A 230,686-nucleotide genomic window follows, 5' to 3' on the forward strand; every position below is an offset into this window, starting at 1 on the left:
AAAGATCATTCAATGCTGAATATGTTTCTTCAGGAATTGCAAGGAATTTTACCTTTTCAACTTTTCCTCTGTCGGCTCTGTTGATCATTACTTTCAATCTTGCATTTTCATAGGGTCTCTGAATAATTCCTACATATTTTGCATCCTGAATGAATGACATATTATTGACATAATCTCCTTCATCTTCAGCCCCAACTTTAATTATTTTTATATCTGAAGTGATTCCCGGAGCAATCCAATAATCCTGTGGTCTGAAATCAAGCAAGTCTATCTGAGATTGCAGCAGAGCACTATTGGTTATAATATTTCTATCCTTATCAAAAAGAACAAACTGTGCATAACGATGCCATTGTACCCATAAGTTGGTATTATGATCATTAATTTTAAAAACCTGACAGAATTGATTATCATAATCTGCATTTGGAAATAATCCTGAAAATTCATTAAATGGTTCCAGATTCTTTACATAAAAATGGCTGTCAGAACCATTGGTTTTTAAATCTCCGCTTAAATCTTCATCCAATAAGACAATTGGTTTTTCTCCTACATATTTGATGCCATTCTGATCTGTAAAATAAGTAAGGTAATGGAGTTGGTTTGAATTAAAATTGAACTCAGATCCTCTATGGAAAATACCTATTCTTTCTCCTTTTTTAATTTCAATTCTTGGTTCTGAAATAGAGATTCCAAAGCATGGAGCAGCTGAAAAATCAAAGCACAGTGTTTCCCAAGGCTCAATATCAAGACCCCATTCAAATGCCTGATTAAGGAAAAGCCAGGAATTACAACCCTGAGAAATACTGTCTTTTTCAAATTTCACAAATGTTCTTCTACGGGTAACAGTGTTGGCATCAAGCAATCCCGTAAAAGATCCAAATTCACCGCCAATAACACGGTTTACATTGGCCCAGCCTTTATTTGTATTTCTGATGACAAATGCATCAAGATTAGACTGCATTGATTTTAATTGAATTTCGTTCCACGCAAAACCGGGAAATAGCCCAGGAGAATCATTAGCATCACAAACAATTCCTTTTGTAAAGAAAGAAGATCCCAGATACATTTTACTGTGCTGTGAGCCCTGAAGTAAAATTCCTATATAATCATCTGAAGAGACATTTGTTCCAGGTGTTCCCGAAATATTGGTGGTAATGGTATTTTTAAAACTATTCTGAAAAATAAGTGCTACCTTATTATTTGCTCCTCTGTAGAATATTTTATCTACAATAAAGTTTACCGGCTTTTTAAATAAAACAGTATCAGTAATTTTATATCCAATAGGACTGTTTCCAACCAAAGTAACGGATTGCAATTCGAGAGAATACTGTTCTTTTGGGTCATTAGGATTCAGAGACACAAAGTCATAAAGTCTGTTTACAAAATCTGCAGCTTTCAAAAATGCCTGCGTGTCATCTGTTGTAGAATCTCCTTTTGCTCCAAAAAGCTCAATATTAATAGGTTTTCCTGCCAGGAAACTCGTTAAAGCATAATACTCGCCTTTTCTTTTTCGGTAAATAACACCGTCACATAGAGCGTCAGTCATAGCTACCGGATTTGCTTCATGATACCAATGAGTCACTTTTTGGTAGTTTACATTTTCTAAAGATTCACTATCTACCAACTGCACCAAATTATCTGCTGGATCGGTTGAAGTAAGCGCGAAAAAATCGTTCGTAAATTTCATTTTCTTACTATTTTTTGATTATTGATTTATTTTCAGACAACAACTGATATGGCCATATTTCCTTTTGTCTGAAGCAAATATCGCCCTGTACAACGACAAAACTTGACGTATCATTTATTAAAAAAAATATTTTTTTGTCAGGGTTTCCAAAAGTCGCCGACTATAGTTACAGATATCATTTATAACTATAAAAAATACTTTATGAACAAGTCTATTTTCAGAACCACAGTTTTAGCAGCCGTTACTTCAGCTGCATTTATACTTTCTTCATGCAATGATTCGGATGACGGTATGATGAATATGTCTTTTCAACGGACAATCACTGTAGAAAACGTTGTAACTCTTAAGGATTTTGTACAAAGCGGAAGTTTCCAGGGAACCGGGACGCCTCCCATCATTATGCCCGGACAATCTGTTTCTTTTAAATTCAATGCAGGAAAAACGCAGGCCCTGATGTTTACAACAATGTATGGAGCTTCAAAAGACTGGTTTTTTGCTTCGCAACAGCCGGGAATTAAGTTGTTTGATTCCAATGGAAATGCGATAACAGGAGACGTTTCTTCCAGTGTATTATTATGGGACAACGGAACCAAAGATAATACGTCTGGGCAGGCAGAAAGCAAACCCATCATGCAGGTTCCCAATGTAAACGCATCTCAGCTTATGAAACTCAGTCTGGCTTACAATGATGTAACTTCAGAATTCACCCTTACTATTACCAATACGTCTGCAGGAACTGCCAACGAAACTCCTTTTTCTCCCGGAGTATGGGCCGTATCAAACTATAACGGTTCTCAATTGCTAAATAATGCCCCGTTTTTTACACCTAATGCACTCTCAAATCCAGAAATTACGGATATTGCTCAAATGGGGAATATCAGTAAAATGATGACCAAGCTGAATGCCAATACAGGCATTATGACAGGGCTTTCTCCTACATTGGTAGTCATTTACCGTGGTGATAAAAATCCTATTTATGAATTGGGAAAAACAGACAGCGGAATGGGATTAAAAGACATTGCACAGTTCGGAAATGTAACGAAACTTCAAAACAGCCTGAAATCTTTACCGAATGTAAAAGGGGTTTACATTGCAGGTAATGCTCCGGTAACACCGGGAAATAAAGTGACAACAAATTTCAATGCAGATCCTGGAGATAAAATAGCTTATGCAACAATGTTCGGATTTTCCAATGACTGGTTTTATGCTAATGAAAAGAATATTGATGCGAATACCAAAGGTGATTTCACTTCAAAAACAATGCTTTTTGATTCAGGTACAGGTGTTGATCAGTATCCGGGGGCAGGAAATCACCAGGCGTTATTTGGAGGAACTCCACAAAGTGAAAATATGGTTATTTCTAAAGTCGGAACTCAATATCCGGTTCCAGCCACTCAGAATGTGATTAAAGTAACCGTGAATTAATCTACGTTAAAAATAAGGTCAGCATTCATCAATATTGTCTGACCTTTTTAATTATAAAATTATCATGATTCCGGGAATAGATTATAGTCTTCTTATATTTTTAATTCTCCTTCCAGGTGTTGATTTCCCCCTCCATTGGTAACTGTTATGAACCCATCATAATGACTCACTTTCACTCCTAAATCATTGGTTATTTCTTTAAAATATCCAGCCTTCTCTATAGTATGGATTATATCTCCCTGCCAGAGAAATTTTGCAGACTGTCCGGTTTTATTTTGAAATATAAGAGCCCACAATGGATTTATAAACCCCCAGGATTTAATATCTACCACAGCACTTTCATTGGCTGCAAAATCTTTAGACAAAACAATTATGTTACTCATTTATTATTCTTTGCTTTTCGGTAATTAAAAAAACTGAGAAACAATCTCTCTTTTTTCCCTTGGCACAAATATCATTCGGCATTACGACAAAACTTGACGTATGTATTCAATAAAAATTAAAAAGCCCAAGCAGAATCTGTTCGGGCTCTTTCAATGATCAAATATTATTCAACCGGAATTCCAAGGTATGTCAAATAGGAATCCAGTACTTTTTTATCAAATACAGGTTCCTGAATATCCGAGCCTTCCAGGAACTGAATCACGTTGGAACAATCCCATATGTAGGTATTCTGATAAAGCTCAACGGTAGATAAACCTTCATGCATATTGTCTCTGAAAAGACTCGTCAGCGGATACAAACGATTTTTACTGTCATCTTCCCACTGTTTTCTCCATTCTTTATAAGGAAGATCTTTCAGGGTAAAAGGATAATACTTTTTCATAAGTTCGAAAAATCCTTCCAGCGTAAGATTGGTTTCCGGGCGGGCAATCAGGTTGAATTTTTTTCCTATCGCCTCTTTATTTTTGGTGATATGAGCCATAGATTTCGTCATATAATCTACTGTGATAAGACCTTCTCTAAGCTCAGTCAATGCTGGATAAGATTTGAATTCTATACAGTTTTTCACCAATCCGGACCACCATTGATAGGAGGCACTTGCTCCTGTTTCGCTGTGGCACATGGCATATCCAAGACGATAAGTAATCAATGGCAGCCCTTCTTTTGCGGCCAGATCTGCTACTGCTTCCATTACCCATTTGCTTCTTACATAGCCAATGTCTTTGCTTACTGACATTAAGTTCTGTTCAATATCGTCGGACTCCATCATCAGTGTTTTTCCAGTAAACACGTGTCCCCAGCTGTATACCGAAATGGTGGATAATAAAGCAAGGCATTTCGTCCTTTCTGCCCCTGCCAATTTGATTATTTCTCTTAATCCCTCTACATTTGGAGCTTTCATGTAAGAATAAGGTTCAATGAAATTTACTGAACTTCCGGAATGGTAAATCAGATCGGTTTGTTTTGCCAGTTTTGTGAATATTTCATCGGGCAATCCCAATGCAGGCAATGCCAGATCTCCAATGATCGGAAGAATTCTCGATTTCTGTTCTTCTTTTTGAGGAATGTGATATTGTTTAAAGCATCTGTCTATCTTTTCCATTGCATGAAATGGATCCTGAGCTCTTACAAGGCAGTAAATATCAGCATTTGTAGTATCCAGAAGCTCCTGCAAAAGGTGAATTCCTACAAATCCGGTAACTCCTGTTAAAAATATTGTGGTTGGATTTTCTACTTGTTTAGGATCAAATCCACCTGCAAAAACAGTTCCGGGAGCGAGATAAACATCTTTCTGTAAGGCAACATAAGGCTCTACATCTTCCATTGGAACAGCTTCTCTTGTTTCTCTGGATCTGGTTATAAGAGCTTCCGAAAGCTCCTGCAATACCGGAAACTGATACATATCCCGCAGATATACTTTCATATCCAGCTTTCTTTGTAATGCCACGGCAACGGTTGCTACCAACAGGGAGTTACCACCAATATCAAAGAAATTATCTGTAATATTAATAACTGGACGTTCCAATACTGAAGACCAGACATCAACAACAATCCGTTCTGTCTCATTAGTTGGCGGCTCCAATGAAATCAATTCTTTTGCCTCTTTATCTGCAAGATCTTTTAAAGCTTGAGTATCTGTTTTACCATTTGCCGTTAACGGAATTTTATCTATAAAAATAATCTGGGCAGGAATCATATAACCTGGAAGCTCTTCTTTCAATGCATTCCTAACTGATGAAATATCTTTCTCAGTTTCAGGTTTTGAAACGATAAAAGCAATCAGATATTTACTACTTCCTTCCGCATCTCTGCTAATGACTACGGCTTCTTTGATCTCTTGCTGCTGAATCATAGTACGTTCTATTTCTCCTAATTCAACACGGAATCCACGAATTTTCACCTGATTATCTATTCTTCCCAGAAATTCAATATCGCCGTCCGGTTTCCATTTGGCCAGATCTCCGGTGCGATACAATTTTTCTGTTTCCCTGAATGGATTAGCAATAAATTTAGAATCTGTAAGTCCTTTATTATTAAGATATCCATCTGCTAAAACATTTCCACCGATACATAGTTCTCCCACAGCTCCTACGGGCAGCAGTTGATTATTCTCACCTAAAATATAGGCTTTTGCATTGGCAATAGGCTTCCCTATTGAGGAGACATATTCTCCATTGATATCTTTTACTTTTTTAAATGTTGTAAATACAGTACATTCCGTAGGTCCGTAATAATCTATCAGTTCGTAGCTTAATTCCGTAGTAAGCACAGGTTTCAGTTTTTCACCTCCGGTAAAGAGATATTTCAATTTCAGATCATTATAATTCCGGGTACAATGAACGACCGGGGGAGCCAAAACAGCAGGTACAAAACCGTGTGTAATCTGATTTCTCCTATAATAATCTACCAATGCATGCGCATCTGTTCTATCTTCATTATCTGCTATAAAAAGGGTGGCACCGGAAGTAAGAGCCGACCAGATTTCCCATACAGATATATCAAATGCCAGTCCTGCTACAAGAGTCAGTTTTGAGCTGTGATCAACATGAAAATAATGGTTATGCCAGGTTACCAAATGCTGAATAGCATGATGACTTACCATTACTCCTTTCGGTTTTCCGGTAGATCCTGAAGTATAAATTGTATATGCCAGGCTCTTCTGGTGAATTTTAATTTCCAGATTATCTGAAGGTAAATGATTAAGATTTTCCATATTGCTCAGATCAAAAACTTTTGTTCTTTCATTTTCGGGTAGAAGGTTTAAAAGATTTTGATTGGTAATGATCATATCAGCAGCGGTATCTGAAAGAATAAATTCTACTCTTTTAGCAGGATAAGCGGGGTCTATAGGAGCATATGCTGCACCTGTTTTGATCACACCAAGAACAGCAACAATCCATTCTAAAGAACGATCCAGCCAGACAGGAACATATTTTCCTTCTTGGATTCCCCGGCTCAATAATAGATTGGCAACCTGATTACTTCTCTGATCTAAATCACTGTACGTAATTTCCTGATCCTGAAAAACAACGGCTGTTTTATTGGGGTGAAGGAGTGCGTGTTTTCGGAAAAGAGACTCTAATGTTTCTTCATGATCATAGTCCCAGTCGGTTTTATTGAATCCGTTTAAAAGTTTTTCTCTGTCTTCAGATGACAGTAATACAGCTGTACCTATTGATAAAGCTTCTAATGAGGGAATTATGTTCGACATAGTAATAATGTAATTTGGTTAAAAATTTTGTAATCGTGAGCTTCTATCATCAGTAAGTTTCGTTTTAAACTATCAAAGCAGAAATAAAAGGGCATACGAGATAGCCACAGTGTAGTTACTAAATGTGTTTTATTATAGTTTTGGAAAAACCGAATGATACAGAAGCTTGAAACGACCAGCTCCATGAGCCGAGCGCAAACAACGTTTAAAAGTTATATATTTCAATCGAAAAGATGGAAGAACAAGTTTGACCTATTCTTTTGAAGCTAAGATGACTACTATTCTGTATTTAAATATTTTATTTTCATAATGCAATATTTTTAATGATTTGGTAATCAAACTTAACATAATAAATCAACCTATGCGTTACATAATTACTATCATCTACCACATCCTGAAATTGATATTGTAAAAGAAATGAAATAACAAAAAGACTGAATTATAATCTGTTATGATTTAAAAAAGCGTTACTACCTTTGTTTCTTTCTTCATAAATACATGTACAGAATGATCATCCATTCCAGAATTCACGATCCAGACTTCTATACTGTATGGCTTCTGAAATATGATGGGACAGGATATTCTCAGATTCCTCAAGGTCAGCGATTGTTCGGGCAACTTTCAGAATTCTGTCATAAGCTCTTGCCGAAAGATTAAGTTTTTCCATCGCTAATTTGATGAGTCCGAAAGAGGTTTCATCCAATTCACAAAAGGCCTCAATTTCTTTAGGTCCTATTTGCGCATTACTACTGATATTGAGGTTTTGGTATCTTTTATTCTGAATATCTCTGGCTTTCAGTACACGATTTCTGATGTCCTTACTTTTTTCTCCTTTTCTTTTTTCAGAAAGCTGTTCAAACTCTACTTTCTGTACTTCAATATGAATATCAATCCTGTCCAAAAGCGGTCCTGAAAGCTTATTCATATACCGCTGCATTTCATAAACAGATGAGGTGTTGTTAGGATCATCGGGAAAGAATCCGCTTGGGCTGGGATTCATAGAGGCTACCAGCATAAAGCTTGCAGGATAATTCACAGTAAATCTGGCTCTTGAAATCGTCACTTCACGGTCTTCCAGAGGCTGTCTCATCACTTCCAGGACTGTTCTTTTAAATTCGGGCATTTCATCAAGAAACAATACACCGTTATGGGCAAGGGAAATCTCACCTGGCTGTGGATAGCTTCCACCACCGACTAAAGCTACATCAGTAATTTACTTGAATGAGGGGGCTGATTTTTAAAAGAATCCTTTTCTTAGATTTGAATCAAATTTTGAAAATTCCACATAATTAAACTTCTTCGAAAGACTTGGTGCAGGAGTTTTATTATCAAAAACAATAATTTGCCTATCATTGGCAATATTAGATAAATATGTAAAGAAACCATTTTGTAAGTCTCTACTAACCTCATCTCCATCCTCTCTTAATTGAGTGGAATGATAGGTAGTAAGTGGTGAATCTAGGATAACAAATCCCGGATGTCTTTTGTTGTTAGTAATACAGTAATCAAGGAGGCCCAAAATAAAGGCAGAATAAACAACAGCTCTAACACCTTTGCCATGACTACTTCTAGCACGGCCTGAAATCTCGATATCATAAACTTTATGAGCCTCATTAAATGTTACAAAGTTCACATTCTCATAATTCCACTCCTTAAGTATATCTTGGATATTCAAAACAAATTTGCTTAATGCCTCGTTCTCAATATCAACACCTGTTATATTAGTAATTGTTCTGCTTAAAAGCTCTTTTTCAAAATTATTTCTCTGACTAGTTAATGATAAAACTTCTTCATTTAAAGCAACAATTTTATTCTCTCTTTCCCTTAGGTGATATAGAAAATCAATATCCACTTGAAATCTATTCTGGGTTGGTAAAAGATTATTATGTAAATCACGATTAAGTTCATCAATTGCCATTTGTAATAACTTAATGTCATCTCGATTCCTCAATATTGACTGCTCCGTTACAGAGATAGTTTGCTTAAGGTCATTTAACTTAAGACTTACTTTTCTCTTTTCCATCTCCACTGAATACGCAAAAGAGACCTTTTTTTTATCACTTAAACAATTGATATGATTTTCATTAAAGCTATTTCCACAAACAGGGCATGAAGTACTGACAAGCTGAGAAAACACATATTCTCCTTCCGAGATGAATTCTAATCGTCTTAGGTCATTTTGGTAATGTTCAACTAATAAATTAAACCTTTTATTCAGCTCTGAATAACGAAGATTATCAGATTTCAAAGTATTCAAACGCTCAAATAACTCTTTCCTTGAGGATGTTAGCTCATTGAGTTTTGCTGATGACTCCTGTAATTTAATAAGCAAATCATTCAGTCTTTTCTGTAGTTCTCCTGATGAAATAGTATTAGAATCTGCAACTAGCTTAGTAATCGTTTCATTTTTAAGTTCTAATAATGTACTAATTACTTCCAGCTTTCCTTTTATTCGGCCTTGAAATACTTTAGGCTCTTCAATTTCAACTAATTCATTATCAGAATTTCCTGTTAGTATATATTTAAAAACAGATTTTTCAAATGTAAAATCATAATAATTATGCATTGAGAAATAGACTGGTGACCCTTCAGTGATAATCCTAGATTCATCCACCATAGTAAGTTGAGCAATCTGCCTAAAACTAAGCATTTTAGTCTTGTTGTTGCTATTAACTCTAAGCAAAACATTTCCTACATTAATAAGATTTAATAGAAACTCCGATATATTATTTCCATCCCTAGTATTATTTTTAGTACCCAAAACCAGCTTTTCCGCAGTTAAAAAATGCTCTATCACTGTCTCAGATACAGTAATATTGGAGATATTCTTTAAACTTCGATGTAAGGTAAACACCTTTCCTTCAAAAGTCTTTATTTGCATATAAATATCCGTATAACCTCGAGACTCTGGAATATCTTTAGGTAAGGTCTCTGCCCCAAACATATAATCAATACATTTAAAGATATATGATTTACCAGTGTCTGAGGAACCACTTATAATATTTACCCCCCTCTCAAATGTTAATTCTGCATTTCGTTTGCTACTTCCTTGAACAGAAATTTTCTCAATGTAAAATCTATATTTATACATTTTCTCTTATTAATGATTCATAAATAAACTCACTTCCCCAATCAGGAATATTGTTTTTAACAAAAAGTTGTAATTTGGTCATATCATAATTTCCAAATTCTTCTTTCATCCAATTGCATATAAGCTTTAGACTTTTAGAATACTCACTATCAATAAATTCAAGAAATTTATTAGTTAAAGCATTTGAGCTATATGTTATACCGTTTATACCAAAATTAATATTTATCAGCTCTTTACTAGTCATTAGGTTTAAGCCATCTTGCATTACCATTGGCTTAATGATTAATTGCGCTCCGCGATGTGGAGTACCTGGATGTATACTTTTAGGACCATTGGGAAAGTCACCTGAATTCAAAAGAAAATAGTCAAATATTACTAATGTATTTAAGTCATAATCCTTTGGGCTCATTGCATCCAATATAAAAAGTGCTCGAAGTCCAATTTCCAATGGTGTATTAAAAACATTTCCACCTTCCTTTTCAAAAATATTATTTACAATTTCCACGATAACTTATTTTCATTAACTAAGTGATGACAAATTCCATGTTTATCCATGACATTTAATGTAACAGATAAAGGATTGGATGCTAGCGTCAATAAACTACTATGCTCTAGTACAGACTGTAACCTCTCAAATGAATTATTATAATTATTTAAATATTTAGTAAAAACAGCTGTCAGTACTTCATTTTTAAAGGATTCAAAAGCTGTTGAATCTGGTGGCAAATTGTCTCTTTCAAACTCCTTTAATGTTTCAATCGAATAGAAGTTTGTTCTTTGCATATCAAAATGACTTTTATAAGGAATAAATTGAGCAAGCTCCTCAACAGAAGTAATATTTACATTAGCAACATCACTGTAGGCCATAAGAAGCTGTTGTATGTATCTCATTTCAGCTTCTGAATCAATAATCTCAGGAACTATAGTTTGATTTCTATATTTCTGAATTTGACCTCCGAACCGATACCAGTAAAAACTTGTTTCTTTAAATTGTTCGATAAACTCATGAGGTTCAATCGTATCAATAATACTAAAATCAAAACTTTCAACATACTTTTTTAGTTCTCCCTCTAATTTAATATTCTCTTTGGAGGTAATCTTTTTTTCAACATACTCTTTCCAGTTCTTTATCAATGCTATCTTTAAACTTTCAGGATTATCAATCATATCTCCCAATGTGGTCCCAACTCCATTCCTGCTAACAATATAGTATTTTTCAGGAATAGTATAGTCTCCCTTTTTAGAGTAGTAACATAACTTTCCCAGTTCTACATAAAAATTAGTAGGAGTTAATTTACTTCCATAATGTTTACATTGATAGTTATCCCACTTTCCACCTCTTTCGTCAATCCAGGCAATTATATCTCTGCCTTTATCTCCAGCTCCCCCACATCTCCTAATACTTGTATATTTTGATTTTAAGTATTCAAAAATCCACTCAGTTACAATATCCTCGAATTCATCATCACTCAAAATTCCTAATCTCTGGTTTGGAGCAATAGGTTTTCCAAACAAAATGTCATGGTTTGTAAGTTTGGGGGTTTCTTTTGGAGTTAAAATATCTAATGTTTCCAAATTTGTCTTGATTTCTATGATTAATAGTTTTGATGGTAGTTCTTTAAATATCTAAAGTAATAAAAAGTTAATTAATCGATTATGTATTTTTTATCAGAAATCTAAAAGCTGTTCCTCCTCTTTCTGTTCTCCATTCTGAAAATATAAGACTTCAAAAGCTCCAGTAGCCCTACCAGTACCAAGCTCCAGATATATTCCTAAATTATATCGATATTGATTTGTAAACTCTTTCAATTTAATTAAATCATATTCCCTTAGTTTTTGATAAGAATTAGTCTTTTTTATCTCAATCACTAAATGATTTCTTTCGTTTGTTTCTCTCTCATGAACAATTATGTCCGGGAAAATATTATATGTATCATTATCATTAATACTCCTTACAGCTAATTCTTCCATTATCTCTCGAGGAATATTGAGAATTTTTCTAAGCCCTTCGCTGTCAACATCTCCATTGTATTCACAATCAATATTAAATAATGGAAATGTTTCATTCAAATAAACGCCCAATCTATGAGCGATACTTCTTTCGGATAGATTTCTTTCTAACAAGGACCTATCATTCTCAAGCATAACCCTTAACGCCTGATTAAAAGCAAACTTTGTTTCATTTAAATTCATTGAGATTATTAGTTTTTAAGCATTTTTATTTGGGCATTAGTAAGCCATTTTTTATATTCACATCCATAAATTGGAAAGTTCGAGCAGCCCCAAAAGACAGACTGCTTACCAGTAATTAAAATCAAGTCACCTGACAAGCATCGTGGGCACTTTTTTGTTTTATCTGTTTTTTTCTCAAGGGTGCTTTCAAGTTCAAGTATAAATTTTGAAGCAAACTTTTTATTCGCAATTAAAGAAGCTTTTACTTTTGCCCTAGTTAATGCCACATAGAATAGCCTTCTTTCTTCACTGTTAGGATATGTTTCAGAATCACCTAATAAAAGCAGCAATACTGGGTCGTCGTACATTTCAGACGGAAATCCGAGTCTTCCTGAATTACAATTTAATACAAATACATATTCTGCTTCTAAACCTTTTGACCTATGTGCTGTAAAAAACTCCAATTCAATTTTTAGTGCCTCGCTATAGCTATACTCTAAGGTATTCTCTCTGATTACTTTAAACTTATTTTGTTCAACCTTAATCCTATTAAAATCATGGTTATATCTTCCTAATAAATAATATTTCCTTGATAAAATCTGTTCCAACTCTCTCTCAGTTGGTTCACTGCTCTTACTTGAAATCTGAGATTGAATCACTTTATTGATTGCCTCTTCTAAAGCTTCGGTATCATCATTATCATCAGAAAAGGTATAAAATATCTCCATATCTGACTGAGTTTCCATCTTATTCCTAAGGTTTTTTGCAATTTGAGCTGGATTTTTCATAACAAACTTCCCAGAAATATCAATCATTGGTAAACCAAATCTGTAAGTAGTTTCTATTTTTGAGGTGTGAGTAAATCCAAAATACTCATCAAATTTATTGAACAAGCTAATATCACTACCTGTAAAGCGATATATTGATTGCCAGTCATCTCCAACAGCAAAAAGTTTAACATTATCTTTTTGCTTTTTAAAAGCGTTTACCAATTTGTATCTTCCCGTAGAAATATCTTGAAACTCATCAATAATGAGATACTTATATTGGTGTATATATTTGTTTCGTTCAAGATAGTGTACAGCTGTATTAATCATATCACTAAAATCAATCTGTTGTTTCCTTTTCAACATGGCTTCGTAAGCTTGATAAAGAGGATAAAATAATGCAACAAAATATGCACACCTTTGTCTTTCAAAACCTATTTTAGTTTTAATTCTATTTTGCAGTTCGTCAAGTGTGAGATTAGTAGACTTGTACAGACCTAGAAAAGTGTTAAATAGGCTAATCAAAGACTCAACCTCATCTGATGCATTCTTATGAATTATATCCCATTTTTCTTTATCAGATAGAGGCTTAAGTTTAAATCCGTGAGATTGTAAGCTTTCTTTTAATTTATCCTCAAAACTACCATCTTGAAACTGATAGCTAAACGTTTCGATACAAGTTGTATTATTTGTTTCATGAGTACTTCTTTTCCAATCAATACCAGCGTGATAGTTTTTTCTAGCCTGAGCGTGGCTTACATTTTCATTAGCAAAAAAAAGTGGGACATTTCCATTTTTATCAAGTGCATAATGCTCTAAATATATTCTATTACCATTTTGGTATAAACTGAAATCAGGAGTATACTGCCTATAATCTAAACTCCTCGTACTTAATTCATAAGGTTCTTCATATTGATATTCAACACCATTAAATAGAAGAAAATTAGCTATTTTACATTCTTCCTGACTCTTTACAATTTCTCTTAATACAGTAATCTTATCATTAACTTTAACCTCAACTTGTTTATATGGTCTAAAATTTTGGTCTTTTAAATGCTGGATGTGCTCTGCTTGATTTTTAAATTCAAAATCACTTTTGCTTACCTTAATATAGCCTATAAAGTATTTTGTCAGTATGTTCAAGTATTTTTCATTGCTTAAAAGTGCTTTAAAGGTGTTCTTTATGAAAATTTTAGAGTCTTGGTCATACAATGATGCTTTAGATTGTTCCACATCTTTAATAATGTCTAAGCCGAGCTTATGAAATGTCTTAGCATCAATTCCTTTAATGTTTACCTTACTTGCTAAATCTTCTGCGCTTTTTTTTGTGAATGAGATAAGTAAAATCTCTTCAGGAGAAACCTTAAGCCTTTTATTAAGGTAATTAACCTTACCCATTATTGTTGTCGTCTTACCGCATCCAGCACCAGCAATAATTAAGCTATTATCCTCATCACGAATAATGGCTTCTCTTTGTTGTTCATCAAGTGATTTTCCACCATCAATATTACTAAGAAGCAATTGTGTTTCCTTTAATTCAAACTTTAAAAAATTATCATTAAATTTTGTACGAAGACTTTCTCCATTCTTTGATATATCCAAAAAAAACTCAATTTCATTTTCTTCTTGTGAAGACAGCCCAATGTTCTTGAATGGTTTTTGGAGTAAGGGATTCTTTAATATCTCTTCATGTCTAGCTTTCCAGCTGATAAATTTATAGTTTGAGAAGTAACCATTATTATTATCTAATAATTGTTTAAAAGTAGTAATAGCAATGTTTATTCTTGGGAGAATTATCTGAAAAGACTTACATTGTTTTTCTTTTTCCTCTTTTTCTTTTCTGACTTTTAGTCTTTTTTCCTTTTTATCTTTAACAGCGTTATTAATTAACCCAACCGCTGTGGCAACTATTACACTACCAATTAAATATGATATCATCTATCTATGTTTATAAAGAGCTCTTAACACTCTTGTGTGAAATAAGCTTTAATATTACATATTATTTTGCGATGCAACAAGTTAAGCTGTAAAAATGTTTTTAAAATACGGAAACCCGTAATTAAATCATTTTATGTCTGGGTAATCCAATCTCTTGCTCTTGTGGATATGGCTTTCTATATGTCATACTAATATCTTCCTTAATGTTAGTTTGAACTCTTTGAGCCATCTCTTTGTCAAGAGAGTATCTTGGGTCTGGAATAAAGGGCATTTTTGCCATTTTTTTAATGGTTACTGTAGGGAAATGAAAATCAACCTCAACGGTTCCTAGAAGCAAGTAACAACCTCCTCCTTGAAATGGATATTTTTCAAGGCAATCAGCAAAATGGGCAGTATCAAAGTATTCGCCTTCAGCATCAATCCAAGTACCGAAAAACATAGTTCCTCTATGAGATTGAATGGAAAGACATTCGAGAGATTTGGGAGTTTGCAGGAAGCATCAACACAAAAGAGCTAGAAACTCCCAGCAATGATATTGATGAAATAAAAAAATGCTTGAAACTTTAAGAGCTGATATTATTAATATTAAAACTAAATATAGTTAAATCAATCTTGTAAACATGTCTACTTTATTTATGTAACCAAATAATATTTCTATCTCCAAATCTTTAGAATCATATCTACTTTTCATTTCTGTAATAATCTCATTTATACCCTCCATCATTACTACTGGTCCAGTAACCACCACTATCAATAATTTTTTATAAGCAAGAAGTCTAGCATGTTGAACTGAACTACTCAACATCCTTGTCAATCTTTTTCTCAAGTATGAATCAAGCCTAGTGACGTATAAAATTTCAACGCCACTCTCTTTACCATCATCATCACTTAATATAATATCTGGAAATCCACTTTCATTGGACATTACATAGGAACCCGCATTGTTCTCTAATAACCACATTTTAACTTTCTGCTCAATATCACTATGAGTTTGATGATTATTAACTATATCATTTAAAACAATTTCATGAAGATTCTGTTCTTGTTCTTCAATTTCAAGTTCTTTTACTACATCATCATTTGCTCCAAAAAGACCTAGGAGTTCAGAAAGTTTAATTATGTTAAAAGACTTATTGGGAGCTTTAGTTCTAAATTCTGTAATTAGTTCAAATCTAGGATATAAAGCTTGACCTTCGCTTTGATAAAACCAATCTTTTTTCTCATCACCTGAAACGAATACAACATCTTTATTATATTCCTCTGCTAAATGTAAGATGGTATACCAAATTAACAAATCACCTATACCCTTATCTCCTTTGTTCTCGTCTTCAAATCCTGGAGGTATTTTATGGTCATATCTAAATTTTAACTGAGCCTCTATTTCGGCTTCATTAATCTCTATATCAACCACAACATTTTCTTTAAATAAGGATTTGTAAACTTGGCTAACTGGGTCATCCCAAGACCAGTTTCTTACATGTTCTATTATTGCTCCTATTTTTTGTTTATACTCTTTTATCTGTTTATCAATTTCCTTTTCTTGGTTTATTAGTTCATCATACTCCGGTAGCCCATTAAGCAAAGGGAATTTACCATCGTATAGATTTTGTGTCTTACTACGCTTTCTAGTTAATTTTGAGAATAGTTCTTTTAGTTTTTCAGGTCTCGTTTTTGCAAACTCTCGTGCAACTTGACCAGGAACAAACAATCTCTTTTCTTTAATTATTTGAGTATATACCTTCTTTATTTCATCAACACTTTCAGAGCTAGTAGTATATGGTAAGACTAAAGCATTTGTATCAAGGACGAATAAGCATTTGGATTTAACCAAAGAAACGGGTGAACCTGACAATGAAAAAATATCGCTTGCTTTTGGAAAAAGTTTATTGTTTATAAAGATGTCCTTGTTAGCCATGGTAATTAGTAATTATAGTTAATAATAGAGCTAAAGATACCTATAAAATAAGAAAACACAAAATGTAGATAACCTGCCCACCTATACAGATTACATCACCCCCTATCAATTTCGATTTAGGTTATCCCCCCCGACAAAAAAAGACAAAAAAAAGCTATATAAAACACTATCTCTCAAAGTTGTTTTAATTTTAGACTAAAGTCTAAATGCGACACATAAAAGGTTCATTAAAAACGATGATATAAAAGTTTCAAAATGTATCAAAAATACCTACCTTAAATTTGGTACAATGAAAAAGGTTTTGTATATTTACTTTAAATAAAAAAGCCTAGTAATATTGGCGTATCACTAGGCATATCAATAAATTTTAACTCTTACTTAAAATTATCGACTATGGCAAATTTACAAAATTGTCTCGACAATTGTGCCGTTTACTGTGGCACTTATGCAAAGTACAACAACGGAAGCATCTTTGGACAATGGCTCAATCTTTCAGATTATTCAGATTACAACGAGCTTTACGAGGCTATGATAGAACTTCACAAAGATGAAGAATACCCCGAATTTATGTTTCAGGATTATGAATTCCCAAAATTCTTTATCAATCAGGGTTTAATATGTGAAAGTCACATTTCAAATGACATCTATGAGATTGCAGAGAAAATCAATGATTCAGGCTTAGAATTTGAAATCATTGAAGCCTACGTAGATTGTATTGGCAACTATTGTAAAGATACAGAGGAGCTTTTAGATAAGGTCTCGGATTCTTATTCTGGTGAATTTAGTTCAGATGAAGACTTTACACAAGAAATGTTAGAACAAGATGGTAGTATTCCTGAAAATCTACCCTCGTACATCTTCATAGACTGGGAAAAAACAGCATATAATTTCATGCTTGACTATGCATGCTCAAACGGACATTATTTCAGAAATTAATAATAAACTTTCACCCTGTTATCAGGGTGCTTTATACTATAATCAAATGAAAGCAAGATATATGAGGGTTTCTACTGGAAACCAGAATACGGCAAGACAATTACATAAAAGCCACCCTAATGAAAAGCTTTATATTGACATCATTAGTGGAGCTACACCATTCAGCCAAAGACCAGAGGGCAAAAAGATGCTTGAAGATATTGAAGCTGGTTTAATAGATTATATTTCGGTGCATGCTATTGACAGACTAGGAAGAAACCTATTTGATATTTTAGCTACTTTAGAGTTTCTAAATGAAAAGAAAATAACTTTAGAAGTCGATAATTTAGGGTTGAAAAGCCTAGTTAATAATAAGCCTAATTCAGCTTTTAAATTAATTATCTCGGTGATGGCAAATATAGCTGAAATGGAACGGGAAACCTTACTGGAAAGGCAACAAGAGGGCATAAAACTTGCTATAGCAAAAGGTGTTTACAAAGGTAGAGTTAAAGGCTCAGTTGAAAGTGATGAACAGGTTTTAGATAAGTATAAAGAGGTTGTAAAGTATCTTAAGAAAGGACAATCTTTGAGAGATACAGCAAAGTTGTGTAATGTTAGCTTGGGAACGGTTCAAAAAGTTAAGAAAATTATTAATCAATAATTCACATTATGATTTTTATAGACACACCTGAAAAGGTAAATAATTTTATTATCTCTAAAATAAACTTTCAGGATAATGAAATCGAACTTAAAGAAAAATATTACCTAATAATAAATGATGTTGAATCTATTGAAGGAGATTCAGAGCATTGTGATTATCCAGGTATAAATTTTGAACAGTTTCTCTCTCAGCCTGATATTAATTTCATAATTCAAAAGTATGAAACCTTGTTAGTTTCAGAAATAGAATACTATCAGCAGGATTTCATTACAACTATTGCCTATAACTTTAGTGCCTATAATACAGAACTGAGCCAAAAGATGTACTATGAGAATACAATCTTCTCCCTAAAGAATTGTATTTCTCGATTTACAGAAAAGTTAGCTGGTAAAGATGATTTTAATACTCCTTTAAATAAGATTCAGAGAATTACTATTAATATCATCAATAATGCACACACAGGAATTATACATATGCTTAATGATGAATATGATAAGTACATCAATCCTACTATTAAAGTTGACAACCTTAGAACTATCTTTGGTTTAGACCTACAGTTTATTACAAAGCTATATACCGAGCTTAAAGCATATGAATTATTGAGCACCTCTATTACTAATGACTCCTTTTTTGAGATATTAAATATTAATTACAATGGCGAAGATAAAATAATCGTAAGGCTAAACAACTTGAACGAGTTTTACTATTTAGTAAGGTATTTAAAAGAAAAGTTTTCAAGTAAACATATGGATTTCTACCAGCAAATTTCAGATAGGTTTTTAATTGATACAAACGAGAAAACTAAAATACATCTAAAACCCAAAAAGATATCCGGAGGAATCAGTGATTTAAACAAACAAGTTACAAATCGTGAGGTTTCAAAGAGCTCTGAAATCAGAAATGTAGTTATAAACTTAGGATAAAAGAAACCAATCCCCCACCAACCCACTACAAGCCACTGAAAATCAGTATAATATATTTAAAAAAACAAAGATAATCCCTCAATAATCCCCCAAAAACCACTGTATTTTTGTATTTAAAATCAATAAAATACAAGATTATGTTCAGAACTTTTAAAAATGTAAAAACAACCTATTCAAAGACCCAATTTTCAGAGCTTCAGGAAGTGGTTAGCTATATCAAAGATGATTCAAGACCTGAAGTAGAAAAAATTAAAAAACTAAGAACTTTAGAGAAAGGAACTAAGGAATTTGATAAAATAAAAGAGTTCCAGCTGCCATGTGTTCTCTGGAATTTTACCACCAATGGGGGAAGGAAAGCAGAGGATATTATACAGTCAACGGGCTATATTTATTTCGATATTGATGATAATTTAGACTTTACATTCAATCCAGAATACTTCACAGCTCATTGGAGGAGTGTAAGTAATACGGGTTACGGGTGTATTGTTAAGGTTTCGGGAGTTAATTCAAGTAATTTTAAAGAGGCTTTTAAGCATATAGCAGAGCTTTTGTCTATTCCATTTGACCCGAAAGTAAATAGCATTAGTAGGGTTAATATTCTTTCATATGACCCAAATATATACTATAATGAGTTTGCACAGACTATAGAGTGTAGTTTTCTGTCTACTGATGACATTGCAGATATTAATACAGAAAATCACCAATCCAGTAGTAACTTTAGAGAAAATTATAGTTATAACCGGAATGGTGAAAATGTTTCAATCAGGTACGATAATCTGGAAGAAAGGAAATCCCAGATTTCAATAAACTATGATGAAAGAGGGGTTTGTGATTTAAAAGATAATAAGCTGCTTTATTCCCGAGCAATCATCCCCAAAAACATTAATGATGGTAGGAGAAATACTATATTATCTAATCTAGGAATAATGATTATTGCTTTAAATCCTGAATTATCTGATGGGGGATTTATTGAGTTTATAAGGAAAGTAAACCAAACTTGTTGCACACCTCCAATGTCGGAGAGTAATATAATGTCTCTTTGCAAGAGTATTTTAGACAAAAGAGAAATATGGAAGCTTATTCCCAACCAGAAAAAGAGATTCTTTTTTGACCATTTAATGGAGCTTACAGCAAAACAAAAACAAAGCTATGCAGCAATTTATAGAAATAAACATGTAGGAGAATTAACAAAACATACAATAAGTAATTCTTTTGCAGGTCTGCTTAGTGAGGGTAGAAAATTTAAAATTAAAGATATACAGATGGAGACTAAGGCTTCCCCCACAACCATAGCCAAATACCTTCCTGAAATATTAATGGAACAATACGGAGGTGACATTGACCATGTACAGCCATTTTTCAATGCTAAAAAACAAATTCAAAAATTATTGACTACTGCTGCTTAGTAGTGGTCAAATTGCTCATGAATTGCACTGTTGCTAGATTCCAGTATTAGAAATTCCCTCTGAAAAAGGTTTCTATCATTCTGAAATAACCAAAAAGTTATTTTACAAGAAATAGATTTTAAACATTCAGCTTGAATTAATATCTTTGCAACTTACTTCAACGAAAAAAAATAAAAGTGTAAACTTTTGCTTTTGTCTTGTGAATCGGCAAAATTCAACCTTATCACAAAATGCAAATAGTTTAGCACACTTGTCATGTCATATGGCAAGTGGCTATCCTGTTTTATGTGATATGGCTTTGCCGAGCCAACAAGACTAGAGCATGTGAGAAACCACTTGCTTTTTTTTATGCCTTTATGGTAACCCGTAATGGTATAGGATTATTAAAAATTAATTTTAAAATCAATTAAACTATTTGATATGAAACATTTATTTCTTGCAGTTATAATGGCTGTTTCTCTCGTAAGCTGTTCTAGCAACGATGATACCACAACACCACAGCAAAACAATCCTGTAACAACTCAATACTTTCACCCCCCTGCATGGATTCAAGGCAGTTGGAAAATCACTGGAAGTGCAAATCCTTATTTTAAATTCAATTCAGATGATTTTATTCTGGTAACTCCTTATACCAGTTATAAAGCTGTTTTAGAGCAAACAGCCAAAACAGGGCAACCTGCTAAAGTAGTTGAACAAACCTCAGACTATTACTATGAGTTTACAATAACAGCAGGTGCTTCTTCAGGGCAATACAAATTCAAGAAAATCAGTGATACAAAGATTCAATGGGTTGGTAGTACTCCTTTCTTTTTGGATAAAGAATAAAAAACTTTAAAATTTAATTAATATGAAAAAAATATTACTTCCCTTAGTTTTGTTTACAGTTCTTGCAAGTGCACAAACACAACGAGACTATTATAACGAATCCTCTTCAGCAATAGACCCCGTAACAGGTATGAATAACACAGAAAGTGAGAGTGTTAAAATGGCTAATGAAGCCTTGAAAGCTAATAAACAGAGTAAAATCGGACAAAAGCTAGAAAAGTCTTTAGAAAAAGTTGAGAATTTGGAAACTCCAAAATTTGAAGATGTTTATCAAAATACCTCTACACCTGAAAATAGAAGTTATAATCAGTCTGGAAATATCCAAACCAACCCTCAAAATAACGAGGTTGACCCATTCAGTTCACCGGAAGACAAATCCCCCTCTTTTCAAGGTGAAAGAGTTAATGTTGATGAACATTATATCCAGCAACCCGACGGAAGCTACATTAAAAAAAATACTGGCTACCAAAAAACGAGTAATACTGGCAGTGATAATACAATGTTGATTGTAGTTATCCTTATCGTTGGAGCTGGAATTATCGGGGCTATTGTAACTAACAGCCAGAAAAAGCCAAACAACGACCATGATAACTTTAAATAAGTTCTATGATAAAATCCATGACTGGCTACTTCCAATGCCAGAACAGGAATGTGACATGTTTCCACCTGTAGACCATCTTTACTCTCCATCATTTCAAAAAGTAGTAATGAATTATCTAAAATGGTATGGAGTTAATAAAAAAGGGAATACTACCAGTAGTAAAGTTTACCCCACATTTGTTGAAATTCTGGAAACTAAAAACATACTAAGAAAATGTGGTTTTACAACTGGTGAATACATTGAGAAACTTGTAATCTATGAGTTTCTGGAAATGAAGGAAAGAATGCCCGATTTGAATCCAGTAATGTTTGCTCACTTTTTTGAAGACAGCTACCATAATTCTAAACTTGTAAAATTTGTCTCTTTAGGAGCTCAAAAATCGAGTCAAAACACAAAAGAATACTACGACACAACAAGAAGGCTTTTAATTGAAATTCAAAGCCATTTAAAGACTAATGATTTAAGAATCAGAATTGAGTACATTCATACTGAAAATAAAAATTGGTTTAACCATTCCAGAGTTCAAGAATTTATAACCCCATTTTGCAAGTTAGCCTTAAACTGTGATGAATTAGGCAGGTTTAGTATTACTTACTTTATTAATCCTCACTTTAAAGAGTTAGTAGGGGAATTGCTGGGCAATACTCTAGAAAAACAATTTAATGAGCTGGCTAATAGTGAAATAAAAGATTTAGTAAAAATGACTCCATTGAATCGAAAATATGACAAATGGTTTAAACAGATTCAGAGCATTCCAAACTATAAAGTAACTGTTACAGAACAAAATCTTTTATAAATCGAAAGACAGCCATAGAACTCTTAAGGTAGATTAGAAACAATACTTCCCTCTAAATCTATAGAGGGAAGCTTTATTATCCATTTGTCTTGTAATCACATAAACCTTGCGTCACACATATTAGTAATTTGATTATCAATAAGTTAATTAAAACAAAAGGCAGATTGCAATTTAATGCTAAAAACCAGTTAAATAAATCACTCTTCAACGAAGCTCTGAGCTGACTTTACAACTGATATTTTACCACCAACAGAACACTGGCATGTAGAGTTGTCTAACAGCTCTTTTTTACCTTCAATTTCAAAATCAGAGGTATTGTCCCATTTAACAGGTGATGGTGAGCAGGAAGACCTTAAAACACTACATACACCAAAAGGCTTAATGTTAGTATTAGGTTGTTTGTCCTCTTCTGTAGCCTGTAGCTTTCCTTCAATCTTCATAAAAGACTGACTTGTTACTGTGAGTGGAGTTGGTGAAGCTCCTTTATCACATTTTAGCTGGGTGGTATCTGTGATGTGCCAGGACATTATTTCTCAATATTTAAAATTCCTTTTTCCAGAGAAGATGACATTTTAGCTTTATAAATCAACTTTTCTCTGTTATAGATTGTGATATTCTTAGTCATTGTTGAAATTGTAATATCCTGTATTTTATCACCATTAAGAAAGAATTCAATTTTTTTATTAAAATGTGACAACAAAGCTCTCTCAGGTAAATAGCTTTTTTTTGACTTTAAAAGTTCATTAAGTAAAACTATTTGTTTTCCTTTCAATTTTTTACTATTCAGTAGTTGAATAGAGTTACTTTCATTAGTATCATTGACTGTAGATGTTTCCTTATCATAATAGGAGTAATTCTTTATCACTATGCTATCTACTTTTCCAGTATAAATATGTTTTATTTGCCCATTTATTAAAATGTTCAATAATATAACAAAAACTAAGATTACTTTTTTCATTTTTTTAACTATTAGATTGCTTCTACTCTTTGAACCGTTGACTCATCATAGACACCGTAATTTCCATCTTCAATTTTAATATCTAAATGCTTTTTATAGAATGTTACATTTGCCATTGTGCTTGGTGCAATATGAAATGTTGGGTCTATATTGGCATAAGTTGCTGGTAGTGCGGATATAACCTTAATACCTATCTTTTTAGCAATTACTCCTGCATATACACTAAGATAGTTATATGCTAGTATTTTCTTTATTTCTAAAAATGTTAGCTTTATTGAATCATTTACTTTATAGGTTGTTCCTAATATACCATTGATTTGAGGAATCAAATCAACAGGTAACGAACCACTAGGATGATAATAAAATGTATTAGGTACAAAACTAAAAATAGTAGAATCAGATATTGTTTTAGTAGTGCTATACTGTTTGTTATTCCTAAACTTTGAAAAAAGAGCATTTGTTGCAACAGGAAAGCTACATCCCCAAATTTTCATAAATCCCGAACTTGTAAATGCATTTTTAAAATTTGTAGTATTAATCGTCCCTGAAGTAAAATCGGCTTTTCTCATATCACAATCTCCTCCTCCACTATCTGTATTTACTAAAATTGGACCATTCCAATATGCATGAGAAAAGACATGAACCTCCTGTAATGTATTAGGGTTATTTGTTCCTATATCTTCAATCAATTTATAAATATCCGTTTTTGAAACTATCTTTTTATTATTGTTCTCAAATCGAATACTATTATTAGCTCTCACATAGTCACTATTAATTACTTTATCAAATGTTAGTGTGCTTTTCTTAGGTGATGAGTTTGCAAAGTATTCAGTTTTAGTAATAGTTCCCTCTAAAATATTAACATCATAAATAATAAAATCATTTCCTTTTTGGCTTTGAATGATTTTCTTCACATAGCTTTGAACGTATTTATCAAAAGAGCCTGAAAGCTGATAATTGTTATGGTCATCAGGATAAAATAATCCAGAAACCAATATGTACTGCTTGAATGGAGCGATATTTACTTTCAAATGTTGGAAGTTAGTACTTCCACTTATACCCGTTATTGTTACTGTTCCAGACATAATTATATATTAGTTTCGTTCGTATCTTCTTTTTCTTTCTTTTTTATCTCTACCTTTTCTTTTAACTCTGCAAAACCTTCCTTATTTACAGTTCCTGAATAAATTATTTTCTTTTTCTCATTATTATAATCATGTTCAACATCAACGTCAATAGTTTCTCCCTCATCATAATTTCGAGTATATACCAAAATACTTATCTTTTCCCCAATAAAAGCCGTGTCAATAATCTCTTTCATATCGCCATCCATCCATTGTGCACTGACTATTTGCTTTTCTTTGGTATAATCAAACTCTCCGTTTTGAGGAAGTTTGTTCATTTGAGGTGCTTTGTACTCAATCTTGTCTTTGGCAGTCAATAATGAGTTTGAACCATAAACATGCATCCTGTCTTTTGCTCCGAACTCTGTCTGTCCATCAGTATAACCTATAAACTTTTCTTTACCGTAAAGGTCTAGGTGTGCTTTTGCTGATATTTCAGTATTGGTTCCAGCATTGATAATAGTTTTCTTACCACTGTCTTGGCTAATCTCTTGTTTGGCAATAATCTTAATATTCTGCCCAACATTGGTATCCATATTCTTTCCTGCTTTGGTCTCTATATTCTCTTCAATATCAAATTTCAGGTTCTTAGATTTTATAGTAATAGTTTCTGGAGCAGTGATATTGATATTACTTCCTTCTGTATCAAACCTGAGTTCATTACCACTTTTATCTGTTAGTAAAATGCTCTCATCCTCTGTAAATACTAACTTATGTCCACTTCTGGTCTGTAAAGATTTTACACGGTTGTCCATACCACCTCCCAAGCCTACGCCTCCATGAAACATCCCACCCATTGCAAAAGGAAAATCTGGATTATGGTATTCAAAGTTAACCATTACTTGGTCTCCAATCTCAGGAACTGCAACAAAGCCTCTATTCTGACTTATAACATCTGTTCCACCGGCATCTGGGCTCATCATTCGGATAAAATGAGTGGTATCATTCAATTGCCAATCAAACTGCACTTGTATTCTGCCTTGATTTAATGGGTCGATATTGGAAACTACTGTGGCTACCTGTGGCTCTGCTTTAGGTGTTATAAAAGCTGGTTTAGGCATAAAACCTGTTCCTTCAGATATAGCCTCAAAACTTCCAGTATAATAGCCTCTTGCATCCACTTCATGGCTTACCTCTGTCATCATTAATGTAGTGAAGTGGGAAGTCTGGTTACTGTCCTGATTTCTCATGTCTATGTCTGCTACACAGCCTACATATAAAAAAGGAACTGTAGTATTTCCTGAAACGGTAAAAACTTCTACAGCCTTACTCCCTCTTGCACTCTTTTGGGAATCATCCACATCCAGAAACATATTAGCATTAATGGGAGTAGGGGTTAGTGACCTTGTTTTGAAAATATTATCATTCAATTCATAGGCTTTGGCTGATAAATTCCCTAAGTGTTTAATGTTGTCATTAGAGCCTAGCATTTTAGCATGACTACTGCTGTTGTAACCAAAGTATTCTGGTTTTGTATGAACTGCTTTTAGTTCCACCTGTACATCTGTAACATTGCTTCCATAAGTAAGCTGTATAGGCTTTTCAGGTGGAGGGAGTTTTCCAAAATGTAGTATGTACCCATCATAGTAAAACTGTTCTCCATAAGCTTCTGCAAGTCTTGTCAGGTAATTGTAATGGGTTTCACAATATTGAGAACTGTAGTTAATGTAGCTTTTATTCTGGGTTTCTATTCTGAAATCAAACTTACTTGTTCCTAGTGCTTCCCTAATAATTCTATCTGCAATGATTGCAGTGTTTACAGATTGACTACCTCCGAAACTCTGAGTATGTGGGGCTGAATCCATCAGAATTGTTGGACTATATCCTTTTAGCACAATATTACCTAGGCTCATTTGCTCCTGACTAAAAGCAACTTTTGTAATCACTCCTACAAATGTTCTTTCGGGGCTTTCGTCTTCAGTATCTTTATACTTAAATGTTAATGTAATTCGTTTTCCTAAAAATTGTTGGGCTTCTTCAAGATTATGGTTCTGCACTTCACCTAATGAATCATGTGCTAAAGTAAGCTCAAAGTAATGGTGTTTTCTGGCACTTTGCTGTAAACGAAAGTGCTTAAAATGACTGATAGATTTCCCTTCAACCACAATGTCAAGTTTAACCACACGGTTAATGCCTGCAATATGGTTCTCTGAAATCTTTTCAGAATTGGAAATATTCTTTCTCATTAATACTGTGGTATTTGTGTTTATATCACCAAATATAGATAAATAGATAATACCACATATACAAATTTTGAAAAACTTCAAAAAGTGTAGTAAAACTACGATTGAGTTTTAATTGTTAAGATAGCTAAAGCCATATTAAGAGAACATTGGTTTTATCCAGAATCTGAAAACCTAATCTGCCATCTTAATCAAATCATTTTTTATTAAATCTACTATTTACAGCATTCAAATGTCCTTCAAATACTGAATTAAACCACTCTTTTACGCCTTTATTTTTATATCCCTTATATTTTTCTACAAACAAATTATAAAGTGAGTCTGGCTTATCTAGTGCATAGATATTAAGTCCAGAATCATGACACAGCCAATGAGGATTTAAATCGTAAAACTCAATAACTTCCTCAAGAGTCCAACTTCTTATTTCACCATAAGGAATAAATGTATTTTTAATAAATTCAAGACCATCTCCATGGTCAAAATGTGGTTTCATTAATATTTTTCCATCTTGAGTAAGAAGACTTTGTTTGTTCATATCTTCAAAACTTACCAAATACTCTATTTCTGAGCCAACAAGCTTTCTAATTGCTTTGTCTCTAAAAGAAAGTAGATAACCATCTTTGACCCTAAAAATATATTTCTCCTTTACTATCTCATTCTTAAACCAAATCTCTAAAGAATAGCAATTAAGAAATTCAGGTATATCATTGTAGGCAACAATTATCTTTTCAATATATTTATGTACAAGATTTCTTTTAACCTCAAAATCAGTTTCTAAAGTATATTGTTTGAAGTCCTCTTTTGTTTCAACCACCAATCTTTCAAAATCTTTGAAATTAGATATTCTCAATTCAATTTCTGAAATTTGAAGTTTAATTTTCCTATTTTCATTCCTAATCTTTTCTATTTCAGGTTTAACCTCATCATCAGTAAACACATCATTCATAACAGACCGTATTAAACTTTGTTTACCCTTTTCATTGTTTTCTAACTTCTTTTCCAGAAGTCCTCTTTCAAATAACAGATTTTTCAAAACCGAATCTCCGGATTTTGAAGCCTCATTTAAAAGCTTTAAAAGCTCATCCTTTATAAAGAAATGCTCCCAAATGATATCTTCAATTTTATCGATGTTTATAGCTCTATTCCCACAGTTTTCTCCTTTGATTCTTCGAGATGAGCAAATATAAGTATGGTCTCTCTTATTAACTCTACTTCTACCATACATATTTCTTCCACAGCTGCACTTAATAATACCTTTTAACAAGTATTTATGCTCAACTTTCTTTCCAGTATTATTTCTATTCTTTTGTAAGTTATCATTAACTTTTTGCCAGTAAACCTCACTAAAAATTGCAGGTGCGTTGTAATAACTGCCTTTCCAAAATCTTTCCCCCTTGTAAAGAGTATTTTTTATAATTCCTTGTATTGTTTTCCCTCTCCATTTAGCATCACTTTTGTTCTTTTCTGTTACAAAAGTGGGATTATATCTATCTCTGATTTTATAAATCCCTCCTTTATCATGTTTATTATATGATGTTGGAATCCCCTCATAATTAAGAGTTTCAGCAATCTTATCAGTCCCCTTTCCTTGTAAGGACATTTCATAAATTCTTTCTACAATTTTAGATTCCCCTTCATCAATAATTAAATAACCATTCTCATCTTTAGTATACCCAAATGCAGATTTAGCATGAACTTTCCCATCCTGAATATTTCGAGCTAAGACACTTTTTATTTTACTACTAGCTACCTTAGCATAAAAATTATTTATTAAAGAGGTAATATGGGAAAATAAGAAGTTCTCATCACTTTCAAAATCAAATTCTGGGTTATCTTTAAATGATAACTTAACTTTCTTATCTTGAAAAATACCATAAAGTTTTGACCACACATCTTTATTCCTTTCCAATCTTGACTGGTCGTAAGCAAAAACATGAGTGATTTTTTTACTTAATATATCTTCAACCAACCTCATTAATTCTGGTCTATCTTCAATATCTAATGTTCCTGAATACCCCTCATCAATATAAACCTCACAACTAAGATTTAGCTTTTTAGCCAGTTCTTTACCTGTTTGAACTTGGTCATTAATTGACCTATCTTTACCATCCTCTTTTTCTCTCGAAATTCTTGCATAAATAGCTAACATACAATAGTTTTATTACAAATATACAATTGTACCACATTCTACACAATAACATCTGAAATTGTATGATGTGGGGATCTGAAGGGACGAACGGTCATCAACGAAGACTCAGTTCCTATTTTTCCGGCTACGGAATGAATTTTTGTTGTTTCTAAAGCTTCCTTCAAAGTCAATGGAGGTAAAATACTGGGAACTCTTTTAGCAAGCATGGTTTTTCCGCTTCCCGGAGGGCCGATAAGAATGATATTATGTCCGCCTGCTGCAGCTACTTCCATGGCTCTTTTGGCTGTTTCCTGACCCTTCACTTCGGAGAAATCAAAAGGAAAATCACTGATCTTTTCATGAAATTCTTTCCTGGTATCCAGAATAAGCCTTTCAAGAGGTTTTCCTTCATTAAAAAAATCAATCACTTCTCTGATATTTTCTACTCCGTATACTTCTAGATCATTAACAATGGCGGCTTCTCTGGCATTCTGTTTAGGAAGAATAATTCCTTTAAAACCCTCTTCCCTACCCTGAATAGCAATAGGCAAAACTCCCTTGATAGGTTGCAGACTTCCATCAAGAGAAAGCTCACCCATGATAATATAATTCCCAACTTCCTCTGCCAAAATCTGATCTGAAGCCGCTAAAATACCAATCGCAATACTCAGATCATAGGCAGAACCTTCTTTTCTGAGATCTGCCGGAGCCATATTGATGGTAATTTTCTTCCCGGGAATTTTATATCCTACGTTTTTAAGTGCTGCAGAGATTCTATAGCTGCTTTCTTTAATCGCATTATCGGGAAGACCTACCAGGTGATATCCCACTCCGCCGGTATCTACATTCACTTCAATTGTTATTGTCTGTGCAGCCACTCCATAAATGGCACTTCCATAAATTTTAATCAGCATGGTGTGTTTTTGAAGTAAAAATAATCAATATAATGTTTTGAAAACATGACAGTTAAACGAATGATTTTCTATAGAAATAAATATATTTAAAAAGATATTAATAAAGAGCATTGAGATAGGTTCTTTAAAACTAAAGGTTTTCATGCTGTTCAGATAGCATACATCCTAATAAAAATCAGGTTTTAAAGGAGAAATAAAGCCATATTACTGTTTAGAATTGGTATAAATAAAGTTATATTTGTAGCTTGTTTATTTTTAATAAGACTAAATAGATATAAAATGCAGCAGACTGGTAATAAAAAATCCAAAGGATCCTTCAAAAAATATATTCTGAAAGCTCATTTATGGCTCGGACTGCTTTCAGGAATCATTGTACTAGTAGTTTCTTTGTCAGGTGCATTTTTTGTTTTCAATGAAGACATTACCGCTGCCTTGCGCAAGGAAGCAACCTTCCATGGAGAAAAAGATATTCAACATAAGAAGCCCATTCCTATACGCGAATTAAAAGATATTGTGAACGCCCAGCTGAAAAATGAAATCGTAAAAACAGATGAAGTCACCATTCCTATAGATCCTGCACGCTCTTATCAGTTCGGACTGATTAAAGTTAATGAAGAGGGCTGGAATCACTTCAATACCTTTATTGTTTATAAAAACGTTTATGTAAACCAATACACCGGGAAGGTACTCGCCATATATGATGTAAAAAATAATCCTTTCTTTATCTGTATGACTCTGCACCGCTCGTTGCTTCTAAGCAATAAAATTGGCGGTACTATCGTGGGAGTAGCTACCATCATCTTTGTCATAATGCTGATTACTGGAATTATCCTATGGTGGCCGAAGAATAAAAAAATGCGTCAACAGCGTCTATGGTTCCGTTGGGAGAAGGTAAAAGGATGGCGACGTAAAAATTACGATGTACACAATATTCTTGGGTTTTATGCCTCTTTTCTTGCGATTGTTGTAGCCATCACAGGTATTATGTATTCGTTTCGTATTACCCAAGTGTGGGTTTATGCATTACTCAATGGCTTTTCCTCTGCTACCCCAGATTATAGTCAATATAAAACAACCGCTCCGCAATCTGTGGAGACTGTAACAACTATAGACCGTATCATAGAACAGGTAAAAACTCATTATCCGAAAGCTTATTCTTTTGGAATTGATTTGGAAGACCATACTGAAGCAGATCACAAACACGATAATTTAAGCATCTGGATCAAGGATAAAGAGTTCACTTATGCCGAGTCTTCGATGATGATTTTCGATGAGCACTCTGGGAAACTTCTATTTAACCATCCCCACGAAGATAAACCTATGGCTGAAAGAGCTACAGATGCTACGTATGATCTTCATGTGGGAGCTTTTTTTGGAATGCCCGGAAAAATTCTTGCCTTTATCATGAGTTTATTCTGTGCCTCATTGCCCATAACCGGATTTATGATCTGGTGGGGCAGAAAAAATAAAAAAAAACCAACAACCTAAATCTATTATCATGAAGAAACACTATATATGGCTCCCTTTAATGGCGAGCCTGAATGCCTACGGACAGACTGAAAATCAAAACGATTCTTTACAGACAGATAAAATCTCAGAGATCAGTGGCATTGTAGTAAAAGGGAGCAAAGCCGTTTTTCAGCAAAAAGCTGATAAAATGATTTTTAATGTAGAAAATAGTGTGTTATCTGATGGTACCACAGTTTTGGAATTGCTTGGCAAAACGCCAGGTGTGGTAGTTTCGCAAGAAGGAGAACTCTCATTGCGTGGCAAAAAAGGAGTAAGTGTGATGATTAATGGTAAACTGAGCTCGCTCTCCGCAAAGGAACTTGCCAACCTGTTGCGCTCCACCAATTCCACACTGGTAAAAAATATTGAAATAATTGCTAATCCTTCCTCTAAATACGATGCTGCGGGAAATGCCGGCATCATTAATATTGTTCTGAAAAAAAGTTCATCAGAAGGGCTGAGTGGAAACTATTATCTGAACGGAGGAAGAGGCCGCAAAAACAGGGTAAATACAGGATTGAGCCTGAACTATACGCATAACAAACTCTCTCTACACGGAGATTACAGCTATACTTTTCGTGGTGAGGAAGAAAAACGGGACTTTAGTCAGATTTTCTTCGATGAAAAGCAACCTCAGCAAATGACCCGGAGAACAGATCAGAACTCCATGACCAATGAGCCTTTAACTTCTAATAACTTTAAGTTTGGTGCTGATTATGCTTTTAGTGACAAAACAACTATTGGTGCTTTATTTGATGCTAAAATAGGGAGATATGAAGATTTTTCTAAAGGGGAAAACAGAATATTTCAGCCGATAGATAACCTGTTTGCTCATGTACTCTCAGATAATAAAAGCAAGGAAAGCTGGTATGATTATACCTATAATTTAAAGGGGACACACATCTTCAACGATAAGGATTATAAGGTAGATGTGGATCTGGAATACGAAACTTCCCGTTTCTCATCCCGTCAGAATCAGATTTCAGATGCACTGGTGAATCTGGGAACAGAGAAATTCAACAATAGAAGAGGCAGTATTGCTTCCCGTTTGAAAGTTTTCAATGCTAAGGTAGACTTTACCCTGCCTTTTAGTGAAATTCATAATCTGGAAACAGGTTTGAAATCTACTATAAAGTCTAATAACAACCCTTCGGAGTATTTTATACAACAAGGAGACGACTGGATCAATGATGATAAAGCAAGTAATGAATATGCATACAAAGAGCAGATACATGCATTGTATGCCAACTACAAGCTTAATCTGACGAAATGGACATTCCAGCTGGGGCTAAGAACAGAAATAACCCATACGGATATCAACCAGAAAACTTCTCAGGAACAACGAAAAAGAGATTATACAAACCTTTTCCCAAGTGCATCCATCAAATACCAGATGAATGATCAGCATGGATTTTATGCCTCATACAGTAAAAGAATCAACAGACCGAGTCACTTTGATTTGAATCCGTTTCGTTTTTATGATGATCCTTTTAACTACTGGCAAGGAAACCCGAATCTGAATCCGGAATTTACCCACGCAACAGAATTGGGGTATACCTGGGGCAAATACATTATTGCATCAGCCTATTTTAGTGTCACAAACGATGTAATGACGGAAGTATACAACTATCAGCCAGACACAGGAATCCTTGTAAAAACTCAGGACAATCTAAACAAATCTTATGTATATGGTGCCAATATTACGGCTACTACAAAGCTTTTTAAATGGTGGTCGCTTACTTCTATGCTGAATGTATTCAACAATGAATATAAAGGCAATTATCAGAATTACTCGGTCAACAGTTCACAACTGGCATTTACGTTGAACGCACAAAATAGTTTTAGTATTGCAAAAGGATTGAAAGCAGAGGCTAATGGGCAGTATTTTTCGAAATCTAATATTGGTTTGTTTATCCGCGATGCTTATTTTGACCTGACACTTGGGATTTCTAAAACATTATTAAAGGATAAAGCAACCTTAAAACTTGCTGTGACAGACTTATTAAAGACCAATAATTACCGTGTAACAGGAAATAACTTCAGCTCTATCAACCGACAAAAATACAACCTGGACAGCAGAGTGGTAACGCTTTCATTCAATTATAAGCTTTAATAAAAACCAAGTTATAGAAATAAAAGTTCTCAGACAGCTTGCAATAATCTGTAATCATTTAACAAAAACCGGGTCTCAAAAATTTTTGAGACCCGGTTTTTAATCAAACAAATATTCTATGAAATTTATATGCTTTAATTAGTCATATAATTTATCAAAACGTGCAAATCCTGAAATACTATTGGGAAGTTTCATTCCTTTAGTTACTTTATCCGTTTGCTGATCATAAATCCAAACATAGTTTCCTCCTTTATTGGTATTTACAGCGATGTATAATTTGTTATTTTGGACAAACATACCTTGTTCGTAAGGCTCATCCCCCGGTAGTTCGTCCAAGACCCTTACCAACTGCTTGGTTTCGATATTTATAATAGCATATCGACCATTGTAGCTACCTCCTAATGCCGGATCGCGGTACAGGACAACCATTTTATTGTTACCAATATAATCGATAACTGTTTCCAGAGGCTTGTTCCCAACAAGATTGGTAAGATTTATCTGATATCCTGCATCAGGCGAAGTTGCCCCTTTTAGAGCTCTGAAAAGGTAAATATCGCTTGTTCCTGCTCCTGCACGTGGAAAACATGTGTAATAAAAAGCTTCTTTATCTTTTGTAAAAGTCGTTTTGAAATAGGGAGAGCCATTGGCTACACCAGAACTTCGGTTATCTGTTATAGAATTTTTTACTTTGAAGGTTTTATAATCTATTACAGCAAAATTGTAATATTCAGGAGTGAGCCATTTACCATCACGGAAGCTATACTGCAAATAGATCTGTCCATCCATATAGGTCATGGCACCCAGCGAATAAAAGTTATAAGCACTTGGGAAAGGCTGAAATCCTTCGATCTCACCCTGACGGACAATACTAAGGTCAGCAGCATTGAAAACAGTATAGCGGATATGCTGGCCATCCCCTGTATCTCCTACAATAACCAAAGTATGATCATCTATCCAAACATAGCTGGCAATATCACTGATGTAGGTATAAGGCACTTCTTTTACAGTCGTCAGTCTATCCTGTGTATATTTAAATTTTTTGAAAATACCCTGATCGGTTTTATAATTGTAGATAAAACCATTTTTTACAATATAGGAGTAAGTTCCTTTGGAATTAATTTCATCCCCTTCTTTGGTAATATCCATTTCACCTTTTGTAAGGTCGTTGGTGGCTGTCATATAATGTACCGTATTGGGCCAGCTTCCGAGAGCGGAAAGTAAAAAATATTTATAGTCTTTCTCACCACTTTCAGAGTCACTGAAACCAGGTTCCCGTTCGCAGCTAAAAATGGTTAAACATGCAAGTATTAAAAATATACTGTTTTTGAAATATTGTGTCATGATCTTTTACTTAAGTAGGTATCTGAATTTTAAATAGAAAGCGCGTCCCTGCTTCTGAAGTTTGAAGTTGTCATAAGCCAGTGCATCCCCAACGTTGCTTACATCGAATGCCAAATTATATCTCCCGTTCTTCATGGAATAGCTAATACCTATGTTGTGAAGGGTTTGTCTTGGGATAATCGGAATGTTTCTTGGATTTCCATAGGATTTCCAGTTTTTGTAGAACCATTCTGTCATCTGCAGACCGTAGTAAAGCTCAATCCTGCTGTCTTTCTGAAACCAGTCGTCTTTACCAAGACTTACATTTACATTTCCAAATAACCAAGGCTGGTTGGGAACATCTTTTTTATAAGTAGCCGAAACAACATCTTCACTGTTGTTGGCAAATTTTGTATTGTCATAAGCTTTGTTGTAGCTCACATTCATTAACACGTTCAGGAGTCTTTTGTATTGGTAACTTATCTCTCCCTCTAGTCCGCGTGTAAAGATATTAGACAGGTTTTCATATTTGAAAGTACTGTTATATAAATTAGGAACGGTATAAATGAAATCCTTTGTATCCCGAATATATCCTGCCCCTTCTATACGGAAAGCATGCTGCCCCCAATGGTGACCATAGTACAAACCTACGTTTACATTATTACTGGTTTCAGGTTTCAGATTCATATTACTGGTTACAGCAACCCCATCTCCGAAAATTTCCTGTGGTTCTACCAAACGATAAGAACGTTCAAAGGATCCTTTTATTCCCAATCCTTTTGTAATTTTCACTGTGGTAGCGAAGCCGTAGCCCCAACTGCTAAAATGATCTTTTGCCGGATTATCAGTTCTGGTCACTGGGTCGAATACCATTTTTTGAAGGCCTACCTGGTAATATTTAGCAAAGAAAATATTAGTCCAATGTTTATTGAAAAACTCCTGTTGATAAGCCATAGATAAGATCTGTTTGGTCATCTTCGCCGGAGGTACATTCTTTTTTTCCTCTTCAAGTTGATTGAATGTGGTATTCTTAAGATAGTCGAGAACATAATTGAAGATAAGCTTGTGATGCTCAACTATTTTATAAGTGGCTCCTACCTGTGAGTAAAGACGGTCTTCATGCTGCATGATGATAGTTCTTCCTCCTTTTTCACTTGTAGCAGATGGCTCAAAGGTATTATCCCAGCTGTATTTACGCATAAGGGTATCTGTTGCTTTCTGAACGCTTTTTGAGAAACCTGCATATACATTCACATCCAGATGATCATTGAACAGACCTGTTTTTTTATACTTCATAAAGTAATTATGAGCCTCTCCGTTTTGCTTTACCCCACCATATACTACTTCCTGATTGGAACCGGTCTGGATCTGTTTATCAAAAACGGATTGTGACATTCCCACAAAGAAAGAATCTGCCCAGCTTTTGTTTTCTAATCCTACTTCAGCCATTCCAAAAACAGATTGATATCTGTCATTAAAACGTTTCAAGTCTTTTAGCTCGTATTCGTTTTTAGCAGCATTCCAGATTTTCATATCTTTCATCAGATAATTATTATCCGAATGGTTATAAAAACTGTTGATACGCATGATAATTCCTGTTTTATCATCTTTAAACTGTCCGTTCAAATTGATACGCTGAGTATTAAAAGAACCTAGGCTTATACTTGCATCCAGGTAATTTTTGCTGCTTGACGGAGTAATAATATTGACCGCTCCACCCATTGCATCTGTACTTAAATGGATAGGAACTACTCCTTTATAAATCTCAACACGGTCTGCCATATTTACAGGCAATGTACTCAGATCCACTCCTTTTCCAAGCATTTCCAGAGGAACGCCATCTATAAAGAATTTCACGGCTTTACCAGACATTCCGTTGATAGAGAAGTTATAATCGGAACCTATACCTCCCTGTTGACGGACTTTAATCCCTGTGGTTCTGTTCAGAACCTGATTAAGATCTGCCGTGGTATTGGCTAATTTAGCAACATCGATAGCATTAACAGTAAAAGCACCGTCTTGCAGTGCTTTTACTTTACCTTTACCGTGTACTACAACTTCTTGTACAGCCGCATGATCCTCTGCTAACTGGATATTTAACGGAGATTCTTCGCTACCGAAATTTATTTTCTTTTTGAGTTTTTTATAGCCATCCAGGCTGAATACTAATGTAGCTTCTCCTTTCTTGTAACTAATCTTGAAATTTCCGTTTTGATCGGTTTTTGTTTTTATTTTTGTGTTTTCAACAAAAACATTTACTCCGTTTAATCCCTTCATTGTATGATCCTGTACAATTCCCTGAACCATAAAACCAGCATCCTGTGCTTTAATGAGGGAAATTGTAAGGGTAAAAATGAGAAAGATAAAAATACGCTGATACAATTTCATTATTTATAATTATTACAAATAGCAAAATTAAAGGTTCACTTGTTAATTCCCAAAGGAAAAAGGATTTTATTTTTAATTATTCTAATTATAATTAAATTTGATTGATTTATAACCTCGCTACAAAATCATAACAAGCTCACATTCAGATATAAATATAAAAACATTACGCTACTAAATTCTCTATGTATGAAAAAAGTCATATGAAAAGTAAAACATACCGCTAGAAAATAGTCACCCTATAGATCTAAAAGACAGAAGTTGGCCAGCAAAGGGTATACACAAAACCTAAGCTGACAGCTCTTTAGATATCTTTTTCATTCTTTTGGCCAATCATGTCCCTGATATAAGTTTTTATTATCCTATCAAAAAAAGGAAGGAAATATTTTATTCAAATTGTGGTAGACTTTGACAGCACAATTATCAAAGAACAGCTGACTTCTTCCGATCTGGATTCTTTAAGAAGAAATCATATTAAAATTTCCCATGGAAACTTTAGTACAGAAAAGGTTCCACTGGTGATGAAATAAAAAAATCGGCACAAAAAGATTTGTACCGATCCAACCATTATTAAAAACTAACGAAAGAAATTATTTCATCTGAATTTTGGATAAAATGATCAAGTGTGAGTCAGGAAGCCGGATGCCGGAAAGAGAGGGTTCCTTTTGGGGTAATTATGACCGTCATAGATTAACAAGGATGAAACTTTATCTATTGAGCGTAAAGTATTAAAATAAATTACTCTAGTTCTTCTTCAAGACAAGGGACATCCCTCTTCTGACATCCAATCTTCCTTCCCACAATCAATATTTTAACATATTCAGACTATATAATCTTATTTCTTTATAAATCTATTTTTATATTCTTTTCCATCTGCGCTTTTAGAAATAATGATATAGTTCCCTGGTACCAGCTGACTTACATCAATCGCCTGATTATACCGATGGTCATTTTTCTTCAGGACAAGCTTACCAGACATATCTATAATAATTACTTCTTTATAAATTTTGTCTGATTCTTTTCCTATATAAAGATGTTGGGCTGTAGGATTGGGATAGATCTTCAGATTATTATCTTTACTTTTCGTCTCTCCTGTTCCCAAATTGGTACAAAAATCCCAATCCCCGAAATTTAGCTCAACAAATGCGAATGTAGCCAGCATCTGACATTCGTCCGGGCAATATTCTGTACAGGCATAAAACCCATATTTTCCGGAACTTGTTGCCACATAAGTATCTCCTATCACTCCAGGGATGATGCAAGGCTCTCCCGCCACCGGAGGATTGCTGCTGGGTACACATCTGAACCAGATATGTTTGCCATATACTACAGGAAATATATTATCAAACTGTACAGAAGCACCGTTGCATACACTCACTACTCCTCCATTTTCCTGATACGTTCCAGGAGTATAGGTTGTCATCATGGCTGGAAGGCCATATACAAATCCGTCTGCTAATACAGCCGGGCTTTCTGCTGTACAGTCTCCTTCTGTAACTTTAACTTTAAAATAATTCAGCTGCTCACTTCCATTAACAGTCAAATGTTGCGATGTAGCTCCCTGAATGGCTACCCAAGGGTTGTTGTTGGGTGTCTGCCAGGTCCATTCCTGCTTATACCATTGATAGCTTGTATAAGTCTGTATAGTGGAAAGTATTTCGTCTTCCGTATTACAGAATAAGATGGTTCCAGAATATTGCTGGTTAAGCCTTGGGCTGGTAATTGTAGGGGTACACTGTGCTTTTATATTCATAACGCTGAATAATAAAACCACTAAAAAAATTAGTTTTGTTTTCATATATAGATTATTAAGTGTGATTTTAGTCTAAAAATCCTCTACATCAATCCAACAGCACTCTGATCCCGAATTTCATATTAAAATGAAGCGGTTTCTCTTTATAAAGGGTATTAGGAGCATTTTCTTCCTTGAAATGATATCCTATCCCCGGCTCTGCATAAATTCCAACTTTGTCTATGACCTTCAGCTGAAATCCTACTGCAGTGTTAACAGAAAACTGTATTGGCTTATGATCAAGACGTTCTTTTGAACTATCTTTTATTTCATCATTCACCACATAGGTTGTTGTAACACTTCCCGACACAGGTTTTTCCACGAGTGCTCCGCCTGTAATATATCCTGTAAACCTTCCTTTCTGAATGACATTATAATTGACCTGAACAGGAATTCCTATATAATGAACCGTCTGATCTCCTTTAATATAATTGTTCTCGGTACCTGAATGCAGTTCAGAAGCCAGTTTCGTATAGTTCAGCCCCGTTCCTATTCCCCATCTTTTTCCTAAATTATAATAAAGGGATAATCCGAACGTAACAGGTACTTTATGTCTGATCCTTGCTTCTACCGGCTGGCTTTGATTCGCCAGTAATACGGCAGTCAGAGGATCATCATGGTACTCGGAAGTACTCCATACCTGCTCAACATTCATTGCTTTTCCAGTGATGGAAGCATACCCCGGAAACTGTTGTTCTGCAGAGTTGGAGGCAACATTTCCTGTAAGCATACTCAACATCCATGATTTTTTGTCACGGGATTTTGCAGCAGTATGTTTTGTATTCTCAGCATATACTTCTTTCAATTCTTCCTGTTTGAAAAGAACCTCATCAGAAGTCTTCTCTACGACCGTTTCTTTTACTGTATCATCAGCAGGAGATACTTTCTGAGCAATCCTGCTTTCCTGATGAAATAATTCCGCAACAGCCGGCGGTTTGATGATTTCCTGAATATTCTGATTATTCCCTACTTCATTTTTTCCTTCAGTATTAAAATATTTCTGTGTCTGCGTTTTCTTCGGAGCGCCTGTATTCGATCTATTTTCAGCTAAAAAAGGCACTGTCTCTGATGTCACTTCACTGCCTGATACAGACTCCGTTTCCAGAGGTTTTAAAGAATTCTTTTCTTTTTCTTTTTCCACATCTGCAGGTTTCTGAGACAGAGTTTTGTCTGTATGATCCTGTGGCAGTATTTTCGTCAGCAAAAAAAGCAATGCAATGGCAGCAGCAACACCTCCGAGACGATAGAATAAGGATTTTCGTCTTGTACCCACTCCTTTTTCTTTCTTGTCTGCTCCACCTTCATGAATTTCAGGAATAAACCCGGGAATGCTGTTGCTCTCTTCCCCGGAGAATAGTTCACCTTTGATGTCATCCCACAATCCTTCCGGAACGTCCTCTTCATGGTCATCCATTCTGCTTCGCAGGTTATTTAGCCATTCATTATTCATATTGTGCTTTTTTTGACATTTTAAATTCTTTTATTTTCTGAACAAGCAGTCCTTTTGCACGGTGAAACTGAGATGCAGAAGAATTTTCTGCAATTCCCAGCAGTCCGGCAATCTCCTTATGGCTTTTTTTCTCAAATACAAACAGGTTGAAAACAGTTCTGTACCCTTCAGGAAGAGATTTTATCATCATCATAATATCATTACGCGGAATCTCTTCAAAATCCGGTTCTTCTTCATCAGGAACATCAGGAAGATCATCTACTTCCACCGCAGATTTAAAATCCCCTTTCTGTTTGATATGCTTCAAAGATTCATTGACAGTAATACGGGTCATCCAGGCTTTCAAAGAACCATTTCCTCTGTACTCAAAAGATTCTATTGAACGGAACATTTTGATAAAACTGTTTTGAAGCACATCATGTACATCTTCTTTCTCAGCCACATAACGGGAGCAGACATAGGTCAGATTTCCGGAATAAGCTCCAAAAAGCTCTTTCCAGGCAGCTTCCTCCTTCTTCAGAAGGTGCTTTACCAAAATCTGTTCTTTACTTTCTTCCATATAATGCTGCGGCCGTACCCAGTGGGATGTTTTAAAACTGTCAAGCAAAAATAGATTGCATCTTAATAATAAAGCGCAATCCATTGATGATAATATCTATTAATTAATTCTTTATACAGAACGGAAAGTTATAGTCAATCACCTGGTAAGGAGTAACCAATGTACCGTCTACTGTAATTTTTTCTGCTGTGATAGCATATCTAAGTGTCTGATCCAACCCTACATAATATCCTTTTTGCTTAGATACAAATTCTACAACAGTCTTTTTATTCATTCCGTCTACAGGAATCTGAAGTTCCATAGTTTTTGGAGTTAAAGTAAGTTCTATCACATTATTTGCTGTATTAATTACGGCAGCATACTTAAGGTCATACTTCACTTTTGCCATTGATTTTAATGCGGCTTCTGCTTTTGCAGGATTTTTCACCACAGTCTTTACAATTTCTTCTATTGGAAACTCAGCAAATGAGATGGTGTCTTTTTTTACTTTAAACTCTTTTACTCCTTCTCTTTTGCTATTTCCCTGTACAATAACCAGCTTACCTTTATAGTTTCCTTTTAAGTCTTCCATTTTCACAGGTGGAATATCCGGTCCGTCATTATCATTACAAGAGGATAGCGTAAATCCTACCAAAACCATTAAAACTGTTATAAAAAATCGGGGTACTGTCAATCTTTTCATTGCATTACTTTTTTCGTTAAACATTAATTATTTTCGAGTACTCATCTATATAAATCTCATTTTTCAAAAATCTTGCATCTATTTTGAAAAAAAAGATGAAATTTTTCATAAACCACTGATTTAATGAATATAAAATTTCACCACTCTTCTGCAAATTTCGGACCTGATGTAAAAACGAAATTGTATCTACCCTCAGAAATAACAAAAAAGGAAGCTATATGATCTAGCTTCCTTTTATTATTTATCCTTTTCCATTTTATTGTACTCCACCACCAAGTGATCGGTACAGATCTACTTCAGCATTTAATCTTTCAAGGGTTACATTAATGGCTTCCAGGTCATTCTGAAGTTTGTTGTTCTGAGCAGTAATCACTTCAAGATACGTTGCCATACCACTTTTATACAGTTTCAGGGCATCATTAATTCCTTTATCAAGAATAGCTGTTCTCTGATCTAAAAGCAGCAGTCTTTCTGAAGAGCCTTTAGACCTGGCCATGGCATCGGATACTTCTCCAACGGCAGTCATTACAGATTGTTTAAAGTTGATGGCTGCTTTTTCCTGTTCAATCAAAGCGGTCTCATAAGCTGTTTTCAGTTGCTTTTTCTGGAAAATTGGGGCGGCAAGATTTGCAGCAATGGCTTTGGTAATGGATCCTGGAATATCAAACCATGAGCTGAATTTATTAGAGTTTACTCCTATCTGCGGGCTTAAGCTGATACTCGGATACATAGCTGCTTTTGCCAACCCGGTTTTTGAATTCAGACTGATAACGTTAAATTCAGCAACCTTCAGATCCGGTCTGCGGCTCAGCAATTGTGCTGGCAATCCTTCTGACAGCTTATTTTCAGGAATCATTGTTTTAAGGTTTCCTTCTCTTTCTATCTTCGCAGGATATTCCCCACAAAGAATACTCAATGCATTTTCCTGGATAGAAATATTCTGTTTCGCTAAAGGAATCAGTAACTCGGCTGTTTTCTTCTGCGCTTCGGATTGCTGAACGGCTAATGAATTAATCTGTCCTGCTGTAAACTGCAGATTCATCATTGTAAGGGTATTGTTACTCAGCTCAATATTCTGTTCGGCTATTTTCAGCTGTTCGTCCAGACTGATAAGGTTGTAATAAGCCTGAGCCACCTGAACAACTATTCTGCTTCTGATGGCATTTAAGTTTTCTTTTTGCCCAAAATATTCTGCAGCGGCAGATTCTTTCTGCATTTTAGCTTTTCCCCAGATATCTATTTCCCAGGAAAGTCTTAGGGCAGCACTAAAGTCATCCATGTATTTTGTCCCTACAAACTGTTCATTAAGAGAACCGTTAAGGGTATTTTTGGAGGCCCAGCTTCTGTTGGCTCCTGCACTGAGGTCCAACGTCGGCATCAAAGACAATTTGGCCTGCTTATAAACGAGATCCAGCTGTTCTATATTTTTCAGGGCAACATTCACTTCATTATTTCTGGAAAGGGCTTTGTCTATTAACCCAATCAGTTTAGGATCTTTGAAAAAGGTTTTCCACGGAAGCACCATCGTATCTCCTGTTACCTGTACAGATTCTTTGTACGTTTCGGGAACCTGAAGATCTGTTCTTGTATATTTTTTCCCTACGGCACAAGACATCAGAAGTGATGCCATTGCGCCTGAAATAAGGAAATTTTTTATATTAAATATTCTCATTTGTCAATTGATTTTCTATCGTGTTATACTTCTTTTTGGTAGAGAACTTCTCGTCCAGATACTGAAAGAACATGTAGAGTACAGGAATTACAAAAACCCCTAAAACCACTCCACTCAGCATTCCCATTGCAGCACTTGTACTGATAGATTTGTTTCCTGAAGCCATACCTCCTGAAGAAATCATCAGTGGAATCATTCCTACAATAAAAGCCAATGAGGTCATAATAATTGGTCGTAGCCTGGCTTTTGCTCCTTCCAGCGCAGAATCCAGAATTGAAAGTCCTGCTTTTCTCCTTTGGATGGCAAATTCAACAATCAGAATTGCATTTTTGGCTAGAAGGCCAATAAGCATAATCAATCCTACCTGTACATAAATATTATTATCCAAACCAATGGCTTTTATTCCCAAAAACGCTCCTACAATTCCTGTTGGGATGGAAAGCATTACTGCCAGAGGAAGAATATAACTTTCATATTGAGCTGCCAACAAAAGATATACGAAAAGCAAACATAAACCGAAGATCGCGATCGTCTGATTTCCTGCAGATTTCTCTTCCAAACTCAATCCTGTCCATTCGTAACTGTAGTCAGAAGGTAATTTGCTTAAAGTCTGTTCCAGTTTACCCATCAATTCTCCGTTACTCACTCCAGGTTTTGGAGATACGTTGATATTTAATGAGTTGTAAAGATTGTAACGCTGAACAGATTCCGGACCATAAACTTTTTTCAAAGTAATAAGTGTGTTTACCGGTACCATATCTCCTTTTTCATTCTTTACGAATATATCATTGAAGGCCTGCTCATCCATTCTGAAAACCCCTTCAGCTTTAATATTTACTCTGTAAAACTTCCCGAATCTGGAGAAATTCTGAGACTGGTCTCCTGAGAAATAGGTCTGAACCGTTCCCAGCAGGTTTGAAATGCTTACTCCCAATTGTTTTGCCTTATCTTCATTCACTTCAAGCTCCATCTGAGGATAATCTGCTCTGAACATCGTATAGGCAAATCCTACTTCTGGAACCTGCATCAGCTGACCAATCAATTCATCTGCTTTAGCTTTAAGAACCTGAGGATCTCTTCCCATACGGTCCTGAAGTACGATTTCTGCATCATTCGTCATTCCGTATCCTTCCACCGGAGGCATTCTGAAGGTCATTACACTTCCTTCCTTGATGACTCCCAACTTTTCATTAGCCATATCTACAACCGCCTGAATATCCTGAACTTCACCTCTTTCTTTTTTAGGTTTCAGCTTAACAAACCCCATAGCGTAAGCAGGCCCTGCACTGTTGCTAAGAAGATTGTATCCTGTAATGGAAGTGTTTTCCTTCACTGCGTCTACTCCTTTTAAGATTTCATTGATCTTATTGGAAACTTCCGTAGTTTTTGTCAATGCTGTTCCGGGAGGCATACTTAAGGTATACATGAAGAATCCATCATCTTCCATCGGTACAAAACTTTTAGGAGTGCTTGACATCAGCCATCCTGCAACCCCGATAACCGCTACGATTAATCCTCCTGCAATCCATTTACGTCCTATTAAAAATCTAACTCCTTTGGCATAGCGGTTGGTCATATTACCGAACCCTGCATTGAATGCTACCGCAAATCTCTGTCCGAATCCTTTCGGTTTTTTACCTTCTCCTGCATGGTTATTTTTCAAAAATACAGCACATAAAGCTGGAGTTAAAGTCAATGCATTGACAGCCGAAATAATAATGGCGATGGCCAATGTATAGGCAAACTGCTTATAGAATAATCCTGCTGATCCGGACATAAACCCGATTGGTATAAATACTGCCGACATTACCAAGGTAATAGAAATAACAGCTCCTGTGATCTCACTCATCGCTTTGTGGGTAGCCTCTCTTCCGGAAAGATTGGTTCCTTCCATATTACTGTGGACGGCTTCCACCACTACAATGGCATCATCTACGACAATACCGATGGCTAGTACGAGAGCAAAAAGGGTCAATACATTGATGGTAAATCCTAAGACCAGAAGGAAGAAGAAAGTACCAATAATTGCTACCGGAACGGCTATTGCCGGAATAATGGTAGATCTGAAATCCTGTAAGAAAATAAATACTACGATAAATACCAGTATAAATGCTTCTATCAAAGTAGATTTCACCTGTCCTGTAGCTTCATCCAATCTTTCTTTAGTACTCATTACACTCGTGTATTTGATACCCGGAGGGAATGATTTTGATAATTGATCAAGAGCTTTATTGACTCCTATTTCAATCTGATTGGCATTGGAACCCGTGGTTTGCATAATCGCTACCGTAACCGCATTTTTCCCATTGGAAAGGTTATCTCCTGTATTTGAAATGGCTCCAAATTCCACACGGGCTACATCTTTAAGCCTGATTACCTGGCTTCCGGTATTTTTAACAATAATATTTTCATATTGTTCCGGTTTGTTTTTCTTTCCTTTATATCTGATGACGTACTCCAACGCAGCATCTGATTCTTCTCCAAGTTTACCAGGAGCAGATTCTAAACTGTGGTCTGCAATTGCTCTGGAAACATCTGCAGGTTCAAGGCCATAAGATGACATTTTCTGAGGGTTAAGCCATATTCTCATGGAATAATCTTTCAACCCGAATACCATGGCCTGTCCTACTCCTTTTACCCTTTTGACCTGCGGAATAAGGTTAATATTCGCATAGTTCTGAAGGAAAGTTTCGTCATATTGTTTGTTGTCTTCGGTATAAATATTGAAAATCAATACCATACTGTTCTGCTGCTTGGATGTGGTCAGTCCCATTCTCACTACCTCTTGAGGAAGTATCGGGGTGGCCTGCTGTACTCTGTTTTGCACATTTACTGCGGCCTGATCTGCATTTACTCCCTGTTTGAATATAATGGAGATAGAAAATGTACCATCATTACTTGCAGAAGATTTCATGTACTCCATATCTTCCACTCCATTGATCTGTTCTTCCAGCGGAGTTACCACGGAACGGATCACCGTTTCACTGTTTCCTCCCGGATAAGATCCTGAAACGGTGATGGTAGGAGGAGAAATATCCGGGAATCTGGTCACCGCCAGCTGGTTTAATCCTATTATCCCTAAAATGACAATAATAAGGGATATTACCGTCGCCAGTACCGGACGGTCTATTATCTTTTTTAACATTTTTGAATTTTCTAAGAATGGTTATACAACTATTTTAAAGGAACTGTTGTCGCAACAACCTGTGCTCCATCTGTAAGGGCATCAATTCTGTTGATAGCAATCTTATCTCCGGCATTTACTCCTTCTTTGATAAAGTAATCCTGAGATGTGCTTCCTGAAACGGTAATCTGGGTCATTTTCACTTTGTCTTTGCCATTCAGTTTATAGACAAAGAATCTGTCCTGAATATCTTTCACAGATGTTTTCGGAAGTTTGACAACACCATTCAATGCGTTGTGAATCATCACTCTTGCTGTCCCTCCTGCTCTCAATAATTGATCAGGATTCTGGAAAACAGCTTTCATTTGAATACTCCCTGTATTTCTGTCGAAGTTTCCACTGGCATTTTCAAGTTTTCCTTTAAGAGAATAAGTAGAACCGTCTGCAAGGATAAGCTCTACATTTTCTGCGTTATTTCCTGATCCTGAAGCTTTGCTGTGGGCAATAAAATCAGCTTCATTCATGGAGAAATACACATTCACACTGTTTATACTTGAAAGCGTTGTTAATGGAGCTGCATCTGATGGACTGATAAGGTTTCCAACTCTATTTGGAATTCTTCCTATATATCCGCTCACAGGAGCTTTGATGTAAGCAAAATTGGCGTTAATTTTTGATGATCCTAAAGAAGACTGTGCCTGCGCAACCTGTGCCGAAGCTGCTCTATAACTTGCCTGAGCGGTTTTCAACTGCATATCAGAAACTACTTTTCCTTCTACAAGAGGCTTCAGTTTTTCTACTTCAAGTTTGGCTGTTTCCTGCGCCGCCATAGCTGATTTCAAAGCGGCTTCATTGGTATTTACCTGCTCATTATATACTGATGGGTTTATTCTGAAAAGGGGCTGTCCTTTGCTTACATACTGTCCTTCTTTGATATATACGGCTTCCAGATAACCTGTCACCTGTGCTTTAATATCTACATTGTCCTGCCCTTCTATACTGCCCGGGTATCCTGTAGAGACATCTGCATCTCCGGATTTCACCTGGATAAAATCTGTAGGCAGTGCCTGCTGCATCTGCTGGGCATTTTCCTGGCCATTCCCGGAACCGCATGAGGACAATATCGCTGCAGCTGTAAGTGAAAGTACCAGATATCCTTTTCTGTAATTCATAACATGAGTTTTTAAATTTTACAGGAGCAAAATAACTTCATATAATAAGGATATTCATGCAGAAATCTGGTGAAGCGTAATTAATCGCAGGTGAAGCGTATGATACCAAAAATGAAAAGAAAACAGCTGTTTTCCCCTATAATTATGACGAAAAATAGATTTTTAGGATAAAATAAGTGTTGAATTGCTAAAGATAAATTAACCTATTTCACAAGTAAAGCAAAAAAAGACCGCTTTGTCTAAAAAGCAGTCTCGTTTGTATTTTTTATGGAATTAATAATCCATCCAAGATTTAAAAACGGAAGCTTTTTCCCGGCTTACGATTACTTCCATATCAGGCTGTTTTCTCAATTCCAGCTTCAATTTTCCGTTAAAGTGATTAAAAATCTGTTTCACTGAATTGATGTGAATAATAAATTGTCTGTTGGCTCTGAAGAAAAATTTAGGATCTAGCTGTTTTTCAAGCTCTTCCAGGGTTTGCGGAACATTTTCTACCACTCCGGTATTCAACATGGCTTTGCTGATTCCCAATTCGGTATAAAAGTATAAAATATCTTCTGCAAGAACCGTTTTATATCCATCTCTGTGGGCTATAAGAAACCGTTTTCTGTAATCCTTCGGCTGGATATAATTCAGCAGCCCCTCGATGGCTGTTCCCAAAACAGGAACGGATTCCATAAAGGTTTCGTAGCGTTTTAAAGCAGCATCCAGCTCTTCTTCTTCAATAGGTTTCAGAAGGTAATCTACACTGTTGTATTTAAAGGCCTGTACAGCATATTCATCATATGCTGTAGTGAATATGACGGCACTTTTGATCTCATGCTTGTTAAATATTTCAAAGCTGAGCCCATCTGCCAACCGCACATCCATCATAATAATATCCGGAACCACATTATTTTCCAGCCAATGTACCGTTGAGATAATTGAGTCTTCTACAGACAGAATTTCGATATGGGGTCTTAACTTCAGCAACAGTCTTTTCAACCTATCAGCATTGGGTCTTTCATCCTCAACTATTAAAATTTTATTAATCTTCATATCAATGGAAGTTTTACAATAAATTTATCTTCAGTTTTTTCAATCACAGGCTTAGGATATCCTAAAATTTCGTACCGTGCAACAATATTGGTAAGCCCTACTCCGGAGGAATCCGGCTTATTGATCAGGGGCAGAAATGTATTGGAAACCACCAGCTCTCCTTCGGGATTTGTATATACCTCTATTTCAAGAGGGTTTATCTTTGAGGTCTGGTTATGTTTAATGGCGTTTTCCACCAACAGCTGTAAAGACAGTGGAAGTGTAAATCTGGATCTAAATTCTTCCTGAATATCAATCTTAAAGACTACTCCTTCACCAATTCTTTTTTCAATCAGAAAGATATAGGATTCTAAAAATTTCAGCTCCTCTTCTACTGCAATGATGTCTTTTTTGGAGTTCACCAGCAAGTATCGGTATACTCTTGCAAATTTCTCCGAATAGTCATAGCCCAGCTGCTGATCTTCCAGGATAAGTTCTGACAATACACTTAGGTTATTGAATATAAAATGGGGATCTATCTGAAGTTTGAGTGCCTGCAGCTCTGCCGCCATAGCAGCCTGTTTATGTTTGGAAGCCCTCAGTTTATGCTGTGCGGCTTCTACTGCTGTTTTTTTCCAGTTTTCAAGTAAATAATCCACGGTGTTAAATGCACTGATAATCAATGATATTACAATATTGGTTGCAATCCACTGTCCCAGAAGTGTATACTCTCTACGGGAATCCATCTCGGGTAATGTTACGGAGGTACAGTCTACAATTGCATTGATAATAATAACGATCATCACACTTCCCACAATCTGCAGCAAGCACTGAATAAACAATCGTTTTACGGTTCTGTCTCTCCAGGGAAGCAGTTTATTGAGCGTTCTGTCAATAAATATACTGACCTCTGAAATGATGATAGAAAAAAAGATAATCCATGAAGCATCTTCCAGAATCATCTGCAGCGGAGCAACCAGATATCCCTTCCAAACGGGATCAAACGGATCAATAAGATAGGAAAAAACACAGAAGGTAACTACTGCTACTGCCCAAATCACGAGCCTTCTTTTCATGGTGGAAAGAATCTTCTTATTCCGTACTATATTTTTCCTGATGGTAGAAATCCTATTCATATCCGGGACTTTGTGAATGTAAATATAGAAATAGATTTTATATGAGTATTCTCTATTTTAGACGAGACCGCCAAAACCGTCCCTGAAACGTAAAATAGAAGTGTTCAAATGGATGTTACGGTTCATCACCTGAAAAAGACATTTCATCATCATTTTATGCAATGTCACCCTATTTTTATGATAAGACAACCCTTGTCTATGATAGTTTTGCAATATTAAATCCGGTACAATGAAAACAATAATTGTCTGCACAGATTTTTCTCACGAAGCTGAAAATGCCACTCATTATGCAGCATCTATGGCTAAAGAAAATAAATATACAATCGTACTTTTTAACCTGCAAACCGTTTCTATTCATGCTTTGAATGCACAGGTTTCAGCAGACTTTTTCTATACCCAGACGCTTAAAAATCAGAAAAAACTGGAAGACAAGGCAGCTGAGCTTGCGACACTTTATACTATAGAAACCAACTATCATCTGGCTTCCGGTAATTTCATTGAAGAGCTTGAAAACTGTATGCAGATCCACGGATGTGATTTTATTGTCATGGGAATGGCAGAAAAAACGCTTGAACAAAGGCTTTTGGGCAACAGTGTAACAAGGGCTATTCACAGAATAAAAAAACCGATATTAATAGTTCCGGCTCATATAGAATATACAGGAATCAGGAAAATTCTTTTTGCCTATGATACCCATAAAAGTATGACCTGGACTGCAATGAATGATATTTATTATTTCATTAATGAATTTAATGCTGAAGTTGAGGTTTTCAATGTAAGTGAAAGGCTGGAAGATTTTGCTGAGGTTATTCATGATATTGACCTGAATTCCGGATATGATCTGGATGATATTAAATACAGTTTTAAAATGATTCAATCCATCGAGGTCATCAAGGCTATTGAGGAGGAAATCAGACTAACAAATCCGGATCTGCTGACAATGGTTCCCTACAAATACAATCTTGTGGAATCTCTTTTCCACCGAAGTAAAACAGCTATTATGGCTTACAAAAATAAAGTACCATTACTATCAATTCCACTCAATATAGATTAAGATCAATAAAAATCTGAACACAATTTGAATTATCCTTTTTTGCCTTTAAAGGCTAAATTTTACACTTAATCTTGTTTGACAGGACCGGGAAGAGATTTCCGGCCCTGTTTTTTATACCCAGTTCCGGACTCAAATACACATTATCATTTTAACAATCATAATTAATATCTCTTTTTGAAAATAAAAATAAATCAACAATTCATACTGGTCTGAATATCAAAAAGCCGTAAATTTAGTAAAGGATAAAAACAGTGTTTTCACCCTTTTTTATAGTTGTGCCGTTAGCTAATTTTGTTCCATAAAATTAAAACCATAAAAATGAAAACTTCCTTTTTTACTAAGACTTTAAGTTTGCTCTGTGCAGCCTTCATTCTAACTCTCTGTCTGTTAAGCTGCACCCGTTGCTCTGAACCCCCTAAAGAACCCGTTAGTAACAGTTATAAAAAGAAACTGATCAGCTACCGTGAAGGCAGGGTCCTTTTTGATGAATACACCAGAACGAATCATGAAATTCTCATGAAATACAGAAACGGTGAACCTGATTCCCGATGGTACTGGTTTTCACTGGAAGACATGGAAGGATATATTAAGTATGTAAAAGAAAATGCCAAAAAACAGAAATTAAAAAATCCAGGAATCAGAATTTATATGGGAAAATACCCAATGAATCATCCTAAAAACAGAATGGCAAAACCTGAATACGCAGGCTATCAAACCATATTTCTAGTGCCTACCGCTCAAAAAAGAGAAAGAGACAAGGCAATGTCCAGATCAGCCAGCACGGAGGAAAATACAGATGTACCATCCATAGAATCTATGAACATGACCAATCTTGCACCTCCTCCAAAAACCTTGTCAGGAACAATGCCTTAAAAACACAAAATTATGAACTGGAATATTGAAACAGGGAAACAGATATCGATGATCCTATCCATCATAGTGATGCTTTTAATGGTCATAAAATATAGAAAAACCGGAAAGGAAAATTTATTTTTTATTATTGGATATCTGTTGTTTTCCCTGATTGATATTTTCTGTTATTTCTACTTCGACCTGACCAGACTGCCTACGGACCTATTTTATGTAATTGGTTTTTTGATGATTGTATTCTTTTTGTACTTATTTTATTATTACCAATTATTATATGTTCCGGTGCTCAAAAAGATCCAGGCCTTCATCCTGATTCTTTTTGTCCTTAATATTGCCCTCATGTTTTACATAGAAGATGATCTGCTTCATCATTTTTCTTTTAATATGCTGTATGTAGATATTCTTCTGTTGTTATTTTCAATTATTTTGTTCCTGTACCAAACTTTTAATTCAGATAAGATATTGGGAATTAATAATTATCTGCCCTTCTGGATTTCAGTGGCTTTGTTGATCTTTTTTATCGGAAGTATCCCGATTCTTTTTTTCAGAACCACTGTTTCGGAGAGTATTTATTTCTTCATTTTATTTATGCTGAATCTGATCAGTAACAGTATACTCATATGGGGGTTGATTGGGAACAAACAGGAGAAAATCAGATAAATACTTCTTAGATATGGAAGAAAATAATTTGGTCATCATCTTTACCATTACCTTATTCATCATTGTTTTGACAATGATCTTCATCTATACGGTCTTCATCAAGAAAAAAACAACACTGGTGATAGAGCAAAAGGAAAAAGATCTGCGTTTTGAAAAGGAACTCGCCACTTCACAGGTAGAAATGAAGGAGCAGACCCTGAACTACATCGGACAGGAATTACATGATGATCTGGGGCAAAAACTTTCCGTGGTACGGCTGCGGCAAAATCAACTGATTGCCAAATTAAAAAACAATGAAAAAGAAGACCTGATAGAGCTAAATGAGCTATTAGGTGAATGCATACAGGATATAAGAAACCTTTCTAAAACATTGATTACTGAACAGATCATTCACTTCGGATTGGCAGAATCTATAGAAAGAGAAGTTCAGCGGATCAAAAAACTGAAATTATTAAAAATAGAATTTATTACCCAGAAGCAGGATATTGATATTTCACCAAAACATGGTCTGATCCTTTTCAGAATTATCCAGGAAAGTATCAACAATATCCTGAAACATTCCAAAGCTAAAAATGTTTCCATACAAATGGAAGATGACTGTGAAAAATTGCACATCAGTATTTCCGATAACGGAAGAGGCTTTGATACCAGCAGTATTCAGGATGGCTCAGGATTAAAAAACATGGAGCTGAGAGCAAAACTGATTCATGCCGAACTGTCTATACACTCAGAACTAAATAAAGGAACACAAACATTGATAACCTATCACAAAAATTTATTATGAAAACTATTCCCATAGCGATCGTTGATGATCATACTTTAATCTCCAAAGCATTGGAGAATATGATCACAGAAAACACTCAATATCGGGTAATTATGAATCATCCCAACGGAGAAGAATTTATTGCAGGTGTGGAAAAAGCTTCTGAATTACCCGCCGTAGTACTGATGGATGTTAATATGCCTTATAAAAACGGTATAGAAACTACAGAATGGCTTACCGAACATTATCCCGACATCAAAGTCATTGCCCTGACAATGGATGATGATGAAAAAGTTCTCATCAGAATGCTGAAGGCAGGTGCTAAAGGATATTTACTGAAAGACATGCAGCCTTCTATCCTCTTCCAGGCCATAGATACCGTATTTGAAAAAGGTAGTTTTTATACTGATTTTGTGGCTCAGAAATTATTGAAAGTAAAAACAGAAGAAATAAAAAATGCCTCCCTTCTTTCGGAGTTGAAAGACAGAGAGAAAGAGTTTATAAAGTGGGCATGCAGCGAACTTACCTATAAAGAAATTGCAGATAAGATGTGCCTGAGTCCCAAAACAATAGACGGCTACAGAGATTCAGTTTTTGTAAAACTGGATATAAAAAACAGAGCAGGTCTGGTACTTTTTGCACTGAAACACGATCTGTGTTGATTTTTTATCTCAATTATTCCTCTTACTTCTGATCTAAAAACAGATATCTTTACATCACACTTACGTATCCGGCAGCTTGCAAAGCTGCCGGATTTTTAATTCATAACACACTCATAAACAAACTAAAAGGTGTTTTCCCTTTTTCAAAATACGGTTTTCTCCTCTGTTTTCGTCCTGCAGAATGATAGAATTTTGTCATAGAAAAAAATACAGAAAGGCAGAACCCGAAAAGCCGGAACAGAGTAGGGAATATTTTTAAAACTAATACAATGAAAAAAGCACTTATCGTAGGTATTAATGATTATGCACCCATCGGGTATGGAGGACCAGATCTTAATGGTTGTGTAAATGACGCAAGAGATATGGCAAACACATTGGTTATTTGTGGTTTTAGTCCGGCAAAGATTAAAATTCTAACCAATCAAAATGCAACAAGAGCGAATATATTGAACTATCTGAAGTCTCTGATCAGTACAAGTGTAAAAGGAGATTCCCTCGTTTTTTATTATTCGGGGCACGGAACCAGAGTGGCTAATATTGGATCTGATTTGGAACTGGATGGTCTGGATGAAGCTATTTGTCCGCACGATTACGCAAACGCTGGGGTCATTCGTGATGATGATTTTAAAACAGTTCTCAGCAAGCTTAAAGCGGGAGTCAATATGGAAGTTATCTTCGACTGCTGTTATTCCGGAACTGGAACCCGAAAAATGGATCTGGGACTGGAAGCAGATCTTCTCAACGAAACCGCCCGTTATATTCCACCCATGCTCGAAGATGAATTTTATCTGACCTATGCCAATGAAATGGAATCTTCTAAAAATGCTAAAAAATCAACGGTACTCACTAAAGCTCTTATCCCTGTTGCCGGAATGAATCATACTTTATGGGCAGCCGCAAAAGACAATCAGGTATCCATGGAAGGTAATATCAGTGGGCAGATACGAGGCTATTTCACTTATCATTTCTGCAAAATATTACGCGCTACCAACGGCAACATTGTTAGGAAAACGCTTGATAAACAGGTTGCTATTGCATTGGCAGCTATGGGAGCAGCTCAGATCAACCAGACTGAAAGCATCACCGCAGAATTTTCACAGAAAATATTCACTTAATCATATAATTATTACTGGCGGAATCCGAAAAGCCATTAAAAGAGTAGGAATATACCAGATTAAAAATAATAATCATGTCTAAAATTGAAAACAACAACCCAATGACAGCAGAAGAAGTTTTAAGACTTAGAACTGTTAAAGCAAAATCAACTGAAAAACCAGCAGCTATTGAAAAATTATTCAGCCAGGCTCCCGCCATGGAAACCATCAACGGAAGATCTTTTCCGAAAGGGATGAAAACAATAGGAATGCCTATGGATGAAAAAACAGCTGAAATCCGATCGCTGGAAACCGATCATTTCTATCCTAACCATGCTGATTTTGAATACAATCCAAAACTGGAACCAAAAAGAGACCGTAAACCAAAATTCATTGACAAAGATTCTTTCCTGACTCCGGAAAATGCAAGAACTATTTTTGGAGCAGATCAAAGAAAAGTATATAATTCTACCGCCTATCCATGGAGATGTGTTGGCAGAGTGGAAAGTTCTTTAGGTTCAGGAAGTGGTGTAATGATCGGACCAAGACACCTTCTTACCTGCTCCCATATTGTTGACTGGCAGCCTAATAATACAACAGGATGGCTGAAATTCACTCCAATGTATTATAATGGAAGCGCTCCTTACGGAACTGCCTGGGGTACATTAACGTATTACAAGTATAAAGTAGCAGGTCCTTCTATTGATTCAACAGAGATACAATACGATTATGTAGTGATTGTATTAGACAGGCCTATCGGAAACAGCACGGGCTGGTTAGGTTCAAAATCATATTCCGATTCATGGGATGGAGGTGCTTACTGGACGCACGCAGGATATCCGGGAGACCTTACAGGAACTCAAAGGCCAACTTACCAAACTGGTATCGCACTGGATGGAGATTTCTGGAGTGCTGATGACAACGAAAGCATGAGCCATAAAGCAGATATATGGCCTGGACAAAGCGGAGGTCCTTTTTGGGGATATTGGGACGGCTCTCCGTATGCTGTGGCTACTCAAAGCGCGCATAATCCAAGCGATAATTTTGCAAGTGGCGGCTCAGATTTAGTCAATCTGGTCATCAGAGCTAGAAATGAACATCCTTAATTTATTTTTTAGTTTAAATCTATAGCCTGCCTTTCGGGGCAGGCTTTTTAGTCTTTATCTTAAGACCATTCCAATTTTAAAGCATTTTTAACTAATCCGTCATAGTATTCTCAATATTTTAATACATTTGTTTAAAACATATTTCAGATGAATTTCGAGCAGATCAATTTACACCTTGAAGCCTATAAAGAACACGATCAGATTCTGGATGCAGCAAAATACCTGATTCATTCTTTTGATCTTGAGCATGAAAACTTTGCAGGATTTGGATTCAGGGAAGAACTTTCTTCTACCTCGATGCTTCTTACTGCAGAAGGTGAGCTGGGAGGGCCGCAAACAGTAATGATTCCGAGAAATTTATTTGATTTTGACCTTAACCTTGTCCTTAATATGGTGGCTCACGAAATGCTTCATGTAAGACAGAAAGCTCCAGGGCATGTCATTGAAGACAAAAATGAAAGAGAATTTCAGGCCTATTATGAGATGCTTTTTCACAAAGTATTTCCACAGATTCCGGAGGTTTCAGATTTTCATAAAAAATTCTTCGGCGGAAAAGCGTTGGAATATTACAAAAGAATGGGGGAAGGTTCAGAACTACAACAAAAATATGCAGAACAGAAAACAGAAGTAGAACATTTAATCAACGAATTACCATGACAGTAAAACCAGACATCACCTGGGCAGATTTTGAAAAAATAGATATCAGATGTGGAACAATCCTTTCAGTAAATGATTTTGAAAAGGCCAGAAATCCATCTTATCAATTGGAAATAGACTTTGGAGATTTAGGAATCAGAAAATCATCCGCACAGATTACTTCTCTTTATGAAAAAGAAGAACTTATCGGAAAACAGATTTTGGCAGTAGTGAATTTCCCTAAAAAGCAGATTGCCAACTTCTTCAGTGAGTGCCTGGTACTGGGATTATATGGCGAAGATCAAAAAGATGTTACTCTTTTAGCCCCTTCATTGCCTACAAAAAATGGAATGCAGGTAGGATAGACAGCAAATAAAAACACATATGATACAGAACATACCCTTAGAAAGAGTTTTATTCCTTGATATTGAGACCGTCCCGCAGTCGGGATCCTGGGATGACTTATCTGAAACAGAGCAATATCTGTGGGACAAGAAAACCCGGTTTCAGAGAAAAGAAGAGGTCTCGGCAGAAGAGTTTTATGAACGTGCCGGTATTATGGCCGAGTTTGGAAAAATCATCTGCATTACCATCGGGATGATTGAAAAGAATGAAACGCTGAAAATAAAAAGTTTTTCCGGGCATGATGAGAAAAAAATGCTTCAGGAATTTGGCGAAATCTTCAACAGCCCAAGACTTTACAATGTCATTCTCTGTGCTCATAACGGAAAGGAATTTGATTTCCCATGGATTGCCAGACGATACCTTATCAACGGTATACAGCCCCCGGCTCCGTTTCAGATGTTTGGAAAAAAACCTTGGGAAATTCCTCATATAGATACTATGGAACTGTGGAAGTTTGGAGATTATAAAAGTTTTGTATCATTAGAATTATTGGCTCATGTCTTTGGTATTCCTACTCCGAAAGATGATATTGACGGCTCAATGGTTTCATCAATTTACTACATAGAGAAAGACTTGCAGAGAATTGTAGACTATTGTGAAAAAGATGTCTTAACTTTGGCAAATATTTTCCGGCGCATGCGTCAGGAAGATTTGTTGAAAAGGAATATCAATCTAGATTAAAAAATGAAATTTACAGACGATCAAATTGCTGACATTGGTGAGGAAATCATTGGTGTACTGAAAACCGTATATGACCCCGAAATTCCGGTAGATATTTACGAATTAGGGCTTATTTACGATGTTCAGATCTCCGATGATGCTGATGTAAAAATTATAATGACCCTTACTACTCCCAACTGTCCTGTTGCAGAAACGCTTCCTCAGGAAGTAAAAGATAAAGTGGCTGAAGTAGAGCTTGTGAATAGTGTAGATTTAGAGCTTACTTTCGAACCGAGCTGGAATAAGGATATGATGAGTGAAGAGGCGAAGTTTGAGCTGGGAATGCTATAAAACATTCAGGATATAATGACAAAGAAAATTGCCGTAATAGCTCTTGCTTTCCTTGGAATATATATGCTTTATTTAGGAGCGCAGATGAAAGCACAGCCTCCTTTTATTACAGGGATAGGATTTATCATTATTTCACTGCTTCACTTAAATAAAAAGTAAGTACAACTGAACACAATACTGTACCATACAAGAAAAGGATGCCTGATAGACATCCTTTTTTTTATTTAATTTTCTTTTGCTATTTCTTTTCCTTCTCTCCTGCTCCACTCACTCCATGAACCTACATAGAGGGCCGGCATCGGGAATCCCGCATAATCCAGTGCTAAAATAGTATGACAAGCGGTAACACCTGATCCACAGTGAATAATCAGGCTTTCAGGTTTGTTTTCCAGTAATCGGGTATATTTTTCTTTTAGGATTTCAGGACTCAGAAAATTTCCATTTTCATCAAGATTTTCAGAAAAAGGAATATTAATTGCTCCCGGAATATGGCCTGCAACCAGATCAATAGGTTCAGATTCACCTTTATAGCGATAGGCATCTCTTACATCAATGACCGTAGAAGAATTGCTTATTAACTCATTTTCAACAATTTCCAAACCGGAAACAGGAAGAAGCCAATGATCCTTTTTTATTAAAGAAGCTTTGTCAAATATTTCTTCTCCTGAAGAAAATTCCAGCCCATTTTTTTCTGCAGCCTGCATTCCCCCATCCAGAACCTGTACCTTTTCAAACCCGAAAGATCTTAGCATCCACCAGGCTCTTGCCGCAGCATTAGAAGCATTTTTATCATCATACACTATGATGTGGGAATTATCATCGATTCCAAGACTGGAAAGTGTTTCAGCAAATTTTTCTACGGAAGGAAGCGGATGTCTTCCCCCAAAAGCAGCATCCTCTCCTATCTCAGCCAGATCTTTATCCAGATCAATGAACCTTGCTCCTTTAATATGTCTTTCAAGATAGTTCTGCTTTACTTCTTTTCCTGTTCTTGCATCAAGAATGACAAGATTTTCTGCTGGAATATTTTTGAGTTCGGAAATCGAAATTATTGAAGATATTTTCATTTTTATATTTATTGTGGTTTAAATGATCCTACAGCATCATATTTTTTATCTAAAATATTAATAATCTCTTTCCTCAGACTTTCCAAAGTAAAGCTGTCATCTTTGAATGCCACAGGATAAGTAATATGACCTCCTCCTTTGGTTTCTTCACAAATGACAAACTCAGCATCTTCTTTCTCAACCTGAACTGTCTTTTCAATTTTAAAACGCCTATCAACTTTTTCTCCTTTTTCGTCAATCAAATAAAGAATATAAAGACCGTCTAATGTATTTTTGGGCCTCTCAAAATATTTATGAACATTGATCCACTGATTCTTCCAGGCAAACTCATCAACATTAAGATTTTTAAACTTCATCTCATCTTCAGGAAGTTCTTTTTTTTCATAAAAAGACTTCATTATCGTAAAGTACTGATTAGCCTCAGTAAACTTATTTTGAGCATTAAGAGACTTGATAAGCTTTGTATAGAATTCGTATTCTTTAGGAAAATCCGAAAGCCCATCCTTATATATCTTTTCAGATTTTGCAAAGTTCTTTTCAGTATAGTAAAAATTTCCAGCAGCTATTACTATTTTAATATACCAATCATTTTTCTCTCTTGATGTATGCAAAGCCTCAGAGAATGTTTTCTCTTCGTTCACAAAGTCTTTCTGAGCGTAGTATATTAGTATTTTTTCATAATAGAACTCTGCTAGAGGAGCTCCTGCAATTGCTTTATCTATATTTTGAAGAGCTTCCTTATATTTTTTCAAATACTTTTCAGATAAGCCTTTCTGAAAGAAAACAATGGGATTATTAAACCCTTTTTCTAAAGCTTTATCATAATATTCAATTGCCTTACTATCATTTTCTTCTCTAAAAAATGCAAAACCTAGTTGATATAATTCTTCTCCATTAAAGCCAGAACTTCTATTCTCCAAAGCGATAATTTCTGAAAATTTCTCTTCTTTGAATAAACTCCCAACATTTTGTGAGAACATTAAAGCAGAACAACACATCAGAAAAGAGATGTAAAATACTTTCATATCTTAAAAATGAAAAATATCTTTCGCTTTATTGTAAGAGCTTTCAAAATTCAGAAGATTCAGTTTATGGCCTGCTTTTTCAACGCTCATAAAGTTGATAACCTGCTCTGTAGGCATATTTCCTACCAGGTCATCTTTAGCCATGGGACATCCTCCGATACCTTTGATCGCGCTGTCGAATCTTCTGCAGCCTTTATCATAAGCTGCTTTTAATTTTGAATAAGAATCTTCATAACGGTTATGAAAGTGCCCTCCAAAGTTGATTTCAGGATATTTTGAAGGTATTTTTTCAAACAAAAGAGCAATCGTTTCCGGAGTTGCTACCCCTGTGGTATCTGACAATAAAATGTCTTTCACTCCGATATCTGAAAATCGCTGTGCCCAATGATCTACATCTTCCCACTTCCACATTTCGCCATATGGATTTCCAAAAGCCATGGAGAAATAAATGTTAAGCTGTTTTCCCTCACTTTTTGTCAGTTCCAGCATTTTAATAATTTCATCAAAAGCTTCTTCCTGACTTTTATTGGTATTTCTGTGCTGAAAAGTTTCGGAAATAGAAAACGGAAAGCCCAGAATATCAACCGATTGGTGTTTCAGTGCTTTTTCAGCACCTCTGTAATTGCCGATAATCGCAGAAACTTTCGTTTTGGAACGAGATTTATCGATATTTTCGGCTACCTCATCAGAATCAGCCATCTGTGGAATTGCTTTCGGAGAAACAAAACTCAGACAATCCAATACATCAAAGCCAACATCCATCAAGGAGTTGATATAATCTATTTTTTTATCGGTAGGGATAAATTCTCCCCATCCCTGCATGGCATCTCTAGGACATTCGGTAAGAAACATTGTTACTTTTTGATTTTCTCAAATATAATAAAACTAAACTACTTGGTATACTGTACATACAAAGCTAACACTATTTTGATTTTCAAAGATTTATATCTGATTTATAATTTCAATAATTGATATTAAGTCGCAAATAACATATTCTGAGCATCAAATTTGCTAACTTTGTTAAAATTTATGATATCTGATGAGTACAATAGAATTCAACCCATTGTGGAAAGAAAAATTACTGAACCGTTTTCTTAGCTATGTAAAAATATATTCAACCAGCGATGCAGAGAGTGAAACAACACCTTCTACTCCCCGCCAGTGGGATATTGCCAATTACATCACTGAAGAGCTGAAAACGATCGGTCTGGAAAATGTTTCAATTGATGAGCATGGTTATATTATGGGATATGTTCCTTCTAACCTTGAAAATGATGACAGACCTACCATCGGATTTATTTCACACTATGATACTTCACCGGACTTTAGTGGAGAAAATGTAAAACCTCAGGTTTGGGAAAATTATGATGGAAATGATCTTCTTCTGAACCAGGCGACAGGATTCACACTGTCTCCTTCAAGATTTGAAAGTTTAAAAAAATATATCGGTAAAACGTTAATTACTACTGACGGAAATACGCTTCTTGGTGCTGATGATAAAGCGGGTTGTGCAGAGATTGTGACGGCTGCGGAATACCTTATCGCTCATCCAGAAATTAAGCATGGAAGAATTGCTATAGGATTTACTCCGGATGAAGAGATCGGAAGAGGAGCGCATAAATTTGATGTTGCAAAATTTGGTGCAGAGTGGGCTTATACAATGGACGGTGGAGAAGTTGGAGAATTGGAATATGAAAACTTCAACGCAGCAGGAGCTGTGGTAAAAATCCACGGATTGAGTGTTCACCCTGGTTATGCTTACGGAAAAATGATCAATGCAGCTCTTTTAGCTGCTGAATTTGCTCAAATGCTTCCAGCTAATGAAACGCCTTCAACAACAAAAGGTTTTGACGGATTCTATCATTTAATGGATATTACAGCAGATATTTCTGAGGCTAAACTTCAATACATTATCCGTGATCATGATGCAGATAAATTTGAAACCAGAAAGAAATTCATGGAAGGAAAAGTAGCTGAATTCAACCAAAAGCACGGCGAAGGAACTGCTGAAGTGGAGATCAAAGAGCAATACAGAAACATGAAGCAGCAGTTTGAAGGTAAAATGCACATTGTAGATCTTGCCGCAAAAGCAATGACTGAAGCAGGTATCGAGCCTAAGATCAAAGCGATCAGAGGAGGAACAGACGGTGCTCAGCTTTCTTATATGGGACTTCCATGTCCTAATATTTTCGCAGGAGGAATCAACTTCCACGGACCCTACGAATATGTAGCTTTGGAAAGTATGGAAAAAGCAACTGAAGTAATTATTAATATTGTAAAAGCTTAATAAATCATGAAAAAGGTCTTAGCATCAGCATTCATTTTCACTTTTATTTTCGGCAGTGCCCAGATTTCTGAATTTCAAAGGGCAGATTCCCGCTATGAAAGAAAGAAAACGGCTCTGTATAACAAATATCCTAAGCCTAATGATTTAAAGACGAAGAAAGAATGGCTTTTGACAGAAGAGAAAATAGCAGCTTACAAAGACGCTTTAGATAAAGCTTCTCTTGAGGATCAGAAAATGATCGCTGCAGATCCTCCTGTAAAAACAAAAGTCACTAAAGAAGCCGAGTATGATAAAGGCAAAACAGCCTTCCAAAAGGCCTTATATGAAGCTGTTGATCTTGGTTTTTTAAACTTTTCTCCGGATGCCTACAAAGCAACAATAACTTTTGTAGTTGACTCTAAAGGAAATGCTCTGGATCCTAATGTAAAAGGAAATAATGAAGATGTAAATGCATTTATTGAAGCGGCTTTTTACCGTATAAAAGATAAAGGCAAGTGGAAACCGGCTGAAGACAAAGGAAAATCAGTGTCATCAAACGTTTCTATTCCTTTAGTATTAACTTTTAAAAAATAATATAATGAACCCGTTCCAATGAGAGCGGGTTTTTCTTTTCCATATTTCGGGAATATCATCGTGAAGAAAATATAAATCTCATTGAAAATCATTATGTTATTGACACTAATTTAACATGATTCTTTTGTAAGCTTTAAATAATTCACCTAAATTAGAGAAAAACTTAAAATCACTGCTTATGAAAATGAAATCTAATTTCTTCAAAATCAACAGAAAGTTTTATTTTTCTCTTCTTTTTTCTATTTTCTGTTTGTTTCTTTTAACGTCTTGTTCTCAGGATGATCCGGCGGATGCTCCTGTTGAAAAACCTGCAGAGTTTGTTCAAATGAAAACTTTGGGAAATCTTACTTTACAGAAGAATGTTATTATTCTTAATGATGAATCTGTCAATGCAATTTCCGTTCATAATGACAGGGAAATTACATTTAGCCGTATGACCCCACAAACCGACAGTATTTCGGTAGGAACCGTAATTGTAGGCACTAAAATAGAAGGTGATCAGGTGAACACAATTCTTTCAAAAGTAAGCTTTGTCTCTAAAGCAAATAACCAGTTTACCGTACAAACCTCCAGTGCAAAGCTTGAAGAATTTATCTATAGCGGAACGTTAAGCGGAGTATATGATCCTTCAGATAAAGCACCGATTAGTATCAATGGAAAAATGGTGAATTATGTTCCCGTAGAAGGCTTGGTTTCTCAGGAAATCAATCGTAAAATACTTTCTATTGAAGCAAAGAATCTCCAAAATCAAAAGGTAATTGCGTTCAACCGTTTTAATTTTGATAAAACCTTTTCCTTTCCCTTATCTTCAGCAGGAACATCCAGCGTGAACGTAAAAGGCGGGTTTACCCCAAAAATTGATTACAACATCACCTTCTCATGGGGACATTTAGCTAATTATTATGTCAACCTCATTATGGATGACATCCAACTTCAAAGCACTGCGAGTATTGTAGGAAATCTAGGATATACAGCCAGTACTACAGACTACCTGAATATTCCTATTGTTCCTATTGTTTTGGGGCCTACAGGACTGATCTTAAGTCCTACTCTTTCTGCTGGTCCTTTCCTTGGAGTACAGGCTACAGGAAAAGTACAGGGACAACTGTTGGATCTTGAAGGAAATGCCAACTTTCTGATCAGCAAAAATCCGGCAATTAATATTAATCTTCAAAAGAAATCAGACCCTGCCATCACTGGTGCAGAAGGAAACTTATCTGCTGAAGCAGGCTTAGAAGCAAAAGGCGCTGTGGGACTGATGTTTATTTCTATTCCTATTGCCAATTCCGGATTAAGAGGAAGAGCTTCTGCCCTTTCGTCTTTAGGATTGACATTTGTTCCTGAAAGAAAAGGCGTGTTTTCTGTAAAGGGTAAAATCCAGGCTGATATGTTTTATGGTTTTGGAATAGCTCCTCTAAGATATGAAGGAACGATCCCTCTTTTCAAAAAAGAATATATGCTGTATCAAAAGGATTTTAGTTTCTAAAACATAATATTTACACATTAATACAAAACCACTTAAATAGTGGTTTTTTTACATGAAAAAACACCCAAACACATAATTAACATACAACTATTTAATACTTTTCATTATATTTACAAAGATGTACAATTTATAAACGATAACATTTAACACCAACTTAACTATGAAAAAAATCAAAAAACTTTTGAGAAAAGACTTATCTACAATTCTGGGCAGCGGAATAGACGGCTGTCATATGGGAGGCAACTCTTATAATTGTCAGGACGACTGCCAATGTGCCTGGGGATATGCATGCGAAATGTATGAAAACGAAAATCCCGGACAATGCATCGCCGTAGGAGGTGGTGGAAATCCAGGCGGAGGCGGCGGATGTAATCCTCCTTCTAGATGTGAAGAACAACCATTTTAATGATAGAAAATCGGAAGTAGAGATACTTCCGATTTTTATTTTCACCCGAAAACAGATCCTTGTCAAAGCATTTCTGCCATTCATCAAATAAAATTTCATTTCTGCCTTCATCATTGTTGTTTTGCATCAGATTTTTAACAACAATTAATTTATGAAGCAGCAATTTTTAGCGCTAAGTGCATTGTTATTATGCATTTTTTGCAGTATAGAAACCAAAGCACAGCAGACTCCCGCTTTTCACATTGGGGTCAAGGGAGGGGCAAACTTTACAAAAACCTCAACAGAGTCTTCTTTGGAAGGGAAATATGGATTCGGTTATCAGGCAGGAGTAATGACAAGAATGGACATCGGAAGGTTGTACGTACAGGGAGAAGCTCTGTTCAACAAAAGAAAGACATCATACCAGTCCCAAGACGGAAGCTCTTCAAAACTTTCATGGAACGCTATTGATATTCCTGTAATGATAGGATATAAATTCATTAAAACTGATGATTTTAATGTCAGAGCATTCGCAGGAGGTGTTTACAGCTATGCCTTTAATAATAATTTATCTTCCTCTACGGCTTTGCAGGAAGGTTTTAAAAAGTTTGATAAATCCAATATTGGAATTACAGGAGGTATTGGGGTAGATTATAAAAACTTCACAGTAGATCTTAGGTACGAAACAGGTCTTTCAGGCATCAGTAAAGAGTTTAAGTCCAAACCCCACAGTTTTTCCCTGGGAATAGGTTATTTCCTGTTCTAAAAAACTTAAATTATCTTTACCTATTAGAAACTGTTTTCCCTGCAGTTTCTAATTTTTTTATCAACTTATTTCAAGTTCCATGACAAAATCTTTTGCCTTTAAAGAATATCTATTTACTTTTAGTTTCTGGCTTGTTCTGGCTATTGTACTGTGGTGTAATTTTCAGACTACCACTGAGCAATATATTGCTATGATCCAAGCCGTTATTATTGCGGTTTCTTCATTTACATTCACTCATTTTTTAACCAATAAGCTTCTTCCGAAAGCCTTACGGGAAAAAAAGATGAAACAGTTTCTGATACAGGCTGTAATCGTTATTTTCATGTTGAGCCTTATCTTCGCTTTTATTTTCACTTATCTTGAAGTGGCTCCAAAAAATGAGCTTCCACCGAATTTCCCAGACCAGCTTCCTTTTTTATGGAAAGGCTTTTATATGTCCTTGCCCGCTTCATTTTTGATCAACGGAGCAGCATGTGGTATAAAATTTTATAAAGAACATGGAAGGATAGAGCGTGATCATATTCTTCTTCAGCAAGCCCATCTGGAAAACCAGCTTAAACTTTTGCAGGATCAGATCAATCCTCATGTGGTATTCAATATCCTGAACCATATTCATATTCTGATGAAAACAGACACACAGCTTGCTGATTTTTTACTGATGAAATTTTCGGATATTCTACGGTACCAGCTGTATCATTGTAATCAACCATTAGTTCCTTTGGATAAAGAGATTGAGTATCTTCAAAATCTTGTTGAGGTAGAAAAACTGAGATGGGGAAATGAACTGGATGTAAAAGCTTCCTGGGAAATTAATAACAGGAAAGCTTATATTGCTCCTCTGCTATTGGTTCCTTTTATCGAAAATGCCTTTAAATATGTCTGCAGGCTTCCCGGTCATAAAGGATATGTGAAAATCTCCTGCAAAGAAAAAGATAACAATCTTTATTTCTATGTTGAAAATTCCTATTCCGATATGGCTACCTACAAAAAGAAAGACGGAGCGGGCGGAATTGGCCTTCAGAATGTAAAAAAACGTTTAAAGTTGCAATATCCCGACTCTCATGATCTAAAAATTGAATCAGATCATCATATTTTCAAAATAACTTTAATTTTAACTTTATCTGACCATCATGAGCTCTAATATTCCTAAAATGAAATGCCTGATTATAGATGATGAACCTCTTGCAAGATTCCATCTTAAAGAACTGGCTGATCAAATTGATTTTTTATCGGTTGAAGGAACCTGTGCCACCGCACTGGAAGCAGACGCAAAAGTAAAGGAAAGCGAAATAGATCTTCTTTTCCTGGATATCAACATGCCTTATCTTACCGGTCTGGAATTTCTGGAACAGCTGGAAAATCCACCGTTATGTATTCTTACCACAGCCTATTCTGAATATGCTTTGGAGGGATTTCGTCTGCAGGTAGCGGATTATCTTTTAAAACCTATTGCTTTTAACCGTTTTTATCAGGCGGTAAATAAGGCACAGCAACAGTTTATCATCAGTGAAAAATTGAAAAAGAATACCTCTTTGGATGATCCGTTTCTGTATGTGAGGCAGTCTGACTCCTTTATTAAGGTTTCCTGGGTAGATATCCTGTATATTGAAAGTATGCAGAATTACACCAAGCTTCATTTTAAAGATAAGTCGCTGATTATTCATCAGACGATGAAAGCGATAGAGGAATCCCTTCCTTCAGATCATTTTTTCAGGATCCATAAATCTTTCCTCATCAATATTACCCATATTGATATGATTTCGGGAGGAAGGCTTTTCATTAATAAAATTGAGCTTCCCATTTCCCGTACCCGAAAAGAGGAATTGCTTAATCAGGTGGTATATAAGAAACTGATCAGTAAGTAAAGAAGAAATAACATATCAAAAAAAGGGAAGGTGTAAAATATTTTTACAAGCCTTCCCTTTCTTATTTTTATGGCAGATTCCAGCGCAATGATACTGCAGCATAGAATGTACTTGCAAATCTTGGATCTGCTACTTTTTTGTCTCTGAATATACTACTGATTTTCCTATCATTTTCGCTGAAACTTCTCAGTATTGCCGTTCCACCTGTTACACGTAACGTAAGTTTATCATTGATTTTCAATTCTGGTCTGAGCCCAGCAGTGATCTGCTGATAACCCAGCAGCATAGATTTTCCGCCTACATTTCTCTCTACCGTCATTCCATTGAGATCTACAACAGCTTTTAAAGTAAATTTTTCTGAAAACATATAACCGGCTTCCATACCTTGAGGGAAATTGATGTTGAATTTAATTTTTCCGTTGGTCTTCCAGTCAAAATAGATCCATGGTAAAATCATAGGAACTCCAAAAGCCGTAGTAAGCACCGGCCCTCCTCCTAATGAAAGATTAGGGTTAAAATGTCTGATAAACAAAATTCCTCCCTGCCCCAGTACATCATCAAAATTGACTCTTTCAAGGTCTGTATACACTCCCACAGATGCATTCATCATCATACTCCACTTTTTGCCCAAAGGTCTCATATGCTGTATTCCGACCTGCGCATTCAGCATCTCATTTGGAAATAATTGGGTTTCATAATTTTTGTGACTCATCTTTGCATAAGATCCGCTGAGCAGCATAGACCACGATCTTACCTTCCCATCGGAATCTTTTTTTACGGATAATGGAATACTCAGGTTAAGATCTATCCTTTTAAAATCACTTTTAGAATTCGTTTTTGTGCTGTCTTCTGGGCGGATATAGTTTGAGCCCGGAATATATTCTGTTTTCAGCTCTGCAGAAATCCCGGATTGTGCATTTACCCAGTATCCTAATGGCAATAAACAACATAAAACCGTCGAAAGGGTTCTTTTCATATTTTAAATTTTATGCAAAGAGAGCCCTTTGGTTATTTTTTACAAAAATTACTTGATTAAGTGTCCGGATTGTATGACAACAGGATCAAATAAGAGGATTAGTTTTCCAATATTCTGGAGAACAGGTTTCCTAAGCTGCTGCTTTTTGAGCCTTAAAAATTCGGTATCCGAACCAAACCGCGATTAATGCCATTGCAGAACGTGTTATTACCATCGGGAGGATAGAGTCTGCTTCCAAAAGTCCAATCAGTCCCGATATTAAGAAGGTAACCATCAACTGCATGAATCCAAGTAAAGCCGCTGCTGTTCCTCTTCCTTCTTTAAATGGAGACAGCGCATGAGCGGATGTAATAGGAAACAAAATACCAATAGCCAGTAATGACAGATAAAGCATTGCAATTTCCAGAGCTACAGAAACGTTTTCAGCAGCAATCAGAACATGAATTGAACATACCATCAGCAACACAATGGTTGCTGTAAATAAAAGGGTTGAATTGCTTATTCTTTTGATCAGTTTAGGAGTAATATAAGCAGCCATTATCAATCCCAGAGAGTTAAAAGCAAATATGAAACTGAACACAGTGCTAGAGAAACCATGGATTTCCATAAATAAGAATGGTGCATTTGAAATGTAAATAATAAGTGATGCAAAAGTAAGGCTCCCTACCATTGTACTGTTGATAAAATCTTTGTTGGAAAGGATCATTTTCAGCTGATCTTTTAATCCTTTTTCATCCATCAGTTCCTCGTCAGAAAGATTGATTCTGGCATTAGTTTCCGGCACATATTTATATACCATGAAAAATGTAATCAGTCCCATGATGCATAAAAAAGCAAAAGAACTGTTCCAGCCCCAGAATTTAAGAAACACACTTCCCAGTAACGGGGCTACAATCGGAGCAATACCACTGATCTGAGACTGCTGGGAAAAGATCGTTACCGATTTCTGTTTATCATAAAGATCAATAATGATCGCTCTACCAATAACAATCCCAGCACTTCCTCCGAACGCCTGCAGAAAACGCATCGCCCATAAAACATAAATATCTGAGGTAAAATAGATGCCCGTAGCTCCTATAATAAAAAGTAAAAGCCCGCAATACAGCATAGGTTTTCTTCCTTTTTTGTCTGATAAAGGTCCCCATAATAATTGCCCGAAAGCAAACCCGGCAAAGAACACCGAAATGGAGATCTGGATATGACCGATATCGGTATTAAAGATTTTAGCCATACTTGGGAAAGCGGGAAGATAAAGATCTATACTTAGCGACTCCAAGGTGTTGAGCAGTGCTAAAATAAACACTACAATATTCAAATTCTTCTTCATAAATAATATAAGCCTTCACAGGCGGTTTTTCAGCTGCAAAGTTGATGTAAAAAGCTTTATTTTTCAATAAAAGAACTGAAGGAAGGATAGCACAAAATGAAGATTTTATTTGTTAACTATAGCCATTGTGAATATTTTAAAGGAACATTCTGAGGATTAGCTTTTTCCAGGTCTAAACCCATCAGGATTCTGGTTTGTATGTTTTTTGAAAAAGCGAGAAAAGTAGGAAGCATCACTAAAACCCAATTTAAAAGCAATCTCTTTCACTGTTAAAGCCCCAAAACTAAGTTCTCTTTTCGCTTCCAGGATAAGACGCTGGGAAATCATTTTTTTTACTGTTGTACCTCTCAAAAGACGGACAATATCATTAAGATGATGGGTACTTATCTTTAATTGATCAGCGTAAAAACCTGTTTCTTTATGTACTATATAATGCCTCTCAATAAGTCCCACCAGTTCCTGAATGCGTTGACGGTCATTCAATAAAGGTTGCTGGCTGTGAATTTGCTCCCCAATGATGATACAAAAAGCTTTCAGGTATGCCTTTAAAAGTTCTGTTCTTGATGCAGCTTTATATTCCTGCTCAATGAGTGATATAATCGTACTGCAGGTTTTTTCATTTTTGGGATTTAAAAAAAAGGGAAGCTCTCCTCCTGTGAGTACCGATTCTATATCACAGGCTTCATTGAAAATTTCTCTGCTTATTGCCATTGCATATCCTTCCTCTCCTTCCAGTTTCATATTGAATGCCTGCCCTGGTGCAATGATACAGATTTGATTGCTCTCAAGTTTATAGCTTTCAAAATCCAGTTCTAAGCGGCTGTTTTCAAAAACTTCCTTGAACCAGATAATTTCAAAAAAATTATGCCGGTGAACATCATGAAAGTTCTCTGGGCCTGCTTCACTCAGCGTACTCATCTGAAATTCTTCAGAAGTGAGATGGTGAACCGGGATTTCTTTTTCTGGTGTAATCATTACTCTGTTGTAAACAATTAGCTATAAACAAAAACCACAGCAAAAAAAGTGCTGCGGTTTTCTTACAATATTTAAAATTAAATATAATTTTTCGGTTTTATTGGTTTAAAAAGGCATCCCAACCTTGAGCAGTCAGCGCTACCAGCTGGTTAGACCCCCTTGCTACCATAAAGTTTCCTTCTTCTTTTTCTACAGCATGTCCTATAATGGTAAAATCCGGGTGATTTTTAATTTTATCAAAATCATCTGGTGAAATCGTGAACAGAAGTTCATAATCTTCGCCTCCGCTTAAAGCAGTCATTACCGGATTTAAGTTCATTTCATCCGCGGTAGAGATGGTAAGATTATCCAATGGTACTTTTTCTTCATACAATCTGAATCCTACTTTTGACTGGTCTGAAAGGTGAAGAATTTCAGAAGCCAGCCCATCCGAAATATCGATCATAGAAGTTGGTTTTATATCCAGTTCTTCCAGAATCGTTTTAACGTCTGTTCTTGCTTCAGGTTTCAGTTGTCTTTCCAGGATATAGTCGTAGCCTTCCATTTCCGGCTGCATGTTTGGATCTGCAAGATATACAGCATGCTCTCTTTCAAGAATCTGTAATCCCATGTATGCTCCACCCAAATCTCCTGTTACCACAAGAAGATCATTAGGTTTTGCTCCGCTTCTTTTGACGATATTTTCATCATTTTCAATTCCTACAGCGGTAATGCTCATTACCAGCCCTGAATTGGAGCTTGTAGTATCTCCTCCTATCAGATCCACTTTGTATCTTCCGCAGGCAGCCTGAATTCCGGAATAGATTTCTTCTAAAGCTTCCACCGGAAAACGGTTGGAAACCGCAAGGGAAACCAATATCTGCGTAGGTGTTGCATTCATTGCTGCAATATCGCTAAGGTTTACCACCACCGCTTTATATCCTAAATGCTTCAAGGGTACATATCCCAGATTAAAGTGCACTCCTTCTGCCAGTACGTCTGTAGTAAGAACTACTTTTTTGTTATCAGGATTGATTACTGCTGCATCATCTCCTACTCCAAGTTCTGAAGATTCATTGGATAGCGGAAAATGTTCTGTCAAATGTTTAATAAGACCGAATTCTCCTAATTTTGAAATGGGCGTCAGCTCCTGTGATTTATCTTCAAACATAATTTCTGTTTATAAGTGATCATTAATAAATGATAATTGATGCATCAAGAATACAATATTTCATCGCTGTCATTGACCAATCATCATTCATCATTTATATATTAATTTCTGCCGGGTCGATATTGTGTGGGTGAAAAGGAAATTTTTTGAAATCTTCTTTCGATAATACAACCGTTTCCGGGCTTTTATACTTATTCATTGCTTCCACTACATCATCCGGCGGAGTGGTCATTTTTCTAAGCATCATATCAATCCATACTCCTGTAGCTTCTGCAGTGGCACAGTGCATTCCGTCCGGTGTATAGAATTTGTGTACGAAACGGTAGATAGAAGAATCTTCTGCACATCCGTCTATTTCCACACTTACAATGACTATCTGATCTGCGTAGATTTCTTTGAAGAAAGAATATCTTTCATGCAGGATTACAGGACCAATTCCCCATCTGCTTAGCTGGGTTACTCCCATTTTCTCTTTAGTCATAAAAGCCATTCTGGCTTGCGCACAATATTGTACATAGGATGAATTGGCTAAGTGCTTGTTGGCATCAAGATCGCTCCATCGCACTTCAAATTTATGGTAGAAAATCATTTTTGGTCTCGTTAAAATTATAATCTTCAAAAATACTCAAATAAGATGGTTTATAAAAATTGTACTTTTGAAAAAATAATCTTCCGCATAGGATTACATATACATGAAACAGATCATTATTATCGGAGGCGGTGCTGCAGGCTTTTTCTGTGCATCCAATCTTGACGAAAAGAAATATACAATTACGATTTTAGAACAGAACTCAGATGTCCTTCAGAAAGTTAAAATTTCCGGAGGCGGACGTTGTAATGTGACTCACGCATGCTTTGATCCCAGAGAGCTTGTTCAGTTTTATCCTCGTGGAAACAAGGAACTGCTAAGTGTTTTCAGCAAATTTCAACCTGGTGACACGATGGAATGGTTTGATCAGCGCAATGTTCCGCTGAAAATTGAAAATGACAACAGAACTTTTCCTGAAAGCAACTCTTCTCAGACTATCATCAATACTTTTCTGAATGAGACCCAAAAGAAAAATGTCTCCGTAAGAACAAAATGTACGGTAAAAGAGATTGAAAAGCAGGATGAAAAATATATCGTAAAAACCAATTCCGGGGATTTTGAGGCAGATTATATCGTGTATACAACGGGAAGCTCTCCAAAGTCTTTAAAAATGGTTGAAAATCTGGGACATAAGATTATAGACCTTGTCCCTTCCCTTTTTACTTTTAATATTAAGGATGAATTGCTGAAAGATCTTCCGGGAACAAGCTTTGAAAACGCAGGAATCTCTATTCCAAAGCTGAAAACCGAGGAGAGCGGACCGCTGCTTATTACCCACTGGGGACTTTCCGGACCTGCTGTTTTGAAAATTTCCGCATGGGAGGCTATAAGTCTGGCAAAACTGAAATATAACTTTGAAATTGAAGTTAATTTTATCTCCATAGAAATGGACGAAGCGGAGGAAACCTTCCATAATTTTAAACAAAGCAATCCTAAAAAGACTATCGGGCAGTCTAAGATTTTTGATATTACCAACAGGTTCTGGCAGAAGATTTTAGATATTTCAAAAGTTGACCTCAACAAACAGGTAGCTAATATTTCCGGAAAGGAAATGGAGAAAATTCTTGAAAATCTTTGCAAAAAGAAGTTTCAAGTGACCGGAAAATCAACTTTTAAAGATGAATTCGTGACAGCTGGAGGCGTTGATTTAAAGGAAATTAACTTCAAAAACATGTCTTCCAAACTGCTCCCTAATTTTTATATTGCCGGAGAGGTCTTAAATATAGATGCCGTAACCGGAGGTTTCAATTTCCAGGCTTGCTGGAGTGAAGGATGGCTGATTGCACAGGATCTCAATAACTTGTAAAAAGTATTAATTTTACTAAAAAAAACACATGAAAAAAATATTAGCATTCATTTTATGTCTCGGATTTGGGTTGGCTTTTGCTCAGACACAGGAAACCAAAATACAACCAGCCGAAGATCATCCCACAGAGCAGTATAGTCCTGAAGATACTAAACATGGTGGATATCCAGGAGGAATGGCAGCTCTTCAAAAAGATATTGCTGACAGAATACAAATAGACAAAATAACTCCGATAAAAGGCAGATTTTTTTCGAAAGTAAAATTTACAGTTAATGCCAAGGGCAAAATAGAAAATATATTGGTTACCGGAGATCTTCCTGATCTAAACAGGGAAATAGAAGAGATTATAAAGTCTTTGGAAACCAAATGGAAACCCGCCGAATCCAATGAAGTAATGGTACGCAGCTATTATACTTTTCCTGTTACCCTAGAATTTGAATAACGAAAAATGTTATCCGTTAAAAGAAACACACCTGCCTTCTTTAGAATCCTTCTCGTCATAGGATTTGGATACTTCTTTTGGCTGATGTTAAAAATTACCTTAGAGTATATTCCTTTTAATCCTGAAGCCAGTTTTCTGATGATTAAGCAGACGGAAGTGGTAGAAAGACCTGAATATCTCACATTTTTCTATACTCACGTTTATACGAGTATTTTTGTTCTTCTCTCAGGGTTTTTAGCTATACTGAGAAAAGATTTTGGATTAAAAAATTTCCACCAGAACATGGGGAAAGTGTACATTTTTCTCATACTGATTTTCGCCGCACCATCTGGAATTTATATGGGAATCTTTGCAAACGGAGGTCTTTTATCCAAAATATCGTTTGTCGTTTTAGGTTTTTTATGGTGGTTTTCAACGTTTAAGGCATATCAGCTGGCAAGACAAAAGAAGTTTAAAGAACACAAGCAATGGATGTGGCGCAGTTTTGCTTTTACATTATCTGCGATTACCCTGAGAATGTGGAAAGTTATTATTGTATATTTATTTCATCCCAATCCTATGGACGTGTATCAAATCATTGCATGGCTGGGCTGGATTCCCAACATCCTTATTATTGAATATTTAATCACAAAAAAACATATATGAAAATTGTAAATTACACATTAATCTCTTTACTGGCAGTTTCTTTGGCAAGCTGTAAAAAAGAGGGAAAGACCAATGAATCGGGGAAAGATTCTCTGACTGCAAAAAAGGATTCTGTAGTTGTTCCTGAGGTTCACAAAGAATATTACGGAATTTATACCGGTGAGTTTGCCGGAATGGAAAAAGTAGTTGACGAGACAGATGGCTCAGAATATGATGTTGATAATTATAAAAGAATTTCTTTAAAGATCAACAGAATCACCAAGGACAGTGTTTACGGACAAAGTATTGTGAATGGCAATCAACGTCCATTCAGAGGGCTTTTCAATGAGGCTTCAGCGTCTTTTGTGCTGGATGAACCGGGAAATGATAAAACAGACGGAAGGTTTGAAGTAAAACTGAAAGGAGACAGCTTAACCGGAAAATGGAATGCCTTTAACAAAACAGCAGTCAAAGCTCCTTCCAAAACACTCAAGCTTACTAAAAAAGAGTTTGTGTATAATCCCAACTTTATGCTGGATAAAGATTCTGACCTGGTAGACTGGTCCAATCCTAAAGAGTTCACAGAAAAGTACAAGGATGAAGAAACAGGCAAGACAGAAAGCTATAAAACGTCTAAAAACCGTATCGCTTCAGAAGCAATTTTCAAACTGAATGCCTCCAAGCAGAAACTGACGGAAAAGGATCTTAAAAATTTAAGAAAACTTGATCTTGAGATCATTAAAAATTCCGTATTTGCAAGACATGGCTACTCTTTCAAAAAAGAAACCTACAGAAATTTCTTTGAACAAACAGACTGGTACATCCCGGTTTCCAGCAATGTAGACAATGATCTTTCTCCTATGGAAAAGGAAAATGTAGCTTTACTGAACCGTTTTACCAAGTATGCAGAGGATAAGTACGATAGTTTTGGGAGATAGATAATAGGTGCTGGGTTGCAGGCGTTAGGGATTAGGATTTGAGGTTAAGTTTTCACTTTTTGTCATCCTTACGAAAAGGTAGAGCAGCAGACAGCCTACAGCATAGCACAGGTTATCAATCCATGAAAAAGAATTTCCGATAACAATATACATCAGGCTTCCAGGACGGAAGCCTAATTTTTCCGCAATATGGAAATACTGTGCAAATTCTATCAGGAAAGAAAAAATAAGAATCCCCAGAATCAGTTTCTCATTATTTACTTTTACAAAAGTCTTTACGAAAGTGTAAAGAAGCATCACCACAATAACATCCCCAAGATAAGCTCTTACGAAGAAAACATGACTCAGTTTGGTGGCTATCAATACTTCTACAAGAAAAATAAATAGGGTCAGGAGAAGATATTTCAGGCTGAATTGTAATTTCATTTCAAAAGGGATTAGGCATAAAAAATCGGTATTCAAGGAACACCGATCTATTTTATATAAGCAAATATATTATTTCTTTACTTTAATTGTACATCCTATGGCTACCGTTTTTGTCATTTTCACCGATTCACCTTTTATCAGAGCATTTACAGCATCCTGAGCATAATATTCGGAGACATCATTCGGGTTATCATAATTATTGTCAATAGCACCGATATATTTCACGATATTCTTCCCGTTTTCTTTCTTAAGAACAAAAACATGAGGTGTCTTTGTTGCTCCATACTGTGGATAAATTTTCTGCCCTTCATCTACAAGATACGGAAAAGTAAACCCCTTTTGCTTTGCTCTTTCGATCATCTGCTGGTAACCGTCTTCCGGCTGTACATTAGGATCATTAGGATTGATTGCGATAACCGGATATCCCTGAGCTTTGTATTTTTTATCCAGCTCAATAATCCTGTCTTCATATTTCTTGGCATATGGACAGTGATTGCATGTAAATACCACAATGAATCCTTTTGCACTCTTAAAATCGCTTAAAGAAACCATTTTGCCGTCAATATTTTTAAGCTTAAAATCAGCAGCTTCATCCCCTACTTCATAGCCTTTAGAAGCAATATTTTCTTTCTGACTTTTGTTTTTATCATGATCTTTCGTTGTAAAACTCAGTAATCCCAGTCCAACGATGAATGCGGTCATTAAAATTTTCAGGTTTTTCATAATCGATTATTTATTGTAGATTTTCTTTAATTGTTTTTTCAAGGTCTGCTTTACTCATTTCACCATCATTGAAGTGAAATTTCACCCCGTTTTTATAGAATAGCGTTACCGGAATATTCCCATCCCAGTCTTTTTCAAACTTTGGGATCCAGGTATTCATTCTCTTGATATCATCCAGTAAGAGAACCTCAGCGGTAAGGTTTTTATTTTTAATGAATTTCAATACTCTTTCTTTATCTGCCAGCCTGTCCAGTGAAACTAAAATCATTTTAAATTTCTGATTATCCGTAAACTCAGCATTTACTTCCATAAAATGAGGAAGCTCTTTTACGCATGGCCCACAGGTTGTTGACCAAAAGTTTACGACTAGCAATTTATCTTGCTCCTGCTGAATCCGCTTTTCCAGATCTTCATATTTTATCACAGAAACTTCGGTCTGCTGGGCTTTACAAACCGTACAAAATATAAATACTGTTAATATCTTTATTAAATTCTTCATATTTAAAACCATAAAACCCTACAATTCAAAAATATATAAAAAATGACTTTTCCTTATTTCATAAATTATCTACAAATGAACAACTTATTTTTATCACCAATACATTTTTTTAATACTTTTACAGCCTTAAACTTAAAACCATGAAAAAAACTTATTTGCTTCTGCCAATTTTCTTTTTGGCATCATGCTCTAGCAGCAACAATGATGATGATTCATCTAACAACAACGGGAACAACAATGATAACAATCCGGTTTTAGTAACGAAAATGACGATGGACGGAGATGTCTTAACGTTTACCTATAACGGATCAAAAATTTCTCAAATCAAAAATCTTACCGAAGGAAGTGTAACTACATTTATTTATTCTGGTGATCTTATCACACAATCTGTAGTTAATGGCTCAAATACCTCTCTTACGACTAAATTTGCCTACGACGGAAATGGCAGATTATCAAAAAAGACAATTAACGGAATTGATTTCGGCGGACAGTGGAGCTCAGAATCCAACTATACTTATCAAGCCAATAATAATGTAAAAATACTTTATACTGCATCTACTTCAGCATCAACAAGAAATGAAACAAGAAATGCTGTACTGAATGCTGATGGCTCTATGAGCAGCTGGACCGGTACTCTTTCAAGAACTCAAAATAATACTACTGAAACAGCAACTTCTACCTTAAAAACAGTAGTATATGATACAAAAAATGCTCCTTTAAAAAATATAACCGGATACCTAAAGATTGTTGATAATGAAGATGAAAGCGGATCTGCTCACAATACATTAAGCTACAATCACATCGTCAGTTATAATAATGGAACCGGAACTGAATGGACAATATTCAAATCTAATTTTGAATACAATGCCAGCGGCTATCCTACAAAAGAAATCCGAAGCTATTATGATAAAACAGGAAATACACCTACAGGTTCCACTGATGTTAATTTATACGAATACAATCATTTATAAAACACTGAGCGCTTAAAGCGCTCTTTTTTATTTTTCATGCACAGATATGTTAATTTTCTCACAACCAGTAGAATTATATGAATGATTTTGTATATTTGAGTAGAATCAAAAACTAAATTTACCATGAAAAAACAAAACATTCAAAAGAGAAAGCTTTACAAAAGCGAACTAAAAGAAATTAATGGTGGAGCACTTCCTCCAAGATGTCTTCGAGGGTTCTGTACACATCCTGATTCAGGAGAAATGGTTCCGGGTCTTGTAGGAAAAGACGGATTCTGTTGCTAATCAAAAAATTTCAAGAAAAATCAAATCAAAACTAAAATTATCATGAGAAAATCAAACATTCAAAAAAGAAAATTGACAAAAAGTGAATTGAAAGATATTAAAGGAAGCGGAAGATTATGCTTTGATGGATTCTGCCGCATGGGAGAATTTGAAGATTGGCAGCTTGGTGCTGGTGACAAAAATGGATTTTGCTGCTAATATCAGCAAACTTATCAGATAAATTAAAAAGGATTGAGGCAACCCCTCAATCTTTTTTATGGAATACAGCCTCTTCAGGAATGATAAGGCAATTATCAAAAAAAATAACTTAACAATTTGAATAACAATATTTTGAATCAATAAAAATATTATGTAAATTCGCTTTTACCAAATTCAAATTACTATGAAAAATTCAAAAAATCAAAAAAGAAAGCTTAACAAAAGTGAGCTAAAAGAGATCAGCGGCGGAGCCAACAGACCTATCTGCCCAAGAGTAATAAGCTGTACAGATCCGCACACAGGAGAAGAACGCTCCGGAGTTCCTGGCATGCAGGATGGATTTTGCTGTTAATCTTACAGAATATTGTTAAATAAAAAATGATTGGATTAACCTCCAATCATTTTTTTTATCGAATTCAGCTTCATTAAAGCTTCAATAGGTGTCAGCGTGTTGATATCTATTTTTGTCAGTTCTTCGCGGATATTTTCCAGAACAGGATCATCCAGCTGGAAGAAAGAGAGCTGCATATTTTCCTCTGTCACTCTTTTGATATTCTCAGAAGCGCTTCCACTGCCCTGAGTTCTGCTCGCTTCAAGTGTTTTAAGAATCTCATTGGCTCTGTTGACCACTTTAGAAGGCATTCCCGCCAGTTTTGCAACATGGATACCGAAACTATGTTCACTTCCCCCGGGAACCAGTTTTCTAAGAAAGATAATATTTCCTTTATTTTCCTGAATAGAAACATGGAAATTTTTTACCCTTTCGAAATTGACAGTCATTTCATTCAGCTCATGGTAATGTGTTGCAAATAAGGTTTTAGCCTGCGTAGGATGTTGATGAAGATATTCTGCAATTGCCCATGCAATAGAAACTCCATCGTAAGTGGAAGTTCCACGGCCGATTTCATCCAGCAAAATCAGGCTTCGTTCTGAAATATTGTTCAAAATATTAGCAGCCTCGTTCATTTCTACCATGAAAGTAGATTCTCCTGCAGAAATATTGTCTGTAGCTCCTACCCTCGTAAAGATCTTATCCAGTAATCCGATTTCAGCATGTTTTGCAGGTACAAAACTTCCGATTTGAGCCAAAAGACACACAATAGCCGTCTGACGCAGAATGGCAGATTTACCGGCCATGTTTGGCCCTGTCACCATGATAATCTGCTGAGAATCTTTATCCAGGAATATATCATTCGGAATATATTTTTCCCCAAGAGGAAGTGCATTCTCAATGATCGGGTGTCTGGCTTCTTTTAAATCAATGGCATAACCGTCATTCAAAACAGGTCTTGTATAGCTTTCAGAAACAGCCAGTTCAGATAATCCGGAAGCCACATCAAGCTGAGCAATGATATTGGAGTTCCCTTGAATCTGATCAATATAAATCATTGTTTCTGCACATAAGTTTCTGTACAGCGAGGTTTCCAGAACCCCTATTTTTTCTTCGGCACCCAGAATCTGGCTTTCGTATTCCTTTAATTCTTCAGTAATATATCTCTCCGCATTCACTAAGGTCTGCTTTCTTACCCAGTCATCCGGAACTTTATCTTTATGAGTATTTCGAACTTCAATATAGTATCCGAAAACGTTATTAAAATCAATTTTAAGGCTTGTAATACCTGTTCTTTCAATCTCTCTCTGGCACATTTCGTCCAGGAATCCACGCCCTTTGCTCTGTAGATTTCTCAATCTGTCCAGCTCTTCAGAAACTCCTTCTTTAATGACATTTCCTTTGGCAATACTTACCGGAAGTTCTTCATTAAGATGATTTTGCAGAAACTTAATCAATTCTTCAAGGTCAAACAAAGGTTCCAGCCACGCCAGCACATCTGCATGAGGATGCAATAAAGCTTTGATTGTATGGATATTAATTAAACTTTGGCGAAGATATCCCAGTTCTTTAGGTGAAATTTTCTCTGCGGCCAGTTTGCCCATCAATCGGTCCAGGTCAGAAATCGATTTCAGAAGCTGGCAAATTTCGTATTTAAGAGTATCTTTTTCGTTTAAGAAATCAATCAGAGAAAGTCTTCTCATGATCTCGTTCACAGATTTTAAAGGAAGAATGATTCTTCTTCTCAAAAGCCTTCCTCCCATCGGAGTAGAGGTTTTATCAATGATATCCAGCAGAGATTTCCCCTGTGGATTGCTTGGATAAACAATTTCCAGGTTTCTCAGAGTAAAATTATCCATCATCAGATAATCTTCCTGTGGAATGATCTGAAGTTTGGTAATATGGGCCAGCAGATTATGATGGGTATCTTCTACCAGATAGGCAAAAATGGCTCCTGCTGCTGTAATCGCCAAGGGAAGATTTTCTACCCCAAATCCTTTTAAAGAATTGGTTTTAAAGTGATTCGTTAATTTTTCATAGGCAAAATTATATTGAAAAGCCCAGTCTTCCAGTTTGAAGGCATTTTTATTCTTAATCTGCTCCGGAATCTGAACACTTCTCTGGTAAATAATCTCGCTGGGATCAAAAGTATTGACAATGTGCAATAGCTTCTCCAGGTTTCCTTCACTTACCAGAAATTCTCCTGTAGAGATATCTACAAGGGCAATTCCATATTTCTCTTTTTCTTTGTGTAAAGAAAGAAGAAAGTTATTCTTTTTTGAATTTAATACCTGATCATTGAAGGTAACTCCTGGCGTAACCAATTCAGTAACACCTCTTTTCACAATTCCTTTTACTGTTTTCGGGTCTTCAAGCTGATCACAGATCGCTACTCTCATGCCTGCCCTTACCAATTTTGGAAGATAAGAATCTACAGAGTGATGTGGAAATCCGGCCAGCTCTATATGCCCATCACCATTGGCTCTTTTGGTAAGCACAATACCCAGAATCTGAGAAGTTCTGACAGCATCCTGCCCAAAAGTTTCATAAAAATCCCCAACCCGGAATAATAATAGCGCATCAGGGTATTTCGCCTTGATGGTATTGTACTGCGTCATTAATGGGGTTTCTTTCTTCGCTGCTTTTGCCATAGTAAAAAATGAGCCCCAAATTTAGAAAAATAAATTCAGGGTAAGAGAATTGTTTAGGGGTTAATCTTCTATACTTTTCTTTATCAGTAATTAATCGTATTTTCACCATCAAATCACATCATTCATGGAATTTCCTGTTTTAGAGACTGAAAGGCTTATTTTACGTCAGCTTACTTTCAATGATACCCAAGACCTGTTCGAGTATTTTTCTCTGGATGAAGTCATGGAATATTATGATCTGGAGACTTTCAAAACAGAAGATGACTCCCGGCGCATTATTCAGCACTTTAACAGTGAATTTGAAAAAGGAAGAGGATTCCGATGGGCGCTTGAACTGAAATCTGAAAAGAAAGTGATCGGCACCTGCGGCTACCACAATTGGTACCGGGAACATTTCAGAGCTGAAATCGGTTACGAGCTCAACCCAAAATTCTGGCAGCAATCTTATATGAAAGAAGCCATCCTTCCGATTCTGACTTATGGGTTTGAAACTATGAGACTTCACCGGGTAGACGCATTCATTGATCCTTCCAATATTTCTTCTGAAAAGCTTTTATCTTCATTAAATTTCAGCAAAGAAGGAACGTTGAAAGATTATTTTTTTGAAAAGGGAAAATTTGTGGATGCCACAATCTTTGGGCTTATTAATAAATAAATTGATGTAAAATCTAAACGCTAAGAAGCAAAGAAAATGAATTAACTCATCTTATTTTTTGTTCGCAAGGGCATTTCATTTAGCAATTGAAAGCTTCTTCGCTGAATTAAATGTCTTTACGGGCTCTTAGCAGCAATAAAACTAAAAATTGCGTCCTTGCGTTAAAATTATCAAAGATGTAATTTTTATCTTCCTGTTCTAAGGTGTTTCTCCAAAGCCTCAGAACTTTTCTTATAGGCCCATTTTTGCTTGTAGTTTACCCATTTGGCTTTGAATAATTTTCTCATGAGCTTATCCGTGTATCTCATAATGAAGACATGATACAGCATATTGGCAAAGACATTCGGTTTATTGGGAAGCGCTCGTAATGAAAGTGAAAAACCAGGCTCAAGGTATCTGTTGAAGTGCCAGAAAGCGCCTGGAATAAAGAGAGCATCGCCATGTTCCATAAAAATTTCGTACCCTTTGGCATATTGTAAAGCCGGAAATTTTTCATAATTAGGATTTTCATAATCTAATTCATAAACTGTATGAACAGATAAAGGGACTTTATATAAAAACGGTGACTGCTTCTGATCAAACAAAAGGATTCTTTTCTTTCCTTCAAAGTGGATATGCATAAAATCACCCAAATCCACATCATAATGCATTAAAACATGAGCTTCACTCCCTCCGAAAAATAATGTTGGAAGTCTTTTAAAAAATTTCATTCCCAAATCCGGATAGGTGAAATTTTTCAGCAGCTCAGGAAGTCTGTCTGTAATGATATAGAAAAAAATGCGCAAATCTGAAGGTCTTTTTTTTATGGTATCAATGTATTCCTTCATTTTCATTTGGGCTACCGGAGCATCAGAACTTTTGGCCGCATCCGCAGGCTTGTTGTCATACAACGGAACCTCCTGATCTCCCGCTTTTTCACGAATATAGGCCAGATTCCATTTATCGAAAGCATCCCATCGACTAGCAAAATTCTTGATTAAAAGAGGTTTCTGCTTTTTAAAATAATTCTTCTGAAAATCTTCTTTACTGATATCATTTACAGTATCTACGTTTTCGAGGATCATGTATTTTGTATTTAATGCGAAATAAAAATAGTCTTTTTTTGAAACCTGCAAAAATTAAAAAAAGAGCCCTCCAAAATTAGATTTCACAAGTTTTCATCAGCCGGAACTGAGTGAAAAAAATTATATTTGTGGTAATAAGTGAATTTATGAGAGTCTACAATACCAAACATTTCCTTAGAATTCTTTTCAGTTTACACAAAAGTGATACACTGAAAATCCTTTTCCCAAGTATGGTTCTTATAGGACTTTATTCCTGGGGAATTCAGTACCTGGAAGTGGAATATCTGCACCTTACCTCAAAATCAGGAATCAGTAACGTGGGAATGATTCATTCTCTGTTGGGTTTTGTACTTTCACTTTTATTGGTTTTCAGGACCAATACTGCCTATGACAGATGGTGGGAAGGCCGAAAGCTTTGGGGAAAACTGGTCAATGACACCCGAAATTTTGCTATAAAAATCAATACCATTCTTGGGGACAACCGTCAGGATGCTGAGCAGATTGCAAGATATTTAAAGTATTTCCCTCATTTTTTAGCCAAACATCTTTCTAAGGAATCCACAAGACTCGCTTTGGATGAAGATTATTCTGAAATAGAAAATTCTTTGAAAAACCATGGCCCTAGCGAAATTGTTATTCTGCTGACTCATAAATTGAACTTATTAAAAAAAGAAGGTAAAATTTCAGAAATTGAAATGCTGTATTTAGATACTCAGCTGTCAGGATTTCTGGATGTATGCGGAGGCTGTGAGAGGATTAAAAACACTCCGATCCCATATTCTTACTCTTCATTCATCAAGAAATTTATTATTCTGTACGTTTTTGCTTTACCTATTGCCTATGTTATCACCATTGGCCTTTTCATGATTCCGCTTACTGTTTTTGTATATTATGTACTGATGAGTCTTGAGCTTATTGCAGAAGAGATTGAAGACCCCTTCAATAATGATGAGAATGATATCCCTATGGAAACATTAGCACAGAATATCGAAAAAAATGTACATCAGATTATGAACAGAAAATAAAAAATCAAGCTTTTTAAAGCTTGATTTCTTTGAGCTCACCGTCCTGTTTTATTTCGACAAATTTACTTTCTCTGTTTGCAGCAGAATATCCGTAGAAAAATGTGCTGTAGATTGGGTTAGAATACAGATAGTTTCCATATCCATTATAGGTATTTGAAGTTCCTGTCTGTTGTTGATAGCTTGCCGTTGCCGTAAAATTCACAATTGTTTCAAGATAATATTTACCCGGCTTCAGTTTTTCGAATTTGAACCTTCCGCGATTATCCGTTAAAGCCTCTACTCTATATTTAAAAGCCTCTTCAGACATATATACAGTAGTCTTTTTGTTTTCATATTTCCTTCTCATATCATAAAACTCTTCAAAATAAGGAGTCACCGGGAAAAGCATCACTACAGTTCCTTCTTTTGCATAATGCTTCTCCCCAAGCAGAGGTTTAATTCCTAATGCTGTTTTTTGTTTGGTAGAAGCAACTCCTTCAATCGTAGAATTCCCGAATCCAAGCATATCTCTGGCCATCTTTTTATCAAAAAAAACCTGCGGATAATAGGTGTTTTGTGCGCTCAGATACACAAACCCATACATCAGAATGAATAATGTGAATAATTTTTTCATAGTATATTTTTGAGTCAAATATAAGTATTTTACTATTTTTGAAATAAAAATAGCTATGAAGTACGTTTTTCTATTCCTTTTCTCCACTTCTGTCATTGTGATGGCACAGAAACCTTGTGGATATAAAGACGGATTACAGGAAGGATCCTGCAAAGAGTTTTATGACAACGGACAGATAAAAAATACAGTAGAATGGGAAAAAGGAAAGTGGGACGGAGATGCTGTTTTTTATTATGATAACGGAAAAATACAGTCTAAAGGAGAATACAAAAAAGGATTCAAAGTAAAAGAATGGTCTTATTTTGATAAAAATGGAGTCCTTACATCCAAAGAAGCTTTCAGAAACGGAGACAAGAATATTTATGATAACAGCCTTACCGCTACATTTTTTTCTCCCGCAGGTAAGATCACTGAAATTTCCAATTATAAATTCAATAAATTACAAGGGGAAAGCAAAACCTTCCATGAAGATGGAAAATCTGTGAAAGACATCGGGCAGTATGACAACGGCCTGGCTACCGGAAAGTGGAAAGTATTTTATCCATCAGGAAAACTACAGCGTGAAACTGAGCTTGCCAACGATAAGAGAAACGGCAACAGAGTTCATTACCGTGAAGACGGAAGCATAGAAAAAACAGAGGTCTATAAAGACGGAAAATTAATCTCAACAAAATAATACAATTGGTACAGAAACTAAAACTGGAAGAACTTAACAGAATAGATGTAGAAACATTTAAGAAGGTTGAAAAAATTCCGTTGGTCATCATTTTAGATAATATCAGAAGTATGCACAATGTAGGTGCAGCTTTCAGAACGGCAGATGCCTTTTTAATTGAAAAAATCATTCTTTGCGGAATTACACCGCAGCCGCCTCACCGTGAGATCCATAAAGCAGCGCTGGGCGCTACAGAAAGTGTAGACTGGTCTCATGAAGCAGACACGAACGCCGCTATTGCTGATTTGAAAAGCAAAGGGTATGAAATCATCGGAATTGAGCAGACGACCGGCAGCAAGCTTATTACCGATTTTACGATTGACAAATCAAAAAAATATGCATTGATTTTAGGAAACGAAGTAGAAGGAATCAGTGATGAAGTTCTCCCTAATGTTGATGTATTTTTAGAAATTCCACAGCTTGGAACAAAGCATTCTCTGAATGTAAGTGTATGTGCCGGAATTGTGATGTGGGAGTTTGCAAAAGCGTTAAAATAAAAAAACTGCATATGTCCTTAGTAGACAGTGCAGTTTGAAATAAATCTAATAAAAAGTAAAAATGAAAGGCGACAAAGGTACTTTTTTTTTCTTTACAATCAAATTTTAGTGGCATTTTTTTTGTTTCAGCTTAAAAAAAGTCGGGTTTTCAGAAAAAGTTTCATTTAATTTTTTATAAATTAGCACAATGTTTATCAAGGACTATATCTCAAAAGACTTTCCATGTTTTAGCCTGTCTGACTCCATAGAGTCAGCCAGAAATATGTTGGAGGATTTTGGATATTCCCATGTTTTTATCAAAAAATCCCATCATTTTTACGGAGCTCTTGCAGTGGACTTCCTGTATGAAGAAGATGGGGGAACTTTGAAAGATCTTGAGCACCAGATTGAACGGTTTGCTATTCTGGAGGACAGCAATATTATGGACAGTATCCGTCTGTTTTATACCTTTAGCAGCAATGTGATCCCGGTGATTAATAAAAATGAAAAGTATCTGGGGTATATTACCTGTGAAGATGTTTTTCAGGACCTTTCCCGATATCCTTTATTTTCGGAAACAGGAGCTATTCTTACTGTAGAAACTCCTGCCAGAAAATATTCTATGACGGAAATTACCAACATCGTAGAAAGCAACAACTCGAAGTTTTATGGAGGGTTTATAAGCTTTATGTCTGAAGAAGTGGTCCAAATCACAATAAAGATCAGCAATGAAAACCTGGCCTCGATAGACTCAACTTTTGACCGGTATGACTACAGAATTGTTGAAAAATACTATTCTGATGAGAAATCCGATCTGTTTAAAGACCGATTTGGTTTTTTACAAAAATTCATAGAAATATAACATGAAGGCAGCCATATATTCTCAGAAAAAAGATCTTGATACTTTTTTATATTTAAGCAAGTTTATCTCTGAACTTGAAGCCCGAGATGTAAAATCTGTTCTGTATGATGAAATGGCTGAAGCACTTCAGTTCTCAAAAATTTTCGAAACCTTCAACTGTAAGCAGGATCTTATTGATAAGGAAGTTGATCTGTTTTTCACTTTCGGTGGAGATGGAACGATTGTAAATTCTTTAACCTTCATTGAAGATCTTGAAATTCCTGTTGTAGGAGTGAATACTGGAAGACTTGGGTTTTTAGCTTTTTTCACCAAAGAAGAAGCTTTTAAAGAGCTTGATTCCATCTTAAAAGGAGATGTAAAGACGAGCCGCCGTTCGGTTATTGAAGTTGTTTCTCCCAATCTGGAGGGATTTTTTCCTTATGCCCTGAACGATGTCACGGTTTCCAGAAAAGAAACCACATCAATGATTACAGTAGACTCTTATATCAATGATGAGTTTCTGAATGTATTCTGGGGTGATGGTGTTATCATCTCCACTCCTACCGGTTCTACCGCTTATTCATTGAGCTGTGGAGGCCCAATCATTTCTCCAAACAACGAAAATTTCGTCATCACTCCTATTGCCCCTCACAATCTGAATGTGAGACCTTTAGTGGTGAATGATAAAGTAGAAATAAAATTCAGGGTTGAAAGCCGTGTACCTCAATACTCTCTTTCTTTAGACTCCCGACTGATCCATATAGAAACTGATAAGGAAATTATCATTAAAAAGGCAGGTTTCCAGCTTCTTCTGGTACAGCCCAACAGTTTAAGTTTCTACGAGACGATCCGTCAGAAGCTACTTTGGGGAAGAGATAAAAGAAATTAGTAATTTCTTAAAAATGATTACCTTTACACGAAATTAAAACACCTAATAAATTTATAATAAAAAGTAAAACATGAGCAGAATTTTTCCGGCAGGAGTTGCCACAGGTCAGTTAGTTACTGATATCTTTCAGTATGCTAAAGAAAACAAGTTTGCATTACCTGCAGTAAACGTAATTGGATCAAGCAACGTAAACGCTGTGATGGAAACTGCAGCGAAATTGAACTCTCCTGTAATTATTCAGTTTTCAAATGGTGGAGCTGCTTTCAACGCAGGGAAAGGATTAAACAATGACGGACAAAAGGCTGCAATCTTAGGATCTATCGCTGGTGCAAAACATATCCACACCCTTGCAGAAGCTTACGGAGCAACTGTAATTCTACACACAGACCACTGTGCAAAGAAATTACTTCCTTGGATCGACGGATTGATGGATGCTAATGAAGATTTCTTCAAGCAGACAGGAAAATCTCTTTACTCTTCTCACATGCTAGATCTTTCTGAAGAATCTTTGGAAGAAAATCTTGAGATTTCAGCTCAGTATTTCGAAAGAATGGCTAAGCTTCAGATGACTCTTGAAGTAGAAATCGGAGTTACTGGTGGAGAAGAAGATGGTGTTGACAACTCAGACGTTGATAACTCTAAATTATATACTCAGCCTGAAGACATAGCTTACACATATGAAAAATTAAAAGCTATTTCTGATAACTTTACCATTGCTGCTGCTTTTGGTAACGTACATGGAGTTTACAAGCCAGGAAACGTAGTTCTTACTCCGAAAATCCTTGACAATTCTCAGAAATATGTTCAGGAGAAATTCGGAACGGCTGCTAAACCTATCAACTTTGTATTCCATGGAGGTTCAGGATCTACTTTAGAGGAGATCAGAGAAGCTATCGACTACGGAGTGATCAAAATGAATATCGATACTGACCTTCAGTTTGCATATACAGAAGGCGTTAGAGATTATATGGTAAATAATATTGATTATTTAAGAGCTCAAATCGGAAACCCTGAAGGAGAAGAAAAACCTAACAAGAAATTCTATGACCCAAGAGTTTGGGTAAGAAAAGGTGAGGAAACATTCTCTACAAGATTGGTAAAAGCATTTGAAGATTTAAATAACGTAAATACTTTAAAATAAGAACTGTACATTTGTACCAATGTAAAACGTATTCATAAGAAATACATTTACATTGGTACATTTTACATTTATACATTAATACAAGCAAAAATGGCATTCGACTGGTTTAAAAGAAAAGCAAAAAACATTACCACTTCTACTGATGAAAAAAAGGACGTTCCCAAAGGCCTTTGGCATCAGACTCCATCCGGAAAAGTTGTGGAACATGATGAACTAAAGAGAAATAACTATGTTTCTCCTGAAGACGGATTTCATGTAAGAATAGGAAGTGCGGAATTTTTTGACATCCTTTTTGACGGTGGTAAATTTACCGAAATGGATGCTAACGTTGAAAGTATTGATATCTTAAACTTCAAAGATACAAAGCCTTACAAAGACCGTTTGAAAGAAGTAAAAGCGAAAACCAAGCTTACTGACTCTATCAGAAATGCTGTGGGAACTGTAAAAGGAACTGAAATGGTAGTTTCTTGTATGGATTTTGCTTTCATTGGTGGATCTTTAGGTTCTGTAATGGGAGAAAAGATCAGAAGAGCAGTAGATTACTGTATCAAGCACAAACTTCCGTATATGATTATCTGTCAGTCCGGAGGAGCAAGAATGCAGGAAGCCACTTACTCTTTGATGCAGTTGGCAAAAGTTCAGGCTAAGTTGGCTCAGCTTTCTGAAGCAGGACTTTTATATATCGCTTATCTTTGTGACCCTACATTTGGAGGAATCACAGCTTCTTTCGCAATGACTGCTGATATCATCATGGCAGAGCCGGGAGCATTGATCGGTTTTGCGGGACCAAGAGTAATCCGTGAAACGATTGGTAGAGACTTACCGGAAGGATTCCAGACATCAGAATTCTTACAGGAAAAAGGATTTGTAGATTTCATCGTAAAAAGAACTGAAATTCAGGATACTGTAGCAAAAACAGTTAATTTATTAGCTGTAAACGCATAATATCTGTAACAAAAACAATACAATCTCTCTCTAATTAGGGAGAGATTTTTATTTATGAGGACTTTTAAGATATTTTTCAATACCATCCGGAGCATGAGTTTCAAAAAGATTATACGTCTTTTATCACTTATCCTTCCCCATCCTCTTTTTGCCCTGTTGAGCTTTCACGCCACCGTAAAAGCATTTACCATTGCCCAGACAAAATTTCCTGAGACAGCCTCCAACAACGGAATTGGAAATGCTTTCAGACATGCTCTGTGGTGCTGCTTCATTATGATGTACTGCTGCAAAGTATCTTCTCCTAAAAAAGCGCTGGATTTTTGCAAAAGAATAACAGATATGCATGAAGAACTATTCCCGAATGAGCCCCTGGAAACAAAAATGGATCTTCATAACAATAAAATCGGAATGGATTATTTCATGGAGCTTCTTCCGGGTATTCACCGTCAGTTTTTTGAAAAAAACTTTTTTGTAGAAGCATTAATTAAGAAAATGGATGAAGCTAAGGTTCTGAAAAATCTTGATGATGATTTTGAAGGGCATCTTGTTTATCTGAAAGAATAAATCATTTTAACTTTAAACGCTAGGGATTGCAAAGAAAATCTAAAAACTTAATGTATATTTTCGGTCGCAAGGACATTTCATTTAACAATATTCTCTTATTTAGGTTCTCTTTGCTTAGTGCTAACGTCTTTGCGAACAAAAAAACATCATTTTAGAAACCTTTGCGGACATTGCGTTAAAATGGTCTAAGGTCTGAAACCATCATTAGTTCTATTTCACATCAGAATAACAAAAGACTTTAGTTATTTTTGTGGTTTAAAGTATTTTTGATAAGTTTAAACAATTAAATCAATCAAATGGTTCTCAGCAGAATTTGGTCGGCTTTCATTATCATTGCCATTGCCATTGCCAGTATAAAATACGTTTCTTCAGGTCACTACAAAACCATTTTCAATGACATGGTGGTAGGAAAAGGAGGTGATACAGTGAAGATTGTATCTCAACCGATGAACAGCCTCTCTCCTGTTATCAGAGACAGCCTGATGAAAAAGAATGATTTTGCGGACAGCAGAATTCATTATAAAACAGATTCTTTAAAACAAAATGTAAACGTTTACCGTGTTCAGGAAGCTGATGGAGTGATTGGAACGTCAGAAACTGCCGTGAAGATCTGTATTGGTCTCATCGGAATCATGACTTTATTCATGGGATTCATGAGTATTGCAGAAAAAGCAGGAGGTATCAACCTTTTAAGCCGTCTGATTCAACCTTTCTTCTCGAAATTATTTCCTGATATCCCCAAAAACCATCCCGCATTCGGACATATGCTGATGAATTTCAGTGCCAACCTTCTGGGGCTGGATAATGCAGCAACTCCTTTTGGATTAAAAGCCATGGAAAGCCTCCAGTCTTTAAATCCTAATAAAGATACAGCCAGTAATTCACAGATTATGTTTCTGTGTCTCCATGCCGGAGGTATGACTTTGATTCCCGTATCCATTATTGCCATCAGAGCATCTATGGGTTCTAAAACGCCTACAGATATTTTCCTGCCTTGTATGATTGCTACTTTTGCAGCTACATTGGCAGCAATGATTATCGTTTCTCTTTATCAGAAGATTAATCTGCTTCGCCCTATAGTTATCGCTTATGTAGGGGGAATTTCAGCAGTGATTGCCTTATTGGTAGTTTATCTTGTACAGCTGAGCAAAGATCAGCTGGATGACTTCAGCAAAGTATTAAGCAATGGTTTAATTCTTTTCATTTTCCTTGCTATTGTACTTGGAGCCCTTTACAAGAAAATCAACGTTTTTGATGCCTTTATTGAAGGAGCAAAAGAAGGCTTCACTACCTGTGTCAAGATTATTCCTTACCTGGTTGGGATGCTGATTGCTATTTCACTATTAAGAACTTCCGGTGTTTTTGATATGATCATTGATGGAATGAAATGGGTTGCTAATGTTGCCAATATGGATCCAAGATTTGTAGACGGACTTCCGACAGCTTTAATCAAGCCTTTATCCGGTTCAGGAGCAAGAGGAATGATGGTAGACACGATGACAACGTTCGGAGCTGATAGTTTTCAGGGGAAATTAGCCGCTGTACTTCAGGGAAGCTCAGATACGACATTTTACGTGATTGCAGTCTATTTTGGCGCCGTAGCCGTTAAGAATACAAGATATACGGTAATCGCTATGCTTCTGGCCGATTTAGTCGGTGTTATCACTGCAATTGCATTAGCTTATTTGTTCTTTGCTTAATAAAAGAGTTGCTGGTTAAAACCGACGCTATTATCTTTAAACACTAAACATAAAACCTTACATCAATTATGATTACAGATAAAGAATTTACCTTACGACTTATTCGTCAATTAACTCAGGCATTAGAAAAACTTATCCTGGATAAACCGGAAGAAAGTCTAATGCAGAAAGAACTGGATTTTGATACTCTGATGAGAGATATTTTCAAGATGGATTTCACAGAAGTTTCTTCTAAAACAAAGGAAAAAATGATTGCAATAGTCAACGAAAGACAGGAAAGAGATCATAAGGATTATTATGAAATGCTTGGAAATCTTTTCTACTTCAACAGCAGGATAAATCATAACAAAGATTTTCAGGATAAGGCAAAGACTTTCTACGAGCTGTATCTTCAGACCAGCGGTATTTTTGCCCTTCCGATCATCAATAGAATCAACGAATTAAAAAAAGCACTTGAATAAAGTGCTTTTGTATTTTTAGAATGTAATTTTATAAGTTCCGGTAGAAGAAGTACTGGCTTTCTCTGCCTTTACATATTTCTTCACCCAGGCTACTGATGTGGAAGATACACAAGGATCTGAGACTCCTCCTAATCTTCTTGCAGATACTACATTTCCTGCTTTATCTACAGTGTAGGCAATGGTAATTGATCCGCTTGCTGTACAGCTGTGAGATGGCTGCGCTCCTCCTCTTCCCATTGTCCCCGGAATATAACCAGTCAGTTTTCTGTCGATTCCTACTTTACTGTCTCCGTTTCCGTCTCCACCTAAGGGATCTCCTGCATTTCCTATGCCCTCTCCTGTTCCCTGGCTCCCCGCTTTTGTGCCTCTTCCTTTGATCAGGTTTCCAATGGCGGCATTTCCTTTTCCATCCCCGTTTCCGGTTTTTGAGTTAGCAGTAGCAGCTCCAGATTTCTTGGTATTTTTTGAAGCACTCGCACTTGTTGCTTCTTTTTTCTCAGCTTTTTTTGAATCTTCTTTTTTAGGAACTGTTGCTTTTGAATTTCCTGTGATGACCTTCTCCTTTGTCTCTACCTTTTTGGGTTCAGGGGTAGGAGCCGGTTCTGGTTTTACAATGGTTTTTGTTTCCGGAACAGGGGTTTCTGCAGGTTCAGGGGTCACTTCTTCAGTAGCTGCAGCAAGACTTCCCGGCTGCTCAGCAGGTTCTTCAATACCTTTCCCATTTCTATTGTCCCCGAAGTTCACCAACATGGTAGTAACCACTTCAGGATCTTTGTCAATCTCAGGTTTTAGTTTATACAAAAAAACAAAAAGCAAAATAGCAGCCCAGATAAGAACAGAAAGCAGAGCGCTCTTTATCCTATCTTTGTTTTCTTCGTTTTTGTTTGCTGTATAGCTTCTCATCTTAACAGGTAATTCTTTCCGGAAATCCGGATTTGTTATTTATCTTTAACGGTTGCAATTGCAATGTTAAACTTATATTTTTCAGCAATTTCCATTACAAAAACAACATCTTTATGCAGTGTATTTTCGTCGGCTCTGATTGTGAAAGATTTATTGGCCTGCCCGGCTAATTTATCTACAATAATCTTTTCCAGTTCCCCTTTACCGGCAGGATTGTCATCCACAAAGAATGAGCCGTCCGGCTTGATGCTTACTGTCACTGGATTGGGTATAGTATCGTCAACAGCTCCGGCTTTCGGCAGATTCACATCAATGGCACTCTGATTGGCCGCAGAAGATGTGATCATAAAGAATATCAGCATCAACAGGATAACGTCTGTCATCGCTGCTAAGCTGAATTCCGGGTTTGCTTTATTTCTTCTCTGAATTTTCATCTTAAGAAAGATTTATAAAGGTTTGTTGATAAGGTCTAAAAATTCTCCTGACATATTCTGAGCCTTCAGTACAAATTTATCTATTCTTGTCAATAGAATATTGTAACAGAAGTTCGCAGGAATTGCTACTGCCAAACCGACAGCTGTCTGTCCCAACGCGGTATAAATACCTTCTGAAAGTGTTTTCGGAGAGAAAGATCCTGTAGCGTGGGATAAATTAAAGAAAGCAATAATCATCCCGATTACCGTACCCAAAAGTCCTAACATTGGTGCAATACTCGGTACTACCGCCAGAAGGTTTAGGTTTTTCTCCATATTGGCAACCTCTACCTGGGCCTGCGATTCCATAGCACTTACAATATCAGAAACAGGACGTCCCAATCTTGAAATTCCTTTTTCTAAAATTCTTCCTTCCGGAGAATTCTGTGTTTTGCAATAATCAGCTGCAGCCTCTATTTTTCCTGCTTTGATAAAGTCTTCAATATTGTTCATGAAGTTGGAATCCGTTTTTGAAGTCAGCCTTTTGATAAAGAAGAATCTTTCAAAAAACAGATAAAGAGAAAATATCCCCAACAGCAACACAATGGCCATCACTATTTTAGCGAATGCACCCCCATGGAACATGATTTTCCAGAATGAGAACTCTAAGTTGTCTGCAGCAACTGCAGGTGTGGCGATTTGTGCAAATAAAATCTGAGAAAGTTCCGTTAACAGCATTAAATGTGAATTTTATTAAAGTTTCAACGACAAATGTAATAGAATATTATGAATTGAACTCTTAAAAATTGCTTAAAAACAACTTAAAATTTGTTATTATTTACGGATAGCAAATTTCTTTCCAAAAAATAATTTTGAAAAGAAATTCGATAGTAAAAAAGCAACAAGGCTTCTGTTAATCCTCGTCTACCTCAATATCATCCTGCTTGAATTCGCATTTTAATCTAAAAGGAATCGGTGTATCAGATCCGGTATAGAAATCATCAATGGTGCCCTTCCAGATGACCTGAAGCTCTCCCTCTTCATTTCTTTCGAAAAGAAGCTCGTTGTCGTAGATATAAGCATCTTCGTCATCGAAAAGATCTACTTCTGTGTAGGTTTCTTCATCAGAGTCATTGATTTTGATTGTTTTTCCTTCTATTTCCGTCGATTCAATAGGCAAATCGAAAACTTCAAGTGAAAGCTGCGGAAACTTGTACTGTAGTGAATCATCGTCTACGTGATCCAAACTGTCATCCGTAATAACTTCAACCTCTAAAAAATGTTGTTGATTGCTGTAGATGGCTTTACAATAAGTATTTCTGATATTGTATTTTAGCGTCTCCTCCGGATGGTAAATTTTTAAAATCCCTTTCATTTTTTCTTAAAAAAGAACTGTAATAATATGATTGTTAAACGTTTTAGACAAAGATAAAAAATTGATTCAAAGTTGAAAGTATTTTGAAAATAATTTTTTAAAATCGGCTTATACAATAATACTGAATATCCCAATAATACTTACTTTTGTTTTCATAAAGATTCTGAAAATGAAAAATATTTTATCAAAAGGTATTCTGGGATTAGGGTTGATGATTGGTCTTGCTTCATGCAAAAAAACGGACTCTCCTCTTACCAAAGTAACGCCTAGCAATCTGGATTCTATTGCTTCCAACTATTATGAGCAGTACCTTAAGCTATACCCTTTAGATGCTACCTCTCAGGGAGATACAAGGTATAACGACCAGCTTCCTATCAACATTGATAAAGATTTTATCTCAGGAGAAATCGCTTTCTATAATTCTGTACAAAAACAACTGGAGCATGTAGATTACAAAGCTCTTACTGACGAAGATAAAGTGGTGTATGATGTGCTCGATTATACTTTAAAAGATAAAATTGAAGCCTATGCCTATCACCCGGAATATATTCCTTTCACACAATTTGGAGGTCTTCCGCTTACTTTTCCATTATATGGGAGCGGACAGGGCAGCCAACCTTTCAAAACAGAAAAAGATTACAGTGACTGGCTGAAGAGAATGGAAAAATTTCCGGAATGGATGGATGCAGCAGCAGACAACTTCCGTGACGGAATTAGTAATAAAGTAGTGCTTCCTAAAAAACTGGTTATCAAAATGATTCCTCAGATGAAAGCAGAGGAAATCACAACTGCTGATATGGAAAAGAATATTTTCTACGGGCCAGTAAGGAACTTCCCAAAAAGCTTCACGCAGGATCAGAAAGACAAGTTTTCAGCGCTTTATAAAGAAGCTATCATGAAAAAAATTATTCCTGCCTATACTAAAATGGGTGTCTTTTTAGAAAAAGATTATCTTCCAAAAGCCAGAGATACTGACGGATACAACAGTCTTCCCAACGGCAATGAAATTTACAGCTATTATGTAAAAAGCTGGACAACGACTAAGAAATCTCCTGAAGAGATCAATAAGATTGGATTACAGCAGGTAGCTATGCTTCGTGCAGAAATGGAAAAAGTAAAGCAGCAGGTAGGTTTTAACGGAACCCTGGAAGAGTTTATCACTTTTGTGAAAACGGATCCAAAAGCGATGCCTTATAAAACCTCTAAGGAAGTTTTAAATGCCTTCAATGGTATTCTGACGAAGATTACTCCGAAGCTTAAAACGATGTTTAACGTTACTCCGAAAACAAAATTTGAAATCAGACAGACAGAAAAATTCAGAGAGGCTAGTGCCAGCGCAGAGTACATTCCGGGAACCCCTGACGGTAAAAGAGCGGGTATATTTTATGTTCCACTCCCAGATCCTACAAAATTCAATGTTACTTCAGGAATGGAGTCTCTTTTCCTTCATGAAGCCATACCAGGACATCATTATCAGGTTTCTCTGCAGCAGGAAAACACAAAACTTCCTAAATTTATGAGATTCGGATGGTTCGGAGCCTATGGTGAAGGATGGGCACATTATTGTGAAACATTAGGCCCTGAATTCGGTTTATATACTGATCCTTATCAGAAAATGGGATATCTAAGCGATCAGATGCTGAGAGCAGTACGACTTGTAGTAGACACTGGACTTCACACAGGAAAAATGTCAAGAGAAGAAGCCATCAAATATTTCCTAAGCAACATTTCTTATGATGAGGGATCTGCCACAGCGGAAGTAGAAAGATATATGGCAATGCCGGGACAGGCTTTAGGCTACAAAATAGGGTCATTAAGAATCCGTGAGCTGAGAGAAAAATATCAGAAAGAACTAGGAAAGAAATTCAATCTGGCTAGCTTCCATGATGAAGTATTAAGCCAGGGATGCCTTCCTTTGGATGTTCTTAACAGAAAAATGGAGCTTTGGGCTCAAAAACAAAAATAAAATTAAGTTAATAAAAAGGGTACTCTATTCGATCGGTACCCTTTTTTATTTCATTCCTCTAAATAAACAAAATTGATATGATCACAGAAAGCCTGATCTCTCTTTACAACAGAGATTTAAATAAATTAAAAACAGAGATAGAAGCCTATCAAAACGAAGAAAATCTTTGGATAATCGATAAAAGTATCGCGAATTCTGCGGGAAATCTGGTCCTTCATCTGGTTGGAAATCTCAACCATTTTATAGGAACACATCTTGGAAATACAGGATATGTGAGACAACGTGACCTGGAATTTTCCTTAAAAAACATTCCAAGAACCGAACTTATTGAAAAAATAGAAGCAACTGCAACAATGATAAATTCTACTCTTTCTCAATTATCGGAAGACGACCTGAAAAAAGAATATCCTCTTGTTGTTTTTGAAAATAAAATGACCACAGATTACTTCCTGATCCACCTGATTGCTCACCTGGATTATCATTTGGGACAGATCAATTATCACAGAAGATTACTGGATATTTAAATCCATTACCTATAAAAAAACCTAAAATAAGCGCAACGATAACAAAGTAGTTCTTGCGTTTTATTTTAGTTCGCAAGGGCGTTTCACTTAGCAAGGAAACCCTTGTATTGGCTGAACGAAGTGCCCTTGCGAACTATTTTGATATCATTTTTCACAAAACCCTGGCGAACTTAGCGTTAAGTTAGAATAGGTTATTTCTCAAACATCATTTTCGTAATAAAATCCTTCTCTCCTTTTCCTCTTGCCGGAGAATATTCTCTTCCGTAGAAAATAATCTGAAGATGAAGCTTATTCCATACTTCTTCATGAAATAAACTCTTCGCATCACGTTCAGTTTCTACTACATTTTTTCCGGAGGTAAGTTTCCACTGCGTCATCAGACGGTGAATGTGTGTATCCACAGGAAAAGCGGGAAATCCGAAGCCCTGGCTCATTACAACCGAAGCCGTTTTGTGTCCTACACCCGGAAGGGCTTCCAATTCTTCATAAGTTTGGGGAACAATACCGTCATGTCTTTCCAATAGAAGTTCGGCCATTCTTTTTAAGTTTTTGGCTTTCGTATTGGATAATCCTATTTCTTTGATTAGTTCTTTGATTTCAAATTCTTCCAGCTTAGCCATTCTTTGCGGCGTTCCTGCTACTGCAAAAAGATCAGGCGTAACCTGGTTTACCTTTTTATCTGTGGTTTGTGCAGAAAGTGCCACTGCAACCATCAATGTATATGGATCGGTGTGATCTAACGGAATAGGCGTTGTAGGATATAATTTTTCCAGTTCTATCTGAACGAGCTGAGCTCTTTGTTTTTTTGTCATGTAACGCTTAAATTTGAACAAAATTAAATCATTATGCTGAAAGTTGGAGATAAATTACCTGAATTTGAAGAACTCAATCAGGACGGAGAAACAGTAACCTCATCAAAATTAATTGGAAAAAAACTAGTGGTTTTCTTTTATCCACAAGCAAGTACGCCAACCTGTACCGTGGAAGCCTGCAACCTGAGTGATAACTATACGAAGCTTAAAAAAGCCGGATTTCAGTTACTGGGAATAAGTGGTGATTCTGTAAAAAAACAGAAAAATTTCCATAGTAAATTTGCTTTCCCTTATGATCTTATTGCAGACGAAAACCGCAATATCATTGAAAAATTCGGGGTATGGCAGGAGAAAAAAACGTTTGGAAAAACATATATGGGAATTGTAAGAACAACCTTTATTTTTGATGAAAATGGTATTTGTACAAGAGTGATTGAGAAAGTGACTTCAAAGACTGCTGCTGAGCAGATTCTGGAAGGATAATTTCTTTTTTGGAAACACAGATATCACAAATATTTTCACAAATAACACAGATACATAATTGTGCTGTTTGTGAAAATATTTTTTTTGGACTTATTATTCTGTTTCGTAATAGTTTAATTCTTCGCTCTCTCCGGGAAGAATCACATGCTTTTTAAACTTTAATCCCAATTTTTCGATCAGATTTTGGGAAGAAACATTATCTTTTGAAATAATAGCTGATATTTTTGATAGCCCAAACTCATCCATCCCAATGGATTTGACCTTCTGAGCAGCTTCAAAAGCATATCCTTTTCCTTCAAACTCTTCCAATAGAGAATATCCTATATCCACGATATCAAGCCCTTCTCTTTCAAAGATTCCTACCGCTCCTACTTTTTCATTCCCTTCTTTAGTTACTAAAAGATAGTTTCCAAATCCCAGTCTTTCAATCTGTGGAGTAAATCTGTTCAGGATATAGTTTTCAGCATCTTCAATAGTATTAACATTACGGTTGCCGATATGTTGAATAAATTTAGGTCTGTTATAAAGCTCAAAGATAAAATCTCTGTCTTCACGAGACATTGGACGAAGTATTAATCGCTCTGTCTCATAGGTATTATTTGCGCTTGGGTGTTTTTTTAGGCTCATCTTTCTTTGGTTCTTCTTTTTTTTCGATTTTTAAAAGTCTCGGGTTATTAGTACACTTTTTATTATAAAGCTCAATATAGGTTCCATTGTCCTTCACATTGCTTACAGTACCTGTTGATTTATTTACAGTTACCGTATAATGTGTTTTCTGGTAAGGACACTCCTTTGAGGTCAGTTTTCCAAGGTCCAGATAATAATTCGATTTGTCTTCATGATAATTACCCGCAAGATCCTTGAATTCCTCATCCACCATATATCCTTCAGCAGCCAGCATGACAGCGGCTTCCTGAGCATTATCAATCCGGTCTATAAACTTCTTAAGTCCTTCAACATCGGTAACATAATTTACTTTACCTCCTTCCGAATAAGCAATATAATAAAAGCTGTCTTCACTGGGAAAAAGGTTGAATCCAGAGAACTGAGGGGTATAATTTACCTTACCCGAAATCTTTATTTCCTCACCTTTTCCATAGCTGTTGTATACCAATACCCATGAGTCTACCCTATTACCTGGATTTACCTGCTGTAAAATATTCGGAATGCTTGAAAATTTTTTCTTCTCCTGAGAATATCCTAAGATTCCCAAAAGTAAAAATGTAAGAATTGTAAATCGGGTTGCAGCTTTAATCATAATATAAAAATCAGCAGAAAATATACCAAATATTACATAAACTTATCTCCTTTCTTAAAGTTCTTTAAGTCAAGGACATAATCTTTTATAAGCTGGTCGTTATCCCGCGGGCAGATAAGAAGCGCTTTATCTGTATCTACTACAATGTAGTTTTCAAGGCCGTCAATGATTACCGCCTTGTTATTGTTTCTTAAACGGATAATATTTCCTTTTGAATTATAGGAAAGTAAGTGCTTTAATTTCACCGCATTTCCTTCTTTATCTTTTTCTGTATTTTCGTACACAGATGTCCAGGTTCCCAAATCACTCCATCCTAAGTCTGATGGAATCACATACACATTCTTTGCTTTTTCTAAAATTCCGTTATCAATAGAGATTTTCTGAACCTTTGGATAAATGGTTTCAATACAGCTGTTTTCTTTTTCTGAATTGTATTCACAAGCCATAAAATGCTGCATCATCTCCGGAAGATAAAGGTCAAAAGCATGGTGAATACTTTTTACATTCCATATAAAAATACCTGCATTCCAAAGGAAATCTCCACTTTCTAAGAAACTTTGAGCAATTTCAAGAATCGGCTTTTCTGTGAATGTTTTAACCTTAAAATATTCGGAACCTTTCTTTTCTACAAACTGAATGTAACCATAGCCCGTATCAGGTCTTGTTGGAGTAATTCCCAATGTTACCAGATAATCATGTTTTGAAGCTACCTCAAATGCCAGCCCCACTTTTTCCAAAAATACATCCTCTTTAAGGATCAGGTGATCTGCCGGAAGCACAATCATTGTTGCATCCGGATTGATCTCAGCAATCTTGTTAGCCATATACAGGTTACAAGCAGCCGTATTCTTCATAAGTGGTTCACCCACAATGTTTTCTTCAGGAATCTCCGGAAGCTGCTGATGGGAAAGAGCCACATATTCCTTATTCGTAATCACGAATATTTGTTCTTTAGGAATTACCTTGCTGATTCTGTCATAGGTCTGCTGAATCATAGTACGCCCGGTACCTAAAATATCCTGAAACTGTTTTGGAAATTTCTGCGTGCTCATCGGCCAGAACCGGCTCCCGATTCCTCCCGCCATTATAACACAGTATCTATCTGATTTTAACATTCTTAGCTACATTTTTCTACCCTAGCTAATGGCTTGAAAGAATACTTCCTTCCAGTAGCCAGGTTCTTACAAAGATAGTTTTTTTTAACTAGACCTTCTAATAAATACTTTTCGTTGCGGTATATAAAAAACTCACCCTTCTGAAGTTCTTCGATAAAATGAAGAGTATCATCTTGTTTCTCAGTATGAAAATATCTTACCAGATCAGGGCTTGCCATGAAATTTGCTTTGGGTGATTTTGAAAACTTTATGATAATAGGTTTTAGCTCTTCATCATAAATTTCAAGGCTTTCAAGGAGCATATTTCTGAAAGTTTCTTTCCATTCGTTGCCATGAGGAGAGATTCTTCGTCCATATTTTTCAAATGCAATCAAATGCGCGAGCTCATGGGTCAGTACAAAGAAAAAAAGCTGCGGGGTAAGCGTAGAGTTTACCGTAATTTCATGAGAATTGTCCGGAAGCCTTCTGTAATCTCCCAGTTTTGAATTCCTGTTTCTTGTAACTTTTATATGAATATAGTAATCTGAAAACCAGATTCTTAAATATTTAAGAGTATTGTTTTTAGGTAAATATTTTTCTAATGATTGAATAGGCATTTTACAAACTTAATGGAATTCCTGCATAGAAGTTCAGTAGTTTAACACTAAAAAGATAATTATATTTTGCCTGCGCTACTGATCCCTGTGCATTTGCATAATTATTTCTTGCGACATTCACATCGTAAATGGTTGTTCTACCAGCAGCATAACTTTTGTCAGCAAATTCAAGAGCCAGCTTAGAACTTTTTTCGGCTTCCACAGCTGCCAGATAATTTTCATAATTGGCATCTGCATCAAACTGAGCTTTCTGTATATTTTGTCTTACTGTTTGTTTCTGTTGTTCCAGGGAATTCTTGGCTAAACTTTCATTTAATTTAGACTGTTCTACCTGAAGTTTTGTTTTCCCTTTATTAAAGATAGGAATATTAAGTGACAGCCCCACATTTTGTCCAAACTGATCTTTAAATTGCTCAAAAAGATTTCCCTGCACAGTACCTGGCATAGGATCAAATTGTCTGTTATAGAAAGTGTTAAGACCAGCGCTCGCTGTTAATGTAGGCCAAAATGCTGTTTTGCTTACCTCTGTTTGTGCTTCGGCAGATCTTATCCTGCTTTCGGCTGCTTTGATCTGAGGTTGTATTTCATAAGCCGTTGCAAGCACTTCATCTACAGCAGTAAGCTGTAAATCAAGTTTTTCCGAAACATTCACATCTTCAACATCAAAACCCTTATAATCTGAAAGCTGTAAAAGCTGAACGATGGCAAACAAAGCACGGCCAACGTTTACTTCTGCTGTTTTAAGGTTTTGCTTTTCTCTTGCCAGTGCAGCTTCAGCCTCTGCCAGAACCGTCTGAGCAGTTGTTCCTACATTAGTTGTTATTTTAGCTCTGTCAAATTGTTTTTGAGCATTCTCCACAGCACTCTGAGAGATTTTAACAATCTCTTTATTTAACAATGTAGTCAGATATTGTTGAGCGATCTGAAGGGAAATATCATTTTTAATGGTTTCAATGTCATATTGACTTGCTTCTACATCAAACTGAGCTTTTCTTATATTTTTCTCTAACCTCCCATTATTATACACCAAAACATCGGCTCCCAGACCAACACTATTATTGAACCTATCGTTTCTAAAGCTTCCAGCTCCTAATGATCCTTGTCCGAAACTCACCCCACTTGTAACACTTCCAGATAGGGAAGGTAAATAATCTTTTTTGGCCGCCTTAAGGTTGTATTCCTGGTTTTGTTTGTTATACTGATTTTGGATAACCTGAAGATTATGCTCCACTGCATAGCTTACGCATTCTTTTAAGGACCATTTCTTCTGAGCGCTTAAACCCAGATATCCTAATCCAAAAACGATGATCCAAACTTTTTTCATATTATGTAGATGTTTATTTGTTTTTAATGGTCATATGGAATCGTGTTATCTTCATCAGTATTGTACCTTGCAAATCACAGCGACTTCATATTAAGATTTTTCAATATTAGACGAATTAAATATAAAAAAGTTACAGATTGAAAAATTATATTTTTTTTTAAGAAAACTTTTGGGAATTTTGTACCATGACAAATGAACAATACCAGGAAGCTATTGACTGGCTTTTCGTACAGATGCCCAACTATCAGATAGATGGACAGAAGGCTTATAAACCCGGGCTTGACAATATTACAAAGCTTTGTGCTTTCTTTGGAAATCCGCAGGATAAAATAAAATGTATCCATATCGGCGGGACTAACGGAAAGGGCTCTTCCAGCAATATGCTGGCATCCGTTCTTCAGGAAGCTGGCTATAAAACGGGATTATACAATTCTCCCCATCTGATCGATTTTACAGAACGCATTAAGGTTGATGGAAAAAACTGTAATAAAGAATTTGTCTTTGAGTTTATTCAAAAATTAAGAACGCTTCCGGAAGATATCCGACCTTCTTTTTTTGAGTTTACTACGATTATGGCTTTTGAATATTTTTATCAGCAGCAGGTAGATTTTGCCATTATTGAAGTTGGGTTGGGAGGAAGACTGGATTCTACCAATATTATTCAACCTTTGATTTCTGCTATTACGAATGTTCAGCTGGATCATCAGAATATTCTGGGAGATACCATTGAGGAAATTGCTGCAGAAAAAGCAGGAATTATTAAAAACAGCATTCCTGTAATCTCTGGTGATGAAAATGAAATAGTCAAAAATATTATCAGAGAGAAAGCAGCAAAAGAAAATGCCCCGTTTATAGACGCAACTTTTATTGAGACTGATCTCGACTCTGATCTGAAGGGAAATTATCAGAAAAAGAATCTCAGAGTGGTATTGGCTGCGGTAGAAGAATTAAGAAAACTGGAAGTATCTATTTCCGACAGAGATCTTGCAAACGGACTGCTCCATGTTCATCAGAATACAGGGTTCATTGGCCGTTGGTTTGAATTTTCAAAAGAACCGCTTATAATTTGTGATACGGGACACAATCAGGCAGGTTTGGAGTATGTTTTTTCACAACTACGTTCAATTGACAGGCACAAACATATCATTTTGGGGTTTGTGAATGACAAAAAAATAGATGATGTGATGAAATTGCTTCCTGAAAATTCTGAATTTTATTTTGCAAAACCATCCGTCAACAGGGGAAGACACCCGGAAGATTACGAAAATCTGCTTCAGGAGGCGAAAATTTTTTATAAAATTTTTGATTCTGTGCAGGAAGCATATCTATCTGCAAAAGAACGATGTACAAACGAAGAAATGATTTTTATTGGCGGAAGTAACTTTGTTGTTGGAGATTTTTTAGAAAAAAATTTGGAGATATCTGAATAAGTTGTATATTTGCACCACTCTAAACGAGGAAACAAGTTATAGGGGCTCTTAGCTCAGTTGGTTCAGAGCATCTGGTTTACACCCAGAGGGTCGGGGGTTCGAATCCCTCAGGGCCCACAAAAAGGATACTGAAGCCTTTCAAAAAATTTCAGGGCTCTTAGCTCAGTTGGTTCAGAGCATCTGGTTTACACCCAGAGGGTCGGGGGTTCGAATCCCTCAGGGCCCACGAAAATCTCTCAGGAAACTGGGAGATTTTTTATTTTATATCATAATCAATTTATCAGGCTCCCCTTCCACTTTCCTTATATTTATTTACCTTTGCCTGCATTTGAATCCCTTGACGTGAAGGAACTCCATATCATATCATTCAACTATCCCTACCCTCCTTCTTATGGCGGGATCATTGATGTGTATTATAAGATCTGGGCTTTATCTGACCTAGGAATAAAAATCCACCTTCATTGTTTTGTTGATCAGGTTCCTGAAACAATTGATCAGGAAATAGAAGAAATCACAGAAAATGTCTTTTTTTATGAAAAGAAAAAGAATCCACTCCTCTATTTCTCAGGAATTCCTTTTGCAGCTGCAATAAGAGATTCTGATGTACTTCTTAAAAACCTGGAAAAGATCAATGCTCCGATATTATTCGAAGGACTGCAGACAACACATATCATCAGGTTTCTGAAGGATAGCGGACACCAACTATACCTCCGTCATCATAACAACGAAACAGAGTATTATAAAGGTCTTTCATCATCAGAAAAAAACATCTTCAAAAAGATTGTGTACAGAATTGAATCCTTAAAACATAAAGGATATCAGAAAAAGCTTTTAAAGAAGTTTGATGTGGTATTCTGTCTGTCTGAAAAGGAATATGATGAAGTGAAGATGTATTCGGGAAATGCACAATTGATTCATATTTTCCATGGCAATCAATCGGTAAAGCAGCTGGATAAAAAAGGAAATTATTTTCTTTTTCATGGAGACCTTACCACTGCTGATAACAAAAAAGCACTGATTGAGACTATTGATTTATTCAAAACTCTTCCACAGTATAAACTTGTTGTTGCCTCTGACCGTGCCAGTGAAGATATTAAAAGAAAAATTTCAGCGGTTGAAAACATCAGCCTCACTCCTATCCTGACCACAGAAAACCTTCACCATCTTCTGGAAAATGCCCATGCCAATATTCTGATCTCTTATCAGAATTCAGGAACCAAAGTGAAGCTTTTCAACACTCTTTACAACAGTCGTTTTGTGATTATTAATGGAAATATTACAGATGATCCCATTTTGACAAATTTATGCTTGTATGGGGCCAATATGGACGAAATTCGCCAACAAATTATTACCTCAGCTGAAAAAAACTATGATGACAATGAAAAGAGAAAGGAAATCTTAGAAAAAACACATTCGGATCATGCTAAAGCCGAACAGATTGTAAAGATTATTTTTAAAAATTAACCCGGTCTATCACTTTCTGAATATTGAATTCCTCAAGACAAGCCCAGTCTCCTCTGTAGCACTCTTTATCCCCAAAAACAGAACACGGCCTGCAGGTAAGGTCTTTTACCTGAACCACATCTTCTTCACTCTGCCCGAATCCTAAAAATCCGGCATAGGGATGAGTAGCTCCCCAAATCGAAACACATCTTGTTCCTACAAGACTTGCAAGGTGCATATTCGCAGAATCCATGGAAATCATCAGTTCCAGCCCGGCAATATGATTGAGCTCTTCAGTAAGGTTTAGTTTTCCGGAAAGATTTTTCGTATTAGGAATCTCTCTTTCCCATCTTTCAAGGGTTTCTGTTTCTGTTTTACCGCCTCCAAAGAAATATACCGTATGTTTCTGAGCCAGAATTCTCACCAGTTCATATGATTTTTCCAGAGGAAGCATCTTTCCCTTATGTTGGGCAAAAGGAGCAAACCCAATTCCTGATTGATGCTTCGAAGTGGGTCTGAGCTGATGGGAAAGCTCAACTTTGAATCCCATTTTCCGGAATACATCAGCATAACGCTCCACCGTTTTCTCTAACTGTACTTTCTCAAGGTTCCATACATCCGTAAGATGTTCTTTCTCCTCTTTACCTTTATCTATTTTGAAAACTTTAAGTCCTTTTCTTCTATATATTCTGTCTAAAACCTTGGTCCGGATTACGTCATGAAGATTGGCAATACAATCCGGATTAAATTCCCTGATCAGTTCATTGCTCAGTTTTCTCAATCCAAAGAGGCCTTTATAATCATCAAGATCAATTCCTTTAAAAGTCACATTAGGAACTCCCGCAAACAACGCTTCAAAATTCTTCCTGGAGACCATAATAATTTCCACACCGGGGTTCTGCTCCAGAAATTCTCTGAAAACAGGCACAGTCATCGCAACATCTCCGAATGCGGAAAAACGATATGCTAAAATTTTTGTCACGGCTATGATTTCAGTTGATAGGCAACTGCATAAAACTTGATTTGTTTGGTCATTGCCATCAATCCATTTGCTCTGGATGGCGAAAGAAACTCCTGTAATCCTATTTCAGCAATAAAATCAAAATCAGAATCCAGAATTTCCTGAGTAGAATGTCCACTATAAATACTTACTAAAAGAGAAACAATTCCTTTGGGTAAAATACCGTCAGAATCTGCATTAAAGAAAAGTTTCCCATCTTTAAATTCAGCATCAATCCAAACTTTACTCTGGCAGCCTTTAATCAGATTTTCTTCAGTTTTACTCTCTTCCGGCAAGCCTTTCAGTTCTTTTCCAAGATCAATGATGTACTCATACTTTTGCTCCCAATCTTCAAGAAAAGCGAACTCGTCGATTATTTCCTGCTGTTTTTCTTTAATGGTCATTTTTAATCAAATTACTTTTGCAAAGATAACCAATTTTGTAAAATTTATTACCGGGATGCTTTTTCAAAAAGCTGAAGAATTTTTGTTTCTTCATTCTCCCAGCAAAATACATCTGCAGCTTTATTAAGTTCGCTCTGATAGTACAGTCTTCCTCTTTCAAGAACCAGATTAATTGCTTTTTCAATCGTTTCAGGCTGATGATCTGTAATGATCTCTCCTACATTAAACTGATTTTTTATACGCTGCATCTCCGGAAAATTGATCATAACAAGCGGCACTCTGGACTGAATATAATCACAAACCTTGTTGGGAAGTGAATAATAATAACTGACTCCGTTATTCTCTTCAAGACTAAATCCTACATCTGCTATTTTTGTTATTTCCCTAAGATTTTCCGGTTTCAGTTTACCAAGGAAAAAAACTTTGTCCTGCAGTTTTTCCTGAATGACAAGCTCTTCATATATTTTTTTCTTCGGTCCGTCACCAGCAATTTTAAGAACAGCGCCTTTAATATGATGCATGGCAACAATCATTTTTTCAATTCCTCTGGACTGGTTAATCGCTCCCTGATACAGAATAATTTTAGGATGATTTTCCGGAATTTCAGGAGCAGAAAGAATTTTTCTCGGAATATTTCTGACAACTACTGGGTTGACATTGTATTTTTCGTGAAACCATTCGGCGTAGCTTTCACTTTCCGTCATCATCAATTTCACATGAGGAACCAGCTTTCTTTCCAGCACCCTCCAGAATTTTTGTGAAAACCTGTTTTGTACCGATGGCATTTCTGTGAAAATTTCATGACTGTCAAAGACCAACGGGATATTAAGTTTTTTGGCAATGAGATAATTTGGCAGAAGTGCATCTATGTCATTGGCATGAAGGATAGTATCTTTGTCAGCTTTTTTCTTTAGCTCCTTATACAGCTTCCAGTTGAATTCAAAATAGGCAGTCTTTAGACTTTTTGACGTCAATTCTATTCTGGAAAAAGGATAAGGACGCTCCATTTTCTCATTTCCTTCCCAGTCATTTCCTATAAGTTCTATTGGATATCCATTATCAAAAAGCGTTTTACACACCTTTTCTATTCGCTGATCCGTATACAGGCTGCTAAAAGCTGAAGTGATTACTTTTTTTCTCATTCCTTTTTCTTGCCTAGTATTAAATGATAGATCTGGATAAGGCAGATCAATCCGTTGGGAATGATAACCGGCCATAACGGCCCGCTAAAAAAGCCATAAATGACAAAACAAAAACAGCCAATCATATTGACAATTCTAATTTTTCTTACATCTTTCAGTATGAAACTCAGCACGATAAAAACTGAGGCAGAATATCCGATATAAGTAGTAGATTCGGGGCTCATGAGAAATTTTTAAGGATAACAAACTTAATCATTTTCAATAAGATAATAAAATTTTTTACTGCCATAAAGTCATTAATTGATTTTTGGTAAAATATTTGTAATTTAGATAATGAATAAAAGGTAATGTTGCCTTTGTTCTAATGAGATATATTATGGATTATAAGTTTTCACAAGGTTTGAGCCAGGTGTTCAAACAAAGCAAAAGCGAAGCTAAACGGCTGAAAAGTGAATTTCTTAATACAGAACATCTACTTTTAGGTATTATAAAAACGGAAAACTCTGCAAAAGAAATCCTTCAAAACCTTAATGCGGATTTAACACAAATCAGAAGAAAAATTGAAACTTTAAATACAGCAAGTCTAAATCCTATTTCTGAAGAGGTTACCAATATTTCTTTCACCAAGATGGCAGATCATGCCATTAAGCGTGCGGAGCTAGAATGCCGACAATATAAAAGCAATGAGATTAATACCGTTCACCTGCTTTTAGGTATTCTTTATAAATATGAGGACCCTACTTCAAATATTCTGGGAGCTTACGACATCGATTATGAAGGAGTTTCAAGAGAATACCAGACTATGCTTAAAAATTCTGGCCAGTCTCCACAGATGAGTGCTTATGATGATGATGATGAAAGAGAAGAATTTGAGCAGATGAGAAAGCCTACAGGAAATCTAGGTTCTGCAAAAAGTAAAACGCCTACTTTGGATAACTTTGGTAGAGACCTTACTTCTTTAGCTAGAGATGGAAAACTAGACCCAGTAATCGGCCGTGAAAAAGAAATTGAGAGAGTTTCTCAGATCTTATCCCGTAGAAAGAAAAACAACCCTCTTCTTATCGGAGAACCGGGAGTTGGTAAATCTGCCATTGCTGAAGGTTTAGCATTAAGAATTCAACAGAAAAAAGTGTCGAGAGTTCTTTACGGAAAACGTGTAATCACTTTAGACCTGGCAAGTTTAGTTGCCGGAACTAAATACCGTGGTCAGTTTGAAGAAAGAATGAAGGCCATCATGACGGAACTGGAAAAAAACAGAGATGTCATCTTATTTATTGATGAGCTTCATACGATTGTAGGAGCAGGAAGTTCTACAGGAAGTTTAGATGCTTCCAATATGTTCAAACCTGCTTTGGCAAGAGGTGAAATTCAATGCATCGGGGCAACGACTCTGGATGAATACCGTCAGTATATAGAAAAAGACGGTGCTTTAGAAAGAAGATTCCAGAAAGTAATGGTAGAGCCTACTTCTATTGATGAAACCATTCAGATTCTGAACCAGATCAAAGATAAGTATGAAGAGCACCATAATGTAGTGTATACTCCGGAAGCGATTCTGGCGTGTGTTAATCTGACATCAAGATATATTACAGACCGTTTCTTACCGGACAAAGCGATTGATGCAATGGATGAAGCCGGATCACGTGTTTACATCAAAAACATGAAAGTTCCTACCGAAATCATTGATTTTGAAAAGAAGATCGAAGAGATTAAGGAAATGAAGCAGAAAGCTGTAAAAGCTCAGGATTATCTTGAGGCAAGAAAGCTTAAAGATGAAGAGGAACGTCTTCAGATGGAATTGAATGTTGCTCAGGAAAAATGGGATAAAGATGTAAAAGAGAAAAAAGAAACCGTAACGGAAGAAAATGTAGCGGAAGTGGTTTCTATGATGAGTGGAGTTCCTGTAACGAAAGTTGGTAAGAATGAGCTTGACAAACTTGCCCAGATGGATGAAAAACTGAACGGAAAAGTAATTGGTCAGGAAGATGCTGTGAAAAAGGTTGTGAAAGCAATTCAAAGAAACAGAGCAGGTCTTAAAGATCCAAACCGTCCTATCGGTACCTTTATTTTCCTTGGAACAACCGGGGTTGGTAAAACCGAGCTGGCTAAAGTAATGGCAAGAGAACTCTTTGAATCCGATGAATCTCTGATCAGAATTGACATGAGTGAATACATGGAGAAATTCGCAGTTTCAAGATTGGTAGGTGCGCCTCCGGGATATGTAGGATACGAAGAAGGTGGTCAGCTGACTGAAGCAGTAAGAAGAAAACCTTATGCTGTGGTTCTTTTGGATGAGATTGAAAAAGCTCACCCTGATGTATTCAATATTCTGTTACAGATTCTTGATGAAGGACATGTTACAGACAGTTTAGGCAGAAAAATCGACTTTAGAAATACGATTATCATTCTTACGTCCAATATCGGAACCAGAGATCTTAAAGACTTTGGAGACGGTGTAGGATTCGGAACTTCAGCTAAAAAGACAAGTTCAGATACAAGAGCAAGAAGTACTATTGAAAGTGCTCTTAAGAAAGCATTTGCTCCTGAATTCTTAAACAGAATTGATGACATTGTGATCTTCAACTCTCTTGTTCAGAATGATATCAAGAAAATCATTGATATTGAACTAAACAAATTGTATGGCAGACTTGAGAAATTAGGATATAAAGTTGACTTAACTGAAGATGCTAAAAACTTCATTTCTGAAAAAGGATGGGATAAAGATTTCGGTGCAAGACCATTGAAACGTGCCATCCAGAAATATATTGAAGACTTATTGGCAGAAATGCTGGTAAACAAGCAATTGAATGAAGGAGAAACCGTAGTTCTTGACCTTAATGAGGCTAAAGACGGATTGATTGGAAAAACGCAGAAAACAAAAAAATCTGCTGCTGAGAAGTCTTCTCAATCATAATTGAATAAATAATTTAATTTCAATAGAAAAGCCCTGGGAAATTTCCCGGGGCTTTTTGTTTTTATAAGTTTTGGCTAAAGACTGTTCCTGGTTGACACAATCACAAGATTAAAGTCCCACCACAAATCCGATATTCGGGATCAGGCCGCTTGAAAATACACTTGAATTTTGCTTCCAAAGCACATTATACATTAATCCGAGCTGCATAAAAGAATTATTCCCGATTCTCTGCATATATCCTCCTCCAAGATACAACGCGTTTTCTTCTGTATTGAATTTATAATCAAAGTTTTTATCCTTGTAATCAACAAAATAGTGCTGATAGTTTGCCCCCACATAAAATGATCTGGCAAAATAATAATTGACAAACGGACCTACTCCAAACATGGTAGATTTATAATAATCGGAAGTCTGCCAGGATACACTTCCTACAACCCCTGCTTCAAGATCATCCGTAAGTCTGTATCCCACTCTTGGTGAAGCAGACAGATTAAAAGCACTGTTACTCCCGAATCCTAATCCGATTCCTCCTCCAAACGTCCATTTGCTGCTTTCCTGTGGCTGGGTGCCCACTGAAACCTGGGAAAATGCTAAACCTGAGATGATCAGCATCATTGAAATAATACTCTTTTTCATATGTAGATATTTTTTGTTTTGATGATATTTGCACACTCCTATCACTTGTTATGGTGCCTTATGATAGGATTTAGTACTACTATCGTTTTTATCAATGTTTAAAATTATGGTTTTTTTACGAATATATTTAGTTGTATTTTTGCCGCATCAAACTAAGAACTCCCGTTAAGAGTTTCGTAAAATTGAAATACAATGAAAATAGTAGTAGGCCTCTCCGGAGGTGTAGATTCTAGTGTTGCAGCGTATTTACTGCAGCAGCAAGGCCATGAAGTAGTGGCCTTGTTTATGAGAAACTGGAACGATGCTTCCGTAACTCTGGAAGATGAATGTCCATGGATTGAGGACAGTAATGATGCCCTTATGGTGGCACAGAAGCTTGGGATTCCTTTCCAGGTGATAGACATGAGTGACCTTTACAAGGAACGTATTGTGGACTATATGTTTGCAGAATATCAAAAAGGAAGAACTCCCAACCCGGATGTATTGTGTAACAGAGAAGTAAAATTCGATGTTTTTATGAAGACCGCAATGTCATTAGGAGCAGATAAGGTGGCAACAGGCCATTATGCAAGGGTAGATTCTACTTTTGATGAAAACGGGAAAGAAATTTTCCACCTTCTTGCCGGAAAAGACAACAATAAAGACCAGTCTTATTTCCTTTGTCAGCTAAGTCAGGATCAACTTTCAAAAGCGCTATTTCCTATCGGAGAACTTACAAAACCTCAGGTAAGAGAAATCGCGAAAGAGATCGGATTGGTAACTGCAGATAAAAAAGATTCTCAGGGATTATGTTTTATCGGGAAAGTAAGCCTGCCACAGTTTTTACAGCAGCAATTAAAATCTAACGAAGGAGAAATCGTAGAAATTTTCAAAGATTCACCCTTATTTTCTGAAGAAAAACCGGAACTCGCTTCTAAAGAAGAAGAGCTTGAGTTTTTATCAAGAAAAATCGATTATAAAAAATCTGACGGAAAAGTAATCGGGAAACATCAGGGAGCCCAGTTTTTTACGATCGGACAAAGCAAAGGCCTTGGAATAGGCGGGCACAAAGAAAGCTGTTTTATTGTCTCCAGAGAGATGGAAAACAATATCATTTTCGTAGGAGAAGGAAGCCACTTCCCTGGACTTCACAAAAAAGCATTGAAAATTGATAATTCTGAATTGCATTGGGTACGCGAAGACATGAAACTTCAGAATGGTGAATCTATGGAAGTAATGTCCAGATTCAGATACAGACAGTCTTTACAGAAAGCAACCTTGTATCAGTTTGAAAATGCATTATATATTGAGTTTGATGAACTTCAGTCTGCTATTGCAGAAGGACAGTTTGCTTCATGGTATATTGATGAGGAACTTATCGGAAGTGGTGTAATTGCGTAAAGGATTCGAAGTTCGTGTTTCGGAAATATCGGAGTATGGATTTGAAGATGCCGGAGTTTTTTTAAAAGAAAATATTTTTTTTAAAATTTTTCTGTAACGTTTTTTAAGTTGTCTTACTTACTGACTAAATAACAATAAAAAACTACTATGAAAACAACGACAAGAAACCAATATGCTTATGTAAACAATATCCTGATCTCAGTTGTATCTGCTGTTTTTGGATATAACCTTTATCAGGCAATTGTACATCCGGAAAGCTCGAATATCGGCATCAGTCTCATTTTAGTGGTGATCACCTCCATTATGGTTCGAAAATATGGTTACAAGCCCATAAAAGAAAAAAAGTAAGAGATTTGATCTCAATACCTTATTATAAAGCCCGGAACAGTTTTGTTTCGGGTTTGTTTTTATGAAACAATTACTTCGTTTTCTTGTTGACATGGCTCATGATAAGAAACACTGCCACAATACATTCCAGAATTAAAATCAGACTCAAAAATCCTACTGGTTTTCCCAATATGATTCCTCTTATCAGTTTTATAATTCCCAATAAAAAAATAAAGCCTGTGAAATAAAATGTAGTTTTCGAAAGGGGTTCCCTCAACGAATTTAAAATAAAGATTGAAGCATAGAATCCGAGAACCAGGATAAGATAAAATTTCAAAAAGTCTGGTCCTTTAAGAATAAGAGGATTGAATGTCTGACATACTGCGAAAAGCCATATAAAGCTTACTACAGCGGGAATTGAATGAATGATTAGTTTTTTCATGTTGATTGTTTTTTTATCCACCACAACCGCCACAACCACCACCGCAGCCGCCACCACAACTACTTCCTCCGCTGCAGCTGGATCCTCCACAGCTTCCTCCTCCTCCATCACTGCTTTGCTTATCTTTTCTATTAGGATCAGAAACGTCACTTCCTCCTATGATTGATGTTATTGTTCCCAAAATAAAAATAATGGCAAAAACCACTGCTGTGACCAGCAATCCAGTGAAGCCACCTCCTTCTGAACAAGAGAACAACAGCAGTAAAATAAAGATCGGAGCAAAAAAAGCCATTTTTCTCATCCAGAGCCTTAGTTTAGATTTTTTCCTCTCTCTTTTCCAGATTTCTTCAGGTGCTTCCTGCTGAAATACATTCCTGTAGCCTGACATTGTATCCTCAAACCAATTTTCATGTTTCACTCTCTCTGTACTTCCACCTTGAGAAGGATGATGATGAAGCGCTCTTTTTAAAATATTCGGACAGAATTCTTCCCAATAATTCTGGGTATAGATCAGGTGCATATGCCATACTTTATCTACTATTTCGCTGGGAGAAGCTCCGTTGGGAAGAATACAGCAGAGATAGACAAACTTTTTATATTCCTCAATTGCTTTTTTTGCAAAATCAAGACTCCAGCTTTCTTCTTTTGCCAGTTTTTTTGAAAAAGGAAAAGCTGCGCCGGGAGCATCCAGAGAAAATCCCTGTATTCGGGTCCAGAGAGATTCGTCTTTTAATAACATTCTTGTTTCCATTGTTTTAAATTTTGTTTTTCTATTCAAATATCAATGGATTTTAAAATATAAAAATCTCTCAAAAGTCTTTTTTGGCTTGATTAAAATCTTAAATTAGTCTTATAAAACTAACATTAATCTGACCATAAAAAATAAACAGATGAAAAAGGAAGATATACTGCATCTTGAGAAGCTCATGAACTTCTTAAGCCGTCATTTTTTAAAGAAAAATCATTGGGAAGATGTCACCAAAACCGAATGGTCTTACATCAGCGCAGAACTCAACGACCTCATTATCAGTGATCATTCAGAGAAAGAAATAAAAAAAGATCCGGATCTTCTGGGAACTAATTACCTGTATGAGCATCTGATCATCAATAAACTGAAAAAATTCAGACAGAATGAAAATGCAGTTCTGAGCAGACCCAACCTCGCCAAACTGAGTCTTATTGTAAAAGTTCTGGGCTACTCCAATTATATAGATTTCATCAATTCCACTACGGAATCGTTCAACTTTAATGACCTGAGGATTGATATGAATAATGTAAATCTGAATACGGCACTTTTAGACCGTTTAGTGGGCTGTTGGTATTCTTATAACAGAAATCTACCTGACAATCCTTTAATGGCAAAAGAAGACCGCATATGGCGCTCAGCAATGGAAATTTATAAGTCGGAGACAACCGGAGAATATTTTATTGAACGAAGCGGCGGCGACAAGCATAAGTATTTTGGTAAAGTAACGGCTTATTCCGACTATATTTTTATCATCATGAACAGCAATACTTTTATCCGTCAGCGTCATTTTATTTCAAGAATAAAAGATATTAAAGAAAAGCTTAAGAATCCGGAATATAAACTCCACGAAATCCACTTCATAAGCACCTGTATAAGTTTCAATCAGGAACCGATAGCCTTATTTGAAATCTTCCGGAAAGCAGACAGAAAAAACTTTATTTCAGACTCTATCAGCTTACCTATTGACAGCGATGAAATTCCTGAATCTATCCTTAAACAACTTGAAGATACTGAATCTAACAGAATTGATTACAGATAGATACCAAATCTGAAATAAAAAAATAAAATTGTTGTAACGTATTTTGAATTGTCATACTTACTGGATAAATAACAATAAAAAATATCATTATGAAAACAACGATTAAAAACCAATATGCGTCCGCCAATAACGCTCTTATCTTTTTCGTCTCAATGCTTGTAGGATATAATATCTACCAGGAAATCTTTCATCCCGAAAAAGCTGATCTCATCTTATGTCTTATCATGATCGTCCTTACAGCAGTTACCCTACAGAAATATGGTAAAAAAGCTGACACAGAAGAATAAACATCCTTATCAATTTATATATCTATTACCCCGGAATAAGATTATTCCGGGGTATATTTTGTCTTATGCCAAGAATACATTTAACCCTTAAAAATCAATAGATTACTGTAATAATTCTCTAAATTGATAGTTCTAAATAATAACCCTTCAATTGTCTTGCTATGGAATATTATGAATTGTATAAAGTTTTGAAAAGTCATTTTGATTCCGGAAAAGAAAGGGTTGAAATAAAAGAATTGAACGTAACCATTGAATCTGTTCCTTTTGAATCGAAAGTTTCTGATCTGCTTTATGGTTCGAAACATCAACATTGCAGCAAACATGAGCAATCACTTGAAATCAACGAAAAAAGCTATCTACTTTACGGTCAGCCTGCTGTAGATATCAAGGATTTCGATATTGAATGCAATAACAGATTTACCTATTATATCCTGAAGAACACAGATATAGAAACTGCCAAAGGATGTATCTTTTTCTTTCATGGCCTGAATGAAAAGAAATGGGACAAATATCTACCATGGGCATATGAACTGGCCCAAAGAACACAGAAAGCCATTATTCTGTTTCCTATTGCTTTTCATATGGATCGTGCAGAGCCTATCTGGAGTGACCGCCATCACATGATGGAAGTGGTTCGTTTCAGGAAGAAAAAATATCCGGAAAACATGAATTTCTCCTATGTAAATGCTGCAATAAGTTCAAGGCTGGAAGCACATCCGCAAAGGATTTTCTGGTCCGGGCTGCAGACTTATTCCGACATTACTGAAGTGGTAAAAGACATTAAAAACGATAAAATAAAAGGGATTTCCCCGGAAGCTGACCTGGATTTATTTGGATATTCTATTGGATCTTTTCTTTCAATGATCATTAAAATGGCAGATCCTAACCGTTATTTTACCCAGTCTAAAGTTTTCTGTTTTTGTGGTGGAATGACTATCGACCGCATGTTTCCGATCTCCAAATACATCATGGATACACAGGCAACCATTAAAATGCAGTCTGTCTTCACTGAACTCCTGAGTTCTGATTTTAAATCAGATACCCGTCTGAAACATTATCAGAATGAAGATCTTCACCCGCAGGAAAGCTGGTTCAAAAAAATGCTTCGCTACAATTATTTTCAAAAGGAAAGGGAAGAAAGAATTCATGAAATTCAGTCCCAGATAAAGGCGTATGTATTGGAAAAAGACAGTGTTGCCCCTCCAATGGAAGCATTGAATACTTTACGCGGAGGCTACAGGAATATAAATGTAGATGTAGAAATCCGAGATTTCCCATATGAATATTCCCATATGGTTCCGTTTCCTCTTGCTCACAAGCATAAAAAAGCAGTTACAGAAGCTTTTCACCAGTTTGTACAATCTGCAAGTAACTTTTACAACTCCTGATTATTCCTGTTTCAGGTATAAAAAAGGGAAAGGAACAGTTTAAAAATCAATAATATAAGATCCATGGTGTTTGTTTTTGTATGATGAGGAAGTTAAAATTCTTCCTTGTTTATCAACTGACCAGCCAATCTTTGAAATCTTTGACGCGGTCTCTGCTTACCGTAATTTCTTCTTCAGGCTGAAACTCCATATCCACTTTATAGTAAGGCGATGTATGGATATTTTTAATATAATCTGAACTTACAATAAACTGTCTGTTTACGCGGAAAAACTTTTTCTCATCCAGAACATCTTCCAGCTCATCAAGCGTAAAATCTGATGGATAGGTGCGGTCTTCCGTCTGAAGGTAAACGATTTTATTTTCACTGAAAAAACAGCTTATTTCCTGAGTCTGGATAATTTTAAGGTTGTACCCTATTTTTACCAGAACTCTGGACAGTGTAGATTTCTCTTTTCTGATCAGCTGCTTGATATCCTGAGAGCCATTGGTATTATTGGCAGGAATGAAGGATTTAAACTTTTCCACCGCTCCTTCCAGATCTTCATCAAGAATGGGTTTTAAAAGATAATCAATGCTGTTCAGCTTAAATGCTTTCAAAGTATACTGATCAAAAGCTGTGGTATAGATGATAAATCCTTTTGTCGGAATTTTTTCAAAGATATCGAAAGACAGCCCGTCACCTAAAACAATATCAGAAAATATCAGTTGCGGATGTTCATTTTCAGAAAACCAGGCCACTCCTTCTTCTACAGATTCTATTTTCGCAACAATCTCAATTTCAGGAAAATTACTCAGCATACGTTCTAATTTTCTTGAAGCAGGTTTTTCGTCTTCTATAATGACAGTTTTGATCATTGAGCTTTAATTTTGGTTTTTAGATTTTAGGAAATAAAGTTAGATAAAAGCGGACATATTTTAATATTTTATTGGCTTTTTCTCTTTCTCAAGCTCCTTTTCAATCATATTTCTTTCCCATTCGGAATCAAAAAGAAATAGTTTTGCGGCTTTTATAAGAATAATGAACCCCCAGATTGCAAGGATGGTATATCTGTCAAACAATCGAAAATTAATCTTTTCGCCAAAAATATCATCAGGAATGATAAGAGCAGCAAAAATTGCAAATATAAAAAGGCTTTTATAGAATTTTCTAATGCTGTTTGTTCTTGTAGAAGCAGTTTCGTAGTCCATAATCGTATAAGTTTTTAGTTATGATTATTTTTTAGAATGTTTTTATTTTCCCTTTCTCATCTTTCTCCATCAGTTCTTTTATTTTTTTTTCTTCCCAGTTTTTTCCAATTCCAAATACGCTTATCGCATGAAACGCAAGTCCTATTCCCCAACCCAGCGCCGGCCAAAAAAACCAGAAGTGCCCGGGAGCTGTCATAAGGTTCAATAGTGCTAAAAATGGAATAATGATACAATAAGAAGTAAGGTTTCCATAAAACTCTTTTAATTCTTTTACTCTTCTTGAAGCTTTTCTGTAAGCAATGGTCTCTTTATTTGGTAAAATTTCCATAATATTTTGTTTTAAAAGGTTAATTTGTTTTTTTCTTGAATCAAAGGTAGGTCAGGAAAAGGCTTCAAATCAATTTTATATTACCGAATGGTAGATTATGCTATCCGAATCGTAAAAAGGGGTAATTAATAGATAAATGGGATCAGTTTCTTTGTGTTTTTTCTGTATTCAAGATATTCATCCCCGAACTGTTCTACCAAGGCCTGCTCTTCGATCTTAATCCTGTAGACAAAAGCTAAAAACGGAGGTACAAAAGCAAAGACTAATGACAGCCAGTTATTCAGATACAAACCAAGTCCAAGAGAGGTGAGCAGAGAGAAGGCGTAAGAAGGATGTCTCAGGTATTTATAAAACCCTTCCTTTTTGATTTTATGATCCTGTCTGATGGTAACATCTACCGTAAAATATTTTCCCAGAGATCTGATGATCATATATCTGAAAATAATCCCGATAAGAATAAAAAGCTCTCCCAGATAAAGAATCCAGCTTCCATCAACAATCATAAAATGAGTATTATAAGATATGAATATCGAACTCATTATAGAAAAAGGAATGGCAAGCCATAGAATATTCAAGGTTGATTTATCTTTGTTCTTTTGATCCTCTTTACCGGATTTCAGCATGTTTTTGTAAAGAAATTCAGTGACAAACCAAGCTCCCATTGAAATGTAGAACAAAGTTGATAAAGTGTTCATTTATAATTAGTTTTTAAGGTTAAAAGTGTTGTGATTAAAAATTGGTAATTCCTTTACTGATCTTTCTGTTTATTCATCAGTTCTTTAACTTTCTTATCTTCCCATTTCCTGATAAAATTAACACGGGGTAAAAAAACGGTGAGAGCATGTGCTGCAAGTCCTATTCCCCAGAAAGTGGCTGTAAAAAAGTTTTTAAACTGAAAATAACTTTCACCAGGTTTCAGGTTCATACAATTATACACAACAATCATTGCGTTCACTGCGATATAAGCGAATAAATGCCCGTAAAATCCTCTTAATCTTTCTACCTGTCTTCTGGCACGTTGGTATTCAATATCATTTTCGTCAAATCTTTCCATTGCTTTATTTTTTTTGTTTGTTCATAATTTCACGAATCTTCTTTTCCTGCCATGATTCTCCTACTCCAAACACCTGAAAGGCATGGGAAGCAACCCCAATTCCCCATCCCAGTACCGGAAACCAAAACCAATGATTTCTGCTGCTTGTAAAAAGATTGATAAAGATCAAAAAGGAGCAGACGGTGCAGTAAGAAATAAGATTCATATAGAATCCTTTTATTTCTTTTACCCTTTTTTGTGCACGCTTGTAAGCTACGGAATCATCTTCAGGTTTTGCACTGGAAATATGTGGCTTAGCCAAAAGCATCGGCAGTTTTACTTTAAAATGATCTTCAGATTTTTCTATGAAGACATTTCGATCGGTAAGCAGAGAGTAACGCTGTACAATATTTGAAAGACCAATTCCTGAACTTTCTTTAATCTGCTCTCTTACCTGTAAGTTGTTTTCAATCCAAAGTGTGTTTCCGTCTGAAAAAATTCTAATGGTCAAAGGTTTTGATGATGTCGCGAAATTATGCTTGATACAGTTCTCCAACAGCAGCTGCAAAGACAGTGGAACAACATATTTCTGGTAGTCTTCTTTGGCAACATCAAAAGTAAAATCTACACTGTCTTCAAACCTTGTTTTCAAAAGGTCACAATAGGTTTTTGCAAATTCTATTTCATCTTCCACCGTTACCAGTTCTTTATCTTTCTGTTCAAGTACATAGCGATAAATCTTTGACATTGAAGCGGTAAACTTCTGAGCCTGTCGTGGATTCTCATCGATCAATGAACTTAAAACATTCAGAGAGTTGAAAAGAAAATGAGGATCCAGCTGATTCTTTAAGCTTTCAAACTGTGCATTTGCTGATTTGGCGATAAGCTTCTGCTCTACCACTTCTTTTCTGGAAGTCTTTTTCAGTTCTTCCATGAAGCTTTTTGCATGAAGGAAAGCAGAAATCAGTAGAGCAATATTGATCATAAACCAATTGGTTACTCCATATTTTGCAGAGAAGAACTCTTGTATGGTAGCCGTTTTCTGAATCACAACATAGTTCATATAATTACAGAAATAGACCAGAATAAAGTTCCCGATGATGATGGAAACAATACTTAAGACCGCTCTTGTACGCGTTGTTTCTGACCAGGGAAATTTCTTATTCAGGAATTCATTGATGAATCCGTTTCCAAATCCCAGTACAAAAGAATACATGGTAGAAAGAAGCAGTGTGATCAGAAAATTCTGCAAAGTCTTTTCATTATTAAAAAACAAAAAGAAAAACAATGTGGTTCCTAATGACGTCCAAAGTAATATTCTAAAGTATTTACGTTTCATGATCTGCTTTATTGACTCAAAATTAGTTTTTATTAAAGGTATCAAAAATTAATTCTTACCGAAGGGCTTATTTTCTTCCCTGAACGGTATTAAAAAAACCTTCACGAATGAAGGTTGATTGTTATGCGGAAATTAGATCAGGAGATCTATTTTGCTTTTTCTGCAGGAAGGCTAAGGAAATAATCGGCTTCTCCTTTTCCCCAGTTAGGATCTAAAGCTGTTTTAGGTTTGTAGGCCTTAAATTTTGCCTGTGTATCTTTGAACATTTCCAATCCTTTGGTTTTGCTGCCTCCATACTGTTCAGGAGTAAAATAAACATCCTCTGCTTTGATAAGGGCTATTCTTGGATTTGCCGGCTCTAATTTTTCTGCAGCAGTAAGTTCTTCAGCAGCTCTGGCACCATCAGTCATATAACGTTGTGCCGGATTTACCATCATTCTCAGGGAATAAGACATTTTTCTCAACAGGTGAATTTCTGCATTATCTGCTCCGGCAAGGTTCTGTGCCATTGAAAGCTGTTTTTCAGCCTGATCTGCGATAGCATCCAGTTCCTGCATTTTTCCGTCTCTCATCAAGGTTCTTCCTTTCTGGATATAAGAAAATGCCGCATAGTATGCCGGAAGCCATTTTGTGCTTTCTTTACTTCCAATTCTCTGGAAATCATTGGCCAGAGTCTGGAAATCCTCTGCTGTTTTGCAGGCTTCAATTCTTCCTATTTTTTCGGCCATTATTTTGTCGTAATCTGCCTGTGCAAAAGCTGTTAAGCTCACAAAAGCTAAAGCAAAGCTTAAAAGGTATTTTTTCATAATATTAAATTTTAAAAGTTAGTCTATTTGTTTGTCCTAAGATATGTTTTTTATAAATTATTGTTGATGGCATCATCCGTTTTATCTACTCCAAAGCTTATAAATGCTCCTATGAACACAAAAGTATTGACAGGTGGCACCACAGCAGAACTTCTGGATCCGTCCGAAGAGAAATTATAGCCATAGACATTCTTTGATCCTAAAATATTGCTGACGCTCAATACAAATACCGGAAAAGCTTTCGCATCTTTTTTACCAATATTAGGAAGATAATTGATACTGAAATTCAAAGCATTATAATCTTTTAATCTCCCTTCATTTCTTGTATAATTAACTGCTTTTCCATTTTCAAAGGTAGAGGCAATGTCGTAATAAGGACGTCCCTTTGCATAGGTATATGATAAGTTTACCCCAAGCTTCCATTCCGGAATAAATCTTTTTGCCACTGCAGAAAGAGTGTGTTCAGCGGCAAAACTTGGCTGCAGGCTAACCGGATAGTTAAGAAAATCTCTTTTGGAATCCAGGTAGGAGTAACTGATCCAGTAATCAATATTTTCAAACATTTTTTTATTGTCTCTCCAGAAAAATTCTACCCCTTTTGCATAGCCGTATCCACTATTATTTAATGCGGACTGAGTCTGTTGATTTTGCTCTTTATTCTGGTTAACATTAAATGTTTTAATCAGCTGGTCATATTTTTTATAAAATGCTTCAAAACGCAGCGTTCTCCCTTCCGAAGCTCTCTGAACCTGAAAAATATAATGCTGAGACTGCTGGAAACCAAGATCTGCAGGGCCATTGATGTATTTACTTTCAGGATTCTGATAGAAAAGACCATAGGCTAAGGAAGTCGTCCAGTCTTTTGCCAAACGGTATGCAATGGCAAAACGGGGGGCAATATTACTCTTTCCTAAAAAGGAAGAATGCTCAGCCCTTACTCCTATTTTCGCTGATAAAGCATTGCTAAATCCCAGATCTGTTTCAAGAAAAGCGGAAGAGATCAAATCTTTATAATGCTTCTGCACTACTTCAAAGTTCAGGTTTTCATCCGTATTATTCAACTCAAATCCTCCTCTCAGAGCACTGATTTTGTTGATTTTTCTTTCAAGAACAGCTTTGAAATTTAAATAGTTCCCATCTGTAAGAAGCTGATTCCTGTTGGATTCAACGTCATTGGTTTCTGTAGAAAAATGAAGATCGGATCTGTTGTAAGAGTATGAACCTCCTACATTCAAAAGGTATTTTCCAAATTTCTGTTTAAAAGAGAGGTTATGAAATGTATTTTTACCGTTAAGCTTTACCAGACTGAAATCATATCCGGGCTCAAGACTTTCTGATCTTACTCCCATTTTATTGGTGTTGAACATTCCGTAATATTTGAAAAAGCCTCCTGACTTTGTTTTAAATCTGAAATTCAGATCTCCGTTAAGTCCCTGCGGTGCTTCAACAAAGTCTGTATTAAAATTGAAGGTTTTCTGCATCAAAGTTAGAAGAGAATACCCAGCTGTAGCTCCATAAGAATAGTTTTTATTGTCTCCAAGCTTCTGAAATCCAGCGCTCAGGAAAATAGGTGAAATTCCTAAACTGTAAGAACTCTCATCCGGAAGATCAACACTTTCCAGCATCAAAACTCCTGAAAGAGCCTGTCCGTACAGCGCAGAATAACCGCCGCTTGAAAATATATTTCCTTTGAAAAGAGAAGTATTGAACTGATCTCTTCCTGCAATTCCCGGAACAGAGTTGGAAAAATAATTATTGATAAGACTTCCATCCATGAAAATTTTAGATTCCGTACCCGTCCCTCCACGGATGAACAGCCCTTCAGTTCCCCCTACTTTTTGTACTCCCGGAAGGTAAGTCAAGGCTGAAGAAATCTGCCCGTCTGCTCCTGCAGTGGTATAAATATCAATTGGGGAAAGCAGTGCTGTTGCTCTTTTCTTATCGCTTGCTTCAATGGATCCTGCAGAAACCACTACTGCATCAATTTCGCTGATCTGTTCTTTAAGATCAACATTCAAAGAAATTTCCTGATTTTCAATGGAAACTGTTCTTTCCACATTCTCATATTTCGGATGGGCAAATGTGATTGTATGATTTCCTTTTTCCGAAGTTTCAAAAGAAAAATTACCTTGGGCATCTGTGGTTGTACCATCATAGGTATCTTTCAGAGTGACGTTTACTTCACTTACTCCTTTGTTTTTAAAGGAAACTTTTCCTGAGATCTTCACCTGTGAATATCCCATTATGGAAGCAATCAGGAAAATAAGAAACAGTATGTTTTGTCCTTGAGTTTTCATTTTTATTGTTTTCTGGCTCAAAAATAGCATGAAAAATGCCTTTCTGTAAAAAATTTGTTACCGAAAGGCATTCTTTTGCTACCGAATGGGAAATTAGTGAATCGGGATACAAAAATCAACGATCATTTTTCCTTCCGGATGTTCTTTAAAGTTAGAGTGATAGATTTCGTAAGGAAAGGTTCTTCTGGTTGTATAATTGTTTTCATTCATCCATAGAAACAAAGAAACCCAGCATTGCTCGAAGTCATCCAACGTAACTTCACCACTTCCCACAATGTATTTTCCGGCATCTAAGGTTTCAGCAAACACTTCACCCTCCTGCTGCTTCAGTTTTTCATCCAAAAGCATGCAGGCATGGATTCTGACTTTATCAAGAGGGGTAATCTTACAGCTGTCATGATAAACAGCGATCATTTTCACATTCTCCCTTGGAAAAAGATTCTTCTTAATCGCCCAGTCTATTAATACGTTGAAAGAAGATTCTACGTTAGCAATTCCAAGGCTCATTACAGAAGCCAGATTCATTTCCGGCATTTCTTTTACTTCGATTTTTAAATTCATGTTGGTCCAATTTAATAGGTTTTCTATGTTGCAAATGTATTGGCTGAAAACCGTATCAATTTGTCCGTTCTTGCGATGTGTTTGTAAAATCTTGTGAAATTTTTCGGGAGCTGATCTACGAAATTCTGTAGGAGGCAGGCCGTAATATTTTTTGAATGTTTTGCAGAAAGATGAATGGTTCGAAAATCCAAGATTCCAGTAGATATCTTTGATTTCCATATTTTTATGCATGGCCAGATGAAGGGCGCTTTTTTCTATTTTTTTCCTGATGATATAGCTTTGAAGAGTCTCTCCGGTAACGAGCTTAAATATTCTGTGGAAATGAAAGGGCGAATAGGCACTTACCTCTGAAACTTTCTCCAGAGACAAATCCGAATCAATATGATTATCAATATATTGAATTGTTTTTACAATTCGTTTTTTATACTCTTCCAATTCAAAGTTGTTAGTTTACAAAGATATTTTTCCAGAATGAAAATCTGTTGTCTATTATTGCTATTATCAAGATAATCAACTCTTTTTTACTATAGGATATCCGCTTCAAAATGTTTAAAAAGAGGGATTATATTTTTAATCTCAGGATCTGAAGAAGCTACATAACTATGATAATCTTCGTGAATAAAAATCTCTTTTATAAAGAACTTTTCATCTTCAATCGTACATTCGTCATTGATTACTTCAAAAGATTCAAGTGGAAGCATCATTCCTGCTCCGTGCGCTTTTATAACAGCTTCTTTTCTCGTCCAATAAGTGAAGAATCCTTTCATTTTATCCTCAGCATCCTGAATTTCCTGAACCTCATTAGAAGTCATCTGAAATGTAAAATCAAGGTAAGTAACTTTCGGATCATTGTATTCGACATCAATTCCCAAAGGATATTCTGCAATGGCACAGGCAACCAGATCTTTAGAATGCGAGATATTAAAATGAATGTTTTGGTCTTTTAAGTAGGGTTTTTTGTTGGGAAGTACGCCCGTTTCTGCTTCAGGGATGTTATAATAAGTCCTTAATCCATATTGTAAAAGAACCTTTCCCAATAAAGAAAGTTGTGCATCCTGCCATCTTCTGTATTTCAGAATATTTCTTTTATTATCGTCAGAAAAAACAGGCAGATAACGGTCTAGAAGCGACTGATGTCTTTCTTCGCTGATGAATGTATACAGAATAATCATTTTCTATTTCTTCTTTTGATATGGGATAATTACTTTCACGTTAAAAATAAGCTTTTTTTGTCTCTTTTTAAAGCAATACATCTTCTGATCAAAGTTGCAGAATCTGAGGCTGAAACGTATTGAATTTCGGCTGTACTGCGCAATATCTTTTGAAAAAAAGACTGGAATCATAAAGCGCTTTGAAAAATCTTTTATAATTTTAGGGGTAAAATCACTATAAATCATTTAAAAAAATGAAAGTACAAACACTAGCATTATTGGCAGGATTTGCATTTTTAGCAGCTTCATGCGGAACAACAAAAATGTATTCTGTAAATGCCAAAAGCGGAACACAGACAGGCGGAACAGCGAAGTTTACCCAAAACGGAGATGCGGTGACCATGAAGCTGAATGTCACCAACCTTACCCCTGGAATTCATGCAGTACACATTCATGAAAAAGGAGACTGCTCTGCAGCAGACGGAACTTCTACCGGAGGCCACTGGAATCCTTCAAAGAATGATCATGGTAAATGGGGTGCTGAACATTTCCATATGGGAGATATAGGAAACCTGGTGGCTGATCAGAGCGGAACTGCAACATTGACTTTCAAGACAGACAAATGGTGTCTGGGCTGCACAGACGAGTCTAAAAACATCATCGGAAAAGGTCTTATTGTACACGCTGCAGCAGATGATTTCCATACTCAGCCTACCGGAAATGCCGGAGGAAGAGTGGGATGTGTAGAAATTAAGTAACCCCGTTACTCAATAAAAAAAACGCTAATTTTCATTAGCGTTTTTTTTATGTTTAGGATTTGGCTCCCATATCTGATACAATATTCATTGCTTCCTGCAGGTAAAGATCTTTCTTAAGATTCTTGATCCACATTTCAGATTTTTTCTTGAAAGCTTCATCTTTTTTCTCTCTTTCAATCTCACTTGGATACATCATAAACTGAAGCCCGTTCTCAAATTTTGTCAAAGCTTTGAACTTTTCAATCTGAGACTTTCTGTTCTTCATCAGCTCATTAAACTTAGTGATATTCAAAGTGATATTTTCTTCTTTATCCAGTTTTTCTCTCCACTGAGCAGACTCTAATAACAACTGATAATTGCTGTTTTTAGCCATTCTGTCTGCGCTCGCTTTTTCAAGCGCCTGAATGTTGAAATAGTTCAGTTTCTGGAATTTCGTAGGCGGAATTTTATCCCATGCCAAGGCATAATCATCATATCGCTCTCCTACTTCAGCATAAGTAAAGAAGTCTTTCATCTGAATATCAGAAACAATCCCTTTTCTCTGTGTAGATTCTCCGGTAATTCTGTAGAACTTCTGGATAGTCAGTTTTAAAGATCCGAAATCATCTTCTGTGTTTAGGAATCTGTTCAGATCAACAAAAGTCTGAACGGTTCCTTTTCCAAAAGACTGCGGAGATCCGATAATCATTGCTCTTCCGTTATCCTGCATTACTCCTGCAAGGATTTCTGAAGCTGAAGCAGAAAGTTCGTTTTGCATGATCACCAATGGGCCTGTCCAGATTGGAGTCTCATTTTTATTCTTAAGAGTCTGTATTTTTCCGTTTCCGTCTTTCACCTGAACGTAAGGTCCGGCTTCCATGAAAAGACCCATAATATCTCCTACTTCAGTTAAAGAACCTCCTCCATTATTTCTAAGGTCAAGAATGATTCCCTGGATATTTTGTTCTTTAAGCTTAATGATTTCATTTTTGATGTCATCAGAAGCATTTCTTCCTTTTGCATTTTCAAAATCAGCATTAAAGCTTGGAAGGTTGATGAAACCATATTTCTTACCATTTGGAGTGTTCACTACAATACTTCTTGCGAAAGTATCTTCAATAGCTACTTCTTCACGAATCATTGTTACATCCTTGATGGTACCGTCTTTTTTCTGAACCGTCAATGTTACCGGAGTTCCTTTTTCACCTCTGATCAATCGTACGGCTTCATCAGAAAGCATTCCTACGACATTTACAGCATCGTCTTTCGGTTTAGACTTTACTTTCAGGATTTTATCACCCTCAGAAAGCTGTTTCGACTTCCATGCCGGTGCACCAATAGTAAGAGCTCCTAAATAAAGGTTTCCTTTTTTCTCCTGAATTAATGCTCCGATACCAATTACTTTTCCTGTAAACTGAGTATCAAAATCTTCTTTATCTTTTGGAGAATAATAGTTGGTATGCGGATCGAATACTTCTGTATAGGCATTCATATACACGGTAAACCAATCCATTTTCTTTCTCTTTTTGAATCGGGTAAAGGTATCTTTTACAAGATCTTTCACTTCATCAGTCGCTTTTTTGATCTTTTCGTCCTGAGTAAGGGCTTTAAACTTAATTGTGTCTTTCAGCTTGTACTTCTGAACAGAGTCTTTCTTTTCTTTCTGAGCTTCTTCTTTGCTGTTCATCGACTCTACTTCCTGAAGAATATTGTACTTGATGAATTTCTTCCACTCATTATATTGTTCCTGCTTATTGGCAGGTACCTTTTTAAGTTTCGGCTCAAGGGTAAGTGCTTCATCTTCCTGAAGGTTGATTGGCTTACTGAAAATATCCTGTGTTATTTTATCGATCTCATCCACTCTCTGATATAGTCTGTCAATCGTAAGCTTATAGAATGTAAGATCTCCCTGGCTGATATAGTCATCAAGCTTTGTCTCATGCTTGTTGAATTCATCCATATCAGATTGCAGGAAATATCTTTTCGCTGGATCTACCAATTCGAAATAATGCTTATAAACGTCCTTCGAATAGGCATCATTGATAGTCTTGGGGCTATAATGCAGATAAGAAAGTGTATTTTTTACGCTCACCATAATCGTCTGCATCTTTTCATCGTCATTCTTTGGCGAGTTGAAACAAAACATTAGACTGGTTAATGGAATAAGGAGTAAAAATTTATTCAGTTTGAAATTTTTCCACATAAACTGTCTTTATTTATTAATTTTTTTAAAATAAGTATAATAATTAGTAGCAGTAAGTTTGGTACTGTTACAAATGATCAAATTTAATACCTTATTTGCAATTATCAGATAGTTTTAACCATTTTTATTAAATAGAGCTAAAAAAATATTAACAGTGTTAGCCATTTCCTATTATCAGGCTGTTTAACCCGAAAACGAAATAATAATATCTCTGTTTTCAGTGAAGTGCCCTAACATGAATTTTTTTCATTGAAAATAAAAAACAGATACCACAAAAGTGAATTTTAAGGCATAAAGGCACAAAATATGCTGATATTTAATCAGATAACTTTAAAATGTAAAGTCATGAGAAGTTTATTATGGTTAATTGCAGTCATCTGCATCGTTGTTTGGCTTTTAGGAATGTTAGGAATAGTTCCGGGCATCAGCACGGGTTATTTGATTCACATTCTACTGGTCATTGCTATTGTTGTTATTCTTTATAACATCATTACAGGCAGAAAACCTCTTGATTAGTTTATTATTTTGTACAACCACTTAAATTAAACAACCATCAGGCTTAGCAGGTGCTTTTCGGCTGAACGGTATCAGATTCTGTTTGAAAAAGCATCTGTGAAGTACTGAGGTTATTAGTGAATCTGGAATTAAATCAATGTATTAATTTTACTTCATTTCTATTCTTTTTTCTAAACCTCAAATATTTCTTTTTCCCTGCTCACAGCCTCATTTTATCATTAAAAAAGAGCAATCTTTATTCTGAATTCGCAACAATTAATAATAAAACTGCTGTTTTATCACGTCTTATTTTTGCCTACATTTGATGTGTTGAAAATCTATTTGTTCAATTCTGAAATGAACAAATTCACCCTATTTGAATAAAAATATTAAAGATAATTTATGGAAAGACCACTTATTCTGGTTACTAATGATGATGGAATTACAGCTCCAGGTATCAGAAATCTTATCAGTTTTATGAATGAAATCGGAGAAGTAGTTGTTGTGGCCCCCAACTCTCCTCAAAGTGGAAAAGGCCACGCTATTACCATTAATTCTACCCTAAGCTACGAAGAAGTTACTCTGGATGGCCCGCAGACTGATTTTTCATGCAGCGGAACTCCTGTAGACTGTGTAAAAATGGCTCTTGATAAAATTCTGAAAAGAAGACCTGATATTGTAGTTTCAGGGATCAATCACGGAGCAAACTCTTCTATTAATGTGATCTATTCGGGAACGATGTCTGCTGCAGTAGAAGCAGGGGTAGAAGGAATTCCTGCCATTGGATTCTCGTTGCTGGATTTCAGCTGGGAAGCTGATTTTACCCAGGCTAAAGAATTCATTCAGAATATTGTAAGAAGAACACTGGAGAATCCAATGCCTAAAGGAGTTGTCCTGAATGTCAACATTCCTAAACTTCCTGCTGAGGAAATAAAAGGAGTAAAGGTTTGTAAGCAGGCTAATGCCAAATGGGAAGAAAGCTTTGATGAAAGAATAAATCCACACGGTAAAAAATATTACTGGCTGACCGGTTATTTCAACAATATGGATGATTCTGAAGATGCTGATGAAACAGCTTTGGCGAACGGATATATTTCTATTGTTCCGGTAAAGTTTGACCTTACCGCTTACGAATACATGAAAACATTGGAAGAGGTGATGACCTTTGAAAATGTAAAAGAGGTGAAATAACCCTGTTGATCATTCACTCCTTGAATATTACAAAAAGCTTCACTTCAACAATTATCAGAAGCTGAAGCTGTATAGATAATTAAAACCCGGCATGAAAACGTTATTCCATGCCGGGTTTTTTGTGCCGACAGTGGTAAAAACCATTACTTTGAAGACCTTCCGTTTCAGATTATTTACTACCTTTATTCTGACAAATAATTACAAAATGCGTATAGAATATGACATAAAACTGGGGTTCAAGGATGTAATGTTCCGCCCTAAGCGTTCTACTTTAAAATCCCGGTCAGAAGTTGATTTACAAAGAGAATTTACCTTTAAACATACTAAGAAAAAATGGACAGGCGTTCCTGTAATTGCTGCCAATATGGATACTGTAGGAACTTTTGAAATGGCTGTAGAGCTGGCAAAAGAAAAAATTATTACGGCTATTCACAAACATTATACTGTAGAACAATGGGATCAGTTTCTACAGAGCCAGCCTGAAAGTATTCATCAATATATTGCTTTAAGCACAGGAACAGGAAAAGCTGATGAAGAAAAAATAAAACATATCCTTGAAAAGCATCCAAAAATTGAGTTTCTCTGCATTGATGTAGCCAATGGTTATTCTGAGCATTTCGTTGGATTTGTGAAGAAAGCAAGGGCTAATTTTCCGGATAAAATCATTATCGCCGGAAATGTTGTTACCGGAGAAATGGTAGAAGAGCTTCTTCTGGTAGGTGCCGATATTATAAAGGTAGGTATTGGTCCCGGATCTGTTTGTACGACCAGAGTAAAGACAGGAGTAGGCTATCCTCAGCTTTCTGCTATTATTGAATGTGCTGACGCTGCCCACGGTTTAGGCGGACACATCATCGCTGATGGCGGCTGCAAAGTTCCCGGTGATGTGGCGAAAGCTTTCGGAGGAGGTGCAGATTTCGTGATGCTGGGCGGAATGTTTGCCGGTCATGATGAAAGTGGCGGTGAAATGATTGAAGAAAATGGTAAAAAATACCGGCTTTTCTACGGAATGAGTTCCAAAACAGCAATGGATAAGCATTCCGGAGGGGTGGCAGAATATCGTGCTTCTGAAGGAAAAACAGTGAAAGCATTGTACAAAGGACCTGTGGCAGACACTGTAAAAGATATTTTGGGAGGTGTAAGGTCTACTTGCACTTATGTAGGAGCTTCAAAGCTTAAAGAGCTTTCCAAGAGAACCACTTTTATCAGGGTTCAGGAACAGGAAAATCAGGTTTTCAAAGACTAGAAACAAAATAAAAGGCTTTAGAGTTATTATCTAAAGCCTTTATTTATTCTTTTGTTCTGATATATTTTTTATTAAAATATTTTTGAAGCTGATCATTTACATAAGTTTCCTGTTCTTTTACAGAAGCCATTTCATCAATATATAAAATGCTCGGAACCTCTTTTATCTTATCCACTACAACAGAATCTTTAGATGAATTCTTGAGGATATCTACCCTTTCATCCATTTCTCTTTCATATTCTTTCAAATCTGTAGTCAGAAGTTCCATCATAATATTTTCACCATTAAAATCAATATTAAAATAAGAATATTTTTCCGGGAAAATTTTAAGTTCAGGAAGAAAAACAATGATGAGAGAGACCCACCAGAATTTTTTAATTTTTTCAAATTTAAAATATAATAACAGTGAAAAAGTAAGCAGGAAATAAAAGAGTATACTTTCAAACTGCCTTGCAATAGAGGTGAGAATATAGCTCGTAAATAACAAAGGAATCAGTGAAACAGACCAGAATAAAATGGCTTTTTTCAATGTGATCTGAGCCGTGATCTTTTTGAGCTCTTCCTCAAAAACCTTAATAAATAATGGAAGTACTACAATAACTTTTAATCCAACATAAGCCGTATCAGCACCAAAAAGAGCAATTCTTTTCAGCCATTTTACCATTCCTCTTTCTGCCTCTCCCATTCTGTTGAAATTTCCAGGTGCGAGAAAGCATGCAAGCAAAAAAACGGTTCCTAACAGGACCAAAAACAAGTTTTCCTGGTTACGCTTCTGATAATAAGATACTAACAGGAGTCCTTCAAGAATCAATGCCAGAATTTCATTAGACCCCATCAGAATTACAATAAGCAACGCTGAAAGAAAAAGCCATATTTTCTGTCCCGTTTCCTCCTTTTTTTTGAAAAAATAGAGTAAAATACCTGATAAAATAACAGGAACGAAATAGATATTGGAGCCCGTAATCCAAAAGTAGTGTTCTGGTAAACTCACAAGAAGCACTGTGTAAAAGAAAAACAGAAGAAATCCTTTTTTGATAGACTCTTTCAGGGAATAGTTGAAATATTCTTTAAAATTTAATGCTGAAACTCCAATAAAGGAGAGCATTAAAAAGACGGGGTATATTTTCGGAAGAATATTATGGTTGTCGTAAAAGACAGGATTAAACATATTAATAGAATATCCGAAATATCTTCCGCCCCATGTTGTATAGGTGTTTATAAAACTTTGTATCAGCCCTACTTTTCTGGTTGTGTAGGACCAGAAATAATCATCGGTCTGATATACATTAAAAAAACTAATGTATGCCAGACCGACGCCTATTAAAATCGACAAGAATAATACTATATTCTGTACTTTTTTCATTTTCTAAGTTAACATTCCACCGTCAACGTTTAACGTTTGTCCGGTAATGTATGCTGACATATCGCTGCCAAAGAATACACATGCATTCGCGATATCTGAAGGCTGTCCTCCTCTTTTCATTGGAATTTCTTCTCTCCATCCCTGAACTGTTTTTTCATCCAGAACAGCAGTCATTTCCGTTTCAATGAATCCCGGAGCGATAGCATTACATCTGATATTTCTTGATCCTAATTCCAGTGCCACAGATTTTGTAAATCCTATGACACCTGCTTTAGAAGCTGCATAGTTGGCTTGTCCGGCATTTCCTTTCACTCCTACTACAGAAGTCATATTGATGATAGATCCGGATCTTGCCTTCATCATGGGCTTGATTACCGCTTTCGTAAGGTTAAAAACTGAATCTAAGTTTACTTTGATTACTTTATCCCAATCTTCTTTGGACATTCTCAATAGCAGGTTATCTTTCGTAATTCCTGCATTGTTTATTAAAATATCAATCTGCCCGAACTCTGCCATTACATCTTCCACCAATTTCTGAGCAGCATCATAATCTGATGCGTCAGACTGATATCCCTTAATTTGGGTTACAGAACTTAAAGCTGCTTCTAATTCTTTTGCTTTGTCTACAGAGCCAGCGTAGGTAAATGCTACTTTTGCCCCTTGCTGAGCAAACATTTCAGCGATACCTTTACCGATTCCTCTTGTAGCTCCGGTAATTAGTGCTACTTTTCCTTCTAATATTTTCATATCTATTGACAATTATTTTCTTTTATAACTCATTCAGCTTCTGACAGCTGACTCTTATAGTTTCTACAATTCCTATCCGGAATTAAACGGTTTGCAAAGATATTATAAAATGTTATTCAACCCATTTAAATTGTTAAAATACTGGATTTTTATTAAAGCTGAACGGGATTATTTTTAAATCTTGTGAAATAAATAAAGTCAGTTTTTTTACTTCTATCCAGCTTCAGTACTTCTTTCTGCCAGAAATACTTATCATAAACGATCTCCTTTAAAGGTTCATTCTGAAAGTTTGAAACCCCGAATTTTCCTTCTTTTTTTACCACAATTTCGTTCTCAGCATTCCCGAATGTTATGATATCTTCGTAAATAAAGGGAACAATTTCTGTTCCTTTTCCATCCAGAATGCCATATAAGTTGCCTGTATTTTTACATACTAAAGGTTTTGAATACTGATTAAGCAGATTAAAATATTCAACGTCTTCATTTTTTATCTGACTGATATTTTTCAATTCTGCTATTGAGCTATCCTTGACAGAAAACCTATAATAATGATCCTGTTTTTCAATAATAAGATTGTCCGGATAAAAACCTAAAATCTGTACACCTTCCCCTACAATATTCTTAAGATCTTTATCCAGAAATTGTTCTTCATTTCCTTTTTTAAGGTAGATAAAATCTTTCCCAGAAATGGTGAAAGCTTTGATAAAATCATATTCCTGAGGAAGAATGATATTTCCCTCAAGATCAACAATCCCGGATTTTTTTACTTTATCATTATAAACACTGAAGAAATTATTCAATAAAGGATTGAGGTATTTAAAAGTCTGGGAATACAGCTTATTATCTTTTTTACTGAAGACCGTTGCCTTACCCTTTTTTATAAGGTAGATATATTCCTTTCTGCCAAAGTATTCCGGTGTAATATCATTAAAGATTTCCTCAGCAATCGTATTTTCTTCCGCATCTATTAAGCCATACTTTCCTGTACTTTTATTTTTAGTAATCAGATAAGGATAAGCATTGATGTCTACCACCTGTTTCGTAAATTTATGCAGGGTCTGACCATTATTTCCAATGATTTCACTTTCATTGTCTTCATTAATGATCAGTGCTTTACCGTCTTCAAAGTTATAATCTTCTTTAAATTCCCGGCTGCTGAGCTGCTTTCCGTCAAAGTCATGCAGAAACCATTTTTTATCTTTTAAAACAAAGAACCTGTTCTTGCCCGAAAAATGGATCTTTTCAGCATAAGGAATAATTTCCTTTCCATTATAGTCATAGACGGCTTCTTTATCCTGTTTTGAAGAAATAATGCGGTCTTTGCTCCACCAGGGTGTATTGAATTCCTGATCATCCAATGCAATAACCTCCTTTCCTTTTTCGTCAATAATAGCTGATTTTCTATGGTTACCTTCTTCAGAATAAAGAATAAATCTGTTTTTAAAAATATGCAAAATACTTCCTCTGTAAGGAGATTCAAAGGTAATGGCTCCTAAAGAATCTACAATTCCCTGTTTCTTAGAACCGGAATCATACACTGTTCCATATCCTTCCGAATAGGAACTCACCTCCTTTCCTGTCTTTTTAGACAGGATCACTTTCATATATTGGTTGGTCTGTGCTGTACAGACTACAGAACACAATACAAAGACTAATTTTTTCAAGAAAAATTAAATAGAATTATTGACAATAAGAACGATCTCTCCTTTTAACGTTTTACTTTTGGAAAATTCAATTAATTCATTGATTGTTCCACGTTTAGTTTCTTCGAATTTTTTAGAAATCTCACGGCTTAAGCTTACTTTGGTCTCTTCTCCGAAGAATTCTTTGATCTGCTCCAGGGTTGTATTGATTTTATGGGGACTTTCGTAAAGAACGATAGTCTTTTTTTCTTCAGCAAGCTGCTTGAGCTTCGTCTGTCTTCCTTTTTTCTGTGGTAAAAACCCAGCGAATAAAAATTCATTATTAGGAAGTCCTGAAACGACAAGTGCAGGAATCAGGGCAGTGGCTCCGGGAAGGCAGATCATATCAATATTATTGTCTGCTCCTGCTTTTGCCAGCAAATATCCGGGATCCGAAATTCCGGGAGTTCCTGCATCGGTAATAATAGCAATGTTCTGACCGCTTTTAAGGTCAGCAATTACCTTTTCCGTTGCCTGGTGCTCATTGTGTAAATGATAAGATTTTAAAGGTTTTGAAATTTCAAAATGCTTTAAAAGTATTCCGGAAGTTCTGGTGTCTTCACATAAAATATAATCAACTTCTTTCAGGACGTTTACTGCCCTGAAAGTCATATCTTCCAGATTCCCAACTGGTGTGGGAACAAAATATAAGATTCCGCTCAAAATTATAAGAATTTATTTTCTACCAATATCCAAAGTCTCTGAGCATATTCATCCACTTTACTCCACTTTCTGTCGTAATACAGATCACTAAGATATTCTTTGGCTTCTTCCAGCGTTTTGAACTGGTTCAGCTGAAATACCGTATCATTCAGATCTGTCTGACTTCCTTCAAAGAGCATTTTTGAAAAAGCAATTCTGTCATTCAGATCCAGCTTAAATTCCGGCTTCTGTTTGTCTGCTTCCATAAAATGGGTAGGAATATTAGACTTCAGAATACTTCCCGCATCTACTTTCTCTTCTGCAGATTCCTTTTCGTTAGGAAATTCTCTTTCCAAAGGATCGTCATCAAAAAGTGACTGAACAGCTTTCAATCCTTTGATATTGGATAATTTTATTTTTTTCTCCTGATGATATTCTTCTAAATTTTCAAAACTTTCATCAGAAGGATGTTTTTCTGTTTCTTCGGCAACAGGTTTATCGATTTCAACGATTTTTCTTCTGTCATAGACTTCAGCAAGGATACTTTCCTCCTTTATCTCTTCTACTGAATGATCATTTTTTATCTCACTCAGAATATTTTCTACATTGGAAGTTTCTGTTGCCATTTCTCCCTGTTCAATAGAAACATTTGAAGCCACAAACTGTTCTTCGTTTTCTTCGATCAGTATTTCATCTTCCAGGGTTTCTGTATCAAAAATACTTGGAATAATTTCTGTCATAGGAATCTTAGCATCATTTATCTCGGCAAAATCAGTTTCTTTTTTTGATTCCTGCTCAGCATATTCCTCCTCTTCCTGATCATCTATTTCACTCAGCTGGTTATTGAAAATGGCTTCTTCCTCCGTCACTTCATTCTGAAACAGGTCTTCATTAAGATCTTCATCAGACTCCGGTGTAGAATCAGCAAGAATTTTTTCTTCATCTACAAAGCTCAAAACGGCTCTTTGCTCATCTGAAATTTCATTTTCATTAATTTCGTTCAGCTGATTATTGAAAACCGCTTCTTCTTCCAGGGTTTCATGATCAGAATCCTGTTCCTGAATATTTTCCGGTGTCTTTTCTTCGTAACCTTCTTCTACAAAGCTTACAATATTTTCATGGAATTCATTTTCAACAATTTCATTCAGCTGGTTATTGAAAACAGCTTCCTCTTCTTCAGATCCAGTTGAGAAAATTTCATTCTCATCAATTTCGTTCAGTTCATTATTGAAAATAGCTTCCTCTTCTGTCACCTCATTCCCTTTATCATAATATTCCGTGTCTCCGGATGCAAAAGAGATAGGCTGATGAGCCGGATTCTGCGCCTGATGATCTGCAATTAAATATTCAATATTCTTTTCCAGCAGTTTCAAAAAAGAAATCCTGTTAGCAAGCTCATCTACAAGATCTTGCTTGGAAAGTAATTCGTCTACGTTGTTTATTTTGTCCAGATTATCAATGATATTCATGGATTCAAAAAAAATCTTTTCCTTTAAATCTTGGATATTCTGCATAATAAGATTCTTATTAAAATTGCTTACTTTTGATGTTAAAAATATACGGCTAATTTAACAAATGTTTTTAGAAAATACAATTAATCATTCCAAACAAAGTGGTTGGATGGAAGTGATTTGTGGCTCTATGTTTTCGGGTAAAACCGAGGAACTGATCCGCAGATTGCGAAGGGCAGAAATGGCAGGACAGAATGTGGAAATTTTTAAACCTAAACTGGATGTACGGTATTCTGAAGAGGATGTAGTATCTCATAATCAGAATAAAATCCGCAGTACAGCAGTAGAAAATCCTAATGAAATTCTTCTGTTGGCTTCCAATTGTGATGTAGTAGCCATTGATGAAGCTCAGTTTTTTGATGAAAGTATCGTTGATGTTGCCAACCAGCTTGCCAATAGTGGTATCAGAGTGGTCATTGCAGGATTGGATATGGACTTTTTGGGACGTCCGTTCGGGCCAATGCCCAATTTGATGGCTACTGCTGAGTATGTCACAAAAGTGCATGCTATTTGTAAGAGAACAGGCAATCTTGCCAATTATTCTATGAGAACTTCACAGGGAGATAGTCTTGTAGAATTGGGGGAAACTGAAAACTATGAGGCAGTAAGCCGCCGTGTATTTATTGACGAAGTACTTTTAAAAAGAAAATAAGGGATTAACTATACCCAACCATAAAAATAGATTCACTCAGTAAAAAATAAAAAGCGAAAAGCAATAGGGTAAAATCTGGAAAAAAGAATCAGTTTAAATAACCGGTCTCACATTTTTTTCAGTTTTACTTCTGTAGTTTCGCTCAAAAATAAAGCAGAAAGGGCACCAATGAACTATACAGTACAACACATTGCAGAGATCACCAATGCACAGATCATTGGAGACGGGAGTTTAATGATCAAAAATATAGCGTATGACAGCAGAATTATTTATTCTACCAAAAATACAGCCTTTATCGCGATCAATACCCAAAAGAATTCCGGTGAAAAATTCATTGAATCTGCAATAGACAGAGGTATTAATGTCATTATTTCTGAACATCATTTTCCGGAGTTTGAAAATATAACCTGGATTATCGTTGAAAATTCTGTAGAGTTTCTTCAAAAATTAGCAAAGTATCATTTTGAAAATTCTCACTTACAATCTATAGGAATCACGGGAAGTAATGGTAAAACTATTTTAAAAGAATGGCTGTATCAATGTCTGTGGAATGAATTCCCTACTGTAAAAAGTCCTAAAAGTTTTAATTCTCAGATTGGTCTTCCGCTATCTCTTCTTCAGATCAACAGCTCTCATCAGCTGGGAATCTTTGAAGTGGGAATTTCAAAACCCCATGAGATGGAAAAACTTGAAAATATGTTTCATCCACAGATCGGATTACTTACCCACATCGGAACAGCTCATGCTGCCAACTTTTCTTCCGAAGAACAACTCATTGATGAAAAGATCAGTCTTTTCAAAAATTCTGAGGTGATCATTTATAATGGCGACAATTCTTTGGTTGAACAAAAAATCAAAAAATTATATTCTGATAAAAAATTAATTTCTTACGGTTTAAAAAAAGAGAACCAGGTTTCCATCAAAAGCAATATTTCTAAAGATGACAACATTATTGTTGATTACTTTGGGGAAGAAATCAGTTTTCCAGCCCATCAGAGAGACGAAGCGACATTAACCAACGCTATGGCGCTTATCACAGTACTCAAGGAACTTGATATCGAAAATAAAAAGATCGTTGAAAAAATCAACCTTTTAAAGGCCGTTGAAATGAGGCTTGAAGCAATTGAAGGAATTAAAGGCAATATTGTCATCAATGATTCTTTTAATCTTGACCTCGATTCTTTGAAGACTGCTCTCCAGTTTTTGAATGAATATAATAAATCTAAAAAATCGCTGGTCTTAACTGACATCGTAGGGGTGAGCAGCAACACTAAAGAATTGTATGAAGAAGTTTCTGAGCTGGTCAATGAACAGCATTTTGATTCTGTATTCTTAATTGGTGATGAAATATCAAACTTTAGTGAATTATTTAAAGCTAAAACATATACTTTCATTGATACTAAAGAGTTAATTGAAAGCAAGCATCTTACTGAAATAGAAAATCAGATCATCCTGTTAAAAGGAGCCAGAAAATTTGAGATCGAAAGGCTTAAAGATATCCTTGAGCTCAGAAAGCATGATACGGTACTGGAAGTAAATCTTAATGCGATTCTCCATAATATCAATTATCATAAATCGCTTCTGAAGCCAGGAACCAAAATGATGGCTATGGTAAAGGCCAATGCTTACGGGTTAGGAAGCTATGAAGTGTCAGAATTTCTGCAGCATCATCATATAGATTACCTTGGTGTAGCTTACGTTGATGAGGGTGTAGAACTTCGAAAAAAAGGAATTACGACACCCATTATTGTCATGAATCCCGAGCAGCACAGCTATCAGACTATTATAGAATATAACCTGGAACCTGAAATTTATAGTTTCAGAGTGTTGGAATTATTTTATGAAGCCGTTCAGAAATCAGGTTATGATAAAAAGTATCCAATCCATATTAAACTGGAGACAGGAATGCACCGTCTTGGTTTTAAAGATTTTGAACTGGATCAGTTAAGCGAAACTTTAAGCCAGAAAAATCTGAAAGTTCAGAGTATGTTCAGTCATTTATCATCATCTGACATGCCTGAAGAAAAAGAATTTACTTTGAAGCAGCTGGAAGTTTTCGAAAAGAATTCCAGCTACCTGATAGAAAAATTAGAATACACTTCTCTTCGTCATATCCTGAATTCTTCCGGAATAACTAGCTATACCAATCACCAGTTTGATATGGTAAGAATTGGTATTGGAATGTTGGGAGAGTCTCCTGACAATGAAATTCAGAAGCAGCTGCAGTCTGTTGTAAGTTTTAAAACCGTAATTTCACAGATATCAATGGTTGAAAACGGTGAGTCTGTAGGCTACAGCAGAAAATATAAGGTTGACCATCTTACCAGAATTGCGACTATACCTGTTGGATATGCTGATGGTATTCCAAGGCTGATAGGAAATCAGGTAGGAAATGTAGGCGTCAGCAAAACACTGGCACCAATTGTCGGAAATATCTGTATGGATATGATGATGATTAATGTAGATAATATTCCGAATGTAAAAGAAGGCGATACTGTAACTGTTTTCAATGCCAAACCAAGTTTAAAAGAATTCGCAGGCTACTGCAAAACGATAACCTATGAAGTATTAACCTCCATTTCGCCTCGGGTGAAACGGATTTATATAAAAGATTAACTATGAGAAAACTCCTGATTCTGCTTTCCATATTCCAACTGTTATTGATCCATTCTCAGGTAAAAAAAGATTTGAAAATTCCTAAAAACCCAAAGATTGGACTGTCACTAGCTGGTGGCGGAGCCAAGGGTTTTTCACATGTAGGAGTTCTTAAAGTACTAGATTCATTGGGAGTGAAGGTGGACTATGTCTCTGGAACAAGTATGGGAGCCATAGTAGGTGGTTTGTATGCCGCAGGATACTCCGGAAAAGAAATAGAAAAAATTGTCATGGATACGGATTTCTATTCTTTAATTATGGATCCGAAGTCGAGACAAGAAACCACTTTTTTCAACAAATCCGTAGACAAATATCTTTTATCCATTCCCCTGAAAAACGGAAAAATCACACTTCCCTCCTCCATCAGTACCGGCCAGAGAAATGTTTATCTTCTGAAAGAACTTTTTAAAAATGTTTCCAATATTGAAGACTTTTCCAAAATGCCAATTCCATTCATGTGTGTTGCAACCAATCTGGAAAGCGGCAATATGCAGATATTTGAAAAAGGAGATCTCGTACAATCCATTATGGCAAGTTCTGCATTCCCATCTTTAATGGATCCTATTAAAATTGGTGACAGTATTTATATTGACGGAGCCATGACGGTGAACTACCCTTCAAAGCCTTTAAAGGACAAAGGAATCGATATTGTCATTGGTGTAGACCTTAATCAGGACCTTTCAAAAAGAGAGGATTTAAACAATATTATCTCCATACTGAACCAGGTGATTGATTTCGGAATAAAGAAAGATACAAGAAAACAGTATAAATATACGGACATCAATATTAAACCTAACCTGAAAGGGATGTCCGCTACAAGCTACGATGATAAAAAGAAAATTCTGGACAGCGGGTATGTAGAAGGGCTTAAATATTCCCAAGTACTGGATCAATTACCCAAACGTCCTTTTGACCGCCTCAGACAACGTATAAACCCTATATATTCTAACGTATATAAGATAGACAGCATTTCTATCGAAGGAAGTAAAATATACGGTAAAAACTACACACTGGGGAAAATGGGACTTCGCCTACCCTCTTTACAGACTTATGGAAGCATCAATAAAATGGTAGATAAATTGGTCGCGACGAATAACTATCGCTTTATCAATTATGATATCGTTCAGGAAAATGATGCCAATTATTTGAAGCTTTATGTGACTGAGGATGACACCCGCCATTTTTTAAAATTCGGATTGCATTATGATGAAGTTTTCAAAACCGGACTTCTTTTGAATTATTCTGCAAAGAGACTTTTATTTAAAAATTCAAATCTTTCCCTGGATGTTGTCGTGGGAGACCGCGTGAGATATTATCTGAACTATTTTATTGATAACGGATATATTCCTGGCTTTGGTCTTTATTCATCAGGAATGAGCTTCGATATAAAGAATGTAGATAATTATGTTGTAGACCGATGGGAATGGTTGAGAAATGAAGCCTATATACAGTCTATATGGAAAGATAAATTCGCCATTGGAGGTGGTATCAGCCATGATTACTTCAAAGCGGAAAACAGCAATGGAGACAACAGACGCTCCAACCGTTTTCTGAACCCTTATATCTTTATAAAAACCGATACGCAGGATGATAAGGAGTTTCCTACCAAAGGAATTTATTTTGCAGCAGAAGGAAAGGTTATAGATCTTTTAAAGTCTGAAGTTGATAAAAGAATAATTCAGATCAAAGCAGATCTTAAAATCAATATTCCTCTTGGCAAGCAATTCACTTACCGTCTTAACGTGTTTGGAGGTGTTACTATTGGTGAAAATCTTCCTGGTTATTACCAATATAGATTAGGTGGAATTTTTGAACAGAATCTTATTAATTTTAAAAGCTTTGGAGGATTTTATTTCGCCCAGCTTTATACAAATAATGTGATATTAGCATCTAACGATATCCAATTTAAATTTAACAAAAACTATTTTATCAGTGGAAACTTCAGCTTTGCTAACTTATCAAACGATATCAAGTTTGAAGATGCAGTTAAAGTAAATTATAGTTCACTGGGAATTACGGCGGGTTACAAATCTCCTTTCGGGCAGATAAAAGTCAACTTCAGCCACTCACTTAAAAATAACCAAAAAGGTATATTCAGTGTTATTTTAGGACACTGGTTTTAAAAAAATGATACAGTTCTTTTACGAAAACTTACCAGAGTCGGTAAGTACAGATTACAAAAAATGGCTGGAAGATCTTATTCTTTCAGAAGGAAAAAAACTAGGAGAAATCAATTACATTTTCTGTGATGATGAATATCTTCTTAAGATCAATCAGGATTATTTACAGCATGATTATTATACGGATATCATCACTTTTGATTATGTAAAAGGCAAGACAATAAGCGCTGAGATTTTCGTATCTTTGCAACGCATTTCTGATAACGCCTCTACCCTTTCCCGAGATTATGAAGAAGAATTAAGAAGGGTTTTAGCCCATGGTATTTTGCACCTTGCAGGCTATAAAGACAAGACGGAAGAGGAAGAAAAAGAGATGCGGAGAATGGAAGATTTGTACTTAGCCAAATACAGGAATTTAAAGATTTGAAATTGAACAATCACTTAAAGTCCCCTACCTAAAGTACTCAATTCTAGTAATAATATAACTTTATCTAGAGTGCATTCTTCAAAAATGTTTCACGTGAAACATTGGTTATAAAGATAAGGTTTAAAGCTTAAAACAAGCGAGATAAAAATGATTTCAGAAATATATGATGTAATAGTAGTAGGTGCCGGACACGCAGGTTGTGAAGCCGCTGCAGCCGCAGCCAACCTAGGTTCAAAAACCCTACTTGTTACAATGAATATGCAGACCATCGGACAGATGAGTTGCAACCCGGCAATGGGCGGAATCGCAAAAGGACAGATCGTAAGAGAGATTGATGCAATGGGAGGATATTCCGGAATTGTGGCAGACAAATCTGCAATCCAATTCAAGATGCTGAATCTTTCAAAAGGTCCTGCGATGTGGTCTCCGAGAACCCAAAATGATAGAATGCTTTTTGCCGAAGAATGGCGCTTAGCATTAGAGAATACTCCCAATCTTGATTTCTTTCAGGATATGGTGAAACAACTGATTATTGAAAATAATAAAGTAACCGGAGTAGTTACTTCTTTAGGAATTGAGATCAAAGCAAAATCTGTAGTTCTTACTAACGGAACTTTTCTTAATGGTTTAATTCATGTTGGAGATAAACAATTAGGCGGAGGAAGAATGGGTGAACCAAGAGCGTTTGGAATTACAGAACAATTGGTCACTTTAGGATTCGAAGCAGGAAGAATGAAAACCGGTACTCCACCAAGAGTAGATGGAAGAAGTTTGGATTATTCAAAAATGGAAGAACAGAAAGGAGATGAAAATCCCCAAAAGTTCAGCTATCTTGATACTCCGAAATTAACAAAACAATTAAGCTGTCATATCGTATATACTAACGAAACAGTACACGATATTTTAAGAGAAGGTTTTGACAGAAGCCCAATGTTCAATGGTACGATTCAAAGTTTAGGTCCAAGATATTGCCCAAGTATTGAAGATAAGATCAACCGTTTTGCAGAAAGAAACAGACACCAGCTTTTCGTAGAACCGGAAGGATGGAAAACTGTAGAGATCTATGTAAACGGATTCAGTTCTTCACTTCCGGAAGATGTACAGATCAAAGCAATGAAACAGATTCCCGGATTTGAAAACGTAAAAGTATTCCGTCCAGGTTATGCTATTGAATATGATTACTTCCCTCCTACCCAATTGAAACATACCCTTGAAACAAAATTAATTGATAATTTATATTTCGCAGGACAGATCAATGGAACAACAGGATATGAAGAAGCAGCAGGTCAAGGTTTAATCGCAGGTATCAACGCTCATAATAAAGTTCATGAAAAAGGAGATTTCATCTTAAACAGAGATGAAGCTTATATTGGGGTATTAATTGACGATCTTATCACTAAAGGAACTGAAGAACCTTACAGAATGTTTACTTCACGAGCTGAATACAGACTTCTCTTGAGACAAGATAACGCAGATATCAGATTAACTGAGAAAGCTTACCAATTAGGATTAGCAAAAGAAGAAAGATTAAGAAAAGTAGAAGTTAAAGTATCTGAAAGCCAAGCACTTGAAGAGTTTCTTCGCGAAACTTCTTTAAAACCTGGTATTATCAATCCGATTCTTGAATCTATAGAGAGCAATCCGGTAGATCAGGCGTACAGAGCCGCACAAATTCTTACCAGGCCTCATATGACACTGGGAAAACTTGATGAGATTGATTTCATTAAAGAAGTTTCCAGCCAATATAATGATGAAGTAAGAGAACAGGCAGAAATCAATATTAAGTATAAAGGATATATTGAGAAAGAAAAAGAGAATGTAGCAAAGTTGAACCGCCTGGAAAACATTAAAATTCCTGAGGACTTTGATTATACAAACCTTTCAAGCCTTTCTGCAGAAGCAAAACAGAAGATGTCTAAGGTACGTCCGAAGACAATTGCTCAGGCAGGAAGAATAAGCGGGGTTTCTCCAGCCGATATAAACGTTTTACTAGTGTATTTAGGACGTTAAAAAAGAAATGTTTCACGTGAAACATTAAAAATATAAAACAAAAATTAAGGTATTTATGAGCGTATAGCAAGCTCTGAATATCTTAATTTTTTTACAATACAAAAGATAACGATTTCAATGAAAATAAAAGATCATTTTCTTTCACAGGAAATATTTGAAATTAAAGAGACAGAAACAAAAGGTGTCTTCAAGACCACCCCTATCCCATCCAATATTTCCAGATATTATGAAAGTGAAGATTATATTTCTCATCACCAGGATTCCGGAAGTCTGAAAGAAAAACTTTATAAATTCCTTCAGTCTTTCAATCTGCAGTACAAAAAAAATATACTGATAGACAGAATTAAAAAAGGATCAAAAGTTCTTGATTACGGATGCGGTGCCGGAGAATTTGTAAAATATATAGAAAATGATTTTGATACTGTCGGTTTTGAACCTGATGCCGATGCCAGAAAAGCAGCACAGGGAAAAATAACGAAAGCTTCTGTATTGGATACTATCAATACAATTGAAGAAAACAGTTTAGATGCTATTACACTATGGCATGTGTTTGAACATATCGAAAATCAAGATGAAATGCTCGATGCTTTTCACGGGAAATTAAAAGAAAAAGGAATTCTTATAATCGCAGTCCCCAACCCTACTTCTTATGATGCAAAACATTATAAAGAATATTGGGCGGCTTATGATGTACCAAGACATATCTATCATTTTTCAAAAAATGGAATGGAAAATCTGATTTCAAAAAAATCAGACTGGAAGATGAGAAAAATCAAACCATTGGTATTAGACTCCTATTACATTTCGATGTTAAGCGAAAAATACAAAAAATCACCCTTATTTTGGGTAAAAGCAGTCATTCACGGAACGATTTCTAATGTAAAGGCGCTTTTTTCAAACGAATTTTCAAGTTTGATATACATTATCGAAAAAAGATAGAAAATCGATTTTTGAGCCATTTATGAAGGTCAATTTTCAGGGTTTTCTCCATTTAAAACTAAAAACTCAGGATATTCTCCTGAGTTTTTTTATTAAGATTAAAAGTTAATTTTTAGTTTTACAAAAAATTACTCAACCGGGGTATAAAATTTATAAATTGCCACTGATCCACTTTCAGAGAAAAAAAAATTTCACAAATTCTCTTTTTTCATTCATAAGCTCATTTTTGCTTCTAAACAATTAATGAGTTAAATTTTACATTTAATTTCTTCATCTTGAAGCAAAATTTTAGTTTTTAAAAGCAAATTCTTTCAAAAACACAACTAATTTACTGTTAAATCAATATAAGATGTAAATACTCGGAAAAATATAGTTTCGCAATTTTAAAGCTATTTCCAAAGGTCAATTTTTGCAGTTTTTCAAACTAAAATAAAAATTTAGATTAATAATTTTTCAAATTCAAAAGTGGTAGTTGAAATCAAAATCTATAAAAAGAAAAATTTTCAAATTCAAACTCCCCTACTCTGCTTAAAACTATTTCTGTAAAAAATAATTACTCCATATTAGACCTAAATAAATATTTCTGAAAAATCTTCAGATCATCTCATATTTAAAAAAATCAAGGGAGCATAAAATAATTTGCCAGAAAATTCTATTATAAAAAACAATGACCATAAATCACATAAAATTTTAAAAAATGTTTTTTATAATTTATTTTATCAAAATTGTAAATCTGCTGGGACTACATTGAAATAATCCCATTACTGCCCTAAAACGAATAATTTTTAAATTCTTGTCAGCTTTAAAAGCATAAAATTAAGTAAATAAAATATTTAAAATAGGTTTATTAACTGATAAACAGACAAATAAAACACTATCACAATTATGTGAATTAATAATTAATTAAAAACGTTGAAATAGACATTAAATTTTACAACAAAATTCTCGAGATTGGTAAAAAATGAAGAATTTAGAAATTGAATACAAAGATTCAATCGACAATTATGAAAATTTTAGAATCATAAGTTTATAGATCATTACCTTTACAACACTTCCCTATTCAAATATTTCAAAATTAAAAAAATATGAAAATTCGGCTTTATAAACCTGAATAGACATCAATCAAATTATATGAAATTTCAAGTCTTATAGTGACAAAATATATGTACTAATTCATTAAAAAAACATTGACTTGCCTCCTATCTTATGGCTTAAAAGAGCTAGCTTTTATTATAAAATGCAGGCATAAAACATAGGAATTCGGATATTCAAATTTATTAATGTAATGCTAATTTTAGGAAAATAATTGTCCTACAAAATCTAAGTAACTGGAATAGAATTCAACCCGAAGCAATATAACTATAAGTTATAACTTAAATCATCTGAAAACATCGATCAATAAAGGGTTTTCCAATAATCTCAATAATAAAAAAGTCTGCTAATTAAATTAGCAGACTTCAAAATATCTATTTATTTTTTTAATTATTGATTGCAGCTACACCAGGCAACTCAAGACCTTCAAGACTTTCAAGCATTGCTCCACCACCGGTAGAAACATAACTTACCTGATCAGCATATCCGAATTGCTTAACGAAAGCAACACTGTCTCCACCTCCCACTAAAGAGAAAGCTCCTAATCTTGTTGCTTCAGCAATACTTTCACCCAAGGCAACTGTTCCACCAGCAAAATGAGACATTTCAAAAACTCCAATCGGCCCATTCCAAAGAATCGTTCTAGAATTTAACAATACATCATTGAACTGATCTCTGGATTTGTGACCAGCGTCAAGTCCCATCCAACCTTCAGGGATTGCATAGATGTCAGCTTCTTTTCTTTCTACATCATTACTAAAACTTTCAGCGATGATAGCATCAGACGGAAGATATACTTTTACTTTATGTTCTTTAGCCTTTCCTAAAATCTCTAAAGCTAGAGGAAGCTTGTCTTCTTCTACCAAAGAATTACCAATTTTCCCTCCAAGAGCTTTTATAAAAGTAAATGCCATTCCTCCACCAATGATTAGATTATCTACTGCAGGAAGAATATTTTCTATAATGGTGATTTTAGTTGAAACCTTAGATCCTCCTAGGATAGCCGTAACAGGTCTCTCACCACTTTTCAATACTTTATCGATTGCCTTAAGTTCATTAGCCATCAGTAAACCGAAATATTTAGTTGATTGAAAGTATTGAGCAATTACTGCTGTAGAAGCATGAGCTCTATGTGCAGTTCCGAATGCGTCATTTACATAAGCATCTCCCAACTTAGAAAGTTTTTCAGCAAAACCTGCATCTCCCTTTTCTTCTTCATTATGAAAACGTACATTCTCCAATAATAAGATCTCACCCGGCTTCAGTTCAGCAGCAGCCTGCTCCGCTTTTTCGCCAATACATTCATCAACAAACTTTACTTCCTGTCCCAAAACAGAAGAAACTTCGCCAAGAATATGTTTAAGAGAAAACTCATCTTTAATCTCCCCCTTAGGTCTTCCAAGGTGTGTTATTAAGATGACAGAACCACCATCATTAAGGATCTTCTCCACTGTTGGTTTTACAGCAACAATTCTCGTATTGTCTGTCACCTTCAGCTGATCGTCCTGAGGAACATTGAAGTCCACTCTTACCAGAGCCTTCTTATCTTTAAAATTGAAATCATTGATTGTTTTCATAAGTAGATTTATTTTTTTCTGAGCCAAATGAAATCCTTGCGGCAAGATCCCAGATTGATTTCCGTAAATCCTGCAAAGCCAATTTCATAAATCTCATTGAATTTTCGTTTCACAAATGTAAGGTTTTAAACTTTTTCAACAGATTGATTAAAATAAAAGTTTTCAAAAACTTTCCCCGAACCCAATCACCCATTAATCAACAATTTTATCTCTTTAAAAAAAAAGAATAATGTAGTTGTTGTTGAGTGTTGTTAGTTTCGGGGATAAGTTTTAGGCTGAAAGTTGATAACATTCAACTTTTACTCAATTCATATTTAACTCACAATATAAATCCTTGTAAACCCGCTATTTCACATACTTATTAACAAATGTTGGTAACTCTGAAAAGAATCAATTATTAGTTATTTTATTATGGAGAAACCTGGGGATAGCTTGAGAAAAGATCTGGAAAGTTGTGGTAAAAATTTGCGGAAAGAATTTCCATTACGAAATAAATTGGTCTTTAAAAATAGAAAGTTGAGAAAAGTTTTCCACAGTTATTAACATACCTCTTAACAATTAACTCAGGGTTTACTAACACGAATTGTTATTATTCTTACCTTTGTAAGGAAATAGAATTTAATAAAGCTTAATAAGAGTATTATGAAAAGAAAAATTGCTATCGCAGCGGACCATGCAGGCTATGAATATAAGGAGATTGTTAAGAACTATCTTTCAGAACAATTTGAAGTTCAAGATTTTGGAACGTTTTCCACAAACAGTGTGGATTATCCGGACTTTGTACACCCTGCTACAACCTCTGTGGAAAACGGTGAAAATGAGCTGGGAATTTTAATCTGCGGAAGCGGAAACGGAGTTCAGATCACTGCGAACAAACATCAGAAAATAAGATGCGCTCTTTGCTGGATGCCGGAGATTGCAACACTGGCAAGACAACATAATGATGCCAATATGATTTCAATACCTGCAAGATTTATATCAAAGGAACTGGCGATTGAAATTGTAGATAAATTTCTTTCAACAGACTTCGAAGGTGGAAGACACCAGAACAGAGTTGATAAAATTGCAGTTTGCTAAATATACTAAGGCTTGTAAATCGTATTACAAGCCTTATTTATTTTTTATTCGTACATTTGCAGTGTCCAATAGAAATTACACTCTATTATTCTCCAAAGCCTTTCTTATATTTGAAATATATTTAATAGAAGGTTTTCTCTTTTCTTCTCAAGAATTGTATTAAATTTATACAAAACTAAAGCTCCCGTTCTAAGTAAACTGAAAGATAATTTCTGATGATGTACGGAAAGAATCTAATGATGAAATTGAATACCCTTATATAAGGAATGAATGAGGAAGATTTAGAAAAAGGTTTTATTTAAGCTAAGACCAAAACATTTAAAAGAAAATTAAAATGCCAAAAAAAAGAAAATATATAAGTCATAAAAATGATTTAAAAATGATGGAGATCGGAAGATTGATCCTCCGTTTTATGAATGCAAATTCATCCAAAATTTATAATTATAAGCAGATCGCTGAAGGAATAGATTACAAAAATCCAAGACAAAGAGAACTTGTTATCCAGGCACTGCATAAACTTCAGGGATCTGAAAAGATAAAAGAAGTAGAAAAAGGAAAATATATAGTGAACCTGAAAATTGCAGGAACGCTTACCGGAATTATTGATTTCAACCAAAGTGGAAATGCCTATGTAAAGGTAGAAGGATTGGAAGATGATGTCTTCGTTCACTCCAAAAATGTCAAGGATGCCCTGCAGGGAGATAAGGTTCTTATTATAACTTATCATTATAAAGGAAAGAAACTGGAAGGCTCTGTTCTGGAGGTTTTGGAGAGAAACAGAACTGAGTTTGTAGGAACATTTCAGAAGGTTGCTCATAAAGATTTTGGGTTTGTTGTTTGTGATAAAAAATCAATCAATACCGATATCTTTATTCCGAAGGGAAAATTCAGCAATGCTGAAGATGGAGATAAAGTAATTGTAAAAATGACAGAATGGAGACCTGGAGATAAAAATCCTGAAGGAGAAATTATAAAAGTATTAGGAGCTCCCGGAGAACACGAAACAGAGATCCACTCTATTCTTGCAGAATATGGTTTACCTTACGAGTTTCCACCGGAAGTGGAAGCAGATGCGGATAAAATTGACAGAAGTATTACTGATGAAGAAGCTGCAAAACGTTGGGATATGCGTGGTATCTGCACATTTACCATTGACCCTAAGGATGCGAAAGACTTTGATGATGCTCTATCTATAAGAAAATTGGAAACTGGAAACTGGGAAATCGGGGTTCACATTGCAGATGTATCTCATTATGTAGTTCCGGGAACTATTCTTGATGATGAAGCGTATAAAAGAGCAACTTCAGTATATCTTGTTGACAGAGTTGTCCCGATGCTGCCTGAAGTTTTGAGTAATGATGTTTGTTCTCTTCGTCCTAACGAAGATAAATATACTTTTTCAGCAGTTTTTGAGCTGAATGATCAGGCTGAAATTCAGAAACAGTGGTTTGGAAGAACAGTTATCCATTCAGACAGAAGATTTAGCTATGAAGAAGCTCAGGAACGTATCGAAACGGGACAGGGAGATCTGGCAGAAGAGATCAATACTCTTGACAAGCTGGCTAAGATTATGCGTGATGAACGTATCAGAAGAGGTGCGATTACTTTTGACAGAAGTGAAGTAAGATTCAATCTTGACGAAAATAATGAACCTATTGGAGTTTACTTTAAAATAAGCAAAGATTCCAATCACCTGATCGAAGAATTTATGCTTTTGGCCAATAAAAAAGTGTCTGAATTTGTATCTCTGGGTAAAAAGAAAGAGATCACCAATAATACATTTATTTATAGGGTTCACGATGATCCGGATCCGGCAAAACTGGAATCTTTAAGAGACTTTGTTTCTACTTTCGGATATAAAATGGATCTTGCCAATACCAAAAAGGTTGCAGAATCTTTGAATAAGCTTCTTCATGATGTGAAAGGAAAAGGAGAAGAAAATATGATTGAAACGCTGGCGATGAGAAGTATGAGCAAAGCCGTATATTCTACAGAACCTATTGGCCACTATGGTCTAGGATTCGAGTATTACAGCCACTTTACCTCTCCTATCCGTCGTTATCCGGATTTGCTTGCACACCGTCTTCTTCAGCATTATCTGGATGGAGGGAAATCTCCAAACAGGCCGGAGCTTGAAGAAAAAGCAAAACATTGCAGTTCAATGGAAAGATTGGCAGCAGATGCAGAAAGAGATTCTATCAAGTTTATGCAGGTGAAATTCATGGAAAAACACTTGGGAGAAACTTTCAGAGGTGTAATTTCCGGAGTGGCAGAATTTGGTTTCTGGGTTGAAATTCCGGAAAACGGTGCTGAAGGGTTGATCAAACTGAGAGACCTTGTAGACGACTCATACACGTACGAAGCAAAAACACACGCAGTGTATGGAATAAGACATGGAAACAGATACCAGCTGGGAGATGAAGTTCAGATCAAAGTGGTAAAAGCAAATCTGATTCAGAAGCAGCTTGATTTCAAGATTGTAGACAATGACTAAGATAGATAAATCTATTGTCTTTAGTATCTTAAATGCAATATTATTGATAACAGTTATTTTTAATACTGTTATCAATTTTTATCTTTTTGTATTGGTTCTGGCCGTTCTTGTTGTATTATGTAATATTTTAATTAAAAGAAATATTATCAATATTAAAAAACAAGAGAGAAAATATTTTTTTGGAGTTACTTTTCCACTGGTAATTAATGGATTCTTTTTGATCAATTATATTACAGGAATGAATCCCACGAAAGAAACATACTGTTTCAAATGTATGGTTTCAGAAGTTGGAAGCGTACGAAGCCATCAGAAAGGAAAGACAACTTACGTTTATTTGAGTGGAAACGCTTATGAATATTCTTATATGACCAGAAGTTTTTGGATTGATTATAAAAGAATGCTATTTAAAAATCAGGTTATTTATACCTTTGAAAGAGGTATTTTTGGTCTTAAAATTAGAAAAGATTTCGAATTTGTTTCTAATGAAAACTGTTTGGAAAAATAAAAAATCAGATTGCTGAACATATTCTGCAAAACTATAATATAAAAGAGGTCATTTCATTTAGAAATGACCTCTTTGTTTTTTTTTAAACTTTTGAATAGACACTCCTCTCCTATTTCCTTAAAAATTTCACATTAAACTCTCCTTAAAATCCACTTGATATATCGCAACTTTATTGAATAATTAAATCATAAAGTCTAACTTTGTATAAAACGAAATGAATTTTATTCATTTTTAAATACCACTTAATGCTAGAACTTGTACTATCTGCCGTCATATTAGGATTTATGCTGAGCCTGGTTTTTATAGGACCCATCTTCTTCCTTTTAATTGAAACCAGCTTTTCCAGAGGGCCAAAACATGCCTTATCACTGGATCTTGGAGTGATTACTGCAGATTTATTATGTATTGTAGCGGCCTATTATGCCAGTACAGATATTGTAAGTTTAATAGACAAACATCCCGGGTTTTACAGGATCACCTCTATTCTTATTTTTGTCTATGGAATTGTGATGCTGGTTACCAAAACCAAAATGCATATGCCTGGTGAAGAAAGAATCATTGGTCAAAATTATTTCAAAACTTTTTTCAATGGTTTTTTCTTTAATCTTCTGAATGTTGGAGTCATCCTTTTCTGGCTGGTAACGGTAATTTCTGTAAGGAATCAATATCCAGACACCAGCAGTTTTATTTTATACATAGGCATAGTACTGGGCACTTACCTTTCAATAGATCTTGCCAAGATATTTCTTGCTAAGCAATTTCACGATAAATTAACACAAAAACTGGCCAATCAAATCAGAAGAGTTGTTGGCTGTATTCTTATTGTCTTCAGTTTCTTTATCTTCCTGCAGAGTTTCAAAAAGTTCAATCAGTTTGAAAAACAGCTGGAAGAAGCAGAAAAGAAAGAAGTAAAATATCAAAAAACAAAATGAAAAAAATGATCTTTCCAAAGTCTCTTAAAAAAGGAGACAAAATAGCTGTTATTTCCCCTGCAGGAGCGGTAGACGCCTCTCAAATGGAAAAGGGAATAGAAATGATTAAAAGTAGAGGTTTTGAACCCGTTCTCGGGGAGCATCTTTACACGAAATTTTCAAACGGATATAATTATGCCGGAACAGAACAGGAAAGAATAAAAGATATCAATTGGGCTTTCAATGATACAGAGATCAGAGCGGTATGGGCTTCCAGAGGAGGCTATGGATGTCAGCATCTGATTCAGCACCTGAAAATGAAAGGTTTTACTGAAAATCCTAAATGGTATATCGGGTATTCTGATAACACCGTGATACAAAGTTATCTGTTGAAAAAAGGGTTCGTTTCCATTCATGGACAGACCATCAAGACATCCAGTTTTGGCGTTACTGATGAAAGCTATGACTTAATCTTTGATATCTTAAAAGGGAAAACTCTAAAATACAGCCTTGAATCAAATCAATTCAATAAAGAAGGGAATATTGAAGGAGAATTGATCGGAGGGAATTTAGCCCTTGTTTATGCCCTTTTAGGAACTAAATATTCTTTTGATTTTAAAGATAAAATCCTGTTTATTGAAGACATCGGAGAAAACTTCTATGCATTAGACCGCATGATCATGAGTCTGGAGCTGGCAGGCGTTTTCAATAAGATCAAAGGACTTATTATAGGAGGTATGACTAATATGGGAGACGAAAAGGAAAATAAGAGCTACGAAGAAAGCTTTGATGAATTTGCCTATAAACTGATCTCAGAGAGAATCTCGAAATATAAATTCCCTGTAGTATTTGGTTTCCCGAATGGACATATTAAAGATAACCGACCACTTTTAATTGGGGGAAATGTTAAAATGAAGATTGGTGCTAAAGTAAAGATCGATTTTTAAAAAGACTACCACTCTCCTATCTCCAAACTCTTAAATATAATATATGGCTGATCATAATGATTTTGGAAAAATAGCAGAAGATATTGCAGCCGATTATCTTCAGAAAAATGGCTGCAGAATCCTTGCGAGAAACTTCCGGTTTCAGAAAGCGGAAATTGATATTATTGCTGAAAAAGATAATCTGATTATCGTTGTGGAAGTGAAAGCCAGATCTACGGATTTTTTCATTCTTCCACAGGAAGCAGTCACTAAAACAAAAATAAAATCCATTGTTTCTGCTGCCAACCATTATCTTGAAGAATTTAATAAAGAGAACGAAGTCAGATTTGATATTATCTCCGTTCTTCCTGATGAAAACAAAAATTTAACGATTGACCACATAACCGATGCTTTTCAGGCATTGGACGCAAATTAGTAATCAATATAACAATGTATGAAGATAGCAATATCATACTCTTGGTAAAGTATTCCATTCATACAGTTAATAAACAATTTTATGAAGACAGTATTAATCACCGGAGCTACTTCCGGTATAGGTAAAGCCACTGCAGAGCTTCTTGCGAAACAAGGAAACAGAATCATTATCTGCGGAAGAAGAAGTGACGTGTTGGAAGATGTAAAAACAGAGCTTTCTCAATATACCGAAATATTTAGTTTATTGTTTGATGTAAGGAATCTTGAAGAGGTGGAAGCTGCGATAAATTCACTTCCTGAAAACTGGAAAGAGATTGATGTTCTGATCAATAATGCAGGAAATGCCCACGGGATGGATCCTCTTTCGGCTGGTAAAACAGATGACTGGGATTCTATGATTGACGGAAATGTAAAGGGATTACTCTATGTTTCTAAAATGATCATTCCGATTATGAAAACTAAAAATTTAGGCCATATAGTAAATATTAGTTCTGTGGCAGCAAGGCAGACCTATGCAAATGGAGTAGTGTACTGTGCAACGAAAAAAGCAGTAGACGTTATTTCTGAAGGAATGAGACTGGAACTTACCGAATTTGGAATCAAAGTAACCAACATTCAGCCGGGCGCTGTAGAAACCGATTTTTCTTTAGTAAGATTCAAAGGGGACAGCGAGAAAGCTTCAACGGTATATGCTGGCTACGAAGCTCTGAAGGCAGAAGATATTGCGGATGCCATTGCTTACTGTGTGAATGCCCCGAAACACGTTAGCATTTCTGATATGACAATCTACCCGACTGCTCAGGCAGAACCAAGAACTATTTATAGAAAATAGTCAAAATAATGGAGTAAATTTGCAGAACATTAAAAGCGATGTTGCTTTCGCAATTTTGCTGCTTAGCTTAAAACAAGAAAATGAAAATTCTATATCTGGAAACATCATCCAAAAACTGTTCGGTAGCGGTATCAGACAATGAAAAACTACTGTGTGTGTGTGAAGAGGTTTCCGAAAACTATAAACAGTCTGAAAGCCTTCATACCTATGTGGAATGGGCACTGGAAGGAGCGGGGATTGCTCTTAAAGATATCGAAGCCGTTTCTTTGGGGAAAGGTCCCGGATCTTATACCGGTCTAAGGATTGGCGCAGCCTCTGCAAAAGGATTCTGCTATGGACTTAAAGTTCCTCTGATTGCTATAAATTCCCTCGAAAGTATGATAGAGCCTTTTTTAGGCGATAACTATGACTTTATAGTACCTTTGATTGATGCGAGGAGAATGGAGGTGTATACAGCCGTTTATGACGGAAGTACGGGAAAAGAATTATCTGAGACCGAAGCTAAAATTTTGGACGAAACTTCTTTTGAAGAATTCAGAGATAAAAAAGTATTGTTTGTAGGAGACGGAGCCAAGAAGGCAAAAGAAATCCTGAATCTTCCTGATGCCGTTTTTAACGAGACTGTTTATCCTTCTGCACAATATCTTATCACAAGAACATTGGAAAAAATAGAGAATAAAGAGTTTGAAGATATAGCGTATTTTGAACCTTTCTATCTCAAAGATTTCCATGGAGTAAAGAAAAAGAACTCTTGAGATCTTAATCAAAAATAAAGAACAGCATAAAAAAAGCGAAGAGTACATCTTCGCTTTTTTATTTTATTGAGGTCTTGGCGGTGCCTTTGACGCAGGTTTGGTTTCTGCTGATTTCTTATTTTTTTGCTGTTGCTGAGCAGGATTTCCCTGTTGTGGAGTAGGGTCCATATTCAGGGTTTGTGAACTGATATTTTCCAGCTTTTGTACTTTTCCGTTGTTCATTTGCGGAGCGCCAGTGTTTTGGGCATTAGGCTGTACGGGTGCTCCTCCTGGTTGTTGTGGAACAGCATTTCCTTTATTATCCGTTGCCTGGAAGCTGAGATCACTTTTCAGATAAACCAGCATTTCTTTAGCCCTTATACCTTCCGGAGTTTTAGAATAATTCAGAGCAATCTGTTCAAGCTGCAGAATCATTACTTCCTTTCCGTTGGCTTTTCCTGCATTAAATGCATTGAGCAGGTACAATTTAGGAACCAGTGCATCCTTAGGGAATTTTTGAAGAGTCTGATCTATCACTTCCTTACTTTCCGCAAACTTTTCAGATTCAAATAAAGCATATGCTTTTTTATATTCATTTTCAACTTCTTCCGTTGATTTTACGAACGATTTGTTTTTAGGATTTCTGGCAAATTCAGCATAAGACGTATAAGGATAGTCCGTCAATAGAATTTGTTTTGCCTTTTCGGATATCTGAGGATTCTTCTCATAATTCATGGCAAAAATCTCATACAGAGCCTGCAGCATTACTTTTTCTTCCGGTTTTACATCTACAAGATCATACAGCGTTTTTGTCGCTAGGGGAGTGTTGGTAAAATAGTTCTGATACATGATTCCCAGACCTAATGAAGCAGTATCTCTGTCCTTTTTCAATTGGGATAATTTACCTTGATCTGTCGGGATCTGCTCAATATAGTAAGAAGGTTCAAAACGTCTTGGATTAGGGGCTGAAGTAACTCCCAACGCTTCATTCTTCATATCTTCAATAGAAGCCATTTTCTTGGAAAAACGCCAGTTATCGGCAAGAGCACGATCTCCCCAGACTTGTTTAAACGTGGATGTTCCTTTGCTTACAGTTCCGGTATTGCCGAAGTAAAATCCTTTGGTCGTCACTCCGAAATCCTCAAAAGCATTGGAACTATTGGCAAAAATAGAATTAGCGCTGTAATCTCCGGTATCAAATCCTTTGCTCCTTTCTGCACGTCTTCTTTCCTGCTCTTCTTTCTCTTCCTTAATCTTTAGTTTTGCTATATATTTCGTGAAATAATCTGTTTTCTGGCCTTCATCCATCTTTGCCAGAGAAAGAATACTGTCATTCTTTTTGATCAGATAATAATTCTTTGAAATCTTTTTGATGTAGGCAGACTGATCTTTTAACAAGATTTTTGATGGCTCATACGTCATTACTGCAAGGGCAGAATCATAATAGCTTCCCGCACCGATGTAATCATTTTTGTCAAGATAATTTTTTCCTATTTCATAATAAGCCAATCCACGGATCTGTGGGTCAGAAACCTTTTCAAACAGGGACTTTCTGAAGAATTGCTGGGCTTCATCTTTTTTACCTGCTTTATTGGCCATTAAACCTAAAGCATAATAAAATTCATTTTTTCTGGAACCATAAGTCCCTTTCTTACTGATTCCTTCCAGATAGTTTTTGGCTCCTGCATAATCACCCTTACCATTAAAAGTTTTAGCAATGGCAATCTGGGATTTTACTTCAAATTCAAAATCATTGGCATATTTATACGCTGCGGTATAACTTTCTCTTGCTTTGTCATTCTGATTAAGATTTTCTAAAACCTGGCCTCTCAGATAAGCAATTCTACTCTTTAGTTTTCTGTTGCCGTTCAGTTCAAAAGCATCATCAAGTTCTTTGGCTGCCTCTTCCTTTTTACCCGCATCCAGCAGAGATTCAGAGTAATAGATGCTCAGCAGTTTTTTATAGCTCTTATTGATATCTTCTCCTTTCAGTTTAGCAAAAGTTTCATGAGCTCTGTGATAATCTTTGATTTGATTGTATGCAAGGCCTTGATAAATTCTTGCCAGGGCGATCCTTTTATCGTCTTTCATGTGGGTGAACACATAATTAAGAGCATCCAGCGCTTCCAGAGATTTGCCTCTATAAATTCTCGATTGAACAAGGATCATATAGGCATCAAAAATCTGCTTGTTTTTTTCTTCACCGTTTCTGGTCACAGAATATTTATTAATCGCTTTTAAAGCTTTTGCTTCTGCAATTTCGAGGGTAGTAGCTCCTTTACTCTGTTCGCCGTCAGGTCTTGCAGGAGCATTTCCCTGAGGTCCTCCAGGTATATTGGGTACTCCAGAATTTCCTCTTCCTGAAGGTCTGTTGGCTACTTCAGCCATTTTCATGGAGTTTTCGGCAAAAGCTTCTGACTGTCCAAGATCACTTCCCAAAGGCTGTTCTTCATAGGTAAGAATGGGAATATAAGGTGCATAAAAATTGTCTTTATGTCCTTTATCTCTGGTTGTAAACTCACTGTTCAATGCATCTTTCGCATTAAAAAGAGTGTTGTAATATGTGGAAAATCCTTTCAATAGTTTTGATCGTTGCTCCGGCTTTTTTGTTTTGGTAGCACAGGAAGCAACAAGACATATCACTAAAAGGAACAATATATTCTTTTTCATTATTCAATATAACTCGCTAGTCTGCTTTTTATTATCAGCGGTTTGCTGATTTTGTAAAAATAATAAAATTTTATAATGAATAATATTTATATTTCTTGCGGAAACATTTTATTTCTTCTTTAATCAATATTTAGGGCCTTACTCATTTTTTAAATCAGGGAGGTTTCTTTCAATATTTTGTAGACAAGATGGGTAGGAAGTCCCATAATAGTATAAAAACTTCCTGTAAGACTTGTGATCTTCGCCATTCCCAGCCATTCCTGAATACCATAGCTGCCCGCTTTATCGAAAGGCTTATAGTTTTGAATATAATAGTTTATTTCTTCATCGGAGAGCTCATCAAGCGTAACATCAGCTACATCGGTTTCTGTAATCGATTTATCTGCAGTTTTGATGGTAATTCCTGTATAAACCTGATGGGTTCTTCCCGAAAGGCTTTGAAGCATCTTGTAGGCATCAGCTTCATCTTTAGGCTTTCCAAGGATTTGATTATCAATAGCTACTACCGTATCCGCGGTCAGCAGAACTTCATCCGTCTCCAGACTTCTGAAAGCATCTGCTTTTAAATCAGACAGGTAGGCCGCAGCTTCTTCTATTTTTATATGTTCCGGAAGAATTTCTTCACAGTCTATTTTTACCACTTCAAATTCAAAACCAAGGCTTGAAAGAAGTTCTTTTCTTCTTGGTGATTGGGATGCTAAAAGTAATTTCATACCGGTAATTATACAGATTGGGTGTTATCATCATGCCAGTTTCCCTGAACCTTCATTACCTGTTCAATCACATCGCGTACAGCTCCGGTTCCTCCTTTTTTTGGAGAAATATAATCGGAGATTCCCTTTACCTCAGGAACTGCATTTTCAGGACAGGCTGCAATAGCAGAACTTTCCATGATATGAATATCCGGAAGGTCATCACCCATCGTCAGGATTTCTTCGTTTTTAAGATTGTGTTTCTTCTTGAAATCTTCAAAATCTTCAATTTTGTTATGAGATTTGGGATAGTAATCCTGGATACCAAGATAATTGATTCTATGTTTTACCATGTCATCATTTCCACCGGTAATCACTCCAATCAAATAATTATTTTTTAATGCTTTCACTACTGCATAGCCATCCAGGACATTCATTACCCTGCACATATTTCCTCCGGGAAGCAGATAAACACTTCCGTCTGTAAAAACTCCGTCAACATCAAATACAAATGCTTTAATATCTTTTAATTTCTCTTTATAACTCATACATTTTCTGAATAGAATGATTCATTGTTTTATAAATTTCAAGACTTTCGCCTTTTAATAACTGTTCATGCAGCTGCAAAATTCTTACATCATTTCTCACGGCAGGACCAGTCTGTGCTTCTTTAGGTTCAACTTCATAAATTTTCTGAACCGTTTCATCAATCAGTGGTAAGAAATAATCAAACGGAATTTCCTGAGAATCCGAAATTTCTTTAGCCCTTGAAAAAAGATGATTCACAAAATTACAGGCGAAAACCGCTGTCAAATGAATGTATTTTCTTTTTTCGTGGCTGCTTTCCATTACTTTCTCAGAAACTTGTGAAGCAAGGTCAAGCAGTATTTTCTGATCTTCTTCATTTTCTGCTTCTACAAAAAACGGAATTTTTTCATATTCCAGTTCTTTCGATTTTGAAAAAGTCTGTAAAGGGTAGAAGCTGGCCTTCCTGTACTCACCAGACAGAGCTTCTTTTGGAAGTGATCCGGATGTATGGGCAACCAAACAATCTTTTTCAGTAATGATCTTTGAAACTTCTTCTACGGAATGATCACTCACACAGATGATATAAAGATCTGCCTCCTTCAGTTGATCTGTGGAATAGGGGATGTTTAATTCTTCTGAAATTTTACTTAATTCTTTTTTGTTCCTGCCAAAAATCTGGGCCAGGGGAATGCTTTTCAAAGTGAAAGCTTTTGCCATATGATAGGCAACATTTCCGGAACCGATGATTACAATTTGCATATAACAAATATAAGATTTTAAGCTGAGCCGGAAAAGGAAGAAGACTTCGGAAATCCTGTACTTCAATATAGGCACGTTTATTGCGTAAGTGTCTCATATTATTTTAAATATTTAATTGAAAATTGAAGATTTAATTTAACTTTCAGTTATTTTTGTAATCCAAAACAGTGTAAGGCATCTTATGAAGATTAAGGACGCGGAAATTATTTCGTTGATGCAGAATCCACGGACCCAGGATAAAGGTGTCCGTGCCTTGATGGATGCCTATCAAAGCAGATTGTACTGGCACATAAGAAGAATTATTGTGGACGGAGATCTTGCACAGGATACTTTGCAGGAAACTTTTATTAAAGCTTATCAAAATTTTCATCAGTTCAAAAATGATAGCCAGTTGTATACCTGGTTGTACAGAATTGCTACCAATGAAGCATTACAGCAGGTGAACAAAATGAAGAAAATGCAGAAGACTGATGAAGATCCTGAGTATCATATGCAGAATCTGGTTGCTGACAATACGGAAGGAGATGCCGAAGAAATACAGATTTTTCTGCAGAATGCTATACAAAGCCTGCCCGAGAAGCAGAAACTGGTATTTATGATGCGGTATTATGATGATTTGCCCTACGAAGAAATATCAAAAATTGTAGATATGTCAGTAGGGACTTTGAAAACGAATTATCATTATGCCAAACAGAAAATAGAAGATTATATTAAAGAAAATTACGAAAGATAATTTTTGATCCCAACAAAGATGAAAGAGTTCGACATAGAAAAATTAGAGCGTAAGAACATTTACACAGTTCCTGATAATATGTTTGAAAATATTCAGGAGAAGGTTATGAATGATATAAAGACAAGTAAAAAAGCACCTGTCTTTAAGCTGAACTGGATGTATGCAGCAGCGGCATCACTGGCTTTGATCTTTGGAGCAACTTATGTCTTCAATTCAGATAATGAGGCTACTCAGAAAGGATTGAATTCTGAAACAACCTATGCTGCCAATACCGGAGAACAAAAAACAGAAGGTGAGCTTGCTTATGAAACTTTAAAATCTGATTTAACTACTGTTGAAAATAATGATCAAACAGTTGAAAATCAAAAAAATAAAGATGCTTACGCTTATAAAAGCGTAGACGAATCTGAAAAAACAATAGAGACACCAAAACCGGTGAAAACCGTGAAGAAAAAAGAAGAAACACGAATGAATGAATATCTGGACTCGTTTTCTAATTCTGAAATTGCAGAGTTAGCAAGTAATTCGACTCAGGACGTTTATTTGGATATTTATAATTAAAAGAAAATGAAAAAGATATTATTGACGTTTTTGATTATTTATGGCTTTGGATTAAATGCCCAGAGGACAGATTATGATTGGAAAAAGATGGATCCTAAACAAAGGAAAGAAGTCATCAATAATCTTTCTCCGGAAGAGAGAAAAGATTTCCTGAAGAAATTCAGGAACAATATGATTATGGATAATCTGAATGTCGATCCGGGTGATAAAGCCGAATTTACACAATTGTATAATGAATATCTGGATAGCCAGAAGCAAATAAAAAGTCAGTTTGATCCAGGCTTTGACCCTGAAACCCTAACCGATGAAGAAGCAAAAGCTAAATTGCAGCAAAGCTTTGAAGTAGGGCAGAAGCTGCTGGATAACAGAAAAAAATATGCTGATAAAATGCAGCAGATAATTCCCTGCCAAAAAGTTCTGAAGTTATTTCAATCCGAGAAAATGATGAAAGATAAAATGGATGAAAGAAAACCTCACGGAAACAATAATGCTTCGGGACCTAAGCAGAACCCATAATAGTTTATTTTTTTAATGTTGGACGGCTCTTACAGATTTTCTGTGAGAGCCGTTTGATTTTGCTCTAAATTCCTATTTTTGCCGAAAACTAACAATGAAAAAATTATTTTTCTTCTTTTTGCTTTCATCTTTATGGCCAGCTCAAAAGACAGAATTTATTGAGCTTAATAATAATCTTAAAGATAGAAAAGGGCTTACAAAATCACTTACCTTTATTGATAGTAGGTCAGATAGAAATATAGGAAGCATTCAGGACAAAAAAGATATTGTTCAACTGAAATTTGCAAATGACGACCTTAAAGGATTTATTGAAAACAGATTCAGAGAAGATAATAAAGTGTTTGGAAATAATGATATTGTCCTGATGCTGGAAGACCTGAAGGTTTATGAAGAACAGGATAGTAACCGTACATTTCCTTATGCAAAAGCCAGAATTAAACTTTCAAGTTTTATTAAAAGAAATGATAAATATTATTTCATTGGAAGATATAATAATGTAATTGTTTCTAATCCGAAAATAATTGCACATTCGTCGAAAGACTTGGCAGATACTATTTCTGAAATATTCAATCAATTTATCAAAGCTTCTTATTATCCCAATATTGCCCAAGGGTATTTTATTCCTGAAAATGAAATCATCAGATATGAAGAATTTTTAAACAAAGGATACAAAGCTTTTAATAATGATGCTCTTAATGAGGGAGTCTATACCAGCTTTCAAGCGTTTCATAATCAGGAGCCGGATCCTGAATACTCCGTCAAAAGAAATAAAAAAGGAAATGTGGTTCAGTTAAATTATAATGGTCAGGAAACTTCTCTTTTTAAAATGTATTGCTATGTAGAAAACGGAAAAGCTTATAAAACAACACCAGTAGGAATGGATGAAATAAAAAAAGATTCCAGAGGTTTTTTCATTTATTCTTCAAGAACCAATCTTTTTGCAGCCAATCAAACTGGAGGATTATTTGTAGGAGCCTTAGCAGGAGGTTTGGTAGGGGCATTAATTGGTGCTGCCATAGATTCCTCATCCAGTACCAATGCAGGAGCTGTTCAAGGTGTTGGTTTCAGATCTACGATGGAATCTAATGTTTATCTGGATTCTTTAACCGGAGGATATATTTTTGAAAAATAAAAATGTTTCCGGATGGATTGATTAGAAAACAAGGGTTTCTATTGGAAATTTAAATAAATTCATACAATAAGATAATGAAAGACAATAATCTCTCGCTTTTTTTTATCTTTGCAAATTACAAGATTCTTAAATGAAAAACATACGAAATTTTTGCATAATCGCTCATATCGACCACGGTAAAAGTACCTTGGCAGACCGTCTATTGGAGTACACGAATACGGTTACCCAAAGAGAATTACAGTCTCAGACGCTTGATGATATGGATTTGGAGAAAGAACGTGGGATTACGATCAAGTCGCACGCTATCCAGATGGATTATGAGTATAAAGGAGAAAAATATATTTTAAACCTTATTGATACACCGGGACACGTTGACTTTTCTTATGAAGTATCCCGTTCTATTGCTGCCTGTGAAGGAGCACTTCTTATCGTTGATGCTGCACAAAGTATTCAGGCACAAACCATCAGTAACCTGTATCTGGCATTGGAAAATGATTTGACGATCATTCCGATTCTAAATAAAATTGACCTTCCGTCTGCCAATCCTGAAGAAGTAACAGATGAGATTATGAATCTTATCGGATGTGAATATGAAGATGTTTTAAGAGTTTCAGGAAAAACAGGAGAAGGTGTTCACCATCTTCTGGAGCAGATCGTAGATAGAATTCCTGCACCGGTAGGAAATCCTGATGGTCCGCTTCAGGCTTTGATTTTCGACTCTGTATACAACCCGTTCAGAGGGATTGAAGCTTATTTTAAAATTGTAAACGGAAGTATTTCTAAAAATGAAAAGATCAAATTCTTTGCTACAGGGAAAGAATATGGTGCTGATGAAGTAGGTACTCTAAAACTAAAGCAGGTTCCAAAGAAAACCATTCAGTGTGGTGATGTAGGATATCTGGTTTCTGGGATTAAAGATGCCCGTGAAGTAAAAGTAGGTGATACTATTACTTCTTTTGAAAAACCAGCTGATGGACCGATTGATGGATTTGAGGAAGTAAAACCAATGGTATTTGCCGGTATTTACCCTATTGATTCTGAGGATTTTGAAGAATTAAGATTCTCTCTTGAAAAATTAAGACTGAATGATGCTTCCCTGGTTTTCGAGCCGGAAAGTTCTGCAGCACTTGGTTTTGGTTTCCGTTGCGGATTCTTAGGAATGCTTCACATGGAAATTGTTCAGGAACGTCTTGACAGAGAGTTCAATATGAACGTGATCACAACAGTACCCAACGTTTCTTATTTTGGATATACTAAAAAAGAACCTGAAGTTCCGATCTTGATCAACAACCCGTCTGAAATGATGGATCCTTCCACGATGGATAGAGTAGAAGAACCTTTCATTAAGGCTTCTATCATTACGAAATCCGATTTCGTAGGAGCCGTAATGACTTTATGTATCGAAAAAAGAGGAGAAATGGTTAACCAAAGTTATCTGACGTCAGAAAGAGTTGAATTAATTTTCAATATGCCTCTTGCTGAGGTTGTATTCGACTTCTATGACAGATTAAAATCAATCTCTAAAGGATATGCTTCATTCGATTACCACCCAATCGGATTCAGAGCTTCCAAGCTTGTAAAAATGGATATCCTGATCAATGGTGATATGGTAGATGCCTTATCTTCATTGATTCACGATTCTAATGCTTATTACATCGGTAAAAGAATGTGTGAGAAGCTTCGTGAGCTGATTCCTAGACAACAGTTTGATATTGCTGTTCAGGCTGCGTTAGGGACGAAAGTAATCGCAAGAGAAACTATTAAAGCCCTAAGAAAAGACGTTACCGCAAAATGTTATGGTGGGGATATTTCCAGAAAGCGTAAGCTATTGGAAAAGCAGAAAGAAGGTAAAAAGAAAATGAAGCAGATTGGTAGAGTAGAAGTACCGCAATCAGCATTCATGGCTGTATTAAAGCTAAATGATTAATTATTAATTCATTATAAAAAAAACCGCTTCATACGAAGCGGTTTTTTTATGGATTTATTTCTTACGTGAATATTTTATTTCCATGGTTTTGTACTCTTTCCCTGTTTTAGAATCTGGGCCGTACATTTCCAGTTTTTGAGTATTGTCATCCACAAACGTGAAAACTTCTCTGAAATCACACTCTTTTCCGGGTCTTGAAGCATCTGTCATTTTTCCTTTAAACTCGACCGATTTTGTGGAAGGATTCCAGTCTCCTTCACTATGCATGATTCCTGTTCCCATATTGTCTATCCATGTACTGACAAATTTCTTTTTGGAATTGTCATATCCTACGATGCTCATTCCCTCAAAAGGCATTCCCATAAAGTCGCCTTTGTGGTTTGTGATCTGATAGCGTCCGCCGTACATCATTTTATTGGTAGCTTCGGATTTACTCACCATAGGTTTTGCCCCGTTTTCCATCCACATAGTCGTTTCTCCGGTCCAGTTCCCATCAGATTTTGCAAGCATTTTTTGCATTTCCCCGGGAGTGGCATATTCCGTCCAGTTTTTCATAGCTGTTGCAGAATCTACAGGTTTCCATTCAGAATTGGATGTAGTAGAATCTGTTTTATCAGAACCATTGGCAGCAGTTGTTTTTCCTTTCTCACATGCTGTTAATAAAAAAGCAACAGAAAGAATTGTTAATGCATTTTTCATAATAATTTAATTTTAAGATGGTTAGAATGATAACTTAAAGATAGGAACTTTTATTATAACCGAAATTATTTTTTAATTTGAGCATAAATCGTAACTTTGTGTATTCGTAACGCAAATTAATTTATGGAGTCTCCAAAAAAATTACAAGATATAAAAGTGGCTGTAGATGCAGTTATTTTCGGATATTTTGACAAAAAAGACCTTCAGATTCTTCTGATTAAAAGAAATATTGAACCTTTTAAAGGAGGCTGGGCGCTTCCGGGAGGGCTTGTTCTTGATGATGAAAGTGTAGATGATGCCGTAAAGAGAGAACTTTATGAAGAAGCAGGCATAAAACCCGATTTTTTAGAACAACTCTATACATTTGGTAATCTGGACAGAGATCCGAGAAACAGAGTGGTTTCTGTAGCTTATCTGGGCCTTGTCAACCCATCTTATCATGAACTGTTTGCAGATTCTGATGCTGAAGATGCACAATGGTTTAGTGTCAATAAACTTCCTTTAGTGGCATTTGATCATAAAACAATTATTGAAACTGCATTAAAAAGGCTTCGTACAAAAATACAATATCAGCCGATCGGTTTCAATCTTCTCAATGAAGAATTCCCTTTTTCAGATCTTGAAAACCTTTATAAAACAATTGTAGGGCAGGAAATTGACAGAAGAAACTTCCGCAAGAAAATCATGAGCTACGGATTGCTTAATGAGACCAACAACGTTAAAAAAGAAGGCAGCGGCAGACCAGGAAAACTTTTTACTTTCAATAAGGAAAAGTATAATGAGCTGGAAGAGCAGGGCTTTTATTTTGAAATTAAATAGTTATATCTAAACACAAAGCTCACAAATGCTTTGCACAAATATCCACTAATATTTATAAAACGTTTTCGGAGCAAAAGTATAAATTATCAATTGACAATATTCAATAGGAACGGGCTTTAGCCCGTTTTTTTATCATCATATTCCAATGGCTTTAGCCAAAGTTTATTAAAAATTTGTGTTATTTGTGATATGAATTTGGGTTATTCGTGTTTTATAAAATTGAATTTTTATTGCTGTAAATCAATTAATTAACTTTATTAGTGTAAAATTAACGCAAATAAATTTGGTGCAAAGACTGATAATATTTTAAATTTGTGTAGAAATAACGCAATCGTGAAATACACCATACAAAATATTATAGATCGTTTTCAGAAGAAACAGAGGATAAAGTTTCTCTTTTTCTGGGGGCACACGGCAAAGGATATTGTAACCAAATCATGCTTCAGCCAATGGTTTCCTGGAAAATTTGAAGAAAACGGGATCATATATAAAACGGCAGAACATTATATGATGGCCGGAAAAGCAAGATTATTTAATGATCCCGAAACAGAAGAGGAAATCTTAAAAGCAGCAACTCCCAATCAGGCAAAAGCCTTGGGAAGAAAAGTAAAAAACTTTGATCCGAAACTTTGGGATGAACATAAATATGAAATTGTAACCCAAGGAAACCTTTTAAAATTCTCTCAAAATCAGAAATTTAAAGACTTTCTTTTGTCAACTAGTGATAAAATTCTAGTAGAAACAAGTCCATATGACAGAATCTGGGGTATCGGAATGCTGGAAACTGATAGCAGAGCGGAAAATCCTTTACTCTGGAACGGAGAAAATCTTTTAGGATTTGCTTTGATGGAAGTAAGAGATCAATTAAGAAAGTAAAAACACAACACCAATACAAAATAGAAATCATGGAAAAAACAGAATTACACCCACAGATATTTCTGATTGAAGATTTTCTGAATGAAACAGAATGTGATCATTATATCAGCCTATCACAGGAAAAAGTTTTTGAAGAAGCAAAGATCAATGTCTTTGGAAGACAGCAGATGAATAAAGGAGTCCGAAATAATGACCGGCTGATGATCTTTGATGAAGCGATAGCTGAAGATCTGTTTAAAAAAGCATCTGAATTCCTGCCTCAGGAATACGATGGATATCAGCTTCTTAACTTCAATGAAATGCTTAGGATTTATAAATATTCTCCTGGACAGCAATTTAAAATGCATAGAGACGGAAGTTACATCAGAAATGAGAAAGAGAAAAGTCTTTTCACGTTTATGATCTACCTGAATGATGATTTTGAAGGAGGTGAAACAGAATTTGAAAACCTGTTTACAGTGGAACCAAAGAAAGGAACAGCCCTTATTTTTCATCACCCTCTGAGACATGAAGGAAAGACTTTGATGAGTGGACTGAAGTATGTTTTAAGAACTGATATTATGTATTCTAAGGAATAAGTTATTCTTAAAGAAGAAAGGCATTGTCATGTCTTGTTTAATTAGCGTAATATTAACACAAATAAAAATATTTGATCATGGAAGATGAATTAAAACCAAGGTTTATCGAATCATTACAGAGAAATAATGATCAGATCAGAGAAGACCGTGCAAAGATCATCGGGGGAGATTCCGAATTGATTTACAGACGCAGAGTTGAAGATATCGAATTAAAAATTAAAAGACTCGAGCGGGAACAGGAAGGGCTTATTGATATCAGTCCTTTAGACAGGAACAGTCTGACATTTGCGGATTTCAATCCCGAATCATTCGTTCAGAAAGACATGGAATTATCATTAACAATCAGAAATCTGAATATTCAGCTTGAAGTAACACAAAAGAGATTTGAATATTTATTTGGAAAAACACTTTAATCATGGGAAGTACAAGATACGATTTAGACGCTCGTTATGATAGAGCAAGTAAAGCAGGATACAAAACAAAATCTGCAGGGGAAATTTTCACCCAGAATGCCAAAAGAATGGCTCATGAATCAATGAATCCTCACGGAATTTCTTTCAGAGAATCCAGAGACTCAGAAGTTCACCCCAACTCAGTTCCTATTATTTTAGGACTGGATGTTACAGGAAGTATGGGACATATTCCTCATGAACTGATCAGGGACGGATTGCCTAAACTGATGGGAGGAATTATCCAGGGAGGTGTTCCGGATCCCGCTTTGTTATTCTTGGGAATAGGAGATCATGAATGTGACGGTTACCCGCTTCAGGTGGGACAGTTTGAGTCCGGAGATGCAGAGTTGGATATGTGGCTTACCAGAACTTATATTGAATCAGGTGGCGGTGGAAATGCTGGAGAAAGCTATCTGTTAGCATGGTATTTCGCAGCATTCCATACCAGAACAGACGCCTTTGAAAAAAGAAAACAAAAAGGATTACTGTTTACCGTGGGAGATGAACCCTGTTTGAAAATACTTCCTGCTTCTGCCATCAAAGAAATTATGGGAAAAGGACAGCAAACCTACACTCATCTTGAATTACTTGAAGAAGTAAAAAAGAAGTATGAAGTATACCACATCAGTGTTTTACATTCAGATCAGGCACTGAGAGCAGACGGTGGATGGAGAGAATTATTAGGACAAAATTGTATCTCCATAGAAGATCACAGAGAAATCCCGAATGTTATTAAAGGAATCATCTGCGATAAGTTTAAAAACCAAACCTTTGGAACGGCAGGAACAGAAGGGTTAGATCAGTTTAAAATGCTTTAAAACAGAGCAATTGCCATTAGGAAAATTAAAACACAAATGATGTTGGCAAAAGCTTAAAAAAAATAAAAGGACATGAAAAAGGCGCAAATAGTAATAGGACTTGGCTTTGGGGATGAAGGAAAAGGGATCACTACAGATTTTCTGGCTTCTCAAAATCCGGAGGCGGTGGTAATCCGGTTTTCAGGAGGTCAGCAGGCCGCTCATACAGTGATGATTGATGATAGAAAGCATATACATTCAAGCTTTGCCAGCGGATCTCTTCGCGGATTACCTTCTTACTTTACAGAGCATTGCACTGTTCATCCGGTCTTTCTGCTTAATGAGAGAGAAGAATTGAAAACAAAAAATGGAAATATCGAGCTGTATATTCATCCACTGGCAAAGGTTACCACTCCTTTCGATGTATGGCAGAACAGAACCAATGCAAGAAATCTGGAACACGGAACCTGTGGAAAAGGAATAGGAGCCACCATGAAAAGACACGAAAGTCCTTATAAACTATTTGCCATAGATCTAATTTCACCTCGAGAAATGCTGGTGGAAAAGTTAAAAGGAATCGCCTATTATTATGGTTTTGCAGAGGAAAAGGATGTTGATGAACTTTTACAACCTTTTTTAGAAGCTATTGACAGCATTGATTGGAAAATAAATGATTATACCTGGCTGAATTCATTCAATCATCTTATTTTTGAAGGAAGCCAGGGTATTTTACTCGATATGGATCATGGCGTTTTTCCCAATGTGACCTATGCTCATACCACTTCAAAAAATGCCTGCGAAATCTGTAAGCTTTTAAAAATTGAAGATATTGAGATGTATTATATCACGAGGAGCTATTCAACCCGTCATGGAAACGGCTGGATGAGCAATGAAAAAGAATTGAACCTGAGAAATAATGAAGAAGAAACCTGTACATTTAATGAATATCAGAAGGAATTAAGATTTGGAGAAATAGATTACAACTTGCTGAATTACGCCTTAAAACTGGATGCAGCATATGTATTGCCAGTTAAAAAGAACCTTGTGATTACCTGCCTGGATCAGATTGATGAGAAATTTAAGGTAGAAAACCTTGATGTAGAATTTAATGCGGTCTACGGATCGTACTCTCCGTATTCAAAAGATTTTAAGCGGATTTTTTAAATCCTGAAGATACAAGTATTAATTTTATACAGATCAGAAGCAGAATATTGATAATGAATGAAAGTAAATAACCATGAAAACAATACAATATATAAAGGGAGATGCTACTTGTCCTCATGCTGAAGGAAATAAAATAATTGCTCATATCTGCAATGATATAGGAGGTTGGGGAAAAGGATTTGTAACGGCTATTTCAAAAAGATGGAAGAAACCGGAACAACAGTACCGTGAATGGTTTAAAAGCAATGAAAATTTTAATCTGGGTGAAATTCAGATTGTTCAGGCAGAAGAAGAGATCTGGGTTTGTAATATGATTGCTCAGCATAAAATCATTACTAAGTCAAATATTCTGCCTATCCGATATGAATCCGTGGAAGAATGCTTATTGAAGCTTGCTGAGGAAGCTTTGCCTCTCAATGCAAACATTAACATGCCGAGAATCGGATGTGGACTGGCAGGAGGAAAATGGGAAGAAATAGAACCTATTATTGAAAGAACACTGCTTGCAAAGAATGTAGAGGTGTATGTGTATGATTTTGAATAAATTAACAAGCAATGAAAGAATTTGAAATACGAGCAGATTATAAAAATGACACGCTGATCGTCTACCAGGCTTATAATAAAGCCATTGCACAATCAGCCGTAGAGAATCAGAAATTTACAGCTCCGTTTTCATTCAGCAGGATGACCTGGATAAAGCCTTCTTTTCTTTGGATGATGGAACGCAGCAACTATGGACAGAAATCCAATCAGGAATGTATTCTGGCAATACATATTAAAAGGGATGCCTGGGAGAAAGCTTTAAGCAAAGCAATCCTTACTTCACCAGAAAAAAGAGTTTATCCCGATCCCAGCAATTGGGAAAAAGACTTTGAAAAGGCAGAAATTTATGTGCAGTGGGATCCTGAAAGAAATATTAAAGGAACAAAACTTAATTACCGTTCCATTCAGGTTGGGATCAGCCGGTCGCTGATTGAGGAGTTCAATGAAGAATGGATTGTGAAAATAGAGGATTATACCCCTTTGGTTAAGAAAATTCTGAATCTTACCAAATCGGGAGAATTTGACAAGGCAAAGAAACTGCTGCCTGTAGAAAAAAACTATCCTCTGTCAAAAGAACTCGCTCACAGAATTGGAGCTTCAGTGTAATAAAAAAAATGAAACGTCATGAAAACAACAATATTATACAGACCGGTAGGAGAAAAAGAAATGATCCTGATTATGGAAAGTGGATTTAAAAAATTTCCTCCAAGACTGGAATGGCAGCCTATTTTTTATCCTGTTCTCAATGAAGAATATGCCTCAGAAATTGCTGAAAAATGGAATACCAGAGACGAAGCTGGAAATTATCTTGGTTTTGTAACTCAATTTGAGGTGTTGGAAGAAGTGGCAGACCAATATCCTGCACAGAATGTTGGAGCCAGAAACCACAATGAATTATGGGTTCCTTCCGAAGAACTGAACAGCTTTAATAATGCGATTGTAGGCGATATCAAAGTAACCAAGGTATTTATAGGAGGTGATTTTAAGAAAGCCGGAAATACTGAGTTGGAAGACTTGATGTTAAACATAAAAAAAACGAACAATGACCAATAAAGGAATGGCAAAAGATACGTTGGATATCCTCGCCAAAAAATATTATATCAACGAACATAACGAAAAAATAAATATAGAAAACGAGTTGGAAATCAGTAGAAAAGGAACAGCTCTTTTCACTCCGGAACAGCTTTCAGAAATGACGAAATCCTCAATGCCGGAAACGACTTTTGAAACACAGTTTGAAACAAGAAACTGTAGTTCTTTAAAAGCAATCTTAGAATTAGCTGAAGAGGAAAACCAGGAGAAACTCATGTGTCTGAACTTCGCTTCAGCAAAAAATCCCGGAGGTGGATTTATCAATGGAGCAGAAGCACAGGAAGAAAGTCTGGCAAGAACATCAGGGCTATATGAAAGCCTGCTTCAGGCTTGGGACTATTATACGATTCATCGTGCGATGGAATCCTGTTTTTATACAGATACCATGATTTACAGCCCGAAAGTTCCGGTTTTCAGAAAAGATAAAGGAGAATTGCTACCCAAACCTATTCTCTGTAATTTCATCACCTCTCCGGCAGTTAATGCAGGAGTGGTAAAACGTCAGGAACCGGAAAGAGAACATGAAATTCTGCCTGCAATGGATGTCAGAATGGATAAAATGCTTTCGCTGGCGTTGCATGAAGGGAATGAGTTGTTAATCCTGGGTGCATGGGGCTGTGGGGTGTTTAGAAATGATCCAAAAGAAATTGCAGGATTATTCAAAAAGCATCTTCAGGGGAAGTATAAAAATAAATTTAAAAAAGTGGTTTTTGCAGTTATGACGAAAAAAGAAGAAGTGCTGAAACCATTTGAAGAAATCAAATGAATATCAGATTAAAAAAATATAAAGAACAATTTCAGGAATGGCCTGAACAAGGACATCATATCATGGCTCAATATGATGATGAAAAAGTTATAGTATATCAATCCTATAGAAAAGAGATAGGAGAGTTTGCTGTTAAAAACCAATTCTTTGGCGGAGATTTCAGTCTCGAAAGAATGACCTGGATAAAACCTAATTTCCTTTGGATGATGTACCGTAATGGCTGGGGTAGAAAAGAAGGTCAGGAATGCGTTTTGGCAATTCATTTGAAAAAAGAAGCAATTAGAAAATATCTGGAAAATGCAGTATATTCTTCTTACAATAAAAAGCTTGGAATCTCAAGAGAAGAATGGCAGGATCAGGTGAAAAAATCGTCAGTGAGACTGCAGTGGGATCCGGATCATGATCCATTTGGGAATAAACTGGAACGGAGAGCAATCCAAATAGGTTTGCGAAATGAATTTACCCGCTCTTTTGCCAAAGACGATATTATTTTAATTGAAAATATTTCAGATTTTGTGAAAGAACAGTACCAGTTCGTTTTAAATGATGATTTGGATAATCTGATCATTCCTGAAGAAAAACCGTTATTATTTGATGATGAAATTTTAAACAAAAAGTTGAATCTGCAATGAAAATTGAATTAATAAAAGGCGATATCACAAAGATACAAGCCGATGCAATTGTCAACGCCGCCAATTCTTCCTTATTGGGTGGAGGCGGAGTGGATGGAGCAATTCACAGAGCAGGAGGTCCAGTGATATTAGAAGAATGCAGAGCAATCAGAAACAGACAAGGCAAATGCAATACTGGTGAAGCTGTAGTAACAAGTGCAGGAAACCTTCCTGCAAAGTATGTTATTCATACAGTTGGTCCGGTTTGGAATGGAAATGAGGAAAAAGAATCAAGACTTTTGGCCAACTGTTATAGTAATTCCTTGAAATTAGCAGAAAATTTTGGTGCGAAAACCATTGCTTTTCCTAGTATAAGTACAGGAGTATATAGATTTCCAAAAGATATGGCAGGAAAAATTGCTGTAGATACGGTCAGAAATTTTAAGTCAGATATCATTGAGAAAGTTATTTTTGTGTGCTTTGATGAGGAGAATGAAATGATTTATAAAAAACTATTAGATTAAACCAATGAAAAAACTAACCATATTAAGCGGTGCCGGAATCAGTGCCGAAAGCGGAATAAAAACCTTCAGAGACGGAGATGGTCTCTGGGAAAATCATAATGTAACGGATGTGGCAAGTCCGGAAGGATGGAGAAAAGACAGAGCGTTGGTTCTGGAATTTTACAACCAGAGAAGACGACAACTGCATGAAGTACAACCCAACGAAGCCCATCACTTATTGGCAGAACTGGAAAAACATTTCGATGTTCAAATTATTACCCAGAATATTGATGACCTTCACGAAAGAGCAGGATCTACCAATATCCTTCATATTCACGGTGAACTGTTCAAATCATGTTCATGTAATAATAAAAGCCTGATTTATGATCAGAAAGAGGACATCAATATCGGTGACAAAGCAGAAGATGGAGCGCAATTAAGACCTTTTATCGTTTGGTTTGGAGAAGACGTGCCTTTGTATCAGACGGCACAGGAAATTGTCAAAGAATCGGATATTCTACTGGTGATCGGAACTTCTTTGCAGGTATATCCGGCTGCTGGGCTGATTCATGATATCAAAGACGACTGTCTTTTGATTGTTATCAATCCTAATGAAACAGGATTTGGATATGGCCAGAGAGCCGTTGTCATGAAAGAGACCGCAACTCAGGGAATGAAACTGTTGTTTGATAAACTGGTAAATCTTGCCTGATGGAAAATAAAGTAAAAGCCGGAATAATGGGCGTTTGCATAGGTGATGCTCTTGGTGTTCCGGTGGAATTAAAAAAAAGAGAAGACCTTAAAAAAAATCCAGTAACAAAAATGCTGGAATACATGTCATGGAATCAACCCAAAGGAACCTGGAGTGATGACAGTTCTCTAACCCTTTGTCTTGCCGAAGAACTTGCAAAAGGTTACGATCTTGAAAAGATTGGACAAAGCTTTGTAAAATGGAATAAATATGGACACTGGACTGCCCACGGAAGACTTTTCGATATAGGAGGTACGACAAGACATGCCTTGGCGAGATTAATTAAAGGTGAAAGTGCGAAGTTTTCAGGAAATATTTTTGAAGAAGATAACGGAAATGGTTCTCTGATGAGGATTCTTCCTCTTGCTTTTTATCTTGAAAATGAAAATGATATTCAAAAGCTTTATCTTACGGTAAAAGAAGTCTCAACAATCACACATGGTCATTTCCGTTCTGTTTTTGCATGTTTCATCTATGTACTTTTTGCGATCGAATTATTAAAAGGTAAGGACAAAACAGAAGCATATACCTATACACAAATTTTGGCGTTGAAATATGCTGATGAACAAGGTTTTAACCCAAAAGAAATTGAACTTTTTCATAGAATTTTAAAAAATGATATTTCCGGATATCCTGAAGATGAAATCAAAAGCGGAGGCTATGTCCTTCACAGTCTGGAAGCTTCTCTATGGTGTTTTCTCAACTCAGAAAGCTATTCTGAAGCCGTTTTAAAAGCGGTTAACCTCGGAGAAGATACAGATACAACAGGAGCCATTACCGGAGGAATTGCCGGAATTTATTATGGATATGAAAATATTCCTGAAGAATGGATTTCTGAGCTGGTGAGAAAGGATGATATTGAAGCATTGTGTGAGAAATTACACCAAAAATTAATGAATTAAAACGCAAACCATGAACGAAATAGAAAAGAAGAAAATAAGTAAATTTTTAAGCCTGATTTTACGACATCAGCCAGAAAGCATCGGACTTTCGCTGGATGAAAACGGATGGGCAGATATAGAAGAGCTGAGAGGAAAATCAGCCAAAAAGAGAATATATTTTACTCCCGAAGAATTGGATGAGGTAGTAGAAACCAATAATAAAAAACGTTTTGCCTTTAACGAAGATAAAACCATGATCAGGGCAAGCCAGGGACATTCTATTGATATCGATCTGGCTTTGGAAACAAAGCAGCCACCTGAATTTCTTTATCACGGTACAGCAGAAGCTAATATTTCTTCAATTTTAGAAAAAGGAATAGAAAAAAGAACCCGCCAGCATGTGCACTTAAGCGCTGATAAAGAGACTGCTACAAAGGTCGGGATGAGACACGGTAAGCCTGTGATTCTTACCATCAGAACCGGAACAATGCATCAGGATGGACTCTCTTTCTATCAGTCTGCAAATGGAGTATGGCTGACAGATTTTGTAGATGCAAAATACATTTCTAAGTAAAATGAAAAGAACATTAGTAATAGGAGACATTCATGGAGGATTTAAAGCTTTGCAGCAAGTTCTTGAACGAGCTGAAGTCACGCAAAATGATCAGCTGATTTTCCTCGGGGATTATGTAGACGGCTGGAGCGAATCTTCCAAAATCATTAAGTTTTTAATGGAAATTTCTGAACGCCAGGAATGTATTTTCATCAAAGGAAATCATGATGCATGGTGTGAAGATTGGCTGGCATTCGGGCAAAATCCTGATGTATGGCTTTTCAATGGCGGAAAAAGTACTGTAGAAAGTTATGCAGACTATCTCCCGGAAGACCTTGATATTCATCTGGAATTCTTTCAAAGGATGAAAAATTATCACATTGATGATCAGAACCGCCTGTTTATTCATGCGGGCTATGCTTCCATGCACGGTCCGGAAAGAGAAGTCTATTCCAGCAATTACCGTTGGGACAGAACCCTTTGGGAAACCGCTGTAGCAATGGATAAAAAGCTGGAAAAGAATTCAGCGTTGTATCCCAAAAGACTGCTTTTATATAAAGAAATATTTATCGGGCATACTCCCACACTTGATATTGGAATTACTACGCCGGCCAACAAAGCTAATATCTGGAATATGGATACCGGAGCTGCCTATACCGGATCTTTGTCCATCATGGATATTGATTCCAAAGAATTCTGGCAAAGCGACCCGCTTCCATCTTTATACCCAAATGAAAAAGGAAGAAACTGATGAAGTATATTCAAATAAATTTTGGATCAGTAAATAAACCTCACAGATGTTCAAAACCTGTGAGGTTTCTATTTTAAAATAATTTCGCCATTTCCTTTATGCTCCCTTTCATAAAAGATGATTAATTTTAAAGTCTGAAAATATGACTTCCATGAAACTGAAATATCTTTTATTCACCCTGAGTTCTACCTTATTTTTTGCTCAAAAATCGTTTCAGACCCCTTTTGAAAAAGGAAATGGTAACCAAACCGTTACCTATGATGAAATGAACAGCTATTATCAGGATCTGGCTAAAAATTTCAATACGATTCAATACCTTAAAAAAGGAGAAGATGACAACGGAAAACCTATTTATGTCGTCGTTTATAACCCTTTTCCTGAAAAAGACCTTGAAATAGTAAGAAAAGATAAAGCCATTCTCTTCGTCAACAATGGCATTCACCCGGGAGAACCGGACGGAATAGACGCAACCATGATGCTGATGAGAGATCTTGCCACCAAAAAGATTAAAACTCCACAGAATTTTATCATTGCTGCTATTTCCGCATATAATGTGAGTGGAATGCTAAATAGAGGTTCTTACTCCAGAGCCAATCAAAACGGACCTGAACAATATGGTTTCAGAGGAAATGCTAGGAATTACGATCTGAACAGAGACTTTATTAAGGCAGATTCCAAAAATGCCAGAAGTTTCCAGGAGATCTACCAATGGTTAAAGCCGGACGTTTTCATTGATAATCATGTCAGTAACGGTGCTGATTATCAATATACATTCACCTATATTTCTACCTTTAAAGAACGCCTTGGAAATACTTTGGGAACCTATTTCTATAATGAGTATCAGGCTAAAAATCTTGAGGATATGAAGAAGTTGGGTTATGAAAGTACGCCTTACGTAAACATCCACGGAGATGTTCCCGAAGTAGGTTTTGCTTCATTTGAAGACTCTCCAAGATATTCCACAGGATATACTTCCCTTTTCAATTCTTTAGGAACCGTTCCAGAAACCCATATGCTGAAGCCTTATGACAAAAGAGTAGATGCTACTTACAAATATATGCTGGTCAATCTGCAGAATTTAGACAAAGATTATCGTACTATAAAACAGCTTCGCATTGAAAACTTAAAACAATATCAGGCAGGAAAACAATACGGTATTCGTTGGAAAATAGACTCCACCAAGTTCTCCACAATGGATTTTAAAGGTTATGAGGGAAAATATAAACCCAGTGAAGTATCTGGAAAACCAAGATTGTATTATGACAGAAACAAACCTTTCACAAAAAATATAAAACTCTTTACTACAGCAGTACCCACAGGATATATTACTATTCCTGAATATTATGTAATTCCCCAGTCTCAATACCGCGTGATTGAAGAATTCAAAAGGAATAATATCCAGATGAAACCCATTCAGAAAGACAGTACTTTTGCTGTTGAATCCTATAAAATTAAAGATTTTAAAACGGTTAAAAACCCTTATGAAGGTCATTATCTGCATTTTGAAACGACAGTTGATGCTTCAAAAAAGAATATAATGTTTTCAGCCGGAGACTATCTGGTTTCTACCCATCAGCCTGGTGTTAAATATATCATAGAAACTCTTGAACCTGAGGCGTTAGACTCTTTTTTTAACTGGAATTTCTTCGATGGAATTTTAGCCCAGAAAGAATACTATTCGGCCTATATTTTTGAAGATACGGCTGCTGAACTGCTGAAAAAAGATAAAAAACTGAAAGAAGACTTTGAAAAAGCGAAAGCATCCGATAAAAAACTGTCTGAAGACGGAGACGCACAATTGGATTGGGTGTACAAGCATTCCCCTTACTTTGAAGAAAAGACTTTCAGACAATATCCTGTTTATAGGGTGTTGTAGGGTATTTCATAAAAATTCAGATTATTTTTGTTTTTTTTTATAGTGATTTGTTAATCAATGTGTTTATTTTTTATTAAATTAGTATACAAAACAAACACTATGAAACAAATTTATCAATTCGTAACATTACTGTGCTTTGTACCAATAGGTCTGCTGGCACAATATTCTCAAAGCTTTGATTCGGCAACCATGCCTGCCGATTGGACGATCATTAATGGAGGAGATCCCGGAACCTGGGAAACCTGGGATTCCTATGATTCTTCATTCAATGCTCCTCATTCAGGAACTCATTTTCTGGGATTGGAATATGGCAGTACCGCCCATGATGATTATGTCATTAGTCCTGCAATAGTGGTGACTGCAGGGGTGTCAGATAAACTTACTTTCTGGGCAAGAAACAGAGGGGCCGGGCTTGCTGAAACGGTGGATATAAAAGTATCAACAACAACTCCCACTGTCGCAGGGCTTACGAATACGCTCGCTGCTGCGTTAAAACCTCCTACTTCATGGAATCAGTATACATATGATCTGACTCCTTATGTAGGTCAAACGATCTATATTGCCTTCTATTCCACTACAGAAGATATCTGGTTTATTGGGATAGATGATTTCCAGATTTCAGCAAACAGCTTATCGGTTTCTGATGCAAAAGCGGATAACAGCCGTGCATCCATCTATCCAAATCCGGTAAAAGATATCTTATACATCAAAAATAAAACGAAGATATCTGAAATCAATATCTATGATTTTAATGGAAAACTGGTGAAAAAAGAAATGATGAGTTCAGAAAATGGAACTGTAAATGTAAGTGAACTGTCAACAGGAAACTACATACTGAAGATCAAAGATAAAGAGACAGAAAAAGGCTACAAAATTATTAAGAAGTAGCATTTTTATTCTATTATAAAAAAAGACGTTTCATTTGAAACGTCTTTTTATTTTTTTGTAAACCTCTTTTTAAAGTGATTTCTGCTATTTTCCAACCCATGATTTGTCTCAAGCTCCTAAAGAAATAGAGAAACTTCCATTCAGGTATTTCATTGGTTAACTTTTTAACAAATCATAAAATAGTAAACTTTAAATAGAAATTATGACATAAATGAAAAAAGAATTTTGTAAAATTTATCTATAAAGTTTCCTTTAAAGCCTCAAAAAACAAGATTTTTTTGTTAATTATAGTTAATAATTTAAAAGAAATTACAATTAGTTTTTTAAGACTTGTAAAAAAGAAAATTATAACTATGTTTGTAGTGATATGAATTTAACTTTTAGGAATAAAAGACATCTTTATAAAAAGTGTAACAAAAAACTACAATGATTAACTAATTGAGCAAATAATAGGTATGAAAAAAAATATTTCCTTATTTCTGATGCTGTTCTTTACTGTGCTTACTTTTGCACAAAAGACTGTTTCAGGAAAGATTACTGATGATGACGGAGTAGCAATACCGAGTGCCAGTGTTACCGTGGAAGAACCTGGTAAAGATGCTATTTTAGCTTACGGAATTACCAATTCTAAAGGAGAATATAAAGTAACATTCACTTCCGCTGAATCCAATGTGGACCTTAAAGTGAAAGCATTCAATCAGAAGCCTCTCACCAAGCAGATCAGCAACAGTGACCAGAATTTGAATTTCAAAATGCAGTCTGAAGCTACAGAAATTAAAGAAGTTCAGCTGAAAACAAAAATGATTACCGCCAGAGGAGATACCATCTCTTACGATCTTAAAGCTTTCAATAACAAAAACGACAGAACCCTTGCTGATGTTATGAAAAAAATTCCCGGAATTGAAGTGAACAAGGACGGAACGATTCTATATCAGGGAAATGCTATTAATAAATTCTATGTCAACGGGAAAGATTTGATGGAAGGAGGTTATGGAACCATCAACAATTCCCTTCCGAAAGATGCCGTACAGAAAGTAGAAGTACTGGAAAACCACCAGCCGGTAAAAATCCTGCAGGATAAAGTCCCTTCAGATCAGGCCGCAATCAATATTAAGCTTAAAAACTCCGTAACCATGACAGGTAGAGGAGAAGTAGGAACAGGATTCGGAGATCCGTGGCTTTGGAATGTAAAACTGACGCCAATGTTCTTTGGACAGAAAAGCCAGTGGGTAGTCAATTATAAAACCAATAACATGGGCGAGCAGGTGGAAAATGAAGGAAATATTCTGGCATTTGGAAATAGATTTGAAGGAAAAAGAATCAACGCCTCTCAAAATGATTGGCTAAATGTAGAGAATGCAGATACCCCTAATCTTCCGGTGAAAAGATATCTGATGAATAATGTTCATTATTTATCTGCCAACTATCTTACCAACATTGATAAGAAAAAGGAATGGGAGCTTAAAGCGAATGCAAACTATACCAACAATGCTGTAGAAAGAGAGTCGTATAGCCAGACAGATTATTTTGGAGGAGCTTCTAATATTATAAAAACCCTGAATAATTTTTATACAGATAAAGCAAAAGGAGAATTAATATTTACAAAGAATGCCAAAAAAGGATTCTTTAAAAACACCACAAGCTTCTCTCAATATTGGAATGCAGACAGGGGAATTGTTGACAGAACAGATGCAAAAAACGGTATACAGAGAAACGCCAATGAAGGGGTTGAATCTCCTACAACATCATTCCAGAATTCATTGAGTACTATTATTCCTTGGAAGGAAAAAATGGTAAATCTTTTATCCTATGTAAGTTACCAAACAGATAGACAGACTTTGGAAGTTTCTCCATCATCTTATTTGGATATCCCTGGATTTAAGCCAGTGCCTAATACAGAATTTGCTACACAAAGTTTAAGACTTAAGACTTTTGAGGCTAATCATTCTGTTAATATTGGTTTTTCTACCAAAGGATGGACGTTTACTCCTGAAGTTGGATTTAATTTCAAAAGTACAGGGATGATGTCAGATTTGTCAAATGTAAAAGCAATTCCATCTACCGATCCTAATATTAAAGATCCCCAACCTTCGGCATATAGTAATGATTTAAATTACACCACAGCTACACCATACGGAAGCTTAGGGATAAATTATAAAAGTGAATCATGGATGATATATGCGAATCTTCCAGTGAATTCAAACAATATTAGAGCGGAAGATCCATTAAGACTCGTTTCAAAATCGGTAAACAGAGTAACTTTTGAACCAAATATTTTTGCTCAATATTCATTTGCATCATTCTGGAAAGCATCCGTAAATGCTAATATTAATAATAATTTTGGAGAAATAAATACAGCATATTCAGGGTTCTTAATGACTTCACCTGAAGGAATTAATGCAATGGATGTAAATAACCCAATTCCACAGAATAACAATAAATCTGCAGGAACAAGAATAGAATATAGAAATCCATTAAATAATTTATTCTTCAATGTTAATTACAGATATTCTGATGCAAAGAGAAACTTAATTTCAAATCCGGAGATCAATGGAGGTGGATATACCATAATGAAATATAAAGAGCAGGACAATCATGTATTAAATAATGGATATAGTGTAGAAGTTGGAAAATATTTTCCAAAGTTTAAAACGAACGCATCTCTTAGCTATAGTAATAATACGACAGAATCTGATGCCTTTTTGAATAATAAATCCTATACCAATAAAAACAATGGCCAGTCATTTGGAATTAAATTCAATAATACTTATTTCAGTTGGATGAGTGTTGATTATAATGCAAGTCTTACTAGAACAAAACAAACAAGTGTTGGAGAATTAAACTCTAATGCTTCAAGAACAGGATTTACTCATAATCTAGGAGTTTTCTTCTATCCTATGGAAAGTCACACTGTTGGATTCAATTGGGATCAGGTAAATACAAATGCAGCAGGTCAAAAATATCATAATGGATTCTATGACGTGTCATATCAGTTTACTTGGACCAAAAAGAAAATTGATTTTGAATTGAAATGGATGAATATCGCGAACAAAAAAGTTTTTGAAACCTATGATATTAATACTATAAATATTAAGTATACGAGATATCAGCTTCGTCCTAGTCAGGTAATGTTTACCGTAAAATTCAACTTTAAATAAAATAAAAACCAATCCATCCGGATTGGTTTTTTGTTGAGATATAATGATGTATTAAAAGCTTTGCTGGTCTGCTGAAGGCCCATAGCTTCCCGGCAAAGGAATATTGTTCAGTCTGTAATATACTCCCAATTGTGCTCTGTGATGAGTGATTTGATTTAAAGCATGTCGAATTGCTCCATATTTACTCCAGCTTGCCAACTCATGGCCGTCATTTTTAATAGTCCAGCTGGGATTTAGATCGTCTTCAGTACTGTTTTCCAATGCAATTTTTGCTGACTGATAATCATCCTCCAGTTTTTTCATAAGATCTTCTTTTGTTGAAAGAACCGTAGGTTTGTAGTCGCCTTTACCGAAATCCAGTTCAGAAGTTTTCAAAATAGTATTCGGCCATTCAAAAACTTCTACAAGATGGGTGGCAAGAGGCATCATTTTCATACTTTTTTCATGGGGAGCGAAGTCATTTTTTCCTTCGGGAAATAATTGAATAAACTTTTTTGTAGTTTGGAATTCACCCTCCAGTTCAGATTTTAATTGAGATAAAGTGTCCATAATATTTTGTTTTTTAGAAACTTAAAGGTAGGTGTTTTGAAAATGAAAATGTTTTAAGAGAATCATAATTTTTTTCTCCTCCTCCACAAACCGGACTCCACAGACATGTCTTTTTAAAAAAACTAAAAAAAACTGTAACAAAAGAAGACATGTGATTACTAATTATATAAAACTTGTTATAATGAAAAAGTTATTCTCCGTATTTCTTATTGCTCTTTTTGCATTTGCAGGAGCTCAAGAATCAAAAGAGACAGCTAACCGCTTCTTTTATGAACTGACTTTTAAACCGAAGAAAGATTCGGCAAGATTGGATAAAGTGATTACAATTTTGGATATTACGCCTAAAAAATCAATATATCAGGATTACACAATGCCCGCGCAGGACTCTATCATTAAAGTTCAGGTAGAAGAGATGGAGAAAACCAAGACCTTCAAGGACATGAGTAAGATGATAAGATGGCCTAAATTTTCCTATAAAATTATCAAAAACTATCCTGAAATGAAGATGCAGTATGTTGACAAGATCAGCAGAAACTTTTTCTCTTATGATGATGATATAAAATTACAGTGGAATATTTTACCTGAAAAACAAAAAATAGGAACTTATAATACCCAAAAAGCGACTACAGAGTTTGGAGGAAGAACATGGACTGCATGGTTTAGTTCTGACATTCCCTTTCAGGACGGACCATATAAATTCTATGGCCTGCCAGGTTTAATTGTAAAAGTAGAAGATGCTGATAAAAATTATTCTTGGCAGCTAAGCGGAAACAAAAAAATAGAGAACTATGATGAGGTTTCTTATGCAGATAAGATTAATGCCAAAATGGGAATGTCCAGTAATTCTATAACTCCGACAACTAAAGAAAAATTTCAAAAATCATATGATGCCTTTAAGGCAGATCCTTTTGCAGAATCACGCCCGTATATGACTGCTGAAACAATGAGTAAGCCAATGCCGGGTACAGATGGAACGATTGGAGATTTTATGAAGAGAATGGAAAAACAGGTGAAAGACTTCTTCGGATCCAATAATAATCCAATAGAGAAAGATCAAGCCTCTGACAAGAAGAAAAAATAAGCATTCATATCAACTAAATTATATTTTGAATCAACCCGGATACAGCAATGTGTTTGGGTTGATTTCTTTTATGTTAAACGTTATTTAGATTAAATTTAAATAGCGTATATTTGCAGGACTAAAAATTAGGCTTTGAAAGAGAAAGGATTACATAAATTAAGTGGATTCCCTAAAAACAAAATGGGGAAGATATTGGGGTATGATAATGACCATCTTAGAATGCCCAATAAAATCATTGAAATGGGGCTTCTTCCGGAAACCGCATTCAGGATTTTGTATCAGGCTCCGTTCAATGGGCCCATGTATGTAGAATTTGGAGCAGAAAAAAGCCGGATTGCTCTTCGTGAGGAAGAAGGAGATTACATCATTGTTGAAGAATTGAATTAATGCAGGAAAACAAGAAAAAACAGATACTTTTAGTCGGAAATCCTAATGTAGGAAAGTCAACGGTTTTCAATACGCTTTGCAACAAAAAGCAGAAGACCGGAAACTATGCCGGCGTTACCGTTGCAAGCCATTCCGGGAACTATACGTATAAAGACCAGGATGTTGAGGTGATTGACCTTCCAGGTTCTTACAGCGTATATCCGAGCTCAGAAGATGAAGCTATTTTTTCTAAATACCTTATCGATGAGCAGAAAAACTATGCAGGGGTTGTTTATATTCTTGAAGCATTAAGTTTAAAAAGAGGACTGCTTTTGTTTCAACAGATTCAGGACCTTGGGATTCCAATGATTTTGATTGTCAATCAGATTGATCAGGCAGAAAGAAGAGGGATCACCATCGATATTCAAAAATTTTCCGAAGCATTAGGGATTAAAATTATCCAGACCAATGCTAAGGAGCAAATCGGGATTGAAGAAGTAAGAGAAGCTGTTTACAACAATGAATTTGTAAAAACAGATCAGGTTTCTTTTGAAACCCCGAACGAACATAGAGATTTTATTCAGAAACTGGCAGCACACAAAGGTTTCGATAATGAATACAAAGCCTGGATGAGCCTTTCACTGGGAACAGACCTTGGCAGAATAAGTTCTGTAATGGAACAGTTGAATGAGGCTGATACAAAAAGTCTGGTTCCCAAAAGATTGCAGGTGCAGGAAACTGTAAGAAGGTATCAGAATGTAGACAGAATACTGGAAGATGTCATTTCTAAAAAAGCGCAATTCAAAGAATTATTAACCGAAAAACTGGATAAAGTTTTAGTACATAAATTCTGGGGTTATGTAGTCTTTTTAGCCATTCTGTTGGTTATTTTCCAAAGTGTTTTCTTCCTTGCAGAATATCCAATGAACTGGATTGAAAGTACTTTCTCATGGCTGGCAGCATTTACAGGTGAGCACCTTCCCGAAGGGCCTATTAATTCTCTTATTTCAAACGGAATTGTTCCGGGAATCGGAGGAATTGTGGTTTTTGCACCACAGATCGGAATCCTGTTGTATTTCCTTTATCTGCTGGAAGACTCAGGATATATGGCGAGAGTTGTATTTTTGATGGATAGATTGCTTCGTCCGTTCGGGCTAAATGGGAAAAGTATTGTTCCTCTTGTTTCAGGAACGGCCTGTGCTATTCCTGCGGTAATCTCCACCAGGAATATTGAAAATTTAAAAGAAAGATTGCTGACGATATTGGTAACACCATTTATGACTTGTTCTGCGAGACTTCCGGTATACAGTATTATTATCGGACTGATTATCTCAGAAGGAACATTTTTAGGAATAAAATATAAAGCACTGGTTCTGATGGGGATGTATCTTCTTGGCTTCCTGGTTGCTTTATTCTCAGCAGCGATCCTTAAAAGATTTATTAAAAGTAAAGGAAAAACATACCTGGTAATGGACCTTCCGGCCTATAAAAAACCACTTTTTGGTTATGACTTTAAAATGGTGTTAGGGAAAGTATGGGACTTCATTACAGGAGCTGGAAAAATCATTTTTATTGTAAGTGTTATTATCTGGTTTCTGAGCTATTTCGGACCAAGCCAGAAAACAAATGAATTGGTTGCTACAGACGTTCATCTTGACCATTCTTACCTTGCCAAAATGGGTAAAGGAATAGAACCTGTTATTGCCCCACTGGGCTACGACTGGAAAATGGGAGTTGGAATTCTTACAAGTTTTGTGGCAAGAGAAGTGTTCGTGGGAACAATGTCTACACTTTACAGTTTGGAGGATGATGCTCCGGAAGTAAAAGTAATTGATAAAATGAGAAGAGATGTAAAGCCAAACGGAGAAAAAGTCTTCAGTTTTGCAACCGGAATCTCGGTTCTTCTTTTCTATGCATTTGCAATGCAGTGTGTTTCTACACTTGCAGTAGTCTACAGAGAAACTAAAAGCTGGAAATGGACTGGCTTTCAGGTAGTCATGATGACAGGTTTGGCATATTTTGTGTCGATGATAGCATATCAGATTTTAAAGTAATGGACTTATCATTAATTTTTCAATACGTACTTATCCTATTAATTGTAGCATTCGCCTGTTACTCTTTATTTAAAGTACTTAAAAAGAACTTCGCACCCAAGAAATTCAGCTCCAAAAGAACAAACTGCGATAAAGATTGCGGGTGTTCTTAACATTACGTTCAATAGATAATTGAAAAAAATGTAGTAATTTCATTTTTCTAATGTAAATTATTAATTTGAATTTCTTAAAAACAGGATCACTCGTACTATTTTCGTTATTTACCGTTCACGGGAAAGCACAATCAGATACTACAAATACCAAGTCTTATGCAGACCAGGTAATGATTCGTGTGAATCTTGATACCAATATCGAGAACTATGTTTTTTCATCAGGAGAAGGTAAGAATGCCTTCAAGATGGACCTGTCAATCAACAATAAAACCAAAACATCATTTTCAGTCGATTATAGAATTATAAGCGCGACAGTATCATTTGCTCCCAGATTTTTAGATGGAAATAATGATGATGACATGAAGGGGGAAAGTTCATATACCGATTTTAGTTTCAGGTTATTTCCCGGAAGATTTATCCAGAATGTTTATTATAAAAATGTAAGTGGTTTTTATGTTGAAAATATGAAAGACCTATCCCCCGAATGGCAGGAAGGAAGAGATCCTTATATTCAGTTTCCTGATTTAAGGGTACAAACCTTTGGCGGATCTACCTCCTATATTCTCAATAAAAACTTTTCAGCAAGAAGTATCTACACGCAGGGAGAATGGCAGTATAAAAGCAGTGGAAGCTGGGTTCCTTTTGTGGATTATGATCTTACTATTTTCAGAAATAAAATTGATGGTATAAAAAGCAAGGAGACACAATATAATATTGGGGGGAATATCGGATATTTCTATAATTGGGTAATTGGTAAGAATGTCAATATCTCACCTTATCTGGCAGCCGGAATCGGAGGTAAATTCTCCAGCTACAGAGATTTTCAGAATGGAGGAGCCAAAGAAAATGCCCAGTATGCAACCATAAGAATGCAGGGTGGGCTTCATGTTGGATATAATACAGATCGGTTTTTATTTGGAGGCAAAATGAATTTTAATACGCATGCTTACGACCAGAAAAATAATCAGACAGTAGAAAATAATAACCTATATGGTTTGTTATACATAGGTTATCGTTTTGCGCCACCGAAGGTTGTAAAAAATACCTACGATAAAATCCAAAAAAAGATCCCCGTTCTATAAGTTGAAAGGTCTTTTAAGTATCTTTGCGTTGGAAAATTTAGAAAGAAAACAATAAAAGTAAAAACATCATGTCACTAATAAAATCTATTTCCGGAATTCGCGGAACCATTGGCGGTAAAGTAAATGATAACTTAACACCGTTGGATGTAGTAAAGTTCGCTTCCGCATTCGGGACCTGGCTTCAGAACAATAAAAATAAAAAAGACCTTACCCTTATTATCGGAAGAGATGCCAGAATTTCTGGTCAGATGGTTTCTTCTTTGGTAACTGCTACATTGCAGGGATTGGGAATTAATGTAGTAGACCTTGGCCTTTCTACAACACCTACAGTGGAAATAATGGTTCCGGAACTTAATGCAGACGGAGGAATCATCCTTACCGCTTCCCACAACCCAAAACAGTGGAATGCCCTTAAGTTATTGAACGAAAAAGGAGAATTCATTACTGGGGAAAATGGAGCTGAAGTACTGGCTTTGGCAGAAAGTGAAGACTTCAACTATGCAGAAGTGGATGATCTTGGAAAATATGAAACAAGAGATGACGCTTTTGATATCCATATTCAGCAGATCCTGGATTTGCCAATGGTAGATGTAGAAGCAATCAAAGCTAAAAACTTTAAAGTAGCCCTGGATGCGGTAAACTCTACAGGAGGTATTGCAATTCCTATGCTTTTGGATAAATTAGGCTGTGAAACCATCAAATTATACTGTGAACCTACAGGACACTTTCCACACAATCCTGAACCGTTGAAAGAACATTTGGGAGACATCTGCGAATTGATGAAAAAAGAAAAAGCAGACGTAGGAGTTGTGGTAGATCCGGATGTGGATAGATTAGCTTTGATTGATGAGAAAGGAGAAATGTTTGGTGAAGAGTACACGTTAGTTGCTGTTGCAGATTACCTGTTGAAACATAAAAAAGGAGCTGCAATTTCCAATCTTTCTTCCAGCCGAGCTTTGAGAGATGTGGCACGTTCGCATGACTCAGAATACTTTGCCAGTGCTGTAGGAGAAGTAAATGTTGTTACCTTGATGAAAGAGAAAAACGCTGTGATCGGAGGAGAAGGAAACGGAGGAATTATCTATCCTGATTTACATTACGGAAGAGACTCTTTAGTAGGAGTAGCCTTGTTTTTAACTCATTTGGCCAAAGAAAACAAAACTGTTTCTGAGCTGAGAGCAGGATATCCAAGTTATTTTATGGGTAAAAAGAAAATAGAACTGACTCCGGAGATTGATGTAGATGCTATCTTAAGCAAAATGGAACAGGAATATCAGAACGAAGACGTTTCTACAGTAGACGGTGTTAAAATAGACTTTGAAAACAACTGGGTTCACCTTAGAAAATCCAATACAGAGCCGATTATCAGAATTTATACAGAAGCTCATTCTCAGGAAGAAGCTGACCAGTTAGGAGATGATATCATTGCTAAAATTAAAAGTTTAATCTAAAATATATAAGAACGGACATTTGTTCCGTTCTTTTTTTATACCAGACATGTTTGAGCATATTAAAAACAGGTTTCCTTTTCCTAAAGAAAAATGGAGAAAATTTATTGGAAGCTTTGAACGTATGGAAGTTCCCGCCAAAACCTTACTTTTAAAAGAAGATGAGGTTTCCTGCAATGCTTATTACATTGAAAAAGGGATGGTAAGAGCCTGGTATAATAATGATGGAAAAGATGTCACTTTTCAGTTTTTTCTTGAAAATACAATGTTTTCTTCTCTTGAAAGCTTTAGAAAAGGCCTGCCAAGTATGGTGTCATTTGAAACCATAGAACCCTGCATCTTATACAAAATTAATAAACCGGATGTAGAGGCTTTCCTGGAAGAAGTCTATGAAAACCCTGAGCTTAGAAATCTATTTATGGATGCTCTTTTTGAAAGAGTATTCGATTATATGAAACATTTCTTTTCCTTTATTAAAGATACACCCCAACAACGGTATATCAATCTGGCCAAAACCAAACCGGAAATTATCAAAAGAGTTCCCCAGCATTATATTGCTTCCTATTTGGGCATTACAACGGTACATCTCAGCAGGATCAAAAGCAAGATATTGAAAGAGAAGTCAGAATAGGCTGGAAGATGGAAGTACGAAGCTGGAAGTTTACAGAAAAAGTATATAATTCTATCTTATTTTATTTCAATTAACATAATGCCTTTGCGACCAAATAAAAACACAAAATTATATCACCTGGCGTCCTCTGCGTTTTTAACTCTATTACCAGATTCCTTTTCCAAAACTCATAACAAATGTTATCGCCCCACAGTACTTATAACCGATAATTTTGTATAAAAATTAAAGAATGAAAGCAGCAGTAGTATTTGATAAAGGAGGCATTCCTCAATATGCAGATTTCCCAGAGCCGGAAACAATACAGGAAAATGAAGTTTTGGTGTCTGTAAAAGCAGCATCTATTAAAAATCTGGACAGAGCAAGAGCGGGAGGAAGTCATTATTCTACGGAAAATGAAACTCATCAGCCTAAAATTATCGGTTCAGACGGAGTTGGATACCTTGAAAATGGAAATAAGGTCTATTTTTTCAGCAAGAAAGGAACTGTAGCTGAAAAAGCTGTGGCTGATAAAAAAATGATTGTCCCGATTCCTGAAGAACTTAATTTTTCTATAGCAGCAGCATTACCCAACGCGGTTATGGGATCCGCAATGGCTTTAAAATTCAAAGCGGGATTACAGCCAGGAAATACAGTATTGATCAATGGAGCAACAGGAATTACAGGAAGAATAGCCGTTCAGATTGCTAAATTATATGGTGCCCGAAAGATTATTGTTACCGGAAGAAATGAAGAATCCTTACAATCTCTGCGTGAGCTGGGAGCTGATGAGGTGATCTCCCTTCAATCTACAGATCATGATTTTAAACAAAAAATAAAAGAAATTCATAATCAAATGCCTATAGACATTATTCTGGATTATATCTGGGGACGTTCTGTAGAAATGATATTGTCCGCTTTCAAAGGAGATGGAACTTTTTCCCACAAAACAAAACTGGTAACAGTAGGAGGAATGAGTGGAGATATCATTCAATTGTCTTCACAGATTCTAAGAGGAACTGATATTCAGATTTCCGGATCGGGATTGGGCAGCTGGACGAAAGACGAATCTGCGCTTCTGTTTTCAGAAATCATTCCGGAAATGTATCAGGCAGCCGTAGAAGGAAAAATTAAAATGGAAACAGAAGAGGTTGATATTAAAAATATCGAAGCAGTATGGAATGCCGAGATACAAAGCGGAAAACGCCTGGTCATAAGAATTTAACCCCAATTTCCATTTTTTTATCCACAATCCTTTTATCGGTTTTCTTTTTTTACTATTTTTATAATAGAAATTTATGAACTGGAAAATTCAAAAAAAAGTTGCAACTTTGCATAAATATTTGAATATCAGTTTCAGATGTATTATTAACTAAACGTTTGCCGAGGTTTGTAAGCAAATTCAGACATCAGGCCGACAAAGAGGACACTATTGGAAGAGTATTTTGGAAATGAACTTGTAAAAAAGTTCGAGGAAATGATGGAAAACAATGACGAATTCTACTTTGATACAGAAGAGTTAGAAGACATTATTGTTTATTATTTGGAGCTTGGTGATTTTAATTACGCCGATATGGCGGTTAATTATGGACTGAAGCTTCATCCCAATTCATTGGATATCAAGATCAAAAGACTTGAGATCCTTTTGGAGTGGGAAGAGTATAATATGGCGAAAGAACTTATCAACGAGCTGAAAGGTGCTTCTATGGAGAACACAGACTTTTTGGTTTGTTACGCTAAATATTATTCGAGCTTAGGAAATCCTAGAAGATCCATTGAAATCTGCAAAAAAGCTTTGACATTAGAGGAAGAAGAAAACTTTCTCCACAACTTTATTGCGGATGAATATGTAAATCTCGGAGATCCTTTTAACGCTCTTAAGCATTACAGAAAAGCACTGAAAGAAGATCCAACGGATGAATATTCGCTGGAGAATTGTATGGTGTGTTTCAGTGATCTGAATAAGAGTGAGGAGGCTATTGCCTTTCTTAATGAATATTTAGATGAATTCTCTTATTCTGAAACCGCCTGGTTTGAATACGGACAATTCTATTTCAACAGAAAAAATTATGATGAAGCCATAAGAGGCTACGATTATTTGTTGGCAATCAACTCTAGTTCTGTAGGGGTATATGCTAATAAATCAGCCTGTTATGAGGCTATGGGACAATACCAAAAAGCCATCGAGACTTATGAAGAAATGCTGGAGCTGGAATATACAAAAGCATTTACTTTTTATAAGATCGGATTGTGCAATAAGGCATTAAAACAGCCTATTTTAGCTTTAAATGCATTCCAGAAATCATTGAGAGAAGACCCTCAGTTTTATCTTGCAATGATGGAGCAGTCTTATCTTTACGAAGAAATGGGCGGGATGTCTGAAGCATTGCATTATGCCAAAGAAGCAACCCAGCTGAATGAAAATAATCTTGACTACCAAAAAAGATTAGCATTTCTATTCATTGATTCTGGGAAGTTTGAAGAAAGTCTTGCCTGTCTTAAAAAGCTGGTGGATGCAGAACCTACAAGATTCTACAACTGGTATGCCTATTCAGAAGTTTTGATGTTGGTAGGAGAGTACGAAGATGCGGTTACCGTTTTGAATAGTGCCATAAAAAAGCATCACAGAGCTGAGCTGTTTTATCAGTTGAGTAACTGTTTTTTCAATCTGAAAGACCAGGATAAAGGAGCAGAATCACTTCAGAAAGCATTAGACCTTGATCCGTCTTTAGCTAAGGATATGCAGAAAAAATATCCTTTCATTAAAGACGAGGTGAAAAAGGTGAAGGCTACTAAAGTGAAGAAAAAGAACTAGATTAATCTAAAAATAATAGAAAAACCTGCAGAAATGCAGGTTTTTTTTATTGATAGTTGTACTCGTAGATGAATTTATCAGGCGAACTTGTATTGGGGTTCCCATTGATATCAAGAGATTGTCTGTCTTCTACAGACGGATAACCTGCAGTATTAAAAGTAGTGGTATATTTATGAGAAGTTGTTCCGGTACCGGTTCCTCCGCCCACTGTAGTATTGGTAAACTGTCCTTTATAAGTGCTTAAGCTGTTCTTTATATTCGAAAATAACATGCTTACGCCATCGGTGCTCTCATTTCCGTTGAAGATAATTTTATCAAAGCCCTTTACATTTTTAAAAGGATAGTTTTTATCTGTGTAAGTATAAGTCTCTGTTTCTGTGTAATTAACAGTGTTTCCATTTACTGTACCCGTTCCTGAGCCTACATTGCTTACCATATTTCCATTGTTGTATGTAAAAACACTGTTGATGGTAGAAGATCCTGCAGAACCGGAATTCGTTTGTCTTTTTACGTTAATTTCTGTGGTACTTGTGTAGATATAGGTAAATGTTACTGTGTTTTGAACCGTACCGGTAAGAGAATATTCTTTTGCAATTGCAGATGCCATACGGCCGTTGGAATATCCATATTCAACCGTACTTTCAAGAATGTTGTTTTCGTAATGTTTAATCCCGGTAACATATTCGTCTGTGTAAGTGAATTCAATTCTTTGCCCATGATTAATGTTGTTAATCATGCTGATGATTTTGGTTCCGTTGTAATTGATTTTCATTACAATACCATCCATAACCATTTTTGTAGGGAGAATTACATTTTGACTGGAAGGATCACTGTTGTCAAAAGGAGCATCATCATCACGCGTAGAAGAACACGAAAGTGTTAATAAGGCTATTGAGCCACAAAGTAGAATTTTTTTCATAGTTATAAGTTAAATCAGCCAAATATAATTTAATTTATAATATGATTTTATTTTTTTGGATTTGTTCTTAAAAATAGCAGTCCGGCAATAATAATTCCTGCTCCTATAAATTGTAAATAAGTCAGTTTTTCCCCATCTAAAATTCCCCAGATAATAGCAACAATAGGCATTACTAAAGTAACCGTTGATGCAAAAAGAGGCGTGGAAACCTTCAGTAAACGATAATTCATCATCATCGCAAGCCCGGTTCCGAAAACGGATAAAAGACACACAAACATAAGACCCAGCAGATTGTCTTTTGAAAAGCTGAATTCCGAAAAGAATCCTGTGCTGGTCAATGCAATAATGGACGGAAATAATAAGACAAATGAGAAAACAAAAGCAGATAAAACAGTGGAAGATACCTCCATAAGCTTTGATTTGACAGTCGTTGTACTCAGTGCGTAGCATAAAGTAGCGAATAATAACAACAGAATCGGAATCATTTTCAATTCTCCGCCGTCTCCCCCGCCAAACGCAAGAATACAAACTCCGGTGAAGCTTATTAATGTTCCTATAATCTGTTTTTTGGTTGTTTCAAACTTCCAAACCAATGCTCCCACAATAATCACAAAAATAGGCATCATAGAGTTGATGATTCCTGCAATGCTGCTGCTGACTTCAGTTTCCGCGATCGGAAAAAGGAACATCGGAATAAAGTTCCCTGTAAAAGCCGCCAAAATCAACCATTTCAGATTTTTTTTGGGGAAAAGTTTATAGTTGGAAATGGCAATTGGAAGTAAAATAATCCCGGCAATAAGAACCCTTAAAGATCCTACCTGAAAAGGATTAAAATGCTCCAATGATTTTTTGATCAAAATAAAGGATGATCCCCAGATCAAACTCAGGATAATCAGAAGAACCCATTTTTCTTTATCCGCGTTCATTATTTTCGTGTAAGATTTTTAGAAATTCTTTTTTAGGAATCATTTTAGCACCCAGACTTTCAAGATGCTCTGTATGGGATTGACAGTCAATAAGTTCAATTTTGTTTTTATTACTCTCTGCAAAGTGGATAAATCCTGCTTTGGAAGCATTGCTTACTTTTGCAAACATACTTTCTCCACAAAAAACGTTTCCAATCTGCAGTCCGTAAAAACCACCTACAAGCTCTTCATCCTGCCATACTTCAATACTTTTGGCCAGACCATATTCATGAAGCTGAATAAAAGAGTTCATCAGTTCATCAGAAAGCCACGTCCCGGACTGGCCTTTTCGGTTCGCCTTTTGACAGTTCCTGATCACTTCTCTGAAATTCTTATTCTCTGAAAAAGTAAAAACATTTTTGTTTAATATCTTTCTCATAGATTTTGAAACCTTTATTTCTTCAGGAAGCAGTACAAATCTGGGATCCGGACACCACCACAGAATTTCTTCTCCGGGATTGTACCAGGGAAAGATACCAAGTTGATAGGCAAACCAGATACGCTCTACAGACAGGTCACCTCCAAAAGCAACCACTCCTTCATGCCCTTCATACAGCTCAGGGTCAGGAAATGAAATCTCATTTTCGTCTAATCGAACCATGTTTAGAAAAAAAATCCCACTTCAAAAAGCAGGATTTATATTTGATCTTTTATTCTTTAATTAAAAAGGTAAATCATCATCATCGTCTCCGGCAAACGGATTTTCGTTTGAAACTGGAGAAGCAGATTGTTGAGACATTGCCTGAGTAGGTTCTGAAGCATTTTCAGAAACTTTCTCTACTCTCCACCCTGTAATAGAGTTGAAGTATTTAGTTTCACCTTGAGGAGAAACCCATTCTCTACCTCTGATGTTGATTCCTACTTTTACGTTTTCTCCTTCTTTAAGGTTATCTAATAAACTGATTTTATCAGATAAAAATTCTATGTTTATCGGCTGTGGATACTGTTCTTGAGTTAAAATAACCATTTCTCTTTTTTGAAACCCGCTCGCAAATGTTTGAGCATCAAAAAGTTTCTTTACCGTTCCTTGTAATTCCATATCGTAAATATTAACGATGTAAAAGTAAGAAAATGAAATGTAATAAAAGGTGCCGTGAAAAAAAAATGTAGAAATTTTAATTTTTTTTCTTGAAAAGTTTGGTAGTAAAGGAAATTGCCCTATATTTGCACTCACAAAAACGAAGCAAGCTCTTTAAAACTTACAATATAAAAAAACCAGCGGATGTGGTGTAATTGGTAGCCATGCCAGACTTAGGATCTGGTGCCGTGAGGCGTGGGGGTTCGAGTCCCTTCATCCGCACTATGCGAAAATAGCTCAGCTGGTAGAGCACAACCTTGCCAAGGTTGGGGTCGCGGGTTCGAATCCCGTTTTTCGCTCCACACCATGCCCTGGTGGTGGAACTGGTAGACACGCAGGACTTAAAATCCTGTATCTTCGGATGTACGGGTTCAAGTCCCGTCTGGGGTACAAGACCCTCTGTAAAATCTTACGGAGGGTTTTTTGTTTTAATAGAGAGTGTTCTTTAAATAAAAAGTCTTATATTTGTAAGAAATAAAGCCTGAATCTGTAAATTCAGATCAGAAAATCAGCGGATGTGGTGTAATTGGTAGCCATGCCAGACTTAGGATCTGGTGCCGTGAGGCGTGGGGGTTCGAGTCCCTTCATCCGCACAATGCGAAAAAACTCTTTACAGAGTTACTGAAAAGGTTGGAACCCTTGGTTCGAATCTTTTTTTTTGCCCTCACCATGCCCTGGTGGTGGAACTGGTAGACACGCAGGACTTAAAATCCTGTATCTTCGGATGTACGGGTTCAAGTCCCGTCTGGGGTACAAGTCCCTCTGTAATCATATTACAGAGGGATTTTTGTTTTAAAATGGTTCTGAAAATGCTGTCACTCGTTTTTTCAATGTAAATATCTCCTTTCCTTTTTTATATTTTGAAAATAAAATTTCAAAAAAGAAAGACTTAAAGCGTCTTTTGCTACATTTGCTTCAGAAAAAACAAAACCATGAAATTATTCAATACCATTGTAGTCGTTAGCATGATAGCTGCTTCTAACCCATTATTCTCACAAACATCCAGCGAAAGCAAAGCCAAAGAAATTATTGAAAAAGCCATTCAGGCAGAAGGTGGAAAAAAGCTTCTGAGCAGCATAAAAACGCTTTATTCCAAATCTGAAACGGTAATGGACGGCCGAAATGTGAATTGGATCACAAAAGAAATGGTTCCCAATAAAGGAAGTTTTGAAATTGAATATCAGGGAAGAATTGTTTACAAATCATGGTTTGACGGTAAAACAGGTTACGAATTGGTCAACGGTGAGAGAAAGCTGGCTGATCCTGCTGAGTTTAAGGATAAGGCTGACAGAAAGTACATCATGAATGAACTTGCTTATATAGACCCCAAACTATACAAGATTGAACTTATTGAAGAAAATCCTGATAAGATCTATTATAAAATAAAAGCAACCTATGTCACAGGAAAAGTGACTTATCTGTATTATGATGTAAAGTCATTCTTTCTTAGCAAAGAAGAAACGGTTGAAAACGGAAATAAAGATTCATTTTCTACCGTTTTACAAAGTGATTATAAAAAATTTGGAGATCTTTGGTATGCTACTAAATCAACATTTGTTTCTGAAAATGGGAATCAGGAAGCAACGCTTGTAGATTTGTACTATAATAAAAACATTGAGGATAAAGATTTTAAATAATTGAAATAAAACCTATCTGGATTAAAATAAAGCCTTTTGTAAATGAACTACAAATGGTTTTATTTTATTAAACTGGATAAAAAAACCGTTTCACAGGCTGTGAAACGGTCAAAAATATATTGAGAGGTGATTAGTTGCCTAATTCAAGTTGATTTTTAACAAGACTGTAGTAATCTGCTTTTTTGTTGACAAGTTCCTGGTGGTTTCCCTTTTCAACAACAGCTCCATTTTTCAGAACGATAATCTGGTCTGCATTTTTTACGGTGCTTAAGCGGTGTGCTACAATAATTACAGTTTTTCCTTTGAAAAATTCCTGAAGGTTGTCATGAATGATCTTTTCATTTTCTGCATCCAGTGCCGAAGTTGCTTCGTCAAATAGTATAAAATGAGGGTTTTTATACACTGCTCTTGCAATAAGAACTCTTTGCTTTTGTCCTCCGGAAATTCCGTTGCCGGCTGCTCCTATTTTGGTGCTGTATCCTAACGGAAGATTATCAATGAAAGAGGAAATGTTGGCTACCCTTACCGCATTTTCCATTTTTCGGGTGTTGACCTCAACTTCGCTGGTGGCAATATTTCTTTCGATAGTGTCTGAGAAAATAAATCCGTCCTGCATTACCACTCCATAGTTTTCTCTTATGCTTTTAGGAGAAAGGGTTAGAATATCATCTTCGTTATAATGAATGGTACCATGAGTAGGATTGTAGAATTTCAGTAAAAGCTTCATTAAAGTAGTTTTTCCACTTCCGCTGGCGCCTACAATAGCGGTGACTTTGCCTTCAGGGATGAACAGGTTGACATCCTTTAAAACAAACTGAGATTTTGGGCCCTCATATTGGAAAGAAACATTGTTTAAGGTAATTCCTTTCTCTTCTTCTGAATAAGTATTGTTGATTTCAAGCGCTTTCATTCCTTCTTTTTCCTCTTCTTCATGATTCTGAACTTCATTTAATCTTGAAAGGCTCAGCTTTGCATCCTGTAATGAACGGAAGAAAGAAATCATTTGGTTAACAGGAGAGTTCAGCTGCCCGATGATGTAAGATATCGCCAATAGCTCACCGATGGTCATATTTCCTTTTACAACCTGCAATGCCGCAAAGAAAGTAACGAAAATGTTTTTTAGCTGATTAAGAAATTCAAATCCTGAAAACTGATACTGATCTACTTTTAAGATACGAAGGGTCGTTTTGAAAAGCTTATTTTGAATACCTTCCCACTCCTGTCTTTTATAGTCTTCGAATTGGTTGAGTTTCATTTCAGAAACCCCATTCAGAATTTCATAAACACTTTCTTGGCTTTGTCCTTTTTCTCTGAACCGGTAATAATCGAGGATTTCTCTTTTCTTTAACCAGTACTGCGCCCAAACAAGAGATAATGCAGTCAGAGATGAGTAAATAAGTACAATCGTTACATTATAATACCAAAGCACTCCGAAAAACACAAGAAAAGTCACCATAGAGAAGAAAGTCATAAGACTCTGAGAGGTAAGAAAGTCTTCTATTCTCTCGTTATCCTGGATTCTCTGGGTAAAGTCTCCCTTCATCTTGGTATCAAAAAAGCCCATTGGAAGGAGAAGCATCTTCTTCAGAAAGTCTGAAATAATAGAAATACTAATTCTGGTTCCGATATAAAGCATCAGCCAGTTTCTGAGAATTTCTATGGTAATACTTCCTAAATATAATACAACCTGGGAGATCAAAATGATCGTAATAAGGTCTATATCTTTTGTGTTAACTCCCTTATCAATAAGTGTTTGTGTAAGGAAAGGAAAGACAAGACTCAGGCAGCTTCCGATAAGAAGCATTCCGGACAAAAAGAGGAATTTGCTTTTATGTTCTTTGAAATATTTCATGGCAAAAGAAATACTCAACTTGTCTTCTTCCGGGAAAGTCTGCTGATAAAAACTGTTGGTAGGACTTACGAAAAGAGCAATACCGGTTTCGCCGTCTGATAGCCAGCTTTTAAGAAAGTCTTTTTCGCTAAGCCAGATCATTCCATGGCTTGGATCAGCAATTCTGTAGCGTTTTTTTCCTGTGATAAGGCTTTTCTTTACATCAAGAAGTACTACGAAATGGTTTTTATTCCAGTGAAGAATGCAAGGCAGGCTGCCGTTTTCATCCAAAGTCTGTAATGTCAGCTTGGCCGGATAAGTTTCAAATCCAATATCTTCGCATAGTTCACTGATGCTCAGTAAGCTAACTCCTTCTCTGGATAGGTTGGCATTTTCTTTTAAAAAATGTAACGGAATCTGCTTGCCAAAGTAGGAAGCCACCATTGCGATACATGCAGGACCGCAGTCCATTTGGTCGTGTTGAGGGATAAATTTTAGCTTCATGATACTAGATATTTTCTTTTGCCGATTTTCATTTTATAATACTTTTCTACAATGCCGTAAATGATCAGTTCGTGCATTCTGTGTCTGGACCTGATCAGTCTGTTGATATGCATATGAATAAAACTGCTGACTAATCTTTCTTTTTGAATGGTCTTCAGATTTTCTATTTCTCTGCAGTTGTCTTTCATAGAAGTGACAAACTCTGAGAAATACTGATTGTCATTTGATTCTACGATCTCGCTGATGAGATTCAGGTTCGTTCTGTATTTCAGATCCAGCTGTTTCTTAAGGTTGCTGTCTACATTAAACTCGCGTTGAAACTGAGTATAAATTTTGTTGATCACTTCATACCGTTTATCAAGATCTAGCTGGAAGACATCGAAATACGTATCAATACTTTTGATGGAGTATAACCAGAGGTCATCATTATTTGGAATGTTTTTAAGCAGATTAACAGTCAATTGGCTGTCATAATGGAAGATATGTTCTGCGGTATCAATAAATTCACCTTCATATCTTTCATACTCTCTGTCATAGGTTCCCATTTCTACTTTATTAATGATTCCTTCGCTGATATATTTATCAAAATAATCGTTGAAAGTGGTAATAATCTGGGCGGTGTTGGTGAGCTTGTTATCATTGATTTCCAGTCTCAGTCTGATATGATTGTCAGGGTCACTGTATCGTATGTAGAACCATTTTTTGATCAGCTCTTCTTCACTTAGGTGAGGTAAAAGATCCGGAAATACATCCTGTAATATTTTGTCTGAAAACTTGTTGCCGCAATAGATTTTATAGTACAGCCATTTGTTCCCTGGGATAAATTTATTATCAGAAATATTGACATTGAAAAGATGCTGATCCAGTTCTGTTTTAAATGCTTTATAACTTTTGTTGATCATTGGGATGACAATCTCGTTGTTGAACTCATCAGTCTCAAGATTGTAAAGACATTCGGTAAGGGTTACGGTTTCCTTGGATCTCAGTTCATCAATAAGGAATAATAAAAGATTATCATTTTCAGTATCGATCAATAGTTTGTTATCTCCCTGGGATATAAAGAAATATCTGTTGACTTTTTTCTCTGAAAGGTATTCTTTTACCGTTTTAATGCTTTCAGTATTGTTTTTGGTCTTAATTGCAGATACTTCATTCTGATATAGTCTCCATAATGCCGGAGTGAAGATGATATCATCACCATGCGTGATTCTAGGAATATAGTCATACATCAGGTAGTTGGTATCTCCAATATTTAAAACTAATGCTGTGGAAACATCCTGATGCTGAAGGTCACACAGAAACTGATAGACAGGAAGCGAATTATAATCAAAATTATGAGCGGTAGAGTGGAATATTTTCACTTCTTTATTCAGCTCTTTATGGAATAATACGATTCTTTTATCAATCATTTTAATGTAAAGATCTGTCAGGGCAATGGTATTTTCCGAATCTGAGGATTTGGTAAGATAAGAAAGCTGATTTCCTCTTTTTACCTGTCTCAGTAAGATATTTCCCACTCTGTTGTCCGGCAAATGAAGTAGTTCTGCATAGATAAAATGGTGATCATTCTGTTCTTCTTTGATGATTCTGTTCATTGGAGCCAGGATTTCTTCATCTTCATTGGAAAATCTCGCAATAAGATTGGCAGCGCTTGTTCCGCCTACAGAAGAGATTGCTATTTTATCAGATACCTTTTCAATCATTACGGCCATCGATCTTGCAAGGCTTACTTCATCTGCATTCTGAAGGCTGTTGATGTCGTGCTGGCTAAGATCTATAGCAGTATCTCCATTGATATTGGCTTTGTTGATGATTCTTCTCCAGAATTCATGAATCTTTTTATTGTACGTGATAGAGAATGAATCATTACTGGAATTGGGCCAGCTCAGGGTATCCAACAGGGAAGAAAAGTCGTTTTCGCTATTTTGTTCCTGAATATATCCAATGCCGCTTTCGTTATCCAGTACTTCAACTAAAGGCACCAGGCTCTCTTCATATCTTGCGTAAAAAGCAGACTTAAACTTTTCTAAATTTTCATTCACCGTTTCACTTCCTTTATCCCAAAAGCATGATAGGGTATTGATTCCCTTTTTGATTTTGGAAAGATCTTCTCTGGTAACAGGAGAAAAGTCAAGATTTCTTTTTAAGGATGAATTGATCAGATATTTTCTGTCATACAGGATGGAGAATTGGTTGGCAAGTGCAAATATTTCGTTGTAATATTCCTGAGATTGTCCTACTCTGGAGTTCAGCAATTCCATATAGCTTTCCATTTTGATCAGGATTTCCAGATAACGGTCCAGTTCAGGATAGATTCCTTTTTTTGAACTTAAATATCCAATAATCTGAGACAAAGGAGAGTGCTCATTCAGGCAGATATCAAAGTTACTTTTAAAGAACTGGGCATCAATCAGGCTGAAAATATAGTATTTTGCATCTTCTTCGGAAACTCCTTCTACATTTTCTGCAACGAGAGCAACCAGACTGTCAAAAGAATAAGATTGGGCAGCCACAGTTTCAACCAGAAAATCCAGAAGTTCATCTTTTTCCAATGAGCTTAAAGTATAGACTCTTTTTTCGTTTTGTATTGCGGTTTCGATATATCGGTAATAATCACCTAACTTATAGATGGAGTCATTAAGTGCATATTCGTGAACCTCTGGAAAGTCTCTGTTGATTAATACTATAACCTGAAAAAGGAAAGAAAGATCCAGCGTAGTATAGCGGTGGATAGCATTCATATTTCCTGCTTCAATATTTTTATTGTCTGAGTTGAGTTCAAAAGCAGAATGGGAAGCAAATGTTCCGAAAGGAGTAGACCTGGTAGTTATTCTGATGTAATATTTCAGAATAGAATTGTTGATTCTGTTTCTCTTTACCAGAGATAAAGAAGGATCGTCCTGGCACAATCTTGCCCATTCGTTATACAGCTCATAAGAGGCTAAAAAGATAGATTCTCTGAAAACTTCATCATTCCATAATTCAAGAACAAAATGATCAAGATCTGCTGTATTTTTCGGTATATTGTTATATTGTTTGAATGAGTATAAAGAGTTTCTCATAAAACCAATATTGATGTTATCTAACTGCGTTTTCATGTTGAATAGATTGTAGGTTGTAATGGTTGCTTATCACTTCAGCGTTTTCGATTTTCTTGTCACTGTCCGGCTCTGTGTCATATAAAATGAATTCATCAACAGACAGTTTTTCATCCAGTTTTTCAATCAGTTCAAAAAGCTCTTCAAAGTTGAGGTTGAGGATTTTGAAAGATTCAGATTCATCTGCATCGGATTTTATTTCATTGACTTCTGAAAGGTTGATCGCCAGAGCCAGTGATATTTTAGGAACAAATCCGTTTTGCTGTGCAAAAGAATCTCTGTATCTGTTGATCTCTTCTTTTTTATCTTCAAGATTTTCAAGGAATTTTCCACTTCCGTGAAAGGCTGAAACACAATAGTTTGAGTGTAAATTGATAGCATCATCCAGATTGTTCAAAGAAGAAGAAAGATACCAGAGGTCAGGGATCAGTCCGCCGTAGGGAGGAATTAAAATTCCTTCTTTTTCGTTCTTTTCAGCTTCAGAATAAAATAATTCGTGGATTTCGTGGGCATTTTCCTTAAAAACAACTCCGGTACCTCTTTCAAGAATATCCGGATTCAAAAGGTTTTTGGTGTGCTCACTTTCAGGAATCCCTTTTGACAGGCCCAAGTCTATTCTTCCGTTGAATATATTGTTGATCAGTTTATAATTGGTAGCGACAGCGTAAGGAGAATAACTGGGAACTGAAGTTCCTGCAGATCCTACTCTTATTTTTTCTGTCATTCCGGCGATCATGGCAATCACGATATCCGGATTTGAAAATGCAAGATTCTTAAGGTGGGAATAATGATGCTCTGCCAGCCAGAATCTGCTGTATCCTAATCTCTCTGCATGAAGGGCATAATCAACTACATCGTTAAGAGCTGTGATTGAATCTTTGCCGCTTCTGTATCCTAGTTCTAGTAATCCTATGCTTTTTGTTTTCATGTTACAGTAAAAATTTTAGATATTTAGTTTTGTCGATTTTATCATTGAGGGTGATCAATGCTCCGGTTTTTCCAAAGATTAGGGAGCTGTCCTGTTCTGTTAATGGCTGGTCCAATTCGTTTTCCAGGATTTCCAGTGATCTTTTCATCCAGAAGCTTTTGGCTTGTTTATAATCCGGATGGGCGTCTTTTTCATTAATCTCGTGATACAGCTGTACAAGTCCTGAAGTTCCGTGGCAATACTGGATAAATTCTACGCCTGTATTGGCCATTACTTTCCTTTTTGTAGTTTCTAAGCCCAGTTCATGAGCCATATCTCTGTATTTTGTTTCCTGCAGTGTTTCGCCTGTTTTATAAAGGAGATAAGAGAAAGAAAGATCGCTGTTGCACCAGCAAAGTCTGTTGTTGTGAAAAGGCTTCAACAGGTTTTCTGCTATTTTGTAATTGTAGGGTTTATATATTCTGGTATTTTCTACTTCGTGGACATCAAAATTGGAAATAATGAAATCCAGACAGATGTTAATAATGTGCCTTGCTTTTTCCGTCATTACCGGAAGGCTCAAAAGATTATTAACAATAGAAAGATAGCCATAGTTGAATCCTAAGTTAATACCATCTGCATAGCTGTCATTCAGCTTATTTTCAAATGGAGTGGGGTGAGAAATGCATTCATCATAAAGGATGTTTACAATTTCGCTGCTATACTGTTCATTTCTGATGGTGTTGAAATAATGGAGATTTCCTATCGGGCCATCAAAAAAAGTATAATTGTCTTCCTTCAGCATGGTAACGGATTGCTGGAAGATCAGTTCTCCGATGTCAGTAATCTGGTCATCAAAATCGTCCTGTATTAATCCGTCTTTTTTTAATAAATCCAGGATAATGCCCAGTCCGGTCATTCCTTTGGATAGATTCGGGAGTGTATATACGTTGCTCTCTTTTTGAATGTTGCCATTCTCAAAGACTTCTTCAAGGATAGCTCCTACTTTGTTCACATAGATATCATTTCCGGAGATTTGATATTGTGTTAAGAAATAGAGCAGCAGTCCCAGTTTTCCATAAAGCAATCCATCAGGTAAATTTCCATAATCAAAATCAAGAAGTTTTTGATCGTATTCATGAAGAATGGTCGTGATATTTTGAGATTGTAGAGTTTCCATTATAGATCGTAATTATAGAATGAGACGTAGTTGTGATTGGTTTTAATGACATTGTTCATCAGGGTGATCCCGATTCCTGCTATGCCCTGGCCGAGGGCCATATTGATGTTGTCAAATTCTGCATTGTAATAGGCTTTGAATCCTGCCCATTTTTCATTTTCATTATTTTTTGACTGAAGAAGATGCTCGTGCCAATATTCTTTGGCTTCCAAAAAGGCATCCTGTTCCGTAAGATGATAAAGGTTTTTGTATAATGCGGATAATCCGGCAGAACCATAAATTAATCCCGGTTCCAGGATAGCAGACTGATCAGTATCTTTAAACTTTGTAGTATTGAGTAAGATATGAAGTCCTTTGTCGCAATAGTCTTTATGTTCTAAGAGAATTCCGGCGTTGTAAAAAGTATAGCCAATTCCTATTTCACCGTATGCCAGATTGTGATAATCTATGTAGACGTCTTCAAAAGCATTGAACGGGAAAAACGTGATATTGTCTGTATTGCTTTCTTTGCAGTTCCATATAAATGATAATCCTCTGTGAATGAGATCTAAAGATTCCTTACTGTAGATCTTATTTTTATAAAGGAATAACAAATAGTTGATTACTCCTGCTGTTCCGTGTCCTAAGCCGAGTTCTACATAGGGATTTTCTTTATCCCGAAGATCAAACTTCCAGTAGCTTCCGCTGTCATGGTTTTGAGTAAGCTCAATGACTTTATCCAAGGTTTTCTCTATCAGGTATTTTTTGTCTTCAAGATTTCTTAGTACGAAATACTTGGCAAAACTCGGAAAGCCGCTTGTTAAATCAAGGTCTCCCTGCTCTGTTTTCTGGATCAGTATTTCTTCCAGTATTTCATCTATATTTTCCAGTAGAGAATCAATTTCGCTGTCTAAAACTTCTTCCTGTTTCAGGAACATAAGATATAATCCCAGCTCTCTTATCTCATCATTAAAATGAAGACTTTTATAATCTTCTGTTAAAACAGACAGAGACTTTTCAATGTAATGGGTTACCAATTCTAAAGATTCTGATTCTTTGGTCATTAGATAATGATAATAATAAAACATTGAAGCACTTAGAATCCCGTTATTAAGACCGATTCCGGTAAGGGAAGTATCTTTTTTGCGGATACATTCTTCTATTTCTGAGATGATTAGTTTTTCTTTTTGCATGATCTGAGAGCTTTGGGATTATATAATTTTTTTTAAAAGAGGGAGTTTTATCAAAAGTGCTCCCTCTTTTATAGGAGAAGATTACTTCGCTATTCTTGTTTGTACTACTGTGTTTCCACCGCAAGAACACTGTCCGCAAGACTGCGCTGCTGCCTGAAGACTGTTAACCCCTCCTTTTAGGCTATTCATTTGCTCTTCCTGTAATTTGCTGATTTGCTCTTTGTTGATTTGAAGACCCTTAGTTAGTTTCATTTTGTTCATGATGTTTAATTTTAAATTGTTATTGTTTATTTTAAATGTAATGGGCTGATTAAGATGCTACTCTTGTTTTTACGATTGTGTTTCCACCGCAAGAACACTGTCCGCAAGACTGAGCTGCTGCCTGAAGGCTGTTAACCCCACCTTTAAGGCTGTTCATTTGCTCCTCCTGAAGCTTGCTGATTTGTTCTTTGTTGATTTGTAGTCCTTTAGTTAATTTAATTTTGTGCATGATTTTGATTTTTAAATTGTTATTGTTTATTGTAAATGTGATTTGGAAAGTTGATTATTGAGCTGCTCTCGTTTTTACGATTGTGTTTCCACCGCAAGAACACTGTCCGCAAGATTGTGCTGCTGCCTGAAGGCTGTTAACCCCTCCTTTAAGGCTGTTCATTTGCTCTTCCTGAAGTTTACTGATTTGCTCTTTGTTGATCTGTAATCCTTTAGATAATTTCATTTTGTTCATGATGTTTGATTTTAATTGTTATTGTTTATTTTAATGTGATTGGGTAAGCTGATTACTGAGCTGCTCTTGTTTTTACAATTGTGTTTCCACCGCAAGAACACTGTCCGCAAGACTGAGCTGCTGCCTGAAGGCTGTTAACTCCTCCTTTAAGGCTGTTCATTTGCTCTTCCTGTAATTTGCTGATTTGCTCTTTGTTGATTTGTAATCCTTTTGTTAATTTAATTTTGTGCATGATAGTTGATTTTTAGATTGTTAATGTTATTTTAAATGTGATTGGGTAAGCTGATTATTGAGCTGCTCTTGTTTTTACAATTGTGTTTCCACCACAAGAACACTGTCCGCAAGACTGAGCTGCTGCCTGAAGGCTGTTAACCCCTCCTTTAAGGCTGTTCATTTGCTCTTCCTGTAATTTGCTGATTTGCTCTTTGTTGATTTGTAGTCCTTTTGTTAATTTAATTTTGTGCATGATTTTAAAATTTTTAGTTGATTGGTTTTTGGTTATCTTTTCAAGTCATAAAACCTTTATTGGACCCTACTTGCAAGTATATATTTGATTAATTAATTCTGTTTCTTTCGTCTTCGTTTCCGAAGTTTCTCTGCTGTTCAGATTTCAGATTCTTGTTTCCGAACTTGTAGCTCAAAGAGACTCTTACTCCTCTTGTGTCGCCATAGCTGCTGAAGTCTGTTTTTACGCCATTAGATTCATAAGTGATTACAGGGCGCTGGCCGTTTAAAAGATCCATACCGGTAACAGTCAGGGTCAGTTTCTTATCCAGCAGCAGGAATTTCATAGACACATCCAGAATATTCATGGTTGAGATATGAAAAATCTGATAACGTCCCGGAAGCTGCAGGCCATAATTGGCGCTGAAGAATATGGTTTTAGACTTGTTCAGTGTAAAATCGTTGTTAGAATAGAAATACGCATTGTAGCCATCTATTGAACTGATGAAATCTGTTTTGGATTTTACATTCTGGTAATTCACATTGAATCCTGTAAAGCTGTTCCACCAGGTCCATTTATTAAAATTGTAATACATGGAAACCCCGATCTGATACGTATTGGCATAATTCAAAGGTGTGCTTCTTGTGATATTGGTATTCCGATCCAGAATAGCAAGATCCTGGCTGAAGTCTGATACCTGAGAATAATACACTGAGGATACCCATTTCTGATTTCTTACATATGAAAACTCCAGATTATCAATGATAGACGGTTTTAAGAACGGATTTCCTTCCGAATAATAATAAGGGCTTGTACGCACCACAAACGGATTCAGATACTCAAAATTCGGTCTGCGGATTCTTCTGCTGTAGTTCAGCGAGAAAGAATTCTTATCATCTGGATTGTAAGTCAGATACGCAGTTGGGAATAATTTGACATAATCATTTTTGTTGGTTTGATTCATATTATGTGAATATCCGGTTGTCTGCGTTGCTTCCATTCTAAGACCAGCCTGGGTTTCCCATTTTTCGCCCAGCTTTTTGCTTGCAGAAACATATAATGCTTCGTTATGCTCCTTATAATTAAAGATATTCGACTGATCGGTATTCAAAACAGGAGTTCCGGTTTTATGATCCAAAACAACAAGATCATTGTTCGTATTCGTATAGGTATACTTCCCTCCGAAGCTTAAAGAAGCCCATTTCAGCGGCATTTCCACATCCACTTTTCCTGAATAGTTTTCAATACGGTTCACATTGGTATTCGTGGCGGAGAAAAAGCTTCCCGGCAGAATATTTCTCTGAGGATCCAGCTCATTTCCTGCATAAAAGTTATAATCGCTCTTTCTGTAGTTGAAATAATCAAAATCAGTGGTGATTTTGGTCCCTGCAGAATCTATTTTAAAGGTGTTGTACCAGTTAAGGGAATTCATATTAGGCTTATTGTTGGCATCCACATCAGATGTGATATAGGAGTTTACAGCTCCTGACGGATTAAACCTTGAGGTAAAAGGACTGTTTGATGAGGTGTTTCTGGTAAAACTGCCCAGATACTTTACCCCGGTTGTCCATTTATCAGATATTTTGTAATCCACACCAAGGCCCAATCCGAGATTGTTCTCTTCAGATTTATTTTTGACATTCAGGATCCATAGCTCATCCGGATAGTAAATTTTACTGTCAGATGTCGTGCGGAGTCTCTGGGAATTGGTATTGGCGGTTAGCTGTAAAGACAGCCTGTTGCGGTTATAATTAAATGCTCCCTGAAGACCGCCTCCTGCATATGTTTTTTGAGTATAGCTGCCTCCGATATTGGCATTCCAGGAATTCGGTTTTCCTCTTTTTAATTTGATATTAATCAGTCCGCTGTCTCCCTCTGCATCATACTTTGCCGGTGGGGTGGTGATGACTTCAATAGACTGGATATTGTCTGAAGGAATCGATTTTAATAAACTTGATAAATCATCCGGAGACATTCTCTGAATACGGTCGTCTATCATGACCAGTACTTCTCCTTTTCCAACGATAGATACTTTTTCGTCCTGGATGCGAACCAGTGGAGTTGTTTTTAAAGCGTCCAATGCTGTACCTCCTGTCGCAGCAACCGAATTTTCTACATTGAAAACAAGACGGTCTATTTTTCTTTCAACTAATTTTTTCTTTTGTGTCAGGGTAATTGCTTGAATTTCTTTACTTTCCGGCTGACTTTCTTTGATGGTATAGTTTCTTGTAATCTCTCCTTCTATTTTTTCATTTCCTTCGTATACTTTGCTTCCATTCAGGAAAAATTCCATTTTATAAGAATCTGCTTTTGGAAGTTTAATAGAGAAAATTCCGTTTTCATCAGTGATCGTTGAGAATTTATCATTTCCTGCTAACAGGATCACTTCTACATAAGAAATATTGGCTGCCTTTTCATCAGATACTTTACCCGATATACTCTGAGCATTAAGGTGAATGCCCATTCCTAAAAAGGATAATAACGGTATTAAGTATTGCTTTGTCATGATTGTTATTTTATATTTCAAAAGTAGAATGTTGTTTTTTGAATGCTGCTACACGGAAGTGTAGTTTTAGGCGGTTTGTTGTAATACTACACTTTGGTGTAGGGCGCTTACCTCCGGTGTTGTCATCAAATGACAGTTCTTATCAAGGAATTTTTTTAGCCCGTTATAAGTAAGCATTACAGGGATGGTTTCAGAACCCAGATAATGAATAGGCTCAGCCAATGTAATAGCCTCTATTCCCATAAGTTTAAGGACTTTCAGAAGCTTGGCATCGCACTCAGCTATAGCAACAGAATTTTTATTCTGACAAACCTCGTTGATTGCATAAGCCATTAGCGTTTTGAAAATTCCAAACCCTGTTTTATCAATTCCTTTCTTAATAGCAAATCTTCCGATATGCCAAATGTGGGTGGTTTTATTTTTGATAAAAGAAGATGGATTGATATGGAACAGTTTTTCCAAAGGAAGAACATCCTTGTGATTCCATTTAAAGACTCTTATAGAACCATTGATCTTATCTTCGTGATCTCTGGAAACAAAAATCTTAGACTTCTTAAAGTTCTTTTCCTCATGATATATATCTTCTACTTCAGCCTTAAACTGATCCGTATCAGAATAACTTTCATGATGATTGAAATTTTCGGTAACAACAAATTCTGCTAGTTCGTATAAGTTTTTATTACTTAAAGAATAAAAGTTAAGATGTTCCATATTTTTTTATCTTTATAGTAAAATTATTACACTGAATGGTGGAATATGCTACACTTTAGTGTAGATTCATTAAAGTCTACACTAAAGTGTAGTAACCTAAAAACTGTACCTTAAAAACTTAACTATGGAAGAGATTGGAAAATTCTTTTCAAATAAAAACAGTATTGATACAATCTCAGAGTCAGAGAATAACCAGACCTCTGATTATCTTGAAGTGATTAAAGCTTTTGCCAGGATCACTTATATGAGTTTGTATGTCATAGATTATCAGAAGCAGAATTTTGAATATGTGTCAGATAATCCTTTATTCCTTTGTGACCATACTCCCAAGGAGGTAGAAACAATGGGCTATGCCTTCTATTTCCGGCATGTGAAAAAAGAAGACCTGGATCTGTTGTTTAAAATCAATGAAGTAGGGTTTGAATTCTATGAGAATCTGCCGGTACATGAGCGAAAGCTCTATACGATTTCCTATGATTTTCATTTAGTCAATGAAAGTAAAAATACCATCCTTATCAACCACAAGCTTACTCCTCTTTTCTTATCTTCAGAGGGAAAAATGTGGAAGGCCATGTGTATTGTATCCTTGTCCCACAATCACGCATCCGGAAATATATCTATTGTAAAGCAAGGCACAGATGAAATCTGGAACTACGACCTGAAAGACAACAGGTGGATAAAAGAAGAAAAAGTGAAGCTCTCAGAAAGAGAAGCTGAGATATTAAGGTTGTATGCCCAGGGACTTACCATCAATGAAATTGCAGAAAAGATCTACGTAACAGGCGATACGGTAAAGTTTCACAGAAGAAAGCTTTTTGATAAGATGGGAGTAAGTAACATTACTGAAGCATTATCCTATGCCACCAATTACAAGCTGATTTAATGCACAGGTAGCTATTCGGAGATAGCATTCATATAAAACTGTGGAAAGGTTTTATGGGGCTTTCCTGTGGCTATTTTGAACATTACATGCGTACACATTCCCGCAACGATCCATGAAGCAATGGCGAGTTGGGGAGGAGGAAGATTTTCTTTTTCCTTCTTATAATCGTCTATAATATTCTCAAGCCATTCATTGGGAGTTCTCCAAAAACGCAGATAACCGGCAATGTACTCTACCATTTTGAGTTCATTGAAATTATCATCAGAAAGGATGTCAAGAGCAAGTCCATTAGGTTCTATCACGGCCACTAAACCTCCCCAGCCGAGATTATAAGGATGCAGAATATGCATTCCTTTTTCCTGGCATATTCTGTCAAATACCACCGGGATATTACTTGAAAAATCCAGGGCGTTGATAGCAATATCATGCTCACCAATGATTTCATGAACGTTATCTGGGGTGATAAATTCACTCCGATAGCGGATATTGGCCTTTGGATTAATGCTTTTCAGGCGGTGGTATAATGTTTCTGCTTTATAGGAAGAAATATCCTGATGGGTGTAGTTTTGACGGTTCAGGTTAGACTGTTCAATAGTATCACCGTCCACAATGGTAATATTTTCAAAACCAAAACGGAGCGCACATTCTGCAATATTGCTGCCTATACCACTTCCTGCAAGGAGAATAGAAAAATTCTTAATTGCTTTTTGCTCTTCTTCCTGTACGTATAACCTGTTTCGAGAATATTTTGCTTCCATTGCTGTTTATTTTAATACAAAAATAGGTTTATGCCTCCTAATTTTGACTACACAATAGTTTAGTTTTAAGTCTGAAAATCAAAATAAAAGCATGCAAAACATAGATTAAATATGGGATTTAAGCAAATCGTAATATTTATTATTCAACAGATGGTGATTAAATTTAATGATAGAAGGTGTTTCAGATCATTTTTAATGTCCTGCTTATTTTAATGGCTAAGTTTTATTAATATTGATGAAAATTATAGAGGGATTCTTATCTAATTTTTGAACTTATTTTCAAGATTTTCCAATCTTTCGAAAATACCAGAGAAAATATTTTTATCATTTGTAGAGACGTATCCTACAATCTTGTAATATTTTTGATTATCAGCGTGTTTTGGTTTTGTTTCAGGTCCATATTGCAGGCTGCCGTCTTTATATACCAATAGATTAGATAAAGGATCGTTTTTCAGATCTGTCTTATTTAAAAATAAAATGTCTCCGTAATGATATTCAGGAAGCAATTGTTTTTCAGGAGTAAATTCATAGACCAGGTCAACAGATGCTAATATTTTTTGCAATATTGGAGCGTTAGGGTTATTGTTGTCCGTCTTCGCCTGTACTTCTTTGCTGTTCTGAATCGCCAATTCCGGGAAAAGCATAAGCTGGTCTATGTCAGATACACTTACCAGTTGATTTACCTGTAAAGGCTCAGTAAGTAATTTATCAAGATTAAGGTTAAAATGATGAGCTACCTTTATTATCGTTTCAATCTTAGGCTCGGCACGCCCTTCCTCATAAGAGCTTATTACTCCTCTGTTTAGATCAAACATGTCTGCAAAGGCCTTTTGGCTAAGCCCTTTCACCTGTCTTATTTTCTTAATATTAGTTCCGAAGAAGCTCATTTTGTCTAATCTTTTTTGCAAATATAGAGAATCTGAAATAAATAATTGCTAATAATATTTGCATTTTGAAAATTTTATGCTATATTTGTGTAGACGAAAATAAAACACTAAACCAGCCATCATGAGAAATCAAATATTCAGTACGGTCAAAGAGTGGTTGTTAGATTATGAGTTTAACATCACGTTGGAGGATGAAGCTCAGAGAATCTTAATCATTGAAAAAGAATCCAACGGGATAAAAAATATGATCCTTATAATATCAGACTCTATCCTGATTATGGAACAGTTTCTTTTTGAAATCAAAAACCCATCCGAGAAAATATTCCTGAGACTGCTTCAGAAGAACAGAGACATCGTTCACGGAGCATTTGTATTGGACGGAACCGGAAGTCGGGTCATTTTCAGAGATACACTTCCTACCGATAATATGGCTCAGAACGAAGTAATGGCCTCCATCAATTCACTTGGAATCCTTGTAGGAGAATTTACAACCGAAATGCTTGAAATGAGTAAGTAATTCACAAAAGATATTTAAAATGAACATTTTTAAAAGATTGTTAACAATAGGAAAAGCAGAGATCCATTCTGTGATTGAAAGCTTTGAAGACCCCATCAATTTAACGGAAGAGGGTATTCGTGAAATGAAAGAACAGCTTGGGAAAAGCATTGAAGCCCTTGCCCAGTTGAAAGCTCTTACCATTCGCAAAAAAAATGAAGCAGAGGCAGAAGAAGAGATTGCTAAAGATTATTACAACAAAGCCATTGTAATTGTTCAAAAAGCAGAAAAAGGAGAAGTGGAAACTGCAGAAGCAGACTGTCTTGCCAAAGAAGCCTTAAAAAAGCAGACTTCTTCACAGGAAAATGCAAATACACTTCAGAAAGAGCATGAAAAACTGTATAACGAATGCGAAAAACTGCAGGGAAATATCAATCATCTGAAATCAAGCATTGCCAAGTGGGAAAATGAATTGAAAACCCTGAAAGCAAGAGTTCAGGTAAGTGAGGCCACGAAAGATATCAATCAGAAGATGACCCAGATGGATACCGGAAGTACGGTAAGCATGCTTGAAAAGCTAAAGGACCGTGTTGTACAGCAGGAAGCTCTGGCAGAAGCCTATTCGGATCTTTCAAAATCAGGAAAAAGCATTGATGAAGAAATAGATGCCATTGTAAACAATCACGATACAAAAGCTGAAGAAGCTTTAAACAAATTAAAAGAAACACTTAAAAAAGGCTAATATATGACCTTTCAGGAATTTTTAAATGTAGCATTTTCTCCGGTGAATACGGTGCTGACGGTTCTTCTTGGGCTTTCAGTAATCTATTGGCTCTTCGCCATTCTCACCGGGTTGGATATCGATGTAGGAATTCATTCCGACCTGGATGCTGATACAGATATAGAGGTACCGCATGGGCATCTTCACGCTCCGGATCATGATCCATCGGCATTTATGCATTTCCTGAAATTTCTTAATCTGGATATCGTTCCGGTTACCTATTTTCTTACCCTGTCATTACTGATAACCTGGCTGGGGTCGTTTTATCTGAACTATTTTGTTCCACTTCCTACATGGGCCGGGATATTGATCCTTTTTCCTTTGATGATTGGAGGAATGCTGCTGACTAAAATAATTCTAAAGCCCCTGAATCCCTTTTTTAAAGAAATCAACCATAAAGGAGAGTTGTCATATGCCTTTTTAGGAAGAGAGGGACGATTAAAATCAAGCATTCAGGATGATAAAATAGGAATGATGGAAGTCTTTATCGGAAGTGACCCTATGACACTGATGGTGAGAAGTAAAGACGGAAGCAAGCTGGAGCATGGCACCCGTGTCATGATTGTAGATGAAGAACCGGAAAAAAGACTCTACTATGTACAGCGATCAATAAGATATTAAAATATAAAGACTAATAACGATGTTAACTATTTTTTTGGTCATGCTGAGCTATATTCTGGAAATCCTATCCCAATATATCTAAAACAAAAAACACATCCATATATAAACTATAAACTTATAAAACTATGAACTTACCTTTAATTGCTGGAATTATTGTTGCCGTCGTAGCAACAGTCGGATTGATTTTCTGGATTTTATCGATGTATAAAAAAACCGTTCAGGGAATCGTTATTTTGAGAACTGGCTATGGAGGTACAAAGGTCTTCTTTAATGCCGGTATTGTCATCCCCATCATTCACCGTATGGAATCTATTGACATCTCCGTAAAAAAACTGGAGATATCAAGAGAAGGAAGAGCGGGGCTGATCTGTAAAGACAATATGAGAGCAGACATTCAGGTGGCTTTCTTTATCCGTGTCAACAAATCTGTAGATGATATTGTGAATGTGGGGCAAACGATTGGCTGTCAGCGTGCGTCAGATGCTCATACATTGAGAGAGCTTTTTGAAGCCAAATTTTCTGAAGCCCTTAAAACCGTAGGAAAGAAATTTGATTTTACCGAATTATATGAAGCCAGAAGCGAATTCCGTCAGGAAATTCTTGATATCATCGGAACAGATCTTAATGGATATGTACTGGATGACTGTGCTATAGATTACCTTGAACAGACTTCTATTGATAAACTGGATAAAGATAATATCCTTGATTCTGAGGGGATTAAAAAAATTACAGAACTTACAGCAACCCAGAATATCAAAGCCAATCAGGTTCGCCGTGATGAAGAAAAAACCATTACCAAGCAGAATGTAGAAGCCCGTGAAGCCATTCTGGAACTGGAAAAACAACTGGCAGAAAAAGAAGAATCTCAAAAAAGAGAAGTAGCCAATATCAAATCTCGTGAGAATGCGGAGATTTTAAAGGTAGGAGAAGAAGAACGTCTGAGATATGAAACGGTTCGTATTGCCACAGAAGAAAAATTACAGATTGCAGAAGAAAATAAACTTCGTCAGGTCGTTATTGCTGCTAAAAATAAAGAACGAGCTGATCTGGTAGAAACAGAAAGAGTATTAAAAGACAAGGCGCTTGAAGCTACCGAAAGAGAAAGAGTTGTTTCTCTTGCTCAGATTGAAAAAGAGAAAGCAATAGAACTGGAGAAGAAAAGCATCCAGGATGCCATCCGCGAGCGTCTGACAATGGAAAAAACGGTAGTTGAAGAGCAACAGGGAATCAAAGATCTTGAAGCTTTCAAAACGGCAGATAGAAATAAGCAGGTAGAAATTACCATTGCCACTCAGGAAGCAGAGAAAAAGCTGATTGAAGAAACCAGAGCCGCAGAATCTCGCAGATTGGCAGCAGAAAAAGATGCGCAGAAATACGTCATCGAAGCACAGGCAAAAAGAGATGCCGCAGAAAAAGAAGCGGAAGCTCGTAAAATCATTGCAGATGCCAAAGCAAAAGAAGAAGCAACAGTAGGGTTATCAGAAGCTCAGGTACTGCACGCTAAAGCTGATGCTGCAGAAAGACAAGGGATTGTGGAAGCGATTGTTATTGAGAAAAAAGCAGATGCCAATAAGAAAGAAGGAATTGCACAGGCAGAAGTCATCAAAGAAAAAGCATTAGCGGAAGCAGCGGGAATTACCGAAAAGGCAGAAGCGATGAAGAAACTGAACGATGCTGGAAAAGAACACGAAGAATTCCGTCTTCAGCTGGCAAAAGAAAAAGATGTGGAACTGGCACAAATTGCTATTCAGAAAGATATTGCAGAAGCTCAGTCTATGGTACTGGCAGAAGCCTTCAAATCTGCAAAAATTGATATTGTAGGAGGAGATAATACATTCTTTGACAATGTTATCCGTCAGGTTTCTGCCGGAAAAGGATTAGACAAATTTATCAGCCACAGCGAGAATGCACAGATTGTAAAAGAAAGCCTTCTGGGTGATGGTGAAAATATCATTGGAAAAGTAATGGGGATGGTAGATAAATACAAAATCTCTTCAGAAGATATTAAAAATATGAGCATTGCTTCCCTGATCTTTAAGCTGAACGGAGTGGCGAGCCAGCAGGAAAAAGGAATTCTGGAGAGAGCCCTTGATATGGCTAAACATTTGGGAGTAGAACATAAGCCGGTGAATAATAATCACGTTTAATACATTATTTAAGCGCGTTTGATACTTTGTAAACCTATAAGGTTAAAACTAAAAAAATAAAATTTTAGCATAAAAGCGCAAGTTTCATCCAAGACCTGCTGCAATACAGCACGGTCATGACCACTAAATAAATACGATGTCAGAACAACTTAATTCTGGAACCTACGAAATTATTCAAAGCCGTCTGAATGAGCAGAAGAATGATCTGATTCAAAGGCTTCAGCAGCTTAACGAGAATCGTAAAAATATATTTGGAGGGATCGATTTTTCTCTTATTGCCAACGAGAGAATTTCGACAGATCACAGCTGTATTGCCAAGGATATCTATTCTTTGGGAAATCAGTTGATTTTTGGCTCCAATGCTCATCTTGGCCTTCAGACAGAAATTAATATTTCGGATGTTTTTTCAATCTATGCCATTAATAATAACCGGTTTGAACCGCAGGACTATACCCTCATTAATGATGAGGTATTTATTGATGAGTTCAAAAACCTTTACAAATATTACAGAAATACTTTCTTTGCCAGATTTACCTTTACGGAAAATTATCTGTATATGGTTTTTCAGCTTTCGGAAAGCACTACGGATATCAAAGCTTTTAAATGGCTTATCAAAGAAAATAAGCTTATTTATGTAGACTCCAGAAGTGCTTCAGAAACCTCATACCCGGTTCAGCATGGCTTTGTCTGGACAAAGGCGACAAGAGATATGCAGCGCTCCGGGAAACATCCGCATGTCTCTTTGGCGGATAAAGTTTTTGTAGAAAGTATTGGAGGTGATATTACCATCAAAGTCGAAGACAATACAGATACGGGAAAAGGCATTTATGCTGAAGATGTCATTCATAAAGACCAGAATCTTGATGATGCCGAGATCCACTTTTGTGATCTCGACAATCTTGTTTTGTTTAAAATAAAACCTTACCAGGAAACAGAACGTTATTTCATTTATAACCACAAAGAAAAAACGGTTTCCAAAGCAGATGCTCTTAAATATTCAGGACTTTTGCTTCCAGAAAATCAAGGGGTATTGTTTTCCAATGGATATGCTCTTCAGACCGGAGGCTTAAAAGTGATTTCTCAGGATCAAAATAGGCTTTACTATCTGAAAACTGTCATAGAGCCTAACGGTGAGAATTTTTTGTATGTTTTCTATGATGATAAGACCAACAATTATCAGCTGATTTCCTATAATATCATTACCCAGACCATAGAAACACCAATTCGGTGCAGTGGTTTTACCTTTCTCAATGACGGAAAACTGATCTACCTCAGAGAAAGTATTGAAACAACCAAACATCATCTGGCGCAGATATGGCAGACTCCTTTTTCCAAGGAACTCACTCCCAATCTTGAAAAAGCAGACAGTTTATTATACAAAATCGGGAACAAAGATATTGTAAGGGTGATGGCAGAAAGCCAGGAGCTGATTACCCTTCTCCACAAAAAAGATTCTTATAGCGGTCTTTATGATGATATTGTGAAGCTTTCCACATTCATTCTGGATACGTACTACTTTCTGGGTGAAAATGAAGTCGAAAAACTTGATCAGCCGCTGAAAGAAATCAGAGCCATTGCTCATTCTGCTATTAATGAATATGAAAAGGTAGTAGAGCAGAGAAAGAATACAGAAGAAGCTTTAGAAAAAATAAAGCTTTCCTGTGAAAAGATTCTGGATGATACCAAAAGGCTTCACTATTCCCAACTGATGGAATATATTGATGCTCTCTCACAGATCAGGACTTTAAGAGGAGAGGTAACCGGAACCAGAGAACTGAAATATGCGGATACCGCTTTACTGGATTCACTGGAAAAATCTCTTGCAGACCGTTACAACGAGCTTTCCAATGCCTGTGTGGATTTTCTGCTTCAGGAAGGAGCGCTATTACCTTACGAAGAAAAAGCACAGAAGATCTCGGAAGACATCATTGAACTGCAGAAAGCAATTAATGCTAAAACAATTGAAGAAAATATCAATACCCTTTCCGGACAGCTTGAATTGCTGGTAGATATTGTCAACAACCTTAAAATAGAAGATACTTCCCAATCTACCCAGATCATTGAAAATATCTCACTGATCTTTGCAAGGCTGAACCAGGAAAGACTTGAACTCAGTAAAAGGAAAAGGGAAATCTCAGGAAAAGAACTGGCTTCAGATTTCCAGGCTCAGATTACCCTATTTGACCAGTCGGTGATCAATTTTCTGGAACTTTCACAAACTCCTGAGAAATGTGATGAATATCTGACCAAACTTTCTATCCAGCTGGAAGAAATGGAGACGAAATTTATCGATTTTGAAGAGTTTATCCAACAGATAGGAACCAAAAGAGAAGAAGTCTACGGACATTTCCAGAATAAAAGAGTACAACTTACCGAAGCCAGAAATAAAAGAACCCAGAATCTCTTCGATGCCGCACAGAGAATCCTGAAATCTGTACAGACCAAAGCAGAATCTTTTGACTCTGAAAATGAGATCAATGGGTATTTTGCCGCAGATCTTATGGTTGAGAAGGTAAGAGACCTTGCAAGACAGCTGGCAGAAATGGAAGCTTCCGCAAAATCGGAAGAAATTAAGACACTTCTGAAAACTTCACAGCAGGAGTCCATAAGAAAGCTTAAAGACAAAAAAGAAATCTATGCAGATGGCGAAAGCATTATTGCATTAGGAAATTATAAATTTACAGTTAATCAGCAGAAGCTTGATCTTACTCTGGTGCTGAGAAATGCACAGTATTATTATCACCTTACCGGAACCAGTTTTTATGAACCTCTGAACTTCATCGCAGATGAATACAAAGACGTCTGGAACCAGGAATTTGTTTCAGAAAACAATAAGGTAAAAAGATTTGAATATCTGCCTGGAATGTATTTTATGACCATCAGGAAGTCGCTTCGGAACTCCAAAACGAACAGGCTGTACAGCAGTTTACGGCTCAGCATTTTGGGGAAGGACTGGTAAAAGGAATTCATGATAAAGATGCCCAAAGCATTGTGATGAAGCTTCAGCAGATGCATAATGAGCTGGGACTAATGAGGTTCACAGCACAGGAAAGGGTATTAGCACAGCTTTTCTGGTTTTTCCTGAATAATGAAAGAAAAGATTATTATACGAAACAGTTTGAAGCCGCGGCCATTATTGCTCAGTCATTCAATGCAAAACAGGGATTTGAGTATCTAAGCAGAGAATTGTCAGAAGAAATGAAAGTATTTGCATCATCTCAGGGTATACTTAAAGATACAGATTATATCAACGCTGCTATATATCTGAAACAGGAAGACAAAGACAACTTCCTGATCTCAGAAAAAGCAGGTGTTTTGTATGAATTATTTTTAAAAGAGCTGAAAGAAAAAGGCAGAGATCTTGAGTTTATTGCGCAGTTACAGGCTATGTATCACTATCCTTCAGCATGTTATTATATTGCTGAAAGTGCTTTACAGGCCTTTGATTCTGAAGCGGATCAAAATATCATAAAGGAGACCACAGGATTTATCATTACCCAAAAGTTTGATCCAAAAAACATCAAAAGGATCTCTTTTGAAGCAACCATAAAAGAACTAAAATCTCTCGAAAAGGACACAGAATATAATATTAACTATTTTGAATTTGTATCCCGCCTGAACCATTTTAATACAGTCACGGTTCCAAAGTATAAAAAATTACAGGAATTAAAATACAACTGGGTAAACGAAAAGAAAAAAGCACTCAAACTAGATACTTTTAAGACTGAGGTATTAAGCTCATTCGTGAGAAATAAACTGATCAATGATGTCTATTTTCCTTTGATTGGAGCCAATCTGGCCAAACAATTAGGAACAGCAGGTTCAGACAAAAGAACAGACAGAATGGGAATGCTTCTTCTCGTATCTCCACCGGGATACGGAAAAACAACACTGATGGAATATATGGCTGAACGTATGGGACTGGTCTTTATGAAGATCAACGGACCCTCCTTAGGCTATGATATTGTGTCAACAGATCCTTCGGGAGCTAAAAATGCTGGCGCAAGACAGGAATTGGAAAAACTAAATCTTGCGTTGGAAATGGGAGACAACGTCATGCTGTACCTTGATGATATCCAGCATTGTAACCCTGAATTTTTACAGAAATTCATCTCCCTTGCTGATGGGCAGAGAAAAATTGAAGGAATTTACAATGGGGAAAGCAAAACATACGACCTTCGGTCTAAGCGATTCTGTCTGGTAATGGCAGGAAATCCATATACTGAAAACGGAGAGAAATTTAAAATCCCAGATATGCTTGCCAACCGTTCGGACACGTACAACCTTGGAGAAATATCCGGATCAAAAACAACTCTTTTCGACCTGAGCCTTATTGAAAATGCCCTGATGTCTAACGAATATCTGACCCGGCTTACCAATCCTGGAATGGAAAACCTGTATGAACTGTATGACAGTGTCATTACCGATAACCCAGCCGATAATCTGAAAGGGAATTTCAGCTCGAATGAAATATCAGACTTCAGAGCAGTACTAAAAAATACGATTAAAGTAAGGGACATGGTTTTGAAGGTGAATAAAGAATACATTTCATCCGCGGCCATGTCAGACGATTACCGAAATGAGCCATCATTCAAACTGCAGGGATCTTATCGTAATATGAATAAACTGATTGCACAGATTCAGCCGATTCTGAAAGCCAATGAAGTCACTCAGATTATCCTGAACCATTATCAGAACGAATCCCAGACGCTGACAACAGGTGCAGAAGCCAATATGCTGAAGCTGAAAGAACTTATGAGAATTCTTTCAGAAGAAGAAGCAGAACGTTGGGATGAAATCAAGAAGATTTTTGTAAAAAATAAAACTCTAAGAGGCTTAGGAGAAAACGACAGGATGTCACAGATTGTAGCACTGCTAGCTCAATTTGGTGAAGGACTGGAAGGAATCAAAGAAGTCTTAAAAAAAACAGAATAATAACCATGAAACTTTAAATAGTTGCAAACAGGCTGTTTCAGATAGAAGCAGTCTATTTTTTTATTTCTGTTCTTCACGCGGTCTTATAATTATTTATAAAAAATTTGCACAATCTGCTTCATCTATGAGAGGTAAAAGGGTTAAATAAAAAATCTGTACCTGTAATATTGTGTACTTCTGTATCTGTATCCAAACATAAAGACTCCATAATTTTGTTAAGCAAGAAGAGTACTTATGGAAACGATAGTTCAACGTCAGGAGCAGATTCAGTATGCCGAAGCTTATATTTCGGACATGCCGGAGCTGAAAAATATTTTCCTGCAGATGAAAGATGTAAAGAAAGTAGACCCGAATTTCGGACTTCCTTTTATGTTGGTAAAAAAGAAAAATGAGACCGTTGCATTTGCCAGTCTTATTGTGAATGAAAAGAATGAAATCTCTTTTATAATGTATGATAGAAACAGAATGTCAGAAGCCAAAAAGAGAGCGTTTTCTTCTCATGCTGAAAGATATTTTAAAAATAATAATACGCCTAATTTCAGGGATTCAGAACAATTAAAAAGCAGTATCAGCAGAATGATCAGCTGGCTGAATCTTGAATAAAGAATGATAAAATTGTACATTTACTTAAAACAGTAATACGATGCCGAAAGATGTTCTGTATCTTAAAATAGCCAACTCTGTCACAGAGCAGATCAAAAGTGAAACCCTGCAGTTTGGAGACAGGCTGCCTTCACTGAGAAGTGCCCAAAAGTTATACAACGTAAGCTTGAATACCGTAAAACAAGCTTATATGGAACTGGAAAGCAGATCGCTGGTAGAATCACGCCCTAAATACGGATATTATGTAAGCCAGACTTCCCAACGGAAACTGGCCTTGCCATCTGTGGCTCAAATGAAGCTTTCGGAAGGGAAAAATACACCTCAGGATCTTTTTGATAAAGTATTCGGAACCATTGCCGGTACAGATGTGACACAGTTTGCCTTGGGGATTCCCGGGAAAAGCCTTCTTCCGGTAGCCAAGATGAAAAAATGCATGATTGATGTGGTGAAGAGGAAAAGTGACAGCGGGGTCAATTACGAATCGGTGCAGGGAAGTGAACAGCTTCGGCGTGAAATTGCCAAATGGGCAATGGTAATGGAAGGGAAAATTACAGAAGATGACCTGGTAATTACTTCCGGAGCAATGAATGGTGTTTATAATTGTCTGATGGCAGTTACCAAACCCGGTGATTGCGTAGCGGTGGAAAGTCCGGTCTATTTTGGCATCCTTCAGGCCATTCATTTATTAGGATTGAAGGCTGTAGAAATTCCTACTCATCCCATTACAGGAGTGGATCTGGATGCTTTAAAAAAGGTGCTTCCAAAACTTTCTGCGTGCTGTTTTGTGGTCAATTATAACAATCCGTTAGGATTTCAGATGCCTGATGAGAACAAAAAAGAGTTGGTAAAAATGCTTACTGAGCAAAATGTTCCGCTAATTGAAGATGATGTCTACGGAAACATCTATTTTGGAGCAGGAAGACCAAAACCCTGTAAATTTTATGATGAAGCAGGAATTGTGATGTGGGTGGGATCAGTTTCCAAAACATTGGCTCCCGGTTTTAGGACAGGATGGGTAGCTCCGGGAAAATTTAAAGAAAAAATTATCCGCCAGAAGCTTGTTCAGACGGTTTCCAGTCCGTCATTATTTTCAGATGTGATCTCAGATTTCCTTTCCCATGGAAGGTACGATCATCATCTGAGAATGTTCAGGAAAAAACTCTACGCCAATTATCTTCAGATTCAGAAATCCGTGATTGAATATTTTCCGGACAATACCAAAATCTCAGAACCTAAAGGAGGTTTTATGCTCTGGCTGGAACTGGATAAGAGAATTTGTACAGAAGATCTTTATGATATAGCATTTGAACAGAAAATAAACTTTGCCCCCGGAAGAATGTTTTCACAGTATAATCAATATCAAAACTGTATGCGATTGAACTATGCCCTGGAATGGACAGATAGAGTAGAAAGTGATCTGGAAAAACTGGGGAAAATGATAAAAAACAGAATTTAATAAACCCTATAGCGATGAATGATAACAATAATGAAGTAAAAATTGCAGCCTATGAACCTCAGTATAAAGAAGCTTTCAAAGCTTTAAATGAAGAGTGGATCAAAACATTTTTTGTGATGGAAGCCAGTGATTATAAACTGCTGGATAATCCCGAAGAACATATTTTAAATAAAGGAGGATATATTGTTTTTGCATTGTTAAATAATGAAGCAGTAGGAACGTGTGCATTAGTAAAAGAGAAAGAGGAACCTCTTACTTTTGAGCTGTCAAAGATGGCGGTAAGCCCTAAAGCTCAGGGAAAGAAAATCGGCTATTTATTAGGAACAGCATTAGTGGATCTGGCAAAGAGCCTGAATGCTGAAAAAATAGTTCTGGAAACGAATTCTGTGCTGGTTCCTGCAATAAAGCTTTATGAAAAACTTGGTTTTAAGCATGTGCCCATTGTTGACGCAGGATATGACCGTGTAGATGTACAGATGGAACTGAATCTGAATATATAACAAAAAAATATTAGAACTCGGATAGAAATATCCTTGTTCTAATATCAAAATTTAAATCTAATTGCTTTACTGTTTTATTTCTTGATGAAAGTCTTGGTCATTGACTTTTTACTTCCATTGATTTTAATAAAATACACGCCCGCCGGAAGATTTCCGATATTGATTTTTTCATCATAATATCCTCTTGAAGACTGTAGAGGTGTCGTTGAAACAATCGAGCCCTTACTATCAATGATTTCTGCTTTAATATCTTTATCCTCAGATTGATACTGAATTCCAATGAATGTTGATACAGGATTCGGATAGATTTTAAAATCATCAGCGATTATTTTCGTGTCTTTTGCTGCCAATGTTTCCTTGGAACAAACTGGAATTCTATTGGTTCCATCAATTCCCCATGAAGTCTGTACCGGAATGCAAAGCCAATTCAATACAGTAGGGAAATGATCTGTTTCTCTCGTTGTTGAGGTATAATCATATACTTTAAAATTGTTGACTGTATTAGCATTATATGTCGGAGAACCTGTCGCGGTCATATTATTCGCATTTGGACCTGAATCTGTCAACGTGTTTCCTGAAGTTTCATTACATCTCCAGTTAGCCACTAGCTGAGCATAATAAGGATGTGAAGAAGTAATATTCTGGTTAGCCCAATTTACTATCACATCATTTGGAAGTGCAGATTTCCATACTCTTACATCTTTATAAGAAGCCGCCAGATTGATTCCATACGTATTTGTTCCATCCTGATTTAAAGTTAAAGGAAGCCCGGAATCAATATTTCCAATGGTATTCATTTTAGCAAAAGTTACAGGAACACCATCTTCATACAATGTTACAAGACCGTCTCTGTCAAAGCTAGCAGCAATATGTTTCCACTTATTGGTTTCTACTTTTCCTCCTACAAGGTCTATTCTATTGGTACCGTCACCAATGTTCATCTTGAAAGTCTGCCCTGAATATCCTGAGAAAACAAATCCTTTATTTTTCCCGTTAGCCCAGTTTTTATTACTGATCATTACCGGATCACTGGAATAAGAGGCGTTAGGTTTTACCCAAAATTCAATCGTAAAATCCTGATTCGCGCCAAAATTAAAAGGAGTCTGATTCGTTGGTTTTGCATAAGTTCCTGCCGGAAAATTCAACTGATTAAAAGTTTTATTGGATTCCAGTACAGTTTTGCTGATCTGCTGCGGAGTAAATCCAGGGTTAGAATACACCGTAAAAATATTTCTTTCAGAAAGATTTCCGCCTCCATGAGAACTGTCTACCGCTCCATGATCTGTTGTCAAAACGACTAACCAATCTTCATTGTTATAAGATGGTCTGTTTTTCATGGCAGCAACAATTTCTCCTATATAAGTGTCTGTAGTTTTAATAGAAGAAACATACTGAGGAACACTTGAAGAGAATCCATAAGAATGTCCTGCGTGGTCTACATCATCAAAATCTACAAAGAGAATGTCTGGATTATCATTCTGCAAAGCCGTTACAGCCGCATTTTTTACAGCAAGATCTGTTGCCAGATTAGTCTTCACATCAGCATTCTGTATGATTTTATCATTGATTGGTACCCAGTGAGCTAGAGAAATCGTTCTCAGATTAGGATTGTAAGTTTCTGCTCTTGTTAAAAAGTCTGGGTAATTCACATAGTTTGGGCTGGTAAAGTTATTGTCCTGAACATTATGTTTGGTGTGCCATACTCCGGTAAGCATAGTGCTCCATCCGTTTCCGCTCCAGGTAGTGGCAGCGCAAAGCCCGTCAATAGAATAGATAGACTGACTGATGAGGTTTTGAATGTTGGGTGTAGGCGTAGACATCATTACATCTGCACGACATCCGTCAATTCCGATAAAAAGGACTTTTTTTGTCTGAGCTCCAAGAAAGCAGCTCATTACAACAGCCATTGAGAATAGTTTTGTTTTCATAGGAAAAAAGAGTTTTTGAAAATTGAAAAGTTTACAAATAGTAATTTATTTTTAACTATTGTAAAATTAGTTTACTATTTGTAAACATATGTGAACTGGAAATTAATTAATTGATAATTAAAAAGTTCCGAAAAAGAAGGTTAAATGTTTAACCACAAAAGTCACAAAAACGAATAAAAACCTGTTTATTTTAAGTGACGAGCTTTGAGAATATAAAGTTCATAAAAGTATTCGGAAATCTCTGCTTTTCACAAATAGTCAATCAAACGTACGATATTCCCCTCCTCCGGAGGGGTATCAAATTTATAATTTGACGGGGTGGTAAAAACACAAACATTTTCAATGGATTACCACGAAAACATTTGTGTCAAGAAGTACTAAAAAATAGGTTGAAAAAGAAGTTATTAAAGAAGATCTTCAGCTTCAGAAATGGTATTCAGAATATAATCAGGAGCAGCTTTTTCCAGTTCTCTTCTGCTTTGAGCCCCTGAAAGAACAGCAATCGTTAATCCACAGCCTGCATTTTTACCCTCTTCAACATCAATAACAGAATCTCCCGCTTTTAAAACTTTGTGAGCTTCAGTGATATTGAATTTCTTCATAGCAAGATGAATCATTTCAGGGCTCGGACGGCTTTCCAAAACATCATCTGCAGTGATTAATGCATCAAAATGAATACTTTCTTTCCAGTTGAGTTTATTCAAAAGCTGATGAGCGATTTCAGAAGTATATCCTGTATTCAAAACAATCTTTTTATTCTGAGACTTCATGTGAAGAAGAAAATTTTCAGTGCCATTGATGGGTTTTATCTCAAGGTTTTTATACGATTCTTTTAGCTGATCAGAAAAATTCTCGAAAATAGCAGGAGCATCCTCTTCATTTCCATTGATTTCTTTTAAAAGACTTGTGATGGCTTCCAGTTTTTCCATTCCGGCACAGCTGGATAATACCTTTTCAAGGCTTACAACATAGCCGTAATCATTAACAGCACTAGTAAGTGTTTTGTATACTACATTGTCTTCATCAATCGTTGTTCCGGCCATATCCAGAACCAGTAATTCTATATTTTTCATTTGAATTTTATGCGTAAATTTTTTCAAT

Annotated in this window: 219 protein-coding genes, 7 tRNA genes and 4 pseudogenes (2 of these 230 cut by a window edge); 127 read left to right on the plus strand and 103 right to left on the minus strand. The window is 36.0% G+C overall.

Annotation, left to right across the window (positions count from 1 at the left end):
* Positions 1–1,684 carry the 5' portion of a hypothetical protein gene (locus GFU89_RS13000; protein WP_318847529.1) on the minus strand. The gene continues 338 nt to the left of window position 1, outside the view, so the window shows 1,684 of its 2,022 coding nt (coding positions 1–1,684); it begins with the start codon at positions 1,682–1,684; its stop codon lies off the left edge, out of view.
* Between the two features lie 201 nt (positions 1,685–1,885).
* Here GFU89_RS13000 and GFU89_RS13005 point away from each other — a divergent pair, with 201 nt between their 5' ends.
* Positions 1,886–3,109 (plus strand): spondin domain-containing protein, encoded by a 1,224-nt coding sequence (locus GFU89_RS13005; protein WP_318847530.1) that lies wholly within the window; start codon positions 1,886–1,888, stop codon positions 3,107–3,109.
* 92 nt (positions 3,110–3,201) lie between these two features.
* On the opposite strand, the gene GFU89_RS13010 is transcribed toward GFU89_RS13005, so the two are convergent.
* The 10 genes and pseudogenes from GFU89_RS13010 to GFU89_RS13055 all read right to left on the minus strand — a co-directional run bounded on the left by GFU89_RS13010 (position 3,202) and on the right by GFU89_RS13055 (position 16,647).
* Positions 3,202–3,492: a hypothetical protein gene (locus GFU89_RS13010; protein ID WP_318847531.1), complete on the minus strand. Its 291-nt coding sequence runs from the start codon at positions 3,490–3,492 to the stop codon at positions 3,202–3,204.
* A gap of 164 nt (positions 3,493–3,656) precedes the next feature.
* Entirely contained in the window at positions 3,657–6,764 is a 3,108-nt protein-coding gene (locus GFU89_RS13015) for an amino acid adenylation domain-containing protein (protein ID WP_318847532.1), read from the minus strand.
* Between the two features lie 511 nt (positions 6,765–7,275).
* Positions 7,276–7,977, minus strand: a pseudogene (locus GFU89_RS13020) (YifB family Mg chelatase-like AAA ATPase); the annotation flags it as partial.
* Positions 7,978–8,001: 24 nt separating this feature from the next.
* On the minus strand, positions 8,002–9,855 hold the full coding sequence (locus GFU89_RS13025; protein WP_318847533.1) for a hypothetical protein: 1,854 nt from the start codon (positions 9,853–9,855) through the stop codon (positions 8,002–8,004).
* Entirely contained in the window at positions 9,848–10,360 is a 513-nt protein-coding gene (locus GFU89_RS13030) for an ABC-three component system middle component 2 (protein ID WP_318847534.1), read from the minus strand. Before GFU89_RS13030 ends, GFU89_RS13025 begins: the two co-directional genes overlap by 8 nt.
* Positions 10,348–11,430 carry an ABC-three component system protein gene (locus tag GFU89_RS13035; RefSeq protein WP_318847535.1) on the minus strand — a complete coding sequence of 361 codons (1,083 nt, stop codon included), beginning with the start codon at positions 11,428–11,430 and terminating at the stop codon, positions 10,348–10,350. The genes GFU89_RS13030 and GFU89_RS13035 overlap by 13 nt, the downstream gene beginning before the upstream one ends.
* Before the next feature lie 93 nt (positions 11,431–11,523).
* Entirely contained in the window at positions 11,524–12,048 is a 525-nt protein-coding gene (locus tag GFU89_RS13040; protein ID WP_318847536.1) for a hypothetical protein, read from the minus strand.
* An 8-nt stretch (positions 12,049–12,056) separates the two neighbouring features.
* Complete coding sequence (locus tag GFU89_RS13045; protein ID WP_318847537.1) at positions 12,057–14,732, minus strand: UvrD-helicase domain-containing protein; 2,676 nt, start codon at positions 14,730–14,732, stop codon at positions 12,057–12,059.
* A 121-nt stretch (positions 14,733–14,853) separates the two neighbouring features.
* Positions 14,854–15,180 (minus strand): annotated as a pseudogene (locus GFU89_RS13050) (DNA polymerase III subunit alpha); the annotation flags it as partial.
* A gap of 153 nt (positions 15,181–15,333) precedes the next feature.
* Entirely contained in the window at positions 15,334–16,647 is a 1,314-nt protein-coding gene (locus GFU89_RS13055) for a PIN domain-containing protein (protein ID WP_076551607.1), read from the minus strand.
* Positions 16,648–17,040: 393 nt separating this feature from the next.
* Between GFU89_RS13055 and GFU89_RS13060 the strand changes: the two genes are divergently transcribed.
* The 7 genes from GFU89_RS13060 (at position 17,041) to GFU89_RS13090 (ending at position 22,774) form a co-directional block, all read left to right on the plus strand.
* Positions 17,041–17,583 (plus strand): antirestriction protein ArdA, encoded by a 543-nt coding sequence (locus GFU89_RS13060; RefSeq protein WP_318847538.1) that lies wholly within the window; start codon positions 17,041–17,043, stop codon positions 17,581–17,583.
* A complete protein-coding gene (locus tag GFU89_RS13065; RefSeq protein WP_318847539.1) occupies positions 17,549–18,223 on the plus strand; it encodes a recombinase family protein in 675 nt (224 codons plus the stop codon). Before GFU89_RS13060 ends, GFU89_RS13065 begins: the two co-directional genes overlap by 35 nt.
* Positions 18,224–18,231: 8 nt before the next feature.
* Positions 18,232–19,146: a hypothetical protein gene (locus GFU89_RS13070; protein ID WP_318847540.1), complete on the plus strand. Its 915-nt coding sequence runs from the start codon at positions 18,232–18,234 to the stop codon at positions 19,144–19,146.
* Positions 19,147–19,283: 137 nt separating this feature from the next.
* A complete protein-coding gene (locus GFU89_RS13075; RefSeq protein WP_318847541.1) occupies positions 19,284–20,552 on the plus strand; it encodes a BT4734/BF3469 family protein in 1,269 nt (422 codons plus the stop codon).
* A 420-nt stretch (positions 20,553–20,972) separates the two neighbouring features.
* Positions 20,973–21,377: a hypothetical protein gene (locus GFU89_RS13080; protein WP_318847542.1), complete on the plus strand. Its 405-nt coding sequence runs from the start codon at positions 20,973–20,975 to the stop codon at positions 21,375–21,377.
* Positions 21,378–21,399: 22 nt separating this feature from the next.
* Positions 21,400–21,978 carry a hypothetical protein gene (locus GFU89_RS13085; protein ID WP_318847543.1) on the plus strand — a complete coding sequence of 193 codons (579 nt, stop codon included), beginning with the start codon at positions 21,400–21,402 and terminating at the stop codon, positions 21,976–21,978.
* Positions 21,962–22,774, plus strand: coding sequence for a hypothetical protein (locus GFU89_RS13090; protein WP_318847544.1), 813 nt, complete (start codon positions 21,962–21,964; stop codon positions 22,772–22,774). Before GFU89_RS13085 ends, GFU89_RS13090 begins: the two co-directional genes overlap by 17 nt.
* Positions 22,775–22,971: 197 nt before the next feature.
* Here GFU89_RS13090 and GFU89_RS13095 read toward each other — a convergent pair whose 3' ends face one another.
* From GFU89_RS13095 to GFU89_RS13120, 6 genes and pseudogenes are all read right to left on the minus strand, one after another.
* Positions 22,972–23,301 (minus strand): DUF4280 domain-containing protein, encoded by a 330-nt coding sequence (locus GFU89_RS13095; protein WP_318847545.1) that lies wholly within the window; start codon positions 23,299–23,301, stop codon positions 22,972–22,974.
* Entirely contained in the window at positions 23,301–23,732 is a 432-nt protein-coding gene (locus GFU89_RS13100) for a hypothetical protein (protein WP_318847546.1), read from the minus strand. Before GFU89_RS13100 ends, GFU89_RS13095 begins: the two co-directional genes overlap by 1 nt.
* An 11-nt stretch (positions 23,733–23,743) precedes the next feature.
* Positions 23,744–24,817: a hypothetical protein gene (locus GFU89_RS13105; protein ID WP_318847547.1), complete on the minus strand. Its 1,074-nt coding sequence runs from the start codon at positions 24,815–24,817 to the stop codon at positions 23,744–23,746.
* Between the two features lie 2 nt (positions 24,818–24,819).
* Positions 24,820–27,042: a type VI secretion system Vgr family protein gene (locus GFU89_RS13110; protein WP_318847548.1), complete on the minus strand. Its 2,223-nt coding sequence runs from the start codon at positions 27,040–27,042 to the stop codon at positions 24,820–24,822.
* Positions 27,043–27,235: 193 nt separating this feature from the next.
* Positions 27,236–29,188: a recombinase family protein gene (locus tag GFU89_RS13115; protein WP_318847549.1), complete on the minus strand. Its 1,953-nt coding sequence runs from the start codon at positions 29,186–29,188 to the stop codon at positions 27,236–27,238.
* Between the two features lie 47 nt (positions 29,189–29,235).
* Positions 29,236–30,081 (minus strand): annotated as a pseudogene (locus GFU89_RS13120) (YifB family Mg chelatase-like AAA ATPase); the annotation flags it as partial.
* 279 nt (positions 30,082–30,360) lie between these two features.
* On the opposite strand from GFU89_RS13120, the gene GFU89_RS13125 reads away from it, so the two are divergent.
* Positions 30,361–31,569 (plus strand): PepSY-associated TM helix domain-containing protein, encoded by a 1,209-nt coding sequence (locus tag GFU89_RS13125; protein ID WP_318847550.1) that lies wholly within the window; start codon positions 30,361–30,363, stop codon positions 31,567–31,569.
* A gap of 10 nt (positions 31,570–31,579) precedes the next feature.
* Positions 31,580–33,703, plus strand: a complete 2,124-nt coding sequence (locus GFU89_RS13130; protein WP_318847551.1) for a TonB-dependent receptor domain-containing protein — start codon at positions 31,580–31,582, stop codon at positions 33,701–33,703.
* Positions 33,704–33,841: 138 nt separating this feature from the next.
* Here GFU89_RS13130 and GFU89_RS13135 read toward each other — a convergent pair whose 3' ends face one another.
* Together GFU89_RS13135 and GFU89_RS13140 are read right to left on the minus strand one after the other, a co-directional pair.
* The gene (locus GFU89_RS13135; protein ID WP_318847552.1) at positions 33,842–35,044 is read right to left on the minus strand and encodes a hypothetical protein; all 1,203 of its coding nucleotides are present in this window, start codon (positions 35,042–35,044) and stop codon (positions 33,842–33,844) included.
* A 6-nt stretch (positions 35,045–35,050) separates the two neighbouring features.
* Positions 35,051–37,411 (minus strand): TonB-dependent receptor, encoded by a 2,361-nt coding sequence (locus tag GFU89_RS13140; protein WP_318847553.1) that lies wholly within the window; start codon positions 37,409–37,411, stop codon positions 35,051–35,053.
* Positions 37,412–37,806: 395 nt separating this feature from the next.
* Between GFU89_RS13140 and GFU89_RS13145 the strand changes: the two genes are divergently transcribed.
* Complete coding sequence (locus tag GFU89_RS13145; protein WP_318847554.1) at positions 37,807–37,938, plus strand: hypothetical protein; 132 nt, start codon at positions 37,807–37,809, stop codon at positions 37,936–37,938.
* Positions 37,939–38,243: 305 nt separating this feature from the next.
* Here the strand turns inward: GFU89_RS13145 and GFU89_RS13150 are convergent, their stop codons facing one another.
* The 9 genes from GFU89_RS13150 to GFU89_RS13190 all read right to left on the minus strand — a co-directional run bounded on the left by GFU89_RS13150 (position 38,244) and on the right by GFU89_RS13190 (position 50,012).
* Positions 38,244–39,206, minus strand: a complete 963-nt coding sequence (locus GFU89_RS13150) for a T9SS type A sorting domain-containing protein (protein ID WP_318847555.1) — start codon at positions 39,204–39,206, stop codon at positions 38,244–38,246.
* 43 nt (positions 39,207–39,249) lie between these two features.
* Positions 39,250–40,650 carry a porin family protein gene (locus GFU89_RS13155; protein ID WP_318847556.1) on the minus strand — a complete coding sequence of 467 codons (1,401 nt, stop codon included), beginning with the start codon at positions 40,648–40,650 and terminating at the stop codon, positions 39,250–39,252.
* Complete coding sequence (locus GFU89_RS13160; RefSeq protein ID WP_318847557.1) at positions 40,643–41,209, minus strand: RNA polymerase sigma factor; 567 nt, start codon at positions 41,207–41,209, stop codon at positions 40,643–40,645. Before GFU89_RS13160 ends, GFU89_RS13155 begins: the two co-directional genes overlap by 8 nt.
* Positions 41,210–41,312: 103 nt before the next feature.
* The gene (locus GFU89_RS13165) at positions 41,313–41,891 is read right to left on the minus strand and encodes a DUF4840 domain-containing protein (RefSeq protein WP_318847558.1); all 579 of its coding nucleotides are present in this window, start codon (positions 41,889–41,891) and stop codon (positions 41,313–41,315) included.
* Positions 41,892–42,147: 256 nt separating this feature from the next.
* A complete protein-coding gene (locus GFU89_RS13170) occupies positions 42,148–43,563 on the minus strand; it encodes a TolC family protein (RefSeq protein WP_318847559.1) in 1,416 nt (471 codons plus the stop codon).
* Positions 43,550–46,708, minus strand: a complete 3,159-nt coding sequence (locus GFU89_RS13175) for an efflux RND transporter permease subunit (protein ID WP_318847560.1) — start codon at positions 46,706–46,708, stop codon at positions 43,550–43,552. Before GFU89_RS13175 ends, GFU89_RS13170 begins: the two co-directional genes overlap by 14 nt.
* A gap of 29 nt (positions 46,709–46,737) precedes the next feature.
* Positions 46,738–47,859 (minus strand): efflux RND transporter periplasmic adaptor subunit, encoded by a 1,122-nt coding sequence (locus GFU89_RS13180; protein WP_318847561.1) that lies wholly within the window; start codon positions 47,857–47,859, stop codon positions 46,738–46,740.
* Between the two features lie 273 nt (positions 47,860–48,132).
* Entirely contained in the window at positions 48,133–48,897 is a 765-nt protein-coding gene (locus tag GFU89_RS13185; RefSeq protein WP_318847562.1) for a LytTR family DNA-binding domain-containing protein, read from the minus strand.
* On the minus strand, positions 48,894–50,012 hold the full coding sequence (locus GFU89_RS13190; protein ID WP_318847563.1) for a sensor histidine kinase: 1,119 nt from the start codon (positions 50,010–50,012) through the stop codon (positions 48,894–48,896). Before GFU89_RS13190 ends, GFU89_RS13185 begins: the two co-directional genes overlap by 4 nt.
* Before the next feature lie 229 nt (positions 50,013–50,241).
* On the opposite strand from GFU89_RS13190, the gene GFU89_RS13195 reads away from it, so the two are divergent.
* From GFU89_RS13195 to GFU89_RS13250, 12 genes are all read left to right on the plus strand, one after another.
* Entirely contained in the window at positions 50,242–51,066 is an 825-nt protein-coding gene (locus GFU89_RS13195; protein ID WP_318847564.1) for a universal stress protein, read from the plus strand.
* A gap of 318 nt (positions 51,067–51,384) precedes the next feature.
* The gene (locus tag GFU89_RS13200; RefSeq protein ID WP_318847565.1) at positions 51,385–51,939 is read left to right on the plus strand and encodes a hypothetical protein; all 555 of its coding nucleotides are present in this window, start codon (positions 51,385–51,387) and stop codon (positions 51,937–51,939) included.
* A gap of 12 nt (positions 51,940–51,951) precedes the next feature.
* A complete protein-coding gene (locus tag GFU89_RS13205; protein ID WP_318847566.1) occupies positions 51,952–52,596 on the plus strand; it encodes a hypothetical protein in 645 nt (214 codons plus the stop codon).
* A gap of 13 nt (positions 52,597–52,609) precedes the next feature.
* Positions 52,610–53,380: a sensor histidine kinase gene (locus GFU89_RS13210; protein WP_318847567.1), complete on the plus strand. Its 771-nt coding sequence runs from the start codon at positions 52,610–52,612 to the stop codon at positions 53,378–53,380.
* The gene (locus GFU89_RS13215) at positions 53,377–54,021 is read left to right on the plus strand and encodes a response regulator transcription factor (protein ID WP_309873685.1); all 645 of its coding nucleotides are present in this window, start codon (positions 53,377–53,379) and stop codon (positions 54,019–54,021) included. Before GFU89_RS13210 ends, GFU89_RS13215 begins: the two co-directional genes overlap by 4 nt.
* A 269-nt stretch (positions 54,022–54,290) precedes the next feature.
* A complete protein-coding gene (locus tag GFU89_RS13220) occupies positions 54,291–55,136 on the plus strand; it encodes a caspase family protein (RefSeq protein WP_318847568.1) in 846 nt (281 codons plus the stop codon).
* Between the two features lie 74 nt (positions 55,137–55,210).
* Positions 55,211–56,221 (plus strand): trypsin-like serine peptidase, encoded by a 1,011-nt coding sequence (locus tag GFU89_RS13225; protein ID WP_318847569.1) that lies wholly within the window; start codon positions 55,211–55,213, stop codon positions 56,219–56,221.
* A gap of 147 nt (positions 56,222–56,368) precedes the next feature.
* Positions 56,369–56,878, plus strand: coding sequence for a hypothetical protein (locus GFU89_RS13230; RefSeq protein ID WP_318847570.1), 510 nt, complete (start codon positions 56,369–56,371; stop codon positions 56,876–56,878).
* Positions 56,875–57,222, plus strand: coding sequence for a tRNA-binding protein (locus GFU89_RS13235; RefSeq protein WP_318847571.1), 348 nt, complete (start codon positions 56,875–56,877; stop codon positions 57,220–57,222). Before GFU89_RS13230 ends, GFU89_RS13235 begins: the two co-directional genes overlap by 4 nt.
* A gap of 19 nt (positions 57,223–57,241) precedes the next feature.
* The gene (locus GFU89_RS13240; protein ID WP_318847572.1) at positions 57,242–57,943 is read left to right on the plus strand and encodes a 3'-5' exonuclease; all 702 of its coding nucleotides are present in this window, start codon (positions 57,242–57,244) and stop codon (positions 57,941–57,943) included.
* A gap of 3 nt (positions 57,944–57,946) precedes the next feature.
* Positions 57,947–58,273, plus strand: coding sequence for an SUF system Fe-S cluster assembly protein (locus GFU89_RS13245; protein ID WP_318847573.1), 327 nt, complete (start codon positions 57,947–57,949; stop codon positions 58,271–58,273).
* Positions 58,274–58,288: 15 nt separating this feature from the next.
* Positions 58,289–58,432, plus strand: coding sequence for a hypothetical protein (locus GFU89_RS13250; protein WP_318847574.1), 144 nt, complete (start codon positions 58,289–58,291; stop codon positions 58,430–58,432).
* Between the two features lie 65 nt (positions 58,433–58,497).
* Here GFU89_RS13250 and GFU89_RS13255 read toward each other — a convergent pair whose 3' ends face one another.
* From GFU89_RS13255 to GFU89_RS13265, 3 genes are read right to left on the minus strand one after another with little or no spacing between them, the layout of a single operon-like run.
* Positions 58,498–59,340, minus strand: coding sequence for a sulfurtransferase (locus GFU89_RS13255; RefSeq protein WP_318847575.1), 843 nt, complete (start codon positions 59,338–59,340; stop codon positions 58,498–58,500).
* A gap of 8 nt (positions 59,341–59,348) precedes the next feature.
* Positions 59,349–60,365 (minus strand): tetratricopeptide repeat protein, encoded by a 1,017-nt coding sequence (locus GFU89_RS13260; RefSeq protein ID WP_318847576.1) that lies wholly within the window; start codon positions 60,363–60,365, stop codon positions 59,349–59,351.
* 3 nt (positions 60,366–60,368) lie between these two features.
* Entirely contained in the window at positions 60,369–61,217 is an 849-nt protein-coding gene (locus GFU89_RS13265) for a hydroxymethylglutaryl-CoA lyase (RefSeq protein WP_318847577.1), read from the minus strand.
* 187 nt (positions 61,218–61,404) lie between these two features.
* Here GFU89_RS13265 and pepT point away from each other — a divergent pair, with 187 nt between their 5' ends.
* The 7 genes from pepT (at position 61,405) to GFU89_RS13300 (ending at position 67,727) form a co-directional block, all read left to right on the plus strand.
* Positions 61,405–62,652 (plus strand): peptidase T, encoded by a 1,248-nt coding sequence (gene pepT, locus GFU89_RS13270; protein WP_318847578.1) that lies wholly within the window; start codon positions 61,405–61,407, stop codon positions 62,650–62,652.
* Positions 62,653–62,658: 6 nt separating this feature from the next.
* Positions 62,659–63,225, plus strand: coding sequence for a hypothetical protein (locus GFU89_RS13275; protein ID WP_318847579.1), 567 nt, complete (start codon positions 62,659–62,661; stop codon positions 63,223–63,225).
* Between the two features lie 178 nt (positions 63,226–63,403).
* Entirely contained in the window at positions 63,404–64,711 is a 1,308-nt protein-coding gene (locus tag GFU89_RS13280; protein WP_318847580.1) for a hypothetical protein, read from the plus strand.
* 160 nt (positions 64,712–64,871) lie between these two features.
* Positions 64,872–65,117 carry a hypothetical protein gene (locus tag GFU89_RS13285; protein ID WP_318847581.1) on the plus strand — a complete coding sequence of 82 codons (246 nt, stop codon included), beginning with the start codon at positions 64,872–64,874 and terminating at the stop codon, positions 65,115–65,117.
* A 151-nt stretch (positions 65,118–65,268) separates the two neighbouring features.
* Complete coding sequence (locus GFU89_RS13290) at positions 65,269–65,862, plus strand: porin family protein (protein ID WP_318847582.1); 594 nt, start codon at positions 65,269–65,271, stop codon at positions 65,860–65,862.
* Between the two features lie 79 nt (positions 65,863–65,941).
* Positions 65,942–67,003, plus strand: a complete 1,062-nt coding sequence (locus tag GFU89_RS13295) for a sensor histidine kinase (protein ID WP_318847583.1) — start codon at positions 65,942–65,944, stop codon at positions 67,001–67,003.
* A complete protein-coding gene (locus tag GFU89_RS13300) occupies positions 66,993–67,727 on the plus strand; it encodes a LytTR family DNA-binding domain-containing protein (RefSeq protein WP_318847584.1) in 735 nt (244 codons plus the stop codon). The genes GFU89_RS13295 and GFU89_RS13300 overlap by 11 nt, the downstream gene beginning before the upstream one ends.
* 67 nt (positions 67,728–67,794) lie before the next feature.
* On the opposite strand, the gene GFU89_RS13305 is transcribed toward GFU89_RS13300, so the two are convergent.
* From GFU89_RS13305 to GFU89_RS13325, 5 genes are all read right to left on the minus strand, one after another.
* Positions 67,795–68,703, minus strand: a complete 909-nt coding sequence (locus GFU89_RS13305; protein WP_318847585.1) for a DUF6268 family outer membrane beta-barrel protein — start codon at positions 68,701–68,703, stop codon at positions 67,795–67,797.
* A 130-nt stretch (positions 68,704–68,833) separates the two neighbouring features.
* The gene (locus GFU89_RS13310) at positions 68,834–70,030 is read right to left on the minus strand and encodes a multidrug effflux MFS transporter (RefSeq protein WP_318847586.1); all 1,197 of its coding nucleotides are present in this window, start codon (positions 70,028–70,030) and stop codon (positions 68,834–68,836) included.
* 156 nt (positions 70,031–70,186) lie between these two features.
* A complete protein-coding gene (locus tag GFU89_RS13315) occupies positions 70,187–71,005 on the minus strand; it encodes a helix-turn-helix domain-containing protein (RefSeq protein ID WP_318847587.1) in 819 nt (272 codons plus the stop codon).
* A 97-nt stretch (positions 71,006–71,102) separates the two neighbouring features.
* The gene (thiL, locus tag GFU89_RS13320; RefSeq protein ID WP_318847588.1) at positions 71,103–72,155 is read right to left on the minus strand and encodes a thiamine-phosphate kinase; all 1,053 of its coding nucleotides are present in this window, start codon (positions 72,153–72,155) and stop codon (positions 71,103–71,105) included.
* 94 nt (positions 72,156–72,249) lie between these two features.
* Complete coding sequence (locus GFU89_RS13325) at positions 72,250–72,744, minus strand: acyl-CoA thioesterase (RefSeq protein ID WP_047422103.1); 495 nt, start codon at positions 72,742–72,744, stop codon at positions 72,250–72,252.
* Between the two features lie 103 nt (positions 72,745–72,847).
* Here GFU89_RS13325 and GFU89_RS13330 point away from each other — a divergent pair, with 103 nt between their 5' ends.
* From GFU89_RS13330 to GFU89_RS13345, 4 genes are read left to right on the plus strand one after another with little or no spacing between them, the layout of a single operon-like run.
* On the plus strand, positions 72,848–74,050 hold the full coding sequence (locus tag GFU89_RS13330; RefSeq protein ID WP_318847589.1) for an NAD(P)/FAD-dependent oxidoreductase: 1,203 nt from the start codon (positions 72,848–72,850) through the stop codon (positions 74,048–74,050).
* Positions 74,051–74,078: 28 nt separating this feature from the next.
* Complete coding sequence (locus GFU89_RS13335; protein WP_318847590.1) at positions 74,079–74,492, plus strand: hypothetical protein; 414 nt, start codon at positions 74,079–74,081, stop codon at positions 74,490–74,492.
* Positions 74,493–74,498: 6 nt separating this feature from the next.
* On the plus strand, positions 74,499–75,137 hold the full coding sequence (locus GFU89_RS13340) for a DUF2306 domain-containing protein (RefSeq protein ID WP_318847591.1): 639 nt from the start codon (positions 74,499–74,501) through the stop codon (positions 75,135–75,137).
* Positions 75,134–76,054, plus strand: coding sequence for a YARHG domain-containing protein (locus GFU89_RS13345; protein WP_318847592.1), 921 nt, complete (start codon positions 75,134–75,136; stop codon positions 76,052–76,054). The genes GFU89_RS13340 and GFU89_RS13345 overlap by 4 nt, the downstream gene beginning before the upstream one ends.
* A gap of 24 nt (positions 76,055–76,078) precedes the next feature.
* Here the strand turns inward: GFU89_RS13345 and GFU89_RS13350 are convergent, their stop codons facing one another.
* The 3 genes from GFU89_RS13350 to GFU89_RS13360 form a co-directional block, all read right to left on the minus strand.
* Positions 76,079–76,480 carry a DUF2809 domain-containing protein gene (locus GFU89_RS13350; RefSeq protein ID WP_318847593.1) on the minus strand — a complete coding sequence of 134 codons (402 nt, stop codon included), beginning with the start codon at positions 76,478–76,480 and terminating at the stop codon, positions 76,079–76,081.
* A gap of 69 nt (positions 76,481–76,549) precedes the next feature.
* On the minus strand, positions 76,550–77,203 hold the full coding sequence (locus tag GFU89_RS13355; RefSeq protein ID WP_318847594.1) for a thioredoxin family protein: 654 nt from the start codon (positions 77,201–77,203) through the stop codon (positions 76,550–76,552).
* 10 nt (positions 77,204–77,213) lie between these two features.
* Positions 77,214–77,702, minus strand: coding sequence for a TlpA disulfide reductase family protein (locus tag GFU89_RS13360; RefSeq protein ID WP_318847595.1), 489 nt, complete (start codon positions 77,700–77,702; stop codon positions 77,214–77,216).
* Positions 77,703–77,842: 140 nt separating this feature from the next.
* On the opposite strand from GFU89_RS13360, the gene GFU89_RS13365 reads away from it, so the two are divergent.
* From GFU89_RS13365 to GFU89_RS13380, 4 genes are all read left to right on the plus strand, one after another.
* Entirely contained in the window at positions 77,843–78,673 is an 831-nt protein-coding gene (locus tag GFU89_RS13365; RefSeq protein ID WP_318847596.1) for a hypothetical protein, read from the plus strand.
* Positions 78,674–78,796: 123 nt separating this feature from the next.
* Entirely contained in the window at positions 78,797–78,958 is a 162-nt protein-coding gene (locus GFU89_RS13370; RefSeq protein WP_318847597.1) for a hypothetical protein, read from the plus strand.
* 42 nt (positions 78,959–79,000) lie between these two features.
* Positions 79,001–79,156 carry a hypothetical protein gene (locus GFU89_RS13375; protein WP_318847598.1) on the plus strand — a complete coding sequence of 52 codons (156 nt, stop codon included), beginning with the start codon at positions 79,001–79,003 and terminating at the stop codon, positions 79,154–79,156.
* A 184-nt stretch (positions 79,157–79,340) separates the two neighbouring features.
* On the plus strand, positions 79,341–79,508 hold the full coding sequence (locus GFU89_RS13380) for a hypothetical protein (protein ID WP_318847599.1): 168 nt from the start codon (positions 79,341–79,343) through the stop codon (positions 79,506–79,508).
* A 35-nt stretch (positions 79,509–79,543) separates the two neighbouring features.
* Here GFU89_RS13380 and mutS read toward each other — a convergent pair whose 3' ends face one another.
* Positions 79,544–82,138, minus strand: coding sequence for a DNA mismatch repair protein MutS (gene mutS, locus GFU89_RS13385; protein WP_318847600.1), 2,595 nt, complete (start codon positions 82,136–82,138; stop codon positions 79,544–79,546).
* 124 nt (positions 82,139–82,262) lie between these two features.
* Here mutS and GFU89_RS13390 point away from each other — a divergent pair, with 124 nt between their 5' ends.
* Positions 82,263–82,793: a GNAT family protein gene (locus tag GFU89_RS13390; RefSeq protein ID WP_318847601.1), complete on the plus strand. Its 531-nt coding sequence runs from the start codon at positions 82,263–82,265 to the stop codon at positions 82,791–82,793.
* Between the two features lie 185 nt (positions 82,794–82,978).
* Here GFU89_RS13390 and GFU89_RS13395 read toward each other — a convergent pair whose 3' ends face one another.
* Entirely contained in the window at positions 82,979–83,857 is an 879-nt protein-coding gene (locus GFU89_RS13395) for a cupin-like domain-containing protein (protein WP_318847602.1), read from the minus strand.
* 128 nt (positions 83,858–83,985) lie between these two features.
* Between GFU89_RS13395 and GFU89_RS13400 the strand changes: the two genes are divergently transcribed.
* Positions 83,986–84,882, plus strand: coding sequence for a bestrophin family protein (locus GFU89_RS13400; protein WP_318847603.1), 897 nt, complete (start codon positions 83,986–83,988; stop codon positions 84,880–84,882).
* 13 nt (positions 84,883–84,895) lie between these two features.
* Here the strand turns inward: GFU89_RS13400 and GFU89_RS13405 are convergent, their stop codons facing one another.
* Positions 84,896–85,495, minus strand: a complete 600-nt coding sequence (locus GFU89_RS13405; RefSeq protein ID WP_318847604.1) for a hypothetical protein — start codon at positions 85,493–85,495, stop codon at positions 84,896–84,898.
* A 55-nt stretch (positions 85,496–85,550) separates the two neighbouring features.
* Between GFU89_RS13405 and GFU89_RS13410 the strand changes: the two genes are divergently transcribed.
* The 9 genes from GFU89_RS13410 (at position 85,551) to GFU89_RS13450 (ending at position 93,227) form a co-directional block, all read left to right on the plus strand.
* Entirely contained in the window at positions 85,551–86,171 is a 621-nt protein-coding gene (locus GFU89_RS13410; protein WP_318847605.1) for a toxin-antitoxin system YwqK family antitoxin, read from the plus strand.
* A 5-nt stretch (positions 86,172–86,176) separates the two neighbouring features.
* Positions 86,177–86,707: an RNA methyltransferase gene (locus tag GFU89_RS13415; RefSeq protein WP_318847606.1), complete on the plus strand. Its 531-nt coding sequence runs from the start codon at positions 86,177–86,179 to the stop codon at positions 86,705–86,707.
* Between the two features lie 187 nt (positions 86,708–86,894).
* Positions 86,895–87,548, plus strand: coding sequence for a CBS domain-containing protein (locus GFU89_RS13420; RefSeq protein ID WP_318847607.1), 654 nt, complete (start codon positions 86,895–86,897; stop codon positions 87,546–87,548).
* A gap of 1 nt (position 87,549) precedes the next feature.
* Positions 87,550–88,416, plus strand: a complete 867-nt coding sequence (locus GFU89_RS13425) for an NAD kinase (protein WP_318847608.1) — start codon at positions 87,550–87,552, stop codon at positions 88,414–88,416.
* A gap of 70 nt (positions 88,417–88,486) precedes the next feature.
* On the plus strand, positions 88,487–89,557 hold the full coding sequence (gene fbaA / locus GFU89_RS13430) for a class II fructose-bisphosphate aldolase (RefSeq protein WP_047422087.1): 1,071 nt from the start codon (positions 88,487–88,489) through the stop codon (positions 89,555–89,557).
* Between the two features lie 90 nt (positions 89,558–89,647).
* Complete coding sequence (gene accD / locus GFU89_RS13435; protein WP_318847609.1) at positions 89,648–90,502, plus strand: acetyl-CoA carboxylase, carboxyltransferase subunit beta; 855 nt, start codon at positions 89,648–89,650, stop codon at positions 90,500–90,502.
* Positions 90,503–90,556: 54 nt separating this feature from the next.
* Complete coding sequence (locus tag GFU89_RS13440) at positions 90,557–91,066, plus strand: DUF6973 domain-containing protein (RefSeq protein ID WP_318847610.1); 510 nt, start codon at positions 90,557–90,559, stop codon at positions 91,064–91,066.
* A 296-nt stretch (positions 91,067–91,362) separates the two neighbouring features.
* Positions 91,363–92,766, plus strand: a complete 1,404-nt coding sequence (locus GFU89_RS13445; protein ID WP_318847611.1) for a nucleoside recognition domain-containing protein — start codon at positions 91,363–91,365, stop codon at positions 92,764–92,766.
* Positions 92,767–92,834: 68 nt separating this feature from the next.
* Positions 92,835–93,227 (plus strand): hypothetical protein, encoded by a 393-nt coding sequence (locus GFU89_RS13450; protein WP_318847612.1) that lies wholly within the window; start codon positions 92,835–92,837, stop codon positions 93,225–93,227.
* Between the two features lie 15 nt (positions 93,228–93,242).
* Here GFU89_RS13450 and GFU89_RS13455 read toward each other — a convergent pair whose 3' ends face one another.
* The 4 genes from GFU89_RS13455 to GFU89_RS13470 form a co-directional block, all read right to left on the minus strand.
* A complete protein-coding gene (locus tag GFU89_RS13455) occupies positions 93,243–94,130 on the minus strand; it encodes a ferric siderophore ABC transporter substrate-binding protein (RefSeq protein ID WP_318847613.1) in 888 nt (295 codons plus the stop codon).
* A 35-nt stretch (positions 94,131–94,165) separates the two neighbouring features.
* A complete protein-coding gene (locus tag GFU89_RS13460) occupies positions 94,166–94,564 on the minus strand; it encodes a biopolymer transporter ExbD (RefSeq protein WP_318847614.1) in 399 nt (132 codons plus the stop codon).
* 12 nt (positions 94,565–94,576) lie between these two features.
* Positions 94,577–95,281, minus strand: coding sequence for a MotA/TolQ/ExbB proton channel family protein (locus tag GFU89_RS13465; protein WP_109737859.1), 705 nt, complete (start codon positions 95,279–95,281; stop codon positions 94,577–94,579).
* Between the two features lie 175 nt (positions 95,282–95,456).
* Complete coding sequence (locus GFU89_RS13470; RefSeq protein WP_318847615.1) at positions 95,457–95,918, minus strand: hypothetical protein; 462 nt, start codon at positions 95,916–95,918, stop codon at positions 95,457–95,459.
* Positions 95,919–96,087: 169 nt separating this feature from the next.
* On the opposite strand from GFU89_RS13470, the gene GFU89_RS13475 reads away from it, so the two are divergent.
* Positions 96,088–97,884 carry a DUF885 domain-containing protein gene (locus tag GFU89_RS13475; protein ID WP_318847616.1) on the plus strand — a complete coding sequence of 599 codons (1,797 nt, stop codon included), beginning with the start codon at positions 96,088–96,090 and terminating at the stop codon, positions 97,882–97,884.
* Positions 97,885–97,961: 77 nt separating this feature from the next.
* On the plus strand, positions 97,962–98,408 hold the full coding sequence (locus GFU89_RS13480; protein ID WP_318847617.1) for a DinB family protein: 447 nt from the start codon (positions 97,962–97,964) through the stop codon (positions 98,406–98,408).
* A 191-nt stretch (positions 98,409–98,599) separates the two neighbouring features.
* Here the strand turns inward: GFU89_RS13480 and GFU89_RS13485 are convergent, their stop codons facing one another.
* Positions 98,600–99,220 (minus strand): endonuclease III, encoded by a 621-nt coding sequence (locus GFU89_RS13485; protein ID WP_318847618.1) that lies wholly within the window; start codon positions 99,218–99,220, stop codon positions 98,600–98,602.
* A gap of 33 nt (positions 99,221–99,253) precedes the next feature.
* Between GFU89_RS13485 and bcp the strand changes: the two genes are divergently transcribed.
* On the plus strand, positions 99,254–99,703 hold the full coding sequence (gene bcp / locus GFU89_RS13490) for a thioredoxin-dependent thiol peroxidase (RefSeq protein ID WP_318847619.1): 450 nt from the start codon (positions 99,254–99,256) through the stop codon (positions 99,701–99,703).
* 93 nt (positions 99,704–99,796) lie between these two features.
* On the opposite strand, the gene GFU89_RS13495 is transcribed toward bcp, so the two are convergent.
* The 5 genes from GFU89_RS13495 to GFU89_RS13515 are packed head-to-tail and all read right to left on the minus strand — an operon-like array spanning position 99,797 to position 103,996.
* Positions 99,797–100,330 carry a GNAT family N-acetyltransferase gene (locus tag GFU89_RS13495; RefSeq protein ID WP_318847620.1) on the minus strand — a complete coding sequence of 178 codons (534 nt, stop codon included), beginning with the start codon at positions 100,328–100,330 and terminating at the stop codon, positions 99,797–99,799.
* The gene (locus tag GFU89_RS13500) at positions 100,299–100,961 is read right to left on the minus strand and encodes a hypothetical protein (protein ID WP_318847621.1); all 663 of its coding nucleotides are present in this window, start codon (positions 100,959–100,961) and stop codon (positions 100,299–100,301) included. The genes GFU89_RS13495 and GFU89_RS13500 overlap by 32 nt, the downstream gene beginning before the upstream one ends.
* A gap of 32 nt (positions 100,962–100,993) precedes the next feature.
* Positions 100,994–102,076, minus strand: a complete 1,083-nt coding sequence (locus GFU89_RS13505) for a mannose-1-phosphate guanylyltransferase (RefSeq protein WP_318847622.1) — start codon at positions 102,074–102,076, stop codon at positions 100,994–100,996.
* 2 nt (positions 102,077–102,078) lie between these two features.
* A complete protein-coding gene (locus GFU89_RS13510) occupies positions 102,079–102,672 on the minus strand; it encodes a SprT-like domain-containing protein (protein ID WP_318847623.1) in 594 nt (197 codons plus the stop codon).
* Position 102,673: 1 nt separating this feature from the next.
* Positions 102,674–103,996 (minus strand): TolC family protein, encoded by a 1,323-nt coding sequence (locus GFU89_RS13515; protein WP_318847624.1) that lies wholly within the window; start codon positions 103,994–103,996, stop codon positions 102,674–102,676.
* A gap of 185 nt (positions 103,997–104,181) precedes the next feature.
* On the opposite strand from GFU89_RS13515, the gene GFU89_RS13520 reads away from it, so the two are divergent.
* The 4 genes from GFU89_RS13520 (at position 104,182) to GFU89_RS13535 (ending at position 106,890) form a co-directional block, all read left to right on the plus strand.
* On the plus strand, positions 104,182–105,426 hold the full coding sequence (locus GFU89_RS13520) for a folylpolyglutamate synthase/dihydrofolate synthase family protein (RefSeq protein ID WP_318847625.1): 1,245 nt from the start codon (positions 104,182–104,184) through the stop codon (positions 105,424–105,426).
* Between the two features lie 42 nt (positions 105,427–105,468).
* Positions 105,469–105,543 (plus strand) — tRNA-Val (locus tag GFU89_RS13525).
* Positions 105,544–105,577: 34 nt separating this feature from the next.
* A tRNA-Val gene (locus tag GFU89_RS13530) sits at positions 105,578–105,652 on the plus strand.
* A gap of 116 nt (positions 105,653–105,768) precedes the next feature.
* The gene (locus GFU89_RS13535) at positions 105,769–106,890 is read left to right on the plus strand and encodes a hypothetical protein (protein WP_318847626.1); all 1,122 of its coding nucleotides are present in this window, start codon (positions 105,769–105,771) and stop codon (positions 106,888–106,890) included.
* Here the strand turns inward: GFU89_RS13535 and GFU89_RS13540 are convergent.
* Genes GFU89_RS13540 through GFU89_RS13555 form a run of 4 tightly spaced genes read right to left on the minus strand, consistent with a single transcriptional unit; the run spans position 106,880 to position 109,639 of the window.
* Positions 106,880–107,803, minus strand: coding sequence for a glycosyltransferase family 9 protein (locus tag GFU89_RS13540; RefSeq protein ID WP_413228596.1), 924 nt, complete (start codon positions 107,801–107,803; stop codon positions 106,880–106,882). The genes GFU89_RS13535 and GFU89_RS13540 overlap by 11 nt on opposite strands.
* Positions 107,804–107,853: 50 nt before the next feature.
* The gene (locus tag GFU89_RS13545; RefSeq protein ID WP_318847628.1) at positions 107,854–108,273 is read right to left on the minus strand and encodes a SufE family protein; all 420 of its coding nucleotides are present in this window, start codon (positions 108,271–108,273) and stop codon (positions 107,854–107,856) included.
* A gap of 47 nt (positions 108,274–108,320) precedes the next feature.
* Positions 108,321–109,415 carry a glycosyltransferase gene (locus tag GFU89_RS13550; protein WP_318847629.1) on the minus strand — a complete coding sequence of 365 codons (1,095 nt, stop codon included), beginning with the start codon at positions 109,413–109,415 and terminating at the stop codon, positions 108,321–108,323.
* A complete protein-coding gene (locus tag GFU89_RS13555; RefSeq protein WP_109737861.1) occupies positions 109,412–109,639 on the minus strand; it encodes a uroporphyrinogen decarboxylase in 228 nt (75 codons plus the stop codon). Before GFU89_RS13555 ends, GFU89_RS13550 begins: the two co-directional genes overlap by 4 nt.
* Before the next feature lie 152 nt (positions 109,640–109,791).
* Between GFU89_RS13555 and GFU89_RS13560 the strand changes: the two genes are divergently transcribed.
* Positions 109,792–112,329 (plus strand): ATP-dependent Clp protease ATP-binding subunit, encoded by a 2,538-nt coding sequence (locus GFU89_RS13560; protein WP_318847630.1) that lies wholly within the window; start codon positions 109,792–109,794, stop codon positions 112,327–112,329.
* Between the two features lie 108 nt (positions 112,330–112,437).
* On the opposite strand, the gene GFU89_RS13565 is transcribed toward GFU89_RS13560, so the two are convergent.
* A complete protein-coding gene (locus GFU89_RS13565; RefSeq protein ID WP_318847631.1) occupies positions 112,438–112,965 on the minus strand; it encodes a hypothetical protein in 528 nt (175 codons plus the stop codon).
* Between the two features lie 192 nt (positions 112,966–113,157).
* Between GFU89_RS13565 and mnmA the strand changes: the two genes are divergently transcribed.
* Positions 113,158–114,345 carry a tRNA 2-thiouridine(34) synthase MnmA gene (mnmA, locus tag GFU89_RS13570; protein WP_318847632.1) on the plus strand — a complete coding sequence of 396 codons (1,188 nt, stop codon included), beginning with the start codon at positions 113,158–113,160 and terminating at the stop codon, positions 114,343–114,345.
* A 147-nt stretch (positions 114,346–114,492) separates the two neighbouring features.
* The gene (locus tag GFU89_RS13575; protein WP_318847633.1) at positions 114,493–114,693 is read left to right on the plus strand and encodes a hypothetical protein; all 201 of its coding nucleotides are present in this window, start codon (positions 114,493–114,495) and stop codon (positions 114,691–114,693) included.
* A 70-nt stretch (positions 114,694–114,763) separates the two neighbouring features.
* Here GFU89_RS13575 and GFU89_RS13580 read toward each other — a convergent pair whose 3' ends face one another.
* Positions 114,764–115,114 carry a hypothetical protein gene (locus tag GFU89_RS13580; RefSeq protein ID WP_318847634.1) on the minus strand — a complete coding sequence of 117 codons (351 nt, stop codon included), beginning with the start codon at positions 115,112–115,114 and terminating at the stop codon, positions 114,764–114,766.
* 13 nt (positions 115,115–115,127) lie between these two features.
* Complete coding sequence (locus tag GFU89_RS13585) at positions 115,128–115,865, minus strand: hypothetical protein (protein ID WP_318847635.1); 738 nt, start codon at positions 115,863–115,865, stop codon at positions 115,128–115,130.
* 139 nt (positions 115,866–116,004) lie between these two features.
* Here GFU89_RS13585 and GFU89_RS13590 point away from each other — a divergent pair, with 139 nt between their 5' ends.
* The 3 genes from GFU89_RS13590 to GFU89_RS13600 all read left to right on the plus strand — a co-directional run bounded on the left by GFU89_RS13590 (position 116,005) and on the right by GFU89_RS13600 (position 118,576).
* Positions 116,005–116,901: a hypothetical protein gene (locus GFU89_RS13590; protein WP_318847636.1), complete on the plus strand. Its 897-nt coding sequence runs from the start codon at positions 116,005–116,007 to the stop codon at positions 116,899–116,901.
* Positions 116,902–116,990: 89 nt separating this feature from the next.
* Entirely contained in the window at positions 116,991–117,188 is a 198-nt protein-coding gene (locus tag GFU89_RS13595; protein WP_318847637.1) for a hypothetical protein, read from the plus strand.
* A gap of 161 nt (positions 117,189–117,349) precedes the next feature.
* The gene (locus tag GFU89_RS13600; protein WP_318847638.1) at positions 117,350–118,576 is read left to right on the plus strand and encodes a DUF6051 family protein; all 1,227 of its coding nucleotides are present in this window, start codon (positions 117,350–117,352) and stop codon (positions 118,574–118,576) included.
* Positions 118,577–118,688: 112 nt separating this feature from the next.
* On the opposite strand, the gene GFU89_RS13605 is transcribed toward GFU89_RS13600, so the two are convergent.
* From GFU89_RS13605 to GFU89_RS13650, 10 genes are all read right to left on the minus strand, one after another.
* Positions 118,689–119,432, minus strand: coding sequence for a LytTR family DNA-binding domain-containing protein (locus GFU89_RS13605; protein WP_318847639.1), 744 nt, complete (start codon positions 119,430–119,432; stop codon positions 118,689–118,691).
* Between the two features lie 60 nt (positions 119,433–119,492).
* On the minus strand, positions 119,493–119,765 hold the full coding sequence (locus GFU89_RS13610) for a 2TM domain-containing protein (RefSeq protein WP_318847640.1): 273 nt from the start codon (positions 119,763–119,765) through the stop codon (positions 119,493–119,495).
* 31 nt (positions 119,766–119,796) lie between these two features.
* Positions 119,797–120,093, minus strand: coding sequence for a 2TM domain-containing protein (locus GFU89_RS13615; protein ID WP_318847641.1), 297 nt, complete (start codon positions 120,091–120,093; stop codon positions 119,797–119,799).
* Between the two features lie 125 nt (positions 120,094–120,218).
* On the minus strand, positions 120,219–120,788 hold the full coding sequence (locus GFU89_RS13620) for an isoprenylcysteine carboxylmethyltransferase family protein (RefSeq protein WP_318847642.1): 570 nt from the start codon (positions 120,786–120,788) through the stop codon (positions 120,219–120,221).
* 53 nt (positions 120,789–120,841) lie between these two features.
* Entirely contained in the window at positions 120,842–121,147 is a 306-nt protein-coding gene (locus tag GFU89_RS13625; protein WP_318847643.1) for a 2TM domain-containing protein, read from the minus strand.
* Positions 121,148–121,151: 4 nt separating this feature from the next.
* On the minus strand, positions 121,152–122,465 hold the full coding sequence (locus GFU89_RS13630; RefSeq protein WP_318847644.1) for a 2TM domain-containing protein: 1,314 nt from the start codon (positions 122,463–122,465) through the stop codon (positions 121,152–121,154).
* 146 nt (positions 122,466–122,611) lie between these two features.
* Positions 122,612–123,271, minus strand: a complete 660-nt coding sequence (locus tag GFU89_RS13635) for a hypothetical protein (protein ID WP_318847645.1) — start codon at positions 123,269–123,271, stop codon at positions 122,612–122,614.
* A gap of 50 nt (positions 123,272–123,321) precedes the next feature.
* Entirely contained in the window at positions 123,322–125,568 is a 2,247-nt protein-coding gene (locus GFU89_RS13640; protein WP_318847646.1) for a TonB-dependent receptor, read from the minus strand.
* Between the two features lie 93 nt (positions 125,569–125,661).
* Positions 125,662–126,564, minus strand: a complete 903-nt coding sequence (locus GFU89_RS13645) for an AraC family transcriptional regulator (protein WP_318847647.1) — start codon at positions 126,562–126,564, stop codon at positions 125,662–125,664.
* Positions 126,565–126,653: 89 nt separating this feature from the next.
* On the minus strand, positions 126,654–127,301 hold the full coding sequence (locus GFU89_RS13650) for a 4'-phosphopantetheinyl transferase family protein (RefSeq protein ID WP_318847648.1): 648 nt from the start codon (positions 127,299–127,301) through the stop codon (positions 126,654–126,656).
* Between the two features lie 233 nt (positions 127,302–127,534).
* Here GFU89_RS13650 and GFU89_RS13655 point away from each other — a divergent pair, with 233 nt between their 5' ends.
* Positions 127,535–128,038 (plus strand): superoxide dismutase family protein, encoded by a 504-nt coding sequence (locus GFU89_RS13655; RefSeq protein WP_318847649.1) that lies wholly within the window; start codon positions 127,535–127,537, stop codon positions 128,036–128,038.
* A 52-nt stretch (positions 128,039–128,090) separates the two neighbouring features.
* On the opposite strand, the gene GFU89_RS13660 is transcribed toward GFU89_RS13655, so the two are convergent.
* On the minus strand, positions 128,091–130,220 hold the full coding sequence (locus GFU89_RS13660) for a carboxy terminal-processing peptidase (RefSeq protein ID WP_318847650.1): 2,130 nt from the start codon (positions 130,218–130,220) through the stop codon (positions 128,091–128,093).
* A 345-nt stretch (positions 130,221–130,565) separates the two neighbouring features.
* Here GFU89_RS13660 and GFU89_RS13665 point away from each other — a divergent pair, with 345 nt between their 5' ends.
* From GFU89_RS13665 to GFU89_RS13675, 3 genes are all read left to right on the plus strand, one after another.
* The gene (locus GFU89_RS13665) at positions 130,566–130,736 is read left to right on the plus strand and encodes a lmo0937 family membrane protein (protein ID WP_184558962.1); all 171 of its coding nucleotides are present in this window, start codon (positions 130,566–130,568) and stop codon (positions 130,734–130,736) included.
* 381 nt (positions 130,737–131,117) lie between these two features.
* Complete coding sequence (gene surE / locus GFU89_RS13670; RefSeq protein WP_318847651.1) at positions 131,118–131,906, plus strand: 5'/3'-nucleotidase SurE; 789 nt, start codon at positions 131,118–131,120, stop codon at positions 131,904–131,906.
* 205 nt (positions 131,907–132,111) lie between these two features.
* Positions 132,112–133,152 carry a GMP reductase gene (locus GFU89_RS13675; RefSeq protein WP_318847804.1) on the plus strand — a complete coding sequence of 347 codons (1,041 nt, stop codon included), beginning with the start codon at positions 132,112–132,114 and terminating at the stop codon, positions 133,150–133,152.
* Positions 133,153–133,195: 43 nt separating this feature from the next.
* On the opposite strand, the gene GFU89_RS13680 is transcribed toward GFU89_RS13675, so the two are convergent.
* The 5 genes from GFU89_RS13680 to GFU89_RS13700 form a co-directional block, all read right to left on the minus strand.
* Entirely contained in the window at positions 133,196–134,515 is a 1,320-nt protein-coding gene (locus tag GFU89_RS13680; RefSeq protein WP_318847652.1) for a DUF6056 family protein, read from the minus strand.
* A gap of 3 nt (positions 134,516–134,518) precedes the next feature.
* Complete coding sequence (gene fabG, locus GFU89_RS13685; protein ID WP_318847653.1) at positions 134,519–135,262, minus strand: 3-oxoacyl-[acyl-carrier-protein] reductase; 744 nt, start codon at positions 135,260–135,262, stop codon at positions 134,519–134,521.
* Between the two features lie 152 nt (positions 135,263–135,414).
* Positions 135,415–136,926 carry a WG repeat-containing protein gene (locus tag GFU89_RS13690; protein ID WP_318847654.1) on the minus strand — a complete coding sequence of 504 codons (1,512 nt, stop codon included), beginning with the start codon at positions 136,924–136,926 and terminating at the stop codon, positions 135,415–135,417.
* A gap of 6 nt (positions 136,927–136,932) precedes the next feature.
* Entirely contained in the window at positions 136,933–137,607 is a 675-nt protein-coding gene (gene rsmI / locus GFU89_RS13695) for a 16S rRNA (cytidine(1402)-2'-O)-methyltransferase (RefSeq protein ID WP_318847655.1), read from the minus strand.
* Positions 137,608–137,609: 2 nt separating this feature from the next.
* Positions 137,610–139,100 carry a hypothetical protein gene (locus GFU89_RS13700; RefSeq protein ID WP_318847656.1) on the minus strand — a complete coding sequence of 497 codons (1,491 nt, stop codon included), beginning with the start codon at positions 139,098–139,100 and terminating at the stop codon, positions 137,610–137,612.
* Between the two features lie 61 nt (positions 139,101–139,161).
* On the opposite strand from GFU89_RS13700, the gene GFU89_RS13705 reads away from it, so the two are divergent.
* From GFU89_RS13705 to GFU89_RS13730, 6 genes are all read left to right on the plus strand, one after another.
* Complete coding sequence (locus tag GFU89_RS13705) at positions 139,162–139,749, plus strand: thymidine kinase (RefSeq protein WP_318847657.1); 588 nt, start codon at positions 139,162–139,164, stop codon at positions 139,747–139,749.
* Between the two features lie 168 nt (positions 139,750–139,917).
* Positions 139,918–142,365, plus strand: coding sequence for a bifunctional UDP-N-acetylmuramoyl-tripeptide:D-alanyl-D-alanine ligase/alanine racemase (locus GFU89_RS13710; protein ID WP_318847658.1), 2,448 nt, complete (start codon positions 139,918–139,920; stop codon positions 142,363–142,365).
* Between the two features lie 2 nt (positions 142,366–142,367).
* The gene (locus tag GFU89_RS13715) at positions 142,368–144,527 is read left to right on the plus strand and encodes a patatin-like phospholipase family protein (protein ID WP_318847659.1); all 2,160 of its coding nucleotides are present in this window, start codon (positions 142,368–142,370) and stop codon (positions 144,525–144,527) included.
* A gap of 4 nt (positions 144,528–144,531) precedes the next feature.
* Entirely contained in the window at positions 144,532–144,951 is a 420-nt protein-coding gene (ybeY, locus tag GFU89_RS13720; protein WP_318847660.1) for an rRNA maturation RNase YbeY, read from the plus strand.
* Between the two features lie 147 nt (positions 144,952–145,098).
* Positions 145,099–146,961: a tRNA uridine-5-carboxymethylaminomethyl(34) synthesis enzyme MnmG gene (mnmG, locus tag GFU89_RS13725; RefSeq protein WP_318847661.1), complete on the plus strand. Its 1,863-nt coding sequence runs from the start codon at positions 145,099–145,101 to the stop codon at positions 146,959–146,961.
* A gap of 117 nt (positions 146,962–147,078) precedes the next feature.
* A complete protein-coding gene (locus GFU89_RS13730) occupies positions 147,079–147,900 on the plus strand; it encodes a class I SAM-dependent methyltransferase (RefSeq protein WP_318847662.1) in 822 nt (273 codons plus the stop codon).
* A 1,478-nt stretch (positions 147,901–149,378) separates the two neighbouring features.
* On the opposite strand, the gene GFU89_RS13735 is transcribed toward GFU89_RS13730, so the two are convergent.
* The gene (locus tag GFU89_RS13735) at positions 149,379–150,569 is read right to left on the minus strand and encodes a phosphoglycerate kinase (RefSeq protein WP_318847663.1); all 1,191 of its coding nucleotides are present in this window, start codon (positions 150,567–150,569) and stop codon (positions 149,379–149,381) included.
* A 642-nt stretch (positions 150,570–151,211) separates the two neighbouring features.
* Here GFU89_RS13735 and rpiB point away from each other — a divergent pair.
* The 8 genes from rpiB (at position 151,212) to tsaB (ending at position 158,504) form a co-directional block, all read left to right on the plus strand.
* Positions 151,212–151,646, plus strand: coding sequence for a ribose 5-phosphate isomerase B (gene rpiB / locus GFU89_RS13740; RefSeq protein WP_318847664.1), 435 nt, complete (start codon positions 151,212–151,214; stop codon positions 151,644–151,646).
* Positions 151,647–151,980: 334 nt separating this feature from the next.
* Positions 151,981–154,140, plus strand: coding sequence for a ribonuclease R (gene rnr, locus GFU89_RS13745; RefSeq protein ID WP_318847665.1), 2,160 nt, complete (start codon positions 151,981–151,983; stop codon positions 154,138–154,140).
* Positions 154,133–154,645: a hypothetical protein gene (locus tag GFU89_RS13750; protein WP_318847666.1), complete on the plus strand. Its 513-nt coding sequence runs from the start codon at positions 154,133–154,135 to the stop codon at positions 154,643–154,645. Before rnr ends, GFU89_RS13750 begins: the two co-directional genes overlap by 8 nt.
* Positions 154,646–154,890: 245 nt before the next feature.
* Positions 154,891–155,577 carry a LysE family translocator gene (locus GFU89_RS13755; protein WP_318847667.1) on the plus strand — a complete coding sequence of 229 codons (687 nt, stop codon included), beginning with the start codon at positions 154,891–154,893 and terminating at the stop codon, positions 155,575–155,577.
* Entirely contained in the window at positions 155,574–156,503 is a 930-nt protein-coding gene (locus GFU89_RS13760; RefSeq protein ID WP_318847668.1) for an LD-carboxypeptidase, read from the plus strand. Before GFU89_RS13755 ends, GFU89_RS13760 begins: the two co-directional genes overlap by 4 nt.
* 43 nt (positions 156,504–156,546) lie before the next feature.
* The gene (locus GFU89_RS13765; RefSeq protein ID WP_318847669.1) at positions 156,547–156,918 is read left to right on the plus strand and encodes a YraN family protein; all 372 of its coding nucleotides are present in this window, start codon (positions 156,547–156,549) and stop codon (positions 156,916–156,918) included.
* Positions 156,919–156,999: 81 nt separating this feature from the next.
* Complete coding sequence (locus tag GFU89_RS13770; protein ID WP_318847670.1) at positions 157,000–157,749, plus strand: SDR family NAD(P)-dependent oxidoreductase; 750 nt, start codon at positions 157,000–157,002, stop codon at positions 157,747–157,749.
* Between the two features lie 80 nt (positions 157,750–157,829).
* Entirely contained in the window at positions 157,830–158,504 is a 675-nt protein-coding gene (gene tsaB / locus GFU89_RS13775) for a tRNA (adenosine(37)-N6)-threonylcarbamoyltransferase complex dimerization subunit type 1 TsaB (protein WP_318847671.1), read from the plus strand.
* A 63-nt stretch (positions 158,505–158,567) separates the two neighbouring features.
* Here the strand turns inward: tsaB and GFU89_RS13780 are convergent, their stop codons facing one another.
* From GFU89_RS13780 to GFU89_RS13795, 4 genes are all read right to left on the minus strand, one after another.
* On the minus strand, positions 158,568–161,153 hold the full coding sequence (locus tag GFU89_RS13780) for a tetratricopeptide repeat protein (RefSeq protein ID WP_318847672.1): 2,586 nt from the start codon (positions 161,151–161,153) through the stop codon (positions 158,568–158,570).
* Between the two features lie 149 nt (positions 161,154–161,302).
* Entirely contained in the window at positions 161,303–161,866 is a 564-nt protein-coding gene (locus GFU89_RS13785) for a Maf family nucleotide pyrophosphatase (RefSeq protein ID WP_318847673.1), read from the minus strand.
* Between the two features lie 8 nt (positions 161,867–161,874).
* On the minus strand, positions 161,875–162,393 hold the full coding sequence (locus GFU89_RS13790; protein WP_318847674.1) for a KdsC family phosphatase: 519 nt from the start codon (positions 162,391–162,393) through the stop codon (positions 161,875–161,877).
* Positions 162,383–163,132 carry a Rossmann-like and DUF2520 domain-containing protein gene (locus GFU89_RS13795; RefSeq protein WP_318847675.1) on the minus strand — a complete coding sequence of 250 codons (750 nt, stop codon included), beginning with the start codon at positions 163,130–163,132 and terminating at the stop codon, positions 162,383–162,385. The genes GFU89_RS13790 and GFU89_RS13795 overlap by 11 nt, the downstream gene beginning before the upstream one ends.
* A 181-nt stretch (positions 163,133–163,313) precedes the next feature.
* On the opposite strand from GFU89_RS13795, the gene GFU89_RS13800 reads away from it, so the two are divergent.
* The 5 genes from GFU89_RS13800 to lepA all read left to right on the plus strand — a co-directional run bounded on the left by GFU89_RS13800 (position 163,314) and on the right by lepA (position 168,001).
* Positions 163,314–163,865, plus strand: a complete 552-nt coding sequence (locus GFU89_RS13800) for an RNA polymerase sigma factor (protein WP_318847676.1) — start codon at positions 163,314–163,316, stop codon at positions 163,863–163,865.
* Between the two features lie 18 nt (positions 163,866–163,883).
* On the plus strand, positions 163,884–164,426 hold the full coding sequence (locus GFU89_RS13805; protein WP_318847677.1) for a hypothetical protein: 543 nt from the start codon (positions 163,884–163,886) through the stop codon (positions 164,424–164,426).
* A 6-nt stretch (positions 164,427–164,432) separates the two neighbouring features.
* Positions 164,433–164,942 carry a hypothetical protein gene (locus GFU89_RS13810; protein ID WP_318847678.1) on the plus strand — a complete coding sequence of 170 codons (510 nt, stop codon included), beginning with the start codon at positions 164,433–164,435 and terminating at the stop codon, positions 164,940–164,942.
* A gap of 94 nt (positions 164,943–165,036) precedes the next feature.
* On the plus strand, positions 165,037–166,074 hold the full coding sequence (locus GFU89_RS13815; protein WP_318847679.1) for a hypothetical protein: 1,038 nt from the start codon (positions 165,037–165,039) through the stop codon (positions 166,072–166,074).
* Positions 166,075–166,204: 130 nt separating this feature from the next.
* A complete protein-coding gene (gene lepA / locus GFU89_RS13820) occupies positions 166,205–168,001 on the plus strand; it encodes a translation elongation factor 4 (RefSeq protein WP_318847680.1) in 1,797 nt (598 codons plus the stop codon).
* 54 nt (positions 168,002–168,055) lie between these two features.
* On the opposite strand, the gene GFU89_RS13825 is transcribed toward lepA, so the two are convergent.
* The gene (locus GFU89_RS13825) at positions 168,056–168,700 is read right to left on the minus strand and encodes a DUF1579 domain-containing protein (RefSeq protein ID WP_318847681.1); all 645 of its coding nucleotides are present in this window, start codon (positions 168,698–168,700) and stop codon (positions 168,056–168,058) included.
* Between the two features lie 123 nt (positions 168,701–168,823).
* Here GFU89_RS13825 and GFU89_RS13830 point away from each other — a divergent pair, with 123 nt between their 5' ends.
* From GFU89_RS13830 to GFU89_RS13920, 19 genes are all read left to right on the plus strand, one after another.
* Entirely contained in the window at positions 168,824–169,519 is a 696-nt protein-coding gene (locus GFU89_RS13830; protein ID WP_318847682.1) for an NUDIX hydrolase, read from the plus strand.
* Between the two features lie 333 nt (positions 169,520–169,852).
* Positions 169,853–170,395 (plus strand): NADAR family protein, encoded by a 543-nt coding sequence (locus tag GFU89_RS13835; RefSeq protein ID WP_318847683.1) that lies wholly within the window; start codon positions 169,853–169,855, stop codon positions 170,393–170,395.
* Positions 170,396–170,424: 29 nt separating this feature from the next.
* Entirely contained in the window at positions 170,425–170,973 is a 549-nt protein-coding gene (locus GFU89_RS13840; protein WP_318847684.1) for a 2OG-Fe(II) oxygenase, read from the plus strand.
* 77 nt (positions 170,974–171,050) lie between these two features.
* Positions 171,051–171,386, plus strand: coding sequence for a hypothetical protein (locus tag GFU89_RS13845; RefSeq protein WP_318847685.1), 336 nt, complete (start codon positions 171,051–171,053; stop codon positions 171,384–171,386).
* Positions 171,387–171,388: 2 nt separating this feature from the next.
* A complete protein-coding gene (locus GFU89_RS13850) occupies positions 171,389–172,243 on the plus strand; it encodes a hypothetical protein (RefSeq protein ID WP_318847686.1) in 855 nt (284 codons plus the stop codon).
* A gap of 72 nt (positions 172,244–172,315) precedes the next feature.
* The gene (locus GFU89_RS13855) at positions 172,316–173,386 is read left to right on the plus strand and encodes an adenylosuccinate synthetase (RefSeq protein WP_318847687.1); all 1,071 of its coding nucleotides are present in this window, start codon (positions 172,316–172,318) and stop codon (positions 173,384–173,386) included.
* A 73-nt stretch (positions 173,387–173,459) separates the two neighbouring features.
* On the plus strand, positions 173,460–173,930 hold the full coding sequence (locus GFU89_RS13860; protein WP_318847688.1) for a macro domain-containing protein: 471 nt from the start codon (positions 173,460–173,462) through the stop codon (positions 173,928–173,930).
* An 11-nt stretch (positions 173,931–173,941) separates the two neighbouring features.
* Positions 173,942–174,535 (plus strand): DUF4291 domain-containing protein, encoded by a 594-nt coding sequence (locus GFU89_RS13865; protein ID WP_318847689.1) that lies wholly within the window; start codon positions 173,942–173,944, stop codon positions 174,533–174,535.
* A gap of 18 nt (positions 174,536–174,553) precedes the next feature.
* On the plus strand, positions 174,554–174,982 hold the full coding sequence (locus tag GFU89_RS13870; RefSeq protein WP_318847690.1) for an ADP-ribosylation/crystallin J1: 429 nt from the start codon (positions 174,554–174,556) through the stop codon (positions 174,980–174,982).
* Positions 174,972–175,787: a TIGR02452 family protein gene (locus GFU89_RS13875; protein ID WP_318847691.1), complete on the plus strand. Its 816-nt coding sequence runs from the start codon at positions 174,972–174,974 to the stop codon at positions 175,785–175,787. Before GFU89_RS13870 ends, GFU89_RS13875 begins: the two co-directional genes overlap by 11 nt.
* A complete protein-coding gene (locus tag GFU89_RS13880) occupies positions 175,784–176,419 on the plus strand; it encodes a DUF4291 domain-containing protein (RefSeq protein ID WP_318847692.1) in 636 nt (211 codons plus the stop codon). The genes GFU89_RS13875 and GFU89_RS13880 overlap by 4 nt, the downstream gene beginning before the upstream one ends.
* On the plus strand, positions 176,416–176,922 hold the full coding sequence (locus GFU89_RS13885) for an O-acetyl-ADP-ribose deacetylase (protein ID WP_318847693.1): 507 nt from the start codon (positions 176,416–176,418) through the stop codon (positions 176,920–176,922). The genes GFU89_RS13880 and GFU89_RS13885 overlap by 4 nt, the downstream gene beginning before the upstream one ends.
* A gap of 4 nt (positions 176,923–176,926) precedes the next feature.
* Positions 176,927–177,613, plus strand: coding sequence for an NAD-dependent deacylase (locus GFU89_RS13890; protein ID WP_318847694.1), 687 nt, complete (start codon positions 176,927–176,929; stop codon positions 177,611–177,613).
* Positions 177,613–178,554, plus strand: a complete 942-nt coding sequence (locus GFU89_RS13895) for an ADP-ribosylglycohydrolase family protein (protein ID WP_318847695.1) — start codon at positions 177,613–177,615, stop codon at positions 178,552–178,554. Before GFU89_RS13890 ends, GFU89_RS13895 begins: the two co-directional genes overlap by 1 nt.
* A 10-nt stretch (positions 178,555–178,564) precedes the next feature.
* Positions 178,565–179,107 carry an RNA 2'-phosphotransferase gene (locus GFU89_RS13900; protein ID WP_318847696.1) on the plus strand — a complete coding sequence of 181 codons (543 nt, stop codon included), beginning with the start codon at positions 178,565–178,567 and terminating at the stop codon, positions 179,105–179,107.
* A 1-nt stretch (position 179,108) separates the two neighbouring features.
* A complete protein-coding gene (locus tag GFU89_RS13905; protein ID WP_318847697.1) occupies positions 179,109–179,837 on the plus strand; it encodes a metallophosphoesterase family protein in 729 nt (242 codons plus the stop codon).
* 151 nt (positions 179,838–179,988) lie between these two features.
* Complete coding sequence (locus GFU89_RS13910; protein WP_318847698.1) at positions 179,989–181,713, plus strand: hypothetical protein; 1,725 nt, start codon at positions 179,989–179,991, stop codon at positions 181,711–181,713.
* Between the two features lie 99 nt (positions 181,714–181,812).
* On the plus strand, positions 181,813–182,601 hold the full coding sequence (locus GFU89_RS13915; protein WP_318847699.1) for a T9SS-dependent choice-of-anchor J family protein: 789 nt from the start codon (positions 181,813–181,815) through the stop codon (positions 182,599–182,601).
* Positions 182,602–183,056: 455 nt separating this feature from the next.
* A complete protein-coding gene (locus tag GFU89_RS13920; RefSeq protein ID WP_318847700.1) occupies positions 183,057–185,759 on the plus strand; it encodes a carboxypeptidase-like regulatory domain-containing protein in 2,703 nt (900 codons plus the stop codon).
* A gap of 51 nt (positions 185,760–185,810) precedes the next feature.
* Here the strand turns inward: GFU89_RS13920 and GFU89_RS13925 are convergent, their stop codons facing one another.
* Positions 185,811–186,308, minus strand: a complete 498-nt coding sequence (locus GFU89_RS13925) for a DinB family protein (RefSeq protein WP_318847701.1) — start codon at positions 186,306–186,308, stop codon at positions 185,811–185,813.
* A 181-nt stretch (positions 186,309–186,489) separates the two neighbouring features.
* Here GFU89_RS13925 and GFU89_RS13930 point away from each other — a divergent pair, with 181 nt between their 5' ends.
* The 8 genes from GFU89_RS13930 to GFU89_RS13965 all read left to right on the plus strand — a co-directional run bounded on the left by GFU89_RS13930 (position 186,490) and on the right by GFU89_RS13965 (position 195,913).
* Complete coding sequence (locus tag GFU89_RS13930; protein WP_318847702.1) at positions 186,490–187,389, plus strand: GLPGLI family protein; 900 nt, start codon at positions 186,490–186,492, stop codon at positions 187,387–187,389.
* Between the two features lie 132 nt (positions 187,390–187,521).
* A complete protein-coding gene (locus GFU89_RS13935) occupies positions 187,522–187,776 on the plus strand; it encodes a FeoA family protein (protein WP_318847703.1) in 255 nt (84 codons plus the stop codon).
* Entirely contained in the window at positions 187,776–189,809 is a 2,034-nt protein-coding gene (gene feoB, locus GFU89_RS13940) for a ferrous iron transport protein B (RefSeq protein WP_318847704.1), read from the plus strand. Before GFU89_RS13935 ends, feoB begins: the two co-directional genes overlap by 1 nt.
* A gap of 217 nt (positions 189,810–190,026) precedes the next feature.
* Positions 190,027–191,043, plus strand: coding sequence for a DUF4421 family protein (locus GFU89_RS13945; protein ID WP_318847705.1), 1,017 nt, complete (start codon positions 190,027–190,029; stop codon positions 191,041–191,043).
* Positions 191,044–191,111: 68 nt separating this feature from the next.
* Positions 191,112–192,494 (plus strand): phosphoglucosamine mutase, encoded by a 1,383-nt coding sequence (gene glmM, locus GFU89_RS13950; protein WP_318847706.1) that lies wholly within the window; start codon positions 191,112–191,114, stop codon positions 192,492–192,494.
* Between the two features lie 46 nt (positions 192,495–192,540).
* Positions 192,541–193,122, plus strand: a complete 582-nt coding sequence (locus tag GFU89_RS13955; RefSeq protein ID WP_318847707.1) for a Crp/Fnr family transcriptional regulator — start codon at positions 192,541–192,543, stop codon at positions 193,120–193,122.
* 229 nt (positions 193,123–193,351) lie between these two features.
* The gene (locus tag GFU89_RS13960; protein WP_318847708.1) at positions 193,352–194,323 is read left to right on the plus strand and encodes a zinc-binding alcohol dehydrogenase family protein; all 972 of its coding nucleotides are present in this window, start codon (positions 193,352–193,354) and stop codon (positions 194,321–194,323) included.
* 207 nt (positions 194,324–194,530) lie between these two features.
* A complete protein-coding gene (locus tag GFU89_RS13965; RefSeq protein WP_318847709.1) occupies positions 194,531–195,913 on the plus strand; it encodes a tetratricopeptide repeat protein in 1,383 nt (460 codons plus the stop codon).
* 46 nt (positions 195,914–195,959) lie between these two features.
* Here the strand turns inward: GFU89_RS13965 and GFU89_RS13970 are convergent, their stop codons facing one another.
* Genes GFU89_RS13970 through GFU89_RS13985 form a run of 4 tightly spaced genes read right to left on the minus strand, consistent with a single transcriptional unit; the run spans position 195,960 to position 198,836 of the window.
* Positions 195,960–196,832, minus strand: coding sequence for a hypothetical protein (locus GFU89_RS13970; protein ID WP_318847710.1), 873 nt, complete (start codon positions 196,830–196,832; stop codon positions 195,960–195,962).
* A 47-nt stretch (positions 196,833–196,879) separates the two neighbouring features.
* Complete coding sequence (locus tag GFU89_RS13975; protein ID WP_318847711.1) at positions 196,880–197,758, minus strand: DMT family transporter; 879 nt, start codon at positions 197,756–197,758, stop codon at positions 196,880–196,882.
* Entirely contained in the window at positions 197,745–198,398 is a 654-nt protein-coding gene (aat, locus tag GFU89_RS13980; RefSeq protein WP_318847712.1) for a leucyl/phenylalanyl-tRNA--protein transferase, read from the minus strand. The genes GFU89_RS13975 and aat overlap by 14 nt, the downstream gene beginning before the upstream one ends.
* 60 nt (positions 198,399–198,458) lie before the next feature.
* Entirely contained in the window at positions 198,459–198,836 is a 378-nt protein-coding gene (locus tag GFU89_RS13985; RefSeq protein WP_318847713.1) for a DUF3127 domain-containing protein, read from the minus strand.
* A gap of 179 nt (positions 198,837–199,015) precedes the next feature.
* Here GFU89_RS13985 and GFU89_RS13990 point away from each other — a divergent pair.
* The 6 genes from GFU89_RS13990 to GFU89_RS14015 all read left to right on the plus strand — a co-directional run bounded on the left by GFU89_RS13990 (position 199,016) and on the right by GFU89_RS14015 (position 200,512).
* A tRNA-Leu gene (locus GFU89_RS13990) sits at positions 199,016–199,097 on the plus strand.
* A gap of 4 nt (positions 199,098–199,101) precedes the next feature.
* A tRNA-Gly gene (locus GFU89_RS13995) sits at positions 199,102–199,177 on the plus strand.
* Positions 199,178–199,183: 6 nt separating this feature from the next.
* Positions 199,184–199,265, plus strand: a tRNA-Leu gene (locus GFU89_RS14000).
* A gap of 121 nt (positions 199,266–199,386) precedes the next feature.
* Positions 199,387–199,468: transfer RNA gene (locus GFU89_RS14005), tRNA-Leu, on the plus strand.
* A 78-nt stretch (positions 199,469–199,546) separates the two neighbouring features.
* A tRNA-Leu gene (locus tag GFU89_RS14010) sits at positions 199,547–199,628 on the plus strand.
* A gap of 179 nt (positions 199,629–199,807) precedes the next feature.
* On the plus strand, positions 199,808–200,512 hold the full coding sequence (locus tag GFU89_RS14015; protein WP_318847714.1) for a hypothetical protein: 705 nt from the start codon (positions 199,808–199,810) through the stop codon (positions 200,510–200,512).
* A gap of 130 nt (positions 200,513–200,642) precedes the next feature.
* Here the strand turns inward: GFU89_RS14015 and GFU89_RS14020 are convergent, their stop codons facing one another.
* From GFU89_RS14020 to GFU89_RS14075, 12 genes are all read right to left on the minus strand, one after another.
* The gene (locus GFU89_RS14020) at positions 200,643–202,847 is read right to left on the minus strand and encodes a peptidase domain-containing ABC transporter (RefSeq protein WP_318847715.1); all 2,205 of its coding nucleotides are present in this window, start codon (positions 202,845–202,847) and stop codon (positions 200,643–200,645) included.
* The gene (locus GFU89_RS14025) at positions 202,844–205,945 is read right to left on the minus strand and encodes a lantibiotic dehydratase (protein ID WP_318847716.1); all 3,102 of its coding nucleotides are present in this window, start codon (positions 205,943–205,945) and stop codon (positions 202,844–202,846) included. The genes GFU89_RS14020 and GFU89_RS14025 overlap by 4 nt, the downstream gene beginning before the upstream one ends.
* Positions 205,926–206,873, minus strand: coding sequence for an LLM class flavin-dependent oxidoreductase (locus GFU89_RS14030; protein WP_318847717.1), 948 nt, complete (start codon positions 206,871–206,873; stop codon positions 205,926–205,928). Before GFU89_RS14030 ends, GFU89_RS14025 begins: the two co-directional genes overlap by 20 nt.
* A gap of 1 nt (position 206,874) precedes the next feature.
* A complete protein-coding gene (locus GFU89_RS14035) occupies positions 206,875–208,032 on the minus strand; it encodes a lanthionine synthetase LanC family protein (protein WP_318847718.1) in 1,158 nt (385 codons plus the stop codon).
* Positions 208,032–209,204 (minus strand): lanthionine synthetase LanC family protein, encoded by a 1,173-nt coding sequence (locus GFU89_RS14040; protein ID WP_318847719.1) that lies wholly within the window; start codon positions 209,202–209,204, stop codon positions 208,032–208,034. The genes GFU89_RS14035 and GFU89_RS14040 overlap by 1 nt, the downstream gene beginning before the upstream one ends.
* A gap of 81 nt (positions 209,205–209,285) precedes the next feature.
* A complete protein-coding gene (locus tag GFU89_RS14045) occupies positions 209,286–209,456 on the minus strand; it encodes a class I lanthipeptide (protein ID WP_174774463.1) in 171 nt (56 codons plus the stop codon).
* Positions 209,457–209,514: 58 nt separating this feature from the next.
* Positions 209,515–209,694, minus strand: a complete 180-nt coding sequence (locus tag GFU89_RS14050; protein WP_223598131.1) for a class I lanthipeptide — start codon at positions 209,692–209,694, stop codon at positions 209,515–209,517.
* Between the two features lie 54 nt (positions 209,695–209,748).
* Complete coding sequence (locus GFU89_RS14055) at positions 209,749–209,928, minus strand: class I lanthipeptide (RefSeq protein WP_318847720.1); 180 nt, start codon at positions 209,926–209,928, stop codon at positions 209,749–209,751.
* Between the two features lie 52 nt (positions 209,929–209,980).
* Complete coding sequence (locus GFU89_RS14060; protein ID WP_076595230.1) at positions 209,981–210,160, minus strand: class I lanthipeptide; 180 nt, start codon at positions 210,158–210,160, stop codon at positions 209,981–209,983.
* A 54-nt stretch (positions 210,161–210,214) separates the two neighbouring features.
* On the minus strand, positions 210,215–210,394 hold the full coding sequence (locus GFU89_RS14065; protein WP_076595230.1) for a class I lanthipeptide: 180 nt from the start codon (positions 210,392–210,394) through the stop codon (positions 210,215–210,217).
* Positions 210,395–210,482: 88 nt separating this feature from the next.
* Positions 210,483–212,879, minus strand: coding sequence for an outer membrane beta-barrel family protein (locus tag GFU89_RS14070; RefSeq protein ID WP_318847721.1), 2,397 nt, complete (start codon positions 212,877–212,879; stop codon positions 210,483–210,485).
* A 66-nt stretch (positions 212,880–212,945) separates the two neighbouring features.
* Positions 212,946–213,590 (minus strand): hypothetical protein, encoded by a 645-nt coding sequence (locus tag GFU89_RS14075; protein WP_318847722.1) that lies wholly within the window; start codon positions 213,588–213,590, stop codon positions 212,946–212,948.
* 124 nt (positions 213,591–213,714) lie between these two features.
* Between GFU89_RS14075 and GFU89_RS14080 the strand changes: the two genes are divergently transcribed.
* Complete coding sequence (locus GFU89_RS14080) at positions 213,715–214,473, plus strand: helix-turn-helix transcriptional regulator (RefSeq protein WP_318847723.1); 759 nt, start codon at positions 213,715–213,717, stop codon at positions 214,471–214,473.
* An 11-nt stretch (positions 214,474–214,484) separates the two neighbouring features.
* Here GFU89_RS14080 and GFU89_RS14085 read toward each other — a convergent pair whose 3' ends face one another.
* Positions 214,485–215,231, minus strand: coding sequence for a ThiF family adenylyltransferase (locus GFU89_RS14085; protein ID WP_318847724.1), 747 nt, complete (start codon positions 215,229–215,231; stop codon positions 214,485–214,487).
* Between the two features lie 260 nt (positions 215,232–215,491).
* Complete coding sequence (locus GFU89_RS14090; RefSeq protein WP_318847725.1) at positions 215,492–216,139, minus strand: helix-turn-helix transcriptional regulator; 648 nt, start codon at positions 216,137–216,139, stop codon at positions 215,492–215,494.
* Between the two features lie 100 nt (positions 216,140–216,239).
* Here GFU89_RS14090 and GFU89_RS14095 point away from each other — a divergent pair, with 100 nt between their 5' ends.
* From GFU89_RS14095 to GFU89_RS14135, 8 genes and pseudogenes are all read left to right on the plus strand, one after another.
* Positions 216,240–216,635 (plus strand): molecular chaperone Tir, encoded by a 396-nt coding sequence (locus GFU89_RS14095; RefSeq protein WP_318847726.1) that lies wholly within the window; start codon positions 216,240–216,242, stop codon positions 216,633–216,635.
* 19 nt (positions 216,636–216,654) lie between these two features.
* Complete coding sequence (locus GFU89_RS14100; protein WP_318847727.1) at positions 216,655–217,356, plus strand: PspA/IM30 family protein; 702 nt, start codon at positions 216,655–216,657, stop codon at positions 217,354–217,356.
* Positions 217,357–217,359: 3 nt separating this feature from the next.
* Positions 217,360–218,016: a hypothetical protein gene (locus tag GFU89_RS14105; protein WP_318847728.1), complete on the plus strand. Its 657-nt coding sequence runs from the start codon at positions 217,360–217,362 to the stop codon at positions 218,014–218,016.
* 125 nt (positions 218,017–218,141) lie between these two features.
* Positions 218,142–220,163 carry an SPFH domain-containing protein gene (locus GFU89_RS14110; RefSeq protein WP_318847729.1) on the plus strand — a complete coding sequence of 674 codons (2,022 nt, stop codon included), beginning with the start codon at positions 218,142–218,144 and terminating at the stop codon, positions 220,161–220,163.
* A 136-nt stretch (positions 220,164–220,299) separates the two neighbouring features.
* Positions 220,300–225,098: pseudogene (locus tag GFU89_RS23350) on the plus strand (DNA repair ATPase).
* Positions 225,099–225,332: 234 nt separating this feature from the next.
* Positions 225,333–225,701: a hypothetical protein gene (locus GFU89_RS14125; RefSeq protein WP_318847732.1), complete on the plus strand. Its 369-nt coding sequence runs from the start codon at positions 225,333–225,335 to the stop codon at positions 225,699–225,701.
* 40 nt (positions 225,702–225,741) lie between these two features.
* Entirely contained in the window at positions 225,742–227,157 is a 1,416-nt protein-coding gene (locus tag GFU89_RS14130; RefSeq protein WP_318847733.1) for a PLP-dependent aminotransferase family protein, read from the plus strand.
* A gap of 14 nt (positions 227,158–227,171) precedes the next feature.
* Positions 227,172–227,657: a GNAT family N-acetyltransferase gene (locus GFU89_RS14135; RefSeq protein ID WP_318847734.1), complete on the plus strand. Its 486-nt coding sequence runs from the start codon at positions 227,172–227,174 to the stop codon at positions 227,655–227,657.
* Positions 227,658–227,731: 74 nt separating this feature from the next.
* Here GFU89_RS14135 and GFU89_RS14140 read toward each other — a convergent pair whose 3' ends face one another.
* From GFU89_RS14140 to GFU89_RS14150, 3 genes are all read right to left on the minus strand, one after another.
* Positions 227,732–229,585, minus strand: a complete 1,854-nt coding sequence (locus GFU89_RS14140; RefSeq protein WP_318847735.1) for an alkaline phosphatase family protein — start codon at positions 229,583–229,585, stop codon at positions 227,732–227,734.
* Positions 229,586–229,989: 404 nt separating this feature from the next.
* Positions 229,990–230,658, minus strand: a complete 669-nt coding sequence (locus GFU89_RS14145) for an HAD-IA family hydrolase (protein WP_318847736.1) — start codon at positions 230,656–230,658, stop codon at positions 229,990–229,992.
* 7 nt (positions 230,659–230,665) lie between these two features.
* On the minus strand, positions 230,666–230,686 hold the 3' portion of the coding sequence (locus tag GFU89_RS14150) for a TIGR03364 family FAD-dependent oxidoreductase (protein WP_318847737.1). It continues 1,134 nt past the right edge of the window; the window shows 21 of its 1,155 coding nt (coding positions 1,135–1,155); the start codon falls outside the window, past its right edge; it ends in the stop codon at positions 230,666–230,668.

Source organism: Chryseobacterium sp. JV558 (genome assembly GCF_033712365.1).
GTDB lineage: Bacteria > Bacteroidota > Bacteroidia > Flavobacteriales > Weeksellaceae > Chryseobacterium.

Excerpts from the sequence above, each read along its gene's own strand:
- GFU89_RS13005 (WP_318847530.1), top strand. The coding sequence starts at position 1,886 with ATGAACAAGTCTATTTTCAGAACCACAGTTTTAGCAGCCGTTACTTCA.
- GFU89_RS13010 (WP_318847531.1), bottom strand. The coding sequence starts at position 3,492 with ATGAGTAACATAATTGTTTTGTCTAAAGATTTTGCAGCCAATGAAAGT.
- GFU89_RS13015 (WP_318847532.1), bottom strand. The coding sequence starts at position 6,764 with ATGTCGAACATAATTCCCTCATTAGAAGCTTTATCAATAGGTACAGCT.
- GFU89_RS13025 (WP_318847533.1), bottom strand. The coding sequence starts at position 9,855 with ATGTATAAATATAGATTTTACATTGAGAAAATTTCTGTTCAAGGAAGT.
- GFU89_RS13040 (WP_318847536.1), bottom strand. The coding sequence starts at position 12,048 with ATGAATTTAAATGAAACAAAGTTTGCTTTTAATCAGGCGTTAAGGGTT.
- GFU89_RS13045 (WP_318847537.1), bottom strand. The coding sequence starts at position 14,732 with ATGATATCATATTTAATTGGTAGTGTAATAGTTGCCACAGCGGTTGGG.
- GFU89_RS13055 (WP_076551607.1), bottom strand. The coding sequence starts at position 16,647 with ATGGCTAACAAGGACATCTTTATAAACAATAAACTTTTTCCAAAAGCA.
- GFU89_RS13060 (WP_318847538.1), top strand. The coding sequence starts at position 17,041 with ATGGCAAATTTACAAAATTGTCTCGACAATTGTGCCGTTTACTGTGGC.
- GFU89_RS13065 (WP_318847539.1), top strand. The coding sequence starts at position 17,549 with ATGCATGCTCAAACGGACATTATTTCAGAAATTAATAATAAACTTTCA.
- GFU89_RS13070 (WP_318847540.1), top strand. The coding sequence starts at position 18,232 with ATGATTTTTATAGACACACCTGAAAAGGTAAATAATTTTATTATCTCT.
- GFU89_RS13075 (WP_318847541.1), top strand. The coding sequence starts at position 19,284 with ATGTTCAGAACTTTTAAAAATGTAAAAACAACCTATTCAAAGACCCAA.
- GFU89_RS13080 (WP_318847542.1), top strand. The coding sequence starts at position 20,973 with ATGAAACATTTATTTCTTGCAGTTATAATGGCTGTTTCTCTCGTAAGC.
- GFU89_RS13085 (WP_318847543.1), top strand. The coding sequence starts at position 21,400 with ATGAAAAAAATATTACTTCCCTTAGTTTTGTTTACAGTTCTTGCAAGT.
- GFU89_RS13090 (WP_318847544.1), top strand. The coding sequence starts at position 21,962 with ATGATAACTTTAAATAAGTTCTATGATAAAATCCATGACTGGCTACTT.
- GFU89_RS13095 (WP_318847545.1), bottom strand. The coding sequence starts at position 23,301 with ATGTCCTGGCACATCACAGATACCACCCAGCTAAAATGTGATAAAGGA.
- GFU89_RS13100 (WP_318847546.1), bottom strand. The coding sequence starts at position 23,732 with ATGAAAAAAGTAATCTTAGTTTTTGTTATATTATTGAACATTTTAATA.
- GFU89_RS13105 (WP_318847547.1), bottom strand. The coding sequence starts at position 24,817 with ATGTCTGGAACAGTAACAATAACGGGTATAAGTGGAAGTACTAACTTC.
- GFU89_RS13110 (WP_318847548.1), bottom strand. The coding sequence starts at position 27,042 with ATGAGAAAGAATATTTCCAATTCTGAAAAGATTTCAGAGAACCATATT.
- GFU89_RS13115 (WP_318847549.1), bottom strand. The coding sequence starts at position 29,188 with ATGTTAGCTATTTATGCAAGAATTTCGAGAGAAAAAGAGGATGGTAAA.
- GFU89_RS13125 (WP_318847550.1), top strand. The coding sequence starts at position 30,361 with ATGCAGCAGACTGGTAATAAAAAATCCAAAGGATCCTTCAAAAAATAT.
- GFU89_RS13130 (WP_318847551.1), top strand. The coding sequence starts at position 31,580 with ATGAAGAAACACTATATATGGCTCCCTTTAATGGCGAGCCTGAATGCC.
- GFU89_RS13135 (WP_318847552.1), bottom strand. The coding sequence starts at position 35,044 with ATGACACAATATTTCAAAAACAGTATATTTTTAATACTTGCATGTTTA.
- GFU89_RS13140 (WP_318847553.1), bottom strand. The coding sequence starts at position 37,411 with ATGAAATTGTATCAGCGTATTTTTATCTTTCTCATTTTTACCCTTACA.
- GFU89_RS13150 (WP_318847555.1), bottom strand. The coding sequence starts at position 39,206 with ATGAAAACAAAACTAATTTTTTTAGTGGTTTTATTATTCAGCGTTATG.
- GFU89_RS13155 (WP_318847556.1), bottom strand. The coding sequence starts at position 40,650 with ATGAATAATGAATGGCTAAATAACCTGCGAAGCAGAATGGATGACCAT.
- GFU89_RS13160 (WP_318847557.1), bottom strand. The coding sequence starts at position 41,209 with ATGGAAGAAAGTAAAGAACAGATTTTGGTAAAGCACCTTCTGAAGAAG.
- GFU89_RS13165 (WP_318847558.1), bottom strand. The coding sequence starts at position 41,891 with ATGAAAAGATTGACAGTACCCCGATTTTTTATAACAGTTTTAATGGTT.
- GFU89_RS13170 (WP_318847559.1), bottom strand. The coding sequence starts at position 43,563 with ATGAGAATATTTAATATAAAAAATTTCCTTATTTCAGGCGCAATGGCA.
- GFU89_RS13175 (WP_318847560.1), bottom strand. The coding sequence starts at position 46,708 with ATGTTAAAAAAGATAATAGACCGTCCGGTACTGGCGACGGTAATATCC.
- GFU89_RS13180 (WP_318847561.1), bottom strand. The coding sequence starts at position 47,859 with ATGAATTACAGAAAAGGATATCTGGTACTTTCACTTACAGCTGCAGCG.
- GFU89_RS13185 (WP_318847562.1), bottom strand. The coding sequence starts at position 48,897 with ATGAAGATTAATAAAATTTTAATAGTTGAGGATGAAAGACCCAATGCT.
- GFU89_RS13190 (WP_318847563.1), bottom strand. The coding sequence starts at position 50,012 with ATGAATAGGATTTCTACCATCAGGAAAAATATAGTACGGAATAAGAAG.
- GFU89_RS13195 (WP_318847564.1), top strand. The coding sequence starts at position 50,242 with ATGAAAACAATAATTGTCTGCACAGATTTTTCTCACGAAGCTGAAAAT.
- GFU89_RS13200 (WP_318847565.1), top strand. The coding sequence starts at position 51,385 with ATGAAAACTTCCTTTTTTACTAAGACTTTAAGTTTGCTCTGTGCAGCC.
- GFU89_RS13205 (WP_318847566.1), top strand. The coding sequence starts at position 51,952 with ATGAACTGGAATATTGAAACAGGGAAACAGATATCGATGATCCTATCC.
- GFU89_RS13210 (WP_318847567.1), top strand. The coding sequence starts at position 52,610 with ATGGAAGAAAATAATTTGGTCATCATCTTTACCATTACCTTATTCATC.
- GFU89_RS13215 (WP_309873685.1), top strand. The coding sequence starts at position 53,377 with ATGAAAACTATTCCCATAGCGATCGTTGATGATCATACTTTAATCTCC.
- GFU89_RS13220 (WP_318847568.1), top strand. The coding sequence starts at position 54,291 with ATGAAAAAAGCACTTATCGTAGGTATTAATGATTATGCACCCATCGGG.
- GFU89_RS13225 (WP_318847569.1), top strand. The coding sequence starts at position 55,211 with ATGTCTAAAATTGAAAACAACAACCCAATGACAGCAGAAGAAGTTTTA.
- GFU89_RS13230 (WP_318847570.1), top strand. The coding sequence starts at position 56,369 with ATGAATTTCGAGCAGATCAATTTACACCTTGAAGCCTATAAAGAACAC.
- GFU89_RS13235 (WP_318847571.1), top strand. The coding sequence starts at position 56,875 with ATGACAGTAAAACCAGACATCACCTGGGCAGATTTTGAAAAAATAGAT.
- GFU89_RS13240 (WP_318847572.1), top strand. The coding sequence starts at position 57,242 with ATGATACAGAACATACCCTTAGAAAGAGTTTTATTCCTTGATATTGAG.
- GFU89_RS13245 (WP_318847573.1), top strand. The coding sequence starts at position 57,947 with ATGAAATTTACAGACGATCAAATTGCTGACATTGGTGAGGAAATCATT.
- GFU89_RS13250 (WP_318847574.1), top strand. The coding sequence starts at position 58,289 with ATGACAAAGAAAATTGCCGTAATAGCTCTTGCTTTCCTTGGAATATAT.
- GFU89_RS13255 (WP_318847575.1), bottom strand. The coding sequence starts at position 59,340 with ATGAAAATATCTTCAATAATTTCGATTTCCGAACTCAAAAATATTCCA.
- GFU89_RS13260 (WP_318847576.1), bottom strand. The coding sequence starts at position 60,365 with ATGAAAGTATTTTACATCTCTTTTCTGATGTGTTGTTCTGCTTTAATG.
- GFU89_RS13265 (WP_318847577.1), bottom strand. The coding sequence starts at position 61,217 with ATGTTTCTTACCGAATGTCCTAGAGATGCCATGCAGGGATGGGGAGAA.
- pepT (WP_318847578.1), top strand. The coding sequence starts at position 61,405 with ATGAGTACAATAGAATTCAACCCATTGTGGAAAGAAAAATTACTGAAC.
- GFU89_RS13275 (WP_318847579.1), top strand. The coding sequence starts at position 62,659 with ATGAAAAAGGTCTTAGCATCAGCATTCATTTTCACTTTTATTTTCGGC.
- GFU89_RS13280 (WP_318847580.1), top strand. The coding sequence starts at position 63,404 with ATGAAAATGAAATCTAATTTCTTCAAAATCAACAGAAAGTTTTATTTT.
- GFU89_RS13285 (WP_318847581.1), top strand. The coding sequence starts at position 64,872 with ATGAAAAAAATCAAAAAACTTTTGAGAAAAGACTTATCTACAATTCTG.
- GFU89_RS13290 (WP_318847582.1), top strand. The coding sequence starts at position 65,269 with ATGAAGCAGCAATTTTTAGCGCTAAGTGCATTGTTATTATGCATTTTT.
- GFU89_RS13295 (WP_318847583.1), top strand. The coding sequence starts at position 65,942 with ATGACAAAATCTTTTGCCTTTAAAGAATATCTATTTACTTTTAGTTTC.
- GFU89_RS13300 (WP_318847584.1), top strand. The coding sequence starts at position 66,993 with ATGAGCTCTAATATTCCTAAAATGAAATGCCTGATTATAGATGATGAA.
- GFU89_RS13305 (WP_318847585.1), bottom strand. The coding sequence starts at position 68,703 with ATGAAAAGAACCCTTTCGACGGTTTTATGTTGTTTATTGCCATTAGGA.
- GFU89_RS13310 (WP_318847586.1), bottom strand. The coding sequence starts at position 70,030 with ATGAAGAAGAATTTGAATATTGTAGTGTTTATTTTAGCACTGCTCAAC.
- GFU89_RS13315 (WP_318847587.1), bottom strand. The coding sequence starts at position 71,005 with ATGATTACACCAGAAAAAGAAATCCCGGTTCACCATCTCACTTCTGAA.
- thiL (WP_318847588.1), bottom strand. The coding sequence starts at position 72,155 with ATGTTTGAAGATAAATCACAGGAGCTGACGCCCATTTCAAAATTAGGA.
- GFU89_RS13325 (WP_047422103.1), bottom strand. The coding sequence starts at position 72,744 with ATGATTTTCTACCATAAATTTGAAGTGCGATGGAGCGATCTTGATGCC.
- GFU89_RS13330 (WP_318847589.1), top strand. The coding sequence starts at position 72,848 with ATGAAACAGATCATTATTATCGGAGGCGGTGCTGCAGGCTTTTTCTGT.
- GFU89_RS13335 (WP_318847590.1), top strand. The coding sequence starts at position 74,079 with ATGAAAAAAATATTAGCATTCATTTTATGTCTCGGATTTGGGTTGGCT.
- GFU89_RS13340 (WP_318847591.1), top strand. The coding sequence starts at position 74,499 with ATGTTATCCGTTAAAAGAAACACACCTGCCTTCTTTAGAATCCTTCTC.
- GFU89_RS13345 (WP_318847592.1), top strand. The coding sequence starts at position 75,134 with ATGAAAATTGTAAATTACACATTAATCTCTTTACTGGCAGTTTCTTTG.
- GFU89_RS13350 (WP_318847593.1), bottom strand. The coding sequence starts at position 76,480 with ATGAAATTACAATTCAGCCTGAAATATCTTCTCCTGACCCTATTTATT.
- GFU89_RS13355 (WP_318847594.1), bottom strand. The coding sequence starts at position 77,203 with ATGAAAAACCTGAAAATTTTAATGACCGCATTCATCGTTGGACTGGGA.
- GFU89_RS13360 (WP_318847595.1), bottom strand. The coding sequence starts at position 77,702 with ATGAAGAATTTAATAAAGATATTAACAGTATTTATATTTTGTACGGTT.
- GFU89_RS13365 (WP_318847596.1), top strand. The coding sequence starts at position 77,843 with ATGAAAAAAACTTATTTGCTTCTGCCAATTTTCTTTTTGGCATCATGC.
- GFU89_RS13370 (WP_318847597.1), top strand. The coding sequence starts at position 78,797 with ATGAAAAAACAAAACATTCAAAAGAGAAAGCTTTACAAAAGCGAACTA.
- GFU89_RS13375 (WP_318847598.1), top strand. The coding sequence starts at position 79,001 with ATGAGAAAATCAAACATTCAAAAAAGAAAATTGACAAAAAGTGAATTG.
- GFU89_RS13380 (WP_318847599.1), top strand. The coding sequence starts at position 79,341 with ATGAAAAATTCAAAAAATCAAAAAAGAAAGCTTAACAAAAGTGAGCTA.
- mutS (WP_318847600.1), bottom strand. The coding sequence starts at position 82,138 with ATGGCAAAAGCAGCGAAGAAAGAAACCCCATTAATGACGCAGTACAAT.
- GFU89_RS13390 (WP_318847601.1), top strand. The coding sequence starts at position 82,263 with ATGGAATTTCCTGTTTTAGAGACTGAAAGGCTTATTTTACGTCAGCTT.
- GFU89_RS13395 (WP_318847602.1), bottom strand. The coding sequence starts at position 83,857 with ATGATCCTCGAAAACGTAGATACTGTAAATGATATCAGTAAAGAAGAT.
- GFU89_RS13405 (WP_318847604.1), bottom strand. The coding sequence starts at position 85,495 with ATGAAAAAATTATTCACATTATTCATTCTGATGTATGGGTTTGTGTAT.
- GFU89_RS13410 (WP_318847605.1), top strand. The coding sequence starts at position 85,551 with ATGAAGTACGTTTTTCTATTCCTTTTCTCCACTTCTGTCATTGTGATG.
- GFU89_RS13420 (WP_318847607.1), top strand. The coding sequence starts at position 86,895 with ATGTTTATCAAGGACTATATCTCAAAAGACTTTCCATGTTTTAGCCTG.
- GFU89_RS13425 (WP_318847608.1), top strand. The coding sequence starts at position 87,550 with ATGAAGGCAGCCATATATTCTCAGAAAAAAGATCTTGATACTTTTTTA.
- fbaA (WP_047422087.1), top strand. The coding sequence starts at position 88,487 with ATGAGCAGAATTTTTCCGGCAGGAGTTGCCACAGGTCAGTTAGTTACT.
- accD (WP_318847609.1), top strand. The coding sequence starts at position 89,648 with ATGGCATTCGACTGGTTTAAAAGAAAAGCAAAAAACATTACCACTTCT.
- GFU89_RS13440 (WP_318847610.1), top strand. The coding sequence starts at position 90,557 with ATGAGGACTTTTAAGATATTTTTCAATACCATCCGGAGCATGAGTTTC.
- GFU89_RS13445 (WP_318847611.1), top strand. The coding sequence starts at position 91,363 with ATGGTTCTCAGCAGAATTTGGTCGGCTTTCATTATCATTGCCATTGCC.
- GFU89_RS13450 (WP_318847612.1), top strand. The coding sequence starts at position 92,835 with ATGATTACAGATAAAGAATTTACCTTACGACTTATTCGTCAATTAACT.
- GFU89_RS13455 (WP_318847613.1), bottom strand. The coding sequence starts at position 94,130 with ATGAGAAGCTATACAGCAAACAAAAACGAAGAAAACAAAGATAGGATA.
- GFU89_RS13460 (WP_318847614.1), bottom strand. The coding sequence starts at position 94,564 with ATGAAAATTCAGAGAAGAAATAAAGCAAACCCGGAATTCAGCTTAGCA.
- GFU89_RS13465 (WP_109737859.1), bottom strand. The coding sequence starts at position 95,281 with ATGCTGTTAACGGAACTTTCTCAGATTTTATTTGCACAAATCGCCACA.
- GFU89_RS13470 (WP_318847615.1), bottom strand. The coding sequence starts at position 95,918 with ATGAAAGGGATTTTAAAAATTTACCATCCGGAGGAGACGCTAAAATAC.
- GFU89_RS13475 (WP_318847616.1), top strand. The coding sequence starts at position 96,088 with ATGAAAAATATTTTATCAAAAGGTATTCTGGGATTAGGGTTGATGATT.
- GFU89_RS13480 (WP_318847617.1), top strand. The coding sequence starts at position 97,962 with ATGATCACAGAAAGCCTGATCTCTCTTTACAACAGAGATTTAAATAAA.
- GFU89_RS13485 (WP_318847618.1), bottom strand. The coding sequence starts at position 99,220 with ATGACAAAAAAACAAAGAGCTCAGCTCGTTCAGATAGAACTGGAAAAA.
- bcp (WP_318847619.1), top strand. The coding sequence starts at position 99,254 with ATGCTGAAAGTTGGAGATAAATTACCTGAATTTGAAGAACTCAATCAG.
- GFU89_RS13495 (WP_318847620.1), bottom strand. The coding sequence starts at position 100,330 with ATGAGCCTAAAAAAACACCCAAGCGCAAATAATACCTATGAGACAGAG.
- GFU89_RS13500 (WP_318847621.1), bottom strand. The coding sequence starts at position 100,961 with ATGATTAAAGCTGCAACCCGATTTACAATTCTTACATTTTTACTTTTG.
- GFU89_RS13505 (WP_318847622.1), bottom strand. The coding sequence starts at position 102,076 with ATGTTAAAATCAGATAGATACTGTGTTATAATGGCGGGAGGAATCGGG.
- GFU89_RS13510 (WP_318847623.1), bottom strand. The coding sequence starts at position 102,672 with ATGCCTATTCAATCATTAGAAAAATATTTACCTAAAAACAATACTCTT.
- GFU89_RS13515 (WP_318847624.1), bottom strand. The coding sequence starts at position 103,996 with ATGAAAAAAGTTTGGATCATCGTTTTTGGATTAGGATATCTGGGTTTA.
- GFU89_RS13520 (WP_318847625.1), top strand. The coding sequence starts at position 104,182 with ATGACAAATGAACAATACCAGGAAGCTATTGACTGGCTTTTCGTACAG.
- GFU89_RS13540 (WP_413228596.1), bottom strand. The coding sequence starts at position 107,803 with ATGACTGTGCCTGTTTTCAGAGAATTTCTGGAGCAGAACCCCGGTGTG.
- GFU89_RS13545 (WP_318847628.1), bottom strand. The coding sequence starts at position 108,273 with ATGACCATTAAAGAAAAACAGCAGGAAATAATCGACGAGTTCGCTTTT.
- GFU89_RS13550 (WP_318847629.1), bottom strand. The coding sequence starts at position 109,415 with ATGAGAAAAAAAGTAATCACTTCAGCTTTTAGCAGCCTGTATACGGAT.
- GFU89_RS13555 (WP_109737861.1), bottom strand. The coding sequence starts at position 109,639 with ATGAGCCCCGAATCTACTACTTATATCGGATATTCTGCCTCAGTTTTT.
- GFU89_RS13560 (WP_318847630.1), top strand. The coding sequence starts at position 109,792 with ATGGATTATAAGTTTTCACAAGGTTTGAGCCAGGTGTTCAAACAAAGC.
- GFU89_RS13565 (WP_318847631.1), bottom strand. The coding sequence starts at position 112,965 with ATGAAAAAGAGTATTATTTCAATGATGCTGATCATCTCAGGTTTAGCA.
- mnmA (WP_318847632.1), top strand. The coding sequence starts at position 113,158 with ATGAAAATAGTAGTAGGCCTCTCCGGAGGTGTAGATTCTAGTGTTGCA.
- GFU89_RS13575 (WP_318847633.1), top strand. The coding sequence starts at position 114,493 with ATGAAAACAACGACAAGAAACCAATATGCTTATGTAAACAATATCCTG.
- GFU89_RS13580 (WP_318847634.1), bottom strand. The coding sequence starts at position 115,114 with ATGAAAAAACTAATCATTCATTCAATTCCCGCTGTAGTAAGCTTTATA.
- GFU89_RS13585 (WP_318847635.1), bottom strand. The coding sequence starts at position 115,865 with ATGGAAACAAGAATGTTATTAAAAGACGAATCTCTCTGGACCCGAATA.
- GFU89_RS13590 (WP_318847636.1), top strand. The coding sequence starts at position 116,005 with ATGAAAAAGGAAGATATACTGCATCTTGAGAAGCTCATGAACTTCTTA.
- GFU89_RS13595 (WP_318847637.1), top strand. The coding sequence starts at position 116,991 with ATGAAAACAACGATTAAAAACCAATATGCGTCCGCCAATAACGCTCTT.
- GFU89_RS13600 (WP_318847638.1), top strand. The coding sequence starts at position 117,350 with ATGGAATATTATGAATTGTATAAAGTTTTGAAAAGTCATTTTGATTCC.
- GFU89_RS13605 (WP_318847639.1), bottom strand. The coding sequence starts at position 119,432 with ATGATCAAAACTGTCATTATAGAAGACGAAAAACCTGCTTCAAGAAAA.
- GFU89_RS13610 (WP_318847640.1), bottom strand. The coding sequence starts at position 119,765 with ATGGACTACGAAACTGCTTCTACAAGAACAAACAGCATTAGAAAATTC.
- GFU89_RS13615 (WP_318847641.1), bottom strand. The coding sequence starts at position 120,093 with ATGGAAATTTTACCAAATAAAGAGACCATTGCTTACAGAAAAGCTTCA.
- GFU89_RS13620 (WP_318847642.1), bottom strand. The coding sequence starts at position 120,788 with ATGAACACTTTATCAACTTTGTTCTACATTTCAATGGGAGCTTGGTTT.
- GFU89_RS13625 (WP_318847643.1), bottom strand. The coding sequence starts at position 121,147 with ATGGAAAGATTTGACGAAAATGATATTGAATACCAACGTGCCAGAAGA.
- GFU89_RS13630 (WP_318847644.1), bottom strand. The coding sequence starts at position 122,465 with ATGAAACGTAAATACTTTAGAATATTACTTTGGACGTCATTAGGAACC.
- GFU89_RS13635 (WP_318847645.1), bottom strand. The coding sequence starts at position 123,271 with ATGAAAAAATACCTTTTAAGCTTTGCTTTAGCTTTTGTGAGCTTAACA.
- GFU89_RS13640 (WP_318847646.1), bottom strand. The coding sequence starts at position 125,568 with ATGAAAACTCAAGGACAAAACATACTGTTTCTTATTTTCCTGATTGCT.
- GFU89_RS13650 (WP_318847648.1), bottom strand. The coding sequence starts at position 127,301 with ATGATTATTCTGTATACATTCATCAGCGAAGAAAGACATCAGTCGCTT.
- GFU89_RS13655 (WP_318847649.1), top strand. The coding sequence starts at position 127,535 with ATGAAAGTACAAACACTAGCATTATTGGCAGGATTTGCATTTTTAGCA.
- GFU89_RS13660 (WP_318847650.1), bottom strand. The coding sequence starts at position 130,220 with ATGTGGAAAAATTTCAAACTGAATAAATTTTTACTCCTTATTCCATTA.
- GFU89_RS13665 (WP_184558962.1), top strand. The coding sequence starts at position 130,566 with ATGAGAAGTTTATTATGGTTAATTGCAGTCATCTGCATCGTTGTTTGG.
- surE (WP_318847651.1), top strand. The coding sequence starts at position 131,118 with ATGGAAAGACCACTTATTCTGGTTACTAATGATGATGGAATTACAGCT.
- GFU89_RS13675 (WP_318847804.1), top strand. The coding sequence starts at position 132,112 with ATGCGTATAGAATATGACATAAAACTGGGGTTCAAGGATGTAATGTTC.
- GFU89_RS13680 (WP_318847652.1), bottom strand. The coding sequence starts at position 134,515 with ATGAAAAAAGTACAGAATATAGTATTATTCTTGTCGATTTTAATAGGC.
- fabG (WP_318847653.1), bottom strand. The coding sequence starts at position 135,262 with ATGAAAATATTAGAAGGAAAAGTAGCACTAATTACCGGAGCTACAAGA.
- GFU89_RS13700 (WP_318847656.1), bottom strand. The coding sequence starts at position 139,100 with ATGCAGAATATCCAAGATTTAAAGGAAAAGATTTTTTTTGAATCCATG.
- GFU89_RS13705 (WP_318847657.1), top strand. The coding sequence starts at position 139,162 with ATGTTTTTAGAAAATACAATTAATCATTCCAAACAAAGTGGTTGGATG.
- GFU89_RS13710 (WP_318847658.1), top strand. The coding sequence starts at position 139,918 with ATGAACTATACAGTACAACACATTGCAGAGATCACCAATGCACAGATC.
- GFU89_RS13715 (WP_318847659.1), top strand. The coding sequence starts at position 142,368 with ATGAGAAAACTCCTGATTCTGCTTTCCATATTCCAACTGTTATTGATC.
- ybeY (WP_318847660.1), top strand. The coding sequence starts at position 144,532 with ATGATACAGTTCTTTTACGAAAACTTACCAGAGTCGGTAAGTACAGAT.
- mnmG (WP_318847661.1), top strand. The coding sequence starts at position 145,099 with ATGATTTCAGAAATATATGATGTAATAGTAGTAGGTGCCGGACACGCA.
- GFU89_RS13730 (WP_318847662.1), top strand. The coding sequence starts at position 147,079 with ATGAAAATAAAAGATCATTTTCTTTCACAGGAAATATTTGAAATTAAA.
- GFU89_RS13735 (WP_318847663.1), bottom strand. The coding sequence starts at position 150,569 with ATGAAAACAATCAATGATTTCAATTTTAAAGATAAGAAGGCTCTGGTA.
- rpiB (WP_318847664.1), top strand. The coding sequence starts at position 151,212 with ATGAAAAGAAAAATTGCTATCGCAGCGGACCATGCAGGCTATGAATAT.
- rnr (WP_318847665.1), top strand. The coding sequence starts at position 151,981 with ATGCCAAAAAAAAGAAAATATATAAGTCATAAAAATGATTTAAAAATG.
- GFU89_RS13750 (WP_318847666.1), top strand. The coding sequence starts at position 154,133 with ATGACTAAGATAGATAAATCTATTGTCTTTAGTATCTTAAATGCAATA.
- GFU89_RS13755 (WP_318847667.1), top strand. The coding sequence starts at position 154,891 with ATGCTAGAACTTGTACTATCTGCCGTCATATTAGGATTTATGCTGAGC.
- GFU89_RS13760 (WP_318847668.1), top strand. The coding sequence starts at position 155,574 with ATGAAAAAAATGATCTTTCCAAAGTCTCTTAAAAAAGGAGACAAAATA.
- GFU89_RS13765 (WP_318847669.1), top strand. The coding sequence starts at position 156,547 with ATGGCTGATCATAATGATTTTGGAAAAATAGCAGAAGATATTGCAGCC.
- GFU89_RS13770 (WP_318847670.1), top strand. The coding sequence starts at position 157,000 with ATGAAGACAGTATTAATCACCGGAGCTACTTCCGGTATAGGTAAAGCC.
- tsaB (WP_318847671.1), top strand. The coding sequence starts at position 157,830 with ATGAAAATTCTATATCTGGAAACATCATCCAAAAACTGTTCGGTAGCG.
- GFU89_RS13780 (WP_318847672.1), bottom strand. The coding sequence starts at position 161,153 with ATGAAAAAGAATATATTGTTCCTTTTAGTGATATGTCTTGTTGCTTCC.
- GFU89_RS13785 (WP_318847673.1), bottom strand. The coding sequence starts at position 161,866 with ATGAAATTACTTTTAGCATCCCAATCACCAAGAAGAAAAGAACTTCTT.
- GFU89_RS13790 (WP_318847674.1), bottom strand. The coding sequence starts at position 162,393 with ATGAGTTATAAAGAGAAATTAAAAGATATTAAAGCATTTGTATTTGAT.
- GFU89_RS13795 (WP_318847675.1), bottom strand. The coding sequence starts at position 163,132 with ATGCAAATTGTAATCATCGGTTCCGGAAATGTTGCCTATCATATGGCA.
- GFU89_RS13800 (WP_318847676.1), top strand. The coding sequence starts at position 163,314 with ATGAAGATTAAGGACGCGGAAATTATTTCGTTGATGCAGAATCCACGG.
- GFU89_RS13805 (WP_318847677.1), top strand. The coding sequence starts at position 163,884 with ATGAAAGAGTTCGACATAGAAAAATTAGAGCGTAAGAACATTTACACA.
- GFU89_RS13810 (WP_318847678.1), top strand. The coding sequence starts at position 164,433 with ATGAAAAAGATATTATTGACGTTTTTGATTATTTATGGCTTTGGATTA.
- GFU89_RS13815 (WP_318847679.1), top strand. The coding sequence starts at position 165,037 with ATGAAAAAATTATTTTTCTTCTTTTTGCTTTCATCTTTATGGCCAGCT.
- lepA (WP_318847680.1), top strand. The coding sequence starts at position 166,205 with ATGAAAAACATACGAAATTTTTGCATAATCGCTCATATCGACCACGGT.
- GFU89_RS13825 (WP_318847681.1), bottom strand. The coding sequence starts at position 168,700 with ATGAAAAATGCATTAACAATTCTTTCTGTTGCTTTTTTATTAACAGCA.
- GFU89_RS13830 (WP_318847682.1), top strand. The coding sequence starts at position 168,824 with ATGGAGTCTCCAAAAAAATTACAAGATATAAAAGTGGCTGTAGATGCA.
- GFU89_RS13840 (WP_318847684.1), top strand. The coding sequence starts at position 170,425 with ATGGAAAAAACAGAATTACACCCACAGATATTTCTGATTGAAGATTTT.
- GFU89_RS13845 (WP_318847685.1), top strand. The coding sequence starts at position 171,051 with ATGGAAGATGAATTAAAACCAAGGTTTATCGAATCATTACAGAGAAAT.
- GFU89_RS13850 (WP_318847686.1), top strand. The coding sequence starts at position 171,389 with ATGGGAAGTACAAGATACGATTTAGACGCTCGTTATGATAGAGCAAGT.
- GFU89_RS13855 (WP_318847687.1), top strand. The coding sequence starts at position 172,316 with ATGAAAAAGGCGCAAATAGTAATAGGACTTGGCTTTGGGGATGAAGGA.
- GFU89_RS13860 (WP_318847688.1), top strand. The coding sequence starts at position 173,460 with ATGAAAACAATACAATATATAAAGGGAGATGCTACTTGTCCTCATGCT.
- GFU89_RS13865 (WP_318847689.1), top strand. The coding sequence starts at position 173,942 with ATGAAAGAATTTGAAATACGAGCAGATTATAAAAATGACACGCTGATC.
- GFU89_RS13870 (WP_318847690.1), top strand. The coding sequence starts at position 174,554 with ATGAAAACAACAATATTATACAGACCGGTAGGAGAAAAAGAAATGATC.
- GFU89_RS13875 (WP_318847691.1), top strand. The coding sequence starts at position 174,972 with ATGACCAATAAAGGAATGGCAAAAGATACGTTGGATATCCTCGCCAAA.
- GFU89_RS13880 (WP_318847692.1), top strand. The coding sequence starts at position 175,784 with ATGAATATCAGATTAAAAAAATATAAAGAACAATTTCAGGAATGGCCT.
- GFU89_RS13885 (WP_318847693.1), top strand. The coding sequence starts at position 176,416 with ATGAAAATTGAATTAATAAAAGGCGATATCACAAAGATACAAGCCGAT.
- GFU89_RS13890 (WP_318847694.1), top strand. The coding sequence starts at position 176,927 with ATGAAAAAACTAACCATATTAAGCGGTGCCGGAATCAGTGCCGAAAGC.
- GFU89_RS13895 (WP_318847695.1), top strand. The coding sequence starts at position 177,613 with ATGGAAAATAAAGTAAAAGCCGGAATAATGGGCGTTTGCATAGGTGAT.
- GFU89_RS13900 (WP_318847696.1), top strand. The coding sequence starts at position 178,565 with ATGAACGAAATAGAAAAGAAGAAAATAAGTAAATTTTTAAGCCTGATT.
- GFU89_RS13905 (WP_318847697.1), top strand. The coding sequence starts at position 179,109 with ATGAAAAGAACATTAGTAATAGGAGACATTCATGGAGGATTTAAAGCT.
- GFU89_RS13910 (WP_318847698.1), top strand. The coding sequence starts at position 179,989 with ATGAAACTGAAATATCTTTTATTCACCCTGAGTTCTACCTTATTTTTT.
- GFU89_RS13915 (WP_318847699.1), top strand. The coding sequence starts at position 181,813 with ATGAAACAAATTTATCAATTCGTAACATTACTGTGCTTTGTACCAATA.
- GFU89_RS13920 (WP_318847700.1), top strand. The coding sequence starts at position 183,057 with ATGAAAAAAAATATTTCCTTATTTCTGATGCTGTTCTTTACTGTGCTT.
- GFU89_RS13925 (WP_318847701.1), bottom strand. The coding sequence starts at position 186,308 with ATGGACACTTTATCTCAATTAAAATCTGAACTGGAGGGTGAATTCCAA.
- GFU89_RS13930 (WP_318847702.1), top strand. The coding sequence starts at position 186,490 with ATGAAAAAGTTATTCTCCGTATTTCTTATTGCTCTTTTTGCATTTGCA.
- feoB (WP_318847704.1), top strand. The coding sequence starts at position 187,776 with ATGCAGGAAAACAAGAAAAAACAGATACTTTTAGTCGGAAATCCTAAT.
- glmM (WP_318847706.1), top strand. The coding sequence starts at position 191,112 with ATGTCACTAATAAAATCTATTTCCGGAATTCGCGGAACCATTGGCGGT.
- GFU89_RS13955 (WP_318847707.1), top strand. The coding sequence starts at position 192,541 with ATGTTTGAGCATATTAAAAACAGGTTTCCTTTTCCTAAAGAAAAATGG.
- GFU89_RS13960 (WP_318847708.1), top strand. The coding sequence starts at position 193,352 with ATGAAAGCAGCAGTAGTATTTGATAAAGGAGGCATTCCTCAATATGCA.
- GFU89_RS13970 (WP_318847710.1), bottom strand. The coding sequence starts at position 196,832 with ATGAAAAAAATTCTACTTTGTGGCTCAATAGCCTTATTAACACTTTCG.
- GFU89_RS13975 (WP_318847711.1), bottom strand. The coding sequence starts at position 197,758 with ATGAACGCGGATAAAGAAAAATGGGTTCTTCTGATTATCCTGAGTTTG.
- aat (WP_318847712.1), bottom strand. The coding sequence starts at position 198,398 with ATGGTTCGATTAGACGAAAATGAGATTTCATTTCCTGACCCTGAGCTG.
- GFU89_RS13985 (WP_318847713.1), bottom strand. The coding sequence starts at position 198,836 with ATGGAATTACAAGGAACGGTAAAGAAACTTTTTGATGCTCAAACATTT.
- GFU89_RS14015 (WP_318847714.1), top strand. The coding sequence starts at position 199,808 with ATGAAATTATTCAATACCATTGTAGTCGTTAGCATGATAGCTGCTTCT.
- GFU89_RS14020 (WP_318847715.1), bottom strand. The coding sequence starts at position 202,847 with ATGAAGCTAAAATTTATCCCTCAACACGACCAAATGGACTGCGGTCCT.
- GFU89_RS14025 (WP_318847716.1), bottom strand. The coding sequence starts at position 205,945 with ATGAAAACGCAGTTAGATAACATCAATATTGGTTTTATGAGAAACTCT.
- GFU89_RS14030 (WP_318847717.1), bottom strand. The coding sequence starts at position 206,873 with ATGAAAACAAAAAGCATAGGATTACTAGAACTAGGATACAGAAGCGGC.
- GFU89_RS14035 (WP_318847718.1), bottom strand. The coding sequence starts at position 208,032 with ATGGAAACTCTACAATCTCAAAATATCACGACCATTCTTCATGAATAC.
- GFU89_RS14040 (WP_318847719.1), bottom strand. The coding sequence starts at position 209,204 with ATGCAAAAAGAAAAACTAATCATCTCAGAAATAGAAGAATGTATCCGC.
- GFU89_RS14045 (WP_174774463.1), bottom strand. The coding sequence starts at position 209,456 with ATGAAACTAACTAAGGGTCTTCAAATCAACAAAGAGCAAATCAGCAAA.
- GFU89_RS14050 (WP_223598131.1), bottom strand. The coding sequence starts at position 209,694 with ATGCACAAAATTAAATTAACTAAAGGACTACAAATCAACAAAGAACAA.
- GFU89_RS14055 (WP_318847720.1), bottom strand. The coding sequence starts at position 209,928 with ATGAACAAAATGAAATTATCTAAAGGATTACAGATCAACAAAGAGCAA.
- GFU89_RS14060 (WP_076595230.1), bottom strand. The coding sequence starts at position 210,160 with ATGCACAAAATTAAATTAACAAAAGGATTACAAATCAACAAAGAGCAA.
- GFU89_RS14065 (WP_076595230.1), bottom strand. The coding sequence starts at position 210,394 with ATGCACAAAATTAAATTAACAAAAGGACTACAAATCAACAAAGAGCAA.
- GFU89_RS14070 (WP_318847721.1), bottom strand. The coding sequence starts at position 212,879 with ATGACAAAGCAATACTTAATACCGTTATTATCCTTTTTAGGAATGGGC.
- GFU89_RS14075 (WP_318847722.1), bottom strand. The coding sequence starts at position 213,590 with ATGGAACATCTTAACTTTTATTCTTTAAGTAATAAAAACTTATACGAA.
- GFU89_RS14080 (WP_318847723.1), top strand. The coding sequence starts at position 213,715 with ATGGAAGAGATTGGAAAATTCTTTTCAAATAAAAACAGTATTGATACA.
- GFU89_RS14085 (WP_318847724.1), bottom strand. The coding sequence starts at position 215,231 with ATGGAAGCAAAATATTCTCGAAACAGGTTATACGTACAGGAAGAAGAG.
- GFU89_RS14095 (WP_318847726.1), top strand. The coding sequence starts at position 216,240 with ATGAGAAATCAAATATTCAGTACGGTCAAAGAGTGGTTGTTAGATTAT.
- GFU89_RS14100 (WP_318847727.1), top strand. The coding sequence starts at position 216,655 with ATGAACATTTTTAAAAGATTGTTAACAATAGGAAAAGCAGAGATCCAT.
- GFU89_RS14105 (WP_318847728.1), top strand. The coding sequence starts at position 217,360 with ATGACCTTTCAGGAATTTTTAAATGTAGCATTTTCTCCGGTGAATACG.
- GFU89_RS14110 (WP_318847729.1), top strand. The coding sequence starts at position 218,142 with ATGAACTTACCTTTAATTGCTGGAATTATTGTTGCCGTCGTAGCAACA.
- GFU89_RS14125 (WP_318847732.1), top strand. The coding sequence starts at position 225,333 with ATGGAAACGATAGTTCAACGTCAGGAGCAGATTCAGTATGCCGAAGCT.
- GFU89_RS14130 (WP_318847733.1), top strand. The coding sequence starts at position 225,742 with ATGCCGAAAGATGTTCTGTATCTTAAAATAGCCAACTCTGTCACAGAG.
- GFU89_RS14135 (WP_318847734.1), top strand. The coding sequence starts at position 227,172 with ATGAATGATAACAATAATGAAGTAAAAATTGCAGCCTATGAACCTCAG.
- GFU89_RS14140 (WP_318847735.1), bottom strand. The coding sequence starts at position 229,585 with ATGAAAACAAAACTATTCTCAATGGCTGTTGTAATGAGCTGCTTTCTT.
- GFU89_RS14145 (WP_318847736.1), bottom strand. The coding sequence starts at position 230,658 with ATGAAAAATATAGAATTACTGGTTCTGGATATGGCCGGAACAACGATT.